216 protein-coding genes, 5 tRNA genes, 1 pseudogene and 1 riboswitch (2 of these 223 only partly in view) are annotated in these 229305 nt (G+C 68.8%); of the genes and pseudogenes, 102 read left to right on the forward strand and 120 right to left on the reverse strand.

Going from position 1 to position 229305, the window contains the following annotated elements; translation table 11 throughout:
- The 3 genes in view from NDR87_RS37670 to NDR87_RS04245 are tightly spaced (at most 33 nt apart) and all read right to left on the reverse strand, a layout consistent with a single transcriptional unit that may run on beyond the window.
- On the reverse strand, positions 1 to 1112 hold the beginning of the coding sequence (locus NDR87_RS37670) for an FtsX-like permease family protein (protein WP_251910110.1). The gene continues 1408 nt to the left of window position 1, outside the view; only the first 1112 of its 2520 coding nucleotides appear in the window; it begins with the start codon at positions 1110 to 1112; its stop codon lies beyond the left edge, outside the window.
- Positions 1109 to 1807 (reverse strand): ABC transporter ATP-binding protein, encoded by a 699-nt coding sequence (locus tag NDR87_RS04240; RefSeq protein WP_251910109.1) that lies wholly within the window; start codon positions 1805 to 1807, stop codon positions 1109 to 1111. The genes NDR87_RS37670 and NDR87_RS04240 overlap by 4 nt, the downstream gene beginning before the upstream one ends.
- Positions 1808 to 1840: 33 nt before the next feature.
- On the reverse strand, positions 1841 to 2782 hold the full coding sequence (locus NDR87_RS04245; protein ID WP_251910108.1) for a prenyltransferase: 942 nt from the start codon (positions 2780 to 2782) through the stop codon (positions 1841 to 1843).
- 184 nt (positions 2783 to 2966) lie between these two features.
- Here NDR87_RS04245 and NDR87_RS04250 point away from each other — a divergent pair, with 184 nt between their 5' ends.
- Positions 2967 to 4517 (forward strand): LVIVD repeat-containing protein, encoded by a 1551-nt coding sequence (locus NDR87_RS04250; RefSeq protein WP_251910107.1) that lies wholly within the window; start codon positions 2967 to 2969, stop codon positions 4515 to 4517.
- A gap of 1 nt (position 4518) precedes the next feature.
- On the forward strand, positions 4519 to 5187 hold the full coding sequence (locus tag NDR87_RS04255; RefSeq protein WP_251910106.1) for a DUF305 domain-containing protein: 669 nt from the start codon (positions 4519 to 4521) through the stop codon (positions 5185 to 5187).
- A gap of 6 nt (positions 5188 to 5193) precedes the next feature.
- On the opposite strand, the gene NDR87_RS04260 is transcribed toward NDR87_RS04255, so the two are convergent.
- Positions 5194 to 5739 carry a carboxymuconolactone decarboxylase family protein gene (locus NDR87_RS04260; protein ID WP_251910105.1) on the reverse strand — a complete coding sequence of 182 codons (546 nt, stop codon included), beginning with the start codon at positions 5737 to 5739 and terminating at the stop codon, positions 5194 to 5196.
- A gap of 159 nt (positions 5740 to 5898) precedes the next feature.
- Between NDR87_RS04260 and NDR87_RS04265 the strand changes: the two genes are divergently transcribed.
- Both NDR87_RS04265 and NDR87_RS04270 read left to right on the forward strand, forming a co-directional pair.
- On the forward strand, positions 5899 to 7698 hold the full coding sequence (locus NDR87_RS04265; RefSeq protein WP_251910104.1) for an HSP90 family protein: 1800 nt from the start codon (positions 5899 to 5901) through the stop codon (positions 7696 to 7698).
- A complete protein-coding gene (locus tag NDR87_RS04270) occupies positions 7698 to 10484 on the forward strand; it encodes a hypothetical protein (RefSeq protein ID WP_251910103.1) in 2787 nt (928 codons plus the stop codon). Before NDR87_RS04265 ends, NDR87_RS04270 begins: the two co-directional genes overlap by 1 nt.
- On the opposite strand, the gene NDR87_RS04275 is transcribed toward NDR87_RS04270, so the two are convergent.
- Positions 10460 to 11233, reverse strand: a complete 774-nt coding sequence (locus NDR87_RS04275; RefSeq protein ID WP_251910102.1) for a M15 family metallopeptidase — start codon at positions 11231 to 11233, stop codon at positions 10460 to 10462. The two genes, NDR87_RS04270 and NDR87_RS04275, sit on opposite strands and share 25 nt — an antisense overlap.
- Positions 11234 to 11355: 122 nt before the next feature.
- Here NDR87_RS04275 and NDR87_RS37675 point away from each other — a divergent pair, with 122 nt between their 5' ends.
- The 3 genes from NDR87_RS37675 (at position 11356) to NDR87_RS04290 (ending at position 13342) form a co-directional block, all read left to right on the forward strand.
- Positions 11356 to 11976, forward strand: a complete 621-nt coding sequence (locus NDR87_RS37675) for a TetR family transcriptional regulator (protein ID WP_251910101.1) — start codon at positions 11356 to 11358, stop codon at positions 11974 to 11976.
- Positions 11973 to 12776 carry an NAD(P)H-binding protein gene (locus NDR87_RS04285; RefSeq protein WP_251910100.1) on the forward strand — a complete coding sequence of 268 codons (804 nt, stop codon included), beginning with the start codon at positions 11973 to 11975 and terminating at the stop codon, positions 12774 to 12776. Before NDR87_RS37675 ends, NDR87_RS04285 begins: the two co-directional genes overlap by 4 nt.
- 68 nt (positions 12777 to 12844) lie before the next feature.
- Positions 12845 to 13342, forward strand: coding sequence for a hypothetical protein (locus NDR87_RS04290; protein ID WP_251910099.1), 498 nt, complete (start codon positions 12845 to 12847; stop codon positions 13340 to 13342).
- Positions 13343 to 13469: 127 nt separating this feature from the next.
- Here NDR87_RS04290 and NDR87_RS04295 read toward each other — a convergent pair whose 3' ends face one another.
- On the reverse strand, positions 13470 to 14081 hold the full coding sequence (locus tag NDR87_RS04295; protein ID WP_251910098.1) for a TetR/AcrR family transcriptional regulator: 612 nt from the start codon (positions 14079 to 14081) through the stop codon (positions 13470 to 13472).
- A gap of 117 nt (positions 14082 to 14198) precedes the next feature.
- Between NDR87_RS04295 and NDR87_RS04300 the strand changes: the two genes are divergently transcribed.
- Positions 14199 to 15713 carry an amidase gene (locus NDR87_RS04300; protein WP_251910097.1) on the forward strand — a complete coding sequence of 505 codons (1515 nt, stop codon included), beginning with the start codon at positions 14199 to 14201 and terminating at the stop codon, positions 15711 to 15713.
- Here NDR87_RS04300 and NDR87_RS04305 read toward each other — a convergent pair.
- Complete coding sequence (locus tag NDR87_RS04305) at positions 15703 to 16305, reverse strand: HD domain-containing protein (RefSeq protein WP_251910096.1); 603 nt, start codon at positions 16303 to 16305, stop codon at positions 15703 to 15705. The two genes, NDR87_RS04300 and NDR87_RS04305, sit on opposite strands and share 11 nt — an antisense overlap.
- A gap of 271 nt (positions 16306 to 16576) precedes the next feature.
- On the opposite strand from NDR87_RS04305, the gene NDR87_RS04310 reads away from it, so the two are divergent.
- From NDR87_RS04310 to NDR87_RS04320, 3 genes are all read left to right on the forward strand, one after another.
- Entirely contained in the window at positions 16577 to 17104 is a 528-nt protein-coding gene (locus NDR87_RS04310; protein ID WP_251910095.1) for a hypothetical protein, read from the forward strand.
- A 158-nt stretch (positions 17105 to 17262) separates the two neighbouring features.
- Positions 17263 to 18963, forward strand: a complete 1701-nt coding sequence (locus tag NDR87_RS04315; protein ID WP_251910094.1) for a hydrogenase maturation protein — start codon at positions 17263 to 17265, stop codon at positions 18961 to 18963.
- A gap of 26 nt (positions 18964 to 18989) precedes the next feature.
- Positions 18990 to 19817: an MHYT domain-containing protein gene (locus NDR87_RS04320; protein WP_308212041.1), complete on the forward strand. Its 828-nt coding sequence runs from the start codon at positions 18990 to 18992 to the stop codon at positions 19815 to 19817.
- Positions 19818 to 19823: 6 nt separating this feature from the next.
- On the opposite strand, the gene NDR87_RS04325 is transcribed toward NDR87_RS04320, so the two are convergent.
- From NDR87_RS04325 to NDR87_RS04345, 5 genes are all read right to left on the reverse strand, one after another.
- Complete coding sequence (locus NDR87_RS04325) at positions 19824 to 20114, reverse strand: hypothetical protein (protein WP_251910093.1); 291 nt, start codon at positions 20112 to 20114, stop codon at positions 19824 to 19826.
- Positions 20115 to 20301: 187 nt separating this feature from the next.
- Positions 20302 to 21084 (reverse strand): NlpC/P60 family protein, encoded by a 783-nt coding sequence (locus NDR87_RS37680; protein WP_308212042.1) that lies wholly within the window; start codon positions 21082 to 21084, stop codon positions 20302 to 20304.
- Between the two features lie 251 nt (positions 21085 to 21335).
- Positions 21336 to 22160: a hypothetical protein gene (locus tag NDR87_RS04335; RefSeq protein WP_251910092.1), complete on the reverse strand. Its 825-nt coding sequence runs from the start codon at positions 22158 to 22160 to the stop codon at positions 21336 to 21338.
- A complete protein-coding gene (locus tag NDR87_RS04340) occupies positions 22160 to 22885 on the reverse strand; it encodes a ParA family protein (protein ID WP_251910091.1) in 726 nt (241 codons plus the stop codon). Before NDR87_RS04340 ends, NDR87_RS04335 begins: the two co-directional genes overlap by 1 nt.
- 150 nt (positions 22886 to 23035) lie before the next feature.
- A complete protein-coding gene (locus tag NDR87_RS04345; RefSeq protein WP_251910090.1) occupies positions 23036 to 23593 on the reverse strand; it encodes a TetR/AcrR family transcriptional regulator in 558 nt (185 codons plus the stop codon).
- Positions 23594 to 23851: 258 nt separating this feature from the next.
- Between NDR87_RS04345 and NDR87_RS04350 the strand changes: the two genes are divergently transcribed.
- On the forward strand, positions 23852 to 24748 hold the full coding sequence (locus tag NDR87_RS04350) for a DMT family transporter (RefSeq protein WP_251910089.1): 897 nt from the start codon (positions 23852 to 23854) through the stop codon (positions 24746 to 24748).
- Positions 24749 to 25089: 341 nt separating this feature from the next.
- On the opposite strand, the gene NDR87_RS04355 is transcribed toward NDR87_RS04350, so the two are convergent.
- On the reverse strand, positions 25090 to 26526 hold the full coding sequence (locus NDR87_RS04355) for an amino acid permease (protein WP_251910088.1): 1437 nt from the start codon (positions 26524 to 26526) through the stop codon (positions 25090 to 25092).
- 230 nt (positions 26527 to 26756) lie between these two features.
- On the opposite strand from NDR87_RS04355, the gene NDR87_RS04360 reads away from it, so the two are divergent.
- Positions 26757 to 27713 carry a GlxA family transcriptional regulator gene (locus NDR87_RS04360; RefSeq protein ID WP_251910087.1) on the forward strand — a complete coding sequence of 319 codons (957 nt, stop codon included), beginning with the start codon at positions 26757 to 26759 and terminating at the stop codon, positions 27711 to 27713.
- 3 nt (positions 27714 to 27716) lie between these two features.
- A complete protein-coding gene (locus NDR87_RS04365; RefSeq protein WP_251910086.1) occupies positions 27717 to 28361 on the forward strand; it encodes a DJ-1/PfpI family protein in 645 nt (214 codons plus the stop codon).
- On the opposite strand, the gene NDR87_RS04370 is transcribed toward NDR87_RS04365, so the two are convergent.
- From NDR87_RS04370 to NDR87_RS04400, 7 genes are read right to left on the reverse strand one after another with little or no spacing between them, the layout of a single operon-like run.
- Entirely contained in the window at positions 28342 to 28983 is a 642-nt protein-coding gene (locus NDR87_RS04370; RefSeq protein ID WP_251910085.1) for an FHA domain-containing protein, read from the reverse strand. The genes NDR87_RS04365 and NDR87_RS04370 overlap by 20 nt on opposite strands.
- A complete protein-coding gene (locus NDR87_RS04375) occupies positions 28983 to 30269 on the reverse strand; it encodes a VWA domain-containing protein (RefSeq protein WP_251910084.1) in 1287 nt (428 codons plus the stop codon). The genes NDR87_RS04370 and NDR87_RS04375 overlap by 1 nt, the downstream gene beginning before the upstream one ends.
- Positions 30266 to 31357: a PP2C family serine/threonine-protein phosphatase gene (locus NDR87_RS04380; RefSeq protein WP_251910083.1), complete on the reverse strand. Its 1092-nt coding sequence runs from the start codon at positions 31355 to 31357 to the stop codon at positions 30266 to 30268. The genes NDR87_RS04375 and NDR87_RS04380 overlap by 4 nt, the downstream gene beginning before the upstream one ends.
- A complete protein-coding gene (locus NDR87_RS04385; RefSeq protein ID WP_251910082.1) occupies positions 31354 to 33678 on the reverse strand; it encodes a serine/threonine-protein kinase in 2325 nt (774 codons plus the stop codon). Before NDR87_RS04385 ends, NDR87_RS04380 begins: the two co-directional genes overlap by 4 nt.
- A complete protein-coding gene (locus NDR87_RS04390) occupies positions 33675 to 34886 on the reverse strand; it encodes a hypothetical protein (protein ID WP_251910081.1) in 1212 nt (403 codons plus the stop codon). The genes NDR87_RS04385 and NDR87_RS04390 overlap by 4 nt, the downstream gene beginning before the upstream one ends.
- Positions 34887 to 34893: 7 nt before the next feature.
- Positions 34894 to 35862 carry a glutamate ABC transporter substrate-binding protein gene (locus tag NDR87_RS04395; protein ID WP_251910080.1) on the reverse strand — a complete coding sequence of 323 codons (969 nt, stop codon included), beginning with the start codon at positions 35860 to 35862 and terminating at the stop codon, positions 34894 to 34896.
- The gene (locus NDR87_RS04400; RefSeq protein ID WP_251910079.1) at positions 35859 to 37130 is read right to left on the reverse strand and encodes a hypothetical protein; all 1272 of its coding nucleotides are present in this window, start codon (positions 37128 to 37130) and stop codon (positions 35859 to 35861) included. The genes NDR87_RS04395 and NDR87_RS04400 overlap by 4 nt, the downstream gene beginning before the upstream one ends.
- Before the next feature lie 251 nt (positions 37131 to 37381).
- Here NDR87_RS04400 and NDR87_RS04405 point away from each other — a divergent pair, with 251 nt between their 5' ends.
- The 6 genes from NDR87_RS04405 to NDR87_RS04430 all read left to right on the forward strand — a co-directional run bounded on the left by NDR87_RS04405 (position 37382) and on the right by NDR87_RS04430 (position 44001).
- The gene (locus NDR87_RS04405) at positions 37382 to 38104 is read left to right on the forward strand and encodes a phosphoribosyltransferase (protein ID WP_251910078.1); all 723 of its coding nucleotides are present in this window, start codon (positions 37382 to 37384) and stop codon (positions 38102 to 38104) included.
- Positions 38105 to 38128: 24 nt separating this feature from the next.
- A complete protein-coding gene (locus tag NDR87_RS04410) occupies positions 38129 to 39349 on the forward strand; it encodes a cytochrome P450 (protein WP_251910077.1) in 1221 nt (406 codons plus the stop codon).
- Entirely contained in the window at positions 39346 to 39912 is a 567-nt protein-coding gene (locus tag NDR87_RS04415) for a TetR/AcrR family transcriptional regulator (protein WP_251910076.1), read from the forward strand. Before NDR87_RS04410 ends, NDR87_RS04415 begins: the two co-directional genes overlap by 4 nt.
- A 38-nt stretch (positions 39913 to 39950) precedes the next feature.
- Complete coding sequence (locus NDR87_RS04420) at positions 39951 to 41750, forward strand: acyl-CoA dehydrogenase (RefSeq protein WP_251910075.1); 1800 nt, start codon at positions 39951 to 39953, stop codon at positions 41748 to 41750.
- Between the two features lie 114 nt (positions 41751 to 41864).
- A complete protein-coding gene (locus NDR87_RS04425) occupies positions 41865 to 43217 on the forward strand; it encodes a wax ester/triacylglycerol synthase family O-acyltransferase (RefSeq protein WP_251910074.1) in 1353 nt (450 codons plus the stop codon).
- Between the two features lie 31 nt (positions 43218 to 43248).
- The gene (locus NDR87_RS04430; protein WP_251910222.1) at positions 43249 to 44001 is read left to right on the forward strand and encodes an RluA family pseudouridine synthase; all 753 of its coding nucleotides are present in this window, start codon (positions 43249 to 43251) and stop codon (positions 43999 to 44001) included.
- A gap of 11 nt (positions 44002 to 44012) precedes the next feature.
- On the opposite strand, the gene NDR87_RS04435 is transcribed toward NDR87_RS04430, so the two are convergent.
- Together NDR87_RS04435 and NDR87_RS04440 are read right to left on the reverse strand one after the other, a co-directional pair.
- The gene (locus NDR87_RS04435) at positions 44013 to 45125 is read right to left on the reverse strand and encodes a glycosyltransferase (RefSeq protein WP_251910073.1); all 1113 of its coding nucleotides are present in this window, start codon (positions 45123 to 45125) and stop codon (positions 44013 to 44015) included.
- 10 nt (positions 45126 to 45135) lie between these two features.
- Complete coding sequence (locus NDR87_RS04440) at positions 45136 to 45615, reverse strand: MarR family winged helix-turn-helix transcriptional regulator (RefSeq protein WP_251910072.1); 480 nt, start codon at positions 45613 to 45615, stop codon at positions 45136 to 45138.
- Between the two features lie 179 nt (positions 45616 to 45794).
- Between NDR87_RS04440 and NDR87_RS04445 the strand changes: the two genes are divergently transcribed.
- The 4 genes from NDR87_RS04445 to NDR87_RS04460 all read left to right on the forward strand — a co-directional run bounded on the left by NDR87_RS04445 (position 45795) and on the right by NDR87_RS04460 (position 49277).
- Positions 45795 to 46397 carry an isoprenylcysteine carboxylmethyltransferase family protein gene (locus NDR87_RS04445; protein WP_251910071.1) on the forward strand — a complete coding sequence of 201 codons (603 nt, stop codon included), beginning with the start codon at positions 45795 to 45797 and terminating at the stop codon, positions 46395 to 46397.
- A gap of 247 nt (positions 46398 to 46644) precedes the next feature.
- Positions 46645 to 47772, forward strand: coding sequence for a protein kinase family protein (locus NDR87_RS04450; protein ID WP_251910221.1), 1128 nt, complete (start codon positions 46645 to 46647; stop codon positions 47770 to 47772).
- A gap of 433 nt (positions 47773 to 48205) precedes the next feature.
- Positions 48206 to 48694, forward strand: coding sequence for a VOC family protein (locus NDR87_RS04455; RefSeq protein ID WP_251910070.1), 489 nt, complete (start codon positions 48206 to 48208; stop codon positions 48692 to 48694).
- A 124-nt stretch (positions 48695 to 48818) separates the two neighbouring features.
- Entirely contained in the window at positions 48819 to 49277 is a 459-nt protein-coding gene (locus NDR87_RS04460; protein ID WP_251910069.1) for a VOC family protein, read from the forward strand.
- Between the two features lie 129 nt (positions 49278 to 49406).
- Here the strand turns inward: NDR87_RS04460 and NDR87_RS04465 are convergent, their stop codons facing one another.
- Entirely contained in the window at positions 49407 to 50618 is a 1212-nt protein-coding gene (locus tag NDR87_RS04465; RefSeq protein WP_251910068.1) for a cytochrome P450, read from the reverse strand.
- A 397-nt stretch (positions 50619 to 51015) separates the two neighbouring features.
- Here NDR87_RS04465 and NDR87_RS04470 point away from each other — a divergent pair, with 397 nt between their 5' ends.
- Complete coding sequence (locus NDR87_RS04470) at positions 51016 to 51423, forward strand: hypothetical protein (protein WP_251910067.1); 408 nt, start codon at positions 51016 to 51018, stop codon at positions 51421 to 51423.
- Between the two features lie 53 nt (positions 51424 to 51476).
- Here NDR87_RS04470 and NDR87_RS04475 read toward each other — a convergent pair whose 3' ends face one another.
- The 3 genes from NDR87_RS04475 to NDR87_RS04485 are packed head-to-tail and all read right to left on the reverse strand — an operon-like array spanning position 51477 to position 53278.
- Complete coding sequence (locus NDR87_RS04475; RefSeq protein ID WP_251910066.1) at positions 51477 to 52031, reverse strand: isochorismatase family protein; 555 nt, start codon at positions 52029 to 52031, stop codon at positions 51477 to 51479.
- Between the two features lie 21 nt (positions 52032 to 52052).
- Positions 52053 to 52853: an alpha/beta fold hydrolase gene (locus NDR87_RS04480; RefSeq protein ID WP_251910065.1), complete on the reverse strand. Its 801-nt coding sequence runs from the start codon at positions 52851 to 52853 to the stop codon at positions 52053 to 52055.
- Between the two features lie 53 nt (positions 52854 to 52906).
- Complete coding sequence (locus tag NDR87_RS04485) at positions 52907 to 53278, reverse strand: hypothetical protein (protein ID WP_251910064.1); 372 nt, start codon at positions 53276 to 53278, stop codon at positions 52907 to 52909.
- A gap of 141 nt (positions 53279 to 53419) precedes the next feature.
- On the opposite strand from NDR87_RS04485, the gene NDR87_RS04490 reads away from it, so the two are divergent.
- Together NDR87_RS04490 and NDR87_RS04495 are read left to right on the forward strand one after the other, a co-directional pair.
- Complete coding sequence (locus tag NDR87_RS04490; RefSeq protein WP_251910063.1) at positions 53420 to 53635, forward strand: hypothetical protein; 216 nt, start codon at positions 53420 to 53422, stop codon at positions 53633 to 53635.
- A gap of 135 nt (positions 53636 to 53770) precedes the next feature.
- Positions 53771 to 54550 (forward strand): metallophosphoesterase, encoded by a 780-nt coding sequence (locus tag NDR87_RS04495; RefSeq protein ID WP_251910062.1) that lies wholly within the window; start codon positions 53771 to 53773, stop codon positions 54548 to 54550.
- Here NDR87_RS04495 and NDR87_RS04500 read toward each other — a convergent pair whose 3' ends face one another.
- Complete coding sequence (locus NDR87_RS04500; protein ID WP_251910061.1) at positions 54551 to 55612, reverse strand: AraC family transcriptional regulator; 1062 nt, start codon at positions 55610 to 55612, stop codon at positions 54551 to 54553.
- A gap of 83 nt (positions 55613 to 55695) precedes the next feature.
- Between NDR87_RS04500 and NDR87_RS04505 the strand changes: the two genes are divergently transcribed.
- The 3 genes from NDR87_RS04505 (at position 55696) to NDR87_RS04515 (ending at position 59376) form a co-directional block, all read left to right on the forward strand.
- Positions 55696 to 57774, forward strand: a complete 2079-nt coding sequence (locus NDR87_RS04505) for an ABC transporter ATP-binding protein (protein WP_251910060.1) — start codon at positions 55696 to 55698, stop codon at positions 57772 to 57774.
- Positions 57771 to 58508 (forward strand): energy-coupling factor transporter transmembrane protein EcfT, encoded by a 738-nt coding sequence (locus NDR87_RS04510; protein ID WP_251910059.1) that lies wholly within the window; start codon positions 57771 to 57773, stop codon positions 58506 to 58508. Before NDR87_RS04505 ends, NDR87_RS04510 begins: the two co-directional genes overlap by 4 nt.
- Positions 58509 to 58728: 220 nt before the next feature.
- Complete coding sequence (locus tag NDR87_RS04515; RefSeq protein WP_251910058.1) at positions 58729 to 59376, forward strand: ammonium transporter; 648 nt, start codon at positions 58729 to 58731, stop codon at positions 59374 to 59376.
- 63 nt (positions 59377 to 59439) lie between these two features.
- Here NDR87_RS04515 and NDR87_RS04520 read toward each other — a convergent pair whose 3' ends face one another.
- Positions 59440 to 60666 carry a lipase family protein gene (locus NDR87_RS04520; protein WP_251910057.1) on the reverse strand — a complete coding sequence of 409 codons (1227 nt, stop codon included), beginning with the start codon at positions 60664 to 60666 and terminating at the stop codon, positions 59440 to 59442.
- 350 nt (positions 60667 to 61016) lie between these two features.
- Between NDR87_RS04520 and NDR87_RS04525 the strand changes: the two genes are divergently transcribed.
- From NDR87_RS04525 to NDR87_RS04535, 3 genes are read left to right on the forward strand one after another with little or no spacing between them, the layout of a single operon-like run.
- A complete protein-coding gene (locus NDR87_RS04525) occupies positions 61017 to 61658 on the forward strand; it encodes an isochorismatase family cysteine hydrolase (RefSeq protein WP_251910056.1) in 642 nt (213 codons plus the stop codon).
- A gap of 44 nt (positions 61659 to 61702) precedes the next feature.
- Complete coding sequence (locus NDR87_RS04530; RefSeq protein WP_251910055.1) at positions 61703 to 61912, forward strand: hypothetical protein; 210 nt, start codon at positions 61703 to 61705, stop codon at positions 61910 to 61912.
- 37 nt (positions 61913 to 61949) lie between these two features.
- Positions 61950 to 62426: an NUDIX hydrolase gene (locus NDR87_RS04535; protein ID WP_251910054.1), complete on the forward strand. Its 477-nt coding sequence runs from the start codon at positions 61950 to 61952 to the stop codon at positions 62424 to 62426.
- Positions 62427 to 62432: 6 nt separating this feature from the next.
- Here NDR87_RS04535 and NDR87_RS04540 read toward each other — a convergent pair whose 3' ends face one another.
- The 4 genes from NDR87_RS04540 to NDR87_RS04555 form a co-directional block, all read right to left on the reverse strand.
- Positions 62433 to 64697: an ATP-dependent DNA ligase gene (locus NDR87_RS04540; RefSeq protein ID WP_251910053.1), complete on the reverse strand. Its 2265-nt coding sequence runs from the start codon at positions 64695 to 64697 to the stop codon at positions 62433 to 62435.
- 72 nt (positions 64698 to 64769) lie between these two features.
- A complete protein-coding gene (locus NDR87_RS04545) occupies positions 64770 to 65048 on the reverse strand; it encodes an antitoxin (protein ID WP_372494096.1) in 279 nt (92 codons plus the stop codon).
- A gap of 16 nt (positions 65049 to 65064) precedes the next feature.
- Entirely contained in the window at positions 65065 to 66243 is a 1179-nt protein-coding gene (locus NDR87_RS04550; protein ID WP_251910052.1) for an MBL fold metallo-hydrolase, read from the reverse strand.
- Positions 66243 to 66968: an enoyl-CoA hydratase gene (locus NDR87_RS04555; RefSeq protein WP_251910051.1), complete on the reverse strand. Its 726-nt coding sequence runs from the start codon at positions 66966 to 66968 to the stop codon at positions 66243 to 66245. Before NDR87_RS04555 ends, NDR87_RS04550 begins: the two co-directional genes overlap by 1 nt.
- Before the next feature lie 86 nt (positions 66969 to 67054).
- Here NDR87_RS04555 and NDR87_RS04560 point away from each other — a divergent pair, with 86 nt between their 5' ends.
- Complete coding sequence (locus NDR87_RS04560; protein WP_251910050.1) at positions 67055 to 68263, forward strand: FAD-dependent oxidoreductase; 1209 nt, start codon at positions 67055 to 67057, stop codon at positions 68261 to 68263.
- A 3-nt stretch (positions 68264 to 68266) separates the two neighbouring features.
- Here the strand turns inward: NDR87_RS04560 and NDR87_RS04565 are convergent, their stop codons facing one another.
- Positions 68267 to 69130 carry an aldo/keto reductase gene (locus tag NDR87_RS04565; protein WP_251910049.1) on the reverse strand — a complete coding sequence of 288 codons (864 nt, stop codon included), beginning with the start codon at positions 69128 to 69130 and terminating at the stop codon, positions 68267 to 68269.
- A 99-nt stretch (positions 69131 to 69229) separates the two neighbouring features.
- Between NDR87_RS04565 and NDR87_RS04570 the strand changes: the two genes are divergently transcribed.
- Both NDR87_RS04570 and NDR87_RS04575 read left to right on the forward strand, forming a co-directional pair.
- Positions 69230 to 69526 carry a helix-turn-helix transcriptional regulator gene (locus tag NDR87_RS04570; protein WP_251910048.1) on the forward strand — a complete coding sequence of 99 codons (297 nt, stop codon included), beginning with the start codon at positions 69230 to 69232 and terminating at the stop codon, positions 69524 to 69526.
- Positions 69523 to 70065: a hypothetical protein gene (locus NDR87_RS04575; protein ID WP_251910047.1), complete on the forward strand. Its 543-nt coding sequence runs from the start codon at positions 69523 to 69525 to the stop codon at positions 70063 to 70065. Before NDR87_RS04570 ends, NDR87_RS04575 begins: the two co-directional genes overlap by 4 nt.
- A gap of 81 nt (positions 70066 to 70146) precedes the next feature.
- Here the strand turns inward: NDR87_RS04575 and NDR87_RS04580 are convergent, their stop codons facing one another.
- The 5 genes from NDR87_RS04580 to NDR87_RS04600 are packed head-to-tail and all read right to left on the reverse strand — an operon-like array spanning position 70147 to position 77240.
- Positions 70147 to 71787: a carboxyl transferase domain-containing protein gene (locus tag NDR87_RS04580; RefSeq protein ID WP_251910046.1), complete on the reverse strand. Its 1641-nt coding sequence runs from the start codon at positions 71785 to 71787 to the stop codon at positions 70147 to 70149.
- Positions 71788 to 71845: 58 nt separating this feature from the next.
- Positions 71846 to 72448, reverse strand: coding sequence for an ATP/GTP-binding protein (locus NDR87_RS04585; RefSeq protein ID WP_251910045.1), 603 nt, complete (start codon positions 72446 to 72448; stop codon positions 71846 to 71848).
- On the reverse strand, positions 72429 to 72800 hold the full coding sequence (locus tag NDR87_RS04590) for a DUF742 domain-containing protein (protein WP_251910044.1): 372 nt from the start codon (positions 72798 to 72800) through the stop codon (positions 72429 to 72431). Before NDR87_RS04590 ends, NDR87_RS04585 begins: the two co-directional genes overlap by 20 nt.
- Positions 72801 to 72807: 7 nt before the next feature.
- Positions 72808 to 73221 (reverse strand): roadblock/LC7 domain-containing protein, encoded by a 414-nt coding sequence (locus tag NDR87_RS04595; RefSeq protein ID WP_011207200.1) that lies wholly within the window; start codon positions 73219 to 73221, stop codon positions 72808 to 72810.
- On the reverse strand, positions 73218 to 77240 hold the full coding sequence (locus NDR87_RS04600) for an ATP-binding protein (RefSeq protein WP_251910043.1): 4023 nt from the start codon (positions 77238 to 77240) through the stop codon (positions 73218 to 73220). The genes NDR87_RS04595 and NDR87_RS04600 overlap by 4 nt, the downstream gene beginning before the upstream one ends.
- A 318-nt stretch (positions 77241 to 77558) precedes the next feature.
- Between NDR87_RS04600 and NDR87_RS04605 the strand changes: the two genes are divergently transcribed.
- From NDR87_RS04605 to NDR87_RS04630, 6 genes are all read left to right on the forward strand, one after another.
- Positions 77559 to 79640: an AMP-binding protein gene (locus NDR87_RS04605; RefSeq protein ID WP_251910042.1), complete on the forward strand. Its 2082-nt coding sequence runs from the start codon at positions 77559 to 77561 to the stop codon at positions 79638 to 79640.
- Between the two features lie 145 nt (positions 79641 to 79785).
- Positions 79786 to 80190, forward strand: coding sequence for a hypothetical protein (locus NDR87_RS04610; protein ID WP_251910041.1), 405 nt, complete (start codon positions 79786 to 79788; stop codon positions 80188 to 80190).
- 151 nt (positions 80191 to 80341) lie between these two features.
- A complete protein-coding gene (locus tag NDR87_RS04615) occupies positions 80342 to 80710 on the forward strand; it encodes a hemophore-related protein (RefSeq protein WP_251910040.1) in 369 nt (122 codons plus the stop codon).
- 31 nt (positions 80711 to 80741) lie between these two features.
- On the forward strand, positions 80742 to 81443 hold the full coding sequence (locus tag NDR87_RS04620) for a response regulator transcription factor (protein WP_251910039.1): 702 nt from the start codon (positions 80742 to 80744) through the stop codon (positions 81441 to 81443).
- Complete coding sequence (locus tag NDR87_RS04625) at positions 81440 to 82831, forward strand: HAMP domain-containing sensor histidine kinase (RefSeq protein WP_251910038.1); 1392 nt, start codon at positions 81440 to 81442, stop codon at positions 82829 to 82831. The genes NDR87_RS04620 and NDR87_RS04625 overlap by 4 nt, the downstream gene beginning before the upstream one ends.
- A gap of 27 nt (positions 82832 to 82858) precedes the next feature.
- The gene (locus NDR87_RS04630) at positions 82859 to 84028 is read left to right on the forward strand and encodes a hypothetical protein (protein ID WP_251910037.1); all 1170 of its coding nucleotides are present in this window, start codon (positions 82859 to 82861) and stop codon (positions 84026 to 84028) included.
- On the opposite strand, the gene NDR87_RS04635 is transcribed toward NDR87_RS04630, so the two are convergent.
- Positions 84029 to 84388 (reverse strand): FKBP-type peptidyl-prolyl cis-trans isomerase, encoded by a 360-nt coding sequence (locus tag NDR87_RS04635; RefSeq protein ID WP_251910036.1) that lies wholly within the window; start codon positions 84386 to 84388, stop codon positions 84029 to 84031. It lies immediately after the preceding gene.
- 111 nt (positions 84389 to 84499) lie between these two features.
- Between NDR87_RS04635 and NDR87_RS04640 the strand changes: the two genes are divergently transcribed.
- Both NDR87_RS04640 and NDR87_RS04645 read left to right on the forward strand, forming a co-directional pair.
- Positions 84500 to 85303, forward strand: coding sequence for an RNA methyltransferase (locus tag NDR87_RS04640; RefSeq protein ID WP_251910035.1), 804 nt, complete (start codon positions 84500 to 84502; stop codon positions 85301 to 85303).
- Positions 85300 to 85593 carry a DUF2537 domain-containing protein gene (locus tag NDR87_RS04645; RefSeq protein ID WP_251910034.1) on the forward strand — a complete coding sequence of 98 codons (294 nt, stop codon included), beginning with the start codon at positions 85300 to 85302 and terminating at the stop codon, positions 85591 to 85593. Before NDR87_RS04640 ends, NDR87_RS04645 begins: the two co-directional genes overlap by 4 nt.
- Here the strand turns inward: NDR87_RS04645 and NDR87_RS04650 are convergent.
- From NDR87_RS04650 to serC, 3 genes are all read right to left on the reverse strand, one after another.
- Entirely contained in the window at positions 85590 to 86321 is a 732-nt protein-coding gene (locus tag NDR87_RS04650; RefSeq protein ID WP_251910033.1) for a hypothetical protein, read from the reverse strand. The genes NDR87_RS04645 and NDR87_RS04650 overlap by 4 nt on opposite strands.
- 139 nt (positions 86322 to 86460) lie before the next feature.
- Complete coding sequence (sepH, locus tag NDR87_RS04655; protein ID WP_251910032.1) at positions 86461 to 87516, reverse strand: septation protein SepH; 1056 nt, start codon at positions 87514 to 87516, stop codon at positions 86461 to 86463.
- 170 nt (positions 87517 to 87686) lie between these two features.
- Complete coding sequence (serC, locus tag NDR87_RS04660) at positions 87687 to 88814, reverse strand: phosphoserine transaminase (protein ID WP_251910031.1); 1128 nt, start codon at positions 88812 to 88814, stop codon at positions 87687 to 87689.
- Between the two features lie 149 nt (positions 88815 to 88963).
- On the opposite strand from serC, the gene NDR87_RS04665 reads away from it, so the two are divergent.
- Positions 88964 to 89617, forward strand: coding sequence for a hypothetical protein (locus tag NDR87_RS04665; protein WP_251910030.1), 654 nt, complete (start codon positions 88964 to 88966; stop codon positions 89615 to 89617).
- Here the strand turns inward: NDR87_RS04665 and NDR87_RS04670 are convergent.
- A complete protein-coding gene (locus tag NDR87_RS04670; protein ID WP_251910029.1) occupies positions 89614 to 90489 on the reverse strand; it encodes a polysaccharide deacetylase family protein in 876 nt (291 codons plus the stop codon). The genes NDR87_RS04665 and NDR87_RS04670 overlap by 4 nt on opposite strands.
- 58 nt (positions 90490 to 90547) lie before the next feature.
- A complete protein-coding gene (locus tag NDR87_RS04675) occupies positions 90548 to 91693 on the reverse strand; it encodes a citrate synthase 2 (RefSeq protein ID WP_251910028.1) in 1146 nt (381 codons plus the stop codon).
- Between the two features lie 188 nt (positions 91694 to 91881).
- Between NDR87_RS04675 and pdxH the strand changes: the two genes are divergently transcribed.
- From pdxH to NDR87_RS04710, 7 genes are all read left to right on the forward strand, one after another.
- Positions 91882 to 92547 (forward strand): pyridoxamine 5'-phosphate oxidase, encoded by a 666-nt coding sequence (gene pdxH / locus NDR87_RS04680; protein WP_286013152.1) that lies wholly within the window; start codon positions 91882 to 91884, stop codon positions 92545 to 92547.
- A 121-nt stretch (positions 92548 to 92668) separates the two neighbouring features.
- On the forward strand, positions 92669 to 93952 hold the full coding sequence (locus NDR87_RS04685; protein WP_251910027.1) for an MFS transporter: 1284 nt from the start codon (positions 92669 to 92671) through the stop codon (positions 93950 to 93952).
- A gap of 182 nt (positions 93953 to 94134) precedes the next feature.
- Positions 94135 to 95448: a citrate synthase gene (locus NDR87_RS04690; protein ID WP_308212043.1), complete on the forward strand. Its 1314-nt coding sequence runs from the start codon at positions 94135 to 94137 to the stop codon at positions 95446 to 95448.
- A 123-nt stretch (positions 95449 to 95571) separates the two neighbouring features.
- Positions 95572 to 97245 carry an ATP-binding protein gene (locus NDR87_RS04695; RefSeq protein ID WP_251910026.1) on the forward strand — a complete coding sequence of 558 codons (1674 nt, stop codon included), beginning with the start codon at positions 95572 to 95574 and terminating at the stop codon, positions 97243 to 97245.
- Between the two features lie 110 nt (positions 97246 to 97355).
- On the forward strand, positions 97356 to 98564 hold the full coding sequence (locus NDR87_RS04700; protein WP_251910025.1) for an AI-2E family transporter: 1209 nt from the start codon (positions 97356 to 97358) through the stop codon (positions 98562 to 98564).
- A 36-nt stretch (positions 98565 to 98600) separates the two neighbouring features.
- Complete coding sequence (locus tag NDR87_RS04705; RefSeq protein ID WP_251910024.1) at positions 98601 to 99800, forward strand: GNAT family N-acetyltransferase; 1200 nt, start codon at positions 98601 to 98603, stop codon at positions 99798 to 99800.
- A 60-nt stretch (positions 99801 to 99860) separates the two neighbouring features.
- Positions 99861 to 100259 carry a YccF domain-containing protein gene (locus NDR87_RS04710; protein ID WP_251910023.1) on the forward strand — a complete coding sequence of 133 codons (399 nt, stop codon included), beginning with the start codon at positions 99861 to 99863 and terminating at the stop codon, positions 100257 to 100259.
- Positions 100260 to 100263: 4 nt separating this feature from the next.
- Here the strand turns inward: NDR87_RS04710 and NDR87_RS04715 are convergent, their stop codons facing one another.
- Positions 100264 to 100701, reverse strand: a complete 438-nt coding sequence (locus NDR87_RS04715) for a MarR family transcriptional regulator (RefSeq protein ID WP_251910022.1) — start codon at positions 100699 to 100701, stop codon at positions 100264 to 100266.
- Between the two features lie 64 nt (positions 100702 to 100765).
- On the opposite strand from NDR87_RS04715, the gene NDR87_RS04720 reads away from it, so the two are divergent.
- A complete protein-coding gene (locus tag NDR87_RS04720; RefSeq protein ID WP_251910021.1) occupies positions 100766 to 101002 on the forward strand; it encodes a DUF2530 domain-containing protein in 237 nt (78 codons plus the stop codon).
- 104 nt (positions 101003 to 101106) lie between these two features.
- Positions 101107 to 101721: a TetR/AcrR family transcriptional regulator gene (locus NDR87_RS04725; protein ID WP_251910020.1), complete on the forward strand. Its 615-nt coding sequence runs from the start codon at positions 101107 to 101109 to the stop codon at positions 101719 to 101721.
- On the opposite strand, the gene NDR87_RS04730 is transcribed toward NDR87_RS04725, so the two are convergent.
- On the reverse strand, positions 101702 to 104455 hold the full coding sequence (locus NDR87_RS04730; protein WP_251910019.1) for a sacsin N-terminal ATP-binding-like domain-containing protein: 2754 nt from the start codon (positions 104453 to 104455) through the stop codon (positions 101702 to 101704). The two genes, NDR87_RS04725 and NDR87_RS04730, sit on opposite strands and share 20 nt — an antisense overlap.
- Before the next feature lie 1196 nt (positions 104456 to 105651).
- Positions 105652 to 106470 (reverse strand): annotated as a pseudogene (locus NDR87_RS04735) (DUF3027 domain-containing protein); the annotation flags it as partial.
- Between the two features lie 77 nt (positions 106471 to 106547).
- Between NDR87_RS04735 and NDR87_RS04740 the strand changes: the two are divergent.
- The 3 genes from NDR87_RS04740 (at position 106548) to NDR87_RS04750 (ending at position 109678) form a co-directional block, all read left to right on the forward strand.
- Positions 106548 to 107333, forward strand: coding sequence for a glutaminyl-peptide cyclotransferase (locus tag NDR87_RS04740; protein ID WP_251910018.1), 786 nt, complete (start codon positions 106548 to 106550; stop codon positions 107331 to 107333).
- 69 nt (positions 107334 to 107402) lie between these two features.
- Positions 107403 to 109151 carry an MFS transporter gene (locus tag NDR87_RS04745; protein WP_251910017.1) on the forward strand — a complete coding sequence of 583 codons (1749 nt, stop codon included), beginning with the start codon at positions 107403 to 107405 and terminating at the stop codon, positions 109149 to 109151.
- A complete protein-coding gene (locus NDR87_RS04750; protein ID WP_251910016.1) occupies positions 109148 to 109678 on the forward strand; it encodes a DUF2771 family protein in 531 nt (176 codons plus the stop codon). Before NDR87_RS04745 ends, NDR87_RS04750 begins: the two co-directional genes overlap by 4 nt.
- A gap of 51 nt (positions 109679 to 109729) precedes the next feature.
- Here the strand turns inward: NDR87_RS04750 and NDR87_RS04755 are convergent, their stop codons facing one another.
- Positions 109730 to 110146, reverse strand: coding sequence for a cold-shock protein (locus NDR87_RS04755; protein ID WP_251910218.1), 417 nt, complete (start codon positions 110144 to 110146; stop codon positions 109730 to 109732).
- A gap of 176 nt (positions 110147 to 110322) precedes the next feature.
- Here NDR87_RS04755 and NDR87_RS04760 point away from each other — a divergent pair, with 176 nt between their 5' ends.
- Positions 110323 to 110556 carry a hypothetical protein gene (locus tag NDR87_RS04760; protein WP_251910015.1) on the forward strand — a complete coding sequence of 78 codons (234 nt, stop codon included), beginning with the start codon at positions 110323 to 110325 and terminating at the stop codon, positions 110554 to 110556.
- A 274-nt stretch (positions 110557 to 110830) separates the two neighbouring features.
- Positions 110831 to 110999, forward strand: a riboswitch (cyclic di-AMP (ydaO/yuaA leader).
- 8 nt (positions 111000 to 111007) lie between these two features.
- A complete protein-coding gene (locus NDR87_RS04765; RefSeq protein ID WP_251910014.1) occupies positions 111008 to 111670 on the forward strand; it encodes a resuscitation-promoting factor Rpf1 domain-containing protein in 663 nt (220 codons plus the stop codon).
- A gap of 79 nt (positions 111671 to 111749) precedes the next feature.
- Here the strand turns inward: NDR87_RS04765 and NDR87_RS04770 are convergent, their stop codons facing one another.
- Entirely contained in the window at positions 111750 to 111938 is a 189-nt protein-coding gene (locus NDR87_RS04770) for a hypothetical protein (RefSeq protein ID WP_251910013.1), read from the reverse strand.
- Between the two features lie 89 nt (positions 111939 to 112027).
- Between NDR87_RS04770 and NDR87_RS04775 the strand changes: the two genes are divergently transcribed.
- Both NDR87_RS04775 and NDR87_RS04780 read left to right on the forward strand, forming a co-directional pair.
- Entirely contained in the window at positions 112028 to 114349 is a 2322-nt protein-coding gene (locus tag NDR87_RS04775) for a DUF3253 domain-containing protein (protein ID WP_251910012.1), read from the forward strand.
- Positions 114350 to 114599: 250 nt separating this feature from the next.
- A complete protein-coding gene (locus tag NDR87_RS04780) occupies positions 114600 to 115427 on the forward strand; it encodes a hypothetical protein (RefSeq protein ID WP_251910011.1) in 828 nt (275 codons plus the stop codon).
- Positions 115428 to 115430: 3 nt separating this feature from the next.
- Here NDR87_RS04780 and NDR87_RS04785 read toward each other — a convergent pair whose 3' ends face one another.
- The 5 genes from NDR87_RS04785 to NDR87_RS04805 all read right to left on the reverse strand — a co-directional run bounded on the left by NDR87_RS04785 (position 115431) and on the right by NDR87_RS04805 (position 120637).
- Positions 115431 to 116840 carry a M1 family metallopeptidase gene (locus tag NDR87_RS04785; protein ID WP_251910010.1) on the reverse strand — a complete coding sequence of 470 codons (1410 nt, stop codon included), beginning with the start codon at positions 116838 to 116840 and terminating at the stop codon, positions 115431 to 115433.
- Positions 116841 to 116913: 73 nt separating this feature from the next.
- Positions 116914 to 117552 (reverse strand): LysE family translocator, encoded by a 639-nt coding sequence (locus NDR87_RS04790; RefSeq protein WP_251910009.1) that lies wholly within the window; start codon positions 117550 to 117552, stop codon positions 116914 to 116916.
- 32 nt (positions 117553 to 117584) lie between these two features.
- On the reverse strand, positions 117585 to 118250 hold the full coding sequence (locus tag NDR87_RS04795) for a DUF3239 domain-containing protein (protein WP_251910008.1): 666 nt from the start codon (positions 118248 to 118250) through the stop codon (positions 117585 to 117587).
- A gap of 40 nt (positions 118251 to 118290) precedes the next feature.
- The gene (locus tag NDR87_RS04800) at positions 118291 to 119949 is read right to left on the reverse strand and encodes a DNA repair helicase XPB (RefSeq protein WP_251910007.1); all 1659 of its coding nucleotides are present in this window, start codon (positions 119947 to 119949) and stop codon (positions 118291 to 118293) included.
- A 109-nt stretch (positions 119950 to 120058) separates the two neighbouring features.
- Positions 120059 to 120637 carry a GNAT family N-acetyltransferase gene (locus tag NDR87_RS04805; protein ID WP_251910006.1) on the reverse strand — a complete coding sequence of 193 codons (579 nt, stop codon included), beginning with the start codon at positions 120635 to 120637 and terminating at the stop codon, positions 120059 to 120061.
- Positions 120638 to 120703: 66 nt separating this feature from the next.
- Here NDR87_RS04805 and sigJ point away from each other — a divergent pair, with 66 nt between their 5' ends.
- Entirely contained in the window at positions 120704 to 121630 is a 927-nt protein-coding gene (gene sigJ, locus NDR87_RS04810; RefSeq protein WP_251910005.1) for an RNA polymerase sigma factor SigJ, read from the forward strand.
- A 74-nt stretch (positions 121631 to 121704) separates the two neighbouring features.
- On the opposite strand, the gene NDR87_RS04815 is transcribed toward sigJ, so the two are convergent.
- The 4 genes from NDR87_RS04815 to NDR87_RS04830 are packed head-to-tail and all read right to left on the reverse strand — an operon-like array spanning position 121705 to position 126756.
- On the reverse strand, positions 121705 to 122685 hold the full coding sequence (locus NDR87_RS04815) for a substrate-binding domain-containing protein (protein ID WP_251910004.1): 981 nt from the start codon (positions 122683 to 122685) through the stop codon (positions 121705 to 121707).
- A complete protein-coding gene (locus NDR87_RS04820; protein ID WP_251910003.1) occupies positions 122682 to 123758 on the reverse strand; it encodes an ABC transporter permease in 1077 nt (358 codons plus the stop codon). The genes NDR87_RS04815 and NDR87_RS04820 overlap by 4 nt, the downstream gene beginning before the upstream one ends.
- Positions 123755 to 125332, reverse strand: a complete 1578-nt coding sequence (locus tag NDR87_RS04825) for a sugar ABC transporter ATP-binding protein (protein ID WP_251910002.1) — start codon at positions 125330 to 125332, stop codon at positions 123755 to 123757. The genes NDR87_RS04820 and NDR87_RS04825 overlap by 4 nt, the downstream gene beginning before the upstream one ends.
- Before the next feature lie 8 nt (positions 125333 to 125340).
- Positions 125341 to 126756, reverse strand: a complete 1416-nt coding sequence (locus NDR87_RS04830) for an L-fucose/L-arabinose isomerase family protein (RefSeq protein WP_251910001.1) — start codon at positions 126754 to 126756, stop codon at positions 125341 to 125343.
- A gap of 151 nt (positions 126757 to 126907) precedes the next feature.
- On the opposite strand from NDR87_RS04830, the gene NDR87_RS04835 reads away from it, so the two are divergent.
- On the forward strand, positions 126908 to 127915 hold the full coding sequence (locus NDR87_RS04835; protein WP_251910000.1) for a LacI family DNA-binding transcriptional regulator: 1008 nt from the start codon (positions 126908 to 126910) through the stop codon (positions 127913 to 127915).
- Positions 127916 to 127933: 18 nt separating this feature from the next.
- Positions 127934 to 129100, forward strand: coding sequence for a pyridoxal phosphate-dependent aminotransferase (locus NDR87_RS04840; RefSeq protein WP_251909999.1), 1167 nt, complete (start codon positions 127934 to 127936; stop codon positions 129098 to 129100).
- Here NDR87_RS04840 and NDR87_RS04845 read toward each other — a convergent pair.
- The 3 genes from NDR87_RS04845 to NDR87_RS04855 form a co-directional block, all read right to left on the reverse strand.
- Positions 129094 to 130182: a 3-deoxy-7-phosphoheptulonate synthase gene (locus NDR87_RS04845; RefSeq protein WP_251909998.1), complete on the reverse strand. Its 1089-nt coding sequence runs from the start codon at positions 130180 to 130182 to the stop codon at positions 129094 to 129096. The two genes, NDR87_RS04840 and NDR87_RS04845, sit on opposite strands and share 7 nt — an antisense overlap.
- A gap of 234 nt (positions 130183 to 130416) precedes the next feature.
- Positions 130417 to 130890: a carboxymuconolactone decarboxylase family protein gene (locus tag NDR87_RS04850; RefSeq protein WP_251909997.1), complete on the reverse strand. Its 474-nt coding sequence runs from the start codon at positions 130888 to 130890 to the stop codon at positions 130417 to 130419.
- Between the two features lie 122 nt (positions 130891 to 131012).
- Positions 131013 to 131897, reverse strand: coding sequence for an oxidoreductase (locus NDR87_RS04855; RefSeq protein WP_251909996.1), 885 nt, complete (start codon positions 131895 to 131897; stop codon positions 131013 to 131015).
- Positions 131898 to 132129: 232 nt separating this feature from the next.
- Between NDR87_RS04855 and NDR87_RS04860 the strand changes: the two genes are divergently transcribed.
- The 3 genes from NDR87_RS04860 (at position 132130) to NDR87_RS04870 (ending at position 134567) form a co-directional block, all read left to right on the forward strand.
- A complete protein-coding gene (locus NDR87_RS04860) occupies positions 132130 to 132294 on the forward strand; it encodes a DUF5993 family protein (protein WP_251909995.1) in 165 nt (54 codons plus the stop codon).
- Positions 132288 to 132878 carry a disulfide bond formation protein B gene (locus NDR87_RS04865; RefSeq protein WP_251909994.1) on the forward strand — a complete coding sequence of 197 codons (591 nt, stop codon included), beginning with the start codon at positions 132288 to 132290 and terminating at the stop codon, positions 132876 to 132878. The genes NDR87_RS04860 and NDR87_RS04865 overlap by 7 nt, the downstream gene beginning before the upstream one ends.
- Positions 132879 to 132947: 69 nt before the next feature.
- Positions 132948 to 134567 (forward strand): AMP-binding protein, encoded by a 1620-nt coding sequence (locus NDR87_RS04870; RefSeq protein WP_308212044.1) that lies wholly within the window; start codon positions 132948 to 132950, stop codon positions 134565 to 134567.
- Between the two features lie 360 nt (positions 134568 to 134927).
- On the opposite strand, the gene NDR87_RS04875 is transcribed toward NDR87_RS04870, so the two are convergent.
- Positions 134928 to 136286 carry a salicylate synthase gene (locus NDR87_RS04875; protein ID WP_251909993.1) on the reverse strand — a complete coding sequence of 453 codons (1359 nt, stop codon included), beginning with the start codon at positions 136284 to 136286 and terminating at the stop codon, positions 134928 to 134930.
- Positions 136287 to 136450: 164 nt separating this feature from the next.
- Between NDR87_RS04875 and NDR87_RS04880 the strand changes: the two genes are divergently transcribed.
- Positions 136451 to 138826: a glycerol-3-phosphate 1-O-acyltransferase gene (locus tag NDR87_RS04880; RefSeq protein WP_251909992.1), complete on the forward strand. Its 2376-nt coding sequence runs from the start codon at positions 136451 to 136453 to the stop codon at positions 138824 to 138826.
- A complete protein-coding gene (locus NDR87_RS04885) occupies positions 138826 to 140295 on the forward strand; it encodes an HAD-IB family hydrolase (RefSeq protein ID WP_251910216.1) in 1470 nt (489 codons plus the stop codon). The genes NDR87_RS04880 and NDR87_RS04885 overlap by 1 nt, the downstream gene beginning before the upstream one ends.
- Positions 140296 to 140298: 3 nt before the next feature.
- Here NDR87_RS04885 and NDR87_RS04890 read toward each other — a convergent pair whose 3' ends face one another.
- The 6 genes from NDR87_RS04890 to NDR87_RS04915 form a co-directional block, all read right to left on the reverse strand.
- Entirely contained in the window at positions 140299 to 141000 is a 702-nt protein-coding gene (locus NDR87_RS04890) for a polyprenol monophosphomannose synthase (RefSeq protein ID WP_251910215.1), read from the reverse strand.
- Between the two features lie 120 nt (positions 141001 to 141120).
- Entirely contained in the window at positions 141121 to 141297 is a 177-nt protein-coding gene (locus NDR87_RS04895; protein ID WP_251909991.1) for a hypothetical protein, read from the reverse strand.
- Between the two features lie 452 nt (positions 141298 to 141749).
- A tRNA-Phe gene (locus tag NDR87_RS04900) sits at positions 141750 to 141823 on the reverse strand.
- A 34-nt stretch (positions 141824 to 141857) separates the two neighbouring features.
- A tRNA-Asp gene (locus NDR87_RS04905) sits at positions 141858 to 141931 on the reverse strand.
- 29 nt (positions 141932 to 141960) lie between these two features.
- A tRNA-Glu gene (locus NDR87_RS04910) sits at positions 141961 to 142033 on the reverse strand.
- 103 nt (positions 142034 to 142136) lie between these two features.
- Complete coding sequence (locus NDR87_RS04915) at positions 142137 to 142796, reverse strand: TetR/AcrR family transcriptional regulator (RefSeq protein ID WP_251909990.1); 660 nt, start codon at positions 142794 to 142796, stop codon at positions 142137 to 142139.
- A 946-nt stretch (positions 142797 to 143742) separates the two neighbouring features.
- Between NDR87_RS04915 and NDR87_RS04920 the strand changes: the two genes are divergently transcribed.
- The 6 genes from NDR87_RS04920 (at position 143743) to phoU (ending at position 149941) form a co-directional block, all read left to right on the forward strand.
- Positions 143743 to 143815 (forward strand) — tRNA-Lys (locus tag NDR87_RS04920).
- A 145-nt stretch (positions 143816 to 143960) separates the two neighbouring features.
- Positions 143961 to 144557 carry a DUF937 domain-containing protein gene (locus NDR87_RS04925; protein WP_251909989.1) on the forward strand — a complete coding sequence of 199 codons (597 nt, stop codon included), beginning with the start codon at positions 143961 to 143963 and terminating at the stop codon, positions 144555 to 144557.
- A 284-nt stretch (positions 144558 to 144841) separates the two neighbouring features.
- On the forward strand, positions 144842 to 145825 hold the full coding sequence (locus NDR87_RS04930) for an acyl-ACP desaturase (protein ID WP_251909988.1): 984 nt from the start codon (positions 144842 to 144844) through the stop codon (positions 145823 to 145825).
- Between the two features lie 43 nt (positions 145826 to 145868).
- Complete coding sequence (gene dusB / locus NDR87_RS04935; protein WP_251909987.1) at positions 145869 to 147017, forward strand: tRNA dihydrouridine synthase DusB; 1149 nt, start codon at positions 145869 to 145871, stop codon at positions 147015 to 147017.
- A 152-nt stretch (positions 147018 to 147169) separates the two neighbouring features.
- Positions 147170 to 149170 carry an LCP family protein gene (locus NDR87_RS04940; protein ID WP_251909986.1) on the forward strand — a complete coding sequence of 667 codons (2001 nt, stop codon included), beginning with the start codon at positions 147170 to 147172 and terminating at the stop codon, positions 149168 to 149170.
- A gap of 99 nt (positions 149171 to 149269) precedes the next feature.
- Positions 149270 to 149941, forward strand: coding sequence for a phosphate signaling complex protein PhoU (gene phoU, locus NDR87_RS04945; RefSeq protein ID WP_251909985.1), 672 nt, complete (start codon positions 149270 to 149272; stop codon positions 149939 to 149941).
- A 44-nt stretch (positions 149942 to 149985) separates the two neighbouring features.
- Here phoU and NDR87_RS04950 read toward each other — a convergent pair whose 3' ends face one another.
- From NDR87_RS04950 to NDR87_RS04980, 7 genes are all read right to left on the reverse strand, one after another.
- Positions 149986 to 151599: an MFS transporter gene (locus tag NDR87_RS04950; protein WP_372494090.1), complete on the reverse strand. Its 1614-nt coding sequence runs from the start codon at positions 151597 to 151599 to the stop codon at positions 149986 to 149988.
- A 199-nt stretch (positions 151600 to 151798) separates the two neighbouring features.
- Positions 151799 to 152575 carry a phosphate ABC transporter ATP-binding protein PstB gene (gene pstB / locus NDR87_RS04955; protein ID WP_251909984.1) on the reverse strand — a complete coding sequence of 259 codons (777 nt, stop codon included), beginning with the start codon at positions 152573 to 152575 and terminating at the stop codon, positions 151799 to 151801.
- Positions 152576 to 152595: 20 nt separating this feature from the next.
- Positions 152596 to 153498, reverse strand: a complete 903-nt coding sequence (gene pstA / locus NDR87_RS04960) for a phosphate ABC transporter permease PstA (protein ID WP_251909983.1) — start codon at positions 153496 to 153498, stop codon at positions 152596 to 152598.
- Positions 153498 to 154475: a phosphate ABC transporter permease subunit PstC gene (gene pstC, locus NDR87_RS04965; RefSeq protein ID WP_251909982.1), complete on the reverse strand. Its 978-nt coding sequence runs from the start codon at positions 154473 to 154475 to the stop codon at positions 153498 to 153500. Before pstC ends, pstA begins: the two co-directional genes overlap by 1 nt.
- 92 nt (positions 154476 to 154567) lie before the next feature.
- On the reverse strand, positions 154568 to 155695 hold the full coding sequence (gene pstS / locus NDR87_RS04970) for a phosphate ABC transporter substrate-binding protein PstS (RefSeq protein WP_251909981.1): 1128 nt from the start codon (positions 155693 to 155695) through the stop codon (positions 154568 to 154570).
- A 295-nt stretch (positions 155696 to 155990) separates the two neighbouring features.
- Positions 155991 to 156896: a mycothiol synthase gene (mshD, locus tag NDR87_RS04975; RefSeq protein WP_251909980.1), complete on the reverse strand. Its 906-nt coding sequence runs from the start codon at positions 156894 to 156896 to the stop codon at positions 155991 to 155993.
- Positions 156893 to 157663 carry a response regulator transcription factor gene (locus NDR87_RS04980; RefSeq protein ID WP_308212046.1) on the reverse strand — a complete coding sequence of 257 codons (771 nt, stop codon included), beginning with the start codon at positions 157661 to 157663 and terminating at the stop codon, positions 156893 to 156895. Before NDR87_RS04980 ends, mshD begins: the two co-directional genes overlap by 4 nt.
- A 351-nt stretch (positions 157664 to 158014) precedes the next feature.
- On the opposite strand from NDR87_RS04980, the gene NDR87_RS04985 reads away from it, so the two are divergent.
- From NDR87_RS04985 to NDR87_RS05010, 6 genes are all read left to right on the forward strand, one after another.
- Complete coding sequence (locus NDR87_RS04985; protein WP_251909979.1) at positions 158015 to 158812, forward strand: LmeA family phospholipid-binding protein; 798 nt, start codon at positions 158015 to 158017, stop codon at positions 158810 to 158812.
- Positions 158809 to 159261: a thioredoxin family protein gene (locus NDR87_RS04990; RefSeq protein ID WP_251909978.1), complete on the forward strand. Its 453-nt coding sequence runs from the start codon at positions 158809 to 158811 to the stop codon at positions 159259 to 159261. The genes NDR87_RS04985 and NDR87_RS04990 overlap by 4 nt, the downstream gene beginning before the upstream one ends.
- Before the next feature lie 270 nt (positions 159262 to 159531).
- Positions 159532 to 160038, forward strand: a complete 507-nt coding sequence (locus tag NDR87_RS04995; RefSeq protein ID WP_251909977.1) for a DUF4395 domain-containing protein — start codon at positions 159532 to 159534, stop codon at positions 160036 to 160038.
- A 31-nt stretch (positions 160039 to 160069) separates the two neighbouring features.
- Entirely contained in the window at positions 160070 to 160903 is an 834-nt protein-coding gene (locus NDR87_RS05000) for a sulfurtransferase (protein WP_251909976.1), read from the forward strand.
- 5 nt (positions 160904 to 160908) lie between these two features.
- Positions 160909 to 161214, forward strand: coding sequence for a DUF1416 domain-containing protein (locus tag NDR87_RS05005; protein WP_251909975.1), 306 nt, complete (start codon positions 160909 to 160911; stop codon positions 161212 to 161214).
- Between the two features lie 181 nt (positions 161215 to 161395).
- Positions 161396 to 162097 (forward strand): FABP family protein, encoded by a 702-nt coding sequence (locus tag NDR87_RS05010; protein ID WP_251909974.1) that lies wholly within the window; start codon positions 161396 to 161398, stop codon positions 162095 to 162097.
- On the opposite strand, the gene NDR87_RS05015 is transcribed toward NDR87_RS05010, so the two are convergent.
- The gene (locus NDR87_RS05015; protein ID WP_251909973.1) at positions 162094 to 162687 is read right to left on the reverse strand and encodes a Uma2 family endonuclease; all 594 of its coding nucleotides are present in this window, start codon (positions 162685 to 162687) and stop codon (positions 162094 to 162096) included. The genes NDR87_RS05010 and NDR87_RS05015 overlap by 4 nt on opposite strands.
- A 656-nt stretch (positions 162688 to 163343) precedes the next feature.
- Here NDR87_RS05015 and NDR87_RS05020 point away from each other — a divergent pair.
- From NDR87_RS05020 to NDR87_RS05030, 3 genes are read left to right on the forward strand one after another with little or no spacing between them, the layout of a single operon-like run.
- Positions 163344 to 164582: a hypothetical protein gene (locus NDR87_RS05020; RefSeq protein WP_251909972.1), complete on the forward strand. Its 1239-nt coding sequence runs from the start codon at positions 163344 to 163346 to the stop codon at positions 164580 to 164582.
- Positions 164579 to 165019 carry a hypothetical protein gene (locus NDR87_RS05025; protein ID WP_251909971.1) on the forward strand — a complete coding sequence of 147 codons (441 nt, stop codon included), beginning with the start codon at positions 164579 to 164581 and terminating at the stop codon, positions 165017 to 165019. The genes NDR87_RS05020 and NDR87_RS05025 overlap by 4 nt, the downstream gene beginning before the upstream one ends.
- Complete coding sequence (locus NDR87_RS05030) at positions 165016 to 165543, forward strand: DUF3558 family protein (RefSeq protein ID WP_251909970.1); 528 nt, start codon at positions 165016 to 165018, stop codon at positions 165541 to 165543. The genes NDR87_RS05025 and NDR87_RS05030 overlap by 4 nt, the downstream gene beginning before the upstream one ends.
- Positions 165544 to 165824: 281 nt before the next feature.
- Here the strand turns inward: NDR87_RS05030 and NDR87_RS05035 are convergent, their stop codons facing one another.
- From NDR87_RS05035 to NDR87_RS05055, 5 genes are all read right to left on the reverse strand, one after another.
- Positions 165825 to 167423: an ATP-binding cassette domain-containing protein gene (locus NDR87_RS05035; protein ID WP_251909969.1), complete on the reverse strand. Its 1599-nt coding sequence runs from the start codon at positions 167421 to 167423 to the stop codon at positions 165825 to 165827.
- A gap of 335 nt (positions 167424 to 167758) precedes the next feature.
- Positions 167759 to 169468: a thiol reductant ABC exporter subunit CydD gene (gene cydD / locus NDR87_RS05040; RefSeq protein ID WP_251909968.1), complete on the reverse strand. Its 1710-nt coding sequence runs from the start codon at positions 169466 to 169468 to the stop codon at positions 167759 to 167761.
- 2 nt (positions 169469 to 169470) lie between these two features.
- On the reverse strand, positions 169471 to 170541 hold the full coding sequence (cydB, locus tag NDR87_RS05045; protein ID WP_251909967.1) for a cytochrome d ubiquinol oxidase subunit II: 1071 nt from the start codon (positions 170539 to 170541) through the stop codon (positions 169471 to 169473).
- 11 nt (positions 170542 to 170552) lie between these two features.
- Positions 170553 to 172004: a cytochrome ubiquinol oxidase subunit I gene (locus NDR87_RS05050; RefSeq protein ID WP_308212047.1), complete on the reverse strand. Its 1452-nt coding sequence runs from the start codon at positions 172002 to 172004 to the stop codon at positions 170553 to 170555.
- A gap of 104 nt (positions 172005 to 172108) precedes the next feature.
- Entirely contained in the window at positions 172109 to 172990 is an 882-nt protein-coding gene (locus NDR87_RS05055) for an aminodeoxychorismate lyase (protein WP_251909966.1), read from the reverse strand.
- A 239-nt stretch (positions 172991 to 173229) separates the two neighbouring features.
- Between NDR87_RS05055 and NDR87_RS05060 the strand changes: the two genes are divergently transcribed.
- From NDR87_RS05060 to NDR87_RS05075, 4 genes are all read left to right on the forward strand, one after another.
- The gene (locus NDR87_RS05060) at positions 173230 to 174345 is read left to right on the forward strand and encodes a folate-binding protein (RefSeq protein ID WP_251909965.1); all 1116 of its coding nucleotides are present in this window, start codon (positions 173230 to 173232) and stop codon (positions 174343 to 174345) included.
- Positions 174342 to 175058 carry an MOSC domain-containing protein gene (locus NDR87_RS05065; RefSeq protein ID WP_251909964.1) on the forward strand — a complete coding sequence of 239 codons (717 nt, stop codon included), beginning with the start codon at positions 174342 to 174344 and terminating at the stop codon, positions 175056 to 175058. The genes NDR87_RS05060 and NDR87_RS05065 overlap by 4 nt, the downstream gene beginning before the upstream one ends.
- On the forward strand, positions 175055 to 176017 hold the full coding sequence (locus NDR87_RS05070; RefSeq protein ID WP_251909963.1) for an asparaginase: 963 nt from the start codon (positions 175055 to 175057) through the stop codon (positions 176015 to 176017). Before NDR87_RS05065 ends, NDR87_RS05070 begins: the two co-directional genes overlap by 4 nt.
- Before the next feature lie 175 nt (positions 176018 to 176192).
- Complete coding sequence (locus NDR87_RS05075) at positions 176193 to 176399, forward strand: DUF3073 domain-containing protein (RefSeq protein WP_251909962.1); 207 nt, start codon at positions 176193 to 176195, stop codon at positions 176397 to 176399.
- A gap of 266 nt (positions 176400 to 176665) precedes the next feature.
- Here the strand turns inward: NDR87_RS05075 and purM are convergent, their stop codons facing one another.
- Positions 176666 to 177757 (reverse strand): phosphoribosylformylglycinamidine cyclo-ligase, encoded by a 1092-nt coding sequence (purM, locus tag NDR87_RS05080; RefSeq protein ID WP_251909961.1) that lies wholly within the window; start codon positions 177755 to 177757, stop codon positions 176666 to 176668.
- 224 nt (positions 177758 to 177981) lie between these two features.
- Between purM and NDR87_RS05085 the strand changes: the two genes are divergently transcribed.
- Positions 177982 to 178848 carry an alpha/beta fold hydrolase gene (locus NDR87_RS05085; protein ID WP_251909960.1) on the forward strand — a complete coding sequence of 289 codons (867 nt, stop codon included), beginning with the start codon at positions 177982 to 177984 and terminating at the stop codon, positions 178846 to 178848.
- Entirely contained in the window at positions 178835 to 179440 is a 606-nt protein-coding gene (locus NDR87_RS05090) for a TetR/AcrR family transcriptional regulator (protein WP_251909959.1), read from the forward strand. Before NDR87_RS05085 ends, NDR87_RS05090 begins: the two co-directional genes overlap by 14 nt.
- Positions 179441 to 179593: 153 nt before the next feature.
- On the opposite strand, the gene NDR87_RS05095 is transcribed toward NDR87_RS05090, so the two are convergent.
- From NDR87_RS05095 to purF, 5 genes are all read right to left on the reverse strand, one after another.
- Complete coding sequence (locus NDR87_RS05095; RefSeq protein WP_251909958.1) at positions 179594 to 181357, reverse strand: ABC transporter ATP-binding protein; 1764 nt, start codon at positions 181355 to 181357, stop codon at positions 179594 to 179596.
- Positions 181350 to 182345 (reverse strand): ABC transporter permease, encoded by a 996-nt coding sequence (locus tag NDR87_RS05100; protein ID WP_372494088.1) that lies wholly within the window; start codon positions 182343 to 182345, stop codon positions 181350 to 181352. The genes NDR87_RS05095 and NDR87_RS05100 overlap by 8 nt, the downstream gene beginning before the upstream one ends.
- Entirely contained in the window at positions 182345 to 183355 is a 1011-nt protein-coding gene (locus NDR87_RS05105; RefSeq protein WP_251909957.1) for an ABC transporter permease, read from the reverse strand. The genes NDR87_RS05100 and NDR87_RS05105 overlap by 1 nt, the downstream gene beginning before the upstream one ends.
- Before the next feature lie 83 nt (positions 183356 to 183438).
- On the reverse strand, positions 183439 to 185058 hold the full coding sequence (locus tag NDR87_RS05110) for an ABC transporter substrate-binding protein (protein WP_308212048.1): 1620 nt from the start codon (positions 185056 to 185058) through the stop codon (positions 183439 to 183441).
- Positions 185059 to 185242: 184 nt separating this feature from the next.
- The gene (purF, locus tag NDR87_RS05115; RefSeq protein WP_251909955.1) at positions 185243 to 186880 is read right to left on the reverse strand and encodes an amidophosphoribosyltransferase; all 1638 of its coding nucleotides are present in this window, start codon (positions 186878 to 186880) and stop codon (positions 185243 to 185245) included.
- Between the two features lie 118 nt (positions 186881 to 186998).
- On the opposite strand from purF, the gene NDR87_RS05120 reads away from it, so the two are divergent.
- Complete coding sequence (locus NDR87_RS05120; RefSeq protein WP_308212057.1) at positions 186999 to 188333, forward strand: DUF3533 domain-containing protein; 1335 nt, start codon at positions 186999 to 187001, stop codon at positions 188331 to 188333.
- Here NDR87_RS05120 and NDR87_RS05125 read toward each other — a convergent pair.
- From NDR87_RS05125 to NDR87_RS05135, 3 genes are read right to left on the reverse strand one after another with little or no spacing between them, the layout of a single operon-like run.
- Entirely contained in the window at positions 188330 to 188716 is a 387-nt protein-coding gene (locus NDR87_RS05125) for a sterol carrier family protein (protein WP_251909953.1), read from the reverse strand. The two genes, NDR87_RS05120 and NDR87_RS05125, sit on opposite strands and share 4 nt — an antisense overlap.
- Before the next feature lie 4 nt (positions 188717 to 188720).
- Positions 188721 to 189347: a CPBP family intramembrane glutamic endopeptidase gene (locus tag NDR87_RS05130; RefSeq protein ID WP_251909952.1), complete on the reverse strand. Its 627-nt coding sequence runs from the start codon at positions 189345 to 189347 to the stop codon at positions 188721 to 188723.
- 32 nt (positions 189348 to 189379) lie between these two features.
- The gene (locus tag NDR87_RS05135) at positions 189380 to 191143 is read right to left on the reverse strand and encodes an alpha/beta hydrolase (RefSeq protein ID WP_251909951.1); all 1764 of its coding nucleotides are present in this window, start codon (positions 191141 to 191143) and stop codon (positions 189380 to 189382) included.
- A gap of 140 nt (positions 191144 to 191283) precedes the next feature.
- On the opposite strand from NDR87_RS05135, the gene NDR87_RS05140 reads away from it, so the two are divergent.
- On the forward strand, positions 191284 to 191574 hold the full coding sequence (locus tag NDR87_RS05140; RefSeq protein ID WP_251909950.1) for a YiaA/YiaB family inner membrane protein: 291 nt from the start codon (positions 191284 to 191286) through the stop codon (positions 191572 to 191574).
- Positions 191575 to 191580: 6 nt separating this feature from the next.
- On the opposite strand, the gene purL is transcribed toward NDR87_RS05140, so the two are convergent.
- Positions 191581 to 193863 carry a phosphoribosylformylglycinamidine synthase subunit PurL gene (gene purL, locus NDR87_RS05145; protein WP_251909949.1) on the reverse strand — a complete coding sequence of 761 codons (2283 nt, stop codon included), beginning with the start codon at positions 193861 to 193863 and terminating at the stop codon, positions 191581 to 191583.
- Between the two features lie 69 nt (positions 193864 to 193932).
- Between purL and NDR87_RS05150 the strand changes: the two genes are divergently transcribed.
- Positions 193933 to 195252, forward strand: a complete 1320-nt coding sequence (locus NDR87_RS05150) for a glycosyltransferase 87 family protein (protein ID WP_251909948.1) — start codon at positions 193933 to 193935, stop codon at positions 195250 to 195252.
- On the opposite strand, the gene NDR87_RS05155 is transcribed toward NDR87_RS05150, so the two are convergent.
- The 3 genes from NDR87_RS05155 to NDR87_RS37175 all read right to left on the reverse strand — a co-directional run bounded on the left by NDR87_RS05155 (position 195207) and on the right by NDR87_RS37175 (position 198130).
- Positions 195207 to 196496 carry a M18 family aminopeptidase gene (locus tag NDR87_RS05155; protein WP_251909947.1) on the reverse strand — a complete coding sequence of 430 codons (1290 nt, stop codon included), beginning with the start codon at positions 196494 to 196496 and terminating at the stop codon, positions 195207 to 195209. The genes NDR87_RS05150 and NDR87_RS05155 overlap by 46 nt on opposite strands.
- 10 nt (positions 196497 to 196506) lie before the next feature.
- The gene (locus NDR87_RS05160) at positions 196507 to 197421 is read right to left on the reverse strand and encodes an aliphatic amidase (protein ID WP_251909946.1); all 915 of its coding nucleotides are present in this window, start codon (positions 197419 to 197421) and stop codon (positions 196507 to 196509) included.
- Positions 197422 to 197596: 175 nt separating this feature from the next.
- Positions 197597 to 198130, reverse strand: a complete 534-nt coding sequence (locus NDR87_RS37175) for a MarR family transcriptional regulator (protein WP_308212049.1) — start codon at positions 198128 to 198130, stop codon at positions 197597 to 197599.
- Between NDR87_RS37175 and NDR87_RS05170 the strand changes: the two genes are divergently transcribed.
- The gene (locus NDR87_RS05170) at positions 198081 to 199151 is read left to right on the forward strand and encodes a substrate-binding domain-containing protein (RefSeq protein WP_251909944.1); all 1071 of its coding nucleotides are present in this window, start codon (positions 198081 to 198083) and stop codon (positions 199149 to 199151) included. The genes NDR87_RS37175 and NDR87_RS05170 overlap by 50 nt on opposite strands.
- Before the next feature lie 51 nt (positions 199152 to 199202).
- On the opposite strand, the gene purQ is transcribed toward NDR87_RS05170, so the two are convergent.
- Both purQ and purS read right to left on the reverse strand, forming a co-directional pair.
- The gene (gene purQ, locus NDR87_RS05175; RefSeq protein ID WP_251909943.1) at positions 199203 to 199880 is read right to left on the reverse strand and encodes a phosphoribosylformylglycinamidine synthase subunit PurQ; all 678 of its coding nucleotides are present in this window, start codon (positions 199878 to 199880) and stop codon (positions 199203 to 199205) included.
- A complete protein-coding gene (gene purS, locus NDR87_RS05180) occupies positions 199877 to 200110 on the reverse strand; it encodes a phosphoribosylformylglycinamidine synthase subunit PurS (protein WP_251909942.1) in 234 nt (77 codons plus the stop codon). The genes purQ and purS overlap by 4 nt, the downstream gene beginning before the upstream one ends.
- 89 nt (positions 200111 to 200199) lie before the next feature.
- On the opposite strand from purS, the gene NDR87_RS05185 reads away from it, so the two are divergent.
- Positions 200200 to 200844 (forward strand): MBL fold metallo-hydrolase, encoded by a 645-nt coding sequence (locus NDR87_RS05185; protein WP_251909941.1) that lies wholly within the window; start codon positions 200200 to 200202, stop codon positions 200842 to 200844.
- On the opposite strand, the gene NDR87_RS05190 is transcribed toward NDR87_RS05185, so the two are convergent.
- From NDR87_RS05190 to NDR87_RS05200, 3 genes are read right to left on the reverse strand one after another with little or no spacing between them, the layout of a single operon-like run.
- A complete protein-coding gene (locus NDR87_RS05190) occupies positions 200841 to 202211 on the reverse strand; it encodes a dipeptidase (RefSeq protein ID WP_251909940.1) in 1371 nt (456 codons plus the stop codon). The genes NDR87_RS05185 and NDR87_RS05190 overlap by 4 nt on opposite strands.
- A gap of 29 nt (positions 202212 to 202240) precedes the next feature.
- The gene (locus tag NDR87_RS05195; protein ID WP_251909939.1) at positions 202241 to 202609 is read right to left on the reverse strand and encodes a hypothetical protein; all 369 of its coding nucleotides are present in this window, start codon (positions 202607 to 202609) and stop codon (positions 202241 to 202243) included.
- Between the two features lie 54 nt (positions 202610 to 202663).
- The gene (locus NDR87_RS05200) at positions 202664 to 203554 is read right to left on the reverse strand and encodes a LysR family transcriptional regulator ArgP (RefSeq protein WP_251909938.1); all 891 of its coding nucleotides are present in this window, start codon (positions 203552 to 203554) and stop codon (positions 202664 to 202666) included.
- 73 nt (positions 203555 to 203627) lie between these two features.
- Between NDR87_RS05200 and NDR87_RS05205 the strand changes: the two genes are divergently transcribed.
- On the forward strand, positions 203628 to 204245 hold the full coding sequence (locus tag NDR87_RS05205; protein ID WP_251909937.1) for a LysE/ArgO family amino acid transporter: 618 nt from the start codon (positions 203628 to 203630) through the stop codon (positions 204243 to 204245).
- A 299-nt stretch (positions 204246 to 204544) separates the two neighbouring features.
- On the opposite strand, the gene NDR87_RS05210 is transcribed toward NDR87_RS05205, so the two are convergent.
- Positions 204545 to 205246, reverse strand: a complete 702-nt coding sequence (locus tag NDR87_RS05210) for a DUF2334 domain-containing protein (protein ID WP_251909936.1) — start codon at positions 205244 to 205246, stop codon at positions 204545 to 204547.
- A gap of 143 nt (positions 205247 to 205389) precedes the next feature.
- Here NDR87_RS05210 and NDR87_RS05215 point away from each other — a divergent pair, with 143 nt between their 5' ends.
- The gene (locus NDR87_RS05215; protein ID WP_251909935.1) at positions 205390 to 205680 is read left to right on the forward strand and encodes a hypothetical protein; all 291 of its coding nucleotides are present in this window, start codon (positions 205390 to 205392) and stop codon (positions 205678 to 205680) included.
- Between the two features lie 2 nt (positions 205681 to 205682).
- On the opposite strand, the gene NDR87_RS05220 is transcribed toward NDR87_RS05215, so the two are convergent.
- Together NDR87_RS05220 and NDR87_RS05225 are read right to left on the reverse strand one after the other, a co-directional pair.
- Positions 205683 to 207818: a S9 family peptidase gene (locus NDR87_RS05220; RefSeq protein ID WP_251909934.1), complete on the reverse strand. Its 2136-nt coding sequence runs from the start codon at positions 207816 to 207818 to the stop codon at positions 205683 to 205685.
- Positions 207819 to 207890: 72 nt separating this feature from the next.
- Positions 207891 to 208106 (reverse strand): hypothetical protein, encoded by a 216-nt coding sequence (locus NDR87_RS05225; protein WP_251909933.1) that lies wholly within the window; start codon positions 208104 to 208106, stop codon positions 207891 to 207893.
- A gap of 573 nt (positions 208107 to 208679) precedes the next feature.
- On the opposite strand from NDR87_RS05225, the gene NDR87_RS05230 reads away from it, so the two are divergent.
- Entirely contained in the window at positions 208680 to 208895 is a 216-nt protein-coding gene (locus NDR87_RS05230) for a DUF397 domain-containing protein (protein WP_251909932.1), read from the forward strand.
- A gap of 43 nt (positions 208896 to 208938) precedes the next feature.
- On the opposite strand, the gene NDR87_RS05235 is transcribed toward NDR87_RS05230, so the two are convergent.
- From NDR87_RS05235 to NDR87_RS05255, 5 genes are all read right to left on the reverse strand, one after another.
- Positions 208939 to 209898 (reverse strand): alpha/beta hydrolase family protein, encoded by a 960-nt coding sequence (locus tag NDR87_RS05235; protein WP_251909931.1) that lies wholly within the window; start codon positions 209896 to 209898, stop codon positions 208939 to 208941.
- Between the two features lie 89 nt (positions 209899 to 209987).
- Positions 209988 to 210419, reverse strand: a complete 432-nt coding sequence (locus NDR87_RS05240; protein ID WP_251909930.1) for an HIT family protein — start codon at positions 210417 to 210419, stop codon at positions 209988 to 209990.
- Between the two features lie 10 nt (positions 210420 to 210429).
- Entirely contained in the window at positions 210430 to 211851 is a 1422-nt protein-coding gene (gene purB / locus NDR87_RS05245) for an adenylosuccinate lyase (protein ID WP_251909929.1), read from the reverse strand.
- Between the two features lie 11 nt (positions 211852 to 211862).
- Positions 211863 to 212549, reverse strand: coding sequence for a TetR family transcriptional regulator (locus tag NDR87_RS05250; RefSeq protein WP_251909928.1), 687 nt, complete (start codon positions 212547 to 212549; stop codon positions 211863 to 211865).
- Positions 212550 to 212726: 177 nt separating this feature from the next.
- A complete protein-coding gene (locus tag NDR87_RS05255) occupies positions 212727 to 213893 on the reverse strand; it encodes a pyridoxal phosphate-dependent aminotransferase (RefSeq protein WP_251909927.1) in 1167 nt (388 codons plus the stop codon).
- 123 nt (positions 213894 to 214016) lie between these two features.
- On the opposite strand from NDR87_RS05255, the gene NDR87_RS05260 reads away from it, so the two are divergent.
- Complete coding sequence (locus NDR87_RS05260; RefSeq protein WP_251909926.1) at positions 214017 to 215027, forward strand: M23 family metallopeptidase; 1011 nt, start codon at positions 214017 to 214019, stop codon at positions 215025 to 215027.
- A gap of 5 nt (positions 215028 to 215032) precedes the next feature.
- On the opposite strand, the gene purD is transcribed toward NDR87_RS05260, so the two are convergent.
- On the reverse strand, positions 215033 to 216310 hold the full coding sequence (gene purD / locus NDR87_RS05265; RefSeq protein ID WP_251909925.1) for a phosphoribosylamine--glycine ligase: 1278 nt from the start codon (positions 216308 to 216310) through the stop codon (positions 215033 to 215035).
- A 183-nt stretch (positions 216311 to 216493) separates the two neighbouring features.
- Here purD and NDR87_RS05270 point away from each other — a divergent pair, with 183 nt between their 5' ends.
- Positions 216494 to 216919, forward strand: a complete 426-nt coding sequence (locus NDR87_RS05270) for an HIT family protein (protein ID WP_251909924.1) — start codon at positions 216494 to 216496, stop codon at positions 216917 to 216919.
- Between the two features lie 13 nt (positions 216920 to 216932).
- On the opposite strand, the gene NDR87_RS05275 is transcribed toward NDR87_RS05270, so the two are convergent.
- The 5 genes from NDR87_RS05275 to NDR87_RS05295 all read right to left on the reverse strand — a co-directional run bounded on the left by NDR87_RS05275 (position 216933) and on the right by NDR87_RS05295 (position 220583).
- Positions 216933 to 218369: a HAMP domain-containing sensor histidine kinase gene (locus NDR87_RS05275; RefSeq protein WP_286013109.1), complete on the reverse strand. Its 1437-nt coding sequence runs from the start codon at positions 218367 to 218369 to the stop codon at positions 216933 to 216935.
- Positions 218366 to 219100 (reverse strand): response regulator transcription factor, encoded by a 735-nt coding sequence (locus NDR87_RS05280; RefSeq protein WP_251909923.1) that lies wholly within the window; start codon positions 219098 to 219100, stop codon positions 218366 to 218368. The genes NDR87_RS05275 and NDR87_RS05280 overlap by 4 nt, the downstream gene beginning before the upstream one ends.
- Positions 219101 to 219223: 123 nt before the next feature.
- Positions 219224 to 219295: transfer RNA gene (locus tag NDR87_RS05285), tRNA-Thr, on the reverse strand.
- Positions 219296 to 219403: 108 nt separating this feature from the next.
- On the reverse strand, positions 219404 to 219646 hold the full coding sequence (locus NDR87_RS05290) for an MbtH family protein (protein ID WP_019931522.1): 243 nt from the start codon (positions 219644 to 219646) through the stop codon (positions 219404 to 219406).
- A 97-nt stretch (positions 219647 to 219743) separates the two neighbouring features.
- The gene (locus NDR87_RS05295; RefSeq protein ID WP_251909922.1) at positions 219744 to 220583 is read right to left on the reverse strand and encodes an alpha/beta fold hydrolase; all 840 of its coding nucleotides are present in this window, start codon (positions 220581 to 220583) and stop codon (positions 219744 to 219746) included.
- Between the two features lie 192 nt (positions 220584 to 220775).
- Between NDR87_RS05295 and NDR87_RS05300 the strand changes: the two genes are divergently transcribed.
- Together NDR87_RS05300 and NDR87_RS05305 are read left to right on the forward strand one after the other, a co-directional pair.
- Positions 220776 to 220946, forward strand: a complete 171-nt coding sequence (locus NDR87_RS05300; protein ID WP_251910232.1) for a hypothetical protein — start codon at positions 220776 to 220778, stop codon at positions 220944 to 220946.
- Between the two features lie 95 nt (positions 220947 to 221041).
- Positions 221042 to 222541, forward strand: a complete 1500-nt coding sequence (locus NDR87_RS05305; protein ID WP_251910210.1) for a trehalose-6-phosphate synthase — start codon at positions 221042 to 221044, stop codon at positions 222539 to 222541.
- Here the strand turns inward: NDR87_RS05305 and NDR87_RS05310 are convergent, their stop codons facing one another.
- The 7 genes in view from NDR87_RS05310 to NDR87_RS05340 are tightly spaced (each overlapping or abutting the next) and all read right to left on the reverse strand, a layout consistent with a single transcriptional unit that may run on beyond the window.
- Complete coding sequence (locus tag NDR87_RS05310) at positions 222542 to 223039, reverse strand: h domain protein (RefSeq protein WP_251909921.1); 498 nt, start codon at positions 223037 to 223039, stop codon at positions 222542 to 222544.
- Positions 223036 to 223743 (reverse strand): hypothetical protein, encoded by a 708-nt coding sequence (locus tag NDR87_RS05315; protein ID WP_251909920.1) that lies wholly within the window; start codon positions 223741 to 223743, stop codon positions 223036 to 223038. The genes NDR87_RS05310 and NDR87_RS05315 overlap by 4 nt, the downstream gene beginning before the upstream one ends.
- A complete protein-coding gene (locus NDR87_RS05320; RefSeq protein WP_251909919.1) occupies positions 223740 to 225155 on the reverse strand; it encodes an MCE family protein in 1416 nt (471 codons plus the stop codon). Before NDR87_RS05320 ends, NDR87_RS05315 begins: the two co-directional genes overlap by 4 nt.
- Positions 225152 to 226390, reverse strand: a complete 1239-nt coding sequence (locus tag NDR87_RS05325; RefSeq protein ID WP_251909918.1) for an MCE family protein — start codon at positions 226388 to 226390, stop codon at positions 225152 to 225154. The genes NDR87_RS05320 and NDR87_RS05325 overlap by 4 nt, the downstream gene beginning before the upstream one ends.
- On the reverse strand, positions 226387 to 227643 hold the full coding sequence (locus NDR87_RS05330) for an MCE family protein (protein ID WP_251909917.1): 1257 nt from the start codon (positions 227641 to 227643) through the stop codon (positions 226387 to 226389). Before NDR87_RS05330 ends, NDR87_RS05325 begins: the two co-directional genes overlap by 4 nt.
- Positions 227640 to 228701 (reverse strand): MCE family protein, encoded by a 1062-nt coding sequence (locus NDR87_RS05335; protein WP_251909916.1) that lies wholly within the window; start codon positions 228699 to 228701, stop codon positions 227640 to 227642. The genes NDR87_RS05330 and NDR87_RS05335 overlap by 4 nt, the downstream gene beginning before the upstream one ends.
- Positions 228698 to 229305, reverse strand: the 3' portion of a protein-coding gene (locus tag NDR87_RS05340) for an MCE family protein (RefSeq protein ID WP_251909915.1). 424 nt of this gene lie beyond the right edge of the window; 608 of the gene's 1032 nt are visible here — the last part of the coding sequence; the start codon falls outside the window, past its right edge — the gene reads right to left on this strand; it ends in the stop codon at positions 228698 to 228700. Before NDR87_RS05340 ends, NDR87_RS05335 begins: the two co-directional genes overlap by 4 nt.

The raw sequence follows: 229305 nt of genomic DNA on the forward strand, positions 1-229305 counted from the left end.
AGCCAGGCGAATCCGAACATCACCACCGCACCGCCGAGAGCGCCGAGAACCGCCGGCAGCCAGGGGAATCCGGGATTGAGCGCCTGCTGGGTGAGGTTGGTGATCTGGGTGGTGAAGGCCGACAACCGGCGGCCGAGCAGCAGTCCGGCGGCCGCGCCGATGACATAGGTGACCAGCAGGATCGGAATCATCACCGCGCCCGAGCCGAACATCAGATCGCGCGGGCGCGCGCCGAGCAGGCGCAGCCGCGACAGGATCGGACCGGCATCGGTCAGGACCAGCCGCCAGGTGAGGAACAGCACCACGCTCGCGGTGAGGATCGAGATGGCCGCGAACATGGCCAGAATCGACAGCGGCGTCTTGAACGTGCGGTTGAAGCCGGAGAACAGATCCGCGGGGTCCTTCACCTGCGCGGCCCCGTCCAGTACGGCCGAAACCGCACTGCGCGTTTCGGATTCGTCGAACCGGCCCGGCTTCAGCAGCAGCACATCGGTATTCGTCCCCCGCTCGTAGGCCTTGGCCACGTCGGCAATCGGGGCGATCGCCACCGCGCCGCGATTGGCGAAGTCCTGGCGCAGCAGCCCGGCCACCTTCCACCGGGCCACCCCGGTCGTGGTGGCCACGGCGATATCGTCGCCGGTGCCGATGCCGTGCTCGCCCGCCCACCGCTCGGCCAGATACACCGCGCCCGGCGTGAGCGACATCCGCCCGTCGGCCAGTGCGACGGCCGAGGGGTCCAGCATGCCGGGCAGCATCGGATCCACGCCGAGTACCACGACCGGACGGAACCGGCCGTCGATGTTCAGTTCGGTATTGGCCACCACCATGCGCGAGGTGGCGGCCCCGCCGGAGGCCGCGGCGATCTTGGCAACCATGTCCTCGGACATCCCGGCCTGCGCCTGCGCCTCGACGGCAATGGTCCCGTCCGCCACGCCCTGCACCGGCGCATTGCGAATCGCGCCCATGACGGTGGCCGCGAGCAGCAGCACCGCCGTGGTCAGCATGATGCCGCCGATACCCGCGACGATCGCGGCGATGAGCCGGATCGGCCGCCGCCACCAACCGCGGGCCAGGGCGCGAGCGACCAGCGTGGTCGAGCCCGAACTACTCACGCGCCCACCCGCTCTTCGCTGATCCGCCCGTCGACGAGCCGGATGACGTGATCGGCCTCGCCCACCAGATCCAGATCGTGGGTGACGATCACGCCCGCGGAATTGTGCTGGGTCACCAGCTTCCGGAACAGCCCCATGACGATCCGCCCGTTCTCGGAGTCCAGCGCCCCGGTCGGCTCGTCGGCGAAGACGATCGCGGGCTCGCCGACACAGGCGCGCGCGACCGCCGCCCGCTGCGCCTCGCCACCGGATACCACCGACGGCCAGGCCGACACCCGATGCTCGAGCCCGACCTCGGCGAGGATCTCCTCGGCTCGCCGCAGTGCCTGTCTGGGCTTGGCGCCGCCGAAAATCAATGGCGCGGCGACATTCTCGGCCAGCGTCAGCGACGGCACGAGATTGTCCTTCTGCAGGACGAAACCCAGCCGGGTGGCCCGCAGCCGCGACATCTCCGTCTCGTCGTACGCCTCGAGATCGCGGCCGAGCAACTGCACGGTCCCCTTGGTCGGCCGGTCCAGCCCTGAAAGCAGATTGCACAGCGTGGATTTCCCGCTGCCGCTCTTGCCGACGATCGCCAAGATCTCCCCGGAGCGCACCGTCACACTGCAGTCCTGCACCGCGTGGACGGTGACCTCACCGGCCAGGAAATCCTTGCTGACCGTATCGGCCTCGACCACGACAACTCGATCCGTCATAGACATACCTTCCTGAAGGCCGCGCGGCCGGGGTCAGTGCAGCACAACGAGATTGACCACGACCAGCAGGGCGATCCCCAATTCGTGGATGCGACGCCCGTACTGCCTGGCGAGCAGGGGATCGCGGGCGGCGAAACCCTTCCGGAATTGCACGAGGCGCAGCGCGTACACCGGGATCAGCGCCACCGCGTACCACCAGGACACCGACGTCGCCAACGCAAAACAGATCACGATCACCGGCTCGGCGACGGACAATATGGCGACGATTCGTTTGTAACCGCGTTCGTCGGTGGTGGTGGCCAGATTCAATCGCCCATTGCTGCGATCGACCTCGAGGTCGTTCATATTCGAATACGCCGATACCAGCACCGCCCACAGACCGATCAATACCGCCTGCATGACCGCGACCGCGGCGAGCGTGCCGGAGAAAAGGGTGTAGAACACCGCGACCGGGAGCCCGAAGCCGAAGAACAGCACCAGTTCCTGACCACCGATACGGCTGAGATTCAACCCGTAGGAATACTGCACGCACAGCAGAATCGCGATGAACGAGAACGCGATCAGCCACACCGGATGATGCGGCGCCAGCAGGAAGCCCACGAACACCAGCACGCCCCCGACGATCGCGGTCGACCACGCGCACCAGCGGGCCTCGTCGAGTTCCAGCTGACCGGTGATCAGCGGTTTGGACTCGGCCTTGCGCAGGTAGCTCGGGTTGCCGAGGTAGTTGCGGGCATCCGAGCCGTCCTTGAATCCGGTGATGTCGTCGAACGACGCGGTGGCGTGGTGAACGAGAAAGTAGCCGAGACTCAATGCCACGAAGACAACCCAGTTTCGGCCGTCGCTCAATATCTCGGTGGGCAGCAGTGAAAGCCCGGCGAAAATGAAGAGATGCGGATCGAAGAAATACAGATTTCCCAGCCGTGCATAACCGCGCAGCTTATCCGGTCCCAGCGCCGTCGTATTCATGCCCATGCGCACCTCCTGGCGATCGCGGCCCGCGCGGCTGCGACCGCCGTATTTTCGCAAACTTCGCCCCCTACACCCCATGACAGTTGATTGCCAGTTGCCGACCAGGGGCAATTTCCTGCTAGTGTCCGGCCGCGGGGGCGATGTATAGCGTTATCAGCCGGGCGAAATGCGAAGAGGTGGTTTGCAGATGCGGTCTCGTTCGATGCCTGGCTGTCTGGTGGCGGTGGGGATGGTGCTCGCGGCGGCCGTCCTGCCCGCGCCCGTGACGAGCGCGCAGGACGATCTCGCGACATTCACCGAGGTGGGTACGGAGTCGGTTCCGACCGCCCGCTGCGGACCCGGATCGTCGCCCGAAACCGGTTTGCAGGGCGATGTTCCCGCCGAGGACCGCGACAGCGGACGCAGTAAACAGGGCTACCGCTGCAATGCCTCGTTCGTCGGCGGTTTCCAGGGCACCGGCGGCGGCATGCTGTCGGTGACCTTCGAGCACTGCTCCTATACCGGCACGTTCTTCCCCGGCGAGGTGCTGCGCGGCGACGGCGGCGTCCAGGTCCTGGACGTCTCCGATCCCGCGAATCCGGTGCACACCGCGACGCTGCGCGAACCGGCCATGGCGGGCGGCACCTTCGAGACGTTGAAGGTCAACAAGGCCCGCAAGCTGCTGGCCGCCTCCTCGGTCCCGCTGGGCATCGTCGGCGGCGGCTACTTCTCCATCTACGACATCTCCGATTGCGCGCATCCGCGCCTGCTCAACAAGGCCGCGGGTACCAATATGACGATGCCGCTGCCGTTCCTCTCGCACGAGGGCGGATTCTCACCGGACGGCAACACCTATTGGGCCTCCGGCGTTTTCCCGGGCCTGCTGAGCGCGATCGACGTGTCCGATCCCGCCAATCCGCACATCATCTGGCAGGGCCTCACCGGCGTCGAGGGACACGGTTTCGGCATCAGCCCCGATGGCAACCGGATGTATCTGTCGGCCTGGGCGGGCATGACGGTGCTGGACATCAGCGCGGTGCAGCGGCGCGACCCGAATCCGCAGGTGCCGCATCTGGGTCACCGGTTCTGGCTGGACGGCCAGGTCACCCAGCACAGCATTCCGGTGACCTACAACGGCCATCCCTACACCTTCACCCCCGACGAAATCGGTTCCGGCGGCGTGAAATTGATCGATGTCGCCGATCCGGCGAAGCTGCGGATCGTCGAGAAGATCAAGCTGGCGATCGATCTCCCGCAGAACATCGATGCGAATGTGCGTTCGTCGCAAGGTGGTTCGGTATTGACCTACGATCCGCACTACTGCACGGTCGACCGGCCGGACGATCCGACCGCGCTGGCCTGTTCCTGGTTGTCCTCCGGCATCCGGGTATTCGATGTGCGCGACCCGGGCAATATCCGCGAGATCGCGTACTACAACCCGCCCGCCCGCACGGGCGAGAACCTGAATCTGGTCAATTCGCCGCATGCCCAGGCGTCGGTGATCGGCATGCCGCTGCTGAGCTTCATTTCGATCGCCCGCTCGGCGTTCCAGGGCAATGTGAACATCCTCAACCAGCTGTCCTCCCGGGCCGCGCTGTCGTTCAACGGCGACCTGTCCTCGGACTGGTGCCTGTCGCCGCCGGAATGGCGCGGCACCCAGCTGTGGACCACCTGCAGCGACAACGGTTTCATGGTGATCCAGCTGGACAACAACGTCTACACACCGCCGCCGAACCAGGAATCGACGGTCGGAGCCTGATATGCGACTCGCCTCGAACAGGTGGCTGCTGGTACCGGCCCTCGGACTCGGGGTGCTGCTACTACTGGTGATGGGCGCGGCGCTGCGGCCGCTGATGTGGTCGCAGACCCCCGACGGCGCTGACTGCGTGCGTCTGACCGACGCGGAAATCGGCTTCGCCCAGGACATGTCGGTTCATCACGAGCAGGCGGTCTTCCTCGCCCAGAACCTCGACAAGGGCGCCGACGCCACGGTCGTGACGATAGCCCAGCAGGTCACCGCCACGCAGATCCAGGAGATCGGCACCATGCGCGGCTGGCTCATGCTGCTGGAAAAGCCGCTGCGCCCGGAACATCCGATGGCGTGGACGCATCCGGTGCGGGCCGGGCACGGGTCGGCCCACGCCCAGGACGGCAGCGCGCCACCGGGGACGATGCCCGGCATGGCCAGTTGGGACGAGATCAACGCCCTGTCCCGATTGAAAGGGCGCGATGCCGAAATCCGCTTCCTGCAGTTGATGATTCGACACCATCAGGGCGGGATCGATATGGCCCACAATGCCCTGCCGTTGCTGCGCTCGGCCGCGATCGAGCGCATCGCCCAGGGCATGATCGGGGATCAGACCCAGGAGGTCGGTTACATGATCATGCTGCTGCAGCAGCGCGGCGGCAGCATCCTGCCCTACCCCTGAGTTCGCTCACGCGGGGCGCGACTCGGGCAGGGCGCACACCATGCCGTCGGCCATCCCGGTCGCGCGCACACCCAGCGCCTGATTGATCCGGGCGCGCTGATTCTCCCAGGCGATCGCGGCCGCGAGCTCGGCGAGCTGGGCCTTCGACAGGTGCGTCAGCAGCTGCTCGCGCAGCTCGGCGATGCCGGTGGCCGGGGTGAGCGTGACCGCCTCGGCATAGGCCAGCACCAACTTCTCCAGCTCGGAGTAGGCGTCACTGGTCTTGTACTTCGGCAGATCCAGGATCTGCTGCTCGGTGAGCCCACCCGAATTCGCCAGCGCCGAACCGATATCCAGGCAGTACTCACAGTTGATCATGCCCGCGATCTTGAGCTCGGCCAGCTCCTTCAGCTTCGGATCCAGCCGGTTGGCGAACAGCAGCATCGTCTCGAAGAACAGCGTGCTCAGCAACAGCTGCGGGCGGCGAATCAACCACCCCACCAGATCCGTCCGATTTCGCCGCGCCGATCCGAACGCCCGCATGTACTGCCAAATCCGTTTGATAGCCCGCATGCTCGTGCATCCTTTCCGAGCTCCAGTACCAAACCCCACCGAGCTTCATCCTACGAGCGGGTCAAGTACCCTCCGCCCCCGGTTCCAGTGGCTGTCGTCGGGCCCGTGAAACTCGGGACAATCACTTGTTCTCGTTCTACCGGGAGTTCGGAGGCATTGGTGGAACAAGCGTTTCAGGTCGATCTGCGCGGAATCGTCGACCTGCTCAGCCACCATCTCTACGGCAGTCCGCGGGTGTATGTGCGGGAGTTGCTGCAGAACGCGGTGGATGCCGTCACCGCTCGGCGGGAGCTGGCCGCGGAAGCGCCGGGGCGGGTGTGGATCGAAACCGCCGCGACCACCGGCGACGGCAGTATCCGCGTGCACGACAACGGCATCGGGCTGTCCGAGCCCGAGGTGCACGCGCTGCTGGCGACCATCGGGCGCAGCGGTAAGCGCGACGATCTCGGATTCGCGCGGCACGAATTCCTGGGGCAGTTCGGAATCGGGCTGCTGTCGTGCTTCCTGGTGGCCGATCAGGTCCGGGTGCTCACCCGGTCGGCGCGGGGCGGGGCGACGGTGGCGTGGACCGGATCGGCCGACGGGCGGTACCGGGTGGCCGCCGCGACCGAGCAGCGCGCCGAACCGGGCACCACCGTGATCCTGGCTCCCCGGCAGGGCATGGAACAGTGGGTGGCCGGCGATACGGTCACCGAATTGGCGGGATTGTTCGGCGGCCTGCTGCCGCTGGAGGTCACGGTGGACGGGTGCGCCGTCACCGCGGGTGAACTGCCCTGGCGGGCAGCGCATTCCACACCGGCCGAGCGGGGGGCCGCGCTGTCCGCCTACGCCGAGCAGACCTTCGGCTTCACGCCGCTGGCGACGATCGATCTGAGCTGCGCCGAGGCCGGGCTCACCGGGGTGGCCTTCGTCCTGCCCCATCCGGCCAATCCGGCCGCCCGGGCCGGGCACCGGGTCTACCTCAAGCGCATGCTGATCGCCGAGGCCGTCCCCGGCCTGCTGCCGGACTGGGCCTTCTTCGTCCGCTGCGTGGTCGACTCCACCGAACTGCGCCCGACCGCCAGCCGCGAGGCCCTGTACGAGGACGATCTGCTGGAGGCCACCCGGGAGGCCGTCGGCGGACAGCTCCGCGACTGGCTGGTGGAACTGTCGGCCTCCGATCCGGGCAGCCTCGCGACCTTCCTGCGCATCCACGACCTGGGCGTGAAGGCGCTGGCCCTGCACGACGACGATATGCTGCGCCTGGTGGACCGGTGGCTGCCGGTGGAGACCAATGCCGGTCGCATTCCGCTGGCCGAATTTCGGCGTCGCTTCGGGACTTCGGTGCGCTACACCCCCGCGGTGGAGGAGTTCCGGCAGCTGTCGGCCGTCGCCGCCGCACAGGGCCTGGGCCTGGTGAACGGCGGCTACACCTACATCTCCGAAATTCTCGACCGACTGTCCCGGATCGACCCGGACGTCCTCGTCGAGCGCCTGGATCCCAGCGAGCTGGCCACCCGCTTCGACCTGCTCGATCCGGTCACCGAGCTGGCGCTGCGCCCACTGCTCGACACCGCCCAGCGCGCCCTGGATCGGCTCGACTGCGAGGTGGTGCTGCGGGCCTACGACCCGCCCTCGCTGGCGGCGCTGTATCTGCTCGACCGGGAGACCCAGCACCGGGCCGAGCTGCGCGCCACCCGGGCCCTCGCCGACGACCTCTGGTCGGATGTGCTCGCCGCCTTCGACACCGGGCCGGGGCCGGACCGCCCCCAGCTGGTGCTCAATCATCGAAATCCTTTGGTGCGCAGGATCTCCGGCATTACCGAGCCGCGGCTGGCGACGATGGCGATCGAGGCGCTCTACGTCCAGGCGCTGCTGCTCGGCCAGCATCCGCTGCGCCCGGCCGACACCGCCCTGCTCAACCGATCCTTCGCCGGGCTGCTCGACTGGGCCGTGCACGACACCGAGGGCCACCGCTGATGTCCGCCTCCGAAGACCAGCTCCGCCAACTGTTCGACCAGGCCGATGGACTCCCCTACGGCGATGCCAAGGACGCCCTGCTGGAACAGGCCCTGCGCCACGCCGAGGCGGGCGGGCACACCATGCTCGCCTTCGAGGTGCGCATGCGGATGGTGCAGGCCTACGCGCTCGGCCTCCAGCCCGCCAAGCTGTTCGTGCCCTTCACCCGCTGCCTGGCCGATTACGATCGCGACCCGGCCCGGTACGAGGACTGGGTGCCGGGCATGCTGCGCTGGTATTTCAAATTCGCGGTGAGCGCGATGACGAAATTCCCGGAGGTGCCGCTGGAGCAGGCGCTGGCCGCGCTCGACCAGATGGAGCGGCGCTACCGCGCGGAGGGTCAGAGTCCACACGCCGTCTACGCCTACCGGCACCGGGTGGCCGCCCACATCGGCGACCACGCGGCGGCGGACCACTGGTTCGAGAAATGGCGCACCGCACCGCGCGACGACAATTCCGACTGCGCGGGCTGCGATCCGTCGGCCCAGGCCGACCATCTCGTCGAGCGCGGGCGCGACGAGGCGGCCATCGCGCTGGCGGCCCCGATCCTGCGGGGCGAGCTCGACTGCGAACAGCAGCCGCAGAACATTCTGACCAATCTGCTGCTGCCCTATCTACGCACCGGGCAATTGGAACAGGCCCGCGGCGCGCACCGCCGGGCGTATCGCATCCTGCGCACCCGCCCGGAGGATCTGTCCGATATCGGCGACCATCTCGCGTTCTGTGCCCTGTCCGGCAATCAGGCCCGCGGCCTGGAGATCCTGATCCGCCACCTGGGCTGGCTCGATCGCGCGCCGAGTCCGTTGGACGCCATGCGATTCGCCGCCTCGGCCGCGCTGCTCCTGCGCACGGTCGCCGACGCCGGACACGAGAGCACCACCGTCCCCCGGCCCGCGCACGGGGACCGTCCGGCCACCGAACCGACCGTGCGCGAGCTGCACGCGGAGCTGTCCGCCCAGGCGCTCGCGCTCGCCGCCCGCTTCGACGCGCGCAACGGCACCGATCATCAGACCGCCCTCGTGCGCGCCGTACTCGACAGTGAACCGATCGTGGACCACCTGCCGCTGTCGGTCACCGCGCGGCATCGAGTGCGGCCGGTCGCCGTACCGGATGCCCCCTCGGTCGCCGGGCTGACCGCCGCCGAGATCGTCGAGGCCGCCGAGCGGGCCGCCAACCGCTACGACATGGCGGCCGCCGAAGCGCTGGTGCGGCAACTCGATACGCCGGACGACCCCCGGCTGGCCGCGCGGGCGACGGTGCTGCGGGCCCGGGTGGCGCCGAATCCCCGGGTCGCGGAGGCGCTGTCGGCACGCGCCGCCGAACAGTTCGCCGCGCTCGGCGACGAGAACGGCCGCCAGGCCAACCTCGGTCGCCTCGGCATCTGGCTGTGCGAGCGCGGCGAGACCGAGGAGGGGTTGACCCTGCTCCGCACCGCCCACGAGCATCTGAGCCGGCAGGACGACGCCGTCGAAAGACTCAGGGCCACCGTCCGGCTCGCGATCGGCCTGCGGGCCGCCGGTCTGTTCGACGAGTCCCGGGCGACGTTCGGCAAGGCCGCCGATGCCGCGCGGGCCATCGGCGATCCAGAACTCATCGCCGATATCGCCATGCACCGCACCGGCCTGCCGATCAGGAATTCCGACGAGCTGGCCGAGGCGATCGGTGCGGCGGAACTCGCACTCGCCCGCTATCGCGAGGTGGATATTCCAAGTCGGCTCGCGTTCGCCGCCCACCGCCTGGCATTCCTGCACCGGGCTGGCGACGACGCCGAGGCGGCCCTCGATGCCGCGAGTCGGGCCCTGGCCGCCCTGCCCGCGCACGAGCCGACGGCCGTGCGCTACGAAATGCACGCATTGCGCGGGGAATTGCTGATTCAGCTGGGCCGTTCGGCCGAGGCCGTCGGCGAACTGCTCACCGCCGTGGCCATCGGCACCGCGGACAGCATGCCGGATGTGCCGCTGCGCCAACGGGATCTGGCCGTCGCCTATGCCGAGATCGGGCAGTTGCTCGATGCCGCCGACGTGGCCGAGGAGGCCATTGCCGGGCTGGACCGCATCGATCGCGCCGGGGCCGCGCAGCGCTGCCGGTTCCTGCTCGCCGCCGTGCATCGCGACCTCGGCGAGCTCGAACAGGCCCTCGCGGTCTACGACGAGATCATCGAATTCGAAGGAGCCGGTGGCGATCCCGCGGCCGAGGTCGAGGCCCTCGCCAACGCCGCGGAGATCCTCGATGCCCTCGATCACGATGCCCTTGCGGCACAGCGGTATCGACAGGCGGCCGAGGCCGCCCGCCGCGGCGGCGAGGCCGCCCGGCTGGTCCACTGTCTGTCCAGCGCGGCGCTGTCCTGGCACTGGGCCCGGCGGCCGGAGGAGGCGGTCGCCGACCTCGACGCGGCGGAACGGGCCCTGCGCGAGCTGGCCGCCACCGAGGACGACACCGACCTGATCACCTGGCACCGAGCGCGGCTGAATCACAACGGAGCGCGCATCCTGCTCGCCGCCGGACGCATGGCGGCGGCGGCGGACCGAGCCGCCCTAGCCGCCAGGGATTTCCGCGCCGTCAATTCCCTCGGCAATGCCGCCCGCGCCGACCTCGTGCACGGGCGCGTCCTGCTCGATCTGGGCCGTCCCGACGAGGCCGTGCTCGTCCTCGGCAGGGCCCTGGCCGAAACCGACGAGGACGACCCGGTCCGCCGACCGCTCACCGATGCCCTCGACGCGGCTCAGCGCACCGGGAAATCGAAGTAGATGTCGGGGAAGGGCTCGTCGCGCAGGGTGAAGTGCCACCACTCCTCGGGCAGATTCTCGAATCCATGGTCGGCCATGGCATCGCTCAGCAGCGCCCGCAGTCCCCGCTGGGTGCCGCCGACGGTCGGATTGGCGGTATGCGCGGCCGGATCGAAACAGTCGAAGCCGGTACCGAAGTCGAGGGAGTCGTCACCGAAGCGCTGGCCCGCGGGCAGGAAGCATTCCCGCAGCGAATCACCCGGGTGGTACTGCTCGCTCGCGGGCGCGGGCAGCGCCACGATCGTCACGTCGACCGTACTGCCCCGGGAGTGGCCGGATTTGGCGGCAATGTAGCCGTCGCGGAATAGATTTGCCTTGTCGACGCTGGGATAGAATTCCTTTTTCATCTTCACATCGCCGAGATCGTTTGCCCAGGCGACGAATTGATCAACCGCCCGCTGCGGCCGATAGCAGTCGTAGGTCTTCAGCGACAGCCGCATCGGCGCCAGCTCGCGCTGCACCTCGGCGAGGGCCGCGGCCGCCCGGCGGGTCAGCAGGCATTTCGGCGCCTCGTAACCCGCGATCGGAGAACCGATGAAGTTGTGCACACCGAAGTAGCGGGCATCCACCCGGATCGTCGGATCGACATCGGTGACGGAGACGAAGTCCGCCTCGCCCGGCGCGGGCCGCGCGGATTCCCCGCAGCCCGTCAGTCCCGCCACACCGATCAGCAGCGCACCGGCACACCGCAGCATCCGAAATCGGGTCATGGCAAGGATTGTGGCGCACGGCGGCACCTGCCGCGACAGGTTCGAAGGCGGTCACCGGATGGCTCTCATCCATACTTCTAATTCAATTACCCATTTGTAAAGTACCGTGCTAGCGTGGCCGCGTGCCCACACATCGAGCCCCCGACCCGGACGCCCGCGTCCGCGATGCCGAACGCACTCGGCGCGGCCTGCTGGAGGCGGCCTTCGACGAGTTCTCCACGCGCGGCTTCGCCGGGGCGCGGGTCGGCGACATCGCCGCCCGGGCAGGGGTGAACAAGCAGCTGATCACCTATTACTTCGGCGGGAAGGCCGGGCTGTACGAGGCGCTGCAGCGGCAGTGGCTGGACCGGGAGGCCGGGTTCGCCGATCCGGAGCTGCCGCTCGACGAGCTGACCGTGCGCTATTTGCGGCAGGTGCTGGCCGATCCGCGCGGCATCCGGCTGGCGATCTGGCGGGCGCTGTCGGATGCGGCCCCGACGCCGCCCTCGACCACCGCGGACGATCTCGCCGATGCCGAAAAGCGCAGGGCCCGTGGCGAGATAGCCGCCGACCTCGACCCGGCCGCCGTCCGGCTGGCGATCATGGGCATGGTCGTCGCGCCGGTCCTGCTGCCGGACACCGCCCGCGAGCTGTTCGGCACGGAGCCGGGCACACCGGAATTCGAGCGACACTACGGAGAACAGTTGCGCCGCATCGTCGCCCGGTTCGCACACCCGAAAACCGAACAAGGAGAAGACCAGTGACCTGTCTCGTCACCGGCGCCCGCGGCATTGTCGGCCGCACCGTCATCGATCGGCTGCGCGCCGCCGGAATTCCGGTGCGGGCGGCCAGTTCCCGGCCCGGCGACACCGCGCTGCCCGCCGAGGTCGAGGTGGTCGGGCTGGATCCGCAGCGCCCGGCCACCTACACCACCGCATTGGACGGCGTCGAGCGGGTGTTCATGTATGCCGCCGCCGAGGGCCTGGAGCATTTCATCGCCGCGGCGAAATCGGCCGGCGTGCGCCATATCGCGCTGCTGTCCTCGATCGCCGCCGAGGCGCCCGGCAATCCCATCGGCGATCACCATCTCGGAGTCGAGCGGCCGCTGCGCGCGTCCGGCCTGCCCGTGACGATCCTGCGCCCCGGCGCCTTCGCCGCCAACGCCCGCATGTGGCAGGGCACGATCGGATCCGAACGCGTTGTCCGCCATCCGTTCCCGGACGTGCAGCAGAGCCCGATCCACGAGGCGGACCTCGCCGACGCGGCCGTGACCGCCCTGACCACCCCGGGACACGCGGACAGGATCTATCCGCTGACCGGCCCGCAATCGCTGTCCTTCCGGACAATGGTCGAACTCCTCGCCGCGGCCGTCGGCGAACCGATCCGGCTCGAGCACATCACCTACGATCAGGCCGCCGAATTCGTCTACCGCCCGGTCCTCGAGCTCTGGTCCCGCGCGGGCACCGGCCCGGCACCGGTCGGCCCGACCGTCGAATCCGTCACCGGGAAGCCCGGCCGCACCTTCGCCGAATGGGCCGCCGACCATGCGCGCGATTTCCGGTGACGTGAATTCGGCGAAAATCACGTCGGCAACCCATTGAATTTCGGCCCGGGCGACGGTTCGATCCAAAGATGGATCGGGTCACTTTCGAGGACTACCTCACCCGGCACAATGCCGGGGACTATCGCGGCCTGGCCGAGACCTATTTTCACGCCGAAATCGATATCGAGGTGTCCGGCGGCGTCGTCGCACACGGCCGCGACGCCGCCCTGACCTGGCTGGCGACGGCAGCCACCCAGGTGGCCTCCACCCTGTTCGCCTACGACCTCGAATTCGACCCGAACGGCCTGGAGGTCTGGGCCGACCTCTACGAATGGGCCGAGTCCCGCGACGCGGGCGAGTCTCCGTTCACCGGGCCGATGCACCCCGGCCAGATCCGGCTCACCCCACTGCGCGCGCATTACATTCTGCGCGGCGGCCGCTTCGGCTGCATCGTCGTCGAAAGGGCCGACGGCCCGGTCGAAATCGACAAGCCGGACCCGACCGGCCGCGAGAACACATCGGTCACCGCGCCCGGATCCGCCCGCAGATGGTCCAGCGCCAGAAACACGGCCCGCACCGAGCCGTAACGATCGGTCAGCTCATCGAGCAGACGATGCGTGGGAGTGAATGGGCTCATACCGGCGGCCGTACCCGTTCATCCGGTTTGCTAACTTTTCGCTGCGGAAACAATTCCGCAACGGTCCGCATTGTCGGTCAGGTCGGATCCACGTCCAGGCCGAGCTGGGAGGCCATGGTGATCATCAATTCGAAGGCCTGGTCGACTCGGGCGCGTTCGCCGGTGGTGATGAGGTCGATCTGAAGGCCGCGGATCTGGGCTACAACGAATGTCGCCGCGGCGGCGGCGGTTTCGGGTGCGAAGCCGTAGCGGAGCAGGGATTCCTTGGTGAGGTCGATCCAGTTCCGGATCAGAGCGTCGGGCAGGGCGGTGTCGCGGGTACCGGAATAGCCCGCGGCGGCGGCCAATTCGAACAGCACGCGGAATTGGCGCTGCTCCCGAGGTTGGCACAGGCGGTTCCAGACGGCGCGCAGCAGGTCGGCCCCATTGCTGGTCTCGCTCAGCGCCTCGGAGAGCAGGCGGGATTCGAAATCGACCCGGATGCGCTCGAGCACCTCGGCGATGAGCGCCTCCTTGGTCTCGAAATGCCGGATCAGCGTCGCATGGCTCACCCCCAGCGCCGTCGCCATCGGGCGCAGCGACAGCTCGCTCACCCCGTGGTCGAGCACGTACTCCGTCGCCGCCGCCAGCAGCTCGGGGCGACGATGCTGGTAGCGGAGCTTGCGGCCGTCGATTCTGGTCTCGGTCATCGCAGCCATCGTAGCTGGTCAGCGACGCATTCCAGGTAGCCATACCGAACGGTTGACGAACCAATCGGAACTGCTATTGTAGGTATTCCATCTCGGAGCACGACCCCTGGAGGGCCCATGCGGTACGACGAATATCGGGCTCACGACGCGGTCGGGCTCGCGAAACTGGTCGCCGACAAACAAGTGCACCCCACCGAACTGCTCGAGGCCGCGCTCGCGCGCTACGAACAGGTCGGCCCGGCCCTCAACGCGGTGAGCCTGCTCATGACCGATGTCGGCCGCACGCGCGCGGCAGGGCCCCTCACCGGCCCGTTCGCGGGGGTGCCGTTCCTCGTCAAGGACCTCCTCCAGGATTTCGCCGGATATCCGACCGCCTCCGGAACCCGCCCGCTGCAGGCGATTCCGGCCGAGAACCACAGCCTGCTGGTGCGCCGCTGGCTCGATGCCGGACTGGTGATCTTCGGTAAGACGACCACCCCCGAATTCGGCATCAAGGCCGTCACCGAGACCTCCACCTACGGCGCCACCCGCAATCCGTGGGATCCGCAGCGGACGCCGGGCGGCTCGTCGGGCGGCTCGGCCGCCGCGGTGGCCGCGGGCATCGTCCCGATCGCGGGCGGCAACGACGGCGGCGGTTCGATCCGCATCCCGGCGGCCTGGACCGGACTGTTCGGCCTCAAGCCCGGTCGCGGCCTGCTGCCGTGCGGCGGCGGTGGTGGCGACGTGCTGCACGGACTCGCGACCGAGGGGGTGCTCTCGCGCAGCGTCCGCGACACCGCCGCCATGCTCGACGTCCTCGCCGGTCCCGATCCCACGACGCGCTACTACCGGGAGGGCCCCGGCCACCGCTTCGCCGAGGCCGTCGGCCGGGCGCCCCGCCCGCTGCGCATCGCCGTCAACCACGAATCACCGCTGGGCACAGCGGTTCACGACGAGGCGGTGCGCGCGGTGGAACACACCGCGACGTTGTTGGAATCCCTGGGCCACCGGATCGATTACGCCGCACCGACATTCGACGGCCGCCAAGCGGCCCTGGACTTCACCACGGTCTGGACGGCCCATGCCGCCGCCGAGATCGCCGATGCCCGCCGCCGCACCGGCGCCTCGGCCCGCGATTTCGATTTCGACACCAGAATGCTCGCGGTCGCGGGCCGCTCGATCTCCGCACCCGAGCTGGTCGACGCATACGAGCGCTGGAACGACTACACCCGCGCCCTGGCCACGCTGCACGCCGACTACGACCTCCTGCTGACCCCCACCGTCGCCGAACCGGCCCTGCGCATCGGCCAGAACGAGCTGCCGCGCGCGGCCGAGCTGATCGTCGAGACGTTCGTGAGCCTGGGCGCGGGCCGATTGATCACGCGCAACCGGCTCTTCCGCGAATTCCTCTTCGCCAACATGGCCGCCGTGCCGTTCACCCCGTGGGCCAACATCACCGGATGCCCCGCCATCAGCGTCCCGCTGTATCGCACTCCGGACGGCCTGCCGCTGGGCACCCAGTTCGTCGGCGCGCCCGGCAGCGAATACCTGCTGCTGCAACTCGCGGCGCAATTGGAGCAGGCTGCCCCGTGGGCTCACCTCGAGCCGCCGGAACCTGCGAGCGCCGCCGCACCCGTTCCCGCTACTCGGTGAACGGCGGGCTGCCCATGTCCTCGGGCATGTGACCGCCGTCGACCCACCAGGCCACCCGCGAATGCGGCTTGCGCCGCGCCTGTTCGAAACACGCCCGGCGCAACCAGGTCCGGAAACCGAGCCGGGGCAGCGCAGTCACGACCGCATCGATGAACCGGGGATCGAGCTGCTCGACGCGCCTCGCGTGGGTGTCCAGGCCGGTGCCCGCCCCGGTCAGCCGGATCTCGGGCCCACCCTGACGAATCAGTTCCGGATCCAGATGCCAGGCGATGGCGTCGCGGACGATGGCGATCCGGTTGCGCGAGAAGCCCCGCGATCGTAGGAATTCCACCGCTCCCGCCGCACCCTCCAGCTCGAAGCCGTGTGGCCCGTCATATCGTTCGGTGAGACCGAGATCGTGTAGCACGGTGCAGATGTACAGCAGCTCACGATCCACCGTCTCGCCCCACACTTCGCCCAGCGCCCAGCCGAATTGGAAGGTGCGCAGGCTGTGGTTCACCAGCACCGGTGGCGCACAGGAGGCGAGCAGTTCGGTGACCGCATCGGCCATCTCGGTTTCGGGTCCAGCCACCAAGGATGTCCGTGCGGTCACCGCGCTGCTCCCTTCGCCGTGGAACTGATACAAAAATAGCAGTTCCATTTGGTTACCCAAATGCCCGAGACCGATCATTTCGCGACATTCGGGCGGGCGGAGGTCGCGGCCGCCCGTATCCGAGGGTGGCGCTCCCCTCAGGATGAGGCGCGCCGGTAGGTATTCGGCGCTCGAGCGCTTCCGGTTGGGGCCGAATCCCCGACGGGGTCGGTTCGAAGATCATCTACTATTTACGTACGTAGATAGTAGATGAACTGGAGGCAACGACGCCATGGCACGTACCGCACCATCCCGCATCCGGCGAACGATCTTCGCGCTGCCGCTGGCGACGGCGCTGACCACCGGTTTCGGGGTCGCGACGACCGAGGCCGCGGCGGCGGTCCCGAATTCCGGACCGGGTTGCCTGTGGGCGGGGACGGCGCATGCGCAGGGTGCCGAGATCGCGGCGGGCGGGCGACACTTCACCTGCGGTATCGACAAATTCCGCGCGCCGCACTGGTATCGCGGCGCGCCCACCACCCGGCCGAGCACGGTTGCCAATCCCGGCGCCCACACCGCACCCACCGGCCTGTTCAGCGCGGGGGCGCGCCAGCCCGGCACCAGCTACACCGATTACTGCTCCGGTGACCAACTGATCCCGGGTACCCAGGACATCTACCAGGCCGTCCGCCACCGCGACGGCAACCTCTACTGGAAGGCCGTCGCCCCGATCTCGGAGTGGGCCTTCGACCCCGTCCAACCGCGCCCCGAGCCCACCTGGCGCACCTCGTCGCTGTGCCGCGACGGAAACCTGATGTGACGGTCACTCTTCCGCTGGCCTTACCGGAAAGGTTGGGACAGAAGGGTTTTACATACCAAAAGTTTGATATTGCAAGTGGCGCAACGAGATGCGCGCGGTGCCGATTCGGGTTAGCTTCTCCCTCAGCTTTACACCGGACAACCGGATGAGGAGTCATAGTGCGAATCCTGCTGGTAGCCAGCGCATTCAACAGTCTCACGCAGCGCGTTCACGCCGAGCTGCGCGAGCACGGCCACCAGGTGGGCGTCGAACTGGCATTGGGGGATGAGGCATTACGCGCACGGATCGCGGAATTTCGGCCGGAGCTGATTCTGGCGCCGATGTTGACCACCGCCATCCCGGAGGACGTCTGGACGGCGCACACCGTGCTGATCGTGCATCCGGGACCCAAGGGCGATCGTGGCCCCTCCTCGCTCGACTGGGCCATCCACGAGGGCGCCCCGGAGTGGGGCGTCACCGTGCTGCAGGCCGTCGCCGAGATGGACGCCGGGCCGATCTGGGCCTCGGAACCGTTCCCGGTGGCCGCCTGCGGTAAGAGCGAGCTCTACCGCAACGAGGTCGCCGACGCCGCCGTGCGCGCGGTGCTGACGGCCGTACATCGTTTCGCCACCGGCGGATTCGAGCCCGAGCCGCTGGACTACGACCGCCCCGACGTGCGCGGCCGCCTGCGGCCCTATCACGAGCAGCGGTACCGGCGCATCGACTGGGCCGCCGATGACACCGCCACCGTCCTGCGCAAACTCCGCGCCGCCGATTCTCAGCCCGGCGTGCTGGACGAGTTGTTCGGCAGAGAGTACTTCCTGCACGGCGGCCACCGCGAGGACCGACTGCGCGGGACGCCCGGCGCGGTGATCGCGACCCGCGACGGGGCGCTGTGCCGGGCGACGGCCGACGGCGCGGTGTGGTTGCCGCAGTTGCGATCTCGTCGCGCCCCGGGCGGCCCGCCCACCTTCAAACAGCCCGCCGTGGCCGCGCTCGGGGCCGATCTGCCCGCCGATGTCCCCGAGGTCCCCGTCTCCCCGATCGAGGCCGCCACCCGCGACACCTGGTCGGAACTGCGATATCGCGAGGAGAACGAGGTCGGCTATCTCGAATTCGCCTTTCCGGGCGGTGCGATGAGCACCGGCCAGTGCCGCCGCCTGCTGGCCGCGTATCGCTATGCGTGCACGCGCCCGGTCGGTGTGCTGGTGCTCGGCCCGGCCCGCGACTTCTTCTCCAACGGCATCCATCTCAATGTGATCGAGGCGGCCGCCGACCCGGCCGTCGAATCCTGGCACAACATCAACGCGATGAACGACCTGGTGGAGGCAATTCTCACCACCACCGACAAACTGGTCGTCTCGGCGCTGGCGGGCAATGCCGCGGCGGGCGGGGTGCTGCTGGCCCTGGCCGCCGACGAGGTGTGGTGCCGCGAATCGGTCGTGCTCAATCCGCACTATCGGCTGATGGGTCTGCACGGCTCGGAATACTGGACCTATACACTGCCGCGGCGGGTGGGCACGGCCGCGGCCGAGCGGCTCACCAACGAGGCCCTGCCCGTCGGCGCGCGGGCCGCCGCGGCGCTGGGGCTGGTGGATCGCACCCTACCCGGCGATGCCGCCCAGTTCTGGTCCCGGGTTCGCCAGGATGCCGAAAATCTTTCTGCCGCAACGGAATTGGCCGACAGGCTGGTGCAGAAGAAGCGCCGCCGCGCGGCCGACGAGGCGATAAAACCACTATCGGCCTATCGCGCGGAGGAATTGGCGCAGATGCGCCGCAATTTCTTCCACCCCGGCGAGCCCTATCACCAGCTGCGCCGCAACTTCGTCCACAAGGTGCGACCGGCAGCGACGCCCTCGCATCTGACGATCGCCCGATAACGACGAAATTCGACATTGGAGTTCGTGTGCTGGAATTGGACCATTTTCACCATGGTTGGCTGACCCCGGCCCTGGCCTATCTGATGTCCGTCATCGGATCGGTGCTCGGTCTGCGATGTGCGTTCCACGCCCGCGCCGCCCGCTGGCCCGGCGGTTGGTTGATCGCCGCGGCCGTGGCGCTCGGCGGCGCGGGCATCTGGGTCATGCATTTCACCGCGATGCTCGGCTTCGCCATCGTCGGGACGACCATTCGCTACGACATGGCGATGACATTGCTCAGCGCCGCCATCGCCATCGTGGTGGTGTGGCTCGGACTCTCCATCGCCGTGCGCGGGCGGCGCGAGGTCGTCGCGCTGCCGGTCGGCGGCGCGATCACCGGACTGGGCGTGGCATCGATGCACTACCTCGGCATGTATGCGATGCATTCGGCAGCGGTCGTGCATTACCGACCCAGCCTGGTGGCGCTGTCCATCGCGATCGCGGTGGTGGCGGCGACCGCGGCGCTGTGGTTCATGCTGCATTTGCGCGGCTTCCTGGCCACCCTGGGCGCGGCGCTGATCATGGGTTTGGCGGTGTGCGGAATGCATTACACCGGGATGGCTTCCATGTCCGCCGAACACGGCGGCCACGATGTCGCGCTCGGTGGTTCCGATCCCATGCAGTTGCTCACGCCGCTGATCGTGATCGTCACGCTGGTCACCATGATGCTGATCGTGCTGGTCGGTCTGGCCGAGATCGATTCGGCGGAACGGCTGTCCGCCGATCGACGCCGACCGGCCGTCACATCGGCGGCCGAGCCGGTGCTCGCCGACAGCGGTCGGCAGTGGCCGCGTCGGCCACCCGCGGAGCACTGAGGAGAGTCACCCGGTGTAGCTACCCCGGCGAATCCACTCCTGGGCCGCGGCCTTGGCCTCGTCCACCGAGCGTGCCGACGCCTCCCGGACCAGGCTGCCGTCCAGTCTGCCGATCCGCCATGCACACGTGGTACGGGTCGTCGCCTTCACCCGGGCGCGGCATTCACCGAAATCCTTGGTCAGCCACCACTCCGCGGGACCACCGGCCAGCGCCCAGCCGTCGGTGGCGTGCTCCGGGCGAATCGGCCCGAACGGCTCCTCGCCGGAATTCGCCCGGTTGTCCGTGTGGTCGACCACCTGCTCCCCTCCGCTTACCCGACGGTCGTTTCCCAGTATCCTCGTCTGCGTTGTGCCGCAACGTGATTTCGGCATCGTATAGATGGTCGCAGCAGTGACAGGATTCGACCAGTCCCTCGATTCGAGCATGCGCAAGCCCGAATGCAAGAACGTTCGCCGGGGCGGTTAGTTTGGTGCACAGGGCATTTCAGAAGCGGCGGGCTCCGGACACCGGCATCTCGGATATCGGTGACATCACGACGCCGCTGCCACTGGTGGCGGCGTGAATCACCCGGCCGTCTCCGGCGTAGAGCGCGGAATGGTCGCCGCCGTAGAACGACACCAGATCGCCGGGCTCCAGCTCGTCCAGCGGCACCGGAGTACCGGCGGCGAGCTGTTCGTAGCTGGTGCGCGGCAATTCGACGCCCGCCTGCTCATAGGACCACTGCACCAGGCCGGAGCAGTCGAAGGAATCCGGGCCGTTCGAACCGAAGGCGTAGGCCGAACCCAGCTTGGATTCGGCGGCCGCCACGGCGAGTTGGCCGGGAGTCTTCTCCGGTGTCGCGGCCGGCGCGGAGGGCTGGGGCTGCGGCAGCAGGCCGGGAGGCATTGGCAGCGAACGCAAGTCGAGGCCGGGAACCAGCGCCTGCACGGCGCTCAGCAGATCGGTGGCCACGGAGTCGACCCGGATGCCGGGGATGGGCGCCGGGGCGGCGATCGCGTCGGCCTGCCGGGCGGGTTCCGAAACCATCGGTGCGACAACCTCTTCCGGAATCGCCACCAGCGCCTCCGGCAGCGGGCCGGGCGTCGGTGCCACCCCGGGGAGGTCGAGGGTGCCGATTCCGGGGATCTGCACCGGCTGCGCCGCGGCCTGTCCACTGCTCAGCAGCAGGGCGCCGATCGCGCCGAGGACGACCACCGCGGCGGCCATCATCCACCAGAGCAACGGCCGCAGCAAGCGGTGATATCGGCCTTCGCTGTTTCCTGCCATGATGCGGTCCTCCGATCCTTTCATCGGAGGCCGGACGCTCGCCCGACTCTCCGAACAGTTTCGAAAAACGTCGCGATGTGCATTCGGTCCAGCGGATCCGAGAAGTCATCATTCGCCCGCATCAAAACAATTACAAACAGGAACACGCATTTATTGATAACAACGCGATAAACAATCGAAAACCAATGGATTACGGAGAAATGCCCCGCTGCGGATTGTTTTTCCGCTGCGGGGCATTTTCTTCGGCCCGGTCAGGCGCTTAACTGCTGTTCGATGCGCGCGGCCAGGTCGCGCAATTTTGCGGCGAATTCTCGGGCCGCATCCGGATCGTCGTTCGAACTTTTCACGACCCGGCGACTCAGGGCCACCAATCGCGATTCCACGGTGCTGAACAAATCGATGGGACGCTCGGGCGCGGGCTCCCGCATCTCGCCGCGCAGCCAGGATTGCAATCGCTGCACGACCTGATCCTTGTCGAATTGTTCGGGCAGCACCGAAATCGCCTCGCGTATTTTTCCGGCGGTGACCTTCGGCGTACCAGCGGCCAGCGTGGCATAGACCGTCACGGCCGCCTCCTCGCCGTGCTCGGCCGCCACCGGAAGCAGTTCGCGAATCTGCCCCTCATTGATTCCCGGCGCCATCGGATGCAGCCGGGCGGCCAGCGGCCAGGCGCGAATCAGCTTGTGGGCGTAGGAGCGTTGCATATCCCACCGCTGTTCCACGTAATCGTCGAAGGTGGCGTAGGCGTCGCGATACAACCGGCCGTCCCGCACGATCTGCAGCGCGCGACCGGCCGCCCAGAACGCGAGTCGCAAAGTGCCGATCGAGGATTCGCAGGCCGACAGCTGATCCTGCTCCCGCTCACTGAGCGGGCCGTCCCCGGCCGTGGGCAACGGCATGGTCAGCACGCTGGCGGCCGGGTCGGGCACCGGTGGCACCACCGACAGGGCCGGACCCGAACGCCGCCATTCGGCATCGCGCAGCGGCGAGACCGGCGGGGTGTGCTCGGCCGAATCGGCCAGCGGATTCGCGGCGGCGGCCCCGCCGATCACGGATTTCCTGCGTTGCGGAGGCATCAGGCGGGCACCCCCAGTGCGACGCGGTAGGGTTCGACCAGTTCGTCGCCCACCTGGCGATATTCACCCAGATCCTCGAGTGGATTCTCGGCACCCTCGCCGACTTCCCCATCGGCGGCTTCCCGATACCACTTCCAGGCGCTCAGATACGACTCGAACACCTCGTACCCGGCATCCTCCAGATGCGAACGCTGGGTGCGATATTCCGTGGAGACGTTGACACCGTTCTTCATCGTCACCGGAACCTTGGTCATCAACACGCGGACCCGTATTTCTCGGGCCGCATCGGCGGCCGCCTCCTCGGCGGCCCGATATGTACTCGGCACTCGTTTCACCTCCGATGGACTCACGCTCGTCAATAGAATGAGCTCGTCGGTCGCGGGAATCGCGGCCTTGAAGATATCCGCGGATTCACCACCGGCATCCACGATCACCACGTCGTAGTTCGCGGCATTGTCGGCAATACAGTCGTCGACGTGCCGGGACGGAAACGCGATGAGCGTGAACGGCACCTCGATCTCGCCCTTGAGCAGCCTGCGGTACCAGGAGTATCCGGTCTGGCTAAGTGGATCGGCGTCGATCACCAGGACGCGCAGCTGGTGCACCTGCGCGAAGTATCCGGCGAGGAAAAAGGCGGAAGTGGTCTTCCCGACGCCGCCCTTCAGATTCCCCAGGGTCACCACCAGGGGCTTGGGCAGATCGAGCGGTGCAACAGAATTCGTCATAGACGGTCCTCCCGTAATGAGGAGAGCATTACTGTGCGGGGACAGTCTTACACGCGTGTAACTCGAACGCGTTTCATTTGTCTGGTGTGTCGGGGATGTGCTGTGTCCAATTGGACACGGGGCGGGTGGGTCCAATTGGACACAGTCGGTTCAGCCGTCGAGCACTGCCGTGGCGAGGCCGCGGGCGTACCGCTCGTCGGTGCCGGGGACCGCGAAGACCGTTCGGAAGTGAAGCGGCGCGACGACGCGGTCCAGGACGGTGTCGAGCGGCGGCGGATGCTCGCCGCGGGCGCGCGCCGCCGCGAGCACCGATTCGAATTGGGCGCCCACCCGAATCAGGCACGCGCGCAGGCCCGTTCGGCGCTCGCCCGCGTCTCCGGCCAGCTCCGCGCACAGGTATGCGATACCACCCGGTCGGGACAATTCCGCGAGCGTCCAGGCGGCGCAGTTCGCCAGGTCCGCTTGCAACTCGCCGGTCTGCGCGGGCGCGGGCGCGCGGGTGTGCGCGGCGACGTCGGCGAGCAGGGCGGCGAGTGTGCCCCAGCGGCGGTAGACCGTACTCGCGGTGACGCCCGCGCGAGCCGCGACGGCCGGAATCGTCATCCGGTCCGCGCCCAGTTCGACGACCAGATCCGTGGCGGCCCGATACACCGCCGCCCGGATGCGGGCGCTGCGGCCGCCGGGTCTGGTGCGAGCCGAGGTGGTCACGGTCGGAGCTTAACGCAAAGAGATTCGCTTTAAGGCGATCTCGCCTTCATCCGGTCTCGGTGCGTCGGCTAGAGTGGCGACCGTGCACCGGATCTACAAAGTCACTCCGCCCCCCGCCCGCTGAGCGGGGTGGTCTCCGAGTCGGGTCGGCACAGCCGCTCGACTGATTCGTAGTACCGGTCTGCGGTACCAGCTTCGGTAGCACCTGCCCCGCGTCGTCGATCACCTTTGTCCTTCGACGCAGGAGCACTTCCTCACATGTCCATCGACGTCGTCGCGCCCGCGCGCGACCGTTCCGCGGCGGCCCTGCTGGCCGCTGGAATCCTCTGGGGCACCGGCGGTCTGGCCGGGGCCATGCTCACTCGGCAGACCGGCCTGCATCCGCTGTCCGTCGCGACCTATCGCCTACTGCTCGGCGGCGGGCTGGCGGTGGCGCTACTGGCCATCTCGGGCGGGCTGCGCGGAGTGCCGCGCACCCGGGCGGCGCTGCGCCGCATCCTGGTGACCGGCGCGCTGCTCGGCTTCTTCCAGGCCGCCTACTTCGTTGCCGTCCAGTACACCTCGGTGGGCATGGCCACCATGGTGACCATCGGCATGCTCCCGGTCTTCGTGGCCATCGGCACCGCACTGCGCGACCGCCGCATCCCCCAACCGACCACCCTGGCCGCCATCGCCGTGGCAATCACGGGCCTGGCACTGCTCACCGGCTCCCGCATCGACGCGATCGGCGGCTGGCACCTCCTCACCGGGGTCACCTTCGCCCTCGCCGCCGCCATCGGCTTCGCCCTCCTGACCCTCATCACCACCACCCCCGTCCCCGGCCTGGACCCGTTGCGCACCACAGCCTTCGGCATGCTCACCGGCGGCCTCCTCCTCACCCCCGCGGCCCTCCCCCTCGGCATGACCCTCCCCCTCACCCCCACCACCCTGGCCACCGCCGCCTACCTGGGCAGCGCCCCCACAGCCCTCGCCTACACCGCCTACTTCCGCGGCCTGCGCACCGCGGCCCCCGTATTCGCCTCCCTGGCAGCCCTCCTCGAACCCCTCACAGCAACCCTCCTCTCCCTGGCCCTCCTGAACGAACACCTCACCCCCTGGGGCTGGACCGGCGCCGCCCTCCTCATCGCGGCCCTCGCACTGAGCTCCCGCCGCTGACCCGAACCCGAATCCCCGCCTTGCATCGCGCTGCGCTGCAAGGCGGGGAACAAGAAGAGCGCCTACTGGGAACGAGGAAACGCGCCCACCCGGAACAAGAAGAACGCGCTCATCCCGACCCCGCGGCTCCCTGCCCTGCATCGCGCTGCGCTGCAAGGCAGGGAACAACAAGGAGAGCGCGCGCCCAGCGGTGAGGTAGGAAGACCTCGTTTCCCGCAGGCGTGCGCACCCACTCCCCCGTAGGCATGCACACCTACTCTCCCGTGGGTGTGCACACCCACTCCCCCGTAGGCATGCACACTCATTTCCCCGCCCGGACGGAGTCCGGGCGGGGCGTATTGCTAACTCACCGAGGTGGATTCGGCTGGGGGATGGTTGCCGCCTCGGGCGAGGAGGGAGTGGCGGCGGCTGTAGCCGAAGTAGATGACGAAGCCCAGGACGAACCAGGCGGCGAAGCGGAGCCAGGTGACCGGGTCGAGGTAGGAGATGAGCCAGAGGGAGAAGACTATGCCGATCAGGGGGATGAAGGGCATGAAGGGGGTGCGGAAGGTGCGGGGGAGGTCGGGCTGGCGGTAGCGGAGGACTATGACCGCGGCGCAGACGATTACGAAGGCCAGCAGGATGCCGATGTTGGTCAGTTCGGCCACCTGGGCGATGGGGAGCAGGCCCGCGAAGACGGCCGAGGCCACGCCGACGATCCAGGTGATGCGGGTGGGGACCTTGCGGACGGGGTGGGTCTTGGCGAACCACTGGGGCAGCAGGCCGTCGCGGCTCATCGAGTACCAGACGCGGGTCACGCCGAGCATGAACGTGAACAGGACGGTCATGATGCCCACGATGGCGCCCGCCGCGATCAGGCTGCCGAGGCCGGACAGGCCGACGGCGGCGAAGGCCGAGGACAGGCCGCTCTCGGGGTTGATCTCGGTGTACTTCTGCATGCCGGTCAGGACCAGGCACACCAGGACGTACAGCACCATCGAGATGACCAGCGAGTAGATGATCGCCTTGGGCATATGGCGTTTGGCGTCCACCGACTCCTCCGCCGCGGTCGACATCGCGTCGTAGCCGAACACCGCGAAGAACACCGTCGAGGCGCCGGTCACCGCGCCGCCGAAGCCGAACGGGAAGTACGGAGAGTAGTTGCCGGACTTGATGTAGAAGGCGCCGACGACGATCACCACGAGGACGACGACGACCTTGATGCCGACCACCACCGACTCGAAGCGCGCGGCCGCCTTGATGCCCATATTGAGCAGGAAGGCGATCAGCAGGCACAGCAGCGCCGCGAACAGGTCGATCTTGTGCCCGTCGCCGGTGCCGGGCGCGCCCATCATCCACACCGGCAGGTGAATGTTCAACTGCTCCAACAGGAATTCGATGTAGCCGGAGATGCCGATGGCCACCACCGCCACGATCGCGGTGTACTCCAGCAGCAGATCCCAGCCGATGAACCAGCCGACCGGCTCACCGAGCACCACATAGCCGTAGGTGTAGGCCGACCCGGCCTTCGGGATCAGGCCCGCGAACTCGGCATAGGACATCGCGGCCGCGGCGCTCGCCACACCGGCGATGAGGAACGAGATCAACACGGCGGGACCGGCCGTACCGTGCGCGACCGCACCGGCGAGAGAGAAGATTCCGGCCCCGATGATGCCGCCGACGCCGATGGCGGTCAGCTGCCACAGACCGAGGGCCCGCTGCAGGCCGCTGCCCTCCTCCTCGACCAATTCGATGGGTTTGCGCCGGAAGAGATCGCGCATGACTGGACTAGCTGGCATGTCGGTTGCTCCTTGTACTCCTGATCGGGGCAGTGTAAATGTGAGCGCCAACACCCCGGTTGTCCAGGTCTATGAATGACGCGCGCCGATTTCATGCGAGAGAACAAACCGATAGTCGGATAGATGTGCTTTGTCCGAACTCACGCCCGGTTTCTTCCATCCGGTCGAATGGCAGAAAAGGTGGGTTGCACGTCATTGCGGACGTCCCCGCGAACATCGAGGATGAGTGCATGACCCGGACCGTCCTGATCGTCCTGTTCGAGGGAGTACAGGGCCTCGACGTGATCGGACCGCTCGAGGTCTTCGCGGGCGCCGAACGCCACACCCCCGGGTCCTACGACATCCGCACGGCCTCCCTCGACGGCCGCCCGGTGCGCACCGTGAGCGGCCTGACGCTGACCCCCGACCAGCCGCTCGACGCGGCGGACACTCCGCATACCCTCGTCGTCCCCGGCGGCCAGGGCACCCGCGCACCCGACCCTCGGCTTATCGAATGGCTTGGCGCCCAACGCCCTGCACGCCTGATATCGGTGTGCACGGGCGCCTTCCTGCTCGCCGCGGCCGGTCGGCTCGACGGCCGCCGGGCCACCACGCACTGGGCCTGGTCCGAGCTCTTGACCGCGAAATACCCACTGGTGCGGGTGGATCCGGAACCCATCTACGTGCGCGACGGCGACATCGCCACCTCGGCGGGCGTGACGGCCGGTATCGATCTGGCCCTGGCCCTGGTCGAGGAGGACCTCGGCCGCCGGGCCGCACTGGTCATCGCGCGCCAGCTGGTCGTATTCCTGCACCGCCCCGGCAACCAGGCGCAGTTCAGCGCCCAGCTGTCGGCGCAGACCGCCCGCCGCGACCCGCTGCGCGCGGTACAGCACTGGATCACCGAACATCCCGACGCCGATCTGACCGTCGAGGCGCTCGCGGCCCGGGCCCGCCTGTCGCCGCGCCAGTTCGCCCGCGCTTTCCGACACGAGACCGGGATGACGCCGGGCCGCTACGTCGATCGGGTACGGCTGGAACAGGCCCGGCGGCTGCTCGAGGACACCGGCGACGGCATCGCGGAGATCGCGCGGGCCTGCGGATACGGCACACCGGAGGCGATGCGGCGCGCCTTCGTCAAGGCGCTCGGCTCGGCCCCGGCCGAGTATCGGCGTCGTTTTCGTTCGCCGCGTTCCGAGGAAAGGTGATCCGTGCAGATCGCGATCGTGCTCTACGACCGCTTCACCGCGCTCGACGCGGTCGGCCCGTACGAGCTGTTGAGCCGAATACCCGAAGCCGACACGATTTTCGTCGCCGAGCAACCCGGACCGGTGCGCACCGACACCGGCAGCCTGGCGCTGGTCGCCGACCGCGGATTCGACGAGGTGCGGCGACCCGACATCGTCGTGGTCCCCGGCGGTCCCGGTCAAACCGAGCAGATGACCAATCCGCGCCTGCTGGACTGGCTGCGCCGAGTCGATTCCACCAGCACCTGGACGACCTCGGTGTGCACCGGATCGCTGCTGCTGGCCGCGGCCGGACTGCTGCACGGGCGCGGGGCGACCTCGCACTGGCTGGCCCTGGACGAATTGACCGAACTCGGCGCCCAGCCCACGAGCGACCGGGTGGTCATCGACGGCAAGTACGTGACCGCGGCGGGCGTCTCCTCCGGAATCGACATGGGCCTGACCCTGCTCGGCAGAATCGCCGGACACGAGCACGCGATGGCGATCCAGCTGCTGACCGAATACGATCCGCAGCCGCCCTACGACGCCGGTTCCCCCGCCAAGGCCCCCGCCCAGATGGTCGAGAACCTCAGGGCCGGTGCGCGTTTCGCTAGGGCGTCTCGTAGCTGACGGTGATCGTGGTCCAGCCGCCGACGTGGATGCGCGCTCCGGCGGCCAGGGGCACGGGCGTATTCGGCGCAATGAGTTCGTCGGCGCCGTTCAGCGAGGTGCCGTTGGTCGAGCCGAGGTCGGTGACCGTGATGCCGTCCGGGGACACGTGCAGGCGGGCGTGGGCGCGGGAGACACCGATGTCCACCGGGGGAATGCCCAGGTCGATTTCGGGGTGCACACCCTGCGAGACACTGTGCTTGCCGATGAGGAAGTCGGTGCCGTGCAGGGGGATTCGTCGCGGCGGGTAGTAGGCGGGGAATTCGACGCGATCGGCGTCGGGGCCCTTGCGGTCGAGCACCCGCTGATAGAACTCGCGGTCGGCCACCACGGTCGCAACCCAGACCTGTTGCGCGGCAGCCTGTTCCGGCACCTCCGGCAGGGTCACCGTCTCGGCGACCCGTGCCGGTGCGGGCAGTGCCGAATCACGGCCGCACGCCTCGCAGAACCTTCCCGCGATCGGCGCACCGCAGGCCGGGCATTCGGCCGCGGGCGGCACCGGCGCTGCCGCGGCGATCGCCGCCCCGCAGATATCGCAGTAATCCGACGCCGCCGACGGATGCCCCTCGGGACAGGTGACCATCACGACTCCTTCCGCACCCGGGCGGTTTTCGTCGACCGGGCGTCCAGGGCGGCCTCGTCGAACGCGTCGACGGTGCGGCGCAGCTGCACCGTGCCGGTATGGTCGTCCACCTCGACCACCGTGCGCAAAAGCTTTGCGGTGTCGTCGTTCCCGGAGGCCGAGGCCAGATGCACCGCGCGCTGCAACATGGCCGTCGCGGTATCGAGATCACCCTGCTTGCGCGCCGCCAGTCCCTCCTGCACCGCCTGCGCCAGTTCGGCCTGGCCGGTGTAGTGCGCGACCCGGCGACTGATCCGCGCCGACAGTTCGGTGTCGGTGGTCCACACCGCCTTGACCAGTCCCTGCCCGACCACCTCGTCCCCCACCACCACGCTGATGCGCGCCGCGAGCTTCTCCCGTCCGGCCGCCGCGGGCTCGACGCGGACCTGGACGTGGTAATCGCGCTCCTCGGCGCCCCAGGAGCCGAGCGCATACTCCCCCACCTGCGTCCCGGCCTCGACGCGCCGGTCGGTGAGATCGGAGATGGTGGGCGCGACCTGTTTGACGAAGCGGACGGCCGCGCCCACCGGGGTCCAAACCCGCAGCGCGAGATCGGGAATGGTCTTGGCCAGCGAGGTGCGCATCATGGCCTGGAAGTCGGCGGCCAGCTGCGCGCCCTCCTTGACCACATCCACCGAACCGTTCAGCGCCGTGGCGATGGCACGCAGTTCGGCGACCACGTAATCGCTGCCGACACCGCGGCAGTCGCAGGTGAACAGGCCCTGCGAGGTCGCGATCTCCGCCGCGAGGTGTTCGGGCGACTCGTGCTCGTTCTTGCCGTCGGTCAGCAGGATCGCGTGCGCCATCGCGTGCGGATGCTGTTGGGCGATCTGGCGCGCCAGCCCCAGCCAGGTACCCATGGCGGTGCCGCCGTAGGGTCGCAGCTTGTCCAGCGCATGCTTTGCGGCCGTGCGGGATTCGCGGCTGGCCCGCTGCAGCGGCCCGCGTCGGGGGTAGACCACCTGCGCCTCGGAGGTGCCCTGCACGATCGCGAACAGCGTTCCGTCGGGCAGCTCGTCCAGCGCGGCGGCCGTGGCGCGGCGCGCGCCCGGGAACCGATCCCCCGCGCCCATCGAACCCGAGCAGTCAATGATGATGATCTCCAACCGCTCGGGCGGCGGTGCGGCGTCCGCGAAGTCGGCCCCCGCCGCCACGGTCACCACCGCGTCGACGGTATCCGCACCCTCGGCCAGATACGGATTCTGGTCGACGACGACCGAAATACCCTGTCCTTCTTGTGAGCTCATTGCTGTACTCCTGACACCGGCGCGAGGGCGACGGTGATGTTGTCGGCGCCACCGCAGTGTATGGCGTAATCGACGAGGTTGCGGGCGGCCTTGGCGGGCGGGGCGGAGGTGGCTATCGCGGCCAGATCGGCGGGTTCGGACAGGTAGTTCCACAGGCCGTCGCTGCACAGCAGCAGCACACCCGGACCGTGGACCCGCAGGGTGTGCACGCGGGTGTCGGCGGCGGTGTGCTCGGAATCGGCGCCCAGCCAGCGGACCAGGGCGTGCGCGCGCGGATCGCGCATGGCGGCGACCTCGTCCATCGCACCGGCGTCGACGAGGGCCTGCGCCCAGGAGTCGTCGACGGTGAGCCGCCGCGACGGCTGGTCGGCGCGATCGCTCGGCGCGCGCAGCCAATAGGCGCGGCTGTCACCGACATTCGCGACCGTGATCTCGAATTCCCCATGGCCGCACGGTCGCAGCACCGCGGTGACGTAGGTGCACGACGGACTGTGCCCGGCGGCGATGGACACCCCGCGCACCGCCTGGAAGGCCGCCTCCAGCCCCGCCATCACCGCATCCTCGGCCGTCCGATCGGCGGTGAGCGCGGCCAGGCAGGCGTCCAACCCGGCGCGCGCCGCGGCCCCGGAGGCGGCCTGTGGATCCTCCGAGGTGGATACGCCGTCGCAGACGGTGATCACGACGGCCGATCCGGTGGTTTCGGCGGCGGCCGGATCCACCGCGCTCAGGGTGGAATCGTCCCCGCCCGGACGCGGTGCCGCCGCGGGCTCGTCCTCGACATCGCCGAGGACCGCGGCCGCGACCGCATCCTCGTTGCGCGCGTGCACTTTTCCGCGATCGGTGACCAGATATACCGCGCCCAGATCGGCACTGCCGCGGTCCGGCGGCCGCCGCAGCTCGCCGCAGGCCGTGCAGTATCCATCGGGATCGAGCCGCCCCGCCCCGCAGGCCGCGCATCCGGCCGCGGGATCGATCGCGAGGTCGGGCAGGGCGGCCCGGCGGATGGCCAGCTCGCGCCCGCACTGCTCGCAGAAACGGTCGGTACTGCGGGTGCGGGCCCCACATCCGGGGCAGGTCGGCGCGCTCACAGCGTGGACCTCGGGCGTACCGCATTGGCCCGCTCGACCAGTTCGATGCGCTCCCACATATCCTCGCTCTCCCGGGCCAGATCGCGGTAGCAGCGCTCGAGTCCGGCGCGCACACCCGTTTCGTCGAGGTCGCGGCCGAGCAGCGGATCGCGCCGCGCGGCCGTGTGCCCGGCCGCCAACCAGGCGAGCGCGACCCGCAACAGCCGCAGCCGCACTTGGGCCGCACGACGTTTCGATTCGATGACCAGTCCCTCGATCCGGCCGCCGCATTCGCGCAGCAGCTCCTCGGTGATGTTCGCCGCAAGCGCCTCGGGGTCATCGGGTGCCCGATCCGAATCGTCCGCGCCGAGCATGACCTCCACGGCGGTCAGCCGGGCCTCGGTGTAGAGCGCCGAGGAGGGCTGGACCTGGTCGAGCGCCGCCACGGCACCGTCGCGCTCCCCGCCGAGGCGGCGCAGCCGCGCCAAGCCGAAGGCGGCACTGACATACCCGCGATCGGTGCGCCAGACGGTCTCGTAATACCCTGCGGCCCGCCGCCTCTCGGCATCCGGCTCCCCGCTGCCGGGCGCGGCCAGCTCGGCCGCCACCGCGAGCGCCAGCTTCGGTGCGGCCTCGCCCGGGAGCGCACCATACACCGACTCGAAATCGCTCGCGGCGGCGTCGTATTCGCCCGTCAGCAGGCGCGCCTGCCCCCGATACCAGGCCAGCCGCCAGTCCTCCCCCAGCGTCGGCGTCAGCTCATCGATGCGTCGCCGCGCCTGCGCCGCGTCGCCCATCTCCAGGGCCGCCCGCACCAGCCGCAGCGGAACCTCGACCGATTCGGCCTTTCCGGTGACCACCGCGCGCAGCCCCGCCTCGAACGCGGTCTCCAACTCCGCCACCGTGGTTCCGCCCGTGGTCGCCAGCAGCGCCGCACCGGAGTCGGCCGGATCCACCAGCGGCACCGGCAGCGCCGTGACGATCGCCCGCGCGTCCCGCGGTGGGCGCCCGCCCGCGCCGAAGACCGCGCGCGGCGGACCGAAGTTCACCGACGGCCCGGGCCGCGGGGTGTCGTCCTCGGCCGCGAGCACCTCGCGCAACACCCCGGTCAGCTGATCGGCCGCCTCCTCCGTCGAGGTGAACCGTGCCCGCGGGTCGGACTCGGTGGCGCGCAACAGGAATCGGTACAGCGACGCGTGCCGGGCCAGCAGCGGCTCGGTGTCCGGGCCGGGCAGTTCGGCGAAGTGCCCGTCGCGCTGCGGCACCGGCATCATCAGCACGGCCAGGGTCCGCCCGACGGTGTAGATCTCGCTGGCTACGGTCGGGCCGGTGTCGGCGATCTCGGGGGCCTGATATCCGGCCGTGCCGTAGATGGCGCCATGCTCGTCGTCCATCGCCATGACCGCGCCCAGATCGATCAGCTTCAACTGTTCGTCGGTCTGCATCACGTTGTCGGGCTTGAAATCACAGTAGGCCAGGCCCAGCGAATGCAGATAGCCCAGTGCCGGAAGCATTTCCAGCACATAGGCGATCGCCTGGGCGGGCGGCAGATACGACCGCTCGGTGTCGCGGCGGCGGCGCAGCAGCTGTTTGAGCGAGACGCCGCCCACGTATTCCATGACGAGGTAGTCGGTGCCGCCGTGCTCGACGAAATTGAAGATCTTGACGATATTCGGATGCTCGACCCGCGCCAGCGAGCGCCGCTCGGCGACGGCCGCGGCCATGGCATCGCGATCGCCCGCATTGAGCAGGCCCTTGAGCACCACCCAGCGGTCGTCGACCTTGGTGTCGGTGGCCAGGTAGATCCAGCCCAGCCCGCCGTGTGCGATCGGGCCCGCCACCCGATACTGCCCGCCCACCAGATCTCCCCCGGTCAGCTTCGGGGAGAAGGAGAACCGCGTGCCGCAGTGCGGGCAGAAGCCCTCGGTGCGGCCGGGCGCCCCCTCGCGGGACCGGCCGACCGGGCGTTCGCAGGTGGAGCAGAAGCGCTTGTTCTCCGGCACCTGCGGGTCGGACAGGACCGCGGCGGCCGGATCTGTCCGCGCGACGCGCGGCACCTCGACCATGCCCGCCCCGAGCCGCCCCCGGCGCGAGCGGCCGGAGGTGGACCGGGTGCGCGCCGAGCGAGCGGTGGAGCGGCCGGTCGACGCGCTCTGCGTTGTGGCGGTGGCCGTTTCGGCACTCGGCGCGGTGCCGCAGGTGGCGCAGTATCCGTCGACGATCGTCCCGCCGCAGCCCGGCTCCCGACAGTCGGTGCTGCCCGCCGCGGCGGGTGCGGTGCCGCAGATCTCGCAGTACCCGTCGACAATCGTTCCGCCACAGCCCGGTTCACCGCACGTCATCCCCGCCTCCCCGACTTCTCCACGATGATCTGCTGATAGTCCGCCACCGCCCGCGTCACGGCGGCCAGATCACAGGGGCGGCGCGACAGCAGGCCGCTGGCGATCCGGTTGGACGACAGCACGTCCGGATCCTCACTCACCCCCAGCCGGGCGGCCTTGGCCTGATAGGCCGCCAGCCGCCCGCGCAGCTCGGTACGCCGGTCCAGCAGTCCGCGCGCCAATTGCTCATCGGCGGTGGCGGTCTCGAGCGCGGCGGCCGTGCGCAGGCGCAGGTCCAGCAGCGCACCCGCCGCGGTCAGCGGTACCGTCCCCGCCTCGCCGCCTTCGGATTGCGAGCGATACCGCGCGGCAAGCGATTCCAGCTCGCAGCGCAGGGCCTCGCTCACATCCGGATGAACGGGAATCGGTGCGGTGTGGATCGTGCGTTCGGCTTCCGCGCGGGCCGCCAGCGCCCGTTCGCGGGCGGCCCGTAGATCGTCCAGGCGCGCCCCGGTCTCGGCGATCGCGGCCGCCCAGTTCTCGACCAGCGAGCGCAGCTCGGCGAGTGCCTCGGATTCCCCGCGCAGCCGTTCGGCCACGGCCGCTATGCGCGAATCGATCTCCTCGGCGGTGAAGGCCAGCGGATCGGTGGCCGAGCGCCGGACGAGTTCGCTCACCTCCGCGCCGATGGCCCGCAACTCCGGCGACGCACCGCCGAATCGATCGAGCTGGGCCTGCAGCGGCGCCAGGCCGGACAGCACGCGGGAGTTGATCGCGTCGACCGCGTCGAGGAATTCCGCGATGTGCGGAAAGGTCGCGCGCATGCGGTCGAGGGTGTCGGCGATGCCCACGAACAGCACCCGCTCGCCGGGCCCGGTGAGCGAGCGCTCCGACAGCGGAATCGGCACCCGCGCCAGCTCGTGCGGTCGGTCGCGCAGCAGGCGGGTGAGCTCCGCGCGGTCGGCGTCGGTCGGCTTGGTGCGCCGGGCGCGAATGGCCCTGGCCTGATCCAGGATCGACTGCAACCGCCCGAAGTCCTCCCACATCAGATCCAGTCGCTCGCGCAGCGGCCGCCAGCGCGCGGCGGTCGCCCCGACCGGTGGATAGCCGCGCAGCAGCGTCAGTCCCGGATGCTTGTCCAACTCCAACAGCGACGCGGTGACGGCGTCGATTTCCCTACCGCGCGCGGCCAATTCGCTGTCTATCTCGGCGACGGTCAACACGTTCATCGGCGGCTCAATCGCTGTAGCGCGGGGGCGGCGGCCCGGGGCTGGGGCCCAGAATGCCCAGATGCTCGTTGTAGAGGCGCTGCCAGGTGCCATCCGCGCGCACCCGCTCGAGCACCCCGTTGACGAACCGCACCAGCTCCGGCTCCCCCTTGGGCACCCCCACCGCGTAATTCTCCCGGCCCAGCGCGTCGCCGACCACCCGCAGATTGCGGTCCTGCTGGGCCAGGCCGGCCAGGATCGGCTCGTCGGTGCTGACCGCGTCGACCTGCCCCTGCTGCAACTGCACCAGGCAGTCGGTCCAGTTGTCGACCCCGCGCACGGTCGGCCGAGCGGGCAGTTCGAACAGCGGACGGGCCGAGGTGGACCCGAAGGTGACACACACCCGCTTACCGCCCAGATCCGCCTTCGATCGCACTGCGGGGTCGCCAGTCAGAATGCGCTGTGCCGCACTGTAATACACGGCCGAGAAGTCGATGTCGCGGCGGCGATCGCAGGTGCTGGAGAAGGTCCGCACCACCAGATCCACCTGATGGTCCTGCAGGGCGCGCACCCGCTCGGCCGAGGACACCGACCGCAGCTCGATCCGGTTCGGATCGCCGAACAGGTCGCGGGCGATCTCGCGGGCCAGGTCGATGTCGAAGCCGCGCAGCTGTCCGGTGGCCGGATCGCGGAAGCCGAACAGATAGGTGTTCTGATCGACGCCGACGGTTATCCGGCCCTTGGCCACGATGCGCGCCATCGGCGAATCCGGCGGCATCGCACCGGGTCTCGGCGGCGCGCCGGGCCGCAGGCTGACCTCCGCATCGCAACCGTCCGCCGCGGCGGGCGCGGCGGTGATCTCGGCGGCCTTGGGTGGCGCGGGCCACACCGCTACCGTCGACGGCGTCGACGGTACTCGCGGATCGGCCCCGCACCCGGCCGACAGCCAGGCGATCGCGACCATCGCCAGCACCCGCAGCGCACGCCCGCCACTCACAGGAACTCCTTCAGTCGCGGCCACAGCCCGGCGACGACACCGGCGGCCGCGATCACCATCAGCACCAGTGTGCCCGCCGCCGCGCCGAACCAGGCGGCTCCCGCGGATCCGATCTGCTGGCGCAGTTCGGCGCGGGTGGCGGTCAGATCGTTGCGCAGCGCGGCGTCGAGGTCGGCGAACCGGCCCGCCGAGGACTCGGGTCCGGGGCCGATGGCCTGCCGCACGGCGGCCTGGTAGTCGGCGGCCCGGTAGTTGTCCAACTGGTTGCGATGCCCGCTCATCCACTGCGAAAACTGCTGGTGTACCGGCGACTCGGGCGAACCCGCCTGCTCCAGTGCGGCACCGAGCAGACTCGTCTTCGCCGCGAAGTCGTTCTCGATATCGGTGATGTCGCCGTTGGTGATCAGCTGCAGGGTCTCGTCCGTGCGGGCCTGCTGCGCGAGAATCCGTGCCTGGGCGAGGTTCTCGCCGCGCGCCGTCGGCCCGCGGGTGCCGGTATCGATCGCGCCGCGCGCGATCACGGCCGCGACGACGATCCACAGCACGGCCAGCGCCGCCGCGCCGCCCGCGACCACCAACCCGAGATTGAACCGTCGGTTGGTGCGCCGCGACAGCACCCGCGAGGCCGCCATCGCGCCCCCGAGCACGATGGCCGACAGCGCCAGGGCCACCCAGGGCGGTCCGGTGACGGCCCGCTGATCGGCCCGCACGGCGGCCAGGCGCTGCGCGGTCAGTTCGGACGCGTTCGGCAGCAACGAATTCTGCATCACCCCCGACGCCTCGCGCAGATACGCCGCACCGACCGGAAAGCCCTGCCGATGGTTGGCCCGCGCCGTCTCCACCAGACCGGTGTACACGGGCAGGTCGGCGGCGACCCGGGCGACGATCTCGCGGGTCCGCGCATCGGACGCGCCCGCCGTGGCGACGGCCAGCGCCTGCGCGGCATCGGCGAGAGCCTGTTCGTAACGCCCACGCACCTCGCGGGATTCGATGCCGCCGGACAGGAAGGCGGTGGCCGCGGCGGCGTCGGCGGACGACAGCGCCACGTACAACCGCTGCGCCGCATCGGCCAGCGGCTCGGAGCGCATCAGGGCGTCGTCACGGTGCGCGGTCCGGGCGCTGAACTCCTCGGCGCAGACCAGACCCGAAATCAGGCACAGCACAACGGCCGCCGCGGCAATCCCGATGATCGTGCCGGGCGTGGTCGCGGCGAAGCGGCGCAGCCATGCGATCCGGCCGCGCACCGCCCCGGACACCCGAGCTTCCACGCTCCCTCCCCCTCTCATTCCGGCCTGTTCGCTGCCGGAAACGGAGTTCCGAACGCGATCGTACGGCAGGACAGGGGGTTCGCGCCGCGTTGCCGCGGTGGTGCGCGCAGGCACCGAAACCGATACCGAACGGGTAGGCGTTCGCGATCAATTCGCCCCATGACCGGGCGGATTCGGCGTAAAGTTGCCAGCTGTCTTCCCGAGTCCAGAACCGCGGCTCGGCCTTTTCACCCTCTACTGCCTGGTGTGACATGCCCTTCCTCGACCGCCGTGAAGCAGGCCGCCGACTCGTCGAACGGCTGCGCGCGTTCCGCGGACCGGAGACGGTCGTGCTCGGATTGCCCTGCGGCGGCGTTCCGGTGGCCTACGAGGTGGCCACCGCCCTGCGCGCCCCGCTGGACGTGGCGGTGGTGGCCGAATTGGAGGTGCCCGGGCGGCCGCGGCTGGTATTCGGCGCGGTGGCCGAGGGCGGAGTGCGGGTGGTCGACGACGAGCAGCTGGTGCGCGCTTTCATCGGCCCGGCCGAGCGGGCGCGGCTGGAGCGCGAGGCGCGAGAGGCGGTGTTGCGCAGGGCGGCTCGCTTCCGCAGCGTGCGCGAGCGGCTGTGCCTGACCGGCCGCACGGTGGTGCTCGTCGACGACGGGGTGGCCACCGGCGCGACCGCGCGGGCCGCCTGCCTGCTGGCGCGCAAACGAGGTGCGGGCCGAGTGGTGTTCGCGGTTCCGGTGGGCTCGTGCCGCCCCATCCGGGCGCTGTCGGCGCACGCCGACAATGTGATCTGCCTGGAGACGCCCGCGCTGTTCCACTCGATCGAGCAGTGGTACCGCACCTTCGATCCGGTGACCGAGGCGACCGTCGGCGAATTGCTCGAGCGGGCGGCCGACCAGTTGCGCACGCCCCCTACCCAACCCATCCGATTGGGTCACAAGCCGGTGGGCCGGGACGCAACATTGAAACGCGTTCTAGACAACTGAGCGAGGCTGTCCTACCGTCGATACATGAGCGGCGATGTGTCTCATGCGGTGCGGTTCGAGCTTCGGTCCGGGGCGAGCTGGCGTGATCCGTGGCCGATGTATTCCGCACTGCGCGAACACGATCCGGTGCACCACGTGGTACCGCCGGGCCGCGAGCACGAGGACTACTACGTGCTCTCCCGGTACGCCGACGTGTACGCTGCGGTGCGCGATCCCGAAACCTTCTCCTCGGCACAGGGTTTGACCGTCGACTACAACAATCTGAGCGAGATCGGACTCGGGGAGAACCGGCCGTTCGTCTTCACCGATCCCCCGGACCACACCGCGTTCCGCCGCCTGGTCGCCCGCGGCTTCACCCCGCGCCAAGTCGCCGAGATCCGGCCCGCCGTCACCGCTTTCGTCGTCGAGCGCCTGGACCGGCTGCGCGCGGCCGGTGGCGGTGACATCGTGGCGGAGCTGTTCAAACCGCTGCCGACCATGGTCGTCGCACACTATCTCGGTGTGCCCCAACCGGATCGGCCCAAGTTCGACGAGTGGAGCGAGGCCATCGTGGCCGCGTCGGCGACCGGCGGCATCCAGCACGCCCAGGAGGCGGTCGGCGAGCTCATGGGGTACTTCGCGACCATGATCGAGCGCCGCCGCCTCGAGCCCGCCGACGACACCATCTCCCATCTGGTCGCGGCCGGCCTCGGCGCGGACGGCGACGTCGGGGGCATGCTGCGGATTCTCGGCTTCGCCTTCACCATGATCACCGGCGGCAACGACACCACCACCGGAAACCTCGGCGGCGCGGTGCAATTGCTGGTGCGCCATCCGGAGCAGCGGCGACGGTTGCTCGACGATCCGAGTCTGGTGCCGGGAGCGGTCGACGAATTCCTGCGGCTCACCTCGCCCGTCCAGGGCCTGGCTCGCACCACGACCCGGGCGGTGCGGATCGCGGGCGTCACCATTCCACCCGGCCGCCGCGTGCTGCTGCTGTACGCCTCGGCCAACCGCGACGAGCGCGAATTCGGTTCCGACGCCGAGGAACTCGACGTCACCCGGCATCCGCGCAATATCCTCAGCTTCGGCAACGGCAATCATCACTGCCTCGGCGCGGCCGCCGCGCGCATGCAGGCGACCATCGCGCTGCAGCAGTTGCTGGCCCGCTGCCCGCGGTTCACCGTCGATCTGGACGGCGTCCGGTATGCCGAGGGCAGCTATGTGCGGCGTCCGGTCGGCGTGCCCTTCCGGGCGGCCGCGTGAACTGGCTCGACGATTCGCGTTCGCTGCGGGCGGCCGAGCGCATCCTGGACGCGGCGGCGCGATTGTTCGCCGAGCGCGGCGTGGCCGCCACCCAGATGGGCGATATCGCCAAGGCCGCGGGCTGCTCGCGGGCGACGCTGTACCGATATTTCGACAGCCGCCAGGCCGTGCAGTCGGCCTTCGTGCACCGGGAGGCCCGCCGGGTCGCCGCGGCCGTGGGCGAGCAGATCCGCGGGATCGCCGATCCGGGTGAACGCGCCGTCGCCGGCATCCAGGCGAGCCTGGGGGCGGTGCGCCGCGATCCGCTGCTGATCGCCTGGTTCCGCCCCGGCGACGCCGGTATCGCGCTCGGCATCGCCCAGACCTCCGAGGTGATCGAGGCCATCGCCGCCTCGCTGCTCGGACCGGAACAGGCTGCGCGGCAGCGTGATTCGATGCTCCAGGCGCGCTGGCTGACCCGCGTCATCGTCTCCCTGCTGACCGTGCCGGGCCGCGACGAGGCCGAGGAGCGGGCCATGCTGGAACACTTCGTCGCCCCGCTGTTCGGCCGGGCCCGCGCCTGAGGTTGCGCCGCGGCCGCTGGACCGGAAGGGTTGGGGCCATGGATCCGCTCATCCTGTCCGCCCGTGACCTCGAGTTCCTGCTCTACGAGTGGCTGGACGTGGCCCGGTTCACCGACCGGGATCGCTACCGCGACCATTCCCGCGAAACCTTCGACCAGCTGCTCGAGCTGTCCCGGGAGCTCGCGGAGAAGTACTTCGCACCGCACAATCGCGAGGCCGACCTGCACGAGCCCAGCTTCGACGGCGAGAAGGTGCAGGTGCTGCCCGCGGTGAAGCGCGCCCTGGACGCCTTCGCCGCGGCCGGACTGGTCGGGGCGGCCATGGACGAGCGCGTCGGCGGCATGCAGCTGCCCTACACCGTCTTCAGCGCCTGTATGGCCTGGTTCTACGCCGCGAACGTGGCCACCATCAGCTATCCCATGCTGACCATGGGCAATGCCAATCTGCTCGCCGCGCACGCCGCCCCGGACCAGATCGATCGCTTCGTGCGGCCGATGGTCGAGGGCCGGTTCTTCGGCACGATGGCGCTGTCGGAGCCGCAGGCCGGCTCCAGCCTGGCCGACATCACCACCAAGGCGGTGCCCCAGGACGACGGCAGCTATCGACTGTTCGGGCGCAAGATGTGGATCTCCGGGGGCGATCACGAGCTCGCCGACAACATCGTGCACCTGGTGCTGGCCCGGATCCCCGGCGCGCCGGCCGGCACCCGCGGCATCTCGCTGTTCATCGTTCCGAAATACCTTGTCGCCGAGGATGGTTCGCTGGGCGAACGCAACGATGTGACGCTGGCCGGAATCAACCACAAGATGGGTTGGCGCGGAACCGTCAACACCGCACCGGTTTTCGGCGACGGCGCCTACACCCCGGGCGGCGCGCCCGGCGCGGTCGGCTATCTGGTCGGCGAGGCGAACCGCGGTCTCGCCTACATGTTCCACATGATGAACGAGGCGCGCCTCGGCGTCGGCCTGGCCGCCACCGCGCTCGGCTACACCGGCTACCTGAAGTCGCTGGCCTACGCGCGCAGCCGCCCACAGGGCCGCCCGGTCACCGCCACGGGCCAGGACACGCCCCAGCTCCCGATCGTCCGACATCCCGATGTGCGGCGAATGCTGTTGGCGCAGAAGTCCTATGCCGAGGGCGCCCTGGCCCTGCAGCTGTACTGCTCGACGCTGATCGACGAACAGCGCAGCCCCACCGGCGAGGCCGAGTACACCCGCGCGAGCACTCTGCTGCGCATTCTGACCCCGATCGCCAAGAGCTGGCCCAGCCAGTGGTGCCTGGCCGCCAACGATCTCGCCATCCAGGTGCACGGCGGCGCGGGCTACACCCGCGACTACGACGTCGAACAGCACTATCGGGACAACCGGCTGAATCCGATTCACGAAGGCACGCATGGGATTCAGAGCATGGACCTGCTGGGGCGGGCCGTCACCGCGGGCAACGGCGGCGCGCTGGCGCTGCTGCTGGAGACCATCGGCGGCACCGTGGCGGCCGCCCGCACCACCGCCGACGCCGAGCTCGGCGATTTCGCAGATGCGCTCGCCCAGGCCACCGGCCGCATCGCCACCACCACCGCCACCCTCTGGAAGGACGCCGATCCGGCGCTGGCGCTGGCGAATTCGTCGGCCTACCTGGAGGCGTTCGGCCACGTGGTGCTGGCCTGGATCTGGCTGTCCCAGGCCGTCGCCGCGCACGGACGGACCGGTTCGTTCTACGACGGCAAACGCGCCGCCGCGCGATATTTCTTCCGTTGGGAATTACCCAGGACGACAGCGCAATTCGATTTGCTCGACTCCCTCGATCGCACCACCCTGGATCTCGACGACGAGTGCCTGTGACCCCCGACCCGCTCCCGTGCGGCAAATCGCCTGGGTGGTAAGGTTGTTAAAAGTTCACCGACGCGAGGCAACGGCGCCGCGGTACGCGAATCCAGCCACCCGTTGGGGGAACCCATGGACCTGCTCAATCCGATCGATGCGATCTTCCTCGCCGCCGAATCCCGTGAACACCCCATGCACGTCGGCGGTCTGCAAATCTTCGAGCCGCCCACCGACGCGGGCGCGGACTTCGCCCGCTCGCTCTACGACGAACTGCTGACCGCCACCGATGTGCGACCGCGCTTCCGCAGGCAGCCGCGTCGGATACTGGGCAACTTCTCCAGCATGGTCTGGTCGCATGCCGACCGGATCGACCTGGGTTATCACGTGCGCCGCTGCGCACTGCCCGCACCCGGCGGCGATAAAGAGCTGCTCGATCTCGTGGGCAGGCTGCATTCCAGCCTGCTCGACCGGCATCGCCCGCTGTGGGAGGGCCGGTTGATCGAGGGGCTCGCGGGTGATCGGTTCGCGGTCTACATCAAGGTCCATCACGCGTTGATGGACGGGGTGTCGGCACTGCGGCTGCTGCAGCGCACCCTCACCGAGGATCCGCTCGACACCCGCCTGCGCGCGCCCTGGACGCTGGGCCGGGCCGAGCGCGAACCGAATGAGCCGCCGAACGTCTGGGACCAGCTGCGCAAGGCCGCGCCGCGGCTGATCACCGGCGTCGGCGCGAGCGCCTCGGCGCTGCGCGCGGTGCGCGAGGGCCGCCTGGAACTGCCGATGTCGGCCCCGCCCACCATGTTCAACGTCCCGATCGGCGGGGCGCGCAGCGTCGCCGTGGGATCGATCCCGCTCGAACGCATCCACGCCGTGCGCAGCGCGACCGGCACCACGGTCAACGATGTGGTGCTCGCGCTGTCGGCCGCCGCGCTGCGGGCCTATCTGCTGGAGCGCAATGCTCTGCCGGACAAGCCGTTGACCGCCATGGTCCCGGTGAATCTGCGCAGTGCGGCCGAACCCGAATCCGACGGGAACATGGTCGCGGCACTGCTGTGCAATCTGGGTACCCACGTGGCCGATCCGGTGCTGCGGTTGCAGACCATCAGCGGCTCGATGCGCCGATCCAAGGAGGTCTTCACCCAGCTGCCGAGGCTGGAGGCGATCGCGCTGTCGGCGCTGCTGCTCTCGCCGCTGCCGCTGGTGTTCGTGCCGGGCTTCCAGTCGCTGCCGCGGGTTCCGTTCAACCTGGTCATCTCCAATGTGCCCGGACCGCGCAAACCGGTTTACGTGCACGGCGCCCGGCTCGACCGCAACTATCCCCTGTCCATCCCGTTCGACGGCCAGGCCATGAACATCACGGTGACCAGCACCGCCGACAATCTCGACTTCGGCATCGTCGGCTGCCGCCGCTCGGTCCCGCGGCTGGCCGACCTGGTAGGCCACATCGAGACGGCGTTGCGAGATCTGGAGCGCGCCACGGCCTGAAGCGGCCGCCCTTTAGGGTGGTCGGGTGGATATGCGGTGGCCGGAGCTACGGGAAAGGTGTCGGGTCGAGGAGGACGAGGCCGTCCTCGCACTCGACAAACCCGCCGGGATCTCGGTGACCGGCGAACGGCACGACACCGATCTCGTCCGGCTGGCCGCCGAGCACGGCGAGACGCTGTACCCGGTCCATCGCATCGACAAGGTGACCTCGGGGTTGGTGCTGCTGGCCAAGGACCTCACCGCACACGGACAGCTCACCCGGCAGTTCAACAAGCGCACGGCCGCCAAGACCTATCTGGCCGTCACCGCCACCACCGGCCTCCCCGACCGCGGCATCGTCGACCTGCCGCTGAGCGTCGGCCGCAAGAACCGGGTGCGCATCGCCGCTCCGCGCGAGGCCATCACCCGCATCGGCGACACCTGGACCGTCGACGAGCGAGACCTGTTGGCGGGCAAGAACTATCCCTCGCGCACCGAATTCACCACTGCCCTGCGCACCGACACGCACACGCTGCTGGTGGTCCGGCCGCTCACCGGCCGACGCCATCAGATCCGCGTGCACCTGGCCTGGATCGGCCATCCCCTCGCCGGGGACCCGCTGTTCGACAAGTCGGCCGCCTACCCGCGGACCCATCTGCATTCCTGGCGGCTGCGCCTGGACGCGCCGTGGCGCACGCCCGCCGAGCTGGCCCTCGAGGCCCCACCCGGTCCGGACTTCTGGACCGTGGGCGACGGCGCGATCGCTGCCGACCCGTCGGCCGTGCTGGCCGCGATCGCCGCCTGACCGCGCTGATATCAATCAATGGCCGCGAGTAGCTCCGCGAGGACCGCGGCAGGCGACGGCATTGCCGCGATGGCGGCCGCGGCCGAGCTGGCGGCGGCCCGGTAGTCGGGTTCGGTCAGCGCTGTGCGCGTCGCCGGTCCGGCTTGGGCCGGGGCGTCGATCACGATGCCCGCACCGGTCGCGGCGACGCGGTGCGCGTTCCACGGTTGGTCGGCGAGGATCGGGTGCAGGACCGTCGGCAGTCCCGCGGCCAGCGTCGCCAGTACGGTGCCCAGCCCCGCGGTGCCGACGACCGCGGCGACGGCGGGAAGCACCCGGGCCAGTGGCACGAATCCGATGGGGTGCACGCGCGGGTGGCCGGGGAGCGCGCCGGGCTCGGCGGTGACGAGGACGTGATGACCGGCGTCGGCGACCGAGGTGACGAGATCGGCTACCAGATCCGGCTTCTCGACCGAGGTCCCCGCGGTGACCAGGACGAGCGGCCGGTCCTCCGGCAGCGATGGGCTGGTGGTCCCCCAGCGGTTTCCGGCGTAGGCGGTGGGGCGGATCGCCAGCAGGTCGGCGGGCACCGGCGGATCATCGGTCGCGCGCAGTATTTCGGGCAGCGGATCGATGAGGGCGACTCGGTCTCGCGGGCTCAGTCCGCGAATGGCGTGCTGAGCAGCGGCGCGCCGACGCATGGCTGCGGCGAGCGGTTCGGGCAGCGGCGCGGAGATCGCATGCGCCGCCCACGGAATGTCCAGCGCGGCAGCGACCATCGGCCCGACGAAATCGGTGGTGTCGCACACCAGCAGATCGGGGCCGAACCCGCGAGCCCGGGTCAGGGCCTGATCGAAGGTCAGATCGACCCGCGCCCCGGCGAAGTTCTCCACCGCGGCGTCCCCGGGATGGCGGGCGTCCCCGCCGCTGGTGCGGCGCTCGGTCTCGGCCAGCAGCGCCGGAATACCCGGCCCGGCGGGCAGCAGGGTGCGGCTTCCCAACAGGCCGGCGGTATCGACAGCGGACAGGAACGCCACGTCGTGGCCGAGGTCGGCGGCCGCGTCGGCCAGGGGCAGCAAGGGCAGGACGTGCCCGGCGGCGGGTACGGCGCTGAACAGGATCCGCGGGCGTGCGGGCATGGGCATGGCTGATCTTTCAGGAGCGGCGGCGGCGCGCGGATCGTGGTGGGCGGCTGCGCATGTGGCGGCGGACCTTGTCGAGGATTCGCGTGAGTTCGGTGCGGTCGTTCTCGTCGAGGGGAGCGAGCAGGAGGTCGCGGACGACGTCCATGTGGCCGGGCAGGACGCGGGCGAGCAGGGCGGCACCCGCCGGGCTGAGGGTGAGGATGGTGGTGCGGTCGTCGTCGGGACAGGGGGTTCGAGTGATCAATCCGGATGATTCGAGTTTCTGCGCCTGGTAGGTCAGGCCGCTGCGGCTGTGCACGAGCCGGTCGGCGACGGTGGTCATGGTCTGCGTCCCGTCCTCGGACTCACCGAGGATCGCCAGGATCTGGAACTGGACGAAGCTGAGTCCGCCGGCGGTGCGCAACTGCTGCTCGACACCGTGCTGCACCAGAGAGCCGACCTCGAGCAGGGCGAAGTAGGCGTCGAACTCGGTGAGCGGCTGCTGGGGCATGCCGTCGACTGTAGCAGTTGCTTCGAAGTTGAAGCGCTTCTAGGGTTCGACTTCGAAAGAATAACTTCGAATTCAAATCACTTGGAGTCCGGCGGGCCACGACCCTGTCTATTGCAAATATCGCGATGCGTTTATATGTTGTCTTTCGTTGAATACCGCCTCAGCCCGGGAGCACCGTCATGGCCCTATCGGCACTCGTCCTCTACCTCGTCTTCGGTCTTCTCGGTTTCGGCTGGCGAAGCTGGACACACCATCGCCGCACCGGATCCACGGGCTTCCACGGGATCAGCGGCCGCCCCGGCTCGGTGGAGTGGTACGCCGGTATCGCGTTCGTCATTGCGGTCCTGGCCGGAATCGCAGCGCCCGCACTGCAATTGGCCGGAGTCCTCATGCCGCTGCACCCGCTCGATACCCCCTGGATCGCCGCAGCCGGAACCGTGCTGGCCATCACCGGAATCGCCGCGACCATCTACGCCCAATACGACATGGGTGAATCTTGGCGTATCGGAGTCGATCCCGGCGAGACCACGACCCTGGTCCGCGACGGAGTCTTCGCGATCGTGCGCAACCCCATCTTCACCGCCATGGGCGTCTTCGCCACCGGTATCACGCTGATGGCCCCCAATCCCCTGGCACTGATTGCGCTCTCGACCTACATCCTCGCGATCGAACTACAGGTCCGCGTCGTGGAGGAGCCCCACCTCATCCGCACCCACGGCGACAGCTACACGAACTACACCAGCACGGTCGGCCGCTTCATCCCATTCGTCGGCCGCTCCTAGCACTACTCCATCAAAGGACTCCACGCACGACATAACCGACACGAGCGGAGCGATGGTCGGCACTGCCGTGGCCGATAGCGTAGCCAGCCGAGATGATCTCGCCCCCTTGATCTTCCGGTGCAGCTCACAGATATCCCGAACCGCCGGTATGCGGCAATTCCGGATATTCGACAGACCGAAGATCACGATAGGCTGACTGTTGATCGCGACGGAATCGCCTGTGCGACTGGGAGGGTTGATCGTGGTGATGCGCAACAGGCAGGCGATATCCCGCGACGCGGCGGCACCCCGTGATATGTCGCGCCCGGCGCGGCTGCACGCCTACGGCGCCGTCTCCACGGCCCTGGCGCTGCACAGTGATCACGCGTTGCGTGAGCTCGTGGATGCGGCCGCGCCGATCGGCGCCGGTATCGGCGGGAAGTCGGCGCTGCTCGCGGTCGCCGGAACCCCGGTCTTCGTGAAGCGAGTGCCCCTCACCGACCTGGAACGCCAGCACGAGCACGTCCGGTCCACGGCGAACCTGTTCGACATGCCGCTGTTCTACCATTACGGCGTCGGCCTCATCGGCGGGGCAGGCTTCGGGGCTTGGCGCGAGCTCGCCGTGCACACCATAACGACGAACTGGGTGCTCGCCGCCGAATACGAGCGGTTCCCGCTGATGTATCACTGGCGGGTATTGCCGGACAGGACGCCGCTGCCGGCCGAGCTCGCCGACATCGACCGCGCCGTCGCCTACTGGGACGGCCGACCGCAGGTGCGCCACCGGATCGAGGCCCTGCGGGACTCTTCGGCAAGCATCGCGCTGTTTCTGGAGTACATCCCGCAGAACCTGCACGAGTGGCTGAACGTCCAGATCGAGGCGGGCGGCCAGGCCGCGGACCGGGCGTGCGCCATGGTGGAGCGGGAGCTGGCCGCCGGCACCGCGTTCATGAACAGCCATGGGCTGCTGCACCTCGACGCGCACTTCGAGAACATCCTGACCGATGGTCGACGGCTCTACTTCGGCGACTACGGCCTCGCGCTCTCCGCCGGGTTCGACCTCTCGCCGGCCGAGGCCGCGTTCTTCGACCGGAACCAGAGCTACGACCGCGGCTACACCGCCACCTATCTGGTGAACTGGCTGCTCACCGCCCTGTACGGGCTGGAAGGCCGGCAGACACGCGCCGCGATGGTGCGCGCCATCGCCGAGGGCAAGCCGCCGGGGGGCATCCCCGAGGGAGCCGCCGCGGCCCTTATCCGGCACGCGCCGGTCGCCGCGGCGATGTCCGAGTTCATGCGTGCGTTCCAGCAGACGAGCCGAAGCACCCCGTATCCGGACGAGGAGATCCGCCGCCTGCTGGACGGCCAGGCTTCTGTGTTCGTTCAGCCGGTGTGATGGGCCAGGTGGGCTCGGCGGGGAAAACTACCTACGCCGATCGCCGAAGTAGGTGGCCGATCGAATTTTTCCAATGGGCATTGGATTAGACGCGTAGGCTCGGCCGGTGTTATCGACGCAATAATATCGTGCACCCGGTTGTCGCGGCGCACCAATAGGCGCGGGACGCTCCGGAGCGCTCGGAACGCGGCATTGTCGCGCGTCGTACTGAACCGTGGCCGGGCCGCCAATCGGGCATCCAGGTCGCGGACCCTGACGGGCCGCCGGAGCGCAGCGAATCCTTGGTCGCGCGCCGCTCGTCGTTTTTCTGGTCGAAGTCGAGGGTAGTACTGGCGATACCAGGAAAAACTCTCTCTCCCCCTGGACTCGATACAGCAACATCATGGTTTCCGAGCTGCCAGCATATAGAACTTCGGATCCATGGAGGGAAGTCATGTCTGCGAAGAACCGCATCGATCATTTTGTCTGGCTCGTCGAGCCGGAAAATCTGTCGCGTTACGTCAAGCAGATGAGCGAGCTGTTCGAGACAACATTCGACGAATTTCGCAACGAGTCCGGTGGTGCCCTTGTGCTGATTTCGTGGGATGCCGGACTCGAGTTCACGGCACCGTATGGTGACTCGCCCGCCGCGAACGCCCTTCGCGCCGTGTTGGCCGAGCGCGGCGAGGGACCGTGCGCGGTCGTGGTCCGAGTTCCGTCGGTCGACGCGTCGTCCGAGCGCGCCGCCGCGCTCGGTTGGCCAATCGATGCGCCCCAGTCCGGGTACTGGGGCGAGCTCGGTCGGCAATCGGTCGAGCTCGAGAACATGTCGTGGACGACCAAGGTAACGAGCATGCGGGAACGGGTCATCGGATCCTTCCTGAACACTACCTTGCTGTTCGGGGAAATCGAATACGCCGACGTCGAGGACGCCACGTCGTGATCGTCCAGAGCGATGAATCCGTTCGGTTCAGGCGCGCGCTGGCTCCGATTGATACCGCAACGACACCAAGTGAATGGGTGGCCGCGGGCCACCACGGCTTGCTTCGGATCCATGGAGGGAAATCATGTCTGCGAAGACCCGCATCGATCATTTTGTCTGGCTCGTCGAGCCGGATAATCTGTCGCGTTACGTCGAGCAGATGAGCGAGCTGTTCGAGACAACATTCGACGAAGTTTTCAACGAGTCCGCCGGTGCCCGTGCGATGATTTCGTGGGATGCCGGACTGGAGTTCGTGGCACCGTATGGTGATTCGCCCGCCGCGAACGCCCTTCGCGCCGTGTTGGCCGAGCGCGGCGAGGGACCGTGCGCGGTCGTCGTCCGTGTTCCGTCGATCGACGCGTCGTCCGAGCGCGCCGCCGCGCTCGGTTGGCCAATCGATCGGCAATCGATCGAGCTCGAGGCCGGTATGTCGTCGACGACCAAGGTAACCAGCGCGCGGGAACGGGTCATCGGATCCTTCCTGAACACCTCCTTGTTCGTCGCGGAAATCGAATACGCCGACGTCGAGGACGCCACGTCGTGATCGTCCTACCGGCAGCCGCCGCCCCGCGGATCGGCGCCGGTGAACCGCTCCCCGATCCTCGCCATCAACGAATCCAGCTCGGCCACAGCGCGCCGCGCTGGCCGGTTCGGTCAGCGCGGGAAGCGGCGGTCACACGTCCCAGGCGACCGGAAGGCTCTTCACGCCGTAGATGTCCGCGGTTTCCGGGCGCAGGGCAACCTCTTCGGCCGGTATGGCCAGGCGCAGCGTGGGGAACCTGTTGATCAGCGCCGGGAACGCGACACGCATTTCGACGCGGGCGAGTTGCGCACCCAGGCACAGGTGGGTGCCGTGGCCGAAGGCGAGATGTCCGTTGGCCTGCCTGTGGAGATCGAGCGCGTGGGGATCGGGGAAGCGCTCGGGGTCGCGGTTGGCGGTGTGGTAGGACGCGATGACCACCTGCCCGGCCTTGATCGTCTGGCCGGCCAACTCGACGTCTTCCAGCGCCGTCCTCATGAACGTCTTGGCGACGCTCAGATACCGCAGCAATTCCTCGACGGCCTGGTCGGTGAGCGTGGGATCGGCGCGCAGCGCGGCCAGCTGCTCCGGATGGCTCAGCAGCGCGAAAGTCCCCAGCGCCAGCATATTCGCGGTGGTGTCGAACCCGGCCGCCAGCAGAATCAGGGCCATCCCCCGCAATTCCTCATCGGTCAGGTCGGTGTCGGTGAGGTCGCTGAGTAGGTCGTCGGTGGGGTGCGCGCGCTTGGCGGCCACCAGTTCGGTGAGGTAGTCGTAGGTCGCGGTGACCGCCGCTATCATCTCCTCGTCGCTCGTCTCCCCGTCCATGAACGACTCGACGTGCCCTTGGAAGCGGTCCCGGTCCCGGTAGGGCACGCCCAGCAGTTCACAGATCATGATGGCGGGGATGGGCCTGGCGAACGCGGTCACCAAATCCGTTGGCGGCCCGGCCTTCTCCATGGCGTCGAGGTGGTCGGCGGTGATTTGCTCGACGCGTTCGGTGAGCAGTCGCATGCGCCGTGCGGTGAACTTGCTCACCAATGGTTTCCGATAGCGCCCGTGCTGCGGCTCGTCCATGAGAAGAAACTCGCCCGGCGGCGCCGGAGGGATCTCGATGCCCGAGTAGTCGATGGTCGGATGGAGCATGAGCTCCTTGCGTGAGCTGAACCGCGAGTCGGCCAGGACCGATCTGACCAGGTCGTATCCAGTGATCAGCCAGCCGGGTTTCCCGCCGGGAAAGGTGTAGTGGCTGATCGGGCCGTGTCGGCGAGCGTCGATCAGCTCTGCCGGCGGGTCGAACGGGCAGCCGGGCTGACGCGCCGTCGGTAGCGTCGCGACGGTGTGGAGGAGTTCGGTCATGGTCATTCCCCTTGCGGTAGTGGATGTCTCGGACGGCTCGCAAGCAGCGATAGCCTCACTATAAGTAGACGTATACGTAGACGCAAGGTGGCTGATTGTTCGGCAGACAGCCGGAGCTGAGACGAGGACGTCTCCCGTGATCTGGTCCGTTGGACGGTGATCGCGATGCGTGCGGTGGCGAGGTCTGGCAAAGTGCCGGTGCGGCAGTACTTTTGGGCGACAGGGCCGGCTTCGCCGACAAGGGAATCGGCAGGTACGGATGTTCTGCGGCGCAGTCGATCTCACTGTTGCTGCCGCGATCGTTCGGTGCGCGTCGCTAGGCTGTAACCGTTGCGTCGATCGGTGGCGTGACGGGGAAGCACACCATTTTGGTTGATGTATAGAACAACTGGAGTTCTCGACCATGCGCATTCGTGCCGCTGTCGTCACATTCTGCGCCGCACTCGGCCTCGCGGTCGGTGCGCTGGTGCTGTACTACTACGACGGCGGGTCCAAGGATCATACGTACCTCCGGGTCGGCGACTGCTGGGACTACAGCACCCGATTCGACGAATCGGTACACCTGAAGCCGTGTTCCGATCCGCACTACGGCGAAGTGATGTTCAAAGCAGACTTTTCCGCCATCGATCGGCATCCGGCCGGGGGGATCGACGCCTGGGGCTTCTGTAAACAGCAGCTGAGCGAAGTCCTCTCGAGGAACAGCCATCTGGGCTACTGGATGGTCCCGAACGACGGGGTGCTGTGCGCGGTGATCTCCGCCGATAATGCCAGTACCCGGATGGGCGGACTCACCGGCAGAGTCGATCGTTGACCCACGACACCAGGTCACGCGCGCGCCGCCGAGCGAAGCCGATCGGGTTCTGATCAGCGCGTGAAACTCAGGCCGTCGGTGGTGAGGGTCCCCGCGCTGCGGCCCGGGGCGGTGGTGTACTCCCAGTAGAGGTTGGTGTGGCGGATGACGGCTTCGGGAGATGGTGCGCCCCACTGGGTGTAGTCCTCGGTGGTGTGTGCGTCCGCGACGAGGATGGTGTCGTAGCCGCGGACGAACGCGCCGTGCAGGGTGGACCGGATGCAGGCGTCGGTTTGCGCGCCCGCGACGAACAGGCGGCCGACCTGGAGGCGCGCGAGAGTCTGCTCGAGTTCGGTGTCCTCGAAGGAGTCGCCGTGGCGCTTGGCGAGACGGGGTTCGTCGTCGGCCGGAACCAGTTCGGGGACAATTTGCCACGGTTCGGTACCTGGGACACGGTCCTCGCCGATGTCCTGGACCCACACGACGGGAACCCGCGCGGCACGCGCCTTGTCCACAAGACGGCCGATCGCCGCGACGACGGCGTCTCGCTGGTACACGTCGGCAACGACGCCGTTCTGCACATCGACGACGATGACGGCGGAATTCGGACGATCCGCAGGGAAACTCATGGCGGTCGATACCATCCTGTCCTAGGCGTTGCCGAAGTGTTGGGCAAGAACCGAATTGACGAAGGTCGGATTCTCCATGTTCACCAGATGACCCGCATCGGGCACGATGTGCAACTCGGCGCCGGGGATCGTCTCGACGATGTGGCGGTGCGCGGCCAGCGGTGTCGTGGTGGTGTCGTCGGCCCCGCACAGCACGGTGGTGGGCGGTTTCAGCTGCCGGATCCGGTCGGTGAGATCGAGGGCTTGGAAGGCGGGCAAGAGCCGCGTAAGGACCCGCGGATCGTGGTCGGCATGCATGCGGCACACCTCCTCGAACACCTCAGGGCGGCTGCGGATGGTGTGCGGCGAGAGTGTGTTTCGGAGTTCCTCCCGCAGTACGTCCTCGCCGAGCGCGTCCGGGATGTGCCCGTTTCCGGTGGCCTCCTCGACCAGTTCCACGAAGGCCGAGGGGACGTCGCGCGCTCGGGCGGTCGTGGAAAGCAGCGCGAGACTCTTCACCCGGTGCGGATAGTCGCACGCATACTGCATCGCGATGATGCCGCCCATCGACAGACCCACGAGATGTGCGGTGTCCATGCCGAAGTGGTCCATGACATCGAACAGGTCGCGGGCGAAGACCGGGTACCGGTACTCACCGAGCGTAACCTCGGAATCGCCGTGGCCGCGGGCATCCCAGGCCAGGCAGCGGTAATCGGTGGCGAAGTATTCGAACTGCGGGCGCCACATCGCACCCGTCATCGATCCGGCATGCAGGAAGATGATCGGAACACCGTCCCCGGCCACCTCCACCTTGAGCCGGATGCCATTGGCACTGATCAACATTCGCACGCTCCACGTCCGTCGGCCACTGTCTCAGCTCGAGATCATCGCAGACATCATGGGCCGTAGAGATGGGTCGAGACCGTGGCGTCGTGTTCGAGGATGTGATCGATCGTGTCCCAGTAGACCGAGAGCCACGGATGCTGCCGGGCTTCGTCCGGACCGAGCTTCCGGCCGTACAACGGATCATCAGGGGCGACCGACGCCGCGTCGACCAGCGAGCAGGCGATATTGGATTGGCCGTCGATGGGGCCGACACGGCATCCGAACGTGACACGATCCGGACCGGGGTTGCTCGCCGGACGATCGGGATCCCAACAGCTGTCGAGGATGACGTCGATATACGCCTCGTACATGCCCTGACGGTGGTGGCACGACGCGTAATAGATCGCGAAGGCCCCGGCCTCGCTGTTGATGAATCCATTCACCCGTTCGAAAGGGGTCTCGCAGCAAGCACAAACGCCACTGTCGATGTTTCGTTCGGGATCGATCTCGAGTCGCACCGCTCGATTATGGCTGGGCACAGGCATGCCGGCTCACCGCCGGGATCGCCGAGGAAGCCGGTGGAGATGCGGTTTCCACGCGTCCGCAACAGCCGGTGCCGTCTGCCCGGCGTGCTGTGGGCGCAACCGACCCCGACCTCCGGCCTGCCGCGCGGCATGATCGCCTTCCCCTGTGAGCACGAACCGACGCTCGGCGAGCTCACGCGGCGACTGCCCGACGAGTGGTCGGAGCTGTGTGACGCGATCGAGGCGGAGTACGCGGCATGGGCCGAGTACACGTGACCGATCTATACCTTTTCGCTATATTCGGTGGCGCGCCTCATGCAGACGCTACCGCCCGCGGTCACATAGCCTGATCGAGTGCCCTCGGGCATATCGGGCGCAACGGCGCGGTCCCCACGAGAAAGTGAACGGCCGATGATTCTGCTGGCACAGCTCAGCGATACGCACTTCGACCTGAGCGCGCACAACGCCGAGCGGGTCGAGCGGGTCATGGGTTATCTGGCCGAGCTACCGCGAAGGCCCGACGCCATCCTGGTCACCGGCGATATCGCCGACTCCGGCAAGGTCGAGGAGTACGAGCAGGCGCGCGCCGCGCTGCGGGCCGACGTGCCGGTATGGGTGCTGCCGGGCAATCACGACGACCGCGCCAACCTGCGCGAGGTGCTGCTGGGCGAGGCCCCCTCGGCGGGGCCGATCAATCGGGTGCTGCGACTGGACGGGCTCGTGGTGGGACTGCTGGATTCCACCATTCCCGGCGAGGGCGGCGGGGAGCTGGCCGAGGAGACCTATCTCTGGCTGACCGATCTGCTGCGCGAAACCCCTTCCGACACTTCCATTCTGCTGGCCATGCACCATCCGCCGCTGCCGATGTACAGCACGGTGGTGGACCCGATCCGGCTGGCGAATCCGGATAGGTTGGAGGACATGGTCATCCACGACCCCCGCGTGATCGGCGTGCTGACCGGACATATGCACGCCATGGGTGCCACCCAGTTCGGCTCCAAGCAGCTGATCGTCGCGCCCAGCGTGGCCTCGCTGATCGGCGGCGTCTGGGAGGTCGGCAGGCCCGGTCAGGTGCCCATCGACTACGCACCCGATCCGGCGGTGGTCCTGCACACCATCGACGGGCGGCGGCTCACCTCGATCATGCGCGCGGTGCCCATGGGCGGCTGGATCGGCGAACAGCCGAGCTGATCACACGCTCGCCCGCTCCCTGCGGTACGCCGAGGGCGTCGTCCCGGTCCACCGCTTGAACGCGTAGATGAACGTCGACGCCTCGGCATAACCCAGCCGGATCGCCACATCGCTCACCGAGAGCGGTGTGGCGCTGAGCATTTCCTCCGCCAGCGCCCGGCGCACCTCGTCCAGTAGCGCACGGTAGCTCGTCCCCGCCGCGTCCAGATGTCGCCGCAGGGTGCGGGTGCTCATATTGAGATCCCTTGCCACGGCGTCGATTCCGGGCGGGGCGGCGAATCCGTCGGCCCCGCCGTGCGGCACCAGCCGCTCGCGCACCTCGGCGGCGATGCCGGTGCGAGCGCGGCGGCGATGCACCAGATCCCGGCACTGCGCCAGGCACATGGCCCAGGTGTGCTCGTTGGCCTGCGGCAGCGGCTGTGCCAGGACCGCCGGATCGAGAGCGAGCACGTTCTGCGACTGCCCGAACACCGGCCGCACGCCGATGATTTCGGCCAGCGTATCGACGTATTCCGGTTCGGGATAGTCGAATTCGGCCCGCACCAGCTCGAGCGGCCGCCCCAGCAGATCGCTCATCACCTGATGCATGGCCAGCACGTCACGCTCGAGCAGGAAGCGCCGTACATCTGCGGGCACCTGCTCGTCGTGGATCCAGGCCACGAATTCGCCGGGCTCGGAACGAGTCACCGGAATGCAGAAGGTGAAGCTGAGTTCCAGATAGCGCATGGCGAACGAGATCGCCTCGCCCAGTGTCGGACTCGATACACAGGCGAAGCCGAAGATGCCGAAGGTGGTGATGCGATAGCGCCGCCCCACCTCCACGCCCAGCGCCGGACGCTCGTCGGCCAGGGCGCGCACCAGATTGCGGATCACCGCCAGTTCGGTGTGGGCGTCGATCTGGGCGTCCGGATCGGCCAGCGCGCGCTCGGTCAATCCGGTGCCGCGCAGCATGCGGGCGGTGGTGACGCCGTGCTCGCGCGCGTAGCCCACCATGAGGGCCGCGCTGGCCACACCGCGCGGGAAATCCCAGTTGCGGATCGCGGGCTGCTGCATCGTCGCCATCCGCCGATTATGGCCGGAAATGTCGATTGGAAGGAATGCTCCGGGGTCGAGTCGTTCGCGGCGCGGGCTGGCAGACTTGATCCGTGACCGCTCCACCCCACGTCGGCGACACCGCCTCGACCGCCCACGGCCCGCTGCGCCCGATCGAGCTCGCCACCGGAGCGGTCCTCGGCGGGCTCACCGTCGGGCTGGTGACCGTCGGTTCGGTGGTTCCGGCCGCGGCCGCGCTGAATCTCATCGCGGCCGTCCCGCTCGGTCTGCTCGCCCATCGGTATCGGCTGCGCGCCACGGTGTCCGCGACCGCGGCCGCGATGCTGGTGACCTTCGTCGCCGCCGGACTGCTCCCCGCCGGGGCGCTGCTGGCCGCGGCGACGATCGGCGGCATCATCGGCACGGTCAAGCGGCGCGGCGGCGGCCTGCCCGCGGTGCTCGGGCTGTCGATCGCCGCGGGGGTGGTGTGGGGGGCCATCCCGGTCGGACTGCTGCTGTTGTTCAGCACGACGCGACAGCTGATCTTCGACAATGTGCGCAATATGGCGCAGGGCATCCAGAAGATCGTCTCCCGGCAGCCGCAGTTCGAGTCGTTCGGCCGGGGCGTGGTCGCATTCACCGAGGAGTTGCTGCGCTGGTGGTGGCTCTACATCGGCGCGGGCGCCTTTCTCGGTGTGCTCGCCACCGCGGTGTTCTCCTGGTTCGCCCTCGGCTCGGTGCTGGACCGGCTGACCTGGCTGCCCGGCCGCGATCTGCTCGACGCGCCGCCCGACGACCGCCCGATCGCGCCGCTGCCGGTCACGTTGCGGCAGGTCGGCTTCCGCTATCCCGGCGCCCGCACCGATGCGTTGCACGGAATCGATCTCACCGTGCGGGTCGGCGAATTCGTCGCGGTCGTGGGCCACAACGGTTCCGGCAAGTCGACGCTGACCCGGGTGCTGGCCGGACGCCCGCCGACCGTCGGCACGGTGGAACGTCCCGGTTCGGCCGGGCTGGGCCTGCTGGGTGGGACCGCGCTGGTGCTGCAGCGGCCGGAGAGCCAGACGCTGGGCGTGCTGGTCGCCGACGATGTGGTGTGGGGCCTGCCCCCGGAGCTCGCCGCGCAGGTGGATGTGGAATCGCTGCTGCGCGAGGTGGGCCTGGGCGGGCTGGGCGGTATGGAGACCGCGACGCTGTCCGGGGGCCAGCAGCAACGGTTGGCCGTCGCCGCGGCGCTGGCCCGGCGGCCCGCGCTGCTCATCGCCGACGAGGCCACCTCGATGATCGATCCGGACGGTCGTCGCGAACTCGTCGCTTTGCTGGCCGAGCTGCCGAAGCGCCATCCCATGGCGGTCGTGCTGGTCACTCACCACGAGGCCGATGCCGCGGCCGCCGACCGCGTGGTCCATCTGGCCGATGGGCGGCAGGTCGAGCGGCTGCCCAGTTGGCCACGCCCCGTGCGCGATCCGCGCCGCAGGCCGATGGGCGAACCGCTGCTGGAACTGCGCGACGTCCGCCACACCTACAACCGCGGCACCCCCTGGGCCGCGCCCGCGCTGCACGGCGTGGATCTGACCGTCCGCCGCGGCGAGGCGCTGCTCATCGTCGGCGGCAACGGCTCGGGCAAATCCACCCTGGCCTGGATCATGGCCGGGCTGATCGTGCCCACCGCGGGCCGCTGCGAACTGCGCGACTTCGCCGCCGCGCGCCCGGTGCACAAGCGCATCGGCCGGGTGGCGCTGGCCTTCCAGCATTCTCGGTTGCAGTTGCAGCGCGAGACCGTGGCCGCCGAGATCGAGGACTGGGGCGGGCACGGGACCGGATCGGGTGCGGTCGGCCGCGCGCTGGACGCGGTCGGCCTGGATCGCGCGATCGCCTCCCGCTCGGTGGAGGAGCTGTCCGGCGGGCAGGCCAAGCGGGTGGTGCTCGCGGCCATCGTCGCCAGCCGCCCACAGGTGGTGGTCCTGGACGAGCCGCTTGCCGGACTCGATCCGCAGGGTCGGGCCGAGGTGGTAGAACTGCTTGCGCGGCTGCGGGATTCGGGGCTGACGCTGATCGTGATCTCGCACGATGTGGAAGATATGGCGGGGGTCTGCGATCGGACGGTGCATCTGCGGTCCGGGCGCATCGCCGAGACCGCGGCGGAGTTCGCCGCCGATCATGTCCGGTCGGCGACGGGAGAGGCGCGATGAGTACGGTGCTGCTGCGCGAGGTCCCGGTCGACAGCCCGGTGCACCGGCTGTGGGCGGGGACCAAGATGATCGCCGCCTTCGCGATCAGTGTGGTGCTGATGTTCCTGCCCGCATGGCCGGTGCTCGGGGTGATGGTGGCATTCCTGATCCTGATCGGTGTCGTCGCCCGACTGCCGCTGGGTACCCTGCCACGGCTGCCGTGGTGGTTCTGGGCGCTGATCGGGGTGGGCGCGCTGCTCAATATCCCCGGCGGCGGCCCCGCCCTGTTGCGCTACGCCCAGGTCACGGTGTTCGGGCTGATCCTGCTGACGGCCTCGTTCCTGATCGCGTGGACCACGCCGATGGGGGAGATCGCCCCCGCGCTGGCCAAATTGGGCGCACCGCTGCGCAAACTTCGGGTTCCGGTGGACGAATGGGCCGTCGTGGTCGCGCTGACGTTGCGCGGACTGCCGCTGCTGCTGGACGAGATGCGGGTGCTGCGCGCCGCGCGGCGACTGCGCCCGAAGAGCGATCTGCTGCAGCGCGCCACCGACAACGCGCTGGTCGACATCCTCACCGCCGCCATGGCGGTATCCACCCGCCGCGCCGGGGAATTGGGCGAGGCCATCACCGCGCGCGGCGGCACCGGGCAGCTCACGGCCCATCCGAGCACGCCCGGGCGGCGCGACGCGGTGGCGCTGACGGTGGTGCTCGCGGTGTGCGGGGGCGCGATCGCGATCGCTTTGATCTGGTAGGGCAAACTTACCGGTCGGGCGAAATCGGTTGTGATAACCATAATTTCATGGGCTGGATACCCCCAGTAAAGGTAGGGTTACGTTCGAGAGTTGGCCATCACATGGCCGCGCACGCACCGGGGTGGTGAGAGACAGGAGGGGGTTACCCGGTTGTCGTCGCGTGCGTTCTCCGGCGGTTGCACCGCTCGATCGACACCTGATGAAGATGGGAAGACCGGAAATGAATCTGCACAAGCTCACTGCTGCCGTGGTACCGGCGGTTGTGGCCGTGGCTATCGGGGCGAGCACGGCCCATGCAGATGCGGGCGCATCCGAGGTGCGCTACGAAGCCAGACTGGTGGGCAATGTCGTCGAGACCACCCTGGACGGGGGATTCTTCCAAGTGGCCGGCGACCAGCAGAGCGTGGCCGTCAAGGACATCGCCGGCAACACGCTGGTGACCCTCCCGCTGTCGTTCCGGATGGACGGGTTGGAATATCCGCTGCCGTACCAGGTTCGCGACGCCGGGCGCGTGCTGGACCTCACGGCGGTCAAGAACGTGGCCGCCGCGCGACCGGCGGCCGTCGTGCCGGTGGCCTCGCTGGAGGAGAACCAGCGGGCGATGGAGACGTTCGCGACGCAATTCGGAATCGCCACCGCGATCGGCGGATTCATCGGCACGGCCATCGGGGCGGTGATCGGCGGGCTCGTCGCCGCGCCCAGCGGTGTCGGCATTCCGGCAGGCATCGTGGTCGGCGCCGCGATCGGTGGCATCATCGGCACCGTCGTCGCGGGTGGTCCGACGCTGCTCATCGCGGGCATCGACCTGATCAACACGCTGATCGCGCCGCCGGGTACCACCAAGTGGATGGACAACACCGGGCGCTGATCGAATCGCTTGGGGCGCGGGTGGGTTGGCTCACCCGCGCCTCACGGCGCGTTCGGGGCTCCCTCAGCGCACGTGACAGCCCCGGGCGGGCGGGAGGCCCGCGAAGCGGTCGGACAGGTAGTTCATGCCGCCCAGGAATTCGCCGACCGCGCTGCCGTTGTGGCCGGGAATTTGGGAGTGGACGGCGGTCTGGGTCGCGCCCGCGGCGCAGTAGCGAGCGATCAGGTTCGAGAAGCCGGGCACAGGGATCACGTCGTCGGTCACGCTGTGGTAGAGGTACATCGGGGTGTCCGGGGTGATCGTGCCGACCTCGTTCTTCGCCGCCGCGGCGAGGAAGGCCGGATGGGCCAGGATGTTCGGGACGGTGGCGAAGTCGTCCATGCGCGCCCCGAAGTATTTCGGCACCAGATCGGAGCCGCAGGCATTGGCATTCTCCGCCAACGCCGCCCGGCCGCGCTCGTTGAGCAGATCGGCCAGGCCGGATTCGGGTTCGTTGCGCGCGAGGGCGAGCAGGATCAGCATGGCCAGACCCGCCTGCTGACCGCCGTCCACCCGCCGAGCGATGGCGGGGATATCGGCGGGGATGCCGCCCGCGGAGATGCCCGCGAAGACCACATCGGGCGCATACACCGCCCGCAGCTGGGCCGCCCAGAGCGTGGCGTACGCACCTCCCGAATAGCCGTAGGCCCCAATGGGACTCGTCGGGGCGATGCCCGCGGGGGCGAACGCGCGGGCGGCGCGCACGCCGTCCAGGACGCCGCGCGCCGCGGTCACGCCGTCGAAGAAGCGGGACTGCGGTCCCTCGTAATCGCTGATCACCACGGCCCAGCCGCGCCGCAGCGTCTCGGTCAGGAACGGGACGTCGATCAGGGTGTTCACCACACCCAGATCGCGCCCGCCGCGCAGCGCGTACGACGGTGCGCAGCGGGTACCCAGACTGTCCTCGGGGATCTGGTAGGACAGCACCGGGCGCGCACCCGCCCAGGGGATCGGCGGCACGATCACCGTCGTCACATCCAGGATCGGTTTGTTTCTGGAATCGGTTGTGCGGTAGCGCAATTGCCAGGCGCTCACCGGAATCGGCAGGCCGAACAGGGAGATCGGACGCGAGCCGAGCAGGGCGCCGTTGGGCAGCCCGGCCAGATCGGCGGGCGCGGCGTAGAACGGATCGGCGTCGGGGAACGGAACATCCGCCCGCGCAACGGGTGTCGACACGCTCGCCGATAGCACGACGGCCGCGCCCACCAGGGCCGCCGACCAGCCACGCCGCACCGCCATCACCGCACCCACCCGCACACCACGACCCCGTTCACCCAGAAGTTGACCGAAAAACGCTGCGCGACAAAGACTCTTCAGATAACCCAATCGAGGATGCCCGGATCCCATGGCGCGCCTCCCGCGTCCGTTGCCACCGACGCGCAGGCACCTCGTACGCGGGTCCGCACCGACCGCACCCCACCATCGGGCACTCACGGTAACGCTGCGAAAGAAGCAGGTCAACGACCGTGATGGGAATTTCGCAGGGTTGCGAAGATTCGCCGCCCTTCCGTAACCCGCGGTTCCCCACCGTTATCCGGCCCTTACGAATCCGCTCCCACGCCACTAGATTGGGCCGAGATCAACGCGAGACGGAGGCAGGCGTGCGGCACGGTAATGGGCTCGACATTCCCGAGGGGCTCGGTGATCTCTGTTCGCCGAGTCGGATGGCCTTGATCGTCTATGACATGCAGGTGGGCGTGCTGTCGCAACTCGAGGACGGCGAGCAGATCGTGGCGCGCGTGGTGCGGCTGGTCGAGGCGGCCCGGCGCGGCGGCTATCCGGTGATCTTTCTGCGACATATGTTCCTGCCCAAGCGCCTCAGCGGCCGCTTCGCCCTGCGGATGGCCATGTCCTGGCAGCAGGTCGATTCCGTCGACGAGGTACGCCCGATCCTGCAGCGCGACACGCCCGGCTTCCAACTGTCCCCGGAACTGCGGCCCACCGAGGACGAGATTGTCTTCGACAAGACCAGCATGTCGGCCTTCGAGGGCACACCCCTCGCCTCGACCCGGCGCGATCTGGGGATCGTCTCCTATGCCATCGCGGGTGTGGCCCTCGAGATCGGCATCGCCCCCACGGTCACCCACTCCACCGATCTCGGCTTCGTTCCCGTGGTGGTCGAGGACGCCTGCGGCGGTAAGGACAAGGCCGCCATGGGCCGGGCTCTGGACGACTTCGCCTTCCAGGGCAATGCGGTGGTCACCGACGTGGAAACCATTGTCCCGCTGCTGGAACAGGGCTGATTCTCACCCCGGCACGGTCGGCCCACCTGGATTACCGTGGCGGCGTGGGGTTTACCGATTACGGACCGGGTGATGTCGTCTACTTCCCGGAGAGACCGTTCACCGGCCTCTGCGCGGTGGTGCGGGAGGTCGACTCCCGCAGGGCCACCCTGCGCATCGACCTCGGCGAGGGTCCGACCCACCGCGAGGGCGGCGTTCTGCGCGAGCGTCGACACAGCCTGACGGTGGGGTTCGACGAGGTCGAACTGGCCTAGCGGCCGCCTACCTTCGACACGTGCATAGCCTGGGGATGTGGAGCGAGCGGAATATCTTGCCGGACTGGCACGTAAGCGCGTAGGGGCCGGGGTGCTGTTTTTCGATGCGGCCGGGCGGATTCTGCTGGTGGAGCCGACCTACAAGGATCACTGGGAGATTCCGGGTGGGGCGGTGGAGGCGGACGAGTCGCCGGGCGCCGGTGCCGTCCGCGAGATCGAAGAGGAGCTGGGGCTCGGGTTTACGCCGGGACCGATGCTCGTCGTCGATTGGGTTGCGGCGCGGGGTGATAAGAGCGAGGGGCTGATGTTCGTCTTCGATGGCGGAACTCTGTCGGCGGAGCGAGCGGCGACGATTGCGTTGCCCGCGGACGAGCTGCGGAGCTGGGCCTGGTGCGATCAGGAGGCGGCGGCGCGGCGGCTGCCGGATCTGTTGGCGCGCCGGGTCAGTGCCGCTCGGCGGGCGCGGGAAGCGGGGGTCACCGCCTATTTGGAGAACGGCTCTCCGGTCGGCTGAGCCGCCTCAGTCCGAGGCCGGGATCCAGGCCGGATGCCACATGCGGCCGGATTCGGTCCAGTTCATATAGCGGACGGTGCCGGTGAGTTTCGGGGTCACCCACACCGCGTCCTTGCGTTCGTCGGAGGTGAGGTCGTTGTCGAAAGGGCTGGTCTTGCGTTCCAGGCGGTGCAGTTGGGCGGCGAGATCGGACATCTCCTGATCGCTGAAGCCGGTGCCCACCCGCCCCACGTAGAACAGGCGGCCCTCGTGCGGGATGCCGACCAGTAGGGAGGCGAATTGCCTTGCGTCACTGCGTCGGTAGCCGCCGACGACCACCTGCTGGGTGCGCCAGTTGCGGGTCTTGACCCAGGAGTGGCCGCGCTTGCCGGGCAGGTAGACCGAATCCTTGCGCTTGGCGACCACCCCCTCCATGCCGTTGTCCTGGCTGTAGCGCAGCGCGTGGGCGCCGGGTCCGTCGAGCCGGGGCGGCACCACCAGGGACGGGGCGCGACCGGCCAGCACCTCCAGCACCCGGCGGCGGTCGGAATAGCGTTTGCGCAGCAGGGAGGTGCCGTCCAGGTACAGCACGTCGAAGGCCACGAAGACGGCCTGGGCCGCATCCGCCTGTAGCAGGCCGAGATTGGCGACGCCATGGTCGTCGAAGACCACCGCCTCACCGTCGAGAACCACTCTGTGCCCGGACAATTCGCTACCGAGCGCGGCCAGCCGCGGATAGCGGCCGGTGACGATCAGGCCCTTGCGGCTGCGCAGGGTGACCGCGCCGTCCTCGATCTCGGCGATCAGCCGGAAGCCGTCCCATTTGGTCTCGAACGCCCACTCCTCGTCGTCGAGGGTCGACACGTCGCCGGGGGTGGCGAGCATCGGCGTCAGCCCGCGCGGCAGTTCGACCGGCCCGGATCGGCGCGCGCCGCCGCCGCGGTCGCCGTTGCCCGCCTCCGGCTCGGACTTCATCAGATGCATGAGCCAGTTCTTGCCGTCGGTCTGGATCAGCGCATAGCGGCCCTCGATGCGCTCGCCGTGCAATCGGACGATGACCTCGTCCTCACGCCACTTTTCGGTCTCGTAGGTGCCGGTGTCCCAGATCGTCATCTCACCCCCGCCGTACTGGCCCTTGGGGATGGTGCCGTGGAAGGTCAGATATTCCAGCGGATGGTCCTCGGTGTGCACGGCCAGCCGGTTTTCGTCGCTGGAGGTGGGCGGGCCCTTGGGCACGGCCCAGGACACCAGGACACCGCCGCGCTCGAGCCGCAGATCCCAATGCAGCCGCCGGGCATGATGTTCCTGGATGACGAACCGATTGCCCTCGCCCTCGTCCGGCGGCCCGGGCGGCACCGGCTCGGGGGTGCGGGCCGGATCGCGCATGGAGCGGTAGGTGTCCAGCGGATCGGAAACCGCCTGTCCCAGCGGCGGATCCAGCCCGGCCAGCACATCGCCGTCTGTGCGCCAGCGCTGCAACACCTCGTCGAAGGTCAAGTGCCGCAGGCGTTTGCGGTTCTCGATCTCGGCCCAGGTGCGCGGTGCGGCGACCGTGGGATGGGTGCGGCCGCGCAGCGAGTACGGTGCGATGGTGGTCTTGGCCGGATTGTTCTGACTCCAGTCCAGGAAGATCTTGCCCGGCCGGGCCGATTTGGCCATGGTCGCGGTGACCACATCCGGATGCAGCCGCTCCAGCCCGGTCGCGACCTGTTTGGCCACGGTGGACGCGCCGCCCGAACTGAGCACCCGGTCCAGCGGCACGTAGACGTGGATCCCCTTGCTGCCGCTGGTGACCGGATAGGCCTCGAGGCCGACATCGCGCACGGTATCGCGAATCCACAGCGCCACCTCGGCGCATTCGGGCAGGCCCATCCCGGGACCCGGGTCCAGATCGAAGACCAGCCGGGTGACCGGTCCGACCTCGTCGTCGGCAAAACGCCATTGCGGCACATGGATTTCCAGCGCGGCCTGCTGGCCGAGCCAGGCCAGCCCGGCCACCGAGTCGATCTCCGGATAGACCACGCGGCGATCGGAGTGTTCGACCTGGTGTCGCCGGATCCACTTCGGCGCGTGCGCGGCGAGGTTCTTCTCGAAGAACGAGGGCTCCTCGACGCCGTTGGGCCAGCGCTTGCGGGTGACGGCCCGCCCGGCGATATGCGGCAGCAGGACGGGCGCGATGGTGGTGAAGTACTCGATGACCTCGCCCTTGGTGGTGCCCGTGGCCGGGTACAGCACCTTGTCGAGGTTGCTCAGCTCAACCTCGATACCCCCGAAGTCTCGGCGGGACACCATATTCGAAGGTTACAGGGCAGTACCGACAAAAACGGGCCGCTCGCGCTGCGAACGGCCCGTCACGGTGCGCAATCAGCCCTGCGGCTTGTCCCCCGCGGGCGGCACGGGCGGGGTCGGCGGCTCGGGCGCGGGCGGCGGAGTCGGCTGGGCGGGGGCGGCGCCGCCCTGCTCGGGAACGGCCTTCTTGATCGCCTCGGTGCCCTTCTCGATCTTGTCGGCGTACTTGCCGCCGGTCTTCTGATTGATCATCCCCCCGGCCTTGTCCACGGCCCCGTGGATCTTGTCCGCGTTCTCCGACGCCGCCTCCCGGCCCTTGCCGACCAAGCCCTTGAGCGTATCCAGCAGACTCATCAGCGCTACTCCTTACTCATCGGTCCTCGTCACTTACCTTCCGGACATCTTCCCACCAGCGGACCTGCGGTGATATCGCATTGGCATCGATCCGCTGACCCGGCAGCGGCACCGCGACCGTGGTTCCGGCCGCCTTGGCCGCGGCCACCAGCCGCTCCACCGGCTCCGACCAGCCGTGGAAGGCGAGATTGAAGGTCGCCCAGTGGATCGGCACCAACAGCCCGTGGCCCGGATCGCCGCCGCAGACGTCGGCGTGCGCGCGGACCGCCTCCTCCGGATTCATGTGCACATCCGGCCAGTGCACGTCGTAGGCGCCGATGGGCAGCAGCGTCAGATCGAACGGACCGGATGCCTCACCGATCGAGGCGAAGGCCGTGGTGTAGCCGGTGTCGCCGCCGAAGTAGACCCGCCGCGTCGGCCCGGCGAACACCCACGACGCCCACAGCGTGGTGTTGCGGATCAGGCCGCGGCCGGAGAAGTGCCGGGCCTCGGTGCAGGTGAGCACGAGATCGCCCGCACCGGGACCGGTCCCGGTCAGGCAATACGAAGCGCCCCAATCCAATTCGACGATGCGCCGCTCGGGGACCCGCCACTTGCGCAGATGTGCGCCGATGCCGATCGGCACCACGAACGGCGCGTCCTGGGTGCGGGTGAGATCCCGCACGGTCTCCCGGTCGAGATGGTCGTAGTGATCGTGGGAGATGACGATCGCGTCCACCGGCGGCAGCTCGGTCAGCGTCACCGGCACCGGGTGCATGCGTGCCGGGCCGACCACCGGCGACGGCGAAACCCGTTCGCTCCACACCGGATCGACGAGAATCCGATAGCCGTCGACCTCGACCAGGGTGGAGGCGTGGCCGTACCAGGTGACCGCCAGATCGCCGGGCCGCTCGGGCACTTCCGGTGTGGTGAGCGGGATCTGGCCCGGCGGGCGGCCCACCCGATGCCGGGTCATGGCCGAAAGCACCAGCGACAGCGCCGATCCCGGCGCGACCTGGGTGCCGGGCTCGGTGTTGTGGAACTGACGGTTGCGATAGCGCGCCGAGGAGGCGGCGACGGGAGCGATCGCCGACACCGACGCGCCCATGGCCGAGGGAATGCCCCACGCGGCCCGCACCACCCAGGTCAATCCGACCACTCCGGCGACCCCGAGGGCGGCCCGGCGGACGAGGCCGAATACGGTGCGCGCGCCCATCAACGCCCCACGAACTTCGCCGCGCGCTTTTCTTCCCGGGCGGCCCGCGCTTCCTGGGCATCGGCGCTGGTCCAGGCCGCCTCCAGCGCGGCCCGCTGCTCAGGGGTGTCCACGTCGTGGGTGTCGTCGTCGTTGAGCACCAGCTTCATATGCCGCAGCGACAGCGGAGCCAGCTCCGCGATCGACTTCGCCCAGGCCTGCGCGTCTGCCAGCGTGCCGATTCGATTGGCGAAGCCGAAGGTGTAGGCGTCGGCGGCCGACACCGATTCGGCGCCCAGCAGGATGGTGCGCGCCGGTCCTCCGCCGATCAGCGCGGCCAGCCGCCGCACGGTCCAACCGTCTACCGACAGACCGAGTTTCGCGGCCGGAATCGCGAGGTAGGAGTCGGAGCTCATCACCCGCAGATCCGCCGCCAACGACAGTTGCACGCCCGCGCCGAGCGCGCCGCCGTTGATCGCGGCGATCACCGGAACCGGCACGGATTCGATGGTGTGCAGCATGTCGAGCAGCCCACCGAGGAAGTTCTGCGAGTAGACGCCGGACAGATCGGCGCCCGCGCTGAAGATCGGGCCCTGACCGGTCAGCACGATAACCCGGGCGGTCGCCGCGGCCTCGGACACGGCCGTGCGCAGCCGCGTCACCAGCTCCTCGTTGAGGGCGTTGCGGCGCTCCGGGCGCTGCAGTTCGATCGTGACCACGTCCCCATCGCGGCTCACTCCGAGCATCTGGCCTCCCCTGTGGTGCGGTGTAGGTTTCCTTCACTGTATGCGGCGTAAGGTTGCTTCCCCGTACCCGACGCACCCCGCGTAGGGTGACGCCGGTGACCGTCCCCGATTTCGAGATCCTGGTGATCGGCGCCGGACAGGCCGGACTGTCGGTCGGCTACCACCTGCGACGTCTGGGATTGCGGCCCGCCCAGGATTTTCTCATTGTCGATCACGCCCCCGGCGCGGGCGGGGCCTGGCAGTTCCGCTGGCCGTCGCTGACGCTCAGCACGGTCAACGGGGTCCATGACCTGCCGGGCATGGCATTCGCCGAGGCCTTGCCGGAGGGATCGGAGGATGTGCCCGCGGCCGCGGCCGTGCCGCGTTATTTCGAGCTGTACGAGAAGCGCTTCGAGCTGCGGGTGCGCCGACCGGTCTCGGTGCGGGTGGTGTGCGACCGGGCTACCCCGTCCACCTGCCCGCAGGCGGAGGTGGACGGTTTCCTGCATGCCGAGACCACGCGGCGAGCGGTCGGCACGCCGAACGGTAATCCGGGCGAATCACCAACCGCGCCAGCCGATCTGGACGCGAACGCGGAGCCGGGCGGCGAGCTGCGCGTGCGCGGGATCATCAATGCGACCGGCACCTGGGACAAGCCCTTCATCCCCTACTATCGCGGCGCGGAGACCTTCGCGGGCCGCCAGTTGCACGCCCATGACTACCGGACCGCGGCGGAGTTCGCGGGCACGCATGTGGTGGTAGTCGGGGCGGGCATCACGGCGGTGCAGCTGCTCGACGAGATCTCGCGGGTGACCACGACCACGTGGGTCTCGCGCACCGAACCTCGTTGGCGGGAGGGGCCTTTCACGCCCGAGGCGGGTCGCCGCGCGGTGGCGATGGTCGAGGAGCGCGTGCGGCGCGGGCTGCCGCCGCGATCGGTGGTGTCGGTGACGGGGCTGCCGATCGACGACCGCGTGCGCGCCGCCCGGGCGCGGGGTGCGCTCGAGTGGCATCCGATGTTCGCCGCCATCGAACCCGACGGCGTGCGCTGGGCCGACGGCAGCTTCCAGCCCGCACAGGTCATCCTGTGGTGCACCGGTTTTCGCAGCGCCCTCGATCATCTGGCGCCGCTGCGACTGCGCGGGCCGGGCGGTGGGATCACCATGACCGGACGCCTGGCGACCCAGGTCGCCGCCGATCCGCGCATCCATCTGATCGGTTACGGGCCGTCGGCCAGCACTGTCGGCGCCAACCGCGCGGGGCGGGCGGCGGCGGTGGAACTGACCGAATACCTGAGCCTGCCGGTGCGCCGGTAGGGCTCAGTCCAGATCGTCGACGCCGAGGGTCAGGGTCTCCGGGTCGCCGCCGATGCGGTTGCCGCTGTCGAGTGCGGAGATGCGTTCGATCTGCTCGGAGGTTAGCTCGAAGGAGAACACGTCGAAGTTCTCCGCGATCCGCGAGGGCGTCACCGACTTCGGGATCACGACATTGCCCAGTTGCAGATGCCAGCGAATGATCACCTGCGCCGGGGTGCGGCCGGTCTGCTGCGCGATCTCCACGATGGTCGGATCCTTCAGCTCCGCGCCCTGGCCCAGTGGGCTCCACGCCTCGGTCGCGATGCCCTTCTCGGCGTGGTACGCGCGCAGTTCGGCCTGGGTGAAGGTCGGATGCAGTTCGATCTGGTTGACCACCGGCACCTCACCGGTCTCCCCGATCAGGCGCTCGAGGTGGTCGACGGTGAAGTTGGATACGCCGATCGAACCGATCCGGCCCTGCGACTTCAGCGCCTGGAAGGCGCGGAACGTGTCGACGTAGCGGTCCGCGCGCGGCACCGGCCAGTGGATCAGGTACAGATCCAGGTAGTCCAGGCCGAGTTTGGCCATGCTCTCGTCGAAGGCCCGCAGGGTGGAGTCGTAGCCCTGCTCGGAGTTCCACAGCTTGGTGGTGATGTAGACCTCGTCGCGCGGCAGTCCGAAATCGGCGATCGCCCGGCCCACCTCCGCCTCGTTGCCGTAGATGGCGGCGGTGTCGATGCTGCGGTAGCCGACCTCCAACGCCTTGGTCACGGCGGCGACGGCCTCGTCCGGCGGGACCTGGAAAACACCGAACCCGAGCTTCGGAATCACATTGCCGTCGTTGAGGACTACCGAGGGGGTTGCGCTGCTCTCGCTTTTGAAGGTCACATTCCGACGGTAGAAGCGGTTCTCCGAGCGGTCAAACAACCCGGTCTGTGTGTTCGCCCTCGCTTGACAGGGCGTTGGGTTTTTACAACAATTCGTTGTGTGAGTCCGGTGAGAAGGGGAGAAACCCTACCGATCTACAACCGCATCGCGGTCTTGCGTGCCGAACATCGCATGACCCGCGCGGCGCTGGCCCAGGCGGTGAACGTCAATCCGCAGACGATCGGCGCGCTCGAGCGCGGCGATCACTATCCGAGCCTCGATCTGGCCATGCGGATCTGCGAGGTGTTCGGGCTGCCGATCGAGGCGGTGTTCTCCCGTACCGAATTCACGCCGCTGTCCGCGGAGGTCTATGCGCGTGTGCGGCCTCTGGATGCAGGAGAGGAAAAACGGTCATGACACAGGCAGGACTCGGTCTGATCGACCGATACACCGATATGCGCGTTCGGCGCTGGGAGGCGCTGGGCCGCCGCACCGCGGGAATGCTCCCGGGCTGGCGCACGCGCGGGCGGCGGCGCGCGCTGGTCGTGGCGGTCGCCGCGGCCATCGCGGCGTTCTTCGTCACCGGGCTGCTCTGTGCCTTCGATCTGCGGTGGGCGCCATACATCCTGCTCCCCGCGATGGTGATCTTTCTCCCCGCCTGGAGCATGCTTCGCATCGCCTGCGAACGACACGACAGCGCACCGGCTCAAGCCCTCGATGAACTGGAGATCGCCCAACGCAATGCCGCGCGCTCGATCGGCCTGGCCGTCACCCAGTCCCTGACCATCCTGCCGGTGTTCTATCTGATCATGGTCGGCTCGTTCCTGCCGGAGGCCGACGCTTTTCGCACCGCGTACGCCGGGGGCGCGATGGCCTTGGCGGCGCTGCTGGCGGGTGGTTGCGCCCCCGGCATGATCCTCGGCTGGACCCGCCCCGACCCGGACCCCGAACCCTGATCCCCTCGGCCGCACCCTTTCCCGCACCTCGCACCCCCTGTGGCCTGCCGCAACGGGTGCGAGCGGCGAGAAGGGGTGCGGCTAGTTCGGCAGGCGGCGGTAGCGGGCCTGGCGGAGGGCGCGGAGGCGGGGGACGGGGGTGGTACGGAGGGTGGCCAGTTCGGCCGCGATGGCGGTGGTCATGCGGTGGGCGAAGTCGAGGGGTTCGTCTGCGGCGTCCGGGTTTTCGGGGACGATGCGGTCCACGATTCCGTCGGCGAGCAGATCCGGTGCGCTGATTCGTTGTGCGGCGGCCAGTTCGGGGGCGTGCGCGGTGTCGCGATGGACGATGGCGCTCGCGCCCTCGGGCGGCAGCGGGGCCAGCCAGCCGTTGGCGGCGGCGAGGACCCGGTCGGCGGGCAGCAGCGCGAGCGCTCCCCCACCGCTGCCCTGGCCGAGCAGGACCGAGATGGTCGGGGTGTCGAGCATGACGAGATCGGCCAGGCAGCGGGCGATTTCGGGGGCCAGGCCGCGCTCCTCGGCCTCGCGCGACAGCGCCGCCCCCGCGGTATCGATGATCAGCACCAGCGGCAGCCCGAGTTCGGCCGCCAGGTGCATGCTGCGGCGGGCCTCGCGCAAAGCGGCCGGGCCCATGGTGTTCTCACCGGTCTGCCCGGCACGGTCATGGCCGAAGATCACGCAGGGCTGGCCACGCAGTCGGGCCAGGGCATGCACCACGGTGCGATCGGATTCGCCCTGCCCGGTGCCGCTCAGGGGAACTCGATCGGTGGCTCGGCGCAGCAGCGCCCGGATGCCGGGCCGGCCCGGTCGCCGGGAGGCCAGCACGGAGCGCCAGGTGGAATCCGCCGAGTTCCGTTGTGCTGCCGGGCTTTCCGGATGATCGGTCCCGCCAGATGTTGGCACGGCGACGGCAGGGCTCGACGGCGAGGTTGCGGCACTCGGCTCGATGACGGCAGGGGCCGCCGCACGCGGCTCGACGACGGCAGGACTCGACGACGGGGCCGCCGCATTCGGCAGGGCCGCGGCCCGGTCCGGGGGAAACGCCTGTCGCTCGGGGCCTTTCACCACGTTCAGGACCCGGTGCACGATTCGTCGGAAGACCGGCAGCGGGACCACGCCGTCGATCACCCCGCGGCGATACAGATTCTCCGCGGTCTGTACGCCGTCGGGGAAGGAGTGCCCGTAGAGCGCCTGGTAGACGCGGGGGCCGAGGAAGCCGATCAGGGCGCCGGGCTCGGCGAAGGTCATGTGCCCCAGCGATCCCCACGAGGCGAATACTCCGCCCATCGTGGGATTGCGCAGGTATACCAGATACGGATGTCCGGCCGACCGGTGCGCGGCCACCGCGCCCGCGACCTTGACCATCTGCACGAAGGCGACCGTGCCCTCCTGCATGCGGGTGCCGCCGGAGGCCGGGGATGCCAGTAGCGGCAGGCCCAGTTCGGTCGCGCGTTCCACCGCGGCCACGATTCGCTCGGCCGCCGCGACGCCGATGGATCCGGCGAGAAAGCCGAATTCACAGGCGATCACGACCACCCGCCGTCCGCGCAGTCGCCCCTCGCCGGTCAGCACCGACTCGTCGGCGCCGGACCGGGCCCTGGCCGCACGCAGCTCGGCGTCGTATTCGGCCGAGGTGGCGACCACCGGTGGCGGACGATCCCAGCTCTGGAACGAGCCGGGGTCGAGCACACCGTCCAGCAGCTGCCGCGCCGAGATCGTCACCCGCGCAGCCTAACCGGCCCACACCGCAGCTCCGGAACCCGCTGCGGTGCAGACCGATTCAGTAGCCCTGGACGACCTTGCGCAGTGCGTATTCGGTCACCGAGACCAGTGCCTGCTTCACCGGCTCGCGGCGGCGAGCGTCGATCGACAGGATCGGAACATCCGCGGGCACCGCGAGCGCCTGGCGGATGTCCTCGATCGGGTACCGGGGCGCATCGTCGAACTCGTTGATGGCCACCAGGAAGGGTAGGCTGCGCGCCTCGAAGTAGTCGACCGCGGCGAAGCTGTCCTCCAGTCTGCGGGTGTCGACCAGCACCACCGCGCCGATGGCGCCGCGGATCAGGTCGTCCCACATGAACCAGAAGCGGTACTGGCCGGGCGTGCCGAACAGGTAGAGCACCAGGTCATCGGCGAGGCTGATCCTGCCGAAGTCCATGGCCACGGTGGTGGTGGCCTTCGACGGCACCGCCGCCAGGCTGTCGACGCCGACACTGGCATTGGTCACCAGGGCCTCGGTGCGCAGCGGAACGATTTCCGAGACTGCACCGACCAGGGTCGTCTTACCCACACCGAAGCCACCCGCGACCACGATCTTGGCCGAGGTGGGCTTGCTGGTCCGGGTGTCGACCTGGGCCGTCGAATCAAATACGCCGGAGTCCACTGAGAACCCTTTCGATCAGCTCGCGACGTTCATCGTCGCTCGAATCGTCTTTCAATGTCGCCGAAACTCGTACATGGCCGGCCTCGATGAGGTCGGCCACGAGTACTCGCGCCACCCCGATGGGAATACCCAACCGGGCCGCCACCTCGGCGACAGACGGCGATTCTCTGCACAACTCCACGATTGACGTCTCGATGTTGGTGAGTTCGAACTGCCGCTCGAGGGCGACCGGATGCGATGCGACGAGCGCCTCCAACGCCAGATCCACCTTCGGCCGCGTGCGACCGGAGGTCAGTGAATACGGGCGGACGAGGCTTGGCTCGCTCCCCACGCGCTGGTTGTCTATGTCCATCCCACCATCAGGAACCCATCGTGACGCGAGGTGTGGCCTGAACTGTCTGGCCCACTCGCTCGACCAACAACGCCATCTCGTATCCCACCTGTCCGATGTCGCAGGACGTGTTGGTCAGCACCGCCAGATAGGAGCCGTCGCCGACCGCCATCAGCAGTAGGTAGCCGTGTTCCATCTCGACGACCGACTGCAGCACCGTGCCGCCTTCGAACAGATTCGACACACCCACCGAAAGGCTGGCGAGTCCTGCGGTCACAGCCGACAGCTGCTCGGCACGGTCGACGGGCAACTGAGCGCTCGCGGCCATCAACAGACCGTCCGCCGAAACCAGCACGGCATGAGCGACGCCCGGAACCTCGTTGGCGAAGTTCGAAACCAGCCAATCCAGCTGACGGTTCGTACCACCTAGATCGGGGTTCATCGGTCTCCTTTATCTCCGGTTAGGTTCATTGCTCTCATTGCGCGGCCATCCCGGACGCCCTGCTGGTGACGACTCAGACTTGACCTGATGGATTCTGGGTCACGACGCGGTGCGCGGTCGGCGTTTCCGGTGACTCCACCGGGAACGAGCCGGTTGCCCGGATCGCGTTGCGGCAATCCGGCCGCGGTTCGCTTCTCCGGCTGCGCCTCCACGGCCCGCCGAGCAGCTTGCCAGCCTTCATCACCCGGTGATTCGAAGGAGGCGGCCACTTGGGACCGGTCCGGATTCGGATCAGCCAACCACGCCGACATCATCTCAGCGAAGATCGGGCTGTCCATCGAGCCCCCGGATTCCACCGTGGGCTGCAACCGGGTCTGGAAGAACGAGGCCGCCTTCTGCGGATTGGCCCGGAAGCTGTGCCGACCCCGCTCGCGGCCCTCGCCCGCCTCGGCCGACTTGTCCGCCGGGCCTTCGGCATTCGGCAGGCTCAGTCCGGGCGTCGGCGCGGGACGCGGCGGCAGGCCGGCCCCCGGCTGACGCTGCGGCAGACCGGCCGCGGCGGAGTGCCGTCCGGTCGATCCCGAATCCCGCTGCGGCAGGCCGTTACCGCCGCGCTGCGGCAGACCGTTGCTCCCGCCCTCGCGGCGCGGCAGACCGTTGCCGCCCGAGTCCCGCTGCGGCAGGCCGGTCGCCCCGCGCTGCGGCAGGCGAGATTCGCTCGACCCGCGCTGCGGCAGGCCGATCGCGCCGGGATCCGCCGCCGACGCGCCCGAATCGGCCGATTCGCGCTGCGGCAGACCGGCGCTGCCCGGCTCGCGCGGCGTGCGCCCGGAGTCACCCTTGCCCCGCTGCGGCAGGCCGATCGAGCCCGAATCCCGCGACGGCAGACCCGACTCGGTGGAGCCCCGCTGTGGCAGACCGGACTCGGTCGAACCACGCGACGGCAGACCGGACTCGCTCGACCTCCGGGACGGCAGACCCGACTCGGTCGAACCGCGCGACGGCAAACCCGACTCGGTCGAACCACGCGACGGCAGACCCGACTCGGTCAAGCCGCGCGACGGCAGACCGGACTCGCTCGACCTCCGCGGCGGCAGACCCGACTCGGTCGAACCGCGCGACGGCAAACCGGACTCGCTCGAACCACGCGACGGCAGACCCGACTCACTCGAACCACGCGACGGCAGACCGGATTCGCTCGACCTCCGTGACGGCAGGCCGGATTCGGTCGAACCGCGCTGCGGCAGCCCCGATGCCCCGGCGTCACGCTTGGGCAGCCCGGTGGCACCAGGCTCGCGGGACGGCAGACCACTCGACCCCACGTCACGTGACGGCAGGCCCGGCGCACCCGCATCCTGGGACAACCCGGTGGGCGAGCCCTCACGCTGGGGCAGGCCCTTGCCCGAATCCCGTTGCGGCAGACCGTTGGCCCCGCGCTGGGGCAGGCCGCCACTACCGGACTCGCGCGCCGGAACACCGTTCGCGCCGGGCTGGCGCTGCGGCAAACCGGACGAACCGGGCTCGCGTGCCGGGAGACCGTTGGCCGCCGATTCGCGCGCGGGGAGTCCGCTGCCACCCGGCTCGCGCGGTCCGGGCGCGGCCGCACCCGACTCCCGCTGCGGCAAACCGCCGGGACCGGCGGGCGGCAGACCGGTCGAACCGCGCTGCGGCAGACCGCCGACGCCCGGTTCGCGCGGCGGCACGCCACCGGCGCCCGGATCACGCTGCGGCAGCCCGCCCTTGCCGGCGTCGGCGAGGCCGTGCCGCACGGTCGGACCGTTGGCGCCGGGCTGGCGCTGCGGTAGCCCACCCGGAATCGCGGTGCCGGGCTGGCGCTGCGGCAGTCCGTTGCCGGGCGCGGCCGCGCCGTTGGCGGCGGTGCCATTGGCCGCGGCCGCCCGATCGCCCCGTTCCCCGGCCGGGATCGGTCCGCTGCCATGCGGATCCACGGTGACCATCACATTGCCGCTCGGCGTGCGGGTGACCGCGCGCATCTGCATCGAGGACGGCGCGCTCGGGCCCTGCGGGGTCGGCGTCTGCTGGGTCGGCTGCGGCGGCACGGTCAGCGAACCACCCGCGGGTGCCACGATGAGCGCCTTGGGCACGTGCACGGTCACGGTCACGCCCGGATCGCGCGCGGTGTCGAAGGTCGGCCGCAGCCGCACGGTCAGCCCGTGCCGCTCGGCCAGCCTGCCGACGACGAACAGGCCCATGTGCCGCGCGGTGTCGGGGCCGACCTCGGCGGTGCTCTCCAGCCGCCGGTTGATCTCGGCCATTTCGGCCGGGGGCATACCGATGCCGCGGTCGGCGACCTCGATGAGCAGGCCCTGGTCGTGCGCCTGGGCGAAGGTGAACTTGACGTCGGTTTCCGGCGGCGAGGCGCGTAGCGCGTTGTCCAATAGCTCCGCGAACAGGTGCGCCAGGTCGGAGGCGGCCGGTTCGGTGATGGCGCCGCGCGGGGTGGCGCCGAGCTTCACGCGCTCGTAGTCCTCCACCTCGGAGATGGCCGCGCGCAGCACGTCGGCGATCTCGACCGGCGCGGACTTGCTGCGCCGCTGCCGGGTACCGGCGAGGATCAGCAGGTTGTCACCGTTGCGGCGCATGCGGGCCGCGAGGTGGTCCAGCCGGAACAGGTTCTCCAGCAGGCGCGGATCCTTCTCGTCGTACTCCATCGCCTCGATGAGCGAGAGCTGATGGTCGACAAGGGACTTGGAGCGCCGGGCCAGGGTCTCGAACATGTCGTTGACCTGGGTACGCATGGCGGCCTGATCGGCGGCCAGGCGCAGCGCCTGCCCGTGGATGTCGTCGACGGCGCGGGCCAGCTGGCCGATCTCCTCCTCGGTGTGCACCGGCATCGGTTCCAGCGGAACGTCTTCCGGGCTCGCCCCGTCGCGCAGTCGGGAGACCTCGTGCCCGAGGTCGTGCTCGGCGACGCGCAGCGCGGCCAGACGCAGGCGGCGCAGCGGCACGATCATCGAGCGGGCCATGATCACCGCGAGGATGAGCGCGGCGAGGATGGTCAGCACGACGATCACCGCATAGCGGATGGCATCGAAGCGGGCGTCGTCGGCAAGGGTGTCGACCCGGGCGATGACCTCGGAGCTCGACCTGTCGACGATCTTCTGATAGCGGTCCAGGCTGTCCACGGCGGACTGGCGCAGATCCTGCAGCGGCAGGTTTCCGACCGCCAAGTCCGTACTCTTGGCCACCTGAATTCGGGTTTCCACCAGCTGTTTCAGCTCGGCGATGAGCACGTCGGTGGCCGGGAAGCGGTTGGCCATGATGGCGAGCATCTGCTGCTCGGTGCTCGCCGCGACGAGGAAGTCGCGAACGCCGTCGCGCGCCGCCGCGGCGGCGGCTTCGAAGGCCTGGGTGTCCTTGGCCTGCTTCGCGGCTTCCATGGCGGTGCGATGGCGCAGCACCTTGGCCATCGCGGCGCTCTCCTGCACCATCACCGCACGGGTGTTCAGCGAATCGACCAGGCGAAGCTTGGCCGCCTCCACCTTCGGGTCGGAAACGGTCTGGGTGATCGCCTCGGCCGTGCGGACGCTGTTCTGCCGGATCGCCTCTTCCTGGGCGATGGCCTCGTCGATGTTCTTCGACGGCGCGGTGCCCTGCTGCCGGATCGCCTTGGCACCGGCGATCATCTTGTCGATCGCCTCGCGCCCGCCCGGAACGCCGTCCAACCGCGGCGCCGCCTTCTCGGCGGCCGCGAGCGCGCCGTCGAGCGCGGTGAGGTCGGCCTCCTGCACAAGCGATTGATTGGGGCCGAGCATGATCATCTGCTCGGTCGCGACGACACCCTGCTGACCACTCAGATTGGTTACGGCCGGAATCGTCTGCACGTGCCTGACGGCCTCGGCGAGCTCGCTGGACTCCCCGAACTGTGCCGCAATCCTGGATGCACCGAGCACCACCGCGACGAGGAGGGGCACGGCCAGCACCGCCGTAACCTTCCAGCGCAGGTCCCAGTTGCTAAGCGCCCAACGCTTGTTGCCGGACCTAGCGGCGTCACGCATCTCCCACTCACTTTCCAAACTGGCCCCAGCCACGCGCAATCAGCGAGCCCCCGCGATCGCACGCGCGGCTCGGCAGGCTGTGCAGGCCGAGAACTGCGGCTGGCCGAGAAATTGCGTCAATGACGGCCGAAATATGTGACATGCGATTCTAACGGATCAATAACTTCTTGTGTGACCTCTTGGCAACCACCGGTCGTTGACCTGCCCGTTTCGGACAAAATCGAAGGTCGCGGCGTCCGCCCGGACGTCGCGTGAAGTCTGCCACAATCAGGCAGATCTATCGAGGCGGGCATCGAAGCGAGGCAGGGAGTCACACGGTTGAACGCGAAGCAGGAGTACCGGCCTACGTACCAGACGAGCCTGGTAGATCCCTCCGACTTCTGGCGTACCGCGGCTCAGGCCATCACCTGGGATGTTCCGCCTGAAACGATCCTCGACAGCACCGCCCGTCCGACGGCCCGCTGGTTCCCGGACGCTCGCCTGAACACCTCCTACAACGCCCTCGATCGGCATGTGCGCGATTTCACATCGGAAGAGGGCTCGACGGGAGACGAGGCGAGCAGTGCTCTCGGTCCGACCGGCGGTCGCGCTGACCAACCCGCCCTAATATATGACTCCGCTATGACGGGCGCCACACTCGTCTACACCTACGCCGAGTTGCTCGACGAGGTCGCCACCTTCGCGGGGGCGATGCTGCGGCTGGGCGTGCGGACCGGCGACCGCGTCGTCATCTATATGCCGATGATCCCCGAGGCCGTGATCGCCATGCTGGCCTGCGCCCGGATCGGGGCGGTGCACTCGGTGGTGTTCGGCGGATTCGCCGCGCACGAGCTGGCCGCGCGCATCAATGATGCCGAGCCGGTGCTGATCGTCACCGCCTCGGGCGGATTGGAGCCGGGCAAGCGGATCGAGTACCCGCCGATCGTGATGGCGGCATTGGACGAGGTCGAGACGACCGCGCCGCGGCATGTGGTGGTCAAGCAGCGGGCGGGCTTCGCCACCATCCGGTTCAGCGTGCCGACCGACCATCTACCCGGCTCCTCGGAAACCGTTGCGGCGCAATGGCTGGACTGGGAGGACATGGTCCGCGACGCCGAACCCGCCGATCCGGTCCCGGTCGCGGCCACCGATCCGCTCTACATCCTCTACACCTCGGGCACCACGGGGAAGCCCAAGGGCGTGGTCCGCGACAACGGCGGGCACGCGGTCGCGCTGAGCTGGTCGATGCGCAACATCTACGACGTCGGCCCGGGGCAGGTCATGCTGACCACCTCCGATATCGGCTGGGTGGTCGGGCACTCCTACATCGTCTACGCGCCGCTGCTGGTGGGTGCGACGACCGTGCTCTACGAGGGCAAGCCGATCGGCACCCCGGACGCGGGGACGTTCTGGCGGTTGGTCGAACAGCACGGCGTGCACGTGATGTTCACCGCGCCGACCGCGCTGCGGGCGATCCGCCGCGCCGATCCGGACGCCGTGGCCGCGCACCGCCACGACCTGTCCTCGCTGCGCGCGCTGTTCTGCGCCGGGGAGCGCCTGGATCCGGCCACCTACGAGTGGGCCCGGAACACGCTGCTGGCCGATCGGCCGGACTGCCCGGTGGTGGACCACTGGTGGCAGACCGAGACGGGCTGGCCCATCTGCGCGGATCCGCTGGGGCTGCAGGAGCTTCCGATCAAGCCGGGTTCGGCGTCGGTGCCGGTGCCGGGCTATCGGCTGCGGGTGCTGGACTACGAGGGCGATGCGGTCCCCACCGGCACCGAGGGCAATATCGTGATCGGCCTGCCGCTGCCGCCGGGCACCCTGACCGGGCTGTGGGGCGACGACGAGCGGTTCGCCCGGTCGTATCTGTCCACCTACCCCGGCCACTACCTGACCGGCGACTCCGGTTACTTCGACGAGGACGGCTATCTCTACGTCCTCGGCCGCAGCGACGACGTGATCAATATGGCCGGGCACCGGCTGTCTGCGGGTGGGATCGAGGCCGCGGTCGCCGGGCACGCCGCGGTGGCCGAATGCGCGGTCATCGGCATTCCCGACGAGCTCAAGGGTCAGCGCCCGATCGCGTACGTGGTGCTCAAGGCGGATGTCGAGGTCGATCCCGAGCGGCTGCGCGAGGAGCTGATCGCGCGGGTGCGCGAGCAGATCGGCGCGATCGCGACGCTGCACGACGTGGTCGTGGTGCAGGCACTGCCCAAGACCCGGTCGGGAAAGATCCTGCGCCGCACCATCCGGCAGATCGCCTCCGGGGAGAGCTGGGAGATGCCCGCGACCATCGAGGATCCGTCGGTGCTCGTCGCGCTCGAGGACCAGCTCATCGCGGCCCGGGCCGACCAGCCGGACACCCTCGGCGGGGAGACCGCCGATCCGAAGGTGGCCGACGAGACCGTCCCGCGGTGATCTCCCTCATAGTTTTCTCAGTGTCCGCATCGGTGTCGTTTCCCACGCGAATCGCCGTGTGCCCGTAGGGTCTGGACGCGCCGAAGTCTTCCCGGCGCACCGAAAGAGATAGTTCCGCAGACGTTTCGGACGAAAGGGAACATTGATGATCTCGTTGCGTGCTCGATTCACCCGGACGGCCCTGACCCTCGGCGGGCTGGCCGCCGCCGCGGCCCTGGTGGCGCCCGGCACCGCCACCGCGGGTGTGGCCGACTACCTGGACCCGCTGGCCAACACCACCTGCTCGGCCGACCAGTTCAAGGCGACGATGAACGCGAAGTACCCGCAGCTGGTGGCCGCGCTGCCGCAGGAGAAGATGGATCAGCTGACCGCGATCCTGGATGTACCGGTCGAGCAGCGGCAGCAGAAGATCGCCGAGCGCCGCGCCGAGATCGAGCAGCGCGTCACCAACGATCCCCAGACCGCCGCGCTGCTGCAGGAGAATCCGCAGACCGGCGATGTGGTGAAGCAGATCTTCGAGGACGTCGCCAGCAGCTGCCAGGCGGCCTGACCGAGCCGGGCCGTCACGTGACGGCCCTCACACTTTTCTCACGATTGGTTCACAGCACGATCAGACGGGGAGCCTAACGTCGAATCGCCCGTGCCGCGGCGGGGCCGCGCGCCCCGCCGCGTCGGGACCACGTTCGAGTGAAAGGTTGTCCATGATCTCGCGAACCCGATTCGCCGCCGCCGCCGGCCTCACCGCCCTCGCGGCGCTGCTGCCCGCCACCGCCTCGGCCGATCCCACCGACGAGCTTGCGCCGCTGCTCGATTCGACCTGCAGCTTCGCCCAGGTGGACGCCGCCCTGCACGATCAGGCACCGAACTACGCCGCGATGCTCGACAACAACCCGAATGTGAAGAACCAGCTGCGGCAGCTGTTCGATCAGCCGATCGAGCAGCGCCGCGCACAGGTCCAGCAGTACCTCGCCGAACATCCGGATCAGGTCCAGCAGGCCGAGAACGACCCGCGCGCCGCCCAGGCCCGCCAGCTCATCCAGCAGCTGGCCGACACCTGCGCCAACTACTGACCGAGTCCGAGTCGACCAGCAGAATGGATCCGTGAGCAATGAGAATCCGACGGTCCTGTTGGTCGACGACGACGAGGACCTGCTGGCCTCGGTCGAGCGCGGCCTGCGCCTGTCCGGGTTCCGGGTGCTGATCGCCCGCGACGGCGCGGCCGCGCTGCGCTGTGTGGGCGAGCAGTCCCCCGACGCCATCGTGCTCGATATGAACATGCCGGTGCTCGACGGGGCGGGCGTGGTGACCGCGCTGCGAGCGATGGGTAACGAGGTGCCGATCTGCGTGCTGTCGGCGCGCAGCTCGGTCGACGACCGGATCGCCGGGCTGGAATCCGGCGCCGACGACTATCTGGTCAAACCGTTCGTCCTGGCGGAGCTGGTCGCCCGGATCAAGGCGCTGCTGCGCCGCCGCACCGACAGCGCGCCCGCCGCCACACCGGGCGCGATCACCGTCGGGCCGCTCGAGATCGACGAGGCGGGCTACCGCGCGCTGCTGCACGGCCACGAGATCGAGCTCACCAAGCGGGAATTCGAGCTGCTGTGCACCCTGGCCCGCAACGCGGGCGTGGTGCTGTCCCGGGAACGCCTGCTGGAACTGGTGTGGGGCTACGACTTCGCCGCCGACACCAATGTCGTCGACGTCTTCGTCGGCTATCTGCGCCGCAAGCTCGAGGGCGACGGCACCCCGCGCCTGCTGCACACCATCCGCGGCGTGGGATTCGTGCTGCGGGCGCCGAAATGACCTGGCGCGAGCGGTTCGCTCGGCGGCGACGCCGGTCCTATTCGCTGCGCACCCGGGTGGCCGCGGCCGCCGCGCTCGGCGCCTTCATCATCGCCGCCGTGCTGAGCTGGGCATCGGTGCGCGCCCTCGAGCACAACAACCTCGCCCAGGCCGATCAGGAGCTGACCCTCGCCTACCGGCTGGTCTCGCTGCAGCCGGTGCTCGCGGTCGGCCTGCTGTCGTTCGTCGGCCCCAACCGCGATATCGCCGTCACCGTGCGCGACAACGGTTCGGTGCTGGCCACCACGAGCGTGCGCCTGCCGGATCTGACCGCCGGTTCGCACACCCTGACCATCGACGGCACCAAGTGGCGGGTGTTGACGACCGCGGCGAACCAACCGGCGGGACGCGCGGTCTCGGTGGGCATCCCGCTGACCCAGGCCTATCGCAACACCGCCGAACAGCGCCGCTGGGTGCTCGCCGCGGCCGGACTGGCGGTGGCCGCCGCCGCCGGACTGGGCTGGGTGTTCGGCGGGCGCGCGGTGCGGCCGATCGCGGAGCTGACCCGGCAGGTCGGTGCGCGCAGCGGCACCGGCGAGCCCGAGGCGCCGGTGCACGTGACCGGTGTGCGCGAGGCGGAACAACTTGCCGACGCGGTCAATTCGCTGCTCTATCGCGTACACCGGGCGCAGGCGAGGACCGCGGCCGCACTGGAGACCGCGCGTGACTTCGCGGCCGTATCCGCTCATGAGCTGCGTACCCCGCTGACCGCCATGCGCACCGACCTCGAGGTGCTGCGCACCCTGCGCCTGGACGAGAATCAGCGCGCCGAGATCCTCACCGACCTGCAGCGCAGCCAGGGCCGGGTGGAGGCGACCCTGGCCGCGCTCGAACGCCTCGCCGCCGGTGAGCTCACCAACGAACGCGACCACGTGCAGACCGATGTCGCCGAGCTGATCGATCAGGCCGCGCACGACGCCATGCGGCACTTCCCCGCCCTGACCGTCCGCATCGATACCGATCCCGAGCTGATCACCCGCGGTCTGCCCACCGGCCTGCGCTTGGCCCTGGACAACGCGCTGGCCAATTCCGCCCGGCACGGCCGGGCGACCGAGGCGCTGGTGTCGGCGCACCGGGTGCCCGACGGTTCGATCGTGATCTCGGTCGACGACAACGGCCGCGGCATTCCGCAGGACGAGCGGGTGGCGGTGTTCGACCGATTCTTCCGCGGCAGCCAGGCGGGCAGGGGCGGCTCCGGACTCGGACTGGCCCTGGTCGCCCAGCAGGCCCAATTGCATGGCGGGCGCGCCTACTTCGACGACGGCACGCTGGGCGGGGTGCGGCTGGTGCTGGTGCTGCCGAATCGTCCGGTCCCTCTTACCGAACCCTCAGACGGCCGCCAGACCTAGCGCATTCGCGCGCCCTACAGTCGGGGGGTGACCGGAAAACGTGCCCGCTGGATTCTGCTCCTGAGCGCCGTCGTCGCCGTCGGCGCGATCGCCGGTGGCCTGGCCCTGTGGCTGCGCCCCGGCCCGGCGCCGACCGCGATCGCACTGGTCAACAGCGATACCGGCCCGACCGGAGCGAAGGTCGTCGAGGCGTTGCGGGCCGACGGCGCCCACGAGTGGCAGGCGGTGCGGCCCGAAGAGGCCGATGCCTCGCGGTACGCGGCGGTGATCACCCTGCCCGCCGACCTGTCCACCTCGGTCGGCTCGCTGGCCACCCCGCAACCGCGTCGGACGCAGGTCACGGTGGCCACCAACCGGGATGCCGATCCGAATCTGGTGAACGACGCGGTGAACCAGGTGACCCGGCGGATCAGCGCGGCGGGGATGGACGACACCCTGGCCGCGGTGGCGTCGGCGCGCGGGTCCATGCAGCAGGCGGCGTTCACCACGCAGCTGCTCGGCGCGGGAGTGAGGCTGGCCGCCGACGCGTCGAACCAGTTCGGCGGCGGTGCCGACCAGATGCTCGGCTTCCTGAACACGGCCAAGTCCGGGGCGGGCCAACTGACCTCGGGCATCGGCCAATTGAACGACGCCCTGGCCGCGGCGACCACCCAGGCCAACGGTCTGGCGGGCACGCTCGACGCGACCGGGGTGACCATCGGCCAGATCAACGACACGGCCCACGCCCTGACCGCCGGGCTGGACCAGGTGCTGCCGCTACTGCGCGCGCTGCCGTTCGCGGGCGATCCGCGGCTGGCCGACGCCATCGCCAAACTCGATGCGCTGCACGGCATCTCGAGCCAGGCCGGGGCGCAGCTGGCCGGATTCGCGCAGCTCACAGGCAGTAGCACCGATCCGGCCACACCCGTGGGCACCCTGCTGCGCGATGCGGCCGGGCGGCTGTCGGCCGCGGGCGCGCAACTGAATCAGGGTGCCGAACTCGCCAGGCAGGTTCCCCAGCTCGCCGATCAGGGCGCTGCGCAGCTGACCGCGGCCATGTCGGCGCTGACCGGCGGGGTGGCGCAGTTGCAGCAGATCGTGGCGAATCTGAATACCCAGACGGGCAAGGCGTTGACCGCCCTGCCCGCCCACAGCAGTACTCAACAGACCGTGATCGCGACCAATCTCAGCAATCCGGTCGACATCGTCCGCGAATGATCAGTTGACGTTCAGCAGATCGATCACGAAGACCAGCGTCTTACCCGACAGGTGATGACCCGCGCCCGCCGGACCGTAGGCCAACTCCGGCGGAATCGTCAGCTGCCGACGGCCGCCGACCTTCATGCCCGGAATACCCTCCTGCCAGCCCTGGATCAGGCCGCGCAGCGGGAAGGTGAGGGATTCCCCGCGATTCCAGGAGGAGTCGAATTCCTCGCCGCTGTCGTATTCGACGCCCACGTAGTGCACCTCGACGGTGCCGCCCGGCACCGCCTCGGCGCCGTCGCCCTCGACCAGATCCTTGATTACCAGCGTGGTGGGCGCGGGGCCGTCTTGAAATTCGACTTCCGGCTTGGTCATGCGTCCTCTTCCATTTCGATGAGTTGAGCCGACGTAGTGTGTTCACCATATCGCCGTCCCCCAAACGCCCCGAGGCGTGTGCCGCGCACCACTGCGGCAGGATGAACACCCGTGGCCGACGTGATCGACATCGACGACCCGGCGGATCCGCGGGTCGACGACTTCCGGGACCTCAATTCCGCCGACCGCCGACCGGACCTGCCGGGCCGCAAGGGACTGGTGATCGCCGAGGGCGTGGTCGTGGTGCGGCGCATGCTCGCCTCCCGCTACACCCCCTTCGCCCTGCTCGGAGTGGACCGTCGACATGCGGAACTGGCCGCCGATCTGGCCGGGGTGGATGTGCCGTACTACCGGACCTCGGCGCAGGTGATGGCCGAGGTGGTCGGATTCCATCTCAATCGCGGCGTACTGGCCGCCGCGCGCCGCCCGCCCGAGCGGACCGCGGACGAGATCCTCGCCGCCGCCCGGACGGTGGCGGTGCTCGAGGGCGTGAACGATCACGAGAACATCGGCTCGATCTTCCGCAATGCGGCCGGGCTGGGCGTGGACGCGGTGCTGTTCGGCGACCGCTGCGCCGATCCGCTCTACCGCCGGGCGGTGCGGGTGTCGATGGGACATGTGCTGCGGGTGCCGTTCGCCCGGCTGCCGAGCTGGCCCGACGGGCTGGGGTTGCTGCGCGACAAGGGATTTCGCATCATTGCCCTGACCCCGAATCCGGCCGCGGTGAACCTGGCCACCGCGATGACCGGCGATCGGGTGGCACTGCTGCTCGGCGCCGAGGGTCCGGGCCTGACGGAGGAGGCCATGCGCGCCACCGACATTCGCGCCCGCATCCCGATGTCGCCGGGCACCGACTCGCTGAACGTGGCCACCGCGGCCGCGATGGCCTTCTACGAAAGGGTGCGCACAACGTGACCGGCACTCCGTATCAGCCCGCCCGCGAGCCCACACCCTGGGCGCCCGGGCTGGCCGTGGCCGCCCTCGTCGCGGCGCTCACCGCGGCGGGCGTCTGCTCCTTCGGAGCCGCACTGGCCCAGGTGCACTGGACCCTCGCGGTCGCGGTGAATCTGATCGCGGTGGGCGGGGCCGCCCCGACCGCGTGGCGCTGGCGCGAGACGCCGGTGACGCGCTGGGTTCTCGCGGGAATGACCGTCGGGGTGCTGCTCGGCTGGATCGTGCTGCTGATCGCGGCGGTCGCCGCCTAGGACACCCGGTCGCGGCCGCGCAACCAGCCGAACCAGCGTCTTCCGTTGTGCGTCGGGGTTTTCGGCTCCTCCGGCCGGACCGCGGGCGGGGCCTCGCCCTTGGGATAGAGGCTGAAACCGCACACCGCGATGTCGGCCGGGCGCAGGGCGTCGTCCCCGGCGTCGTGGTAGCGGAAGCCGAGCCACTCGTGATTCGCGGCATCGGCGAAGGTCGGCGGATCGAACGGCAGGATCTGCGGATCGGGCAGCTCGCCGGGTCGCAGCTGGACCGGATGCTCCCCGGCCCAGAACGGTCGCTCCCAGACCTGCGGCAGGCCCTCGTCGGTGAGGATGTTCACCCGGGTGGCGCTGAACGCGCGCCGGAATTCGCCACGCTCCCAATGGGCGAACGAGCCCCAGCCACGCGGGGCGTCGTAGGCGATCAGATAGGTGTGTTCGGAGGCGAGCGGGCGTACCAGCAGTTCCGGCAGCTCGGTGGGGTGCGCGAGGGCGGCCTGGGTGGTGCACACGACCGTCACACCCGGATAGCAGCCGATGTACACCGCGCCCGGATCCGGTCCGGCCCAGACCTTCAGCGTGCCCGAGGCGGCGGGCACCACATCGCGATCCGGGTTGAGCTGCTTGGCCAATGCGAACGCGGCCTCGGGATCGGGATCGGGATGGTCCCGCAGCACCGATACGGGATCGGGGTCGTCGACGTACCACAGGGACGAAGCTGTAGACGGCACTCCCGACACCTCCAGGTCTATCCCCGGCTCCGCGATCTGCCCGATGCCCGTCCGAATCGCACGAACGGCATATAAAAAATCTACTCCCCGAGACCGCGAAAACGTGGGTCTTCGCCCACCGTACGGGCGTGTCCGACGCTCAGTGACCGGAGCTGCGCACGCCCAGGAGCACGTCCTCCCAGGACGGCATCGGCGCCTTGCCGCGCTTGGGCTTCTTCGCGCCGGACTTGGCGGGGGGCTGCGCCTGGGCCGCCGGAGCGCTTGCCGCGGGAGCGCTGGCCGCCGGGGCCGGGGCGGCCGGAGCCACCGGGGCGGGCTCGTTCGCCGCGGCGGGCGGCGGAGCCGGATTCGAATCGGCCGGAGGCGCAGGCGGGTTGGCCGGGACGGCCGGAGTCGTCTTGGGGGCGGGCGCACCGGACTTGGCCGCGACCGGAACCGCGCTGCCGCCGACAGCCGCACGCTGCTCGTAGTACTGCTCGACATTCGACTCGCCCGCCGTGCGCGTCGTGGCGGCGGGCTCCTCGCGCGGAGCCGGTGCGGCGGGAGTCGGTTCGACCGGAGCGGGCGCGGCGGCCGGTTCGGGCAGGATGGTGGCCAGCCCGCGTAGCGCGCGGCCGAAATCGGGATCAATGAGGTCGTTGGCCGGATCGTCCAGCGGCACCACCGAACCGCCGTGTGCGTCGGGCTGGTAGCGCCAGTGCGCGGCGATCACCGAACGGCCCGCCTGCCACTGCAATTGGGCCACCCAGTAGTTCTTCTCGTCCTTCCAGGCGTCCCATTCGGCGATGTCGATATTGTGCCCGCGCTCGGCGAACGCGGCGGAGACGACATCGATGAGGGTCTCCACGGCCGGACCGTCCTTGCGCACCGGATGCGCCTTCTGCGCCAGCTCGGCCGCGCGCGCCCGCTCCAGTAACACCGGATAGGCGAAGCGCTCGACCCGGCTGGCGGGCATGCCGGATTCCTCGGTGACCTGCTCGACCGAGGCACCCGCGCGGATACGGGCCTGGATATCGCGAGGACGCATCGTGGCTTCCGTTTCGATCTCGATCTGGCCGAATCGGGCAAGGTCACCGCGGGCGGCGGCACGGAGTTTCTCGTCGGCGGGCAGCCGGTACTTCTGGCCGGTCTCGGTATCGGCACACACGATATGCGCGGAATCGGGCGTCAATCCGATCACTCGAAGTTCACGCACCGTTACCTCCTTATCGCTGCGTCGATCACAGCCAGGCTCGCGACACCGCCCACGTTATGGAACAGTAGTGCACTTCTGAGATTCGTGGGGCAAGACACGCGCGCGAGAATCCACCTGCGGACTCTCGCGCGCGCTAATCTGCTGGGTTCGCCATGGCCGAACCCGAAGTGTTACTTCGCGATTTCCTGCACGACCCAGTCGATGCAGCGGGTCAGCTGGGCGACATCCTCGGGATCGATGGCCGGGAACATGCCGATGCGCAGCTGATTGCGGCCCAGCTTGCGGTACGGCTCGGTGTCGACGATGCCGTTGGCGCGCAAGACCTTCGCAACCTGTGCCGCATCCACCGAATCGGCGAAATCGATGGTGCCGACGACCTGCGAGCGATGCGCCGGATCGGCGACGAACGGGGTCGCGAATTCGCTCGACTCGGCCCACGCGTACAGCCGCGAGGACGAATCCAGCGTGCGCTTGACGGCCCAGTCCAGTCCGCCGTTGCCGTTGATCCATTCGATCTGGTCGGCGAACAGCAACAGCGTGGCCAGCGCCGGAGTGTTGTAGGTCTGATCCTTGGTGCTGTTGTCGATCGCGATCGGCAGCGACAGGAATTCCGGGGTGTAGCGACCCGAATCCGCGATCTCGGCAACGCGTTCGAGCGCCTTCGGGCTCATCAGCGCGACCCACAGACCACCGTCGGCGGCGAAACACTTCTGCGGCGCGAAGTAGTACACATCGGCATCGGAAATATTCACCGGCAAACCACCCGCACCCGAGGTGGCGTCGATGGCGACGAGCGCATTCTCCGAACCGGCCGGGCGCTGCACCGGCACGGCGACACCGGTGGAGGTCTCGTTGTGCGCCCACGCGATCACATCGGCGGCCGGATCGGCCGTCGGCTCGGGCGCGGTGCCCGGATCACTGGAGATCACGATGGGATCGCCGATGAACGGATTCTTCTTGGCCACCGCGGCGAATTTCGAGCTGAACTCACCGTAGGTCAGATGCAGCGAGCGCTCCCGGATCAGGCCGAAGGCCGCCGCGTCCCAGAACGCGGTGGTGCCGCCGTTGCCCAGTACGACCTCGTAACCCTCCGGCAGCGCGAACAATTCGCGCAGTCCGGAGCGCACCCGCGCGACCACGTCCTTGACGGGCTTCTGGCGGTGGCTGGTGCCGAACACGGACGCGCCCACCTCGACGAGGTTGCGCAACTGCTCGGGCCGGACCTTGGAGGGGCCGCAGCCGAACCGTCCGTCGGCGGGCTTCAGATCGGCGGGGATGGTCGGGAACGCAGCGGTCATGGCCACCAGACTAGAGGCCGGGCACCGCAGGTCATGCGGTGGGGCACCCTCGCGGTGGCGGGGCATCCGCAGGTCGAACGAACAAATGATTTTTCATTTGCATATCCATTCTGCCGTGGCGCGGACCACACTCCGGCTACCGTTTATCCATGAGCATGGCTGCACTGCAGGGGCCGAACCTGTTGAGCCGGTTGTCCACCCAGCTCGAATCCCACGGTTTCGCACTGCGGCCCGGCGCGCTCGCCCCGGCCGCCCGCCGGGAACTGCTGCTGCGCGGCCTGGCCGGGACGGCGACGATCCTGGGCGTGCGAGCGCGCCGGTCCGAACCCGGGCACCGGTTCTGGGTCCGCATCGAGATCGAGGGGCGCCCGCCCTACGAGGCCCGGGTGCGGCAGCGGGTCGACGCGGCCGATCTGGCGGCCATGCAACCCGGCGACGTCATCGGTTGCCGCGTCGATCCGGGCGATCGCGACCGCGTGGTGCTCTACGTGCCCAGCCCGGAAGAGGCCACCCGGGTGAGCATCTCGAAGATCCTCGCCGACGGCCGCCGCGCCGACGCCACGGTGCTGTCGGCCACCCCCATCGCCGCGGACTTCTCCGGCCGCGAGGATCCGGTGCTGCGCCTGGACCTGGAACTGCGCGCCTGGGACGAGCCGCGGCCCTGGCGGGTCCGGGTGATCCAGCCGGTGCCGTTGACGGCCCTGCAGCTGGTCGACCTGGGCAGACATCTGGAGGTGGCGTTCTTTACCGTCGATCGCGGGGAGTCGGTCGCCGTCGACTGGGCCGCCTCGCTCGAGGACTAGGGCAGCTCGACGAATTCGTAGCCCTGCGCGCGCAGCTTGGGCAGCGCGACCAGCATTCCCGGCGCGGTGCCGGAGTGCGGCCGGTGCATATGCGCGATCGAGATCGCCCCGGGCCGCACCGTGGCCATCGCCTGCTGCACCTGCCCGGCCGAATAGGTCGCTCCCCCATCGGCGTTGACGCTGAAGCCGACCGGCTGCTCGCCCAGCTCGCGCACGATCTCGACCGCCACCTCGTCGTAATGGGCGGTACCCGTGCGGAAGAAGCGCGGCGGATGCCCGAGCAACCGGGTGAGCGTCTCGTGGTTGCCCCAGACCTCGTCGACCGCCTGCCGCGCCGACGCCGTGCCCGCGATGCCGTAGGCGGCGTGACCGTTCACCGACAGCGGGCAGTGCCGGGTGCCGTGGTTGGCCAGTTCGAACAGCGGATTGGCCGCCAGCCGTTCCGCCCGCTGCCAATCGGCGTCGATCCAGCGCTTGTTGAGGAACAGCGTGGCCGGAATCTGTTGCTGGATGAGGAAATTCACCAGCACATCGTTCATCTCGTCGTTGTCCGGGCCACCGCAGGCGTCGAAGGTCAGCGCCATCTGCTTGCCCTGGGCGGGGATGGTCGTCATGATGCCCGGCAGATCCATGCCCCACCGGGTGGGCTGCCGTCCCGCGAACCGGGCGGCCACCGCGTCGGGAACCGCCGATCGGACCGGCTGCGCCCGCACCGGCACGGCCCGGCTCGGCGCGGGCTCAGGGGTGGCCGAAGCGATGCGCGACGACGACGTATCGGCCTGGGTGGCACCGCATCCGGAGGCGGCGAAACCGGCGGCCAGGGCCGCTCCCGCTGCCAGCAAACCGCGCCGAGACAGTGCTTTGTCCACCACGCGACCGGATGTTACGCGACAAGATCACTCGCGTCCTGTCCGGCCGCGCGGCGCGAGATCACTTGCGGGCGACGTTCTCCCACCCGGCCACGCTGTCGGCGGGACGCGGCGCCGGACCGGTGTAGATGGCGGCCGGGCGGACCAGCTTGCCCAGCTTCTTCTGCTCCAGGATGTGCGCGCACCAGCCCGCGGTGCGGCCACAGGTGAACATGGCGGGCATCATGTGCGCGGGCACCTCGGCGAAGTCCAGGATCACGGCGGCCCAGAACTCGACATTGGTCTCGATGGCCCGGTCGGGGCGGCGTTCGCGCAGTTCGGCCAGCGCGGCCTCCTCCAGCGCGGCGGCGACCTCGTAGCGCGGGGCGCCGAGGCGCTTGGCGGTGGCGCGCAGCACCCGGGCACGCGGGTCCTCGGCCCGGTACACCCGGTGGCCGAAGCCCATCAGCTTTTCCTTGCGGTCCAGAATGCCCTTCACCAGCGCTCGCGCGTCGCCGGTCCGCTCGACCTCTTCGATCATCGGCAGCACGCGGGCCGGGGCGCCGCCGTGCAGCGGGCCGGACATCGCGCCGATCGCACCGGACAGGCAGGCCGCGACGTCGGCGCCGGTGGAGGCGATGACGCGCGCGGTGAAGGTGGAGGCGTTCATGCCGTGCTCGGCCGCGGAGACCCAGTAGGCGTCGATGGCCTCGATGTGGCGCGGATCCGGATCACCCTTCCAGCGGGTCATGAACCGCTCGGTGATGGTGTCGCACTCGTCGATCTTCTTCTGCGGGACGGCGGGCTGGTAGATGCCGCGCGCGGACTGTGCGACGTAGGACAGCGCCATCACCGACGCGCGGGCCAGATTCTCCCGGGCGGTGTCGTCATCGATGTCCAGCAGCGGCTGATAGCCCCAGATCGGGGCGAGCATGGCGAGCCCGGCCTGCACGTCGACGCGCACGTCACCGGTGTGCACGGGCAGCGGGAACGGTTCGGCGGGCGGCAGGCCGCGCCCGAATTCGCCGTCGACCAGCAGCGCCCAGACGTCGCCGAAGGTCACCTTGTTGCCCACCAGGTCCTCGATGTCGACGCCCCGGTAGCGCAGCGCACCACCGTCCTTGTCCGGCTCGGCGATATCGGTGGTGAAAGCCACCACGCCTTCCAGACCGCTGACGAAATCGGGGGGTACGGCAGGACCACTGGGTGCCGCAGCGCTGGTAGTCATGTTGTGACTCTCCTTGCAAATCGGGCCGCACGATCTGTGGGCGACCACGCCGATCAACTAGAACCTTAGACGCTCGCCTACTCCGGAGTAACGTCTGGTCCATGCGTGACGAGCAGAATTCACCTCGCTCTACGGGCTCGGAAACGGGGCTCGAATCCACCGACGTCGATCCCGCGGTGCGCGCAGAGATGGATATCGCCGCGATGCGCGCGGAATACGGCGGCGATCCCGATCTGGATGAATCCTGGCTGGTCGACGGGTGGGAACCGGTGCTGCGCAACTGGATCGAGCAGGCCACCCGCGCCGGTATCGCCGAACCCAACGCGATGGTGCTGGCCACGGTCGAACCGACCGACGCCGGCCCGCGCCCCGCCTCGCGCACCGTGCTGTGCAAAGGGCTCTCCCCCGAGGGTGTGACTTTTTACACGAATTACGGGTCCGCCAAGGGGCGGCAATTGGCGGCGGTCCCGTACGCCTCGATCACCTTCGCCTGGCCCGCGCTCGGGCGGCAGGTGAATTTGCGCGGCCCGGTCGGCTCGGTCTCCCCCGAGGCGACCTCGGTCTATTGGCGCTCCCGCCCGCGCAATTCCCAGCTCGGCGCCTGGGCCTCCCAGCAGTCCCAGCCCATCGCCTCGCGCGCCGACCTCGACCGCGCCCTGGCCGAGGTCACCGCCCGCTTCGCCGACGTCGACCAGATCCCGGTCCCCGCCAACTGGGGCGGCTTCATCCTCCGCCCCGAAACCGTCGAATTCTGGCAGGGCCGCCGCAGCCGCCTGCACAACCGCATCCGAGTCACCTTGGAAGCGGGCAGCACCGACCCGGCCGCCATGAAACTGGAACGCCTCCAGCCGTAACCCCGCGCCTTCCTCTTTTCCCTTGACGCGGCGCTCAGCGCCGCGTCAAGGGTTGTATTCATGGGATGACCCCAGCAAAATTGGGCACTATGCCCGCTCCCGTCCCGATACGCTCTCGCCGGTGAAGCTGCTCGCCGACGTCGCACCGCTACGTCATCCCGACTACCGACGGCTCTGGACGACCAATATCGTCACCGTGATCGGTGCGCAGCTGTCGGTGGTCGCCGTGCCGCAGCAGATCTTCCAGATCACGCACAGCTCGGGGTATGTGGGGCTGGCCGGGTTGTTCGGGCTGGTGCCGCTGATCGTATTCGGGCTGTGGGGCGGGGCGCTGGCCGATGTGATGGATCGGCGAAAACTGTTGCTGATCACCAGTTCCGGTACGGGGCTCACCGCCCTGGGGTTCTGGGCGCAGGCGGCGGCGGGGCTGGACAACGTGTGGCTGGTGTTCGGATTGTTCGCCGTACAGCAGTCCTTCTTCGCGGTGAACCAGCCGACCCGCAGCGCGATCATCCCGCGGCTGCTGCCCGGTGAGCTGCTCCCGGCGGCCAATTCCCTGAATTCCACGGTCATGCAGGTCGGCGCGATCGCCGGACCGGTGCTGGCCGGGATGCTGATCCCGGTGACGGGTCTGTCGACGCTGTATCTGCTGGACGCGGTGGCGCTGCTGGCGACCCTGTGGGCGGTGTGGCGGCTGCCCCCGGTGCCGCCGACGGGTGCGGTGCGCCGGGCCGGATTGCGCTCGGTCATCGAGGGTTTCAGCTATCTGGCCACCCAGCGCATCCTGCTCGCCTCCTTCGCGGTCGACATCGTCGCGATGGTGTTCGGCATGCCGCGGGCACTGTTCCCGCAGATCGCCCACGACACCTTCGGCGATCCGGTCGGCGGCGGCAGCGCGCTGGGCCTGCTGTTCGCGGCGCTGTCGGCGGGCGCGGTCGCGGGCGGCATCTGCTCGGGCTGGCTGGGCCACGTGCGCAGGCAGGGCCTGGCGGTGGTGATCTGCATCGCGCTGTGGGGCGTGGGCATGGTCGGCTTCGGCCTGGCGGTCGGACTGACCGGCGACCGGCTGAGCTGCGACGTCGGCCTCTGGATCGCCCTGGCCTGTCTGGCCTTCGGCGGCGCGGTCGACATGTTCTCCGCCGCCCTGCGCACCACCATGCTGCAGCAGGTGGCCACCGACGAGATGCGCGGGCGCTTACAGGGCGTATTCATCGTGGTCGTCGCGGGTGGCCCGCGCATCGGTGATGTTGCCCACGGTTTCGCCGCCGCGGCCCTGGGTACCGCTGTGGCATCGGCCGGAGGTGGTGCGCTCGTGGTGGCCGGAATGGTGGTCGCGGCGGTGATCTTTCCCGCCTTCGTGCGGTACCGCGTACCTCGCGCCCACGCCGAGATTCCGGTGGCCTGAACCGCCGTGCGCTAATACCACGCAGCCCCGCCGAGGCTCACCTCGTTCGCAGGTGACTGTGAGGTAGGTAAGGGCGACCCTCACTAATGACCCCCACCAGCCAGCGACTAGCGTTGAGGACAGGCGCATCGGACGCCGACCGCGCCCGATGCCTATGGTTCTAGCCTGAGAGGGATCCTTCCGTGCCCGCTGAGAACATCATCAACGTCGACGACGACGCCAAGCCGGTACTGTCCTACCCCGGTGGCGAATACGCCATGACCGTGGCGAAGGCCTCCGAGGGTAATGACGGGATCGATCTGGGCAAGCTGCTGGCCAGCACCGGATACGTCACCTACGACCCCGGTTTCACGAACACCGCCCCGACCAAGTCCGCGATCACCTACATCGACGGCGAGGCCGGAATTCTGCGTTACCGCGGCTACCCCATCGAGCAGCTGGCCGCGAAGTCCACCTTTCTCGAGGTCAGCTACCTGCTGATCTACGGTGAGCTGCCGACCAGTGCCCAGCTGGACGACTTCACCAACCGCATCCGCCGCCACACCCTGTTGCACGAGGACCTCAAGCGCTTCTTCGACGGGTTCCCGCGCAACGCGCACCCGATGCCGGTGCTGTCCTCGGCGGTGAACGCCCTGTCGGCCTACTACCAGGACTCGCTGGATCCGCGCGATCCCGAGCAGGTGGAGCTGTCCACCATCCGACTACTGGCCAAGCTGCCGACCATCGCGGCCTACTCCTACAAGAAGTCGGTCGGCCAGCCCTTCCTCTACCCGGACAACTCGCTGTCGCTGGTGGAGAACTTCCTGCGGATGACCTTCGGCTTCCCGGCCGAGCCCTACGAGGTCGATCCGGAGGTCGCGCAGGCGCTGGACATGCTGCTGATCCTGCACGCCGACCACGAGCAGAACTGCTCCACCTCGACCGTGCGCCTGGTCGGCTCCTCCGACGCCAACCTGTTCACCTCGGTGTCCGGCGGCATCAACGCGCTCTGGGGCCCGCTGCACGGCGGCGCCAACCAGGCCGTGCTGGAGATGCTCGACGACATCAAGGCCTCCGGCGGTGACGTCAAGGAGTTCATCCGCAAGGTCAAGAACAAGGAAGACGGGGTGAAGCTCATGGGCTTCGGTCACCGCGTCTACCGGAACTACGATCCGCGCGCCACCATCGTCAAGAAGACCGCCGATCAGATCCTCGGCAAGCTCGGCGTGCAGGACCCGCTGCTCGATATCGCCAAGCAGCTCGAGGAGGTGGCCCTGTCCGACGACTACTTCATTTCCCGCCGCCTCTACCCCAACGTCGACTTCTACACCGGCGTCATCTACCGCGCGATGGGCTTCCCCACCCGGATGTTCACCGTGCTGTTCGCCATGGGCCGCCTGCCCGGCTGGATCGCCCACTGGCGCGAGTTGCACCGCGAGCCGCTCAAGATCGGCCGCCCGCGCCAGATCTACACCGGCTACGGCGAGCGCAACTACACCGATCTCAACGAGCGCTGAAAATCGTTGCGCGAAAACCCGTCTCCGTCGATCGGAGGCGGGTTTCGTGTTTCAGGGAACGAAACGCGAGCTCCTGCCGTCTAACCCGACAACGAGAAACATAGAATCGTCCGGGGGGAAGATATGCGACAGGGATTCGCCGATGACGACGGCTCCGCACGGGTACAGTTCGCGCGGCGGTTGACCGCGTTGCATCGCGCCGCGGGCGCGCCCTCGCTGCGGAATGTGGCGATGCTGGCGCAGCGGCACGGGGAGACCGATCAGCGGGTCGCTGCGGCGACGGCGCAGCGCATCAGCGACTGGATGAGCGGGCGCAATGTTCCGGCGCGCTTCGAATCGCTGGTTCCGGTCCTGCAGGTGCTCGGCTCGCGGGCGCGCAGACGGGCCGGAAGCGCTTCCGACGCAGTGAATTTACGCTCCTGGCGGAACCTGTGGCAGGCCGCGCGCAGCGCTCCGGTTGTACGGCCGCACAGCGCCGACCCCCCGTATCCGGATGCCTCCGGCTACGGTGCGGAGCACGCATCGGTGCTGTTCGGCCGACGGCGGGCGCTGGCCGGATTGCTGGAATTGGTTCGGGCGTCGGCCGATTCGGCCGGGCCCGCCGATCCGGTCGTGCTCACCGGCGCGTCCGGGGTCGGCAAAACGGCGCTGCTGCATGCCGGGGTCGTGCCGACGCTGCGCGCCGAACCGGGGCGGTGGGCCATCGCCGCGATGACGCCGGGGCGCGATCCGATCGGCACATTGACCCGGATATTCTGCGGCAGTGCGGATTCCGCGACCATGGAGCCGGACGCGGTGCGGCGGTGGGCCGGCAAGCGACGGCCGCTGCTGATCGTCGACCAGCTCGAACAGCTCTACCGTCCCGATCTCGCACCGGCCGAACGCGAGTCGTTCCTGTTCGGGCTGAGGCGTCTGGCCGAGGCCGGAACGGTCCTCGTCGCGGTACGCCCGGATCGCCTGCAAGCCTGTGCGGAGTTTCCCTGGCTGTCGAATGCCCTGCGGCACAACAGTTTCACGCTGACACCGATGGGCCGACAGGATCTGGTGTCGGCCATCGTCGGCCCGCCGCGCAGCTGCGGTGTGAGCGTCGATCCCGGCGTGGTCGAACTGCTGCTCGCCGCGCTCGAGGGCGACCGGACGGCCACCCTGCCGCCGACCGCGGACGCGGGCACCCTGTCCGTCCTGTCGGCCGCGATGCGATCGATGTGGCCGCACCGCGGCGGGGCGCGGCTGGACGCCACCGCCTATCGGCGCGTCGGCGGTGTCGCCGGGGTGGTCGGCCACCTGGCCGAGCGCTGTTGGGAGGGATTGACCGAGGAGGAGCGGATCGACCTCGGGCAGGTACTCCCCGCCCTGGTCACGGTGCACCGTGACGGCACGCTCGTGCGGCGGCGCATGCCCGTGGGCGATCTCGGCCGCATCGCGACCCGGTCCGGCCCCGGTCTCGTCGAGCGGCTGATCCGGGCACGGCTGATCACGGTGGACTCCCGGCACGCCCACCTGATTCACGACGCCCTGCTCGACTGGGAGCGATTGCGGGGCTGGATCGCGGCGAACCGGACGCAGCTGATCTGGCGGCAGCGCATCGAGGACGACGCCGCCGAATGGGAGGCCGCCGGGCGCGATCCGGAACTGCTCTATCGCGGGGTGCGGCTGACCACCGCGATCCATCACGCCGATCCATCGCTGAGCCTGCTGGCCACCCGGTTCCTGCGCGCCTGCGCCCGGGCCGAGCTCGGCGGCGCACCCGATCGGCCGTGCGGCGCCGTGGAGTTCCAGAATGCGTCCGCCAGCTGATCGGCGACCCGGGGGTTTCCCGGCCGTCGCAGCGGCTACCTCCAGTGCGGGCCCGCGCGGGGTGCGGGTCGCAGCGAGGGTGATACGGCGAGGTCCGGGAGACTGGTGGCGTGGTGGAGGATGGGTCGGGAGCAGCGGAGTCCGTCGGGGCAGGTTCGGTGTCGCAGCGGATGCCACGCTGGCTGCCGCGGGCATTGCTGCTGGCCTTCGCATTCCTGGCCGCCTATCAGATCGGCGAGTGGGCATTCGGCAAACTGCTCGGGCTGATCACCATGATGCTGGTCGCGTTCTTCATCTCGCTGGCCATGGAACCGGCTGTCGACCTGCTCACGGCCCGGCGGGTGCCGCGGGGGCTGGCGGTCGGCGTGGTGTTCGTGGTGTTGTTCGCCGCCGTGGCCGGATTTCTCGCCGCGCTGGTGACGCTGCTGGTCGAGACGGTGCGCGATCTGCTCAACCAATTGCCCCGCATGCTCGAGCAGCTGGTCGACTGGGTGAACCACACCTTTCACCAGAGTTTCACCATCGATCAGCTGCGCGACCGGCTGCTGCACGACTCCAACATCCTCAACAACTACGCCGAGACGGCCGCGAACAATATCTGGGGGCTGTCGAGCACGATTCTGGGCGGGCTGGCCCAATTCCTGACCATCGCGCTGTTCAGCATCTATCTCACGGCCGACGGCCCGAAGCTGCGCCGCACGCTGTGCTCGCTGCTGCCGCCGCGCAAACAGGACGCCGTGCTACACGCCTGGGATCTGGCGATCGACAAGACCGGCGGCTATCTCTACTCGCGCGCGTTGCTCGCGATCATCTCGGCGGTCGCGCACGCGATATTCCTGGCCGTTCTGCAACTGCCCAATCCAATCGCACTGGGCGTGTGGTTCGGTGTGGCCGCCTCCTTCGTGCCGACCATCGGCACCTATCTGGCCAGCGTGCTGCCGGTGTTGGTGGCGCTGAGCGTGGATCCGGTCGATGTGGTGTGGTTGTTGATATTCGTGGTGCTGTACCAGTGGTTCCAGGACTATTTGTTGCAGCCGCGCATCACTGCGCGCACCGTCGACGTGAACGCGGCCGTCGCGCTGCTGGCGGTGCTCGCCGGTGCGACGCTGCTCGGCGCGGTCGGCGCACTGCTGGCGATCCCGGCGACCGCGACCGCACAGGCCTTCCTCAGCGAATACGTGCCGCGCTACGAGGTGTCCGAGGATCCGCGCATCGAGCGCACCGCACCGCCGCGCGAACGAAAGGCCATGTTGCGCAAGCGGTCCCGGCGCAATCGCAAGATCCGCCGGAATGTCTCCGAGCCGCCGGAACGAAATTGAGATGCGCCCTGCGGCTGCTCGTGCGAAGGTCGAACGATGGCGCTCCCATCCGGAATCTCCCTGCGCTCGGGGACCTCAGCCGACGAGGCCGCGCTCGGCGTGTTGCTGGCCAACGCATTCGGCGGACCGACGCAGGGGGACCCCGAACTGCACCGGTACCGGCGGCAGATCTTCCCGGCCGCGGACGCCGTCGTGGCGCTGGACGGCGAGCGCATCGTCGGCAACGCCATGTATCGCACGATGACCCTCACCGTCCCGGGCGAGCGCACCGTCGCCGCCTGCGGCATCGCCGGGGTCGCGGTCGCGCCCACGCATCGCCGCCGCGGCCTCCTGCGCGCGATGTACACCGAGCTGCATCGCCGCACCGAGGCGGCGGGGCTGCCGCTGACCATCTTCACCGCCAGCCAGGGCGGCATCTACGGCCGCTTCGGCTACGGCCCGGCGACCGTCGAGAACCGGGTGACCATCGATCGCCGATTCGCCGAATTCCGGCCCACCACACCGGATCCCGGCGGGGTGGCGCTGCTCTCCTTCGACGACGCGCTGCCGCAACTGCCCGCGATCTACGACCGCTGGCGCCGCCGCACGCCCGGCGCGCAGATGCGACCGGAGGCGAACTGGCGGGTCAAATTCTTCTCCCCGCGCGGGGAGGACGGATTCTTCGCGCTGCTACATCCGGACGGCTATGCGATCTATCGCCACCGCCATCCGGAAACGGGGCTGAACGCCGAGGTGTTCGAGCTGCGCGCAGTCACCGACGAGGCGCATGCGGCGCTGTGGCGAGCCCTGCTCGGCCTGGACCTGGTCACCGTGGTCGATGCCGTCGTCACCGACGACGACCCACTGCCCCATCTGCTTACCGATCCGCGCCTGGTCCGCACGGTCAGCAGGCACGACGGACTGTGGGCGCGGCTGATGGACGTGCCCGCCGCGCTGTCGGCGCGCTCCTATCAGCACGACCTGGACGTCGTTCTCGCCGTGACCGATCCCTTCCGCGACGCCGGTGGTGTCTTCGCGCTGCGGGCCCGCGACGGCAGCGCCGAATGTGTGCCCACCGACCGCCCAGCGGATTTCGAAATGGGCATCGACGTGCTCGGTTCGATGTATCTGGGCGCGCATCGCGCCCGCACCTTCGCGGCGGCGAACCGATTACAGGCCAAGGACTCCGACAGTCTGCGCGCGCTGGACCTCGCCTTCGCCGCCGAGGGCGCCGCCGAGTTGGGCTGGTTCTTCTGACCGCGGCGTTGTGACCCGCGGCTCGTCGACGGCGTCGCGTCGCGCTGGCATGCTGGTGGCGTGACGCTCATCCGTTTGGTCCTGAACGTGCTGTGGCTGGTGCTCGCCGGGTTCTGGATGGCGGTGGGTTATGTGCTGGCCGGGATCATCTGCTGCCTGCTGATCATCACCATTCCGTTCGGCATCGCGTCGTTCCGGATCGCGGGCTATGTGCTGTGGCCGTTCGGCCGCGAGGCGGTGGCCCGGCCGGAGGCGGGGGTGCCATCACTGCTCGGCAATGTGATCTGGTTCCTGGTGGCGGGCTGGTGGCTGGCGCTGGGGCATTTGTTCACCAGCATTCCGCTGTTCGTCTCGATTGTCGGCATCCCGTTCGGCTGGGCCAACCTCAAGCTCATCCCGATCTCGCTCATGCCGCTGGGGCGCGAGATCGTGCCGAGCGACCGGGCTTTCGGTCGCTGAGCCGTTATTCCGATTGATCCACAATCCGTTTCATGATCGTGACGGCGTCCCGCAGCACCCGCAGCTGTTCGGGGGGCAGACCCGACAGCTGCTCGGTCATCCACGCCTCGCGGGCGTTGTTCTCGTCCTGGACCAGCGCCCGGCCCGCCTCCGACAGCGACACGATGATCTGACGGCCGTCGGTGGGATGCGGATTGCGTTCCACCAGTTGCAGTTCCGACAGCGAGGCGATCACCCTGGTCATGGACGGCGGCTGCACCCGCTCCTTGGCGGCCAGCGCGCCCGGTGTCATGGCGCCTTCTCGATTGAGCGTCGCCAGGGCCGACAGCTGGGTCAGCGAAATCTGGGCATCGGCGCGGCGGCCGCGCAGATGTCGCGTCAGACGCACGACCGCCAGCGAGAGGTCGGCCGCCAGGGCGCGAATGTCGGAAGGCGTTGTCACAGAGGCAAACGATACGGGACACGCCACGCGCGGGGCGGCCGTTCTCGTGGCTAAGGTTGACATCGTGACCCGCAACGTGCCCGAAATTCCGCCGCGTCTGACCGACCCGCGCCCGGTCCTGGCGTTCGGTGTGGTGGCGTGGGCGATCGCGACCGCGGTGGTGTGGACGGTGGACCGCTGGGCGGACGCGCGCCCGATCTGCCTGATGGGCATGGCCGTCGGCCTGCTCGCCTACATCATCTTCGCGCTGCAGCGGCGCTCCTCCCGCCGCGGCGACAAGGGCGCGCAAAAAGGGCTCTGAGAGTCGATCATCCCACCTTTGCCGGGCCGCGCACGCTGACTTTTACGGCCCGCGAATTGACTGAACGCGTACTTGCCGCTTAACTGCCTTGGGTGTCCTCCCGATTGAGCGTCGAAGAAAGACGGGCCCACCTTATCGAGGCGGCCATCGGTCTTGCCGAAAAAAAGGGCGTCGCCGGGGTTACCACGCGCGATGTAGCTCACGCGGCCGGTGTTTCGCTCGGTGTGGTGCATTACTGTTTCGAAAACAAGGACGCGCTGATGACCGAACTGGTCAAGGCGCTGTCGATGGAATTGCGCGATTCCGTGGAGACCAACGAAACGGTCTGGCAGGACGTCGGAAGCGGAAAGGATTCGCTTCAAAATTTGGTGCGCGCGAGCCTGGAACTACTCTGGCTGAACATCGAGGCCACCCCCGAACGCCAGCTGCTCACCTACGAAACCACCACCTACGCGTTGCGCGAAAGCGAACAAACCCCGGCGAAACTCGCCATCGCCCGCGAGCAGTACACGTTCAACGACTCCACCGTCGCCGACGTGCTTGAGCATGCCCGCGATGCCACCGGCACCCAGTGGGCGGTGCCCGTGCAGGCGCTGAGCCGCTTCACGCTCAACGTCATCGACGGCGTCGTGCTGCGCTGGCTGGTCGACAACGACAGCGACGCGGTGCGGACGCAGCTGGATCTGCTCGCCGAGATGATCACGACCTACGCGAAGTGACCTGCCGCCGAACGTGTGTCGTGGTGTCCGCGCGCCACCACGGCACCTCGGCGACCGTCTCGTAGGCACCGCTCAACCGCACCCGCAGCCGCTCGTGCAGCACCAGATCGCCCGCGCCGCAACCGAACTGCAGGCGCAGCAGCACGCCGAAGGGGTCGTCGGCCCAGTTTGTGGGCTCGCCGGGATCGAGGATCTCGGCGGGCACGGCCTTGGAGACCAGCGGCAGATCGAGCAGATCCGCCAGTGCGGCAGCGTGTTCGAGATCGCCGACCACGAGCCGTTCCGGCGGTATGGCCAGGCCGTACCAGGGGTGATCCAATACCAGCGCGTCGGCGGCGTCGACGACCGCGCCCGAGAGGGAGCGCACCCGCTCGGGCGGGGTCAGCGCGTCCAGATCCAGCCGGTCCGCGGCGGCGGCCAGCCGGGCATGGGTCTGCGAAATGGCCTCGGGTGAGGGGGTTTTCGTCGGATCGGCGAGAGCGTCGAGCAGCGTGGCGGCCAATTCCTGGCCGATCGCCGCCGGGTCGGCCAGGACCGCGCGCAGGGCCTGCAGCTCGGCGGCGGAGAAGCCGGCCAATTCCGGTACGAGACCGGCGAATACCGGTTCGGCGGGCGCACGGAACAGGCCGAGCGGCACACCGTCGACGCGCGCGTGCCGACGCAGCCACCATGCGGTGTAGCCGTCCCGGTCGGCCAGCAGGGCCCGGGTTGCGGGCTCGGACAGCAACAACCGCAATGCCTTCGGCCACGCGGCGTCGTCGACCAGATCCAGATCGCGCACGGCGGCCAGCTCCGGCGGATCCTCCGCCAGGCCCTCCCACCACGTCTCCTCGTCGTCGAGGTGGTGATCGGGGCCGGTCGGATCGTCCTCGGTGACAACGGTGAATCCCCAGCCCACCCCGATCGCCCGCAGGGCCGCCGCGCCGTAGCGGTCGACCACTCCGGAATCGACCGTGCCGAACGGGGAATCGGCCACCAGCACCTCGGCCAGCGGCGCGCCGGGTAGCAGCAACTCGTCGGCGGGACGCGATTCGCCGGTGTCGTCGGGCAATTCGAGCAGGCCCAGCCAGGGCGGGCCGACGGCGTCCTCGGGGAGCTGGGCGGCCAGCCCGAGGACGGCCGCGACGGTATCCGGATCGGCCGGGTCCAGCTCCAACTCGCCTTGAAGCGCAGGGTCGTTCAGCAGATCCTCGGCAGTGACCGAGCGCGCGCCGAGGCGGCCGAGCAGTTCGTGCGCGGCCTCGGGGTGGACCAGGCGCGCCCAGCGCACCGGGAGCGTGGCGTCGAGATGGTCGTCGAGCACCACCGTGCGCGGGCCGGTGACGAGGCGGTCGTCGGCCAGCGGAACCGCCAGTGCGCCCAGCTCTTCGGTGGCCAGCGGATCGACGACGAAGGGCTCCAGGGCGTCGTAGAGCGCGTACCACCAGTTCGGCGGGCGTTCCTGACCGGCGGACAATTCGGCGACGCGAGCCAGGCCGATGCGGTGGACGTCCAGGACGGCCAGGGTGTCAGCGGCCGCGCGACCGGACAGATCCGGGATGACCAGGGGGTCCAGAACATCGGCGAGCAGGGCGGCCAGTTCCCTGGTGACACCGGGGAATACGCTGCTGCGTCGCGGGGCCGCCGTGCGGGTTCCACCCTCGCGGTCGAGGACGGGCAGCCACGGGGTGGTGCGCAGTTCGTCGAGCAGCGCCTCGCGCAGCAGGCTGTCGGCCTCGCTGCGGGCGAAGGCGGGGGCGGGGACCAGGACCAGGCGGTCGCGGGGCGGCAGGGCGCGCGCGAAATCGGCGTAGCCCACGGCCAATTCGGCGACCCGCGCGCCGGGCAACAGCCGGCGCCGGTCGGGCTGCATCGCGATATCGGCGATGAGCAGGGCGGGCAGGGACAGCTCCTCGTCGGAGCGGGTCGGGGCGCGCAGGACATCCGGTTCAGCCGGGATCGGGCGGCCGTCGCGGACCGGAAGCAGCCAGCGGGCGCGGTCGGTGGCGAACTGCCACCAGACTCGCTCCTCGTCGCCCGGGCCGGACAGGCACAGTTCCCGCAGGCCGTTGTCGAGGTCACGGACGGCGCTGGTGATTTCGTCGTCGCCGATCCGGATCTGCCGCAGGGTGGGCAGCTCGAGCAGCAGGTCGGCGGCCTCGCGGCGCATGGCGGCGAGCAGGGCCTCGGGGTCCAGGTCCGGGCGCAGGTCGAGAACGATTTCGCTGTCGAATCCCGCGGCCGGGGCGGCGGAGGTGGGCCAGGTCAGCCGCAGGACCGGGGGCGTGAAATCCGCTATGCCCTCGGGAATTCGAATAGCGTTGTCCCGCAGCGTCTCCCACGTACCGGCACGGGAGAAGCGCAACGAGCCGGTCCGGGAGCGGAACTCGATTTCGTCGGCCACGGCCACGACCGCCGTGAATCCGACCCCGAATCGCCCCACGGCCGACCGCGCGTCGGATTTCGCCGAGGCCCGCAGGGCCGTCAGCGCGTGCACACCGGAAATATCCAGCGGGGCCCCGGTATTGGCCACATGCAGCCGCCGCCCCGCCAGCCGCACCTCCAGCCGCCCGCTCACCCCGGCCTTGGCGGCCGCATCGGCGGCATTCTGCGCCAGCTCGGTCAGCAACCGATCCCGATACCCCGCCCGCACCAGATCGGCCTCGGTAGCGGCGTCCTCCCGCAACCGGGTCGGCGAATCCCGCCAGGCCGCCACCACCCCCGCCCGCAGCCCCGCGGTCTCGAACGGATCCACCTCCGTGCCGCTCAGCGAGTCTCCGCTCCCCCACCCTCCCCAGGCTTCACCCGAACCGCCGAAACCGCCCAGGCATCGCTGTAATGCCCTGCCGCCCCCGCGGCCTGCCCCTGCTCCGCCTGCTCAGCGACGTCGGCCTCCGCCGAACCTTCCGCACCCGAAACCTGTTCGGTCGAAACATCCCCCGCTGCAGCAGCCGCCTGCTCGCCCGGTTCGGAAGTATCGCTCTCCGCGACAGGAGCATCGACCTCATCCGAGGCTTCGCGATCCACATCGCCCTGCCCCGTCGCACCAGCCTCCACGGCAGCGGAATCACTCAGGACAGCCGCAGCCTCCTCGCGCGAGGCGACAGCACCGGCGGCGACCTCGGAAGCCGTACCGACCTGCTCCGACAAAGCACCCCCCGGAGCACCGGAATCAGCTTCGACAGCCGCGCCCTCCGCGCCCAAGTCGACAGCGCCCACGTCCGTGACATCGACCTCCGCCGACCCCTCGGCAGCGGCCCGCCCCGTCGACACAGCTCCCGTGCCCCCAGCGGAACCAGCCTCGCCGGACACGGACTCCTCGCGCGAGGCGACAGTGCCCACAGTCGCGACTGGAGCAGTGTCCTCCGCCGAGACCTCAGAGGGCGTACCGACCCGCTCCGACGAAATATCATCCGCCGTAGGGGAATCAGACGCACCGGTCATGGCCTCGTCGCGCGCGTCGACAGCCTCGACATCCGCCGCGGAATCAGCGACCGCTCCCGAGACCCCGGGACTCGCGTCGGCCTGCCTCGTCGAGGCATTCTCCGCTCCAGCGGAAGCGGCCTCGCCACCCACAGACTCCCCGCGCGAATCGACAACGTCCGCGTCCGCGGCAGGAGCAGCGATCTCCATCGCGACATCGGAAGAAGTACCGGCCTGCTCCGATGAAACGTTCTCCGCCGTAGCGAAATCAGCTTCGGCAGTGGTGGCCTCCCCGGGCGAGTCGATGGCCGCGACAGGAGCAGCGGCTTCCACCGAGACCTCGGGAGCCGTATCCGCCTGCTCCGTCGAAACACCCCCCGCCGCGGCGGAAGCATTCTCGCCAGGCGCGCTCTCCGCACGCGAGGCGACAGTCTCCGCATCCGCGACGGGAGAGGCGACCTCCAGCGAGATCTCGGAGGCCGTATTGGTCGGCGTGGCCGAAGTCGCCGCGGTGTCGGCGGTCGAATCGGTCTCGATCGCAGACGAATCGGCTTCGGCGACCGGTGGCGTTTGCGCGGATCGCGCCGCGGCCGGTTCGGGTCGCTCGTCCGGCACGTCCGTGGCGGGCTCGGCTTCGGGGGCCTCCTCCACACGGCGGAGGTCCTCGGCCGGGATCACTTCGATGGCCGCGTCGTCGTACGCCTCGTACAGCGGCGAACCGCCGCCGGTGGGCAGGACCGTGTCGGAGTGGGCGCCGCAGCCGTATTCGACGTGGACGACGTGGCCGTCGGCGCCCATGGCGTTGGCACAGACGCCGAAGGCGGCGCGCAGCGAACCGGCCAGGGGGACGAAGAAGCCGCAGACGCCGCAGGTGGCGGGGGCGGAGCGGGCCATATCGGTATCGGGGCCGTATTCGGCGTACCAGCGTTCGGCGGCCTCGGCGCGACCCTCGCGGCTGAGCACCTGGGGGCGACCCAGGCCGATCTCCTCGGCCACCTCGTCGACGACCGGGTCGCCGGTGACGAGATAGCCGGGCACCAGCCGCGGGTCGTCGGCGGGCGGGGCCAGCAGGTCGCCGGGGGCCAGATCGCCGGGGCGGACCCGCTGATCCCACGGCACGAAATCGGGTGCGACCAGGGCATCGGGCCCGGGCAGCAGGGCGGATTCGCTGACCGTCGCGTACTCGGCCTCCGGCGGGGCCGCCACCACCACGGCCCACTGCCAGCCGCGATAGCCGGGCAGGGTGGCCTCGAAGTGATGACTGGCCGCGCATTCGTCCTCGGCGGTGACCCCCAGATGTTCGCCCACACCGGTCGGCTGCAGCTCGAGGAGCGCACGGCGAGCCATGTCGACCGCCTCCGCAAGGATCGGTCGCACACCGGACTCCGAAACAGGAACTGCGCTCACGTCCTACATTTTGCCGTATGGAGCGCAAACGTCGTGCGTGGGCTGCGGCAGGCCTGATCTTGCTGGCGGCGGTCGTTTCCGCGACCGCGTCGGGCTGCGGGGAATCCGAGGACACCCCGCGCTGGCGCGTCGAGGTGATCGCCACCCGGCCGCACGACCGAACGGCCTTCACCGAGGGCCTCGAGATCGACGGCACGACCCTCTACGAGAGCACCGGCCTGATCGGAAAATCCGGCCTGCGCGCCACCGACCTGACCACCGGCGAGCAGCGGGCCCGCACCGAACTGCCCGGTCAGCTCTTCGGCGAGGGCATCACCAAGGCGGGCGACACCATCTGGCAGATCACCTGGAAGGACGGGCTCGCCATCGCACGCGACCCGCGCACCTTCGCCGAACGCGGCCGGGCCCGCTACGACGGCGAGGGCTGGGGCCTGTGCACCCGGCGCGACCGCATCGTGATGAGCGACGGCAGCGCCACCCTGACCTTCCGTGATCCGCTCACCTTCGCCGCCACCGGCTCGATCCGGCTCACCGCTCACCACGACGCCCGCCTCAACGAACTCGACTGTGCCGCAGATGGTTCGATCTACGCCAACGCCTGGCCCACCGATCACATCCTGCGCATCGACCCGGACAGCGGCGCGGTCCTGGCCGATATCGACGCGAGCGGCCTGCTCACCCCGGCCGAGCGCGCCAACGCCAACGAACTGAACGGCATCGCGCAACTCCCCGGCACCGACCGCTTCCTGATCACGGGCAAGAACTGGCCCACAATGTTCGAGGTGCGCTTCGTACGGGCATAACTGCACTACGCGAGGATCACATCGGTACCTGCGCCCCCGTCCCCGACACCCTGCGAGAGAATCGAGACCGTGACTGCCTCCCGTGAGCCCTCCGGAACCGATCCTGGTCGGTGGGACGGCGAGGATCAGCCGCTCGCCGCGCGGCACCCCGGCTACGACCGCTACCCGCCGCCGAACACCCCCGCGCAGCGCCCGCTGCCCCCGCTGCCGCGCCGTGGCCCCGATCCGGACGTACCGGAGTTCGTGACCCGGCGGCTGACGAACGGGGAGCTGCCCAGCGCGCTGCCACCGCAGCAACCACCACCCCAGCAACCATCACCACCGCCGCCACCCCAACCCGCCCCGGCGGAAACGACCGTCCCCCAACGCGTCCCACGCAAACTCACGGTTACCCGCGTGATGGTGATGCGCAGCCGCGAGCTGACCGAGAAGGGCATCCAGACCTTCCAGCGCGCCGCCCGGGCCGACGGCGCCGGTGAATCCGGGCTCACCGCCCTGGTCTACGCGACCATGGCCAACTTCGCCCTGGACGCGGCCATCGCGGTCTCCCTGGCCAACACCCTGTTCTTCGCCAGCGCCACCGCCGAATCCAAGTCCAAGGTGGCGCTGTACCTGCTGATCACGATCGCACCCTTCGCGGTGATCGCCCCGCTCATCGGCCCCCTGCTGGACCGGCTGCAGCGCGGGCGCAGGCTGGCGCTGGCCGGATCGTTCGCGGTGCGCGCGGTGGTGGCGATCGTGCTGATCTTCAGCTTCGACAGCTGGGCGCTGTATCCGCTCGCGCTGTGCATGATGATTCTCAGCAAATCGTTCTCGGTGCTGAAGAGCGCGGTGACGCCCAGAGTGCTGCCGCCGGGTATCGATCTGGTGCGGACCAATTCCCGGCTCACGGTCTTCGGCCTGGTCGGCGGAACGCTGGGGGCGGGCGCGGTCGCGGCCCTGGTCGCCGCGGTCGCCGGATCCGTGGGCGCGCTGGTGTTCGCCGCGCTGATCGCCTGCGCCGGAACGTATCTGAGCCTGAAGATTCCGTCCTGGGTGGAGGTCACCGAGGGCGAGGTGCCCGCCACGCTGGGCTATCACGCCGGTCACGCGCGCACCGAGGTGCTCGACGGCACGACCGGGGTCAAACCCGGTAAACGCCGCCAGCCGCTGGGCCGTTCGGTGGTGACCGGGCTGTGGGGCAACAGCGCGATCCGCGTGCTGACCGGATTCCTGACCTTCTACGTGGCCTTCGTCGCCAAATCCACCGAGCACCGTCCAGTCCACCAGGCCGCGATGCTCGGCGTGGTCGGCGCGGCCGCGGCCGTCGGCAACTTCGTGGGCAATGCCACCGGCGCACGGCTCAAATTGGGCCGCCCGGCGTTGATCGTGGTCGGCTGCACCGCCGCCTGCACGGCGATCTCGTTGTTCGCCACATTCGCCGACAGTCTGCTGGGCGCGGCCGCGGCCACCCTGGTGGCGGCTGGCGCCAGTGCGCTGGCCAAGGTGTCGCTGGACGCGTCGATCCAGGACGACCTGCCGCCGGAGTCCATCGCCTCCGGATTCGGCCGCTCGGAGACGGTGCTGCAGCTGTCCTGGGTGGTCGGCGGCGCGGGCGGGGTGCTGCTGCCGACCGTGTACTGGGAAGGTTTCGCGGTGGTCACCGCCGTGTTGGCGCTGGGATTGCTGCAGACCGTGGTGAGCTACCGTGGACATTCGCTGCTGCCCGGTTTGGGCGGCAATCGACCCCAGCATGCGAAGCAGGAAGTCCCCGGCACCCGCCCCGATCCGGGTGTCGGCGATCCGACCAGACAAGCGACAGGAAACCAGCCTCAGTGAAGCCGAAAACCCGTACCGCCCTCGCGCTGTCCGTGGCGGCGGTGCTCGTGGTGATCGTCGCCGTCGCCGCCGTGGTGGCCGTGGCCGTCCGGAACGCGCACCGGCCCGATCCGACGATCACCGCCTACGCGCACGGCAAATCCGTCACCGTGCCGCCGTATCGGTTCTGCACGGTGACGCAGTCGGAGGTCAGCGGTCAGCTCGGCTTGGACTGCCGCGAAAGCCAGGTCACGGTCGAGCTGGCGACGCCGCCGGGTTATCCCGTACAGCTGTCGCTGCCGCGGCACATCGCCGATGCGCCCTGGGTGATGAAGATGGAGTACATCCGGCCCGACGGCTCGTCCGCCCAGCAGGTGGCGACCTACAGCGACTATCCCGAGGGAACCCTTGCCCTGACGGTGGATTCGCGTCCGGAGCCCGATCTGCGGCTGGTCGGCCTGGTCGTGCAGTTGCTCGTACCGGTCCGCGACGAGGCCGGGAACGAGGACCTCGCGCCCTATCAGGAGTGGTCGATCAAGACCGCCTGAGACGGATACGAATCGGCCCCGGTGAGATGTGCTCGCCAGGGCCGGATTTCGTCAGTGGTCCAGCTCGCGGGCCACGCCGCGGACGACCTCCGCGATGCGCTGGGCGGTCTTGCGGTCGGGATACTTGCCCTTGCGCAGATCCGGCTGCACCTTGGCCTCGAGCAGATTGATCATGTCCTCGATCAGGCCGTGCAGATCGTCGGGCGACTTGCGCGGCTGGGCGGCGGGAACCTCCTTGCGGCCCTGGCCACCACGCACCGTCGGTAGTGGTTCGAGCAGCTTGAGGCTGAGCGCCTGCGGACCGCGACGGCCCGCGGCCATCCCGAATTCCACTCGTTGCCCCGGCTTCAGCGCCTCGACACCCTTGGGCAACGCGGACGACCGAACATAGACGTCCTCGCCCTCATCCTGGGAAAGGAAGCCGAAGCCCTTTTCGACGTCGTACCACTTCACCTTGCCGGTCGGCACTGCGCTCACCCGTTCGTCATCGATGCCCGGACCACCCGGGCACAACCATGGCCCCGGAACGCGCCCGAGACCTACCTGTCCGCGAAAAGAACGCGCCCCACAGGTATGCAGGACGCGGTGCTTTCGAGTCTACCCCGGTGCCGAACCCCCGAGCACACCAGTTTTACGGTGCAGTAATGCCCGATTCCGCGTCGAAACCCGCTCCCCGCCGCTCCGGTCACCCGCTGCTGTCCGCGGCGCTGGGTCTGTTCGCGATCGGCCTGCTGGCGATCGTCGCCATCTTCGTGATTCCACTCGTGAGCGACTCCCGGCCGGGGCTGTGGCTGTATCTGGTGGCGATGGCCGCCACCCCGCTGGGCCTGCTGCTCGCCATCGTTTTCGCGCTCTGGTCCGGTCGGCGAGCGCGGTAGACAACAACTATTTGCCCTGTTCGTTATCCGGCCAGTCATGTGATCTTCGTCACATAACGAAGCGATAACGAGCCGGTCACGGTCCGCGATCTAGGCAGACACGCCGCGACAACCTGCGCAGACAGGCCTGCGGAAGGTGTTGTGCCGGATCGTGACCCGCGCATACACGCCGGTTACCAAATGGTGATTTTTCGCGGCGATCGTCGTACGGTCTTAGCCAGCCGGGAGCAGTCCCGGAACCACCGGCCCGCCGCACCGAGCCTCGCTCCGCGGGTACGGACCCCGACGGAAGCAGGAGCGAGGGCGGGGAACCCACCATCCCGCAGGGAGCCGGGAGCGGTCGCCAGACCGATCCCTTGGGGTGAAGTCCCGGGTAACCGGGACCGGACGGCCTCTCAGTCCGAACCCGACAGCTCACCTCGTAGGTGCGTACGAGAGGAAGACACCCGATATGAGTGGACGCCATCGCAAGCCGACCAGTACCGGCCGCACCGTAGCCAAGGTCGCCGTCTCCACGGCGATCATGGGTGGAGCGGGTGTGGCTCTCGCCGGACAAGCCGCCGCGGCTCCCGACTCCGATTGGGACAAGCTCGCCCAGTGCGAGTCCGGCGGTAACTGGGCCATCAACACGGGCAACGGCTACCAGGGCGGAGTGCAGTTCTCCCCGAGCACCTGGGCCGCCCACGGCGGAACCGAATACGCCCCCTCGGCCAACCAGGCCACCCGTGAGCAGCAGATCACCGTCGCCGAGCGCGTGCTCGCAACCCAGGGCTGGGGCGCATGGCCGTCCTGTTCCTCGCGTCTGGGCCTGCACAGCGCGCCCACCGAGCGCAACGCTCCGGCGAGCTCCCCCCAGACCCAGTCCCAGAACCAGAACCAGCGCTGGACCCCGCAGGCGCAGAACGACGCCGCGCCGCAGCCGCAGGTGCAGGCCGACAGCACCCAGGAAGTGTTCCAGGCCGTGGACAAGGCCGTCGCCGCCGCGCAGGCGCAGGGCCTCGCCGTGCCGAAGGAGGCGCTGGACGCCTACAACGCCTTCAAGGCCAGTGGCACCAAGCTGGATCCGTCGATCGTCAACTTCTACGAGGCGAACAAGGGCATGCTGCCCAACTAGGTTCTCCGCTCATCGAAGTACATACGCGAGAAGGCCCCCACTCCGAGGAAGAGGTGGGGGCCTTCTGCTGTGTATCGCGTCAGCGGTTGATGACCGTGTGCGGGTGCACATACGGCACCTCGTCCGCCGGCACCGGAAACTCGGTGTCCTCGCCGTAGGGCGACAAGCCACCGGAACGGGTCGACGAAAGCTCGGTGACCGCGTGGTCGCCGTTCGGCAACTGCGGCCAGCCGTTGTCGACGTAAGGTTTCTTCGATTTGTTCACCACGGCCTCATTCTGGCATGGCGGCAACCCCGTGGCGCGATAGGTTCGCCACAGCTCGGCGGGCCGCGAAGCACGGCCGTAGGCTGGATGGGATGACCACGACCGACGAACCCACCGCCGGTCCCGGTTCGGCCGAAACCGCGCTGGCCGACTGGCTGACCACCCGCACCGACGACGATCTGGTGACGCTGCTGCAACTGCGTCCGGATCTGGCCGTCCCGCTGCCGGGATCGATGGCCGTGCTGGCCGCCCGGGCCGAACAGCGGGCGTCGGTGCTGCGTGCCACCGACGAGTTGGACACCCTTGATTTCGCGATCGTGGAGACCCTGGCCGTACACGGCGCGAGCTTCCCGGGCCGCCGGGCCATACCGCTGCCGCGCACCCGCCTGCACGAATTGCTCGCCGACCGAGTGCCCGCCGCCGCCGTCGACGCGGCGGTGGCGCGGCTGGCCGAGCGCGCGCTGATCTGGGGCGAGGACGAGCTGTTCCTCGCCGCGGCGGCCAAGGACGCGCTGCCGTGGCCGCTGGGCAGCACCACGGAGCTTCCGGATGCGTTGACCGAACCGGAGATCCGCGCGGCGCTGGCCGAAATCGGTTCGGCGGAACGGGCGCTGCTGGACAAGCTGGCCACCACCGGACCGCGCGGGCGCACCCGCGATGCCGCGCCCGGCACCGCGCCGGACCGTCCGATCCAGCGGCTGCTGGCGCGGCGGCTGCTGAATTGGGTCGACGAGGAAACCGTCGAGCTACCGCCCTCGGTCGGCCAGGTGCTGCGCCGCGAACCGGTGACTGATCCGCACGCCCTGACTCCGCCGCGTCCGAAACCGCGCAAGCACACCGCCGCCGACGTCGACGCGGCCGCCGCGGGCGAGGTGGGCGAGTTGCTGCGCCACTGCGGCGACATTCTGGAGGTGCTCGGCCAGGCCCCCGCGCCCGCATTGCGCTCGGGCGGGCTGGGCGTGCGCGAGTTGCGGCGCGTGGCCAAGGCGACCGGTATCGACGAGGCCCGCCTGGGTCTGCTCGTCGAGGTGCTGGCCGCGGCCCACCTGCTGGACAAGGGAATTCCCGAGCCGCCGCCGGATTCGGAAGCCGCCGACGACTTCTGGGCGCCCACCGGAACCGCCGACGGCTGGCTGGACGGACCGGCCGCGCGCCGCTGGGTCGTGCTGGCGCTGGCGTGGCTGGAGCTCGACCGGTTCCCGTGGATGATCGGGCTGCGCGACGCCAATGACAAACCGTTGGCCGCGCTCTCGCTGGAGCTGCGCACGCTGCACGCCGCCCGTGACCGCCGCGCGATGCTGGAGCTGCTGGCCGAATATCCGGCCGGGTCGACCATCGAACCGGCCGATATCGCGCGCGTGCTGGCCTGGCGGCAGCCGCGCTGGCGCAGGCATTTCCGGGTCGAGGCGGTCGAGCAGACGCTGGCCGAGGCGGCCGCCCTCGGCATCCTCGGGCGCGGCGCGCTCACCGCGGCGGGCCGGGCGCTGCTGCACGAGGCCCCGGGTGACGCCGAGGCCGCGATGGAGAAGGCGCTGCCGGAGCCGGTGGCTCACGTGCTGGTGCAGGCGGATCTGACCGTGATCGCCCCCGGCCCGCTCGTGCCCGAGCTACAGAGCCGGGTGGCGCTGGTGGCCGATGTGGAATCCGCGGGCGCCGCCACGGTGTACCGGATCGGCGAGGCCTCGGTGCGGCGAGCGCTGGATGCCGGGCTGACGGCCGCGGAGCTGCATCAGCTCTTCGCGGCGCATTCGCGCACCCCCGTGCCGCAGTCGCTCACCTATCTCATCGACGATGTGGCGCGCAGACACGGTCGGCTGCGCGCGGGCATGGCGCAGTCGTTCGTGCGCAGCGAGGATCCCGCGCTGCTGGCCGAGGTCCTGGCGGCCCCCGTCGCCGATCGCCTGGCCCTGCGGGCGGTCGCCCCCACCGTGGCCATTTCCCAGGCCCCGCTCGGCGAGGTGCTCGACCAGCTGCGCGCCGCGGGCTTCACCCCCGCGGGCGAGGACTCCTCCGGCGCCATCGTCGACCTGCGCCCCCGCGGCGCCCGAATCCCGCTGCGCACCAACACCCGCCAGGCCTGGCGCCCCACCCCACCCAGCACCGAACAGCTACAACTCCTGGTAGCCGAACTACGCGCCGGAGAAAAGGCCGCCCAATCCCGCCCCGCCCAATCCGTCCGCTCCGACGGCACCCGCACCGGCACCGCCGCCACCCTGGCCCTCCTCCAACTCGCCGCCCGAGTCCGCCGCCCGGTCCACATCGGCTACGTGGACGCCCAGGGCACAGCCACCCAACGCATAGTCGAGCCCCTGAAGGTCGCGGGCGGTCAACTGGACGCCCTGGACCCCGTGACCGGGGCCGTCCGCCACTTCACCCTGCACCGCATCGCCTCGGTCGCCCTGGTCGACCAGTAATTCGGCCCCCCGCTCGGCCCGCTGGGCGGACCGAGCGGGGGAAACAAGTGTGGGCGGGCGGGGGCGGTGTTCAGAATTGCCGCAGGCTCCACAGCGCCCACATCGAGTAGTTGAGGATGCTGGGGAGGAGGTTGTTGAGCAACTGCAGACCGATGTTCACAATCAATGCCTTTCGCAAAGCTGGACGAGCGCCCAGGCGTAGTTCGTGATCTCTGTCGTCGGCGTCGGAGGGATCGTTACGCTTTGCCGTATGACGCTCGAGGAGGTCACCCGAGAGCTCTACGGGCTCGATCCCGGTGAGTTCGTACGGGCACGAGATGCGCAGGTCAAGGCGGCGCGGACGGCCGGGGACAGGGAGCTGGCGGCCGCGATCGGGAAACTTCGCCGCCCGACCGTGGCGGCGTGGGCGGTGAACCTGCTGGCCCGTGCGGCGGGCGAGGAGGTGGGCGCGCTGCTGAATCTCGGTGCGGCCCTGCGGGATGCCCAGCGCAGACTGTCCGGCGACGAGCTCCGCACCCTCACCAGCCAGCGACAGCAGGTGGTGAATGCCCTGTCGCACAAGGCCGGTCAGCTCGCCGAGACGCACGGTCGCCCACTGGGCGAGGCCGTCCTCCGCGAGATAGGCCAGACGCTGCACGCCGCCCTCGCGGATTCCGATGTGGCGGAACAGGTTCGAAACGGCACCCTGACCACCCCCGCCAACTACGAGGGCTTCGGACCATCCGGCCCCACCCTCACCGCGGCCCCGGAACCCCCACCCAGCCCACCCCAACCACCCGCCGACCGCGACGCCGCCGCCCGTCAGGAACTCGACGACGCCCTGGCAGCCCTCGAATCGGCCCGCGAGGCAACCGATTCCGCCCGCGCCGAACTGGAGCACCGCACCACCGAACTGTCCGAGCTGGACGCCCGCATCGCCGCCCTGCGCACGGACCTGGAGCAGGCCGAGGATCGCCGACGCTTCGCCGCATCGGCCGAACGCGCCGCCCAGGAGGCCGTGCACAAGGCCGAACGCCAACTCGACCGGGTCGAACGCTGGGTGGACAAGGCCCGATCGCGTCTCCCCGACGACGAATGACGTTCAGCCGCCGAGGGATCCGGGATACAGATACTCCGGCCCCGGAGCGGTGTCGTGGTCGAGCCAGGCCGCGAAGAATCCCGCCAGATCCACCCCGGTCCGCGACTGCACGAACTGCCGGAACTCCGGCATGGACGCATTCCCGTACGCGTGCGACTGCACGAAATCCCGGGTGGCGGAAAAGAACACCTCGTCCCCGATCAGCCGCCGCAGGGCGTGCAGAAACAGCGGCCCGCGGTAGTACACCGCGGTGAATTCCCTTCCCGCCCCTGGATTCTGGAGCGGAATCTCCCAGAACCTCGCATCCGCCAACCGCTCGGCCACGGTCTTGCGATACCGCGCATCCACATCGACCCCCTCCTTGCGCTCCGGCCACAGATAGTCGGCCGTATAGCTGGCGAAGCATTCGTTCAGGCAGATGTCCGACCACTGCTTCACCGACATCGAATCGCCCCACCACTGATGCGCGTTCTCGTGCACGACCGTGGCCAGATCGGTCCACGGCGCGTAGATCGGCCGCGTCTGGGTCTCCAGCGAGAAGTTCAGCTCGGTGTCGACGTAGATCCCGCCGCCGCTCTCGAATGGATATGGGCCGTAGACGGATTCGATGAAGTCCAGCACCTCGGGCAGGCGCTGCTCCAACTCCCGCGCCCGAGTCGCACCCGGGGCGAAGGCACTGATCAACGGCGTGCCGTTGGCGCGGCTGGAATCCAGGAATTCGAAGCGATCGATGGCGACGGTGGTCAGATAGCCCAGCGTCGGATGCCGCGACACCCACTCGACCGTGCGATTGGGCCCGTCGACGTCGTCGCGCGTGCGCAGCCCGTTCGACACCACCTCCCACTCCTGCGGAACCGTCACGCGCAGCGCGAACGTGGCCTTGTCCGAGGGGGTGTCGTTGAGCGGGTACCAGGTGGCCGCCGAATGCGGCTCCCCCGCGGCGAACGCTCCGCCGCTGGGCGAGAACGTCCACCCGCCGTCCTCGTGCGCCACCGCCTCCCCGCCGTACTCGACCGTCACCGTGAACGGCAGTCCCGGCAGCAGCGGTAGCGTCGGCGTCACGCTCACCTTGTGCTCGCCGTGCCGCACGAAACCGGCGGGCAGGTTGTTCACCAGCACCCTCCGCACCTGCGGACCCTCGAAGTCCAGGTCGAACATCCGCAGCGCCTGCGTCGCGGTCGCGTTCAGCCGCGCGGTGCCGGTGAGCTGGTGGCTGGGCGGGTCGTAGGAGATCGCGATGTCGTAGTGATCGACCTGGTAGCCGCCGTTGCCGTCCTCCGGGTAGTACGGATCGCCGAGCCCGGAGGCCCCGACGAATGGATCGGCGGGCGGTTGTGCCTGCGCCGAGGTGGCGAAGACACTCGCGGCCAGCACCAGCGCGGCCGACCACCGCACCCCGTTGCGCGTTCTCATTCGACGAGCCACCCCTTCCCACGGCATGTGATCAGGAGCCGAGCCTAACCCGGGCAAATCACCCGGCGTCGCATCATCCGCTCGTGCCGGACACCGCCACGCTCGCACCTACGCCGATGATCATCAATCCGCCCGCACCGCCGACTGCCTCGAGCCGCTTGGGCGAGCGCGCGAACCAGTCCCGCGCGGTCCCGGCCGCCAGCCCCCACGCACTGTCGGACACCAGCGCGATGGCGAGGAAGATCAGCCCCAGGATCAGCAGCTGCAGCGGCACCAGACCACGGTCCCGATCCACGAATTGTGGCAGCACCGCGGAGAAGAACACGATCGACTTCGGATTGGAGATGCCGACGATGAAGCTCTGCCGGAAAATCCGCCGATGCGGCGCGTGGCCGACCTTGGTGTCGAGCGCGGCGCGCAGCGACCGTCGCTCCCGGATCGCCTGCACGCCGAGGTGGACGAGGTACAGCGCGCCAGCGAATTTGATGATGGTCAGCGCGAGCGCCGAGGCCGCGACGATCATGCCGAGTCCGGCGGCCACGAAGATCAGCGTCACCAGGACCCCGAGGGCATGGCCGAGCACCGAGATCAACGCCGCGCGGCGGCCGTCGGTGAGGGCCCGGCCGATGGTGAACAGCACGCCGGGGCCCGGAATCACGATGATGACCAGCGAGGCCACCAGAAACGCCAAGAAATGAGTGGCGGAGATCACCAACTCAGCCTACGGACCGGCGCAACCGGATTTCAGCCCCGCAATTCCTCGGGCAACTGCTGCGGATCCAGCAGCAGATGTTTCGAATCCACCCGCTGCACCTTCGTGGCCAGAGTCAGATTGTCGGCCAGCAACTTCCACTCCACCTCGCTGATGGCCGTGCAGGCCCGCTCGATGACCGCGACGTCGCGCGTGCCCCAGGCGATCGGCATGGCACTGACGACCTGGCGCAGATCCGCGACCGAGCGGGGCACTCGGTCGGCGCGCACCGTCACCGCGGGCACCTGCTCCCCCGGCCCGGTGCCGTGCCCGGGCAGCGCGCGCACCACGCGCGTGATCAGGGCGTAGCGCGGATCGGCCTCGGGCTTGGCCAGATTCACCAGTGCCAACAGCGTCACCCCCTTGGGATGTTTGCCCGACACCACCGCCGGAACCAGTTCCCCCTCGGCATAGAGCTTCTCGATGCGCGAGCGATGGGGCGTCCACACCGCCACGAAGACGGCGATGATCGTGCCCAGGGCGAAGGCGACCGCGAGCAGGAACGAGTACGGATGGCCCAGCCAGATGAGCCAGGCCGTGCCCAGCCCCAGGACGAGGGCCGCCGAGAGCGCGAGCACGCGCATCCGGCGGATATCGTGGACGACTTCGTTCACCGCCCGGGCATGCTCGCGGTCGACCGCGAATTCGAAGCGTCGCACGTCCTCATTCCTAACACGTTCGCGGAGGTCGCCCCTCCAGCTACCCGATCGCCGGTCCCAGCAGGTCGTCCGCATCGGTGATGCGATAGGCGTACCCCTGTTCGGCGAGGAAACGCTGCCGGTGCGCCGCGTATTCGGCGTCCAGGGTGTCACGGGCGACCACGGAATAGAAGTGCGCCTGGCCCCCATCGTGTTTGGGGCGCAGCAGCCGCCCGAGCCGCTGCGCCTCCTCCTGGCGCGACCCGAAGGTGCCCGAAACCTGGACGGCCACCGAGGCTTCCGGAAGGTCGATGGAGAAGTTGGCGACCTTGCTCACCACCAGGACCGGGATCTCGCCCCGGCGGAACGCGTCGAACAGCGCCTCGCGCTCCTTGGTGCGGGTGGAACCCTGGATCACCGGGGCGTTCAGATGTTCGCCGAGTTCGTCGAGCTGATCCAGATACGCGCCGATCACCAGGCATTGCGAATCGGAGTGGCGCCGCAGGATCGAGTCCACCACCGGCAGTTTGGTGCGCGCGGTCGAGCACAGCTTGTAGCGCTCGTCCGGCTCGGCGGTGGCGTAGGTCATTCGCTCGGCATCGGTGAGGGTGACCCGCACCTCCACACATTCGGCGGGCGCGATCCAGCCCTGCGCCTCGATATCCTTCCAGGGCGCGTCGTAGCGCTTGGGCCCGATCAGGGAGAACACATCGCCCTCGCGGCCGTCCTCGCGCACCAGCGTCGCGGTCAGGCCCAGCCGGCGGCGCGACTGCAGATCGGCCGTCATCCGGAAGACCGGCGCGGGCAGCAGATGCACCTCGTCGTAGATGACCAGGCCCCAGTCACGGCTGTCGAACAGCTCGAGATGTTTGTACTCGCCCTTGGTCTTGCGCGTGATCACCTGATAGGTGGCGATGGTGACCGGGCGGATCTCCTTGCGCTCACCGGAGTATTCGCCGATCTCGTCCTCGGTCAGCGAGGTGCGCGCCAGCAGCTCGCGCCGCCACTGCCGACCGGCCACGGTATTGGTGACCAGGATCAGCGTGGTCGCCTTGGCCTTGGCCATGGCCGCCGCCCCGACCATCGTCTTGCCCGCGCCGCACGGCAGCACCACCACCCCGGACCCGCCCGCCCAGAACGAGTCGGCGGCCATCTCCTGATAGTCGCGCAGCTGCCAGTGGTTGGTGCCGAAGTCCAGCTCGATCGGATGCGCCTCGCCGTCGACGTATCCGGCCAGGTCCTCGGCGGGCCACCCGATCTTGAGCAGCATCTGCTTGATCCGCCCGCGCTCGGACGGATGCACCGCCACCGTGTCGTCGTCGATGCGCGACCCGAGCATGGGCTGGATCTTCTTGTGCCGCAGCACCTCCTCCAGCACCGCCCGATCCAGGCTGACCAGCACCAGCCCGTGCGCCGGATGTTTGACCAGTTGCAACCGCCCGTACCGCGCCATCGTGTCGACGATGTCCACCAGCAACGGCTGCGGCACCGCGTACCGCGAATAGTTGACCAGCGCGTCGACCACCTGCTCGGCGTCGTGCCCCGCCGCCCGCGCATTCCACAGCGCCAGTGGGGTCACCCGGTAGGTGTGCACATGCTCGGGCGCCCGTTCCAGCTCGGCGAACGGCGCGATGGCCTGCCGGGCGGCATCCGCCTGCTCGTGGTCGACCTCGAGCAGCAGCGTCTTGTCACTCTGGACGATGAGCGGTCCGTCCGTCACGGCACCTCCTCGGGTTAGCGGGCCGTGGTCCATTGTTCCCGATGGGTCCGACAGGGCTCACGTGAGCTGCGGTGACGTGCGCTACCCGCAGGTCGTGCGGCGATCGGCGTCAGATGCCCGGCGGCCAGCCCGGCGCCGGGCCCGCGGGGTCGTCGGCCAGCCGCGCGGCGATCCAGGAGTCTCGGCGCACCCCGCGCTGGTCGCCGCCCAGGCGCAGCAGGCCCTCGTAGCGGAAGCCCACGCGGCGGGCGACCGCGGCGGAGGCATGGTTGCCGACGAAGGCGCGCCATTCGATGCGGGTCAGGGACAGGTGTTCGGGGGCGAAGCCGAAGTCGCAGACCAGGGCGGCGGCGCGGGTCATCAGGCCCTTGCCCCGGCCGCGGGAGGCGAGCCAGAAGCCGATCTCCGCGGCGGCGACGTCGCCGAGGTCGCGGCGCATCAGGCCGATCATGCCGACCAGCGGGGCGTCGGCCGATTCGCGGATGGCCCAGGTGGGGGCGCCGCCGTACCAGCCGGGGGCGACGACATCGGCCAGGAACTTCTCCGCGTGCTCGCGCTCGTAGGGGACGGGGATGGTCGTCCACTCGCCGATCGAGGGTTCGCGGCAGCAGTCGACGATGGTGTCGATCTCGGCCTCGGCCGGGCGCGACAGCCACACCGTGCCGTCGGTCAATACACAGTCCGCCATGGCGTGATGCTGCCACGAGAAGGTCTGGCGGCCCAGCGAATTTCGACCGTCCGTAAACTCACCGCAATGGTTGCCGCTCTGCTCGCCGATCTCTTCGAATCCCACCGGGCGCACCTGCTCGCGGTGGCCTATCGGCTGACCGGCAGCGTGACCGACGCCGAGGACGCGGTACAGGAGAGCTGGCTACGGCTGGCGACCGCCCGCCAGTACGAGATCGAGGATATGCGGGCCTGGCTCACCACCGTGGTGAGCCGAATCTGCCTGGACCAGCTGCGCAGTGCGGCCCATCGCCGGGAACGCTATGTGGGCCAGTGGCTTCCGGAGTTCGTGGTGACCGCGGCCACCCCCTCCAGCACGCCCGATCCGCTCGAAACCGTGGTGCGCAGACAGGATCTCCGGCTCGCCGCGCTGGTCGTGCTCGATACTTTGACCCCGCCGCAGCGCGTGGCCTTCGTCCTGCACGACGGCTACGCCGTCGCCTTCGACGAGATCGCCGACATCCTCGAGGTCTCCCCCGAGGCGGCGCGGCAGTTGGCCTCCCGGGCGCGAAAGGCCCTGGCACACACGCCGGCAGCGGTCCCGGACGCCGAACACGCGGCCGCGGTGCGCCGCCTGCTGGCGGCGATGGCCGCCGGTGATCTCGCGGCGGTGGTCGCGGCACTGCATCCGGACGCGCGGTTCGTCTCCGATGCCGACGGGACCACCCGCACCGCGCTGAATGTCGTCGCCGGGGCCGAGAAGATCGCCCGCTTCGTCGTCGGCCTGCTGCGCAAGTACGACCTGCGCCTGTCCGAGGACGGGAATGTCGAATTCGAATTCGTCAGCGTCAATGGGCAACTCGGGCTGCTGCTGCACGAGCGGGCGCCGCAGGACGGCGTGCCGGGCTCGCCGCCGCGGGTGCTGGCGTTCACGGTGCGGGATGGATCGGTGTGGGCGGCTTATGAACTCGCGAACCCCGCCAAACTACGGCGGGGTCTGCGGGTTCCGCACTGACGGGGTCTGCGGGTGCCGACCTGACGGGGTCTGCGGGTTCCGCACCGACGCGGTCTGCGGATCCCCACCGACACCTACCCGCCGATCTTCCCCGACATGTCGTACTCCTGATACAGCTGTGCCGCGTTCTCCTTGGTCACCCGGGTGGTCGGCAGGATCTGCGTCTTCTCGTACGGCTGCTTGCGCAGGATCTTCACCAGCGTGTCCACCGCCTGTTCGGCACAGGTCGGATAGACGAAGGTGGTCAGCAGCTGCCCGTTCTGCACCGCGCGGATGCCGCCGGTCGGGATGGCCAACCCGTCGATGCCGATGATCGGGATCGCCCCGGCCTTACCCGCGCCCTGGATGGCCAGCTGCGCGCCGAGGGCCATATCGTCGTTGTGCGCGTAGACCAGATCGATCTTGTCACCCCGGGCCAGCCACTGCTGCATGATCGCGGTGGCATTGGTCTTGAGCCACTTGGCCTCCTGCTGGGCGGTGATCGAGATATTGCGGCCCGCAATGGCATCCCGGAAGCCCTTGGCCCGATCGATCTGCGGCTGGTCGGACAGAATGCCCTGCAGTTCGACCACATTGCCACCGTTCGGCAGCGCCTCTACGGCCGCCTCCCCGGCCAGCTTGCCGATCAGGTAGTTGTCGCCGCCGATGAACGCCGAATAGCAGTCGGTGTGCACGCTGCGATCGAGCACGATCACCGGAATGTTGGCGGCGCAGGCCTGCTCCACCGCGGCGGCCAGCGGCGCGGGCTCGTTGGGCGAGACGATCAGCGCATCCACCTTCTGCTGCACGAAGTTCTGTACCTGGCTCACCTGGACCGCGCTGTCCTGATGCGCGTCGGTGATGGGCAGCAGCTTCAGGTCGGGATGCTGTTTGACGAAATACTGCAGCTGCAGATTCAGTTGCGCGCGATAGGGTTCGGCGTTGTTGGACTGCGAATAGCCCACGACGAACTGCTTACCGTCGCCCGAGGGGCTCGGCGGGTTGGCGGCGCAGGCCGACGCCAGCGCGGCGGCAGCACAGACGGCCAGGACCGAAATACGGTGTAACAGACTCATTCTCGACTCCTGAACGAGATCCGACGGAAGAGATCGGGTCGCTGCAACACCACGGCGACCACGACGATCAGGCCCTTGATGATCAGCTGCGCATTGGCGCTGACCCCGTTGAGCCCCAGCACGTTGTCCAGCAGCGTCAGAATCAGCGCCCCGACGAACGTGCCGGTGATGGTGCCCTTACCACCCGCCAGGCTCGCACCGCCGATGACCGCGGCCGCGATGGCGTCGAGCTCGTAACCGGTTCCGGCCAGCGGATCGGCCGAGGCGCGGTAGGCGGCGTCGATCGGCCCGGCGAATCCGGCCAGCATTCCCGACAGGGTGAACACCGAGACCACGACCAGCGTGACATTGACACCGGAAAGCCTTGCGGCCGTGGGGTTCCCGCCGACAGCGTAGATATGGCGGCCGAACCGGGTCTTGGTCAGCACCAGTTGGAAGACGACGCAGACCAGCACGAACGCCAGGACCGGATAGGCGATTCCGGCCCGCCCGAAGAAGGGCAGCCAGGTGCCCTCGAACAGGGTGTGTCCGGGCGTGCCCAGCTGGGCGAATTCCGCGGCCCGCTCGGTCGGCTGCCCATTCTCGTCGACCACGGCCGTGCCGACCGCGACATTGCCCGAGATCTGCCGGTCCAGCCCGCGCACGATCGAGAGCATGGCCAGCGTCATGACGAACGACTGCACCCGCAGCACGGTCGTGCCCAGCCCGTTGCACAGTCCGAAGAACGCGCCGACCAACGCCGAACAGGGCACGATCAGCCACGGGCTCAGATCGTGGTCGACCAGGAGCAGGGCCGAGGTCAACGCTCCGATACCCATGATCGACCCCACCGACAGGTCGATGCCCGCGGTCAGGATCACCAGCGTCACCCCGACCGCGAGGATGCCGCGCGCGGAGAAGGCCGCGATGGCGTTGGTGAGATTGGTCTGGTTCCAGAAGTACTGGCCCTTGCTGATGATGCCGAAGGCGATCACCAGCAGCAGGCCGATATAGCCCTGTGCCGCACCGAGATACGGCCGCAGCCGGACGATCCCGGCCCACAGGCGCGCGGCGGGGGAGGCGGGATCGGTCATGAGCGGTCCCCATCGCGCGCCAGGGCGGGCCGCGCCATCGCCGCGGTGAGAATGCGCTCCTGATCGAACGGCTCGCCGCGGGCGGGATCGCGATGGAATTCGCCGGTGATCCGCCCCTCACAGAGCACGAGGATGCGGTCGCACATGCCGATCAGTTCGGGCAGTTCCGAGGACACCGCCACGATCGCCGCTCCGCCGCGCGCCAGCTGATCCATCAGCGCGTGCACCTCGGCCTTGGCGCCCACGTCGATACCGCGGGTGGGCTCGTCCATGAGCAGCACCGACGGCCGGGTGAGCAGACATTTGGCCAGCACGACCTTCTGCTGATTGCCGCCGGACAGCGTCCCCACCACGCTGTTCGGCGAGGCCGTCTTGACCCGCAGTTCGCCCAGCTGCCGGGAAACCTCGGCCCGCTCGCGCCGCGCGTCGACCGTGCGCCACGGCCGCAGGAATCGACCCAGCGCGGCCAGCGAGGCGTTGAACCGCACCGTATTCGCCAGCACCAGGCTCTGCGCCTTGCGATCCTCCGCGACCAGGGCGAGGCCGTGGGCGATCGCGTGCCGTGGGCCGCGCGGGTGGTAGCGCCGCCCGTTCAGCACGATCCGCCCTCCCGCCACGGGCACCGCCCCGTACAGCGCCTCGAGCACCTCGCTGCGGCCCGCGCCCATCAACCCGGCCAGGCCCACGATCTCCCCCGCCGCCACCTGGAACGAAATATCCCGCAGGGCAACGGCTTCACCGCCGTCCGCAGACCGCGTCGACAGGTCCTCGACCCGCAACCGCACCGGCTCACCCGAATGTTGTTCGGCGCGACGGGGAAACAGCTCACCCAGCGAGCGGCCGACCATCAGCTGGATCAGCTCCGCGCGCTCGGTGGTCGCCATCACCCGGTGCCCCACGTGCACGCCGTCGCGCAGCACGGTCACCGAATCGGCGATCTGCGCCAGCTCCTCGATGCGGTGCGAAATGTAGATCACCCCTACATCCCGCGCGGTCAGCCCGCGGATCACCGTGAACAGCCGCTGCGCCTCGGATTCGGTGAGCGCCGAGGTCGGTTCGTCCATCACCAGCACCGCGAGCCGATGATTGAGGGCCTTGGCGACCTCGATGAGCTGCTGTTCGGCCAGGCGGCACTGCCACACCGGCCGCCGGGGCGGCAGCCGCAGCCCCACCCGGGCCAGCAGCTCCCGGGCGCGCGCGTCCATGGCGGCGCGATCCAAAGTGCCACGCAGGGTGCGCAATTCCTGCCCCAGGAACAGGTTGTCCGCGATCGACAGCTGCGGCACCAGATTCAGCTCCTGGTGGATCATGGCGACACCGTGCCGTGCGGCATCGCGGGGTGAGCGCGGATGCACCGCGACACCGTCGATTTCGATGCTGCCAGCGTCGGGTGCGAACACGCCGGCGAGGATGTTCATCAGCGTGGACTTGCCCGCGCCGTTCTCGCCCAGCAGCGCCAGCACCTCACCGCGGCGCAGCGTCAGATCGACCCCGCGCAGGGCCCGCACGCCCGGAAAGGACTTGGTGATACCACTCATCGTGAGCAGCACCGGGCGCTGGTCGCGGTCGATCATGGGAAACCTCAGGCGGCGTCGCCGAATCCGTCGTAGTCGATGTCCAGCAGCTCGCACAGCGCCCGCAGCTCGGCCACATATTCACCGGGAATGGCGTGGATGTGGTTGGCCCCGAAGCGATTCAGGAACTCCGTGGCGTCCACGTGCAGCCGCGCGAAGGCGTGCGGCCACTCGAAGGTCGACATGCGCATCATGGCGTCGTTGGTCGCCGCGTCGTAGTTCTCGAATTCCCCGCGCATCGCCTGTAGCCGGTAGCGGCCGTCGAGGCGGGTGAGCCGGGCCAGGGTGAACGATCCGGGGGCGGCCAGATGATGGACCGAGGCTCCACCGGCGGGGAAGAAGAACACCTCCGGATAGAAGTGCGTGCGCGCGAGGTTCTCCAGCGGATCGTCCGACCGGGCGGCGAACCAGGTGGCGTGCTGACCGGAATTGCACAGATCCCACACGTCGCGATCGGCGTGGTAGTGCCGGACGTCGGCGAACAGCACCGGCGTCCCGGACAGCCCCTTGAGCAGCTGCATGGTCAGCGCGGCGTCCATGTCCGACTCCGTGGCGGTGACGTGGGTGGGCTTGGGACCCTCCCAGTCGTAGGGGTCGTTGAGGAATGCCTCGGCGATGTCCATGGTGGCGAAGTGGGTGGTCAGCTCCGGCTGGCCCTTGATCCCGGAGAAGTCCAGCCGCCATTCGTCGATCAGCTCGCGCACGGCGTAGTAGGAGCGGATCTGGCGCTCGAACAGTTCCGGAGTCAGGGCCTTACCGTCGTAGTGCACGCCCGCGGCGTTCTTCTCCAGCCACATCCGCGCCTGGCTCACCCGCCCGGCATCCACGGATTCGCTGCGCCGCACGATCTCCCACTGGTCGATCTCCTCGACATCGATGCCGAAGGTGCGCATCCACTGGTCGGTGTCGGCAACGGCGGTGTACATGCCCATGGGGCGCCCGCCGATGCGGCCGAAGGTGGCGCCGCGCAACGTCTGTGCCGCAGCGGCGGCCCGCACCCGGACCAGCACTCGCTCCCGGGTGACCGGATCGTCGATATCGCCCCACGCCCTGGTGTGGCGGCGGCCGATCTGATCCAGCGCACCACCGGCGGCGAGCATGCCGACCATCCCCGGCTGCACCGGATCGAGGCCGCCGAACAGCAGCAGCGGACCCGGAGTCGCCTCCGCCGCAAGCATTGTGAAATGTGGGAAGGCCCAGACGGCGTAGTGGAAGATGGTCAGGTCCACGCGCTGATCGGCCAGGCGGCGGGCCGCGGCGGTGGCCCCCGCATTGGTCCAGACGATATCCCCGACGATCACCTCGTGACCGGCCGCGCGCAGGGCGGCGGCCAGCGATTCCGCTCCGGCACTGATGAATTCGGTGATATCGCGGTGGACGAAGTCGCGTCCGTCGGACATGGACAGCAGCCCGATGCGAGCCATCCGGCACCTCCCGCGCTCGCGAGAAATCGATTTCCGATAGCAAGGTTCGCACAGTGCCGCCGGTCACAGTGGGGCTTTCGGGCGACTCGCGAGGTTTCGGTGAGAATATGGGGAATCGTTTTCTCGAGGAACCAACCGAAGGCGGTGGTACATGGCGGTGACCATCCGCGATGTCGCGGCACTGGCGGGGGTATCGCCCGCCACGGTGTCCAGGGTGCTGAACGGCGATGCCCGGGTCGCCCTCGAACTGCGCGAGCGGGTGCGCGAGGCCGTCGCCAAGCTCGGGTACCGACCCAACAGCGCGGCCCGGTCGCTGCGCACCCGGGCCACCAAGGTGCTCGGGTTGATCATCGCCGACATCCAGAATCCGTTCTTCACCGCCCTGGCTCGCGGGGTCGAGGACGCGGCCAACGAGCGCGACTACTCGGTGGTGCTGGCCAACTCGGACGAGAGCCTGAACAAGGAGCAGCGTTATCTGGAGGTGGCCGCGGCCGAGCGGATGGCCGGGGTGGTGCTCGCCCCGTCCTCGACCAGCGCCAGTCGCATCGACACCCTGACCGATCGCGGAATTCCGGTGGTGGCCATCGACCGGCGGCTGCGCTGGGCCGACGTCGACAGCGTGACGGTCAACAATCAGAAGGCCGCCAAGGAGGCGGTCGACCATCTCATCGCCGCGGGCGCGCGCCGCATCGCCATGATCACCGGCCCGTCGGACGCCTCGACCGCCACCAGCCGCCTGGCCGGTTATCGGGCCGCGCTGCGCGAGGCCGGGCTGACCCCGGATCCGGCGCTGGAGGTCCGCGGCGACTACCGCGTGGAGAGCGGGCGCGCGGCGGCGCAGGCCCTGCTCGACCTGCCGCACCGCCCAGACGGGCTGTTCGTGGCCAACAATCTCATGATGGTCGGCACCCTGGACGCGCTGGCCCGGGCCGGGGTCCGCTTCCCTGACGATCTGCTGCTGGCCGGATTCGACGAGATGAGCTGGGCCGGGTTCGCACCCCCTATCACCCTGGTGGAACAGCCCAGCTACGAGATCGGCCGCCGGGCGGCCGAACTGCTGCTGCGCCGCATCGCGGGCGAGGATTTCCCGCCCCAGCGCATCGTGCTGCCCGCTCGGTTGCGCATCCGCTCCAGCACCGATCACACCGCCGTCGCCTGAGCCGACTACGTTGTGACCATGGAGCAGATCCCGACCGTCGCGCGCCTCCGTCCGTTCGCCTCGACGATCTTCGCCGAGATGACCGAGCTCGCCATTCGCCACGGCGCGGTCAACCTGGGGCAGGGATTCCCGGATACCGACGGCCCGGCCGGAATGCTGTCGGTGGCGCGCCAGGCCATCGCCGACGGGTTCAATCAGTATCCGCCCGGACGCGGGGTGCCGACGCTGCGGCGGGCCATCGCGACCGACCGCATGCGCCGCTACGGCACGCAGTACGACCCGGACAGTCAGGTGCTGGTGACCGTCGGGGCCACCGAGGCGCTGGCCGCGGCCGTGTTGGGCCTGGTCGAGCCGGGTCAGGAGGTGGTGCTGATCGAGCCGTACTACGACTCCTACGCCGCCGCCGTGGCGCTGGCGGGGGCCGCCCGGCGCACCGCGCGTCTGGTACCCGACGGGGACGGGTTCGCCCTCGACCTGGACAGCCTGCGCGCCGCGATCGGTCCGAAAACCCGTCTGCTGCTGCTCAATTCGCCGCACAACCCGACCGGCACAGTACTCGGACGCGCGGATCTGACGGCCATCGCCGAGCTCGCGCGCGAGCACGATCTGATCGTGGTCGCCGACGAGGTCTACGAACATCTCACCTTCGACGGCCACGAGCACATCAGCATTTCCACGCTGCCCGGCATGTTCGAGCGCACCGTCGTGATCTCCAGTGCGGCAAAGACGTTCAGCGTCACCGGCTGGAAGATCGGCTGGGCCTGCGGTCCCGCGCCGCTGATCGACGGGGTGCTCGCGGCCAAGCAGTTTCTCACCTTCGTGGGCGGCGGGCCGTTCCAGCCCGCGGTCGCGCACGCGCTGGAACACGAGCAGGAGTGGGTGGCCGCGCTGCGGGACAGCCTGTCAGACAAGCGGATTCGGCTGTCCAAGGCGCTGGCCGATGCCGGATTCGAGGTGAAACGCAGCGACGGAACGTATTTCGTCACCGCCGACATCTCCGGCCTCAGCGCCGCCGACGCCCTCATCTTCTGCCGCGAACTACCCGAACGCCTGGGCGTGGCGGCCGTGCCGATCAGCGTGTTCGCCGACGACAAGGCCGCCTGGAATCGCCTGGTGCGCTTCGCCTTCTGCAAACAAGACCAGACCCTCGACGAGGCCGTCCGACGCCTGCACGCCGCTCACTGACGGCGCTTCGCCACCGCCTCGGCGAGGCGATCGAGCTGGGCGGCGGTGGTCTCCCAGTCGAGGCAGGCATCGGTGATGGACTGGCCGTAGGTCAGCTCCTCGGCGCGGCCGAGGGTGAGGTCCTGGCGGCCGGCCACCAGGAAGCTCTCCATCATCACCCCGACCACGCCGGGCTCGCCCGCGACCAGGCGCTCGGCGATATCGGCCACGACGTCGGCCTGCCTGTTGTGGTCCTTGTTGCTGTTGCCGTGGCTGGCATCGATGACCACGCGCTGCGGCAGCGACGCCTTCTCCAGCAGCATGTGGGCCTCGGCGACCGAGGCCGCGTCGTAGTTGGGCCCGTTGCTGCCGCCCCGCAGGATGACGTGGCCGTCCGGATTGCCGGTGGTGCGGATCAGCGCCGAGCGGCCGTCCAGATCGGTACCGGGGAAGACGTGGCTGGCCGCGGCCGCGCGCACGCCGTCGACGGCCACCTGCACATCGCCGTCGGTGCCGTTCTTGATGCCGACCGGCATGGACAGCGCGCTCGACAGCTGCCGATGCACCTGGCTGGCCGCGGTCCGCGCGCCGATCGCACCGTAGGAGACCAGATCCGCGATGTACTGCGGGGTGATCGGATCGAGGAACTCACACGCCACCGGCAGCCCGAGCGCGGTGATCTCGACCAGCAGCCGCCGGCCCAGCCGCAGGCCGGTGTTGACGTCGAAGGATCCGTCCAGATGCGGATCGTTGATCAGGCCCTTCCACCCGAGCGTGGTGCGCGGCTTCTCGAAGTACACCCGCATCACCACATGCAGCCGGTCCGACACCTCGGCGGCCTTGGCGGCCAACCGGCGGGCGTAATCGATCGCGGCGTCCGGATCGTGTACCGAGCACGGTCCGACGATGACCATCAGCCGGTCGTCGGCGCCGTCGAGCACATCGACGGTGGCTCGGCGCCCGGCGCGCACGATGTCGGCGAGCTTGTCATCGATCGGGTAGGCCCGGCGCACATCGGCGGGCGAGAGCAGCGGGGAGATGCTAAGCGTCCGCTGATCGTCCAGATCCGCGAGATTGGCCTCGATATCGGCTGCGGTTGTCATCGTGGGTTCCTTTTCTCAGGCCGACCCACGGGGAGTGGAATCCAATGAGCCGGTCTGTGTCATCCGGCTCAGGGTGGAGGAAGGTCAGCGCGGCTCGCCGACCGGCCCACCCAGGGCCGGCTCGGTAAACCAGAAATACGCGCGCTGCACGATGGCGACTGTACCAGGCGGTCCCGTGCGAGCGGATGGGTAACACGCTCGCACGTGACCACCGACACAGGGTTGCTCATACCGTCACGCGAACATGCCCGGCTCGTAGGAGCCCGCGGGGGTGCGGGCGATGGCGTTGAGCCGGTTCCAGGTGTTGATCTCCGCGACCAGGCAGATCAGCGCACCGATCTGCTCGTCGTCGTAGTGCTTGCGCACCTGCTCCCAGGTCTGGTCGCTGACGCCGGTGTGCGCGTCGGCGATCCGAGTGCCCTCCTCGGCCAGGGCGAGCGCGGCGCGCTCGGCCTCGGTGAACACGGTCGCCTCGCGCCAGGCGGCAATCAGATTGAGCCGCACCGAGGTTTCGCCCGCGGCCGCCGCGTCCTTGGTGTGCATATCCGTGCAGAAGCCGCAGCCGTTGATCTGGCTGGCGCGAATCTTCACCAGCTCCTGGGTGGCCTTCGGCAGCGAGGACTGCGCGACCACCTGGCCCACATTCATGAGCCGCTTGGCGAACTTGGCGGTGATGGCGTTGTCGAACAGGTTGACTCGGGTTTCCATGATCGGCTCCTCACTCGGGTGCACCGCGTTCGCGGTTGCCTACATCGAGTTGACGAAGCGGGATCACCAAGTGTGACAACCGATCGCTGGTGATCCGGATCACGGCGTGCCGACGGCTCGGACTAGCGGCGGGCGAACGGGTAGGTGACCTTGGTCAGCTGCTCGGAGAGCTCCCACAGGCGGCGGGCGGTGACCTCGTCGCGGGAGGCGGCCGAGGAGCCGCAGCGGGCGGGGCGGCCGCGCAGGCCGCGCCAGCGGGTGGGGCCGTAGTAACCGCCGGGCTCGACCTCGGGGGCGGTGGCGGCGTAAAGGGCTCCCAGCGCGCCCATTTCGGCGCTCTGGGCGAGCAGCCGGTTGCCGACCCGCATGACGACGTCCAGGAACGATTCGGTGTGCGACTGTAATTCGGTCGCGGCGTAGCCCGGATGGGCGGCCACCGAGATCTTCGTCGCGCCCGCGGCGCTCAGGCGGCGCTGCAGCTCGTAGGCGAACATGAGATTGGCCAGTTTGGCCTGGCCGTAGGCCTGCCAGCGGTCGTAGCGGCGCCGCTCCCAGTTCGGATCGGCGAGATCGATCTTGCCGATCACATGCGCGCCGCTGGCGACCGTGACGACCCGATCGGCGATCTTGTCCAGCAGCAGGCCGGTGAGCGCGAAGTGGCCGAGATGATTTGTGCCGAACTGCATTTCGAAGCCGTCGGCGGTGCGGCGCAGCGGAACGGCCATCACACCGGCGTTGTTGATCAGCACGTCGGCGCGCTCGATCGAATCGGCGAATTCCCGCACCGAACCCAGATCGGCGAGATCCAGTCGCCGCACGACCGCGCCCTCGCCCACGGCATTGGCCACTGCCCGAGCCTTCACCTCGTCGCGGCACGCCATGATCACCCGTGCCCCCGCCGCGATCAGCGCCCGCGTGGTCGACGCGCCGAGCCCGCTGTTGGCACCGGTGACGATGAACGTGCGGCCGCTCTGATCGGGGATATCGGATGTGTCCCAACCTCTCACGATGTCACCTGGCCGACGCTCGGCGACTTCGTGCGCGGTGCGCGCCGTGTCGATGGTTCGCTCGCAAGCTCGCTCACGATGACGAGTCTATGCGTGCCCGCGATCTCCGTCCCACAACTCGGACAGATGACCAACTACTCGGTCGGTGCCGCTTATTCGCCGGGCATGTCTCAGCGGCGTGTCAGCATTCGAATCCGGAAACGTTTAGGCAGGCGAATGTACTTTTCGAGCCATGGACACGATCATCTTCGCGGGTTTGCTCGTGGTCGTGGCGGCGCTGTATTTCCAGCGCCCGCGCCGCTGGTTCCTGGCCGGATGGTGGCTCGTACTCGTTCTGACGCTGATATTGCTGCGTCATCACATCACCGGCGGCCTGGGCCTGGGGCTGACATGGTGAGCCGGGCGCAGTACTGGCTGGCCGTGGTTTTCGTCGTCGGCTGGTCCGGCGTGGTGTGTGGCGGGCTCGGCACCCAGTTCATCGGGTGGGAGTACCCGTGCCCGCTCTGCCTGGTGCAACGAATGTTCATGCTGCTGGCGGCACTCGGCGGGGCGTACATCGTTCGCAGGGGCATGACCGGGACCATCGCCCCACGCGACTACGCGACGGGCTGGGGCCTGGCCGTGGTCGCCTGCGTCGCAGGCGGTTTCACCTCCTGGCGACAGACCATGCTGCACATCCTGCCCGGCGATCCCGGCTACGGCGGCCCGGTTCTCGGTCTGCACCTCTACGTCTGGGCGCTGATTCTGTTCGTCGCGGCCATCGCCACCATCGGCGTGGTGACCTCCTTCGCGAGCGAGACGGCGGCCCTGTCGATTCCGGTCCGGCCGCATCGGATCGCCGGAACCGTGGCGATCGGATTTCTCGCCCTGGTGATCGGGGTGAATCTCGTCGCGGCATTCCTCGAGGAGGGTCTGCACTGGTACCTGCCGGACGATCCACAGCGGTACCAGTTGTTCTATGACCTGGGTATCCTGCACTGAGGCGATGATAGGGTTGCCTAACCTAGCTTAGGTGACCCTGATAACAGCCGTGATCGTGAGGCCAGACCCGTGACATCGACATCGCCCGCCACATCGGATCGTCGCGACGGATACGTGCCGTTCCCGCCGGAGTTCGCCGAGCGCTGCCGCGCCGCCGGGTACTGGATCGGACAGCCCCTGGGCCAGTTGCTGCGCGCGGCCGCGGCGACCTGGCCGCGGCGCCCCGCGCTGCACGGCGACGGCGGCGCGACGACCTACGCCGATCTCGATGCCGCGGCCGACCGGTTCGCGCACGGCTTCGCCGCGCACGGCATCGCCCCCGGCGATCGCGTGCTGGTCCAGCTGCCGAATGTGGCGGCGTTCGTGCCGCTGCTGTTCGGCTTGCTGCGGGCCGGGGCGATTCCGGTGCTCGCACTGCCCGCGCATCGGCGCGCCGAGATCGAGCATCTGGCCGAATTGTCCGGCGCGGTGGGCTATCTCATCGCCGATCAGGTGGCCGGATTCGACTACCGCGAGCTGGCGCGGGGCGTCGTGGAGCGGGTGACGTCGGTGCGGCAGGTGTTCGTACTCGGCGATCCCGGTCCGTACCTGGCCGTGGATTCGATTGCCCGCGAGGGCAATTCGCTGCCCGAGGTGGACCCGAGCGATATCGCGCTCATGCTGGTCTCCGGCGGCACGACCGGACTGCCCAAACTGATCGCCCGCACCCACGACGACTACGCCTACAACGCGCGGGCCAGCGCCGAGGTCTGCGCGCTCGGGCCCGAGGACGTCTATCTGGTGACGCTGCCCGCGGCCCACAATTTTCCGCTGGCCTGTCCGGGCATTCTCGGCACGATCACCACCGGCGGCGCGATCGCGCTGATCGACGATCCGAGCCCGGAGAACGCCTTCGCGGCCATCGAGCGCCTCGGGGTGACCGTCACGGCCATGGTGCCGCCGCTGGCCCAATTGTGGAGTGCGGCAACCGAATGGGAGCAGGCCGACCTGTCGTCGCTGCGATTGGTCCAGGTCGGCGGCGCGAAGCTGGCGGAGGTGAACGCCCGCGAGATCGAACCCGCGCTGGGCGCCCGGCTGCAGCAGGTCTTCGGCATGGCCGAGGGTCTGCTCAACTACACCCGCCTCGACGATCCCGACGAGCTGGTGTGCGGCACCCAGGGCCGCCCGCTCTCCCCCGCCGACGAGGTCCGCGTCGTCGACGCCAACGGCAACGACGTGGCCCCCGGCGAGGAGGGCGAACTGCTGACCCGCGGCCCCTACACCATCCGCGGCTACTACCGCGCGCCGGAGCACAATTCGCGCGCCTTCACCCCCGACGGCTTCTACCGCAGCGGCGATCTGGTGCGCCAACTCCCGTCCGGCCATCTGATCGTCTCCGGCCGGATCAAGGACGTCATCAACCGCGGCGGCGAGAACATCTCCTGCGACGAACTCGAGGAACACCTCCTCGCCCACCCCGCCGTCCGACACGCCGCCGCCGTCGGCCTCCCGGACCCGTCCCTCGGCGAAAAGGTCTGCGCCGTCCTGGTCGTCACCGGCGCAATGCCAACGCTGGCCGAACTGAAGACCTTCCTGACCGAACGCGGCCTGGCGACCTACAAATTGCCCGACGAACTGCGCGAGGTCGACCGGCTGCCGGTGACGGCGGTCGGGAAGATCGATAAGAAGGCGCTGCGGACGAGCCTGTGAGCCAGCCCTGGCCTCGGCCGCAAGCGGCCGAGGCCAGGGACATCGAGAGGACAGGCCGGACCAGGGAATCGAGGGGACAGGCCGGACCAGGGAATCGAGGGGACAGGCCGGACCAAGGAATCGAGGGGCGGGCCGAGCCGAGAACCGGGGTTGGGCCGCGCCGGGGATGGAGAAGCGGCGAGCGACGATCAAAGGGACTGAGCTGGGCCACGATTGACAGGCCCGGCCGACTCGACGATCGAGAGGAGCCGAGTCCAGCCGATCATCGAGAACGGCTGAGCCGAGCCAATACTCGGAACGGTGGTGCCCAGCCGGTGACCGAGAAGGGCTGGGCCGAGCCGGGGATCGAACGAATGTGCCCTATTCGGGCCGCGCCTCGACCAGGTACGGGGCCATGCTGGAGAGCTTTTCGCAGGTCTCCTCGAATTCGCGATCCGGGCGGGACTGGGCGACGATGCCCGCGCCCGCGCGCAGCCAGGCGCCGTCGGTGGTTTGGTAGACCGCGCGTAGGACGAGGGTGGCCTCGAGTGCGCCGGTGGGCGATACCGTTACGACCGCGCCGGAGTAGAGGCCGCGGGGGTCGTGGTCGAGGCGGAAGACCGCGTCCACGCCCGCGGGCTTGGGAATGCCGGAGGCGGTGACCGAGGGGAACAGGACTTCCAGTGCGTCCCAGGGGGTTCGAGTGGGGGCGAGGCGGCCGCGGACCGTGGAGGCCAGGTGCTGGACGCTGCCGCGTTCGCGCACGGCCATGAAATCGGAGACGGCCGTGGTGCCCGCCTCGGCGACCGCGGCGATCTCGGCGAAGGAGGTCTGCACCGAGATGGCGTGCTCGACGATCTCCTTGGGATCGGCCAGCAGTTCCGCGCGCGCCGCCCGGTCCGCCTCCGCTCCGCGGCCGAAGGCCCTTGTGCCCGCGAGCGGTTCGGTGGTCACCACGCCGCCGTCGTCGACCGCGACCACCAGCTCCGGACTGAAGCCAGCGGCCTCCAGACCACCCAGCCGCAGCAGGAATGACCGCGCGGGGGTGTTGTGCGCGCGACCGAGCCGATAGCTGGCCGGGACGTCCACCACGAACGGCAGATCCACCTTTCGCGACAGGATCACCTTCTGATACCGCCCGTCGCGGATCTCGGCCACGGCCCCGGCCACCCGGTCCCGATACGCCGTGGGATCGATGCCGATATCGGCCGGGCGCGGCAGCGGCAGCGCGGTCTCCTGTGCGGCCGCGATCATCTCGTGGATTTCGGCGGCCTCGCGCATGGTCGCGCCCGCGATCCGCACCCCGGTCGCGCCGATGCGCACCTCGAGCCGCGGAATCATCAGATGCGCCAACGAGGTTCGCGGGCCCAGATGTTCGGTCGCAGCCAGCGCCCAGGCGCAGAATTCGAAGCCGATCCAGCCGTAGACATGCCGCCCGCCCAGATCGAGCCCGGCGAGGGCCCGATCGATCACTTGGGCGGGACTGCCCTCCCACGCCTGCGCGGTGACGCTGCCCTCCCAGTCGACCCGCAGCTCGTGGGCGTCCAGTTCGACGCTGCCGATCGGATCGGCCGCGAACACCCACTCCCCCGGCCGCTCGTACATCACGTATTCGCCGAACCGGTCCGCGGCGGCGAGTGCGGAAACCGCTGCCACAGGATCGATTCCGCACGCCGCGGTGAATGTCGCCCCCGGAATGTCTTCAAACTCGATTCGCACACGTTCCGTGGTCGACACCATTCCTCCAAGGTTATGCTTACCTAAGCTCGGGAAGTAAGGCTAGCATTACCTCCGTTATCTGAGGATGTGCCGACGAGCACACCATGATCAATAGCGAGGAATCGCGGCGCGGCGGCGGGCAAGCACGCTTCAATGGGGAAGCGTCACCTGATGGAGGGCTCCCCATGATCGATCACCGCGCCGACGTCCCGGCCGTCACCACACCGGATTCCGCGCCGCGTTCGGTGGTCGCCCTGGTGGACGCCTCCTCGTCGGTGGAGCGCGAATTGATCGGCGGCTGGCTCGCCGAGGGCGGAATCACCGCCGAGTTCGGCATCGACGCACCGGTCACCCAGCTCGACCTGGATCCGACCGCGGTGGCCGAGCGCCTGGTCGGCCGCCACGACGATCCGCTGGTCGTGCCGATCCGCGTGGTGTGGCTGCCGCCGGAGCGAGACGGCGTGCGCCGCATCACCTTTGCCGATCTGGCCACCCTCAGCAATCCGCGCAAGCCGCATCGGCTGATGCAGCGCCGCCTGGTCGCCAAGGCGCCCGACCGCCACCTCGTTCTCACCGGTCAGCCCGCCCGGCTCAGCGAACTTCGAGCCAACAATCCGTCGGTGGCCGCGAGCGTGGAACCGTTCGCCCGCGCCATCGTTCGCGCGGGCATCGTGGCGCTGGAACGCGCCGAACGCTCGGTCATCGGCGATCGCTACAAGGTGCCCCGACTGGTCGCCGAGGAGATCCTCGACTCCCCCGAATTCCTGCGCCGACTCGACGCGATCGCCGCGCATATCGGCGCCCAACCGAGCGAGGTGTACCGCCGCGCGGAAAAGGCGTTGCGGGAGTTGGTCGCCGCCCAGAGCAGGTTGGTCTCCGACCTGTTCACCCAGGCCATGCGCCCGGTGCACGCCTCGGCCTGGAAGGTCGACTACGAACCCTCCGGCCTGGCCGGGCTACGCCGCCTCAATCGCCGCTACGCGCTGGTGTTCCTGCCCTCGCACCGCTCCTATGTGGATGCCTTCGTACTCGGTGACGTCCTGGCCCGCAACGACTTTCCGCCGAACCATGTCATCGGCGGGGCCAATCTGAGCTTCTGGCCGATGGGACCGATCGCCCGGCGCACCGGCACCGTCTTCATCCGCCGCAGTTTCGGCGACGACGAGGTCTACAAGGCGGTCGTCGAGGAGTACTTCGCCTACCTGCTGGCCAAGCGATTCAATCTGGAGTGGTACTTCGAGGGCGGCCGCACCCGCACCGGCAAGCTCCGCCCGCCGCGTTACGGCCTGCTCAACTATCTCGCCGCCGCGATCCGCGCCCGGCGCGTGGACGACGCCATGCTGGTACCGGTCTCGATCACCTACGAGCGCCTCAACGAACTCGGCGCGATCGCGACCGAGCAGGTCGGTGGCAAGAAGAAGCCCGAGGGCCTGGGCTGGCTGGCCAGATATATTCGCAATCAACAGCATTCGGCCGGACATGTGTACGTGCGCTTCGGCGATCCGATCTCGGCGCGGGACTGCCTGAGCGCGCACGGTGATCCGATGATCCCGGACCACGGTCCCGCCCGGCCCCTTCCGGACGAGGTCCGCGATCAGGAGCGAAAAGCCGTCCAGCGTTTGGCCTTCGAGGTGGCGGTCGGCATCAACACCGTCACCCCGGTCACCGTCAACGCGCTGGTCACCCTGGCCCTGCTCGGCGTGCACGAACGCGCGCTGACCCTGGGCGAGGTGCGCGCGGTGCTGGCGCCGGTGCTCGGCTACATCGAGCGCCGCCGCCTGCCCAGCGGCGAACTCGCCACGCTGCGCGACGATCACGGCCTGGCCATCGTGCTCGAACAGCTCTCGATCGCGAAGGTCGTGACGGTGTATCGCGGTGGGCTGGAACCGGTTTACGCCATCGAGCCGGGTGCTCACCTCGAGGCGGCCTTCTATCGCAACAGCGCGGTGCACTGGTTCGTCAACCGCGCCATCCTGGAGCTGGCCATACTCACGGCGGTCGAGGCGCAGCAGGACGATCAGCTGGCGACCGGCTGGGCGACCGCCTATCGGCTCCGGGATCTGCTGAAGTTCGAATTCTTCTTCCCCGAACGCACCGAATTCGCCGATCAGCTCTCCCGGGAGATGTTGCTGGTGGATCCGGACTGGCACAGTCGCCGCGGCGACGGCACGGTCGGTGCGGACATCCTCGCCAAACTCGCCGACTCCGGGTTCATCATGGCCCACCGGGTGCTGCGCTCGTTCTTCGACGCGCAGCTGGTGGTCGCGGAGCGCCTGGCCGACCATGATGCCGCCCAGCCGGTGGACCACAAACGATTCATCGACGAATGCCTGGCCGTCGGCCGACAGATGCTGTTGCAGCAGCGTCTGCACAGTCCGGAGTCGGTGTCGTCGGAATTGTTCGCCACCGCACTGAAACTCGCCGACAACCACGGCCTGCTGCACCCCGACGGCACCGATCTGGCCGCGCGCCGCACGGCCTTCGCCGCGGAACTGCGCACCATCGGGGCGCGGATCACCCGCGCCGCCGCCCTCGATCCGTCGCACCGGGTGGGGCTGTGATGCGCCCGGCGGGTGTGCTGAGCGTCGACACCGCGGTCGAGACCATCCGCTCGGGTCCGCAGGGCCCGCGGGTGGGTGCGATCTTCGACTACGGCGGCACGGTCGTCCACGGCTTCACCCCACCCTCGGGTCCGCGCCGACTGCTACGGGGCCGCGGCCGCCGCGCGCTGGCCGAGAGCCTGCTCACCAGCATTCGCGGCGCCCGGGGCGAGGGCGAATACGAACGATTCCTGCAGCGCACCATGCATGCGTGGGCCGGGCATTCGGAGGCCGAACTCACCGAACTCGGCGAGCGGCAGTTCCGCCGCGCGATCTACGGCCACCTGTATCCGGAGGCCTGGCGGCTGATCCGGGCGCACGAGGCGGCCGGGCACACCGTGGTCCTGGTCACCTGTCTGACCCGATTCCAGGTACTGCCCGCCGCACGGGAACTGGGTATCGAGCATGTGCTCTACACCCCGATGGCGGCGCAGGACGGTCTGCTCACCGGCCATGTGGACGGAAAGCCGCTGTGGCGCACCGGCAAGGCCGATGCGGTGCGCCGCTTCGCCGCGGCGCACGGCCTGGATCTCGCCGCGAGCTACGCCTATGCCGATGCCGCACCCGATCTGCCGCTGCTGGAGCTGACCGGACATCCCACGGCCGTCAATCCGGATCCGCGCACCTCGATCGAGGCGACCGAACGCTCCTGGCCGGTGCTGAACTTCCGGCCCCGCGAATCGCCTCGGCTGCGCGATATCGCCCGCACCGCGGCCGGATTCGGCGGACTGCTCGGCGGGGCGGCGGCCGGGGTGCTCGCCAAGGCGGGCACGCGCGATCAACGGCGGATGGCCGACTCGATGATCACCGTCGCCGCCGACGCCACGCTGCGCGCGACCGGCATCCGGATCCGGGTGGTCGGCGCCGAATACGCGCAGTCGCCGCGGCCCGCGGTCTTCATCTTCAATCACCAGAGCCAGTTCGACATGGTCGTGTTGAGCGAGGTGCTGGGCGCGGGGTTCACCGGAATCGCCAAGCGGGAGATCACCGCGAATCCGATCTTCGGGCCGCTGCTGCGCTTCGCCGGGGCGACCTTCATCGACCGCTCCGACACCGCGGGCGCGAAGGCGGCGCTGGCGCCCGTGGTGGACACCCTGCGCGGCGGGCTGTCGGTCGTCGTCGCGCCCGAGGGAACGCGCTCGCTCACCCCGCGGGTGGGCCCGTTCAAGAAGGGCGCGTTCCATATCGCGATGCAGGCGGGCGTGCCGATCGTTCCGATCGTGATCCGCAATGCGGGCGAGATCATGTGGCGCAACTCCGCGATCGCCCGCACCGGCACCGTCGACGTGGCGGTGCTGCCGCCGATCGATGTCCGCGACTGGGATCCGGGACGACTCGACGCCGAGGTGGAGCGGGTGCGGCAGCTGTTCGTCGACACCCTGCTGAACTGGCCCGCACCCGATGCGGATGCGGCGCTCAGCAGTCGATGATGGTCAGACCTGCCTGCCGAACAACAGCTTCCACGGCATGAGCGCCGATTCCAGATGCACCTTCAGACTCATCTTGGACGCGCCCTTGGTGCGCTCCTCGAATCGGATCGGCACCTCGGCGATCGCGATCCCCTTCTTGATCGTCCGATAGTTCATCTCGACCTGGAAGGAGTAGCCGTTGCTGCGGATGGCGGCGACGTCGATGGCCCGCAGGGTGTCGGCCTTCCAGGCCTTGAAGCCCGCGGTGGCGTCCTTGACGCCGAGGCGCAGGATGAGGTTGACGTAGAAGTTGGCCCAGGCCGACAGCGCCTTGCGGTACCACTTCCATTCCGTCGCGGTCGATCCGCCCTCGACGTAGCGGGAGCCGAGCACCACGCCCGCGCCGGAATTCGCCAGCTTGTCGAGCATGGCCGGAATGACCTCGGCCGGATGGGACAGGTCGGCGTCCATCTGGATGACGACGTCGGCGCCCTCGTCCAGGGCCCGGGTGATGCCCGCCACGTAGGCGCGGCCCAGGCCGTCCTTCTCGGTGCGGTGCAGCACGCCCACCGCGTTGGGCAGTTCGGCGGCCAGCTTGTCGGCGACCTCGCCGGTGCCGTCCGGGGAATTGTCGTCCACGACCAGGACGTGCAGGTCGGCGACCGGTAGCGCGGTCAGCCGCTCCACCGCCACCGGCAGGTTTTCCCGCTCGTTGTAGGTCGGCACCACCACGGTTACCTTCACAAGTCGCCCTCCCGGTCGAATGCGCGCTCAGTCCTGCTGCACTGACCGTAGCGGATACGCCTGGGTAAACGCTGAGCTGGGCCGGTCAGCCCGCCCGCGGCCTCAGGACTCGTCGCGGGCGTCCGCGCGAGCATTGCGCTCGCGAACGATCTCCAGCGCCCGCTCGGCCGTGGCCCGATCCGGATACGGACCCAGCCGCTCGGCGAACCAATGCTGTTTGCCCTGCTCGGCGCGATGGTGTTTGAGGCAGTAGTACCAGTCGTTATCCGAGTCACCCATGAGACCAGGATGGCACCGGGACGGTGATCTTGTCAGCGAATAGCCCGCGCGGCGAATGTATTGAAATGAGGCTTGCACAACGGGCCTTACATTATGCGGCCATCCCATCCATTGATCGATCGCGACGAGCTATCGAAATGGCAAAGATCACGTCACCCTACCCCCGCGAATCCCCGGTCCCGCAAAGAACTTTCAGATACCAGGCAGCAATACCCCTACCGATACCGCGTTTTTCACACCCGCAACCCGCGAGTACGACCCCGAGCCGACGTTTCCACTCAGAAAACATGACGCGTCCTGAAAACAACACATCCGCCAGGAACACGGCCCGAAGATCCCCGAATCGAATAAGCGAGATATCGCCCACCGCAACCACTTCGAGAACCAACCCGAAGCCGCGACCACCCCGAACACGACAAAGGCCCTTCCCGAGTAGGGAAGGGCCGAGAGGGTGGCCAAGGCCGGGATCGAACCGGCGACCTTCCGCTTTTCAGGCGGACGCTCGTACCAACTGAGCTACCTGGCCGGATGCACCCGAACCGAATGCCACGCACTACGTGCGACCCTGACGGGACTCGAACCCGCGACCTCCGCCGTGACAGGGCGGCGCGCTAACCAACTGCGCCACAGGGCCTTGCTCTGCTACCAACGGTGTTGCCACCGTACCCCCTACGGGATTCGAACCCGCGCTACCGCCTTGAAAGGGCGGCGTCCTAGGCCGCTAGACGAAGGGGGCCCGCCGGATCTCTCCGGTCCGTTTCTCAACGGCTTCCGTTGGGAGCTCGCATAGCTTATGACAGCGCGAGCGGGAATCCCAAATCGGCTGGTCAGAGGCCCAACTAGACCCCGAGGTCCTCCATCCGGGCGGATGCGCGCCATCCGTCGCGGCGGAACTCGTCGAGCCACTCGGGGGTGGCCATCGATTCGATGACGACCTCGAGCGCCTCGGTGAACCGGGTCCGCAGATCCACCCCCGCGCCGAGCAGGTCGACGATGTAGCGCTGGCCGGCCAGCGCGGCGGTGAGGGTGCGGGTGAACCGGTCCGGATCGGCGTCGGGACGCAGCTGCTTCTGCTCGACGGCCCGCACGGCCAGCTGCCGGGTGGCCCGGCCGAGGATGCGCCCGCCTCCGGCCTGCACGTCGCGGTAGAACTCCGGTTCGATGATGAGCCGGAACTCGGCCTGGATGATGATGTCGTTCTCGAGTCGCAGCGCGACCTCGTCGACCATCCCGTGCAGCGCGTCCAACGGACCGAGATCCGTACGGGTGAGCCATCTTTCGGTGGTCGCGCGATAGCGCTCGACGGCGGCGTCCAGCACCGCCCGAGCCAGATCCTCCTTCGAGTCGAAGTGGAAGTACATCGCACCCTTGGTGGCGCGCGAGCCCTCCAATATGCGGTTCAGCGATGCCGCGGCGTAGCCGCTCTTCCCGAATTCAACGGCGGCGGACCTGATGATCGCCGCACGTGTCCGGCGGGCCCGCTCTTGCTGCCGTGCCATGCTCGAAACGCCTCCGAAGCTACTTGCCGCCGGAGGACCCTCCCTCCGATGGAAGCAGTCCTCGACGCGAAGTTATGAGATTTTCAATTACTTCAACTCGGGCTACGGCCCGGTTTTCAAACTTTTGGTACGAAAAATGACGAGAAATCCTGAAGCACACCAGGTGGTATAGTTCTCGACGCCCGGGTGCGCTGCAGGGGGTGCGCACCCGGGCGTTTTCTTCGTCTCGGATCTGCCTCCTGCGAAGCGGTCTCCAGGGCATCGCGAACGGCCAGACCGGTCGCGACACGTTCGGGCACATCAACCATAGGTCGAATCCCGCCCCACCGAAGCACTCTCGGTTCCGTCGGAATTCACCAAGCGGTCACCGTACCCCGAAACAGCGCCCGACGTGCGCCGTACCGGCGAGTCAGTTCGCTGGATTGCCTTTCGTCCCTTTTGGCAAATAACCCGCAACCGACTGGGCGATTGGTGAGTATCCCCAATTCCACCGCGCCGCACCGGCGTTCATCCCCCCGCGAACTCCGCCCATCGGACCCACCGCCCGCCACCCCCGGACACGCGGCTCCCCGCCGCCCGCGGGACCGTTCCAGCGACACTGCCAACCTCCGCATACCAATTGCGTTGCCACGCACCACGATTGGAAGATATTTACATATTTCTGCCGTGAAACAAATTGGGAACCAAAGAGATTGCCCGCGACCATGCGGGAAACACCCCTGGCTTCCGCTCCGCCGTCCCTCGACTCGAAGCCCCTATCGCCCCACCCCGCTCCGGCGTATCGCTCCCACCGTCGCCACGCGTGTCGACTCGCCGACGAGGGGAAGGGCTCGCCCGGCAGGGATTTGGCGAAATCGCGATCGACCAGCGAAAATGATGGTCCGGGCCGGGCAGAACGGATACCGGTTACCACTTGCGCGAACCGCGCATTAGACTTGCGCACCGCGCCCCTATAGCTCAGTTGGTAGAGCTACGGACTTTTAATCCGCAGGTCCCAGGTTCGAGCCCTGGTGGGGGCACCGCAAGGCGGGCCGGAGCGAGCATCGCTCCGGCCCGTCGGCGTTGTGGTGGCCTCCGGCAAACGCCCTCCCGGCCGTCGCCACGATCGCCTACCGTGGGATTCGACCGGTGCCCACCGGCTCACCCCACGAGAGAGGCGGAGCTATGACTTCCTTCGATGACCTGCTCTCCCAAGTCCCGATCGGACAGATCGCCAGCAAGCTCGGGGTCGACGAGGCGACCGCGCGAGATGTGGTGAACAAGGCCCTGCCGGTGTTGCTGGGCGGGCTTCAGGCAAAAACCAGCAACTCCGAGCAGGAACAGTCGCTGCAGGGGTTGGTCGATCAGCATCAGGACGAGGGCCTGCTCGCCGGGGGCGTCGACATCGATCAGGTCGACGTGCACGCGGGCGAGCAGATCGTCGACGACGTCTTCGGCTCCAACAAGAACACCGTCATCAACGCGCTCGGCGCGACGGGCGCGGGCGGCAACGATCTGATGGCCAAGGTGCTGCCCATCCTGGCCCCGATCGTGCTCGCGTATCTGAGCAAGCAGGTGCTCGGCAAGGACGGCGCCCCGGCCGGATCGGCGGGGGCCGGTCAGGCGGATGCGGGCGGTCCGCTCGCCGAGATCCTCGGCGGATTGCTCGGCGGCGCGGCGAAGAACGGCGGGCTCGGCGGCGCGCTGTCCGACGCGCTCGGCAAGAACGCGGGCAGCGTGCTCGGTAACGTCCTCGGCGGGCTGCTCGGCGGCAAGCGTTGACCGATCGGCGAACCGCCCGTTGCCCTTGGCGCGGGCGGTTTTTCGGTAACGGGTTAACGTCCCGCGCCGATCACCGATAGACCCTTGTCGCGGGCCACCCGCCTACACTGGAGACGGTTCACCGTAAGCGCCGACGACGTCGTATGAGTTCCGTCACGACCGGGTCCACTCCCTTGGATGCGTTTCGTATCACACCTACGGTGTCGTAAGGTATGAGGCCGCGACCGCACGGCTCCAGGGGGTCGACGAGCAAGATCGCAGGACAACATCGAAGGGCGCACTACATGGCAAGGGATCTGACTCAACTCGAACTGCTGACGGAGTTGGAGCCGGTTGCCGAAGAGAACGTCAACCGTCACCTCTCCTTGGCCAAGGAATGGCATCCGCACGACTACGTGCCCTGGGACGAAGGCCGCAACTTCGCGGCGCTCGGGGGCGTGGACTGGGACCCTTCCCAGTCGCAGCTGAGCGAGGTCGCCAAGGCGGCCATGATCACCAACCTGCTCACCGAGGACAACTTGCCCTCGTATCACCGCGAGATCGCTGAGAACTTTTCCCAGGACGGCGCCTGGGGCACCTGGGTCGGCCGCTGGACCGCCGAGGAGAACCGGCACGGCATCGTCATGCGCGACTACCTGGTCGTCACCCGCGGTGTCGATCCGGTGGCCCTGGAGCAGGCGCGCATGGTTCATATGACCAACGGTTTCGCCTCGCCCGCGGATCAGCTGCCCGAGGATCAGGCCGGCTTCCTGTATTCGGTTGCGTACGTGACCTTCCAGGAGCTGGCCACCCGCGTCAGCCACCGCAATACCGGCAAGGTCTGCGACGATCCGATCGCCGACCGTATGCTGCAGCGCGTCGCCGCCGACGAGAACCTGCACATGATCTTCTACCGCAACATGTGCGGCGCGGCCCTGGATCTCGTTCCCGACCAGGCAATCGATGCGATCACCACGATCCTGGAGAACTTCCAGATGCCGGGCGCCGGCATGCCCAACTTCCGCCGCAACGGCGTACTGATGGCCAAGCACGGCATCTACGACCTGCGTCAGCACCTCGAAGAGGTGGTTCAGCCGGTGCTGAAGAAGTGGCGCATCTTCGAGCGCGACGACTTCACCGCCCGCGGCGAGCAGACCCGCGAGCGCCTCGGCCTGTACCTCGACAAGCTGAGCAAGGACGTCGTGAAGTTCGAGGAGCAGCGCGACCGCATGCTGGCCCGCGAGGCCGCCAAGCGCGAGCGCCAGCTGGCCGGTTCCTCGGCCCGTTGAGGGTGAGCCCGGCCACCATGGGCCGGATGCGAAAATGGCTCCCATGACCGCGGCGCTCGAGACACGGAACGACTTGCGGATCGGCCCCTATCCGGTCGATCCGCCGGTTGTGCTCGCCCCGATGGCCGGGATCACCAATGTCGCCTTCCGGACGCTGTGCCGGGAATTCGGCAGTGCCACCTCGATCTACGTCTGCGAGATGATCACCGCCCGGGCGGTGGTCGAGCGCAACGAGAAGACGCTGCACATGATGTCGTTCGGGCCGGACGAGAATCCCCGCTCGATGCAGCTGTACGGCGTCGACCCGGCCACCATCGGCGAGGCCGTGCGGGTCATCGTGGGCGAGGGCTGGGCCGACCACATCGATCTCAACCTGGGCTGCCCGGTGCCGAAGGTGACCCGGCTCGGTGGCGGCGCGGCGCTGCCCTACAAGCGGCGGCTGTTCGAGGCGATCGTGCGCGCGATGGTGAGCGCGGCCGAGCCCGCGGGCGTGCCCATCACCGTGAAGTTCCGCATCGGCATCGATGACGATCACATCACCTATCTGGACGCCGGGCGGATCGCCGAGGCCGAGGGCGCGGCGGCGGTCGCGCTGCACGCTCGCACTGCGGCGCAACGCTATTCGGGCGAGGCCGACTGGACGGCCATCGCACGCCTGAAGGAGGCCGTCACCACCATCCCGGTGCTCGGCAACGGCGACATCTTCAGCGCCGCCGACGCGGTGCGCATGATGACCGAAACCGGTTGTGACGGCGTGGTCGTCGGCCGCGGCTGCCTCGGCCGCCCCTGGCTGTTCGGGGAACTGCAGGCGGCGCTGCGCGGCGAGCCGGTCCCCGCGGGTCCGAACCTCGGGCGCGTCGGCGAGATCCTCTACCGCCACGCGGGCCTGCTGGCCGAGCACTACGGCGAGGACAAGGGCATGCGCGACCTACGCAAGCATATGGCCTGGTACCTCATGGGCTTCCCGGTCGGCGCGGAACTGCGCCGCCGCTTCGCCACGGTCGCGAGCCTGGCCGAATTGCGGGATCTGATCGGCCAATTGGACCCCACCGCCCCCTTCCCCAAGGACGCCGAGGGCCCCCGCGGCCGCCAGGGCTCCCCGGGCAAGGTCAGCCTCCCGCACGGCTGGCTCGACGATCCGGAGGACCGCGCGGTCCCCCTGGCCGCCGACGTCATGCACTCGGGCGGCTGAGTTCCCGGCGAAAAGCGTGCCGGGAAAGAGGGGAAGACTTTTTTTGGCACCGCCGTGTCAGGTGGCTCATCGTGGCTCAATCGTTATCATTGCGAAGGGCGCAGCCGTTGAACGGGCAAGCCGGTCCCGAGTGAGCAAAGCGAGGTTCGTTGGTGGGTGACGACGATCGGCGCGGGCAGACGCCCGTGCCTGGAGGTCGCGCCCCCTGGGAGCGCTACTCCGCGGGCGAGGCCGAGGGTGACCGGCCCGCGCGGCGCAATCGATACGCCGACGAGGCACCGGCCGCCGACGCACCCGTCACGGTGCACGATCTGGTACAGCGGGTGGACAGCGAGCGGGTCGCCGATCTGCCCACCGATACCACGCTTCCAGCACAGCACACCGGCTTTCGCGCGGCGCCGGGCGGAACCGATTCCGCCGCCCGACCGTCCGCTCCCGACGGCCGGGCCGGATTGCCGCCCACCGTCTTTCGCGCGCCGACCGCCGACGATCCCGTCGACCCCTACGCCGAACAGCGCCGCCTGCTCGATCAGCCCACCGACATCCTGCCCGCGGCCGTCGACGACGAGTCGCCCGAACCGGATCCGGCGCGCGCGGTCGCGCGGCCGAAATCGGTTGGCAGGCCGCAGCTGTCGCGGCTGGCCGCGAGCAAACAGCGCCGCTTTCGCAAGCTGCAGCTGATCGGTCGCGGCACCACCGCGATGGTCGCCGTGCTGACCCTGCTCATGACCGGCGCGGGCTGGAACTATCTGCGCGCCACCGACGGCAACTTCAACAAGGTCTCGGCGGTCGACGAGAACTCCACCGATATCGTCAATCCCGGCGGTCAGCTCGGCGACGAGAACTTCCTCATCATCGGCAACGACACCCGAGCGGGCGCGGACGGTCAGATCGGCGCGGGCACCACCGCCGATGCCGAGGGCGCCCGCGCCGACACCGTCATGCTGGTGAACATCCCCGAGAACCGCCAGCGCGTCGTGGTCGTCTCCTTCCCCCGCGACCTCGACGTCACCCGCCCGTCCTGCGAGGGCTGGGACAACGAGAATCGCCGCTACACCGGGGTCAGCTTCCCCTCCGCGATCGGCGACAAGCTCAACGCGGTCTACGCCCTGGGCGGGCCCAAGTGTCTGACCTCGGTGATCGGCAAGCTGACCGGCCTGAAGATCAATCACTTCATCGGCCTGGACTTCAGCGGCTTCCAGTCCATGGTCGACACCGTGGGCGGCGTGGAGGTCTGCACCACCAAACCGCTCGTCGACGAGGAGCTCGGCACCATCCTGCCCACTACCGGCAAGCAGAAGGTCAACGGCTCGACCGCACTGGACTACGTGCGGGCCCGCCACGTATCGGGCGAATTCCGCAGCGACTACGACCGAATCAACCGCCAGCAGCGGTTCATGTCCTCGCTGCTGCGCAGCGCGCTGTCGAACAAGACGCTGTTCGACCCCGGCAAGATGAACGCCTTCATCAACGCCTTCTCCGGCCACTCGCTGATGGACAACGTCAAGACCAACGACCTGCTGACGCTGGGCCGTTCGCTGCAGAAGGTCGAGGCGGGCGCGATCACGTTCCTGACCGTGCCCACGGCCGGAACCACCTCCTACGGCAACGAGATTCCGCGCGAATCCGATATCAAGGCGATCTTCTCCGCGATCATCGACGATCAGCCGCTGCCCGGCGAGAAGAAGCCGATCGCGCCGCCGCCCACCACCGCGGCGCCCGCGCCGCGCCAGCTCACCGCCGTCGATCCGAGCACGGTGTCGGTGCAGGTGTCCAACGGCTCGGGGGTGAGCGGTATCGCGGCCACGGCGGCGAACAAGCTGTCCAACCAGGGCTTTCAGATCTTCAGCGTCGGAAACTATTCGGGCGGGACGATTTCCACCACCCGGGTCCGCTATTCCTCCGGTCACGAGGCCGACGCGGCGACGGTGGCCTCCGCCATCCCGGGCGCGACCCTCGAATCGACATCCGGACTCGGCAGCATCGTGGAGGTGGCGCTGGGCTCGGATTTCCAGGGCACTGTCCGCACCCCGGTCGCCTTCGGCAACCCGCTACCCGCCGTGCCCGCGGCGGCCAGCGGCGCACCCGAGACGCCGGTCACATTGCCCTCCGACCTCGAACACGTCAACGCCGCCGACGACCTCTGCAAATAATCCGAGCCCACCTGGGCCGACACCGCTAGCACCGAGCAACACCGGTGGTTCACCCACCGTTCGTGACTTGGTCAGCGCCGGGAACTAATGTTTGGTTTCATGCGTGTCATCTACAACGAACAAATGGCCGATCTCGCCAATCTGCTGGGCGAGATGGCCGGGCTGGCCGGTTCGGCGATGGAGCGGGCGACCCAGTCCCTGCTGCAGGCCGATCTGACGCTGGCCGAGCAGGTGATCAGCGAATACGACCGGATCGCCGAGATGAACACGCTGGCCGAGGAGAAGGCGTTCGCGCTGCTGGCCCTGCAGGCCCCCGTGGCCGGTGATCTACGGCAGGTGGTCGCCGCCATCCAGATCGTCGGCGATGTGAATCGGATGGGCGCGCTCGCGCTGCATGTGGCCAAGGTCGCGCGGCGGCGGCATCCGAATCACGCGCTGCCCGAGGCGGTCAACGGCTACTTCGCCGAGATGGGTCGCATCGCGGTGAACATGGGCGCGGCGGCTCGCGAGGTGCTCGAGTCCCGTGATCCGGAGCGCGCCGCCCAGCTCAACGAGGACGACGAGGCGATGGACGATCTGCATCGCCACCTGTTCACGCTGCTGATGGACCGGGACTGGAAGTACGGTGTGGCCCCGGCCGTCGACGTCACACTGCTCGGCCGCTACTACGAGCGCTTCGCCGACCACGCGGTGGAGATCGGCCGCCGGGTGGTCTTCCTCGTGACCGGCGTGCTGCCGCCCGACGCGGACGCCGAGGCCGAGAAGATCTGAGTCCCGGCCGAAAGCTCGCCGGGACTTCGACAATCGCGGTCGCCTCAGGCGTCCGTCTTCTTGCGCCAGCCCAGTAGCACCGAGTTCCCCTGCTCCGGCTTCCACGGCAGCAGCAGGGCCACCGCGACGGCACAGACGAGCAGCGCGCCGACCGCCACATAGGACGCCGACTCCGCACCCGCCAGGGCCGCGGCCTTCATGGCGTGGATGAGGTCGGCCTTGGGCCTGGCCAGGAACGTGCTCACCGGCGCCTTCACCACCTCGATGACGCTGATCGGGGTGTCGCGGGCGATGCTCTTCTGGTCGGGGCTCATGATCCCGTTCGGAATCGCGTCGATGCGCGCGCCCACTCGGTGGGTATAGACCGAGGTCATGATGGAGCCGAGCACCGCGACGCCGAGCGTGCCGCCGACCTCGCGGGTGGTGTCGTTGACCGCCGATCCCGCACCGGCCTCGTTGGGCGGCACCGAGCCCATGATGGACTCGGTGGCCGGGCCCTGCACCACGCCGAAGCCGATGCCCAGCAGCACCATGGAGACGAGAACCGGTCCGAGATAGGGCGTTTCGACCTTCACCTGGCCCGCGATGTACATGCCCACGGCCAACGTCAGCAGTCCCGCGATCACCGTCGCGGTGGTCCCGATGCGCTGCGCCACCAGGGTCGCCACGGGCGCGCCGAGGCCGACCGCGGCCGCGAACGGCAGCGAGTGGATGCCGAATTCCAGTGCGCTGTATTCCTTCACACCCTGGAAGTACTGGGTGATGAGGAACAGGAAGCCGAAGGCGCAGAAGTAGGACACCGTGATCGCCAGGGCGGGCACCGAGAAGCGCCGGATCCGGAACAGCCGCACATCCAGCACCGGCGAGTCCACCCGCAGCTCCCACACCACGTAGACCACCAGCAGGACAAGCGATATCGCATAGCCCGCGATGCTGCGCCCGGACAGCCAGCCGTGCTTGGGCGCCTCGATGATCGTCCACACCAGCGTGGTCACCGCGATCAGCGACAGTACGATGCCCACCACGTCGAGCCGCCCGGTGTGCTCGGCCCGCGATTCCGGCACGACCGCCAGGACGGCGACGATGGCGATGATCGCGATCGGCACATTGATCCAGAACACCGAATGCCAGCTGAAGTACTGCAGCAGATAGCCGCCGGTGATCGGGCCGATGGCGACCGCGATCCCGGCCATGGCCGTCCACAGTGCGATGGCGGCGGCCCGCGCGCGGGCCTCGGGGAACAGATTGATGATCAGCGCCAGCGTGGCCGGGAAGACCGCGGCCGCGAAGATACCCATCCCCGCCCGCGCCGCGATCACCTGACCGAGACTCGTCGACAGCGCACCCGCACCCGACATCACCGCGACGCCGATCAGACCGATCACCATCACCCGGCGGCGGCCGAACCGATCGCCGAGATGCCCCAGCGCCAGCAGCAGCCCGGAGAAGGCCAGCGTGAACGCGTCCACGATCCACTGCAATCCGCTCATCCGAGCCTGCAACTGCACCGCAATCGACGGCAGCGCCACATTGACGAGGGTGTTGTCCAATACGACGAGCAGTTCCGCGAGACAGATCGCGATCAGAGCGAGAATCCGCATCCGGATCGCGACCGGAATTCGCCGCTCGGACCGCGGGTTCACCGTTGATACCGCCATCCGCCGCCTCCTGACTAGAACGATCGGTGTAGTTGACCTAGACGGTATCTGTTACTGCATGTAGCAACAACCGACCGTGGTAGGACATGATCGAGCTAACAATCAGTTCAATAAGTGACAGGTGCCATATCCGGGGGACCGGACACACCAAACGCGGCCCCGGCAGAAGCCGGAGCCGCGCGGGTGTCGGGCGGAATTCCTATCCGAACCGGCCGGAGATGTAGTCCTCGGTCTCCTTGCGCGCCGGGTTGGAGAAGATCTTCTCCGTCTCGTCGATCTCGATGAGCTTGCCGGGCTTGCCCTGGGCCTCGAGGTTGAAGAAGGCCGTCTGGTCGCTCACGCGGGCGGCCTGCTGCATGTTGTGGGTGACGATGACGATGGTGAATTCCTTCTTCAGCTCGGCGATCAGGTCCTCGATCGCCAGCGTGGAGATCGGGTCCAGCGCCGAACAGGGCTCGTCCATCAGCAGCACATCGGGCGAGACCGCGATGGCCCGGGCGATGCACAGTCGCTGCTGCTGACCGCCCGAGAGGCCGCCGCCCGGCTTGTCGAGGCGGTCCTTGACCTCGTTCCACAGGTTCGCCCCGCGCAGCGAGCGCTCGGCGACCTCGTCGAGCTCCTTCTTGTTGCGCACGCCCTGCAGCTTGAGCCCGGCCACCACATTGTCGCGAATGGACATGGTGGGGAACGGGTTCGGGCGCTGGAACACCATGCCGATGGTGCGGCGCACGCCGACCGGGTCCACGGTCGAACCGTAGATGTCCTCGCCGTCCAGGGCGACCACGCCCTCGACGCGAGCGCCCGGGGTCACCTCGTGCATGCGGTTGAGCGAGCGCAGCACGGTGGACTTACCGCAACCCGAGGGACCGATGAAGGCGGTGACGCTGCGCGGCAGCACGGACAGCTTCACATCGGCGACGGCGTGGAACCTGCCGTAGTAGATGTTGAGATCTTTGACGTCGATCCGCTTGGCCATTATCGAATTTCCGTTCGCTTCTATCGGTTCCGCGTGAGCAGCTTGTTGACGACCGCCGCCCCCAGATACAGCACCGCGATCATGAGAATCAGCGTCAGGGCCGCACCCCAGACCCGCATCCGACCGGCGGCCTCCGGATTGGCCAGCTCCTGGTAGATCATCAGCGGCAGCGACGCCATATTGCCGTTGAAGACATCGAAGTTGATCGACTTCGAATAGCCGACCAGCACCAGCACCGGCGCGGTCTCGCCCATGACGCGGGCCAGCGCCAGCAGCATGCCGCTGATCATGCCCGGGGCCGCGGTGGGCACGACGATCCGCACGATGGTCTTCCACTTCGGGATGCCCAGGGCATAGGACGCCTCGCGCAATTCGTCGGGCACCAGCTTGAGCATCTCCTCGGTGCTGCGCACCACGACGGGCAGCATCAGCAGCACCAGCGCCAGCGATACGGCGAACGAGCTCTGTGGAAAGCCGAAGGTGGCGATCCAGAACGCGAAGACGAACAGCGCCGCCACGATCGAGGGCACACCGGCCAGGATGTCGACCATGAACGTGGTCGTCTTGGCCAGCCAGCCCCGGCCGTATTCCACCAGGTAGATGGCGGCCATGATGCCCAGTGGCACCGCGATCACCGCGGCCACCGCCGACTGCACGATGGTGCCGTAGATGGCGTGGTAGACACCGCCCGCGAACTGGTCGGGCAGCACGCCCTTCTGCGACTTGGTGAACCAGCCGGTGTGGGTGATGGCGTCCAGGCCCTTGTTGAGCACCAGGATCAGCACCCAGCCGAGCGGAATCAGCGCGATCGCGAAGCACAGCCACATGACCCCGGTGGCGATCCAGTTGCGGATCTTGCGAGCCGCGCTCACCTCACGAAACGCAGGTGCCTTGACCGGGCGATCGAGTGTGGTGGTGGCCATCAGCCGTTCACCTTCCCTCCGGCGGCGATCCGGGCCAGCGCGTTGACCACGAAGGTCAGCACGAACAGCACGAAACCGGCCGCGATATAGGCGCCGGTGGGCAGCGCCTGACTGAATTCCGAAGCGGCCGAGGCGATCTTGGACGCGAAGGTGTAGCCGCCGTCGAACAGCGACCAGTGTCCGGCCTGCTGTGCGGTGCGCAGCACCACCAGGACCGCGATGGTCTCACCGAGCGCGCGGCCCAGGCCGAGCATGGATCCGGCGATCACGCCGCTGCGCCCGTACGGCAGCACGGTCATCCGCACCACTTCCCACTTGGTGGCGCCCAGCGCCTGTGCGGCCTCGATGTGGGCGCGCGGGGTGAGGTGGAACACCTCACGGCTGACCGAGGTGATGATCGGCAGGATCATCACCGCGAGCACCACGCCCGCGGTGAAGATCGTTCCGCCGCCGCCGATCGAGACGTTGCCGGACTTGAACAGGAAGAACCAGCCCAGGTTGTCGTTCAGGAACCGCTGGAACGGCTCCAGCTTCTGCGCCAGCACCAGGTAACCCCAGAGACCGAACACGATCGAAGGCACCGCCGCCAGCAGATCCACCAGGATCGAGAACGGCCGGGCCAGCACCTTGGGTGCGTACTGCGTCAGGAACAACGCGATGCCCACACCGATCGGCACCGCGATCACCAGCGCGAAGAGCGAACTCAATACGGTGACCATGAACAGATCCCGGATGCCGAACCGTAGGTGAGCGGCATCGGTGGTCTTGAATTCGGCGCTGGTGAAGAAGTTCGCCTCGTTCGCACCGATCGAGGGCACGGCCCGGATCAACAGGAACAGCGCGATGAGCGCGATGGCCGCGACGATGGTCGCGCCCGCCGCGGTGGCCAGCGAACGGAAGATCAGTTCCGCGTTCTTGCTGTGGCCCTTGCTGCCGCGGCTGGTAGGAGCCGGTTCGGTGCTGAGTTCGCTCGGCATGGAGGCAGTATCTCCGCCCGCCCGCGGGCCGGTCGAGTGCGACCGGCTCGCGGAAGTGGCTTCGTCGTGAACGGTCATGGGTGGTTCCGCGATCAGGAAATGGCGTTGATCGCGGTGGTCAGCTTGGTCTTGAACGCGTCCGGAATCGGAACGTATCCGGCCTGGTCGAGACCCTTCTGACCATTGTTGATCGCCGAGGTGAGGAACGCCTTGACGGCCTTGGCGGTGTCGGCGTCGCTGTACTTGGAGCAGACGATCTCGTAGGTCGGCAGGATGATCGGGTACGCGCCCGGATCGGTCGGCTTGTAGAACGAGCTGGTGTCGATGACCAGGTCGTTGCCCTCGCCCTTGATCTTGGCGGTGGCGATCGCCTTACCGGCGGACTCGACGTTCAGTTCGACCGGCTTCACGGCGGCCTCGGTGAGGATGCGCGCGACCGACAGGTTCTGCGACTTGGCGAAGGACCACTCGTTGTAGGTGATCGAGCCCTTGGTGTTCTTGATCGCGGCCGAGGTGCCCTCGTTGCCCTTGGCGCCCTCGCCGACGCCACCGTTGAAGGACTTGCCCGCGCCCTTGCCCCAGGCGCCGTTGGAGGCGGCGTCGAGGTACTTCTGGAAGTTGTCGGTGGTGCCCGACTCGTCGCTGCGGGAGATCACCTGGATGCTCGCATCGGGCAGCTTGGTCGCGATCTGGGTGTTCAGCTTCTGGATCGCCGGGTCGTTCCACTTGGTGATCTGGCCGTTGAAGATCTTGGCGAGGGTGGGACCGTCGAGCGCGAGATCGGTGACGCCGTCGACGTTGTAGGTGACGGCGATGGGGCCGAATACGGTCGGCAGGTTCCAGGCCGGAGCGCCGCCGCAGCGCGCCGCGGCCTTCTCGATCTCGCCCTTCTTCGCGTCCAGCGGGGAATCCGAGCCGCCGAAATCGGTCTGGCCGCCGATGAATTCGTTCACGCCCGCGCCGGAGCCACTGGAGGTGTAATCCAGCTTGGCGCCGTCGCAGTTGGCCTCGTAGGCCGCGACGAACCGGTCCATCGCGTTCTTCTGCGCCGACGAACCGCTGGCCTTGAGGGCCTTCTTGCCGCCGCACTGCACGTCGACCTTGGCGGCGCCGTCGGTGCCGTTCGCGGCCGTGTTGTCGTCGCTGCCACAGGCCGACAGGGTCAGGGCAGCGCTCGCGGCCAGCACGCCGAACAGGGCGCTGCTGCGCTTGAAGTTCACCTGAATTCCTCCGGGAATCGCGTTATACGCGCCCGATCCCTCAACGACCGGGCGGGTGCTGTGGTGGCCGTTCGCGGGGAACTTGCACACCAGGCAGCGGATGCCGCCCAACAAGTAACGTAGGTTCGGCCGGTTGACAGTTGGACCTGGGTAAGTGAACGGAAGGTGAACAACCCGGCGCGATTGCGCCCGATACGTGTGACATTTGCCGCAAAGTTACTGTCCGGACGCTGTCCGGTTACCAGCAGGGGACGGCGCACTTACCGGCGAGCGGCGGCGGACTTACCGGCGCGGGTCACGGGGTGGTGTAGGCCACGTCCACATGGGCCGGTTCGAAACCCAGCCGGGTGTAGGTGTGCACGGCCGCGGTGTTGTCGGCCTCGGTGTAGAGCAGCACCTCGCCGAGGCCGCGATCGCGCAGGTAGTGCAGGCCCGCGAGGGTGAGCAGCCGACCCAGACCGCGGCCCTGGGCGGCCGGATCGATCGCGACCACGTAGACCTCCCCGGCCGGGGGCTGTTCGTCGTCGGTCACCTTCGTCCAGTGAAAGCCCAGGACGCGCTTCGGATCCGCGACGTCGACGGCGATGAACAGGCCCTTGGGGTCGAACCAGGACGAGTCGCGGCGCATCGCGATCTCGGCCTCGCCCCAGCCGCCCTGTTCGGGATGCCAGTCGAAGGCGGCATTGTTGACCCGCAGCAGTTCGGCGTCGTCCTCGGGACCGGAGTAGGTGCGCAGGGCGATGCCGTCGGGCACGATCAGCTCGGGTAGCTCTGGCGTTGCCAACCGGCGGCGCATCTGCCACAGCTCGCGAGCGACGGTCAGGCCGAGCCGTCCGGCGACCGCCTTCGCGGGGGCCAGGTTGCCGTGCGCCCAGATGCGCGCGCCCGCCCCGCCCGCGGCCAGCGCGGCGGCCACCAGGGCCGCGCCGATACCGCGCGAGCGATAGCGCGGATCCACCGCGGCCTCGGCCATGGCCGGGTGCTCGCCGTGGGCGGCAACCAGATTCGCGTATCCGGCCACCGCGCCATCGCGCTCGACCAGCAGGTGCCGGGCGGTCGAGGGGGTGGTCAGCGACAGTACGGCCTGTTCGGAAACGGGCGCGACGCCGTCGGTTTCGGTGGCGCGATCGAGCAGGTCGCGGACCCGCGCGACGGTGTCGGGCCCGAGTTCGTCGGTCCACCCGGTGTGGGATGCGGTCACGAGAGCGTCCCGTTGGCCGGGGTGAGCTGGGAATCGTCGGTGCCGTCGGCGTTGTCGTCGTCCTCGGGGAAGGTGGGGGCGGCATCGCCCTTGGCCGAGCGCGCCGGGCGGACCGCCTTGTAGCCGACGTTGCGGACGGTGCCGATGAGCGATTCGTATTCGCTGCCGAGTTTGGCGCGCAGCCGCCGCACGTGCACATCGACCGTGCGGGTGCCGCCGAAGAAGTCGTAGCCCCACACCTCCTGCAGCAGCTGCGCGCGGGTGAACACCCGGCCCGCGTGCTGAGCGAGGTATTTGAGCAGCTCGAACTCCTTGTAGGTCAGATCGAGCGGACGCCCGCGCAGCCGCGCGGTGTAGGTGCCCTCGTCGATCACCAGCTCACCGAGGGTGATCTTGCCGCTGTTCTCGGGACTGGCCGCGCCGCCGTTGCGGGCCACCAGCAGCCGCAGTCGCGCATCCAGTTCCGCGGGTCCGGTACCCGGCAGCAGAATGTCGTCCAGCCCCCAGTCGGCATTGACCGCGACCAGCCCGCCCTCGGTGAGTACCGCCACGACCGGCACCGACGACCCGGTACTGCCGAGCAGTCGACACAGCCCCCGCGCGGCGGCCAGATCGGTCCGCGCATCCACCAGGGCCACATCCGCCGTCCCCGCCTCGAGCAGCGAGGCCACCTCGGTCGGAGCGGGCCGGACGTGATGGGGCAGCAACGACAGCGACGGCAGCACCGACTCCGGATTCGGGTCGGAGGTCAGCAGGAGCAGCTCCACCAGCTCTCCTCCCAATCTGGGGCATGTCCGCGGCAACCTCGGTGTCTATCGCGATTCCATGCTCGTTCGCAGGTAATTCGTGCCTACATTAGCGCGTTCGTACCAATGACCACGCAATCCGGGCAGCCGAGGCCTGCGGCGGGTCCCACCTCCCCGCACACGCCAGCCCCCACTTCCCCGCACACGCCGGCCCCCACTTCCCCGCACACGCCGGCCCCCACTTCCCCGCACACGCCGGCCCTCACTTCCCCGCATCGGCGCGCCAGCGCCGATGCGGGGTCGAGCCGCCCTCTGTACCAACAGATATCGTGCGTGCATGCGTTGTTCACCCGGAAGCGAGGGCTGGCGCTCATGCGCAAGGTGATTGTCGGGGTGCTGCTGGTGGCGGCGCTGGCGGTGGTTGCCGACTTCACGGCGGCGGCCTATACGGAGTACCGGGTGTCGCGGGCGTTGCGGGCGGGTGGGGATCTCAGTGCCGATCCCGAGGTCACGATTCACGGATTTCCGTTCGTGGTGCAGGCGTGGCGGGGGGATTACCGCAATGTCGAGATCCGGGCGCGGGCGAACCATCCCGAGATCCCGGGCGAGATCCTCGTCGAGTCCACGCTCGAGGGTGTGCGCATTCCGATCGACGATCTCGTCGACGGGAAGCTGCGCGCGGTGCCGGTGGATCGGGTAGCCGGGCGGATGCGTATCGATTCGCTGGAACTCGGCCGCCTGCTGAACATTCCGAATCTGTCCCTGACCGGTCCCCCGGCCGACAAGTCCGACGGCACGGGTGGCTCCGGCGGCACCGGCATGACCACCCAGGGCAATACGTATCTGCTCAGCGGAACCATCCAGGTCGGCCCCGAATCACGCAGCACCACCCGCGTCAGCGTCAAGGTGAACCTGCTGCTCGACGGCGACCAGGTGCGCGTGGTGGCGACCGATATCTATCGTGGGAACGAGACCGACACCACGCCCGCGTCGCTCGGCCCGGATCTGGACAAGGCCGCGGTGCTGGCGCGCTTCACCCGCACCATCGACACGAGGGATCTGCCGTTCGGCGTACATCCCACCAAGGTCCAGGCGCTCGGCGGCGACATCATCGTCGAGGGCGAGGGCCGGAATATGACGCTCGAGATGAACAGGTTTGCCCGATCATGATGCAGATCACAATTCTGGTGGTGGTCCTGCTGGCCGGAGTGGCCGCCGGGCTGGCGATCCGCCTGCGCGAGGGCCGGATTCGGACGTCCAGGGGCCGGGCCATGATCGGCGACGACACCCGGACCGAACTGCTGGCCGCGGTCGGCGTCCACGGCGCGACGCCCGCGGTCGTGCACTTCTCCGCGCAGTGGTGCGGCCCGTGCGCGGCGGTGCGCCGGGTCGTGGCCGGGGTGGTCGCCGATCTGGCGCAGACCCCACAGCCCCCGCAGGACATCGAGGTCGACATCGACGCCGAACCCGCGCTGGCCAAGGAACTCAACGTGCTCTCACTGCCCACCACCTTCGTCTTCGATGCCCGCGGCCGCGAACGATTCCGAATTTCCGGCGTCCCGAAGGCCGGTGACCTGCGCAGCGCGCTCACCCCACTGACCGTGCCCGAGGCCGCCTGAATCCCAGAATTCGGACCCGGGGTCCAATTCCCGCCCCGAAACGGGTAAACTGCTCTTCGTGCAAACCCGCCGAGAGCTGATGCTCACCCGACGCCGCACAGTCGATCTGTGCCGCCTCGGCGGTTGTTGCTGCCTGTGCATCTAGCCGGTCGGCCTTTCGCACCCTTCTGACGCCGACCGGTTTTACCATCGCCCCGAGTGATCTCGTCGATCCGGCGATCCGCCGAATCCTTTGACACCCGAAACCTGATCGCAGCGCAGGAGTATCCGATGTCGGAGCAGATCCCTACCAATTCCCAAGCCACCCAACGCATTCCGGAAGGCCACGTGGACGTGCGCGGCCCCCGGTTCGCGGCCTGGATCACAACCGGCGTGCTCGTGCTGGTCCTGATCGCCGCCGCGTTCTCCCGCCCGCTCGCCGCCGTGCTGATCGGCCTGCAGACCATCGTATTCGCGATCGGCGCGATCAACGGCCCACGCCGCAGCCCCTACGGCCTGCTCTACGCGAAACTCGTCGCCCCGCGCGTCGGCCCGCCCACCGAGACCGAGCCTGCCGCGCCCGTGCGCTTCGCCCAGCTGGTCGGATTCGTCTTCGCCGCGATCAGCTTGCTGGGCTTCGCATTCGGCAGCGCCGTGGTCGGCACGATCTTCGCCGCCTTCGCCCTGTTCGCGGCGTTCCTGAACGCGGCGTTCGGCATCTGCCTGGGCTGCAAGATCTACCCCTTCGCACAGCGGCTGCTCCCGCGCTCGGCCGCGCCCACCAACTCACCCTCCTAGCCCGGCAAGTCACCATCTCGAAAGGAACAACATGGCTCGCTCCGATGTCCTGGTCTCCGCAGACTGGGTCGAAGAGAACCTCAACACCCCCGGCGTCGTGATCGTCGAGGTGGACGAGGACACCTCCGCCTACGACACGGGCCACATCGAGGGTGCCGTCAAGCTCGACTGGAAGAAGGACCTGCAGGACGCGGTGCGGCGTGACTTCGTCAACCGCGAGCAGTTCTCGGATCTGCTGTCGGCGCGCGGTATCTCCAACGACGACACCGTCGTTCTCTACGGCGGCAACAACAACTGGTTCGCCGCGTACGCCTACTGGTACTTCAAGCTCTACGGCCACCAGAACGTGAAGCTGCTCGACGGCGGCCGCAAGAAGTGGGAGCTCGACGGCCGCCCGCTGTCGAAGGATCCGGTCAATCGCGAGGCCACCACCTACAAGGCCGCCGAGCAGGATCTGTCCATCCGCGCGTTCCGCGACGAGGTCATCAACGCCATCGGCACCAAGAACCTGGTCGACGTGCGCTCGCCCGACGAGTTCTCCGGCAAGATCCTCGCCCCGGCCCACCTGCCGCAGGAGCAGAGCCAGCGTCCCGGCCACATCCCCAGCGCGATCAATGTGCCGTGGAGCAAGGCCGCGAACGAGGACGGCACCTTCAAGTCCGACGCGGACCTCGCCGAGCTCTACAAGGAGGCCGGGCTGGACGGCGAGAAGGAGACCATCGCCTACTGCCGCATCGGCGAGCGCTCCTCGCACACCTGGTTCGTGCTGCGGGAGCTGCTGGGCCACAAGAACGTCAAGAACTACGACGGGAGCTGGACCGAGTACGGCTCCCTCGTCGGTGCACCGATCGAGTTGGGAGCGTAATCAACATGTGTGCAGCACCTACCCAGGGTCAGGCCCTGCCCGCCAATGTGGACGTGGAGAAGGAGACCGTGCTGACCGGTCGCGTGCTCGACGGGTCGGGTAACCCGGTCGGCGGCGCGTTCGTCCGGCTGCTGGACTCCTCCGACGAGTTCACCGCCGAGGTCGTCGCCTCGGGCACCGGTGACTTCCGCTTCTTCGCCGCCCCCGGCGACTGGACCATTCGCGCGCTGTCCTCGGCGGGCAACGGTTCGGCCCAGGTGAAGCCGGAGGGCGCGGGCGTGCACTCCGTCGACGTCACGGTGGCGAAGTAGTGCGATCGCGCTGAGGGGTGGCCAACACCACCGAACGAACACAGCCCCGGGGCGCTTTCCCCCGGGGCTGTTTCGTTAGACTTCGACTCGTGGTCCTTGCCTTCGAGATTCTGCTGGTTCTCGTCTCCGTGCTGATCGCCTGGTTCGGTCTGTACGTCCTCTACCGGCTGTTCACCGAGTCGTGAGCGACGCGGGTACCGAGAACGACGACAACGCGGCAGCCAACGGGACGGCTCACCAGTCGAGCGGTCGCGATGCCGCGCGGCGCAGTGGCGACCAGGCGGTCGCCGATGCCGCCGAGCGCGCGAAATCGACCGGCATTCGCAATATTCCGCAGCTCCCGGACCTTCCGCTGCCCGAGGACACCGCCAATCTGCGCCTCGGCCCTGATCTGAGCTCCTCCATGCTCGCCCTGCTGCCGCTGGTCGGCGTGTGGCGCGGCGAGGGCGAGGGTAACGACGCCGAACGCGGCGACTACCACTTCGGCCAGCAGATCGTGGTCTCCCACGACGGCGGCGACTATCTGTCCTGGGAATCGCGGTCCTGGGTCATCAATGGCGATGGCAGCTACGGCGGCCCGGACCTGCGCGAGACCGGCTTCTGGCGGGTCGGCATCGATGGTGACGACGAGGTCATCGAGTTATTGCTCACGCACAGCTCCGGCATCGTCGAACTGTTCTACGGCCAGGCTCTCACCCAGTCCTCCTGGGAGCTGGCGACCGATGTGGTGATCCGCAGTCAGTCCGGCGCGGTGGTGGGCGGCGCCAAGCGGCTCTACGGCATCGTGGAGGGCGGCGACCTCGGCTATGTCGAGGAGCGCGTGGAGGCCGACGGCGTCCTGAAGCCGCGCCTGTCGGCCCGCCTGCAGCGCTATATCGGCTAGGCCACCGGATTGCCGGTTCCGACCGCGGCCAGATCGATGTCCACCTCGAAGGGGTCGAGCAGGTACAGCCGATCGTGATAGATGCCGGTTCCGGTGTAGCGGTTGGCATTCGGATCCAGTTGGAAGGTGTGCACCACGGCATCGGAGCCGTCACGCTCGACGCGCCAGTAGTGCGGAATCCGGGCCTTGGCGTATTTGGCGGGCTTGGTCTCCCGGTCGCGCTCCTCGGAATCCGGTGACACCGCCTCGATGACAACCAGGACGTCCTCGGCGAGATAGTAGGACGACGGCTCGTCGCGCTCGTAGGCGTCCGCGGTCACGACCACGACGTCCGGCACCGGCATCTGCCGGTCCCCCAGCCGCACCGCCATCTCCCAATCGGCCCGCCACTCCTCGGGCGCCTGCCCGTCCAGTTCCTCCTCGAGCAGCATCACCGCCCGGCTGTGCCATTTGCTCTGCGGCGCGACGAAAATCAAACTGCCGTCGATCAATTCGGTCCGTTTGGGCAATCCGGACAACCTCAGAAAGTGCTCGACCGTGAACCCGCCCACCGGCGGAATCAACCACTGCGGCACAGCCAGAGTCGTCATGGTCCCACCGTATCGTTGCCGACGGCATCGCCTGCCCCACTTCGCGAATCCCCTGGCGAATTCGCAGACATCCCACCACGTGTTCACCCGCGAAACATCACATCGATGGAACCCGGGGTGGGGTGCGCTGCGTCCAACCAGCCATGAAACCGATCCGGAGCCGCCTGCCCCGCACCGGCGTCCTCGCCCCGCTGGGCAGGGTCGCGCTGCTGGTCGTGGGCTGGTGGCGTTCCTGTACGGGGCCACATGGATCGGCAATCCGTTCGTTCGCGACGTACCCGACGCGCGGCGGGCGGTCTCGTCGTGGCTACCGTCGCCGCAGCCGCTCACCGCGGCGCCCGAGCTGCCGCCGGGCTTCCCATCGATGGAGTTCGCGCCCAGGCTGGTTCCGGTACCGCAGGGGCAACCGCAGCCGGTGCCAACCGGATTCGGCCTCACCTACGTCGTACCCAACGGAAACGGCTGGCGCCCTTCGAATACCACGATCGTCGGCTGGTCGGACGACCGGGGAGATATCGCGACCTACGGCGCGGCCAGCGATTACGGCTACGGGTACTGCCGGGGTACGTGGGGCCGACGGCGGGGTCGAGTCGATAGTTTCGTCGCTTCGCAAAACCGAGCAGCAATAGCCCAATTCACCGGAGGTACGCCAGCTCATGTCCGAAATCCTGGTCGCCGATCCACACGAAATAGCCGGTTTGAGCAATGCCGTCGAAGAGATCTCCCACGACGGCAACAACATCGCCATATTCGTCGGGCAGTGCTGCGCTGTGGACGAGGGCAACTTCGGCGGGATGATTCTCGCTCCGCTCGTCTCGCCATTGCGTGTCTGCGCCGACCAGACCAGAACGCGCATGGGCGACATCGCGAATCAGAACGCGGTGACCAGCGGCGAGCTGAATCGGGCCGCTTGGCTGTATCACGGTCGGGACCGGCGGAACTACGAGGCGCTCAACGCGGCCACGGTCGGTGTCACCGGTAAACCCGTGGCGGTGAATGCCGACCGGGAGAATGCCGGATTCGTCAGGCCCTATCCGGATGCGGCCGCCTATCCCAAGCCCGAGCAGATCAGGCTCGACCCACCCTCCGCGGCCCCGCCGGAGCTGGCCGACATCATCGCCGAGACCAACGGTGCGCTCGGCGACGTCAACGACGCCATCAAGAACGTCACCCGGATGGCGGGCAACGAGGTCGATATCCTCGCGACCTGCCTGGCACCGATCACGACCAACTGGAACGAGCTACGCCGGATCGGCGAGTCCTACAAGGTGGCCGGAAACGCGATGGAGGCGTCGGGAGCCAACCTCGACGACGCCGTGCGGCGGGTCGGGCCGAAATGGGGCGGTAGGGCCGCGATCTCGTTCGAGGACTGGGCGGGTAAGCAGATCAGGGCCATGAAATGGGAGGGCCCGGTCGGCCGGGTGATCTCCGATGTCTGCAACGAGATGGCCGACAAGATTCGCGACGGCGTCCGCCGGGCCTGTCGAAAGCTGTGCGACTTCGTCGTCTCGTTCGTCGAATTCCGCGGCGCGAAGGACGTCGTCGAACAGCTCGTCAAGAAGATCCCCGGAATCGGCACCGCGATAGAGATTCTCGATCTGGCTCGCAAGATCTGGGATGTGGTCGATCTCGTGCGGGCCATCCTCCGCGAGATCGAAGAGGTCCGGGACCGGTTGAAGGAGTTTTTGGAGTTCGTCACGAATCCCGCGGGCAGGGGCAGGCAGTGGGTGGAGCAGAAACTGGAGCCGTATACGAGCAAGATCGACGCTGCCGCGAAGAAGGCGATACTGGCCAATGACATCGCGCGGATCGGCCGGGTGAACGACACTCTCGATCGGCCGCATCAGGGTTATGACATCGGTTCCGGCGCCCAGCCGTGGGAGAGCGCGCCGTGACATTCGACCCGGATCTCGATCCCGATGTGGCGGCCGCGGCCCGCCAGGTGTTCGACGCCGCGGCCCGGCTGGAAACCGTCGGCCTGCGGGTCGAGCGCACCGATCTCGAGGGGCTGTGGCGGCCCACCCCGGTGACCGAGGAGCTGATGTCCGCATTGGCCGCGATGACCGGTGCGTCCGAGGAGCTCCAGGGCTATGCCGAGCGCGTGCGGAACGGCGAATGCCCATGGGATCGGATCGAATCGCTGGCCCGCCCGGTGCCGCCGGAGGTCGCCGCGCTGAAAGCGTCGCCGTCCTATCTCTGGAATTGGGACCCGCGCCCGCAAGCGCCACCCGTCCGCTCGCCGAAACCGAGGGGTGACGACGGTGTCGTCGGCCCCAGCGATTGGCCCGACGACTTCGACGACTATCCGGCTCAAAGGCGCTGGTACACATGAAATATCGCGCATTGTCGCTAATCCTCGGCGTCGTCGCCGCGACGGTGTCCGGCTGCGGGAGCACCGAGCCCGCGAAATCCGTCGGAGGGACCCACGATCCCTGCGCGCTGCCGGATGCGGCGATCACCGCGGTGGGGCTGGTCACCGCCGATCGGATGACCGGGCCGGTCGGCGCGGAGTTCGATGGCTGGCAGGGCTGTGTGTGGAAATCCGGTGCCGGATGGTACGACGTGGCCGTCTACACCGGCGCACCCACGCTCGGCGAATTCCAGCGGGATCAGCGATATCAGGACTATCGCGCGGTCGCATCGACGACCGTCGGCGCGCGAGCGGCGGTGGAATTCGCGGATCGGCTCGATCCGGATCGCCGCGAACGCTGCTATCTCGCGGTGGCGCAGCCGCATGGCATGACGCTGTTTCTCGCGCGCATTCCGTATGTCCGGCCGGGCGAGCAGCCGCCCGGAGATGTGTGCGCCGAGGTCCGGCGGGTGGGCGCGGAGCTGAGCGGAAAGCTGTCCGGATAGGCCCGAAAAATGGAACAGCCCCCGAGCCGCACCGCGGAGGCCAAGTCCTCACGCAGTCCCGGTTGGACAAACCGGGGGCTCGGGGGCCGGGTGGCTGCCTGGGATTAGCTCGGCGCTCGCGCGAACGAGAATCCGTCTGCAGCGGTGGTGCCTAGCTGGCAGCCACCTCACGTGTCCTCGAATTACTCATTCTTCGAACCACCTCCTTTCCCGTGTACCAACGAACTTAGTCGGCCGTCCGAGTGTCGGCAACGGAATTTCTCGGTGGGCGAAAGAGCTGTTCAGCGGGGTGTTCGCACGGTGACGTGTCCGGTGGCGTCGACCTCGACCACGGTGTCCGCGCGGTGGCCGGGGGGCAGCTGATGGGTGACGACCACGACCGTGCGGTCGGGGGCGACCAGGCCGCTGCGCTCGTCGAGCAGTGCGCGCAGCAGATCGGCGCCGGCGGCGGCCTCGAGGTGTTCGGTGGGCTCGTCGAGCAGTAGTACCCCGGCCGGGGAGACCAGGGCGCGCGCGAGCAGGATGCGGCGGCGCTGGCCGCCGGAGACCGCGGCCGCGCCGCCCACCAGATCGGTGTGCACGCCGTCGGGGGCCTGGTCCAGCCATTCCCCGAGACCGGCCGCTCGCAGGGCGGTTTCGGCCTCCGCGGCGGTGAGGTCCGGGCGCGCGACGCGCAGGTTCTCCAGCACGGTGGTGCCGAACAGGTGGGCGTCCTCCGCGAAGAAGGTGACGCCCGGACGCGGGGTGTCGAACAGCCCGGCCCACGTCATCAGCAGAGTGGTCTTACCCGCCCCGCTCGGGCCGATCACCGCGATGCGCCGCCCGGCGGGCAGTTCGGGGAGTTTTCCGCAGAGATGCGAATCAACCGGCCGCGCCGCGCGATCCAGCGACTGCAGGCGGTGCAGTGCCGCTCGGCCCTTCGTCAGCGCCTGCGCCGCGGCCGGGAGCGTCGCCACGGCCTCGAATGCCGACAGCGGCAGCAGCACGAGCACGGTCAGGGCCATCGGCGTGATGCCGCCCGACGGGGCGGGCTGCAGCGCTGCGGCCGGTGCGTCGGAACCACTGCCGTACAACAGGATTCCGATGAGCAGCGCGCCCAGCACGCTCGCGCCGATGGCCAGCGGCGTCGCCGCGGCCGCCCACGCACTGTGCGAGGCCGCCCGATCCTCGGCCGCTACGGCCCGCCGCCCGGCGGAGGTGGCCGCCGTGAGCGCCTCGTCCAGCCGCCCCGCCACCCGCAGTTCCGCGGCATGATCGAGCACGGTGACCGCGGCCGCGGTGAATTCGGCCCGATCCGCCCGCACCGCCAGCTCCGCCTCCCGCGCCGCCCGCGCCGACAGCCAGGGCGCGAAGATCCCGGCCACCGCCAGGGCCACCGCGAGCACCCCCGCGGCCGCCGCCGAGATGGTCGCCAACAACCCCACCGCCGCCACCGACAACACCCCCGCCACCGCCACCGGCACGACCACCCGAACGACCACGGCCCCCAGATCGTCGATATCACTCCCGATCCGAGTGAGCAGATCCCCCCGCCGCAACCGCACGGAATCACCCCTCCCCCGCCACACATCCGCCCCCGCGAGCACCCCATAAACCCGCTCCCGCGCGGTAGTCATGGCCCGCAACGCCACATCATGCGTCGCCAGCCGCTCCACATACCGAAACACCCCCCGCGAAATCCCCAGCGCCCGAACGGCCACCACGGCCACACTCAAATCCAAAACCGGCGGCATCTGCCAAGCCCGAGCAATCAACCAGGCCGCCAACCCCGCCAACCCAAGCCCGCTCCCCAACGCGAGCACCCCCCACACCACCGACACCAACACCCGCCCCGGCGACAGCGCCAGCAATTCCCACATCCGCCGAAGATCAGCCCTCATACCCGCTCCCTATCCGCACACCCCGCGCCTTCGGCGCGAGGAAACGAAGGACGTCGTCCAGCGCGGGAAAACAACGGGTGCCGCGTCGCACGAAGAGCTGCACCCGGCCCAACGAGGAAGAGCTTCGCCTGGTGCTGCGCCACGACGAGCTCGGCTCGCCTCGCGGAATAGAGGGCTCCATCGACCTCGACGAAACGAAGAGCCGTCCGCCCCGCGAGCAGACGACGCCCCAACCAGCGAGTGGAAGGGACAACTCGGCCCGACAAGCGGAATCGAAGAGGTCGTCGGACGACGCCACGCAGCGAGTGCCGCGGACTGGGATGGGGATGGTGGGGTCATCGGATGGCCGCCTCCATCGAGAGCTCTTGGGGTGCATCGGGTTCGGGGGTGGCGGCGTGGACTTCGACGATCTGGTCGGCGATGGCGAGGATCGAGGGGCGGTGGGCTATGACGGCGATTGTTTTGCCGGATTGGGCGAGGGTGGTCAGGGCCGTCAGGACGGTGGATTCGGTGGTGTCGTCCAGGTGGGCGGTGGGCTCGTCGAGGAGGAGGATGGGGCGGTTGGCGGCCAGGGCTCGGGTCAGGGCCAGGCGTTGGCGTTGGCCCAGGGAGAGGCCTTGGCCGTGGGGGCCTACGAGGGTGTCCCAGCCGTGGGGGAGGGTGGTCAGGACGGTGTCGAAGGCTGTTGCGGTGCAGGCGGATTCGAGGGCGGAGGTGGGGGTGCCGAAGAGTTCGAGGTTTTCGCGGAGGGTGCCGGGGAGCAGGACCGGGCGTTGGGGGAGCCAGGCGAGGCGGCTCCACCACCAGTCGAGGTCCAGAGCGGTGATGGGGACGCCGTCCACGGTGACGGTGCCGCGATCGGGGGTCAGCAGGCCCAGGATCGCCTGCAGGGCGGTGGATTTGCCGCTGCCGTTGGGGCCGGTGAGGACGGTTACCTTGCCGGGGGCCAGCACCGCGGACAGGGCCGCGGGGGCCATGCCGTCGCGCGCTGCCACACCGAGGTCGCGAATCTCGATGCGGCCCTGGAGGTTCGGGATTCGGACCGTGCCACCCGCGGGCTCCACGTGCTCGCGCCGCGGTTCGAGTACCGCGAAGGCCCGGTCCGCGGCCGCCATTCCGTCCTGCGCGGCGTGGAAGCGCTCCCCGACCGCCCGCAACGGCAGGTACACCTCGGGCGCCAGGATCAGGCCCACCAGACCGGCGTAGAGGTCCATGTGGCCGAAGACCAGACGCATGCCGATCGATACCGCCACCAGCGCCACGCACAGCGTCGCCAGCGACTCGAGCACCATCGAGGACAGGAAGGCCACCCGCAGGGCCGCCATCGTCCGGCGATGCAGGGATTCGCCCAGTGCCCGAACGCGATTGCGCATGGTAGGGCCGGTGGCAGTCTCGCGGCCGAGTGCCCGCAGGGTCGGCATACCGGCGAACAGATCCAGGAGCTGATCGGACAGTCGCGTGGTGGCGGCCAGGGTCGCCGCCGCGCGGCCCTGTGTCATGAGGCCGATCAGGATCATGAACACCGGAATCAGCGGCAGCGTGACCAGGATGATCGCCCCGGCTGCCGGATCGTGCAGCGCGATGACCGCCAGCACGATCGGCGGCACCAGCGCGGCCAGCAGCAGCGCGGGCAGATATCCGGTCAGATACGCCCGCAGCCCGCCCAGCCCGCTGCCGACGACCACCGCCAATTCCGTTCGGCGCGAATCCAGTTCGCGCGGCGCGAGCTCGGCACCGGCCGCCAACACCGCACCCTCGAGCTCCGCCACCACCTGCGCCCCGGCCCGGTGCGCCAGCCGGGACTGCCACCAGGTGGCCACCACCCGGCCCGCCACCGCGAGGGTCAGTACCGTCAGCGCCGCCGCCCACGCACCGATCGTGCGCCGGTCCGGATCGGTGATCACCCCGGCCAGCACCCGCGCCAGCGCCAACGCCGCGACCACGACGCAGCCGGTGATCGCCAGCGAAAGCCCCACGCTCACAAGCAGATATCGACGGGCCGAACGGGCGTATCGCCACAGGCGCGGATCGATCGGTCGGGCCATGATCAGTTCCCGGTCGACTCCGCGGCCACGAGCGGCAGGCCGGTCGGCGCGGGGATCTGCTCCACGGTGATCCGCTTGCGGAACACCCAGTAGGTCCAGCCCTGGTACAGCAGCACGATCGGCGTCATCACCACCGCCACCCAGCTCATCACCACCAGCGTGTAATGCGTGGACGACGCGCTGACCGTGGCGTGCCCGTTCACCACGCGCCCGTCGACGGTCAGCCCGTAGGCCGCATCGATCGTCGAGGGCAGCACATACGGGAACAGCGAGCCGAACAGCAGCGCGATCGCCCCGACCACGGTCAGCGCCGTGCCGGTGAACGCCCATCCGTCCCGGCCGCGCGCGACCGCCCCGGCGGCCAGCGCCAACCCGATGACGGCCAACGCCAGCAGCAGCCAGGTCCAGCTCTTGCCGTAGGCCAGCTGGGTCCACAGGCCGAAGGCCGCCACCACCACCGCGGTCGGAATCAGCAGCAGCTTGGCGATCCGCTCGGCGGAATCGCGCACCTCGCCACCGGTCTTCAACCCGATGAACACCGCCCCGTGCAGCGCGAACAACAACGTGGTCGCCACCGCGCCGAGCAGTGCGTACGGCACCAGCAGATCCAGCAGATTGCCGTCGATGTGCTTGTGCGCGTTGAGCTTCACCCCGTGCACGATATTGGCGAAGGCCAGCCCCCATGCGATGGCGGGCACCCAGGAGCCGAAGACGATGCCCGCATCACACCAGCGCCGCCAGCGCGGATCGTTGATCTTGCCCCGGTATTCGATCGCCACGGCCCGCACGATCAACGCCACCAGGATCAGCAGCAGCGCCAGATAGAACCCGGAGAACAGACTCGCGTACCACTCCGGGAAGGCCGCGAACATGGCCCCGCCCGCGGTGATCACCCACACCTCGTTGCCGTCCCACACCGGTCCGATGGTGTTGAGCACGGCGCGTTTTCGGTTCTCCTCGCCCCGGCCGATGATCGGCATCAGCATGCCGACGCCGAAGTCGAAGCCCTCCAGCAGGAAATAGCCGGTGAACAGCACTCCGACCAGCAGGAACCAGAATTCGGGCAGACTCATCCTCGCACTCCTCAGTAGGCGAACGAAAGCTTTTCGACCGCAGCGGCTTCCGAGTCCGAGGACTCCGCCCGCACCGGTTCCTCCGGACCCGCGACCACGTACCGACGCATGAGGAAGAACCACACGAACGCCAACGCGCCGTACAGCAGCGTGAACACGATCAGCGAGAACAGCACCTGCCCCGCGGTATTGCCGGATACGCCCTGCTGCACCGTCATTCGAATATTCGGATCGCCGGTCGGATTGGGCGCGACCACCCACGGCTGGCGGCCCATCTCGGTGAACACCCAGCCCGCGCTGTTGCCCAGGAACGGCGTCGGAATGACGAGCAGGCTCAGCCACGAGAACCATTGCGCCCCGGGCACCCGGCCGCGGCGCGTCACCCAGAAGCCGACCAGCGCGATCAGCGCCGACCCGGCGGCCCAGGTGATCATGGCGCGGAAGGTCCAGTAGGTGACGAACAGATTGGGCCGGTAGTCGCCGACGCCGTACTTCTCGTTGTAGGCGGCCTGCAGATCCTTGACGCCCTCCAGCTTCACATCGCTGAACTTGCCCTCGGCCAGCCAGGACAGCACACCCGGCACCTCGAGCACATGGGTCACGCTGTCGCAGTTGTTGTGCGTGCCGACGGTGAGCACCGAGAATTCCGGATCGACCGCGGTGTGGCACAGCGATTCCGCCGAGGCCATCTTCATCGGCTGCTGCTTGAACATCAGCTTGCCCTGCACATCACCGGTCAGCACCAGCGCCACACCCGAGACCACGATCACCCACATGCCCATTCGCCCGGCGGGCCGCCAGATCGTGCGGGCGAGATCCACATTGCCGCGCCGCACCTCGCGCACCATCCACCAGCCCGCGATTCCGGCCACGAAGGTGCCCGCGGTGAGGAAGGATCCGGCCACCACGTGCGGGAAGGCCGCCAGCGCGGTGTTGTTGGTGAGCAGCTCCCAGATGCTGTGCAGTTCGGCGCGCCCGGTCTGCGGATTGAAGGTGGCACCGACCGGATGCTGCATGAACGAGTTGGCCGCGATGATGAAGTACGCCGAGGCGTTCACGCCGATGGCGACCATCCAGATCGTGGCCAGATGCACCAGTTTCGGCAGCCGCGTCCAGCCGAAGATCCACAGGCCCAGGAACGTCGACTCCATGAAGAAGGCCACCAGGCCCTCCATGGCCAGCGGCGCACCGAATACGTCGCCGACGAAGCGGGAGTATTCGCTCCAGTTCATCCCGAACTGGAACTCCTGCACGATGCCGGTCACCACGCCCAGGGCGAAGTTGATCATGAACAACTTGCCGAAGAACTTCGTCATCCGGTACCACCGGTCCTTACCGGTGATCACCCACGCCGTCTGCATTCCGGCGACCAGCGGTGCCAGGCCGATGGTGAGCGGGACGAAGATGAAGTGATAAACGGTCGTGATCCCGAACTGCCAACGCGAGACGTCGACGACGCTCATCCAGCCCTCCTGCCGTACTACGACCTGTCGTAGTAAAGGCTACGCGGGATGGACCGCAGGACAACGAGTCTTACGTCACGACACTCCGGACTTTTTGCCAGCCGTTAGCTCGTCCAGTCCGAGAGCTTCCATTGCCGGGCGATACCGCGCTCCACCAGCTCGGTGATCTCCTCGGCGCAGTCCGGCGGCGACATCTTCAACCCGTCCAGCGAGGCGACCCGAGCGGCCAGCGTCACACTGCTCAGCAACCAAACGCTCTCGGCGGTAATCAGATCCGCGGTGAAGAACGACTCATAGCGACACTCCCACCCGGTCTTCTCGGCCTCGGCGAACAATGCGCGCTGGGTGATGCCGGGGAGCACGCCGCTGCGCGCGGGCGGGGTCAGCAATTGCTTCTCGCGCTGGATGACCACGGTGGAACGCGGACCCTCGAGTACGCGGTGTTCGGTGCTGGTGAAGATGACGTCGTCGGCATTCATGCGCGCCGCAAATCGCAGCGCCGCCATATTCGTGGCATAGGACAGCGTTTTCGCCCCGAACAACAACCAGGGCGCGTTCTGGGCCAGATCGACCGAGACGCCGCGGGTCAGGGTGATCGCCGAAATGCCCTCGGCGCGCGCCTTGTTCACCCGGTCGGGCACGGGCACGACCAGAACGAAGGCGGTGCCCTGCTCGGCCTCGACACCGTCGCGGCCCCGGGTCAGGACCAGGCGCAACGTGCCCTCGCGCTCGCTGCCCCACTCCTTGGCCGCGGTCTCCACCGCGGAGCGCCACCGCGCGAGATCGGGTTCGGGTAGATCCAGTGCCTCGGCCGAGCGCCGCAGCCGGGCCAGATGTAATTCGAGCGCGCACGCCTTGCCGTCGCGCACCAGCACCGTTTCGAAGACACCGTCGCCGCGCAGCACGCCGATGTCATCCGCATGAATCGACGGCTCCTCCGGATCCCGGACCACGCCGTCGAGTGTCACCAGAACTCGATCCACCATGCGAGGAAGCCTAGGCGAACAGACCGCAGCGCGAGGGGGTACCGAACCGCCGGTATATAAATGTCCACCAAAGCCTGAGGCTCGCAATTCACGATGCGCCGAAGTGGGAATTATGGTCAGGCATTCGACGTGATACACATCACACCTGGTCGGTTATTTGGACCGAAGCAATCTCGCAGCAGCGACCGCCCGGACACCGCCCCGATCCGGCCCGCGGGCGCAGCACCTATTGTTGAAGCGTGTCCGTGGTTGCTCCGCCCAGTCCATTACTGACCGTCCCGGGGGCCGTCGCGGGCCCGCCCGACACTCCCGACGCCGCGGTGGCATGGCATTACGGCGATCCGTTCGCCGAGCAGCGGGCCGCGGCCCAGCGGGTGGCCGTGATCGACCGCTCCCATCGCTTCGTCGCCACCATCACCGGCCGCGAGCGCCTGACCTGGCTGCACACCATCTCCAGCCAGCACATCGCCGAACTGGCCGACGGGCATTCGGCGGAGAATCTGGATCTGGACCTCAATGGCCGCGTGCAGCACCACTTCGTGCTCACCGATCTGGACGGCACGCTGTGGCTGGACACCGAGGGTGAGCGCGGGCCCGCACTGCTGGAATATCTACGGAAGATGGTCTTCTGGGCCGATGCCAAGCCGCAGGCCGAGCCCGAGTACGCCGTACTGAGCCTGCTCGGCCCCGAGGTGGGCACGCTGCGCGCGGCCCTCGGAGTCGAGGAACTGCCCGGGGTGTACGCCGCGACGCCGCTGCCCGGCGGCGGCTTCCTGCGCCGGATGCCGTGGCCCACAGCCGATTCCTTCGATCTGATCGTCCCGCGCGCCGAACTGACCCGGTGGTGGACGCGGCTCACCGAGGCCGGTGCCGCACCGGCGGGACTGTGGGCCTTCGAGGCGTTGCGGGTGGCCGCGTTGCGCCCGCGCGTCGGTGTCGACACCGACGACCGGACGATTCCGCACGAGGCCCGCTGGATCGGCGGCGTCACCGAATACGGTTCGGTACATCTGGACAAGGGCTGCTATCGCGGCCAGGAGACCGTCGCGCGCGTGCACAACCTGGGTAAACCGCCGCGGCAACTGGTCCTGCTGCACCTGGACGGCTCCGCCGACGCGCGCCCGGTCACCGGCGATCCGGTCACCGCGGGCGGCCGTCCGGTCGGCCGCCTCGGCACGATCATCGATCACTTCGAATGGGGTCCGATCGCGCTGGCCCTGGTGAAGCGGACCATCCCCGCCGACACCCCGCTCGAGGCCGGGCCGATGGCCGCGTCCATCGATCCGGATTCCGTTCTCGCCGACGACGCGCCCCAGGCGGGCCGCCTCGCGGTCGACCGGCTGCGTGGCCGATGACAGCCCCCGACCCGACCCGGCGGACGCCGGGGGAGATCGGCCGCGTGCTGGCGGTATGTGTCGTGCACGCCGAGCTCGAACTCCCGGCGAAGGTGAGCCGCGTCGGCCGCACCGCCATCGATAAGCGCCCGATGCCGGGCCGGGTGGGGGTGCGCGCGCTCGGGCTCGACGGCGATCACGTCTGCAACACCAGGGACCACGGCGGCATCCATCAGGCCGTGTACGCCTATGCCGACGAGGACGCGCGACGGTGGGGCGCGGAGCTCGGCCGGGAGCTGGCCTACGGCTGGTTCGGCGAGAATCTGCGGATCAGCGGCCTGCCCGTCAGCGATGCGGTATTCGGTGAGCGCTGGTCGATCGGCGATACCCTACTCGAGGTGAGTGCCCCGCGGGTGCCCTGTGCGACCTTCGGCCACTGGAGCGGCGAGCAGCGCTGGGTCAAGCGCTTCACGCTGCGGGCCGATACCGGGGCCTATCTGCGGGTGCTGACCGAGGGCAGCATCGGCGCGGGCGACGAGGTCCGGGTCGAGCACATTCCCGAGCACGGCATCACCGTCCGGGAACTGTTCACCGGCGCCGATCCCGATCGGCTGGAGCTGCTGCTCGCGGCCGAACCGACCATCCACGACGACATTCGAACACAGGTGGCACGGCACGCGCGCCGCCGACCGGAAAGGACCCAGGTGAACGAGGCGAGCGAGGCATCGGCATGAGTGTGGATCTGGTCGAGGTGGTGCGGTCCGGCTTCCGCGAATGCGTGCATCGGGGCTCGGTGGTGGTCATCGGCGCCGACGGCGAGCCGACGATCGCGCTCGGCGAGGTGCATCTGCCGATCTTCCCGCGGTCGACCAACAAGCCGATGCAGGCGATCGCGCTGCTGCGCAACGGTTTCGAACCGATCGACGACGCGGAGCTGGCCATAGCGACCGCCTCGCACTTCGGTGAGCCCGACCACCTCGCGCTGGTGCAGCGGCTGCTCGACCGGTTCGGCCACACCGAGGAGCAGCTGGAATGCCCGCCCGACCTGCCGGTGGACGAGCAATCCCGGGCCGAGGCGCTGGCCGGGCGGGACCGCGCCAAGGCCGCCCGCCGCAGCTATATGAACTGCTCGGGCAAACACGCCGCCATGCTCGCGACCTGCGCGATCAACGGCTGGCCGACCGAGGGATATCTGGACGCGGCCCATCCGCTGCAGCGGGCCGTGACCGCGACCATCGTGGAGATCACCGGCGAACCGGAGACCGACCTGGGCATCGATGGCTGTGGCCTGCCGATCGTGCCGGTGTCGCTGGTGAACCTGGCCCGCGCCTACGCCGGGTTCGTCACGGCCGCGCCCGGCACCCCCGAACGCCGGGTCGCCGACGCCATTCGCGCCCATCCGCGAGTGATTTCGGGCACGGACGCACCCGACCTGCTGACCATGTCCGCGACCCCCGGACTGGTCTGCAAGATCGGTGCGGACGGGGTGCACGTCGGCGCGCTGCCGGACGGCCGGGCCTTCGCCTACAAGATCGACGACGGCCACGACCGCGCGCGAATGCCGCTGACGCAGGCGATTCTCCAGCGGATGGGGGTCGAATGGACCGACACGCATGCGGAATTGGCGGCCCCGCCCGTGCTCGGCGGCGGTGCCAGAGTGGGTGTGATTCGGGCGATTCCGGGCGTGCTCTGAGGTCCGCGTCGCGGAGGCGACAACCGGGCAAACTCGACCGGTTCCCGAGTCATCCCCCACTCCTGGAAGCGCGACCGCCGGACACACGCTAAAGTGTCTGTCAGGAAGAGTATTAATTCGAACGGGGCCGCCAAACCACCCCAGGCCGCCCCGCAGTGACGCGAGGGGGTCAGCCATGGGCCGTGGCCGGGCTAAGGCAAAGCAGACCAAGGTCGCCCGCGAGCTCAAGTACAGCTCGCCGACGACCGACTTCGCGAGCCTTCAGCGCGAGCTCTCGGGACACTCCCGTGACTCGCACCGCAGTGGAGTGCTTTCCGACGACTCTGACGACGGCAAGCCGCCCTGGGAGGAAGACGACGACTACGACGACTGGCGCCGCTGACTCGGATCGACGTGCGAAGGGGGAGGCCGGAGGAGGCCTCCCCCTTCGCACGTCGATCGAACGTCTAGCCGCCGTCTTCGGCAGTTTCCGCTTCCGAGCTGAGGGTTCGCCACACCGATCCGACTCCGGTCGGGACCTCGGTGGATCCAGTCGTACCCGCCCACGAAAATGTCATTCCGGCAGCGGAATTGGCAACTGTGCCGGCAATATGAAAACGCCTCCGATGCGCGGGTCGTAACCTGACGCGCCGGAGGCGTTTTCGTCGCTCAGAAGCGCGGATGCTCGCCCACCAGCACGACGCGCTCGGCGTCGGCGTCCTTGGACTTCTTCACCGTGCCCAGCGTCCAGCAGTCGATGTGGCGGGCGGTCAGCACGGCCAGGGCGCGGTCGGCGTCCTCCGGCGCGACCACCGCGACCATGCCGACGCCCATGTTGAAGGTCTTCTCCATCTCCGGGCGCTCCACGCGACCGCGCTGGGCGATCATCTTGAACACCGGCGCGGGATTCCAGGTGCCGCGGTCGAGTTCGGCCACCAGGCCCGCGGGTAGTACGCGCGCCAGGTTGTTGGCCAGACCGCCGCCGGTGACGTGTGCGAACGTCCGGACATCGGTCTCGGCCACCAAGGCCAAGCAGTCCTTGGCGTAGATCTTTGTCGGCTCGAGCAACTCCTCGCCGAGCGTGCGGCCGAACTCCTCGACGTGGCCGGACAGCGACATCCGGTCGATCTCCAGTAGCACCTTGCGGGCCAGGCTGTAGCCGTTGGAGTGCAGACCCGAGGAGCCCATCGCGATGACGACATCGCCCGGGCGCACCCGATCCGGACCGAGTACGGCGTCGGCCTCGACCACACCCACGCCCGTGGCGGAGATGTCGTAGTCGTCGGCGCCCATCAGGCCCGGATGCTCGGCCGTCTCGCCGCCGAGCAGGGCGCAACCCGCCTGGACGCAGCCCTCGGCGATGCCGGACACGATCTGGGCGACCCGCTCGGGCACCACCTTGCCGACGGCGATGTAGTCCTGCAGGAACAGCGGTTCCGCGCCGCAGACGACCAGATCGTCGACGACCATGGCGACCAGGTCCAGCCCGACCGTGTCGTGCTTGTCCATCGCCTGCGCGACCGCGATCTTGGTACCGACCCCGTCGGTGGAGGCGGCCAGCAGCGGCTCGCGATAACCACCCTTGAGCGCGAACAATCCGGCGAAACCGCCCAGCCCGCCCTGCACCTCGGGCCGGCTGGCCTTGCGCGCCAGGGGCGCGAACAGCTCGACCGCACGGTCGCCGGCCTCGATATCCACGCCGGCCGCGGCGTACGAGGCGCCACCAACCGGGCTGTCCACACTCGGGGTCTGCTCAGTCATTTTCGGGGAAAGCTCCAAACCGAATCGGCGGATAGATGCCTGATCACGCTACCGGAGACGGATAACGAGACTGCACCGGTATGGGCTGTCGTTCAGGTGGACCTTCAGTTCGGTTAGCCGCCGCTGTCCAGCCCCGAAGACAGATCCACCCTGGGTATCATTGACATACATTCCGAATGTATGTGAGCGTGGAAGGGTCATCACCCCCGCTTTCGGAGGCAAGTATGGGAATCAGCGGCGCACTCGGCCCGGCCAAGCAGGTGGATCTGTCCGGCGGGCGCATCAACTACCACGAGACCGGCTCCGGCGCTCCGGTCGTCTTCGTGCACGGACTGCTGGTCAATGCCGATCTGTGGCGCAAGGTGGCGCCCGGGGTGGCGGCGGCCGGGCATCGGTGCATCGCGCCGGACTGGCCCTTCGGCGCGCATTCGATTCCGATGCCCGATGCGGACCTGTCGCCGACCGGCGTGGCGGATCTGATCGCGGAATTCCTGGAGCGGCTCGACCTGCGCGATGTGACCCTGGTGGCCAACGACACCGGCGGCGGGATCACGCAGATCATGTTGACCCGCAATCGTTCCCGGGTGGGCCGGGTGGTGCTCACCGACTGCGACGCCTACGAGAAGTTCTTCCCGCAGCCGTTCGCGCCGCTGCCGCGCCTGGCCGCCGTGCCCGGACTGCTGACCGCGCTGCTGCAGACCCTGCGGCTGCGGGTGGTCCAGCGCTCGCCGCTGGGCTTCGGGCTGGTCAGCAAGCGGCCCGCGCCCGCGGAGATCGTGAACTCCTATCTGCTGCCGAGCCGGAACTCCGCGGCCATCCGGGCGGACCTGCGGCGGTTTCTGCGGGGCGTGCACAGGCGCCACACCCTCGCCGCGGCCGAACGGTTCCCCGCCCTGCAGCTGCCCGTGCTGCTGGCGTGGGCGCGCGAGGACCGGGCGTTCACCGTGTCCCTCGCCGAGCGGCTGGCCCGCGACCTGCCGGACGCGACGCTACGGCTGATCGACGATTCGTACACCTTCGTCCCCGAGGACCAGCCGGAGTTGCTCACCGAGTTGATCGTGGAGTTCACTCGGCTGCATGCCGCGACGTAGTCAGGAGGATCGTTCCCGCGCCACCCGTGCCGCGCTCGAACAGGCCGGTCGCCGCCTGTTCGCCGAGCACGGGTATGCCCGGGTCTCGGCCGCGCAGATCGTCGCCGCGGCCGGGGTGACCCGCGGCGCGCTGCAGCACCACTACGGCGACAAGCGCGGGCTGTTCCTGGCCGTACTCGAACAGCTGGAGTCGGACAACGCCGCCGAAATCACCCGGGCCATCGCCGAATTGCCCGATCCCGCCGATCTCCCCGCCGCGATGGCCGTCGGCCTGCGCACCTTCCTGGAGCAATGCCGCCGCACCGAAACCGTGCGCATCGCGATGTCCGACGCCCTCACGGTGCTGGGCTGGGAGGGCTGGCGCGAGCTGGAGCGCCGCTATGGGCTCGGCCTGATCACCGACATGCTCGACCGTGCGACCCGGGCCGGCGTGGTCACCCCCGCACCCGTCCACGTGCTGGCTCAGCTGATCCTCAGCGCGGTCACCGAGGCGGGCATGATCATCGCCCACGCCGAGGATCCGGACACCGCGCGACTCGAGGCCGAACAGAGCATGCTGCTCCTGCTCGGCGGCATTCTGCGCACCCCCTGAGCGGCGAACACCCGGGCGACGGCGTCCGGCACCGGCCGTCGGACCGGGTGTCCACCCGAACCGGTTGCGCCGGGCACACCGGGGAGTTCGTTCGGGGCGAAATCCTCGGCGGCACAACCGGTTCAGCCCTCCGCCGATAATCGGCGAAGGCGTCTACCCGCTGTGGTCGGTCGCGAACAGGGCGGCCGTGGCCTCGCGGCGACGGCGCTGTTCGACCGGGTCGGGTACCGGGACTGCCGCCACGAGGCGCTGCGTGTACTCCTGGGTGGGGTTGCGCAGAATCTCGTCGCGGGTGCCCTGTTCGACCACGGCGCCGTTGCGCAGCACCGCGATCCGGGCGGACAGCTGATCGACCACGGCCAGGTCGTGGCTGATGAACAGGCACGCCCAACCGCATTCGCGCTGCAGCTGCGCGAACAGCTCCAGCACCTTGGCCTGCACCGAGACGTCCAGGGCGCTGGTCGGCTCGTCCGCGATCAGCAGATCCGGATCCAGGATCAGCGCCCGGGCCAGGCTCGCACGCTGCCGCTGTCCGCCGGAAAGCTCGTGCGGATAACGGTTCTCGGTGCCCGCGGGCAGTTGCACGTCGTCGAGCAGCCGCCGCACCCGCGTGCGCAGCGCCTCACCGTTGGCGGCGCGATGCACCACGAGCGGTTCGGCCACGCACTGGCCCACGGTCAGCCGCGGATTCAGCGAGGTCGCCGGGTCCTGGAACACGAAGCCCAGCCGCTTGCGCATCGGCCGCAGCTGCCGCTCCGACAGCCCGGTCAACTCCTGCCCGTGCACGGTGATCACACCGCTGGTCACCCGCTGTAAACCGGCGACGCAGCGGCCGATCGTGGACTTGCCCGAACCGGATTCGCCGACCAGGCCGAGGGTTTCGCCGCGGCCGATGGTGAGGCTGACGTCGTCGACCGCGCGGAACGAGGAACGACCCAGCGCACCGGGGAACTCCACCGTCAGATGCGACACCTCGAGCACGGTCTCGGCGGCGACCTCCGGATCGATCGGCACCTCGTCGACGGGCCGCTCGGCCACGACGGCCGCGATGCCCTTCTCCGGCAGCGGCGCCCCGGGAGTCACCGGCCCGTCGGTCGGCTTCAGGCCCGCGCCCAGATGTGGGACCGCGGCCAGCAGATCGCGGGTGTACTGCTCCTTCGGATTCCCGAAAAGCTCGTTCACCGTGGCGGTTTCGACCACCCGCCCGGCCCGCATCACGACCACGCGATCGGCGAGGTCGGCGACCACGCCCATATTGTGGGTGATGAGCACGATGGCCGCGCCGATGCGATCGCGCAGATCCCGCAGCAGCTCCAGGATCTCGGCCTGCACGGTCACGTCCAGCGCCGTGGTGGGCTCGTCGGCGATGATCACCCTGGGCTCGCACGCGATGGCGATGGCGATCATCACGCGCTGCTTCTGCCCGCCCGAGAGCTGATGCGGGTAGTAGTCGACGCGATGCTCCGGATCGGGCAGCCCGACCAGGCGCAACAGCTCCACCGCCCGCGCCTTGGCCGCCTTGCGGCTCATATCGCCGTGCGCCCGCAGCGCCTCCATGATCTGAAAGCCGACGGTGAACAGCGGGTCCAGAGCCGCGCCCGGCTCCTGGAAGATCATCGAGATCTCGCCGCCGCGCAGTGCGGTCAGCTGCTTCTCCGACATCGAGGTGATCTTGTCGGAGCCGACGGTGACCAGTCCCCGCACCCGAGCGGTCTTGGGCAGCAGACCCATCGCGGTGCGCGAGCTGACCGACTTGCCCGAGCCGGACTCGCCGACGATGGCCAGCACCTCGCCCGGATACACCTCGTAGGACACGTCCGAGACCGCGTCGACGGCCCCGGCATCGGTGGCGAAGGTGACCGACAGCGATCGGATCGCCAGCGCCGTATCCTTCTTCACCACAACGGTTTCAGTCATCCGAGCCCTCCTGGGTGGACGCCGGGGCGGTGACCGCGCGCCGGGTCCGCAGCAGCGGATTGAGCACCTCGTTGAGGCTCTCACCCACCAGTGTCATGCCCAGCACCACCAGCACGATCGCGGTGCCGGGGAAGACGCCGGTCCACCAGATCCCATTGGACACATCGGCCAGGGCCTTGTTCAGGTCGTACCCCCACTCCGAGGCCTGGGTGGGCTCGATGCCGTAGCCCAGGAAGCCCAGGGCCGCCAGGGTCAGGATCGCCTCCGAGCCGTTGAGGGTGATGATCACCGGCAGCGACTGGGTGACATTGGGGAAGATGTGCCGAAACAGGATGCGCCCGATCGGCGCGCCGGTCACCCGCGCGGCGTCGACGTACGGTTCGGTCTTCACCGAAATCGTCGCGTTTCGCACCACGCGGAAGTACTGCGGCACGAAGATCACCGTGATCGCCACGGCCGCCGACAGCACGCCGCCGAAGCTCGACGACTGACCGCCCGCCACCACGATCGAGACCACGATCGCCAGCAGCAGCGTCGGAAACGCGTACATGGCATCCATGAACAGCGTCAGCACCCGGTCCACCCAGCGTCCGACATAACCGGAAACCAGGCCCAGCGGCACCCCGACCACCAGCGACAACACCAGCGAGATCGCGATGACCCACAATGCCGTTCGCGCGCCGAACACCACCCGGGAGAACACGTCCTCCCCACGCACCGAGGTGCCGAACCAGTGCTGCGCCGACGGCGCGGCCTGTCGCGCGAAATCCGTTCCGCCCTCGGAGGTCTGGGCGAAGTCGTACGGTGCGATCAGGGGTGCGAACACCGCGACGACGACGAACAGGCCGATCAGCGCGAGCCCGGCGATGAGTGTGATCCGCTGCAGCCCCGAGGTCATGGTGAACAGCCGCAGGCCCGGAATGCCCCGGCGTGGCACCGGTGTGACGACCGCGGGTTCGGTCGCCACGATCATTTCGGATGCGGTCATCAGAACCTCACCCTCGGATCGATCAGCGCCACCAGCACGTCCACCAGGAAGCTCATCACCGCGACCACCAGAGCGAGGAAGGCCACAATGCCCTGCACCGCAACGAAATCGCGCGCCTGCAGATACTGCGCGAGCTGATAGCCCAGACCCTTCCACTCGAAGGTGATCTCGGTCAGCACCGCACCGCCCAGCATCATCGCGATCTGCATGCCCATCACGGTCACGATCGGAATCATGGCGTTGCGGAAGGCATGTCGGCCCACCACCACGCGCTCGCTCAGCCCACGGGCGCGGGCGGCGTCGACGAAATCGCCGCGCAGCGTTTGGATCAGGTTGATCCGCACCAGGCGCAGGAATACACCCGCGGTGAGCAGGCCGAGCGCGATGGCAGGCAGAATCGCGTGTTCGACCACATCCCACAGATAGCCGCTGTCGCCGTAGAGGATCGCGTCGACGAACAGGATGTTCGTCTTCGGCGAGACGTTCTGCAGCGCCAGTTCCACATGGGTACTGGCCCGTCCGGCCACCGGCAGCCACCCCAGCGAGATCGAGAACAGCAGCTTCAGCAGCAGGCCGACGAAGAACACCGGCGCCGCGTAGACCAGGATGCCGAACAGCCGCAGGCCCACATCGGCGGCCCGGTCGCGGCGCCGGGCGGCGTAGCGGCCCAGCGGAACCCCGACGATGAACGCCACGATCAGCGCCCACACCACCAGCTCCAGCGTCGCCGCGCCGTAGTTTCCGATGATCTCACCGATCGCCCGATTGTCCTGGGAGTGACCGAAATCCCCGCGCAGCAGTCCGGAGATGTAGTCCCAGTACTGGGCCAGGATCGGCCGGTTGAACCCGGCCGCCTCCTTGCGCGCCTCGATCTGGTCCGGTGGGAGCCGCCCGCCCAGCGCGGCGCTGATCGGGTCGCCCACGACCCGCATCAGGAAGAACACGACCGTCACCAGAATCCATGCCGTCGGCACGATCAGCAACAGCCGCAGCCCCAGGTACCGCGCCAATACACCGTAGCGGGATCGGCCGCGGCCCTGGGACTTTCGTGGGTCAGGAGCGGGGGCGGCAGGCTCCTGCTCTAGTGCCGCCGTCACTTGCTCAGCACGCTGTAGCGGAACTTGGTCGACGGATCCAGGGTGGAATCGACGCCCTGGACATTCTTGGCCGAGACCGCGATCTGCTTACCGGACAGCAGCGGCAGGGTCGGAATGTGCTTCTCCGCCAGTTCCTTCTGCACCTGCTGGATCTGCGCCAGGCGCTTGTCGCGGTCCGGCTGGGTCACCTCGCCGATCAGCTGGGCGGTGATGGCCGGATCCTCGAAGTGGTTCTGCAGGAAGTTGTTCGGGGCGAAGAACGGGGTCAGATAGTTGTCCGCGTCGGGGAAGTCCGGGAACCAGCCCATCTGGTAGACGGGGTAGCCGTCGCGGGCGCGTTCCTTCTGGTAGGTCACCCATTCGGTGGACTGCAGATTGATCTTGAACAGACCGGTCGCGTCCAGCTGGTTCTTGATCGCCGCGTACTCCTCCGAGCTGGACGAGCCGTAGTGATCGGGGTTGTACTGCAGGTTGATCTGCACCGGGGTCGCGACCCCGGCGTCGGCCAGGAGTTTGGCCGCCTGCTCCCGGTTCGGCTTGGTGCCGTAGAGGTCCTTGAACGGCTCTACCGCGCCCGGGAAGCCCTTGGGCACAAAGGAATACGCGGGAGCGAAGGTGCCCTTGTAGACCTCGGTCGACAGCGCGTCACGATCGATGCTCGACGCCATGGCCTTGCGGATCGCCAGCTTCTGCTCCGGCGTGTTGCCCGGCATGGTGTTGAAGTTGAACACGATGTAGCGCAGCTCGCCGCCGAGCCCCTCGTGGATGGCGATCTTGTCGTCCTTGCGCAGCGAATCCATATCGGTCGGGGTGAGCGTCCGATAGGCGACGTCGATGGCGCCGTTCTGCAGATCGAGCTTGAGGTTGTCGCTCGACGCGTAGTACTTGGCCGAGACGGTCTTGGTCTTCGGCGCGCCGAGGATGCCGTTGTAGCCCGAATTCGCCTCGTACTGAACGAGTTTGTTCTTGTCGAAGCTGGTGATGACGTACGGCCCGGAGAAGGGCTTGGCCTTCACGATGGCGCCGTCGTCCATGACCTTGTCGGCCGGAAAGGTCTTCTCGTCCACGATCGGACCGGCCTGGGTGGCCAGCACCGCCGGGAAGGTCTGGTCGTTGCCGTTCTTGAGCGTGAAGGCGACGGTCAGATCGTTGACGGCCTCGGTCTTGTCCAGGTTGCCCAGCAGCGAGGCCGGGCCGTTCGGATCGTTGATCCGCAGCATCCGATCGAAGGAGAACTTCGCGCTCTGCGCGGTCAGGGCATTGCCGTTGGCGAACTTCAGGCCCGACTTGAGGGTGCAGGTGAACACGGTCGGGCTGGTGAACTCACACTTCTCGGCCGCATCCGGCTTGGGTGTGGTGTCGCCCGGCGCGAAGTTCAGCAGATGCTGATAGATCTGTGTTTCGGGAACGTAGGAGCCCTGATCGTAGGCGGCGGCCGGATCCAGGGCGAAAATCTTGTCGGTGGTGCCGACGACCAAGCCGTTGTCGCCGCCGCCCCCGGTGCGACCGGAACCGCACCCCGCTAGCGCCGCCAGGGTCAGGCTCGCAACCCCAACTGCCGCAAGGCTTCTGACTCGACCCGACCGGGCCCACGACCCCTGTGTCGAAAACCGCATGACTGTCCCAACTTCTCGCATCGCGACACACCCACCCTGGATCACAGGTTGGGTGCGGCCGCGGTGAACTTCGTATGGCCGGGACAGTACCGCCAGTCCGTTGCGGATATGTTGCGTTTCGCAACAATTAGTTTCGTGCTACGTCGAAAATCAACTGCGCGGGGGCGTTTGCGCAGGAAAACCTTCAGGGCCGACTGAGTGCGCTCGCGTTGGCGTTGTCGCTCAGCAGTTCCGACTCGGACTTGCCCGAGAGGATCCCCTCGAGCACATTCTTACCGATGGCCGCCTCGGTCGGCAGCGGAATCGGATAGTTGCCGTCGAAACAGGCGCTGCACAGCCGCGACGCGGGCTGCTCGGTGGCCGCGATCATGCCCTCGCGCGAGATGTAGCCGAGGGTGTCGGCGCCGATCGAGCGGCGCACGTTCTCGACCATCTCCTCGAAGGAGTCTCGAGACGACGGATCGGGTGCTGCGTCGTCGAGTCGCTTCGCGGGCTCCGCTCCTGCCCCGTTGGCGATGAGCTCCGCGCGCGAGGCGAAGTCGATGCCGTAGAAGCACGGCCACTTCACCGGCGGGGAGGCGATGCGGACATGGATCTCCACCGCGCCCGCCTCGCGCAGCATGCGGATCAGGGCGCGCTGGGTGTTGCCGCGCACGATGGAATCGTCCACGACGATCAGGCGCTTGCCGCGGATCACCTCGCGCAGCGGGTTGAGCTTGAGCCGGATGCCGAGCTGGCGGATGGTCTGACTGGGCTGGATGAAGGTGCGCCCGACATAGGCGTTCTTCATCAGGCCCTGGCCATAGGGCACGCCCGAACCCTGGGCGTAGCCGACCGCGGCCGGGGTGCCCGACTCCGGCACCGGGATGACCAGATCGGCCTCGACCGGATGCTCGCTCGCCAGGCGGCGGCCGATGTCCACCCGGGTGGCGTGCACCGAGCGTCCGGAGATCGTGCTGTCGGGGCGGGCGAGATAGACGTATTCGAAGACGCAGCCCTTGGGTTCGGGATTGGCGAAGCGCAGCGAGCGGACGCCGTCGGCGTCGATCGCCAGCAGTTCGCCGGGCTCGATCTCGCGCACGAACGAGGCCCCGACGATATCGAGTGCGGCGGTCTCGCTGGCTACCACCCAGCCACGGTCGAGCCGACCCAGGCACAGCGGCCGCACCCCGTGCGGATCGCGCGCGGCGTAGAGGGTGTGCTCGTCCATGAAGGTCAGGCAGAAAGCGCCGCGCAGGGTGGGCAGCAGCTCCATCGCGGCCTGCTCGATGCTCTTGTCGGCCGCGGCGTGGGCCAGCAGCGCGGTCATGACATCGGAGTCGGAGGTGGCCGCGAGCGCGCCGTTGGGTAAGCGGGTGGAGATCAGGCCCAATTCGCGGGCGCGCGCGGCCAGTTCGGCCGTATTGACCAGATTGCCGTTGTGGCCCAGGGCGATTCCGGTGCCGACCGCGGTGGTGCGGAAGATCGGCTGGGCGTTCTCCCAGGTGGTGGACCCGGTGGTGGAGTAGCGGCAGTGCCCGACCGCGACATGGCCGGGCATGGCGGCCAGCGTCTGCTCGTCGAACACCTGGCTCACCAGGCCCAGATCCTTGAACACCAGCACCTGCTGACCGTCGGCGACGGCGATGCCCGCCGCCTCCTGGCCGCGGTGTTGCAATGCGTAGAGACCGTAGTAGGTGAGTTTGGCCACATCCTCGCCCGGCGCCCAGACGCCGAACACACCGCACTCCTCGCGGGGCTCGTTCTCGTCCTGATCCGGCGTCCGGGCGGACGCGGATAGCAGCAGGTTGGGGCTGTCGACCGACAGATCGGCGTTGGTCACCGTTTGCTCCCTGTTCGGCGGGCGGGGGGCGAACCTCATTCTACGGGTCACCCGTCCGAATCCCACGGCGGGATCACCCGGATGGCAGGCCGTTTGCTGCTACGGTGCGACCGTGACGATCACCGAGCGTGCGGAAGCGAGTCCGAACCCCCGGCGACTGACCCCCATCCGCTGGGCCTTCCCGATCGTCGTGGTGACCCTGCTGGCCTCGCTGCTGGGCGTGATGTACCTCGACTACGTCGTCGACCCCGAGAAGAACCTGCACGATTTTCCGGTCGCGCTGGTGAACCAGGACGTCGGCGAGACCCTGGGCGCGCCCGGGCAGCAGAAGTACGTCAACTTCGGCGATCAGGTCGTCGAGGGGCTGCAGCGGGCGGTGCCCACGGACAAGATCGATCTGCGGGTGCTCGGGCTCAACGAGGCCCAGTTGCAGATGCAGTCGGCGCAGGTCTACGGCACGATCATCATTCCGGGCGACTTCTCCAAACGGCTCGGCAATCTCGGCGTCGGCAGCGTGGTGCCCGGGGACCTCGAGCGGCCGATCATCACGTTGCAGACCAATCCGCGTACCGGCGCGTTCGCGACGGCGATCCTGCAGCGCTTCGGCAACGAGGCGCTGACCCAGGTCGATGCCCAGGTCGGCAAGCAGCTCACCGAGCAGGTCCGCGCCCAGCTGACCCCGCCCCCGGGCGGGCCGCCCGCGCCGGAGCTGTCCGGGGCCACCCGGATCACGCTGGCCCATCCGGTGAACATCGTGACCGAGCAGTTCCGCCCGCTGCCGGGCGGTTCGGGTCAGGGCCTGACCGCGTTCTTCTACAGTCTGCTGTTGTTGTTGGTCGGCATGGTCGGGGCGATGATCATTCATCAGCTGATCGACTCGGCGCTGGGATATCTGCCGACCGAATGGGGCCCGTGGACCGTGCATCAGCCCGAGTTGCCGATCTCGCGGGTGCGCACGCTGCTGATCAAGTGGGCGGCGGTGGTGACCCTGGCCGCGATCGTCTCGGGGGTGTTCCTCGGCATCGGCGAGGCGCTGGGTATGCGGATCGACAAGCCGCTGGCGCTGTATCTCTACGGGGCGTTCGTAATCGCCACGGTGGGTATCACCTGCACCTCGATCCTGGCGGCCATCGGAACGGCCGGGCTGATCGTGAACCTGATCATCTTCATCATCCTCGGCCTGCCGTCCTCGGGCGGCACGGTGCCGATCGAGGCGACGCCGCACTACTTCGGCTGGCTGGCGAATTTCGAGCCGATGCATCAGGTGTTCCTGGGCGTGCGCTCGATCCTCTACTTCAACGGCGACGGCGCGGCCGGGTTCGAGCGAGGCTTCTGGATGACCGCGCTGGGGCTGGCGATCGGCCTGGTGCTGGGCCTGGTGATCACGCGCTACTACGACCGTCGGGGATTGCGGCGCAAGCCCGTCGGAGCGACGCCGAGCGCCGTGAGTTAGAGCGGCACGATCGGCAGCCAGTGGGCGATCTCGTCCGCTCGGATGCCGGAGGCACTGACCGCGCCCGCGTCGATCGCCCCCGCATAGTCGAGCAATCCCGTGGCCAGCAGCAGCCAGGTGCGGGGATCGGTCTCGACCACATTCGGGGGCGTGCCGCGGGTGTGCCGCGGCCCCTCGACGCACTGCACCGCCACGAACGGCGGCACCCGCACCTCGACCGAGGAACCCGGCGCGGCGGCCGCCAGCGCCCGGGCGGTGCCGCGCACCGCCGCCGCCAGTTCGGCGCGCGCGGGCGCGGGCGCCTGCTCATCACGCAGCCACTCGCCCACCGCGACAACCGCATTCCGCACCGCGGCGGGATCGCCAGCCGTTCGTCGTGCCATGTTCTCAGAGGTTAGCGCGCCCGCCCGCCCGGTTCGTCCCCACCATGCGCGCCGCGAGATGAGGGGCGATCGCGCCGCCCGCGTTGAGCGCGAGGTGCAGTAGGGCGGGGGCCAGGATGCCGCCGGTGCGGCGGCGCTGCCAGCCCAGGAACAGGCCGCCGAGGGTGGTCGCCGCGACCGAGAGGGGGACATCGTCGCCCGCGGCACGCGCCGGGGCGATGTGCCAGAGGCCGAAAGTGGTTGCGCCGAGCCAGGGGCCGAGGGGGCCGGCGGCCTCGTCGAGCAGCGGATCGAGGATGGCCCGGAAGATCAGCTCCTCGCTGTAGACGGTGCCCAGCGGGATGTGCACCGCCGCCCATTCGGCGACCGGAACCTCCGGTGCGCGTTCGGCGAAGCCGGTCAGCCGCGCGCGCAGCGACGGAATCGCGAGAGCCACACCATATCCCGCGAGCACCGCGGCGGCGGGTGCGAAGGTGGTGATCGGACGGCGGGTCACCCGCCCGATCGGCACGCCTCGGCCGAACGCCAGGCCGTAACCGGTGGCGAAGGCGGTGTTGGCGACGGTCCGGCCGCGAATGCCCAGGTGCAGGCGCGGGAGCACTCGATTGCTCCACAGCAGCGGAAGGGTCACGGCGGCAACGGCGAGGGGAATGCGGCGGGGGTTCACTGCTTCTTCGTGGTGTGCTCGTAGGCCCCGGACAGTTCGACCTGGGTGCGGATGGCCTCGACCTGCTGCGGGGTGATGTCGGGCGGGGGCAGGACGGCCACCCAGCCGTCCAGGACCAGCGTGCCGTAATTGTGGCCGTGCCCGTCGCTGACGCCCTGGGCATTGGTCAGATCGGCGGCCACCTGCCAGAAGGTCACCAGCGGCCACCAGCGCATCTGCGTGGTGACATCCGATCCGCGCGTCTCCGACAGCCAATCCGGTTGGGAGAAGATCAGATTCGGCGACCACCACACGATCGGATCGGAGGCGTGCTGCAGGTAGGCGATGCGCGGTTGCCGCCAATCCGAGGAGGGCTTGTGCAGATCCGAAGCGGTGGAGGCGAAGCGAACCACCAGGCCGTCGGCGTAGATCGGCTCCACTTCCCGGGTGCCCGGATCGCGGCGCGAGACGAACTGCTGCCACAGGCGATTGGAGTTCGGCGGCCCGACCCACAGCGCCCCGTCCACCTTGGTCCGCAGATCGGCCAGCCCGTCGAAGGCCGACTCCGACCCCTGCGAGCCCAGGCTCTCCCCGTACACCAGCAGCTTCGGCCGCGCCTCGGGCGGCTTGCGCGACCAGGAGGCGTAGATCGCGTCGAACATCTTCTTCCCCGCCACGGCCACCTTCTGCCGGTCGGCCAGGAACGACAGCACACTGGGCAGGAAGGAGTACTGCGAGGCCACGATCGCGGTATCGCCGTGATACAGGTACTCGATCGAATCGGCGGTGGCGGAGTTCACCCAGCCGGTGCCGGTGGTGGTCACCACGACCAGCACCTTGCGGTCGAAGGCGTGCGTGCGCTCGAGTTCGGCGACCGCCAATTCTTCTTGTGTCACATCGTTTTTCGCCGAGTCGAGCCCGACATAGACCCGAATCGGTTCGCGCGCGGGCCGTCCCGACACCGCCCCGATCCGGAAGGCGTCGGGACCGTGCGAGACGAACCAGCGGCCCTCCGAGCCGAGGGTCTCCCACTTCGCGAAGGAGTCCGGGCTGCCGGAGCGTTCGGACTTGGTCGGCTGCACCGCGTACTCGGCCATCCGGTCGTTGCGCACGCTGAACGCGGAGTTGGCCGCGGCGAAGAACGCCTTGGTGGCCAGGCCGTTGAACAGCGTCACGACCAGGACCACCAGCAGAATCGCGCCGACGGTCGGCGCCAGTTTGGGCGGCACCCGCACCCACCGGCTGAGCTGACCCGCCAGGAACCGGATGATCTCGCGCACGGTGCGATACACCGCCACCACGATGGCGCCGACCCCCAGACTCAGCGCACCGGTGCGCAGATACGCCGCCCGGGTGGTGCCCTCCATACCCATCAGCGCGGAGATCTGCCGCTGCCAGTCCGCCGAGAGCACCAGCATCCAGATCGCGGCCAGCACGCACAGCACCAGCACGGTCACCTTGATCGCGTACTGCCAGACCAGCGCCGGGGTTCGGATCGGCAGCCGCGGCCGTACCCACCTGCGGAACAACCACTCCAGCACACAGCCGACGCCATAACCGATCGCGGCGTTGAGACCGCTGATCAACCCCTGGAACAGCCAATCGCGCGGCAGCAGCGACGGAGTCACCGACCACGCGAAGAAGACCGTCGCCACCACCAGGCCGACATAGTTCAGGTCGATGACGTCGTTCTCGAGCCGCCGCACCAGCCATGCGCCCCGCCGGACGGCGACACCGCCGCGCGAGCGCAGCGTCGTCAGGGCCTCGGCGGTATCGAGCACCCGTCAAGTATGGCGGCCGGTGTCGTTCCGGTGCACGACACGCCACGCGTGAGGACAGCAACAGCCGAGCCGGGGCGTCCGGACCGACGAACAACGTTCAGTCCGCCGTCTGGCCGGGTACGCCGACCTACACTCGGCACATGAGCACACCCGGGGGACAGCAGAAACCCACGTCCGCCTTCCTGATCCAGGCCGCCATCGCGTTCGGCGTCAGCTTCGTCGCCTGCTGCGCGGGCATCCTCTATCTGCCATTGGACATCTGGCAGCGCGGCTTTCTCGCCATGAGCATGCTGTTCCTGGTCAGCAGCAGCTTCACGCTGGCCAAGGTGGTCCGCGACCAGGCCGAGTCGAAGAAGGTGCACTCCCGCATCGACGAGGCCCGGCTGGAAAAGCTGATCGCCGAACACGATCCGTTCAAGGTCGTGGGCTGAGCCCGCTCAGCCGAACAGTCGCGGCAGGGTGCCCTCGAAGGCCTCGCGCAGTTCGGCCATGGTGACCGAGAACTGGCCCTGCACCTCGACCGAGTCCGAACCCTGGTCCACCACGCCGATGCGCACCCACGGCAGCTGGCGCGCGTCGCACATCTTGGTGAAGCGGGTCTCCTCCGAACGCGGCACCGCGACCAGCACCCGGCCCGCCGATTCGGAGAACAGGGTCACGAACGGGTCGGCGTCCTCGGGAAGCAGGACGCGGCAACCGGTCTCGCCCGCCAGCGCGGCCTCGACGACCGCCTGAGCCAGTCCGCCCTCGCTGAGATCGTGTGCGGCACTGATCATTCCGTCGCGCGAACCGGCGGTCAGGATCTCGGCGAGCAGCTGCTCGCGGGCCAGGTCGACGCGCGGCGGGACGCCGCCGAGGTGATCGTGTTCGACCTGCGCCCAGATGGATCCGCCGAATTCGTCGCGGGTCTCGCCGAGCAGGATCAGTGTCTCGCCCGGCTCGGTGCCGAATCCGGTCGGGATGCGGCGGTGCACATCGTCGATGACACCCAGCACACCCACCACCGGGGTCGGCAGGATGGCGGTCTGCCCGGTCTGGTTGTAGAAGCTGACATTGCCGCCGGTGACCGGGATGCCCAGGGCCGCACAGCCATCCGCCAGACCGCGCACGGCCTGCTGGAACTGCCACATCACGCCCGGATCCTCCGGGGAACCGAAGTTGAGGCAGTTGGTGACGGCCTTCGGGGTCGCGCCCGTGGTCGCGACATTGCGGAACGCCTCGGCCAGCGCCAGCTGCGCGCCCGCGTACGGATCGAGTTTGGTGTAGCGGCCCGAGGCGTCGGTGGCCAGCGCGATACCGCGGCCGGATTCCTCGTCGATGCGAACCACACCGGCGTCGGCGTGCTCGGCCAGCACGGTGTTGCCGCGCACGTAGCGGTCGTACTGCTCGGTGATCCAGCGGCGGCTGCACAGCTGCGGGCTGGCGATCATCTTCAGCAGCGTCGCGCGCAGTTCGTCGCCGGTCTTGGGGCGCGCCAACGTATCCGGGGTGTCGGCGATCAGGGCGTCCTGGTCGGCGGGCCGCTGCACGGGGCGCTCGTAGACCGGGCCCTGGTGGGCGACCGTGCGTGGCGGCACGTCGACCACGGTCTCACCGTGCCAGGTGATCACGAGCCGGTCGCCGTCGGTGACCTCGCCGATCACCGTGGCCAGCACGTCCCACTTCTCGCAGACCGCCATGAACGCGTCCACGTTCTCCGGTGCCACGACCGCGCACATGCGCTCCTGCGATTCGCTCGACAGGATCTCCGCCGGGGTCATATTGGCCGCGCGCAGCGGCACCCGGTCCAGCTCCACGTGCATGCCGCCGTCCCCGGCCGCCGCGAGTTCGGAGGTCGCACACGACAATCCGGCCCCGCCCAGGTCCTGGATGCCGACCACGAGCCCCGCGTGATACAGCTCGAGACAGCATTCGATGAGGACCTTCTCCGCGAACGGATCGCCCACCTGCACGCTCGGCAGCTTCTTGCGGCCGGTGCCGGACTCGTCGCCGGAGAAGGTGTCCGAGGCCAGCACCGACACCCCGCCGATGCCGTCGAGGCCGGTGCGCGCGCCGAACAGAATGATCTTGTTGCCGGTACCCGACGCGAAGGCCAGGTGCAGGTCCTCCACTCGCATCACGCCCGCGCACAGGGCGTTCACCAGCGGATTGCCCTGATAGGACGCGTCGAATACGGTCTCGCCGCCCACATTCGGCAGGCCCAGCGAATTGCCGTACCCGCCGACGCCGCGCACCACGCCGTCCACCACGCGCCGGGTGTCGGGATGATCGGCCGCGCCGAAGCGCAGCTGGTCCATCACCGCGATCGGCCGCGCGCCCATAGCCATGATGTCGCGCACGATGCCGCCCACGCCGGTCGCCGCGCCCTGATACGGCTCCACGTAGGACGGGTGGTTGTGGCTTTCGACCTTGAACGTCACCGCCCAGCCGTCGCCGATGTCGACCACACCCGCGTTCTCGCCGATGCCCGCGAGCATGGACTCGCGCATCTCGTCGGTGGTGGTCTGGCCGAAGTAGCGCAGATGCACCTTGGAGGACTTGTAGGAGCAGTGCTCGCTCCACATCACCGAGTACATCGCCAGCTCGGCGTCGGTGGGCCGACGGCCGAGGATCTCCCTGATCCGGGCGTATTCGTCGTCCTTGAGCCCAAGTTCGGAGTAGGGCTGCGGAGTGTCCGGGGTTGCTGCGGCGGCGCTGACGGTGTCGACGTGGGCGGTCACAGGCGCAGTCTAGTGGGTGCCCAACCCACCCCGACCAGCGAGCTCCGCTGTACCCGATACGCTGAGCCGGTGAACGATCGATCCAGGGTCGCGGATCCGGACGAACTGCCCGTGACCAATTCAGCAGGGCCGTCCACCGCGAGTCCGGCGGCCCGCCAACGGCGTTTGCTGGGAGTTTCCCTCGCGCTGTTCGCCGTCTCGTCGATCGTGTTGTATCTCACCAAACAGTGGCACGGCTATATCGATCTCCAGGTCTATCGCAACGGCGCCCGGGTCTGGCTCGACGGCGGCGATCTGTACGGCCCCCTGCCGAAGTCGGGTGGGATCGGCCTGCCGTTCACCTATCCCCCGCTGGCCGCCCTGTTCTTCGCGCCGCTGGCGCTGCTGCCGCTGCACTGGGCCGAATGGCTGGTGCTGGCCACCTCGATCGCCGCCCTGGGCGCCACGCTGTGGGTGCTGCTGGACCGGCTGCGCCCGAATCTGGATCGAACCACCAAGTGGGCGTTGGTGATCGGCGCGGTCGCGCTGCTCGGATTGTCCGAACCCGTCCGCCAGACCTACAACTTCGGGCAGATCAATCTGGTGCTCATGGCGGCGGTCGCGCTGGACGCCCTGGTGCGCCGCCCGTTCTGGCCGCGCGGGATGCTGATCGGAATCGCGGTATCCATCAAGCTGATTCCGGCGGGATTTCTGCTGTACTTCCTGCTCCGCGTGGACTGGCGGGCAGTGCTGCGCGGGGATCGGCGAGTGCTGCACAGCGCCGCGGGGCGGGCGATCGGCACGCTGCTGGCCTCCGCCGTCGGGGCGATCACGCTCGGATTCCTACTGTTCCCGAAGGATTCGGCGAACTACTGGTTGCACACCATGCTCGACACCGGCCGGATCGGGCCGCCGCAGTTCGCGGGCAACCAGTCGCTGAAGGGCTTCGCCTTCCGCCTGGGCGTCGCCGATTCGACCGCCATCACGATCTGGATCCTGTTGTCGCTCATCGTGGTGGCGCTGGCGGCGGTGTGGATGAAGCGCCTGATCGACGACGGCCGCACGGTGTCGGCGCTGCTGGTGAACGCCGCCGCGATCCTGCTGGTGTCGCCGGTGTCGTGGTCGCATCACTGGGTGTGGATCGCCCCGGCGCTGATCGTCGCCGCCGATACGATCGTGGGGGGTGCGCGGCGGCGCTGGTTCCTCGTCGGCACGGGGGCGATCGTCGTGCTGTTCATGGTCGGGCCGCAGTGGCTGCTGCCGCATCACCAGGACCGCGAGCTGGGCTGGTCCTGGTGGCAGCAGATCGTCGGCAGCGGCTACGTGCTGGTCACCCTCGCCGCGCTGGTGATCGGCGCCCTCGCCTACCGACCGGCCGGGGTCAGGAAGGCCGTCAGCGCCGCCGAATAGGCCCAGACGTCCTGCGCGCCCATCAGCTCGCGCGCCGAGTGCATCGCCAGCTGCGGTGCGCCCACATCGACGGTCGGCATTCCGGTGCGGGCCGCGGTCATCGGGCCGATCGTGCTGCCGCACGGCAGATCCGCGCGATGCACGTACCGCTGCAGTGGCACCTCGGCCTGCGCGCAGGCCAGTGCGAAGGCGGCCGCGCCGACCGCGTCGGTGGCGTAGCGCAGATTCTGGTTGACCTTGAGCACCGGGCCGCCGTTGATCTGGATGCGGTGCGAGGGCTCGTGCCGCTCGGGATAGTTCGGATGGGTGGCATGCGCCATATCCCCCGATGCGCAGATCGAACCGGCCAGTGCCGCAAGGTATTCCGAACGCCCGCCGCCGCGGGCCAGCACGATCCGCTCCAGCACCGCGGGCAGCAGATCCGACTGCGCGCCGCGATCGGACTGGCTGCCCACCTCCTCGTGATCGAAGATCGCCAGCACCGGCGTCGCCGCGCCGGGCCGCTCGGTGGCGGCCAGGAAGGCGTGCAGTCCGGCGTAGCAGGTGCCCTGATTGTCCAGCCGGGGCGCGCTCACCAGGTCACCGTCGCGGCCGACCAACCGGCTCGGGGTCAGATCGTGGGTCATGAGCTCCCAGCCCAGCACCTCCCCCGGCGCGACGCCCGCATGCTCGGCCACGTACGCGAGGAACGAGCGCGGCTCGCTGCCCACTCCCCAGACCGCGTTCACATGCCGCTGCGGATCCAGCGTCACCCCTCGCCGATCCTCCGACAGGTGGATGGCCAGCTGCGGCACCCGCAGCACCGGCTCATCGATGCGAACCAGCTTCTCCGCCATACCGTTTCCGGAACGCACGGTGAGCCGCCCGGAGACGCCCAGCTCGCGATCGAGCCAGGAATTCAGCCACGCGCCGCCATAGGGCTCGAGTCCGACCAGCTGCCAGCCCGCCACCGCCAGATCGGGATGCTGTTTGACCCGCAGATTCGGGCTGTCGGTATGCGCGCCCACCACCCGGAACGCCCCCGCGGGCTCGGTATCGCCCTCGGCCCACGCCACCAGTGATCCGCCCCGCACCACGTAGTACCGCCCGGCACCCGCCTCGGTCCACGGCCGCGCCTCGGGCAGTTCGACGAATCCCCGCACCGCCAATTCGGCTGCGACGGTGTGCACGACGTGGAACGGGGACGGCGACGCGTCGACGAAGGCACACAGCCCGGACGCGCTCGCGGTTGTCGAGACCGGCATACCGGAAATCCTAGACGCGGCTGATCTCGTCGACCTGTTCCTGCGCCTTGACCGCGTCGGTCACCCAGGTCCGGTAGAAGTCCAGCGGGCATTCGGCCAGGCCGCGGCGGCCGACGTTCACCTTGTTCAATCCGGTCGCGCCGCGGTGCAGCAGGGCGTGCAGCGGATTGCGCTCCGGTTCGTAGCGGCGCGCCTCGCGCAGCGCGCGGATCGATAGGTTGGCGAACCGCAGCTCGTGGGGCTCGGCCCCGCATTCGCCCATCGAACGACCGTCGAAACCGACCAGAGCCGAACGGCCGCAATAGGAGTGGACACCGTCGAAGCCGGTCGCACCGGCCGCGGCGACGTAGACGTTGTTGGCCCAGGCCATCGTTCGGGCCATGCCGACCTGCTGTTCGGCATCGCAGGCCCGCAGCGCCATACAGCGCACGATCAGTTCGGCGCCCTTCATGGCGCAGTCGCGCCACAGCTCGGGATAGTTGCCGTCCTCACCGAGCAGGATGGAGATCTGCAGGCCCTTCGGGCCCTCGGTGACGAAGGTGGTCTCCCCCGGCCAGGACAGCTCGCCCTCGGGCGCCGGGGCGATCTTGCGGTAGCGCTGCACGATCTCGCCGTGATCGTCGATGAGCACGGCGGAGTTGTAGGGCGGGCGCAGCGGATGGCGCTCATGGCATTCCGCGCCCAACGGGAACACGCCCCACACTCGGTTGCGGCGGCAGGCGGCGGCGAATACCTCGGTCTCGTCACCGGGAATCGCCATCGCCGTGGAGTAGAGCTCGGTTTCGTCGTACATGACGCCGGTGGTCGAGAATTCCGGCAGCACAATGAGATCGAGTTCCGGATGTCCGGTTTTCAAACCGTCGACGATGTGTCCGATGCGATAGCAGTTGGCGAGCACCTCGGCCCGCGAGTGCAAACGAGACATAGGATGATTGACTACGGCAACGGAAACCGTGTCCGGATTCGATGTACCCGTTTCCAAGCCCATGCTCACTCCTCGGCAAAAAGTACCAATGGCTCCGGCGCTCCCGGACGGAAAGATCAACCAGACCCATAGTTACCGAGGGGCAAGCAGTGAGCAACCGCACCCGCGGCGGATGTCAGTCGGCGACGGGCATCTCCGCGACGAGTTCCAGCAGGCGTAGCAGGTCGGTGTGGTTGCGGGCGCCGATGCGCTTGCGCAGGTCCTCCTCCGCACGCCGCTCCTCGGCCCGCACGGATTCCACCAGTTCGGCGCCCCGCTTGGTCAGCCCGATCAGGATGCGACGCCGGTCGTCCTCGGCGGCGATCCGGAAGATCAGGCCGCGCTCGGCCAGGGCGTCGGCATGCCGGGTGGCCGACGACGGCGGCAGCTGCGAACGCGCAGCAAGCTCGCTCATCGTGATCCCGGCCTGGTCGGACAGATTCGACAGCATCGACCACTGGTCGGCTGACAGTTGCCTCGCGCACAACGCCGCGTCCAGGTGACGCAGCCAACTACGCTCTGCGGCACGCAGCGCTCCATGCAAAGTGGAAAAGCCGCTTACAATGGTCGACATATTTTTCCCGCCCATCATTTTCGCTCGGACAAGAAGAGGGTACCGAATGTTCCCGTTCAGCGAGAGTCCGGACGACGTGATCGAGGTCCTGAACATCGTCCCACTCCAGGGACCGGCGGGAATTGTGGCCCCTTCCTGTGAGGCGGCAATTGCGCTCGCGGTCGAGGAGATCAACGGTGGCGCAGGAATTCTCGGCCGTGAGGTCCGGGTCACGACCATCGATGGCGGCCGCGCTCCGCGCGAGGTCGCGCAGGAGGTTTCGGCCCTGCTGGCGACCGGAATGGTGGATGCCATCACCGGATGGCACATCTCCGCGGTGCGCCGGGCGGTGGCCCGAGCCGCCGACGGCCGAGTTCCCTATCTGTTCGCCACCACCCACGAGGATCTGCCCAACGAGCCCCCGGGCGTGCTGATGATCGGGGAGAATCCGGCCGGGCACATCCTGCCCGCCATGGACTGGCTGGAGCGGGAGTTCGGCGTCCGGCGCTGGGCAATCATCGGCAACGACTACATCTGGCCGATGGCGACCGGTAAGGCGGTGCGCACGGCCCATCAGGGCTCGATCACGCTGGAGAAGTACTTCCCGCTGGGCACCGAGGACTTCAGCGAGTTCCTGGGCGATCCGCGGCTGGACCGGGCCGACGGCATCGTGCTGCTGCTGGTCGGTACCGACGCGGTGCGGTTCAACCAGCAGTTCGCTCATACCGGGCGCTCCGAGCGGCAGTTCCGGGTCAGCCCGGGCATCGATGAGGGCGTGCTGCTGGCGGCCGGTCCGGCGGCCAACGACAACCTCTACGTGGTCTCGAGCTTCTTCCCGGACAACCGCACCAGCGATCCGGACCGGATGAGCCGCTACCACCGCCTGCACGGCCGGTTCGCCCCGCAGCTCACCTACTTCGGCAACACCAGTTACGAGGCGATGTACACGCTGCAGTCGCTCGCGCACACCTGCGGCTCGCTCGACGTCCCCCGCATGCAGGCCGCGCTCGACGACGGGGTGGTGCTGGAGACGCCCTCGGGCGGGCGAGCCTTTCACGGCAACCACTCCCAGCAGTTCACCGCGCTGATCGCCCGCGCCGACGGCGTGGACCTGCAGATCGTCGACAGCGTGCGCTAGCGGCCGTCAACCCCTAGGGGGTGGAACCCCTAGGCGGGGCCGGGGTAGCGATCAGGCGGAGACGAGGGTGTCGACCACCGACAGGAAGATGCCGAGGCCGTCGTCGCTGGGGCCGGTGAGCGGTTCGGTCGCGTGCTCTGGATGCGGCATCAGGCCCACCACCCGGCGGTCCGACGAACAGATGCCGGCGATCGCGCGCTGCGAGCCGTTCGGATTCTCACCCGCGTAGCGGAACACCACGCGGCCCTCGCCCTCCAGCTCGTCCAGCACCCGCTGCGAGGCCTGATAGCGGCCCTCGGCGTTCTTGACCGGGATGAGGATCTGGGCGCCGGGCTCGTAGCGGGAGGTCCACGCGGTGTCGGTGCGCTCCACCGCCAGCCACTCGTCGCGGCAGATGAAGTGCAGGCCCTCGTTGCGGGTCAGCGCGCCCGGCAGCAGCCCGGCCTCGCACAGCACCTGAAAACCGTTGCAGATCCCCAGCACCGGCATGCCGCCGCGCGCGGCCTCCACCACCTTGCCCATCACCGGGGCGAAGCGGGCGATGGCGCCGGCGCGCAGATAGTCGCCGTAGGAGAAGCCGCCGGGCACGACGACCGCGTCCACATTCTTCAGATCGGCGTCGGCGTGCCACAGGCTCACCGCCTCGGCGCCGGCCAGGCGCACCGCGCGGGCGGCGTCGACATCGTCGAGGGTGCCCGGGAAAGTGATGACGCCGATGCGGGCAGTCACAGCCGCACCACCTTCCAGTCCTCGATGACCGTATTGGCCAGCAGGCTCTCGGCGATCTTCTCGAGCTCGGCGTCGCTCACGCTGTCGTCCACGTCGAGTTCGAATCGCTTGCCCTGCCGGACATCCGAGACACCCGGAAAGCCCAGGCGCCCGAGCGCACCGACGATGGCCTGACCCTGCGGATCCAGGATCTCGGCCTTCGGCATCACCTCGACCACGACTCGTGCCACGCGCTCGCTCCTCACGCTGTGCTGGGGGATTACCTGATCAGCGTAGTTGGAGCGGTCGCGGCGCGGCGACCCGGGTATACCGTGAACTCATGCGCATAGCCCACTTCGGACATTCCTGTGTTCTGGTCGAGCTGCACGGCACCAAGATCCTGTTCGATCCCGGCAACTTCTCGCACGGATTCGAGGGCATCGAGGGCCTGGACGCGATCGCCGTGACCCATCAGCATCCCGACCACATCGACGCCAATCGCATCGATGCGCTGGTCGAGAAGAATCCGAACGCCCGGCTGCTGTGCGATCCGCAGACCGCCCAGATGCGCGGCGGGCCTTGGGAAGCCGTGCACGCCGGAAATGTGCTGACCGTCGGCAAGGTGCAGATCACCGGCGGCGGCGGGCGGCACGCGGTGATCCATCCGGAGATTCCGGTGGTCGACAACACGGTCTTCCAGCTCGGCACCCCCGACGATCCGACCGAATTCGTGCATCCGGGCGATTCGCTGTGGGTGCCCTCGACGCGCGTCGGCGTGCTGGCCCTGCCCGCGGCCGCGCCGTGGATGCGGATCAGCGAGGCCGTCGACTATCTGCGCGCCGTGGCGCCCCGCACGGCGATCCCGATTCACTACGGGATCATCGAGAACGCCGCGCAGGGCATCTACTTCGGCCGACTGTCCGAGATGCGCCCGGCCGACACCGAATTCAAGCTGATCGAGCCGGAGGACCACGCGGAGCTCTAGCCCCGGAAACTCGTCAGGAACAGCGCCTCGGTGAGCGCGATGCGCTCGATCTCGCTCGGATCCACGCTCTCGTTGGGGGCGTGGATGAGGCATTTGGGTTCCTCGACACCGAGCAGCATGATCTCCGCGCCCGGATAGGTGTCGGCGAAGACGTTGCACAGCGGGATGGACCCGCCCTGTCCCTGGGTGGTCGCCGCCCGGCCGTAGGCGGTGCGGAAGGCGGCCTCCATGGCCGTGCGGGCGGGACCGCCCGTGCCCGAGCGGAACGGCGCCGCGAGGCCCTCGGCTTCGATCGTGGCCCGGGCGTGCCAGGGCGTGTTGGCCTCCACGTGGGCGGTCAACGCCTTCAGGGCCTGCTCCGGCTCGACACCGGGCGGGATGCGCAGGTTGAGCCGGGCCCGCGCGCTGGGCTGGATGGCCGCCGCCGAGCCGACCACCGGCGGCACGTCCATGCCGATCACGGTGAGCGCCGGGCGCGCCCAGATCATGTCCGAGACCGTGCCGTCGCCCAGCAGGTCCACGCCGTCGAGCACACCGGCGTCGGCGCGGAACTGTTCGGGCGGGTATTGCTCGCCGTCCCAGATTCGATCGTTCGGCAGGCCCGCGATCGTAGTGTTGCCCCGCTCGTCGCGCAGCGAGGCGAGCACGTGGATCAGCGCGGCCAGCGCGTCGGGGGCCGCGCCGCCGTACATACCCGAATGCAGCGGTCCGGCAAGGGTTTCCACGGTGAGCACGGCCGCCACCATGCCGCGCAGGGTCTGGGTGAAGGTCGGCACGCCGACCGCGACATTGCCGCAGTCCCCGATCACCAGGGCGTCGGCGCGCAGCAGATCGGCATGGCTCGGCACGAAGGCCTCCATGCCGCCGGTCCCCTGCTCCTCCGAGCCCTCGCACACCAGCGTGATGCCGACCGGAAAGCCCTTGCCGCCCAGGCTTTCCCGCACCGCGCGCAGGGCCGTCAGATGGGCGACGAGATTGCCCTTGCAGTCGGCCGCGCCGCGCCCGTACCAGCGGCCGTCGCGCTCGGTGAGCTGCCAGGCCGGGCTGTCCCAGGCCGCCTCGTCCATCGGCGGCTGCACGTCGTAGTGGCAGTACAGCAGCACCGTCGGCGCACCGGCGGGCGCGGGATAGCGGGCCACCACGGCCTGGCTGCCGTCGGGCGTCTCGTACAGCGCGGCATCGGTCAGGCCCACCTCGACGCAGGCGTCCAGCGTCCACTGCGCCGCCTTGTGACACTCCTCGATCGGGAACAGCCGCGGGTCGTACACCGACTTGTACGAAACCAACTCGGCCAGATCCGTTTTCGCCTTCGGCATCAGCGCCCGCACCTGTTCGCGCAGCGCCTGGGTCCGGGAATCGTCAGTCATATCAACTCGTTTCGTCGTATCGCCCGAATTCAACCTATCCGTTCGTCTCGGTCGCTCCACCGAATTCCGTCTTCCAGTGCGGTTTGCGCAGCCGTAGGAACGAATACGGAATCAGCAGACCCATCACACCCATACCCGATCACCCCTGCCGTGCGGCCGATCTCGTCGGCGGGAACGACCCAGCTGATCAGCACCGCGGGGACGATGAAGATCAGCAGCACCAGCAGCACGGCGAGCAGCATGGCCCGCGGGTATTGGCGACCCGGATCGCGCAGGGACGGATGGTGGGCGCGGAGCGCAGGCTGGCTACCGGAACTGGTGGTCATCAGGGCTAGGGTGACCCAGGAGAGGGAGGTACCGGCCCGCGCGGTCGCCGATGCGGGCACCGCTTTGGTCATGGCCCTTACTGTGCCACGCTCACAAGATCATCCGTTGATCACCCGCAACCCTACTCATCGGCGCAGCGAAGCAGCGGCCGCGGCGGCGACGGTCGTCGCGACCGCGCCCAGGGCCGGGGAGTCCAGCCGCCACTGCTGCCAGTACAGCGGTACGTCGATGTGCAGGCGCGGATCGAGTACGACCAGTCGGCCGGACGGCAGATCGGCGGTGGCCTGCAGGTCGGGAATCATGCCCCAGCCGAGGCCGCGGCGCACGGCCTCGACGAATCCGGACGAGGACGGGATGTAGTGGCGGGGTGGGTCCAACGGTCTGCGCGCGCGGCGGCGCATCATCCGGTCCTGCAGATCGTCCTTCCGGTCGAAGACGACCACCGGCGCGGCGGCGAAGGCACGCGCGGTCGCGCCCTCGGCAAACCAGGTGCGAACGAAATCCGGGGTGGCCATCGGGCGATAGCGCATCGCGCCCAGCCGCCGCACGGTGCAGCCCTGCACGGGCTCGGCGGTGGCGGTGACGGCCGCCATGACGGTGCCGTCGCGGAGCAGCCCGATGGTGTGCTCCTCGTCCTCGCGGTGGATCTCGAAGCACACGCCCGCGGGCGCGTCGCCCAGGGCGGGCAGCACCCAGGTCTCGAGCGAATCGGCGTTGACTGCCAGGGGAATCCGCACGAGTTCTGGCGAATCCCTCTCCGCCGCACCCAATTCGCGGGCCGTATCACCGGTGAGCAATTCGATCTGCCGGGCCAGCCGCAGCACGGCGCGTCCGGAGTCGGTGGGCCGCACCGGTTTCGTGCGCTGCAACAGAATGCGGCCGACGGCCATCTCGAGGGCCTTGATGCGCTGACTGACCGCCGAGGGCGTGACCCGCAGCCGCCGCGCGGCCGCCTCGAACGTGCCCTCGGCCACGGCGGCGTCGAGGGCGCGGAGCTGGTCCAGTTGCAGATCCATATTAAGAAACTGTAATGATGGTTGAAAATCTTTAGCTTGTCTGTCCCACGGACCGGCCATAGCGTCGAGGAATGTGAATGCTTCCTCCGCCGCGCTGGCGGCCCTGTCGGGTCTGGGTTTCGGGCTGTCGCTGATCGTGGCGATCGGCGCGCAGAACGCGTTCGTCCTGCGTCAGGGCATCCGCGGCGAGCACGTGCTGGTGGTGGTCTCGGTCTGCGCACTGTCGGACATGGTGCTGATCGCCGCCGGGGTGGGCGGCTTCGGCGCGATCGTCGCTTCCGCCCCCATGGTTCTCACCCTCGCCCGCTACGCGGGCGCGGCCTTCCTGCTGGGCTACGCCGCGCTGGCCGCGCGCCGCGCCCTCACGGCCGGATCGCTGACCCCCGACGCCACCGATACCTCGATGGCCCTCGGCGCGACCTTCCTCACCTGCCTGGCCCTGACCTGGCTCAACCCCCACGTCTACCTGGACACCGTGGTCCTACTCGGCTCCTACGCCAGCACCTACGGCCCCAACCGGTGGTACCTGGCCGCGGGCGCGATGCTGGCCAGCCTCGTCTGGTTCGCCGCCCTCGGCTACGGCGCCCGCCTCCTCACCCCCCTCTTCGCCCGCCGCACCGCCTGGCGCGCACTCGACATCCTCATCGCCGCCGTCATGCTCACCCTGGCCATCGGCCTGCTGCTGCAGTAGCGAATCGCCCCAGCCGCACCCTTTCCGGCGCTTCGCACCCGCTACGGCCGCCTGAAGCGAGTGCGAAGCGCGAGAAGGGGTGCGGCGAACCAGAAGCGGTGCGAGGGAGCCGCACCCTTTGTGGGCCCTCGCACCCATTACGGGCGGCCACAGCCGGTGTGACGCGCGAAAAAAGGTGCGGCGAACCAGAAGCGGTGCGAGGGAGCCGCACCCTTTGTGGGCCCTCGCACCCATTGCGGGCGGCCACAGGGGGTGCGAAGCGCGAGAAAGGGTGCGGCGAGCGGGAAATGGTGCGCCGGTCAGGCCGCGCGGGCGGGGGCGAAGGGCTCCCAGCGGTAGACGTCGGGGCTGGCCTCGTGGAAGAGGGCCAGGTCGATGGCGTCGAGCATGGCTTGGCGCGGGCCCGAACGGGATAGTTGGGCGGCGGATACCGCCAGGCGTAGGAGGCCGCCGCGGCGGGCGGTGCGGGCGGCGCTCAGGACCAGGGCGTGGCACCACCAGGGCTCGGCGCGGAAGCCTTCACCGATGCCGTGCACCCAGGAGCGCTGGGAGGTGTCGCGTTCCAGGTCGTAGATGGCCGTGAGGCCCAGGGCCAGGCGGAAACCGACGTCGGGCAGGGCGGCCATCGCGCCCTCGGAGGCGTTCCAGCGCGGGGCGGCGAACAGGCGCGTGCGCAGGCCCACCCGTTCCATCACCCGGTCGGCGGCCATGAGGCGCAGGCGCGCTTCGTGTTTGGGCAGGGCGGCGAATTCGGCGCGGCGGCGCTTGGTGGCGGCCTGGTCGTAGCCGTGCAGCACGATGGCGTCACCGAGCTCGCGGCGCTCGCGCAACCACTGCTGCGTCGGCTCGTCCTCGGCGAGCCGGTACTTGCCCTTCAGGCGCGGCGCGACCAGCAGCGACAGCGGGATGTGCCGCCGATCCATCTCCGCGGCGAAGTCCATTGCCGCCGCGCGAGTGGTGTCGCGGATACCGGATACCGAGACGATCAGTTGCGCGCTCATGCTCGACCCCCTGTTCGTGCTGTTCACCGACCCTGAAGCGGTCATCAATCCACTGTGCGGGCGGCAGGTGTCCACCTCGTACTCATCCGGTGACCGGGCGACGAACTCGAGTCACCGGACGCATGACCAGTAGGATCGGACCGGTGAAGGCAGCACTCCTGACCGCCCTGGCCGTCCCCCTGATCGCCGCCCCGGCCCTCGCCCGCGCCGATGTGAACGATCCGCCGCCGATCTTCACCCGGCAGGAGCAGTGCGACACCACCCGCGCCTTCGTCGACACCGTCCGCGGTCAGCATCCGGACGCCACGCCCGAGCAGATCGCCGACGCCTACCTGGCGATCATGGACTCGCGCGGCGCATACCGCGGCATCGAGTCCGCCCGCGAGCGTGACCGCCGGATGCTGCTGGACAACATCGCCACCTGCGGCCTGTAGTCCTACGCGTCGGCCAGCCCGACCGTGTCCAACACCCAGGCGTATTCGAAGGCGACTTCCTTCCACTTCTCATAGCGCCCGCTCACGCCGCCGTGTCCGGCGCTCATCTCGGTCTTCAGCAGTAGCTGGGAATCACCGGTCTTGGTGGCGCGCAGCTTGGCCACCCACTTGGCCGGTTCCACGTACAGCACCCGGGTGTCGTTGAGGCTGGTGATCGCCAGGATGGCCGGATAGTCCTTCGCCGCGACGTTCTCGTAGGGCGAATACGACTTCATGTACTCGTAGACCTCCTTGTCCGCCAACGGATTTCCCCACTCGTCCCATTCGATGACCGTCAGCGGCAGCGACGGGTCGAGGATCGAGGTGAGCGGATCCACGAACGGCACGTTGGCCAGGATGCCCGCGAACAACTCCGGCGCGAGGTTGGCCACCGCACCCACCAGCAGCCCGCCCGCGCTGCCGCCGTCGGCGATCATCCGATCGGGCGCGGTCACCCCGGTATCGATGAGATGCCGTGCGCAGGAGACGAAGTCGGTGAAGGTGTTCTTCTTGGTGAGCGTCTTGCCGTGCTCGTACCACAGCCGCCCCATCTCCCCGCCGCCGCGTACGTGCGCGATCGCGAACACCATGCCGCGGTCCAGCAGCGACAGCCGCGACACCGAGAAGCCCGGATCAATGCTGGCCTCGTAGGAGCCATATCCGTAGAGCAGCAACGGTTTCGGCCCGGCGGGCAGATCCTTGCGCCGCACGATCGAGATCGGCACCCGGGTGCCGTCCGCGGCGACGGCCCAATCCCGGTGCTGCTCGTAATCGTTCGCGTCGTAGCCGCCGAGTACCGGCTGCTCCTTGCGCAGCAGCAGTTCACCGGTGGCGGGCACATAGTCGAACACCTGCATCGGCGTGATGAACGAGGTCACCCCGATCCGCAGCGTCGGCTGCGCCCATTCCGGATTGGAGCCGACGCCCGCCGAGGACAGCTCGAGCCCGAACTCCAGCTCCTTCGGCTCGCCGTAGCCCTCGGAGGTCAACGGCCACACCGCGACTCGCGGCAGGGCCTCGCGGCGGTAGGACAGCACCAGATGATCGGCGAAACAGTCGATGTCCTCGAGCCGGACGTCGTCGCGGTGCGGAATCAGCAGCGTCATATTCGACGGATCGTCGACCGGCGCCTCGGCCAGCACGAAGTTCTCCGCCTTCACACCGTCCACGACATCGTTGTGCAGGATCAGGAAGCGGTCCCGACCGCCGACGACGGCATGCTCGACCGAGTACTCCACCCCCTCGCGACGAGGAATGAGCACCCGGAATTCACCCTCGGGATCGTCGGATTCGAGCACCCAACCCTCGCTGGTGATCTTCGAACCCACCCAGATCATGAGGTACTTCTCCGAGCGGCTCGCCCCGATGCTCACCCAGTAGCGCTCGTCGGGCTCGTGGAAGACCTTGACGTCGGCATCCGGCGCGGTGCCCAGCCGATGCCGCCACACGGTATCGGGCCGCCAGGACTCGTCGACGGTCTGGTAGAAGACGTGGGTGCCGTCCAGCGACCAGGTCGCCCCCGGGGCGGTGCCCGGAATCTCGTCGCCGAGTAGGTCGCCGGTGCGCAGGTCCTTGAACCGCAGCGTGTATCGCTCGTCTCCGGCGGTGTCGACGGAGAAGGCCAGCAGATTGCCGTCGTGGCTGATCGAGAACGCCCCGAGGGCGAAGAAGTCGTGCCCCTCGGCGAGGACATTGCTGTCGAGCAGGATCTCCTCGCCCGTGACCTCGGTGTCGGCCTCCAGCCGCGGGGGTGTCCAGTCGTCCGGGTCGTCGATCCGGCAGCGGCAGTGCACGCCGTACTGCTTGCCCTCGAAGGAGCGGGAGTAGTACCAGTAGTCGCCCATCCGGGCCGGGACGGACAGATCGGTCTCGAGCGTCCGGGACTTGATCTCGTCGAAGATCTTGTCCCGCAGCGGCTGCAGCTGGGCGGTCTGCGCCTCGGTGTAGGCGTTCTCCGCCTCGAGGTAGGCGATCACCTCCGGGTCGTCCTTGTCGCGCAGCCACTCGTACTCGTCGACGAAGGTGTCGCCGTGGTGCACGCGCGTGGTGGGCACCTTCTTGGCGATCGGGATCGTTCCGGTACCACTGTCGAGAGCCATGCGCTCCACCGTAATGGGCGGCGCCCGGCCTTCGTGGTCAGGTCACCCGAGTCGCGGCCGATCGCCGCTTCGCTAGGACAGTCCGGAGGCGGGCCGCGGCGCCGGCCGGCCGGTAGGGCGGCCGTTCGGGCGTGGGGCGCGGCGAGAATCCATCAGGAAGTACAGGGCGGCCTTGCGGCGCGGACACTGATCGGTGGGGCAGCTGCGGTGGATGTGCAAGATGTTGTGAGCCTGCTCGACGGTGAGGTGCCGGGGCACCACCGCGCAACTGTCGAAGACGGGTGCCATGCGGTGCTCCATCCTGGTCGTGCGTACAGTGTGGCGCGTCACACAATTTTCCGGCCCTCGGGCGGGGAGATCGGCCTGCTCCGCTCGACGCCGTAAATAAGCCACAGTGGTGTGTGTTTCCGATTCGGTTGCCGGGTAAACCAGGAGAATTGTCGCGGTCGCGAGGTAAATGCCGCGCGCGCCGCCCACCAGCGCCGAAACCGAGCGGTCCGCGAGGGCCACGGGAGGCGGCCGCTACGTCGGCTGTCGCAGGTCGCGGGCGGTGCGGCCGATGCGAGGTGAGCCGAGCGGAGATGCGCCCCGCGGTGTCCGGGGGCCTCGACACCGTGCCCGGAGTGTCTCTCGCCACAGCCCGGCGGCCGCCTCGGCTCGCGACTTGCCGCGGCTGTGGTTCGGATCATTTCGGCGGGCATTTCGGAATGGTCGCGGAATTCGTGAAACCGGATAACCGAAAGTGGCCGGAATATCTCGGTTCCGGAACGCCCGCGCGCCCGGTTTCGCCTGACTACTGTCTATCCCCGGGGGCCCGATCCCGCTCCCGCTCGAGCCGACGTCGAACGGACAGGAGCACGCGTGGAACAGAAGAACCGTGAGATCGAACCCGATGCCGTGTGGCACCGCAGCGGCGACGGCGCGGGCGGCGTCGAGGTGGCCTTCCTCGCCAGCGGCAATATCGGCCTGCGCGACGCCAAGAACCCGGACGGCCCCACCCTGATCTTCACGCCCGGCGAGTGGCGCGCCTTCGTGGCGGGCGCCAAGGATGGTGAGTTCAACCGGCCTGGGACGTAAAGCGTTCGACGCCTACGCCCGGTGCCGTTTCCTGGTCCCTGGCTCACGCCCCCAGGGCGGGAGCCAAGGAACTCCACGACCCGTGCAGCGTGTCCTGCCAGTACGACCACGAATGCGTCCCCACCGGACTGTGGTCGACGCGTGCCGGAATGTCCATACCGCGCAACCGCTGCTCGAATGCCGTCACACAGGCGTCGACGCCCGCCTCGATCGGCCCGCCGAAGAAGATGTTCTCCGGCAGCTGCGGTTTGATCTCCGCCTCGTGCGGCCCCGGAATGCCGGTCCCGGTGGACAGGTAGATCGTCTTGCCGCGCAGGCGATCCGCGAGCAGGGCCGGATCGTGTTCGGCCCAGGCCGGACTGCCGGGCGGACCCCACATATTGGCCGGATCGCCGCCTCGATTGGCGATGGAGAACAGCATCGCGCCCTGCGCCAGGCCCAGATCCGGACATGCGCTGTACCCGGCGACCGCGCGATAGCGGCCCGGATGACGCGCGGCCAGGACGAAGGCCGCGATCCCGCCCATGGACAGCCCGCCGATCGCGTTCACGCCGTTGCCCGCGAACGCGGCATCGATGATCGGCGGCAGTTCGCGGGTCAGGAACGTCTCCCAGCGGTAGCGGCCGAAGCGCGGATCGTCGCGCTGCCAATCGGTGTAGTAGCTGGCCTGGCCGCCCAGCGGCAGCACCACATTGACGTTCTTGCCCGCGAAGAAGTTCTCGGCGTCGGTGGCATTGGTCCAGGTGCTCTGCCCGGTCCCCGGATCCAGGCCGTCGAGCAGATAGTAGGTGGGCCGCGCGCCGCCGCCCGGCGGATGCAGCACCTGCACCTGCACGGCGCGGTCCATGGCGGGCGAGTCGATGAGGACCGCCGACCGCCGCGGGCCGAGGTCGTCGATCCGGACGATCCGGGCCGCGCTCGCCCCGGGCACCGGGCCGGACAACGGAGCCCCGACGCCCAATGTCACCGCTAGCACAACTACAGCAACGGCTCGAACACGCATCTCCCCACCTCCATCAGCCCCATCAAATACGCATTCAACGTAGCTCAGACGGGGCTTTTCAGGCGGTGGTGTGATCGTTTAGCAATCGTTCAGCGCTCGGCGCGTTCCAGCGCCCCGCGGATCGAGGCCGCCAGATAGTCCAGATCGGCGCGCGGGGGCGTGGTCGGCCGCCCGCGCAGCCCGAAACCGTCGCCCGGGGTGCGCGGGATGACGTGCAGGTGCACGTGGAACACCTCCTGACCCGCGGTCACGCCGTCGGCCAGAAAGAAGTTCACACCGTCACAGTTCACCTCGGAGGACCGCAGCGCCGCCGCCAGCCGCTGCCCGACCTGGAACAGCTTGCCGCCGATCGCCGGATCGAGTTCGGACAGGCTGCGCGCGGGCACCTTCGGAATCACCAGCAGATGTCCGGGCGTCATCGGCCGAATATCCATGAACGCCAAGACGTCCTCGTCCTCGTACACCTTCGACGAAGGTGCCCGCCCGGCGACGATATCGGCAAAGATCGTGTACGGGTTCATCTTCCGAGAACTACAGGATCGGCGACGGGGTGTAGCGCGCGGCCTCCGGATTCGCCGCCACCAGCTTCTGCACCTGGGCGATGACATCCGAAACCTGCGCCTGCGCCGCGCCGATGAACACCGACTTGTCGGCCAGGGCCGCATCGAGATCGGCGCGCGAGAGCGGCAGGCGCTCGTCGGCGGCCAGGCGGTCCAGCAGATCGGGTTCGCGACCCTGTTCGCGCATGGCCAGCGCGACCGCGACCGCGTGCTCCTTGATGACCTCGTGCGCGGTCTCGCGGCCCACCCCGGCGCGCACGGCCGCCATCAGGATGCGGGTGGTGGCCAGGAACGGCAGATAGCGGTTGAGTTCGCGATCGATGACCGCCGGATACGCGCCGAATTCGGCGAGCACGGTCAGGAACGTCTCCATCATGCCGTCGACGGCGAAGAAGGCGTCCGGCAGCGCGACCCGGCGCACCACCGAGCAGAACACGTCGCCCTCGTTCCACTGCGCCCCGGCCAGTTCCGCGGCCATCGACGCGTAGCCGCGCAGCACCACCTGCAGGCCGTTCACCCGCTCACAGGAGCGGGTGTTCATCTTGTGCGGCATGGCCGAACTGCCCACCTGGCCCGGCTGGAAGCCCTCGGTGACCAGTTCGTGCCCGGCCATCAGCCGCACGGTGTGCGCGAACGACGAAGGGCCCGCGCCGATCTGGACCAGGGCGGAGATCACATCGTGGTCCAGCGACCGCGGATACACCTGGCCCACGCTGGTCAGCACGGTGGCAAAGCCCAAGTGCCGGGCCACCTTCTGTTCGAGCTGTGTCAGTTTGCCCGCATCGCCGCCGAGCAGATCGAGCATGTCCTGGGCGGTGCCCATCGGACCCTTGATGCCGCGCAACGGATATCGGTCGATCAGCTCCCGCAGCCGGGCCAGCGCGATCAGCAGTTCGTCGGCGGCCGAGGCGAATCGCTTGCCCAGCGTGGTCGCCTGGGCGGCCACATTGTGCGAGCGACCGGCCATCACCAGGCTCTGATATTCGGCGGCCCGCTCCGCCAGCCGCGCCGCCACCGCGACGCCGTGCGCGTGAACGTGTTCGAGCGAGAGCCGGATCTGCAGCTGCTCCACGTTCTCGGTGAGATCGCGGCTGGTCATGCCCTTGTGGATGTGCTCGTGCCCGGCCAGCGCGTTGAACTCCTCGATGCGCGCCTTCACATCGTGGCGAGTCACCCGCTCGCGCTCGGCGATCGAGGCGAGGTCGACCCGCTCGAGTACCCGCTCGTAGTCCTCCACCACGCCCGCGGGCACATCCACACCCAGCTCCGCCTGCGCCCGCAGCACCTCCAGCCACAGCCGCCGCTCGAGCACGATCTTGTGTTCGGGCGACCACAGCCGGACCAATTCCGGACTGGCGTAGCGGGTGGCGAGGACATTGGGAACGAGGCTCACGAGCAGCCAGTTTAGTGGGAGTAGGGCGGGCCTCCGGAGTCGGAGGTCACCGGGCGGCCGCGGCCCCCGTCGGCGCCCGCGCCGATCGGTTCCGGGCCGCGGGCGGGCGGGGCGATCACGTCGATCAGCTCCAATAGCGCGCCCCGCGCGACCCGGCGCGGTTGCGGGTCCTGTTCGGTCAGGGCGGCCACGACCGCCCCGTCGACCACCGCGACCAGTCGGCGCAGCTGTTCGGTCCGTACCACCCGATCGGACCGGCGCAGCACATCGGCCAGCAGCTCGTCGAGCTGGCTGCGTAGTCGCAGTTGCACCTCGCGTAGTTCGGGATGGCGCGCCGAGGCCACCGAACGCTCGTAGCGCGCGATCAGGCGGCCCCGCTCGTCGTGCCCGTCGGCGCCGACCAGCAGGTCCAGCACCAGGTCGACGGTCGCCTCGGCGCCGCGGCGGCGGTGGGTCACCTCGCCCACCCGCCTTCGCATGGCGTCCAGTTCGGCGTTGCCGCTGAATTCGACCGCGCGCGCGATCAGGTCCTCCAGCGACTCGAAGTAGTAGGTCGTCGACGCCAGCGGCAGGTCCGCGCGCGTGGCCACCGAGCGGTGCCGTACGGCGTCGAAACCACCTTCGAGCAGCAATTCGGCGGCAGCCGCAACCAGGGCCTGGCGACGCCGTTCGCCTTTCGGGGTCGTCGCGGTGATCACCGTGTCATCGTGCCAGTCGTCATCGGTTCATCCGTACCAAATCGGTGCGATCAATGCGGAAATCCAGTTCGCCGGAGGCAAACATCGGAGGGTGTTGAAATCACAACCTACGTTTTTCTACCCCATCCCGGCGCGCTGAGTGGGCGAGAACGGAAAGTCTTTGCGGGACAGTCCGGCTCAGGGCTCGAGATACCGACCCAACCGGACCAGCGCCTCCTCGATGTCGGCGGTCGCACCCGCGAACGAGATACGGACCGTGTGGTTTCCATTGACGGTGTCGAAATCGACGCCCGGCGCCAGGGCCACGCCGGTGTGCGCCAGCAGATCCGCGCACCAGCGCGTCGAATCGTCGGTGAGATGGGCGATATCGGCGTAGGCGTAGAAGGCGCCATCGGCGGGGGCCAGATCGGTGATGCCCAGTTTGGGCAGGCCCTCGAGCAGCAACGCGCGATTCTCGGCGTAGCGGCGGACGTGGCCGTCGAGTTCGGCCCTGGCCTCCGGGCCGAAGGCGTGCAGCGCGGCGTACTGCGAGATCGCGGGCGGGCACACCGTCATATTCGAGGCCAGCCGCTGCAGGGCGGGGCGTAGCCGGGGCGGGGCGAGCATCCAGCCCAGCCGCCAGCCGGTCATCGAGAAGTACTTCGACACCGAGCCGATGACGACCGCCTCGCGCGAGGTCTGCCAGGCCGAGGAGGTGGATTCGGTATCGATGCCCGGATAGACGATCCCGTGGTAGATCTCGTCGGAGATCAGCAGCGTCCCGTGTTCATCGCACCAGCGGGCCAGGGCGGCCAGTTCGGCGGGGGCGATCATGGTTCCGGTGGGGTTGGCCGGGCTCGCGACGATCAGGCCCGCGGGCGGTTCGGGCAGGGCGTCGAGCATGGCGACCGTGGGCTGGAAGCGGTGCTGCGGGCCGCAGTCGAGTTCGATCACCCGGCAGCCCAGGGCGGTCAGGGTGTTGCGATAGGCCGGATAGCCCGGGCGCGCGACGACCACGGTGTCGCCCGGATCGAAGGCGGCCAGGAAGATCAGCGTGAACGCGCCCGACGAGCCGGTGGTGATCACCACGTCGTCGGCGTGGACGTGGTAGCCGTAGGTGCGGATGTGATGCTCGGCGATGACCTGGCGCAGCGGCAGAATGCCGAAAGTCTCGGTGTAGCCCAGCAATTCGGCGTCCAGCGCGGTCTTGGTGGCCCGCAGCACCGGAACCGGGGCGGGGGTCGAGGGCTGTCCGGCGGCCAGTACGAGCACATCGCCGTGGGTACGGGCGCGCTCGGCGGCCGCCTTCCAGACATCCATGACGTAGAAGGTGGGCACGGCCGATCGTCTGGATTCACTGCGCACCTCGACGACGGTAGAACACCGGCCGCCGACGCGCCCGGGGTATTTTCCGCCATTCCTGAGACGACTCTGAGTTCTGCCCGGGTGCTCTGCCACTTGGGCAATCGTCCTGTTATCGTCGGCAGAATGCCTGACCAGGCACGCCGCGCGAAGCCGTACGAGGGGGGTTGGACCGTGATCCGGCCCGACTGGCGCAGCGAGTTGCGGCGGTCCCGGCACGAAGCGGGCCGGGAACACCAACCGGGCTCACGGCGCGGCCGTGGGTGGGTGGCGCATGCGCGACGTCTGGTCGCACAGGCTCGAATCCTGGTCCGGCGACTGGCGGCCGTGGACTGGCGCGAATACGCGCGCCGCGACTGGCGGGCCTATGCCCGCGAACAGTGGCCGCCGTTGCGGGCGTGGCTGTTCCAGCATCGCGTGCTGCTCGCGGGCCTGCTCGCGATCGCCCTGTTCGCCGCCGCCGACACCATCGCGCCCCGGCCGGTGGACGGCTCACCCCCGCCCGGAACCGCGCAGCGCGTGCCCGTCGCCTACCCGCTGCAGGTGCGCGCGCCCGCGGAGTCGAGCAGGCGCTTCCTCAATGCCATCAACAACGGCGAGCGGCTGCGCGAGGCCCAGGTCGTCGCCGCGGCCGCCCGCGCCACCCTCGAACGCGCCAAGGCCGAGGCCGCCGCGGCGGTGGCCGGTGAGGCGCAGCCCTGGATCAACGGACCGGTCACCACCCTGCCCGGCGCGATCCTGCCCAATATCGGTGGTTTCGTCCTTCCCGCACGTGGCGTGTTCACCTCCGGTTACGGACAGCGTTGGGGCACGTTCCATTGGGGCATCGATATCGCCGCACCCATCGGCTCCCCGATCTACGCGGTCGCCGACGGCGTCGTGATCGACGCCGGACCCGCCCAGGGGTTCGGCCTCTGGGTTCGGGTGCGCCACAACGACGGATCCGTCACCGTCTACGGCCACATGTACGACTTCTCGGTCTCGGTCGGCGAACGCGTCCGGGCCGGACAGCAGATCGCCCGCGTGGGCAACCGCGGCGACTCCACCGGACCGCATCTGCACTTCGAGGTCCTGGTGGGCGGGCGGCACGTCGATCCCCAGCCCTGGTTGGCCTTGCACGGCCTCAGACTGGGCTGAGCGCGCTAGACCCGGGCCGGGATGGAGATGCGGTCCTCGACGGCGGCCAGGGCGATATCGGTGCGGTAGTGGCTGCCGGGAAGTTTGATGCCGCGGATGCGGTCGTAGGCGCGGGTACGGGCCTCGGTGAGGTCGGCGCCGGTGGCGACGACGTTGAGGACCCGGCCGCCGGCGGACAGCAGGGCGCCGTCGGCCCGCAGCGACGTACCCGCGTGCAGCACTTCGGTATTCGGCTCGGCGGTGTCGGTGCCGGAGATGACGTCGCCGGTGCGGGGGCGGGCGGGGTAATTCTCGGCGGCGAGGACCACGGTGATCGCCGAGCCGTCCTTCCAGCGCGGCCGCTCGGCCTGGGCGAGGGTGCCGGTGGCGGTGGCGTGCAGCAGCGCGCCGAGCGGGCTGTCCAGCAGGGCCAGTACGGCCTGGGTCTCGGGATCGCCGAAGCGGCAGTTGAATTCGACCACGGCGGGTCCCGCCTGGCCGATCGCCAGCCCGGCGTAGAGCAGGCCGGAGAACGGCGCGCCGCGCCGGACCAGTTCCGCCGCAACGGGTTCCACCACCTCGGTGACGATTTCCTCAACCGTCGCCGCGGGTAACCAGGGCAGCGGGGTGTAGGCGCCCATACCGCCGGTATTGGGTCCGGTATCGCCGTCCCCGACGCGCTTGTGATCCTGCGCGGGCAGCAGCGGCACCACGGTCTCGCCGTCCACCAGACAGAACAGCGACACCTCGGGCCCGTCCAGGAACGACTCCAGCAGTACCGGATGCCCCTGCTCGAGAAGTTCGGCGCCGTGATCGCGGGCGGCGGAGCGGTCGGCGGTCACCACCACGCCCTTACCCGCGGCCAGCCCGTCGTCCTTCACCACCCAGGTCGGCCCGAACCGATCCAGCGCGGCATCCAGCTCACCCGGATGGTCGACGACCTCGCTGTGCGCGGTGCGCACCCCGGCCGCGGCCATCACATCCTTGGCGAACGCCTTCGAGCCCTCGATCCGGGCCGCGGCCGCCGACGGTCCGAAGCAGGCGATTCCGGCCGCGCGCACCGCGTCGGCGATGCCGAGCACCAGCGGCACCTCGGGCCCGATCACCACCAGATCGGCCTCGAATTCGCGGGCCAGCCCGACCACCGCCTCGGCACTGCACGGATCGACGGGCCTGATCTCGGCGTGCTGGGCGATCCCGGGATTACCGGGCGCCGCGCAGATCGCGCGCACCCCCGGGTCCCGGCGCAGGGCTTCCACGAGGGCGTGTTCACGGGCTCCGGAACCGATGACGAGTACGCGCACGCACGACAGCTTAGAAGACTGTGTTTATGGCCTTCGCTTCGCTCCGGCGTGTTCGCGGCTGTGTTCGATTGCCGCTCCTTCGTCGCGGCGTGTTCGCGGGGCCTGCATGTCTCGTCGGGCTCGCTCCGCTGTGGTCGCGTCGGGGCGAGGACTGCCGGGATTTCGGGTACCTAGACTCGGGGCATGGCTTCTGTATTCAGCGCGATCATCGCCGGTCAGCTGCCCGGGCGGTTCGTGTGGGAGGACGACGAGTTCGTGGCGTTCCTGACCATCGCACCGATCACCCAGGGGCATACGCTCGTCGTGCCGCGCAAGGAGATCGATCAGTGGCAGGACATCGATCCCGGCACGTTCGCGCGGCTGAACGGGGTGGCGCAGAAGATCGGCCGGGCGGTTCGGGCGGCCTGGTCGGCGCCGCGGGCGGGCCTGCTCATCGCGGGACTCGAGGTGCCGCATCTGCATGTGCACGTCTTTCCGGCCTTCGAACTGGGTGATTTCAATATTTCTCAGGCCGAGCAGGATCCGAGCAAGGAATCCCTGGACGAGGCCCAGGAGAAGATCAAGCAGGCCCTGCGGGATCTGGGCTACGGAGCGAATGTTCCTGACTGACTTCGTCAGGCCGCTACGTCGTGCGCGGCAGCCGCACGGTGAAGGTGGTGCCCGCGCCGACCGCGCTCGATACCGACACCGTGCCGCCGTGCGCGTCGACGAGGGCCTGCACGATGGACAGGCCGAGCCCGGTGCCGCCACTGTCGCGGCTGCGCGAGGTGTCGGTGCGGTAGAACCGCTCGAAGATCCGCTCGGCCTGTTCCGGCGGCAGGCCCGGGCCGGTATCGGCGACCTCGACCAGCACGTCTTGCGCGGCCGGGGTCAGCCGCACCGTCACCGCCGCGCTGGGCGGGGTGTGGATGAGGGCGTTGTTGACCAGATTCGCCAGCACCTGCCGCAGCCGCGCCTCGTCCCCGGGGACCTCCAACGTCCCACTGCCGGGCCGGATTTCGAGATCGATCGGCCGCGCGGGCCCCTCCGGCCGCTGGGCGGCGGCGACGGCCCGCGCATTGTGCACGGCATCGCTGGCCAGCGCGAGCAGATCCACCGGCCGCCGATCCAGCGGCCGTTGCGCGTCCAGCCGCGCCAGCATGAGCAGATCCTCGACCAGCAGGCCCATCCGAGTGGACTCGCGCTCGATCCGGTCCATGAACATCGCCGGATCCGCCAGCGCCCCTTGCCGATACAGCTCCGCGAAACCCTTGATCGTGGTCAGCGGCGTGCGCAGCTCATGGCTCGCATCGGCGACGAACCGGCGCATCTTCGCCTCCGAGCGCCGCGCCGCCTCCTCGGATGCCTCGGTCGTGGCGAAGGCGTGCTGGATCTGGGTGAGCATGCCGTTGAGCGACTGCGAGAGCCGGTCCACCTCGGTATTGGTGCCCTGCACCGGAACTCGCCGATCCAGATCACCCCCGGCGATGGCCGCCGCCGTCTTCTCCACCTCGCGCAGCGGCCGCAGGCTGCCCCGGATCACCAACTGCGCCACCACCGCCAGCGCCGCCAGCACCAGCGCGCCGACCACCACCTCGAGTCCGATCAGCCGATCGACGATGTTCTCGGTCTCGGTGAGCCGCTGCGCCACCACCGCGGTCCCACCCTGCGGGGAGACGATTCGCACGGCCCGCCAGTGCAGATCGGGATCGCCGACCGAACCGACCGTGCGCGGACGGCGGTCGAGATCGGCGGGAATCTCCGGCAGATTCCGATCCGGACCCTCCACCCGGACCAGACTTCCGTTGGGGTCCTTGACGTTGACATAGAACGGCATGAAGCTGCGGTCCATGCCCGGCCGCGGCGGTGGCGGCGGCCGATTGGGATCGGCCGCACCGTGCGCGACCTGAACGATCTGCCGGTCCACGCTGTCGAGCAGCACGCGCTGCATCGCCGAGGTCACCGCGACCCCGGACACCAGCAGCCCCAGCGCCGCCAACGACACCAGCGCGACGACCAGCGTCACCCGCAGTGGCACCGACGCCAGGCGATGGGTGAGCGCCCGGCGCATCCCGCTCATGTGGCCGACGACCTGCTGCGGCTGGGAGCGCGCATCACGTAGCCGACGCCGCGCAGCGTGTGGATCAGCCGGTCCGGGCCGGTATCCACCTTCTTGCGCAGATACGACACGTAGGTCTCGACCACGCCGACCTCGCCGCCGAAGTCGTAGCGCCAGACGTGGTCGAGGATGCGCGGTTTGCTCAGCACCGTGCCCGCGTTCACCATGAAGTACCGCAGCAGGGTGAACTCCGTCGGTGACAGCGACACCGGTTCGCCCGCCTTCCACACCTCGTGGGTGTCGTCGTCGAGCTCGATGTCCTCGAACCTCAGCCGCGACGATTTGCGTTCGGCCAGCGCATGACCGGAGCGGCGCAGAATGACCCGCAGCCGCGCCACCACCTCCTCCAGGCTGAAGGGTTTGGTGACGTAGTCGTCCGCACCCAGGGTCAGCCCGGTGACCTTGTCCTCCACCTCGTCGCGGGCGGTCAGGAACAGCACCGGCGCATCGATCCCATCGGCGCGCAGCCGCCGCAGCAACCCGAACCCGTCCATCCCCGGCATCATGACGTCGACGATGAGCGCATCTGGCCGGAACGTCTTGGCCCGGTCCAGCCCCTCGGCCCCATCGCCCGCGGCGGCCACCTCGAACCCCTGATAGCGCAGGCTCACCGACAGCAGCTCGACGATCATCGGCTCGTCATCGATCACCAGCACCCGAGCCTCGGGCGTCCGATCCGGCACACCGTTCATGCCGACCATCGTCCACCCCATACGGGACAGCTCGCTGAGCCTTCGCTGGGAGTTTCCTGGGAACGGCCTACCGAGCCCTGAACGCAAAGGTCCTCGTCACCGGATGACGAGGACCAATCGCGGAGCCCCCTGTCAGGATCGAACTGACGACCTTCGCTTTACAAGAGCGGTGCTCTACCACTGAGCTAAGGAGGCGAAAACCGCGCCAATCATAGCCGGGGGCATCGGCCGTGGGGAAAGCCGCAGCTCGCCCGCACAGCCGTTGCTCGCCCGTGCTCGCGCAGTATCGGTACTACCGCGGGGTCAGGACTGCGCGGCCTGACGGGCCGCGTCGTCGGCGGCCATCGCGTCACGCAGGCTCTTGGGCCGCATGTCGGTCCAGTTCTTCTCCACGTACTCGACACAGGCGGCGCGGCTGTCCTCGCCGAACACCACCCGCCAACCGGCGGGGACCTCGGCGAAAGCCGGCCACAGGGAGTGCTGCTCCTCGTCGTTGACCAGAACGAAGAAGCGGCCGTCCTCGTCGTCGAAGGGGTTGGTGCTCATTTCACCTCACTGGATACTGGCGCTTGGTACGGAAACACTGGGGCGAGCCCGTCAGCGTTGTGTCGACCCTAGCAAGGCCGACGTTACGGGAGGGGAGTTACCTCGGCCCCGCGAAGAAATCGAGCAGGATCTTGTTGACGGCCTCGGGCCGTTCCAGATAGCCGTAGTGCCCGGCGTCGGGGATCTCCTGGTAGCGGGCGTCCGGAATGGCCTCGGCCACCTCGCGGGCCAGATACGGCGGGATCATCCGGTCGTCGGCGAACCCGATCGCCAGGCAGGGCACCTTGATGCCGCGGTAGGCCTGTAAGCGGTCGAAGTCGTGGTCCATCCGCCGCTGCGCGCGGATGCCGGGAGTGACCGGGCCGCCGGTGAATTCGAACAGATCCAGCCAGTCGCGCGCGGCATGCGGATCGGCGAGCGTCGCCGGGGATAGGTTCAGCACCGCGTTGATCGCCGCCTCGTACTTCGGCGGCAGCTTCAGCCCGCTCGCATCGAGCTCGTGCTCGCCCTGCGAGAGCGTCTTCTGGAACAGATCGAGCCGCCCGTGCCCGGCCATGAACACGGCCTTGCGCACCAGGTCCGGCCGGGCCAGCGCGAGTTCCTGCGCCACCCGCGCACCCATCGAGGTGCCCGCCACCAGCGCCGGACCCTCGTCGAGGAATTCGATCAGCGCCGCGGTGTCGCGGACCATATCCTCGATGTGGATGCCGGTCGCGGCCTCGTAGGAGGGCGCGATGCCGCGATTGTCGAAGGTGCAGACCCGGTATCCCGCCGCCAGCAGCGCGGGCACCTGATGCAGGTCCCACACCCGCCCCGGGCTGCCGGTGCCCATGATCAACACGACCAGTGGCGCGGCGCCCTTGGTGTCGGTGCCCTTGGCCTTGTCACCCTTCACCTGATAGTTCAGCGCGATTCCGTTCACCGTGGCCAACGGCATAATGCTGATCCCTTTCCCGCGACATTAGACTCCCCCCACGGTATAGCTTTCCCGGGCTCGGACGTTTCCCCGGTGTCGAACGGGTATTGCGGTTAGGGCGCGGTCGACACCGAGGCGACGGCTCCGGTTCCGCCGCCCGATACCATTGACTTCGCGTAAAGCGTGACAAAACACCCGAGCCGAGAGGACACGATGATGGCCGCGAAGGGCGCCAACGACATCGCGGACGACGACCTGGAACCGCTGGCCGACGAGACCGCCCGGCAGGCCCAGCGCGTGGTGGCCGCCTACGCCTCCGACGCCGACGAGTGCCGCATGCTGCTGTCGATGCTCGGTATCGGGCCGAACAGCCGCAGCGACTAGCGGGTCGCCGTCACCGACAACCGCAGCGGGCCGAGCGACCGGAGGATCCAGTGACCGAAACCCACACCGACAGAGCCGAGCACGCTGTACCCGATATGGACGCGGAGCCGAAGGGATATCAGGGCGAGGGCGCGGGCTCCGGGTTCGTGGTGGTCGCGAACCGGCTACCGGTCGACCTCGAGCGACTACCCGACGGCTCCACGCGCTGGAAGCGCAGCCCCGGCGGGCTGGTGACGGCGCTGGAGTCGGTGCTGCGCAACAACAACGGCGCCTGGGTCGGCTGGGCGGGCGTGCCCGACGTCGACCTCGATCCGATCAACGAGGACGGCCTCGAGCTGCATCCGGTGCCGCTGTCGGCCCAGGAGGTCGCCGATTACTACGAGGGCTTCTCCAACGGCACGCTGTGGCCGCTGTATCACGATGTGATCGTGCGGCCCGAATACCACCGCGAGTGGTGGGCCGCCTACGTCAATGTCAACCGCCGCTTCGCCGAGCACACCGCGAAGGTCGCCGCCGAGGGCGCGACGGTCTGGGTGCAGGACTATCAGCTGCAGCTGGTGCCCAAGATGCTGCGCATGCTGCGGCCGGATCTGACCATCGGCTTCTTCCTGCACATCCCGTTCCCGCCGGTGGAGCTGTTCATGCAGCTGCCGTGGCGGACCGAGATCGTGGAGGGCCTGCTGGGCGCCGACCTGATCGGCTTCCATCTGCCCGGCGGCGCGCAGAACTTCCTCTACCTGGCCAGAAGGCTTGCCGGACAGCCGACCTCGCGCGGCAACGTGGGTATCCGCTCCAAACTCGGTGTGGTGCAGGTGGGTTTCCGCACCGTCCGGGTGGGCGCGTTCCCGATCTCCATCGCCTCGGCCGAACTCGACGAGCTCTCGCGCCGCCGCTCGGTGCGCGAGCGCGCCGCCCAAATCCGTTCGGAGCTGGGCAATCCCAAGAACATCCTGCTCGGCGTCGATCGCCTGGACTACACCAAGGGCATCGATATCCGCCTGGCCGCACTCGAGGAGTTGCTGCAGGAGAAGCGCATCGATCCCGCCGAGACGGTCATGGTGCAGCTGGCCACCCCCAGCCGCGAGCGCGTCGAGAGCTATATCCAGATGCGCAGCGATATCGAGCGCCAGGTCGGCCGCATCAACGGCGAATTCGCCCGCGTCGGCTTCCCGGTCGTGCACTATCTGCACCGCCCGATCCCCCGCGACGAACTGATCGCCTTCTTCGTCGCCGCCGACGCCATGCTCGTCACCCCGCTGCGCGACGGGATGAACCTGGTCGCCAAGGAGTACGTGGCCTGTCACAGCGGCCTCAACGGCGCCTTGGTCCTGAGCGAATTCACCGGCGCCGCGGCCGAATTACGCCAGGCCTACCTGTGCAATCCGCACGACCTCGACAGCGTCAAGGACGCCATCACGCACGCCCTCTCCGACGATCCGGACACCCGCCGTCGTCGTATGCGCGCGCTGCGCCGCCAGGTCCTCACCCACGACGTGGACCGTTGGGCCCGGGCGTTTCTCGACGCGCTGGCCCAGGACCGGGTCGCGGGCAGCGCGCTGCTCACCGACGACGATGTGGATCCCGGGGCGCGCTGATCAGATCGGCGTCACCTGCGCCACCAGCCACTGCCCGTCCCGCCTGTCCAGGGAGACCCGCACCCGGCTCGGGGTGACCGTGCCCTGCGGGGAGTCCTTGCTGGTGGTGACCTGATTCAGATAAACCAGCACGACCGCGTGCGACCGCTGGGCGGAAACTATTCCGGCAGCCTGGGCGGTCGCCTGCACCGTCAGCTGCTTCTCCTTCGCCCCGGGGACGATGGCCTGGTTGATCAGCTTCAGATAGTCGTCACGGAAGCCGGGGGCGAGATTGTTCGCGATCTTGGGCAGTTCGGTGTCGACGCTGTGGAAGTCGTAGGTGAACATGCCCTCGACCGTGCGCCGGGCCGCGGCGACGGAGTCGGTGCGCGCCTGCTCCGCCTGGGTGTCCGCGCGGTAGGAGTGGTACAGGTACCAGGCCGATCCGAGCGAGAGCGCGATCAGCCCGACGGCGATCACGCGAATCAGGATCAGGCGCATCTTGTCGTTGCCGTTCATGCCACGAACTCCACCTGTGCGGCGGTGGTCGTCGACCCGTCGCGGGTGACGGTCACCCGGAACCGGTAGAACCGCTGCTGCGGATCGGCGGAACCGGCATTGGTCAGGGTCTGCTTGGCGGCGACCAGGATTCGCGCGGAGGTGTCGTCCTCGCTCTCGATCGCGGTCTCGACGATCTCGCCGCTGGCCTTCACCTTCGCCTGCTGGACGACCTGTGCGTAGGCGTCCTTGCGCTGGGAGTACTCGGCCTTCAGCTCGCCGGAGGCCACCGCGAGCACCCGGTCGATGTCCTGCTGGGCCGTATCGCCGGTGATGGTGGTCAGATTCAGAATCGCCTGCTTGGCGGTCTGCACGAAGGCGGCCTCGCGCTCGGCACGGGCGTCCAGCGTCTGGCGATGGTGCAGGAACAGTCCCCCGCCGACCAGCACCCCCGCCAGGGCGACGATCGCGGCCGCCATCGCGGTCCACTCGAGCCAGCCCAGCCGAGCGCGCGAGCGCGGCCGCTCGGCGGGTTCGGTGGTACCGGGTTCGGTTGCGGGCGAGGCGACCTCGTCGATTTCGGTGGCCGACGACGACGGCGCGGGCTCGACGGGCGCGGCCTTGCGCACCGTGATGGTCTCGACCGCGGGTGGCTCGCCCGCGGGCGGCCCGGCCGCCCGGACCACGCGTCGGCGGCTGCGCTCGGTTGCACTGCTCTGCGTCATCGCTGTTGCTCCTCCAGCATCGCCTGCCAACTGGACGGTACCGTGCCGGAGCCGCCCGGACCGACGTCACCCTGTCGATAGGTCCGCCCGTCCGGACCGACGAAGGTGTGATTGTTCAGGTCGTAGTTCCGCAGCACCGCGGCGGGCTGGGTACTCGCGGGCGCGTCCGGAGCGACGGGCGCACCCGACGGCGTCACCGGCCGCGGCGGGCCGAACGGCGGATTGTCCCCGGCGGGCACATAACCCCTGGGATCGTGGCACAACTCGGGCGTGGGGGCCCGCTTACCCGGCACGTCCTGACATGGCGTGTTGCGAATACCGCGCACGGCCTCCTTGGCGTTCTGCGCCACCTTGCAGTACATATCCCCCGGCAGATCCGGGAAGTCCTTCTCGATCGGCGACCGCCGCTGCTCGGGCGGCACGAATCCGGTGGTGCAGCCGGGCGGATCGTTGAGCCCGAGCATGAAATCCACCATCGCCCCGTATTCGGCCGGACCGCGCACGACGGTCAGCAGGGCCGCGATCATCTGCGGGTAGATCACCAGGATCTGTTCCAGGCCCGCGTGATAGGTGACGCCGACCTGCCCGACATTGATCAGATTCGACAGCAGCAGCGGCAGCGTCGGCCGCATGTCCTGAAAGGTCGAGCTGACCTTCTGCGCCGCCGAGGGGGTGCGCTCGATCAATTGCCCCAGCGACGGATCGTGTTGGCGCAGTTGATCGGTCACCGTGGCCAGATCGCGGGTCCAGGACCGGATGGCGGCATCGGACTGGTTCTGGGTGTCGAGCAGCGGCCCGATCTTCGCGAGCAGGTCCTTCGTCTGGTCGGTGTTGGCGCGTGCCTCCTGAACCAGCAGCGACGCCGAGTCGATGAATCGCTGCAGATCGGGTCCGGCGCCGTTGAACGCGACGAACGCGTCGTCGATGAGCTGCCGCAGCTCGGTGTCGGCGACGGTCGACAGCAACCGATCCGCCTGATCCAGCATGGCCCCCACATCCTGCGGCAGGGTGGTCCGCTCGACCGGAATCACCGATCCGTCACGGAGATTGCCGCCGCGCGGGTTGTCCACCGGCACCAGGTCCACATACTGCTCGCCCACCGCGGACACGCTCTTGACCGCGGCCGTGACATCGCCGGGAATCTTGTAATCGCTGTCGATGCGCAGCTTCGCGTCCACCCCGTCGGGGGTCAGCCGGAGTTCGGAGACCTTGCCGACATTGGTGCCTCGATAGGCGACGTTGGCGGTGGGATACAGCCCGCCGGTGGCCGCGAGTCGGACGGTGACCTCGTAGCGTCCGATCCCGAACATGGCGGGCAGCTGCACATAGCTTCCGGCCATGACCACCAGGCCCACCACGGTCAGCAGGGCGAAGATCACCAGCTGGGCGCGGACGAATCGAGTGAGCTTCATCGGCCCGGACCCCCTTGCGGCGCAATCGGAACCGTCAGGCCCGGAATGGCGGGCAGACCTGGAATCGGCGGCAGCCCGGGAATGCTCGGGGTCGGCGTGGGCGGCTGCGGCTCCGGCGGGGGCGGCGGCCGCAGCGGATCGGTGGCCGGATTGCCGTTGCCCATCGCGGTTCCGGCGATCGTGCCGAGCGCGCCCTCGACGCCGCCGAAGCGGCCGCCCAGCGGGGTACCGGTGAGGAAGTTGGAATCCAGTCGCGCCCCGGTGATGTCGACGGTCATGAGCAGATTCAGATAGTCGCCCTTGAGCGCCCGATCGATGTTCTTCATCGGGAACGGGAAGGTGAGCAGGATTTGCAGCGACTCCGCCAGGCGGGAACCGGTGTCGCCCAGCGCCTTCAGCGCCGGATGCAGCTGCGCCAGATTCGCCTTCAGATCCTCGCCGCCCTGGGCGATGATGCGCTGCACCACATCGCTCAGATCACCCAGGGCCGTAATCGTTCTGGTGATGTTCGCGCGGCGGTCGGCCAGCACGGTCAGCGCCGGATGGATCTTCTGCACCGCGTCGGCCAGTTGGTCCTGCTGCTGCGCGAGCCGCCCGGCGAACCGGTCCAGGCCGTTCATCGCGTCGATGATGTCGGCGGTCTGCTGATCCAGCGTCGTGGTCAGCTGGGTCAGCTGCGGCAACAGGTCGCGAATCGCGTCGGTGCGGCCGGTGAAGGTGGCGTTCAGCTCGCGGGTGATGGTCTCCAGCTGGGCGATGCCGCCGCCGTTGAGCACCACCGACAGCGAGGAGAGCACCTGTTCGGTGGTTGGATAGTCCGCCGCCCGGGCCAGCGGTATGAGGTCGCCGTCGCGCAACTGCCCCTCGGGCTCGACGCCCCTCGGGGCGAGCAGCTCGACGTGATTGCTGCCCAGCAGGCTGGTCTGCCCCACCCGGGCCTCCGCGTTGGCGGGCAGCCGCACCCCCTTGTCGAGGCTGACCGTCACCAGCGCGTGCCAGTCCTCGACCTCGATATTCGACACCGTCCCCACCGTCACGTCATCGACCTTGACCGGTGAATTACGGGTCAGCGTGGTGACATTCGGCATCTGAATGCGCACCCGCCACGACCCCTCCCCCGTGCCCGCCGCACCCGGCATGGGCAGGGTGTTCAGGCCATCCCATTCGCATCCGGTGACGCCGAGCAGCAGCGTCAGTGCGAGTGCGGCACCGGCGATCCGTGCGCGCCCCATCATCGACCTCCCGGGACGGCGAGCCCGGCGATACCGTTCGGCACGGCCGTCGGCGCGGAGCCCTGCGCAGCCAATCGATCGGCCAGTTCCGGCGTGCTGAAGGTGAGCTGATTCGGGAACGCGCCCTGCCCCGTCGCCGGATTGGCCAGCAGCGGCGGATAATTCATCATCAGCGACTGTATGACCGGCGCGACGTACTGACGGCACAGCGCTCCGGTTCGGTCGGACTGATTGGCCTCGAGGCCCTCGATGGCCCCGCACAGGAATGCGAACGGATTGGCGAAGTTGGTCAGTACGACCGAACCGGTCAGGGTGCCCTGGGCGGGCTTGTAGATCTGATAGAAGTTCGCCAGGCCCGTGGGACCGGAGTGCAGGACGCGCTCGAGCTCGGGCCGCTTGTCGGCCAGGATCTGGGTGGCATCGGCCAGCCGCCGCACGCTCTCGGTGAGCTGTCCCCCGCGCTCGTCGAGGAAGCGCTTCACATCGGCGATGGCGGTATCCAGATTGTCCAGTCCCGCACCGAGATCCTCCGACACCCCCGCCAGCACCGACGACACCGATGCCAGCCGCCCGCCGAATTGCACGATCTGATCGTTGCTCTTGGACAGGACGTCGACGAACTGCTGCAGATTGCGGATGGTTCCGAACAGATCGGTGCGGCCGTCGGACAGCGTGTTCAGCGTGCTCGACAACTCGCGCAGGGTGTCGCGCAGCGCCTGGGCGTTGCCGTTGCCCAGATTCGCCGAGGCGGTGTCGACGAAGCGGCCGAACGAGCCCTGTTCGTCCTCGCCCACCGGCCCCAGGGCCTGCGACAGCTTGGTCAACTCGGCCTTGATGTCGTCCCATTCCACCGGCACCGCGGTGCGCTCGATCGGAATCTCCCCGCCGTCGTGCAGTTTCGGGCCGCCGGTATAGGCGGGCGCCAGCTGCACGAAGCGCGCCGAGACCAGCGACGGCGAAATCGTCACCGCCCGCACCTCGGCAGGGATATCGATGCCGCGGTCCACGGTCATGGTGACCTGGACCCGATCCTTACCCGGCTCGATCGAATCGATCCGGCCCACCTTCACGCCCAGCACCCGCACGTCGTCCCCGGCGTACAGCCCGGTTGTCGACGGGAAATACGCGGTGATTTGCGTCTTTCCGATATTCACCACGGCGCTGTAGCAGATCCAGCCGCCCAGGGCGACGACCAGCGCCACGACCACCAGCTTGGCCCAGCGCGGCACCCCGCCGATCCTGCGCAGTGCGTTCATTTCGGCGGCTCCTGAATCGATGGGCCGACCGACAGCGGCGGCGAGCCGAGGTACTCCTGCAGCGATTGCGGCACCCGCTGCGGCCACACCAGCGCATCGACCAGCGGGCGCAGGCTCAGGCTCGAGGCGTTGGACACGTACGCCTGGAAATAGGGGCCGCTGCCGACCTGTTCGCCCAGCGCCGCCGCGTACGGGCCGAGGGCATCGAGGGCCCTGCTCAGGTTCTTCCGATTCTTCTGCAGCAGCCCCAGCACCGAATTGAGCCGATCCAGCGTCGGTTTCAGCTGCGCCTCGTTGTCGTTGACGAAGCCGGTCAGCTGCTGGGCCAACCCGTTGACGAAGACGATCAGCTGACTCAGCGCGGTGCGGCGGGCATTGAGCTCGCCGAGCAGATTGTTGCCGTCGACCAGCAGCGCATCGATCTGATTGGACCGGTCGGCCAGCACCTTCGTCACGCCCTGGGCGCGCGCGAGCAGATCGGTGAGCGCCTTGTCGCGGGCGTTGAGGCTGCGCGAGAGCTGGGTGACGCCGTCGAGGGCGGCCCGCAGCGGCGCGGGCGTATCGGCGAACGCGCCCGAGAGGGTGTCCAGGGTCTTGTCGACCTGGTCCAGATCCAGGCCCTGCACGGTCTTGGTGAGATCACCGAGGGCGTCGTTGAGCGAGTACGGGGAGGTGGTGCGGTCCAACGGAATCGACGCACCGCCGCGCATCGCACCGGGCCCGGTGGGCACCACCTCGAGCGATTTGCGACCGAGCACGGTATTGGTCTTGATGGCCGCGGTCGTCTTCTGTCCCAGCACGATCGATTCGTCGACACTGAAGCGAACGCGCACCTTCGCGCCCTCCAGACCGACCTCGTCGACCCGGCCGGAGCGCACCCCCGCCACCTGCACCGGATCGCCGGGCACCAGCCCGCCCGCATCGGCGAAATAGGCGGTGAATTCCGCACCGCCGCGGATGAACGGAAGGCGGTCGAACTGCAGGGCCGACAGCGAGATCGCCACGGCGAGCACCACGCCGACGATGCCGACATCGATCACGGAAGAGCGCTCGTTCACTGGTCGCCGCACCTTCCCGTGGTCTGCAGGCCGGGTAGGTTGACGTGCATCGGCTTCCCGTCGGGACCGTCGACGAGCAGGTTCGTCCCGCAGACGTACATGTTCAGAAACGATCCGTAGGAGCCGATGTGCACCAACTTCTTGTAGGTGTCCGGCAGCCGGTCCAACACCCACTGCACCTGATCGCGGCCGTCGTCGAGATTCGCCGATACCCGACCCAATTGATCGAAGCTCTGCTTCAGGTCCGGGCGTGCCTGCCGCAGCAGATCGGTCAGATCGCCGGTCGCGCCCGCCAGCCGGGGCAGCGCCGCACCGATCGGATCGCGGTCGGCCGCCAGCCCGCTCACCAACCGCTGTAATTCGGTCAGTGTGGTGTCGAATTCACCACCGCGCTGATCGAGGGTCGTCAGCACCGTGCGCAGATTCTCGATCACGCTGCCGATCAGGGCATCTCGATCGGCCAGGGTCTTGGTGAACGATCCGGAGCTGTTCAGCAGCGCCACCAGCGTCCCGCCCTGCCCCTGGAACACCTGCAGCAGCGCACTGGTCAGATCGTTGACCTGGGCCGGATTCAGCCCGCGCAGCAGCGGTTTGAAGCCGCCGA

The organism is Nocardia sp. CDC159 (assembly GCF_023740735.1).
GTDB classification, from domain to species: Bacteria; Actinomycetota; Actinomycetes; order Mycobacteriales; family Mycobacteriaceae; genus Nocardia; species Nocardia pulmonis.

Coding starts and splice junctions, on each gene's coding strand:
- NDR87_RS04240 (WP_251910109.1), bottom strand. CDS start 1,807: ATGACGGATCGAGTTGTCGTGGTCGAGGCCGATACGGTCAGCAAGGAT.
- NDR87_RS04245 (WP_251910108.1), bottom strand. CDS start 2,782: ATGGGCATGAATACGACGGCGCTGGGACCGGATAAGCTGCGCGGTTAT.
- NDR87_RS04250 (WP_251910107.1), top strand. CDS start 2,967: ATGCGGTCTCGTTCGATGCCTGGCTGTCTGGTGGCGGTGGGGATGGTG.
- NDR87_RS04255 (WP_251910106.1), top strand. CDS start 4,519: ATGCGACTCGCCTCGAACAGGTGGCTGCTGGTACCGGCCCTCGGACTC.
- NDR87_RS04260 (WP_251910105.1), bottom strand. CDS start 5,739: ATGCGGGCTATCAAACGGATTTGGCAGTACATGCGGGCGTTCGGATCG.
- NDR87_RS04270 (WP_251910103.1), top strand. CDS start 7,698: ATGTCCGCCTCCGAAGACCAGCTCCGCCAACTGTTCGACCAGGCCGAT.
- NDR87_RS04275 (WP_251910102.1), bottom strand. CDS start 11,233: ATGACCCGATTTCGGATGCTGCGGTGTGCCGGTGCGCTGCTGATCGGT.
- NDR87_RS04290 (WP_251910099.1), top strand. CDS start 12,845: ATGGATCGGGTCACTTTCGAGGACTACCTCACCCGGCACAATGCCGGG.
- NDR87_RS04295 (WP_251910098.1), bottom strand. CDS start 14,081: ATGACCGAGACCAGAATCGACGGCCGCAAGCTCCGCTACCAGCATCGT.
- NDR87_RS04300 (WP_251910097.1), top strand. CDS start 14,199: ATGCGGTACGACGAATATCGGGCTCACGACGCGGTCGGGCTCGCGAAA.
- NDR87_RS04310 (WP_251910095.1), top strand. CDS start 16,577: ATGGCACGTACCGCACCATCCCGCATCCGGCGAACGATCTTCGCGCTG.
- NDR87_RS37680 (WP_308212042.1), bottom strand. CDS start 21,084: ATGGCAGGAAACAGCGAAGGCCGATATCACCGCTTGCTGCGGCCGTTG.
- NDR87_RS04335 (WP_251910092.1), bottom strand. CDS start 22,160: ATGCCTCCGCAACGCAGGAAATCCGTGATCGGCGGGGCCGCCGCCGCG.
- NDR87_RS04340 (WP_251910091.1), bottom strand. CDS start 22,885: ATGACGAATTCTGTTGCACCGCTCGATCTGCCCAAGCCCCTGGTGGTG.
- NDR87_RS04350 (WP_251910089.1), top strand. CDS start 23,852: ATGTCCATCGACGTCGTCGCGCCCGCGCGCGACCGTTCCGCGGCGGCC.
- NDR87_RS04355 (WP_251910088.1), bottom strand. CDS start 26,526: ATGCCAGCTAGTCCAGTCATGCGCGATCTCTTCCGGCGCAAACCCATC.
- NDR87_RS04360 (WP_251910087.1), top strand. CDS start 26,757: ATGACCCGGACCGTCCTGATCGTCCTGTTCGAGGGAGTACAGGGCCTC.
- NDR87_RS04370 (WP_251910085.1), bottom strand. CDS start 28,983: ATGGTCACCTGTCCCGAGGGGCATCCGTCGGCGGCGTCGGATTACTGC.
- NDR87_RS04375 (WP_251910084.1), bottom strand. CDS start 30,269: ATGAGCTCACAAGAAGGACAGGGTATTTCGGTCGTCGTCGACCAGAAT.
- NDR87_RS04385 (WP_251910082.1), bottom strand. CDS start 33,678: ATGACGTGCGGTGAACCGGGCTGTGGCGGAACGATTGTCGACGGGTAC.
- NDR87_RS04390 (WP_251910081.1), bottom strand. CDS start 34,886: ATGAACGTGTTGACCGTCGCCGAGATAGACAGCGAATTGGCCGCGCGC.
- NDR87_RS04405 (WP_251910078.1), top strand. CDS start 37,382: ATGCCCTTCCTCGACCGCCGTGAAGCAGGCCGCCGACTCGTCGAACGG.
- NDR87_RS04410 (WP_251910077.1), top strand. CDS start 38,129: ATGAGCGGCGATGTGTCTCATGCGGTGCGGTTCGAGCTTCGGTCCGGG.
- NDR87_RS04420 (WP_251910075.1), top strand. CDS start 39,951: ATGGATCCGCTCATCCTGTCCGCCCGTGACCTCGAGTTCCTGCTCTAC.
- NDR87_RS04425 (WP_251910074.1), top strand. CDS start 41,865: ATGGACCTGCTCAATCCGATCGATGCGATCTTCCTCGCCGCCGAATCC.
- NDR87_RS04430 (WP_251910222.1), top strand. CDS start 43,249: ATGCGGTGGCCGGAGCTACGGGAAAGGTGTCGGGTCGAGGAGGACGAG.
- NDR87_RS04435 (WP_251910073.1), bottom strand. CDS start 45,125: ATGCCCATGCCCGCACGCCCGCGGATCCTGTTCAGCGCCGTACCCGCC.
- NDR87_RS04440 (WP_251910072.1), bottom strand. CDS start 45,615: ATGCCCCAGCAGCCGCTCACCGAGTTCGACGCCTACTTCGCCCTGCTC.
- NDR87_RS04445 (WP_251910071.1), top strand. CDS start 45,795: ATGGCCCTATCGGCACTCGTCCTCTACCTCGTCTTCGGTCTTCTCGGT.
- NDR87_RS04450 (WP_251910221.1), top strand. CDS start 46,645: ATGCGCAACAGGCAGGCGATATCCCGCGACGCGGCGGCACCCCGTGAT.
- NDR87_RS04455 (WP_251910070.1), top strand. CDS start 48,206: ATGTCTGCGAAGAACCGCATCGATCATTTTGTCTGGCTCGTCGAGCCG.
- NDR87_RS04460 (WP_251910069.1), top strand. CDS start 48,819: ATGTCTGCGAAGACCCGCATCGATCATTTTGTCTGGCTCGTCGAGCCG.
- NDR87_RS04465 (WP_251910068.1), bottom strand. CDS start 50,618: ATGACCATGACCGAACTCCTCCACACCGTCGCGACGCTACCGACGGCG.
- NDR87_RS04470 (WP_251910067.1), top strand. CDS start 51,016: ATGCGCATTCGTGCCGCTGTCGTCACATTCTGCGCCGCACTCGGCCTC.
- NDR87_RS04475 (WP_251910066.1), bottom strand. CDS start 52,031: ATGAGTTTCCCTGCGGATCGTCCGAATTCCGCCGTCATCGTCGTCGAT.
- NDR87_RS04480 (WP_251910065.1), bottom strand. CDS start 52,853: ATGTTGATCAGTGCCAATGGCATCCGGCTCAAGGTGGAGGTGGCCGGG.
- NDR87_RS04490 (WP_251910063.1), top strand. CDS start 53,420: ATGCGGTTTCCACGCGTCCGCAACAGCCGGTGCCGTCTGCCCGGCGTG.
- NDR87_RS04495 (WP_251910062.1), top strand. CDS start 53,771: ATGATTCTGCTGGCACAGCTCAGCGATACGCACTTCGACCTGAGCGCG.
- NDR87_RS04500 (WP_251910061.1), bottom strand. CDS start 55,612: ATGGCGACGATGCAGCAGCCCGCGATCCGCAACTGGGATTTCCCGCGC.
- NDR87_RS04510 (WP_251910059.1), top strand. CDS start 57,771: ATGAGTACGGTGCTGCTGCGCGAGGTCCCGGTCGACAGCCCGGTGCAC.
- NDR87_RS04515 (WP_251910058.1), top strand. CDS start 58,729: ATGAATCTGCACAAGCTCACTGCTGCCGTGGTACCGGCGGTTGTGGCC.
- NDR87_RS04540 (WP_251910053.1), bottom strand. CDS start 64,697: ATGGTGTCCCGCCGAGACTTCGGGGGTATCGAGGTTGAGCTGAGCAAC.
- NDR87_RS04545 (WP_372494096.1), bottom strand. CDS start 65,048: ATGAGTCTGCTGGATACGCTCAAGGGCTTGGTCGGCAAGGGCCGGGAG.
- NDR87_RS04550 (WP_251910052.1), bottom strand. CDS start 66,243: ATGGGCGCGCGCACCGTATTCGGCCTCGTCCGCCGGGCCGCCCTCGGG.
- NDR87_RS04555 (WP_251910051.1), bottom strand. CDS start 66,968: ATGCTCGGAGTGAGCCGCGATGGGGACGTGGTCACGATCGAACTGCAG.
- NDR87_RS04575 (WP_251910047.1), top strand. CDS start 69,523: ATGACACAGGCAGGACTCGGTCTGATCGACCGATACACCGATATGCGC.
- NDR87_RS04590 (WP_251910044.1), bottom strand. CDS start 72,800: ATGGACATAGACAACCAGCGCGTGGGGAGCGAGCCAAGCCTCGTCCGC.
- NDR87_RS04595 (WP_011207200.1), bottom strand. CDS start 73,221: ATGAACCCCGATCTAGGTGGTACGAACCGTCAGCTGGATTGGCTGGTT.
- NDR87_RS04600 (WP_251910043.1), bottom strand. CDS start 77,240: ATGCGTGACGCCGCTAGGTCCGGCAACAAGCGTTGGGCGCTTAGCAAC.
- NDR87_RS04610 (WP_251910041.1), top strand. CDS start 79,786: ATGATCTCGTTGCGTGCTCGATTCACCCGGACGGCCCTGACCCTCGGC.
- NDR87_RS04615 (WP_251910040.1), top strand. CDS start 80,342: ATGATCTCGCGAACCCGATTCGCCGCCGCCGCCGGCCTCACCGCCCTC.
- NDR87_RS04625 (WP_251910038.1), top strand. CDS start 81,440: ATGACCTGGCGCGAGCGGTTCGCTCGGCGGCGACGCCGGTCCTATTCG.
- NDR87_RS04635 (WP_251910036.1), bottom strand. CDS start 84,388: ATGACCAAGCCGGAAGTCGAATTTCAAGACGGCCCCGCGCCCACCACG.
- serC (WP_251910031.1), bottom strand. CDS start 88,814: ATGACCGCTGCGTTCCCGACCATCCCCGCCGATCTGAAGCCCGCCGAC.
- NDR87_RS04665 (WP_251910030.1), top strand. CDS start 88,964: ATGAGCATGGCTGCACTGCAGGGGCCGAACCTGTTGAGCCGGTTGTCC.
- NDR87_RS04675 (WP_251910028.1), bottom strand. CDS start 91,693: ATGACTACCAGCGCTGCGGCACCCAGTGGTCCTGCCGTACCCCCCGAT.
- pdxH (WP_286013152.1), top strand. CDS start 91,882: ATGGATATCGCCGCGATGCGCGCGGAATACGGCGGCGATCCCGATCTG.
- NDR87_RS04695 (WP_251910026.1), top strand. CDS start 95,572: ATGCGACAGGGATTCGCCGATGACGACGGCTCCGCACGGGTACAGTTC.
- NDR87_RS04705 (WP_251910024.1), top strand. CDS start 98,601: ATGGCGCTCCCATCCGGAATCTCCCTGCGCTCGGGGACCTCAGCCGAC.
- NDR87_RS04740 (WP_251910018.1), top strand. CDS start 106,548: ATGGAGCGCAAACGTCGTGCGTGGGCTGCGGCAGGCCTGATCTTGCTG.
- NDR87_RS04760 (WP_251910015.1), top strand. CDS start 110,323: ATGCCCGATTCCGCGTCGAAACCCGCTCCCCGCCGCTCCGGTCACCCG.
- NDR87_RS04765 (WP_251910014.1), top strand. CDS start 111,008: ATGAGTGGACGCCATCGCAAGCCGACCAGTACCGGCCGCACCGTAGCC.
- NDR87_RS04775 (WP_251910012.1), top strand. CDS start 112,028: ATGACCACGACCGACGAACCCACCGCCGGTCCCGGTTCGGCCGAAACC.
- NDR87_RS04780 (WP_251910011.1), top strand. CDS start 114,600: ATGACGCTCGAGGAGGTCACCCGAGAGCTCTACGGGCTCGATCCCGGT.
- NDR87_RS04785 (WP_251910010.1), bottom strand. CDS start 116,840: ATGAGAACGCGCAACGGGGTGCGGTGGTCGGCCGCGCTGGTGCTGGCC.
- NDR87_RS04805 (WP_251910006.1), bottom strand. CDS start 120,637: ATGGCGGACTGTGTATTGACCGACGGCACGGTGTGGCTGTCGCGCCCG.
- sigJ (WP_251910005.1), top strand. CDS start 120,704: ATGGTTGCCGCTCTGCTCGCCGATCTCTTCGAATCCCACCGGGCGCAC.
- NDR87_RS04815 (WP_251910004.1), bottom strand. CDS start 122,685: ATGAGTCTGTTACACCGTATTTCGGTCCTGGCCGTCTGTGCTGCCGCC.
- NDR87_RS04820 (WP_251910003.1), bottom strand. CDS start 123,758: ATGACCGATCCCGCCTCCCCCGCCGCGCGCCTGTGGGCCGGGATCGTC.
- NDR87_RS04825 (WP_251910002.1), bottom strand. CDS start 125,332: ATGATCGACCGCGACCAGCGCCCGGTGCTGCTCACGATGAGTGGTATC.
- NDR87_RS04830 (WP_251910001.1), bottom strand. CDS start 126,756: ATGGCTCGCATCGGGCTGCTGTCCATGTCCGACGGACGCGACTTCGTC.
- NDR87_RS04835 (WP_251910000.1), top strand. CDS start 126,908: ATGGCGGTGACCATCCGCGATGTCGCGGCACTGGCGGGGGTATCGCCC.
- NDR87_RS04840 (WP_251909999.1), top strand. CDS start 127,934: ATGGAGCAGATCCCGACCGTCGCGCGCCTCCGTCCGTTCGCCTCGACG.
- NDR87_RS04845 (WP_251909998.1), bottom strand. CDS start 130,182: ATGACAACCGCAGCCGATATCGAGGCCAATCTCGCGGATCTGGACGAT.
- NDR87_RS04850 (WP_251909997.1), bottom strand. CDS start 130,890: ATGGAAACCCGAGTCAACCTGTTCGACAACGCCATCACCGCCAAGTTC.
- NDR87_RS04860 (WP_251909995.1), top strand. CDS start 132,130: ATGGACACGATCATCTTCGCGGGTTTGCTCGTGGTCGTGGCGGCGCTG.
- NDR87_RS04865 (WP_251909994.1), top strand. CDS start 132,288: ATGGTGAGCCGGGCGCAGTACTGGCTGGCCGTGGTTTTCGTCGTCGGC.
- NDR87_RS04875 (WP_251909993.1), bottom strand. CDS start 136,286: ATGGTGTCGACCACGGAACGTGTGCGAATCGAGTTTGAAGACATTCCG.
- NDR87_RS04880 (WP_251909992.1), top strand. CDS start 136,451: ATGATCGATCACCGCGCCGACGTCCCGGCCGTCACCACACCGGATTCC.
- NDR87_RS04885 (WP_251910216.1), top strand. CDS start 138,826: ATGCGCCCGGCGGGTGTGCTGAGCGTCGACACCGCGGTCGAGACCATC.
- NDR87_RS04895 (WP_251909991.1), bottom strand. CDS start 141,297: ATGGGTGACTCGGATAACGACTGGTACTACTGCCTCAAACACCATCGC.
- NDR87_RS04915 (WP_251909990.1), bottom strand. CDS start 142,796: ATGGCACGGCAGCAAGAGCGGGCCCGCCGGACACGTGCGGCGATCATC.
- NDR87_RS04925 (WP_251909989.1), top strand. CDS start 143,961: ATGACTTCCTTCGATGACCTGCTCTCCCAAGTCCCGATCGGACAGATC.
- NDR87_RS04930 (WP_251909988.1), top strand. CDS start 144,842: ATGGCAAGGGATCTGACTCAACTCGAACTGCTGACGGAGTTGGAGCCG.
- dusB (WP_251909987.1), top strand. CDS start 145,869: ATGACCGCGGCGCTCGAGACACGGAACGACTTGCGGATCGGCCCCTAT.
- phoU (WP_251909985.1), top strand. CDS start 149,270: ATGCGTGTCATCTACAACGAACAAATGGCCGATCTCGCCAATCTGCTG.
- NDR87_RS04950 (WP_372494090.1), bottom strand. CDS start 151,599: ATGGCGGTATCAACGGTGAACCCGCGGTCCGAGCGGCGAATTCCGGTC.
- pstB (WP_251909984.1), bottom strand. CDS start 152,575: ATGGCCAAGCGGATCGACGTCAAAGATCTCAACATCTACTACGGCAGG.
- pstA (WP_251909983.1), bottom strand. CDS start 153,498: ATGGCCACCACCACACTCGATCGCCCGGTCAAGGCACCTGCGTTTCGT.
- pstC (WP_251909982.1), bottom strand. CDS start 154,475: ATGCCGAGCGAACTCAGCACCGAACCGGCTCCTACCAGCCGCGGCAGC.
- NDR87_RS04985 (WP_251909979.1), top strand. CDS start 158,015: ATGCGCAAGGTGATTGTCGGGGTGCTGCTGGTGGCGGCGCTGGCGGTG.
- NDR87_RS04990 (WP_251909978.1), top strand. CDS start 158,809: ATGATGCAGATCACAATTCTGGTGGTGGTCCTGCTGGCCGGAGTGGCC.
- NDR87_RS04995 (WP_251909977.1), top strand. CDS start 159,532: ATGTCGGAGCAGATCCCTACCAATTCCCAAGCCACCCAACGCATTCCG.
- NDR87_RS05000 (WP_251909976.1), top strand. CDS start 160,070: ATGGCTCGCTCCGATGTCCTGGTCTCCGCAGACTGGGTCGAAGAGAAC.
- NDR87_RS05005 (WP_251909975.1), top strand. CDS start 160,909: ATGTGTGCAGCACCTACCCAGGGTCAGGCCCTGCCCGCCAATGTGGAC.
- NDR87_RS05015 (WP_251909973.1), bottom strand. CDS start 162,687: ATGACGACTCTGGCTGTGCCGCAGTGGTTGATTCCGCCGGTGGGCGGG.
- NDR87_RS05020 (WP_251909972.1), top strand. CDS start 163,344: ATGTCCGAAATCCTGGTCGCCGATCCACACGAAATAGCCGGTTTGAGC.
- NDR87_RS05030 (WP_251909970.1), top strand. CDS start 165,016: ATGAAATATCGCGCATTGTCGCTAATCCTCGGCGTCGTCGCCGCGACG.
- NDR87_RS05035 (WP_251909969.1), bottom strand. CDS start 167,423: ATGAGGGCTGATCTTCGGCGGATGTGGGAATTGCTGGCGCTGTCGCCG.
- cydD (WP_251909968.1), bottom strand. CDS start 169,468: ATGGCCCGACCGATCGATCCGCGCCTGTGGCGATACGCCCGTTCGGCC.
- cydB (WP_251909967.1), bottom strand. CDS start 170,541: ATGAGTCTGCCCGAATTCTGGTTCCTGCTGGTCGGAGTGCTGTTCACC.
- NDR87_RS05050 (WP_308212047.1), bottom strand. CDS start 172,004: ATGAGCGTCGTCGACGTCTCGCGTTGGCAGTTCGGGATCACGACCGTT.
- NDR87_RS05055 (WP_251909966.1), bottom strand. CDS start 172,990: ATGGTGGATCGAGTTCTGGTGACACTCGACGGCGTGGTCCGGGATCCG.
- NDR87_RS05065 (WP_251909964.1), top strand. CDS start 174,342: ATGACAGCCCCCGACCCGACCCGGCGGACGCCGGGGGAGATCGGCCGC.
- NDR87_RS05070 (WP_251909963.1), top strand. CDS start 175,055: ATGAGTGTGGATCTGGTCGAGGTGGTGCGGTCCGGCTTCCGCGAATGC.
- NDR87_RS05075 (WP_251909962.1), top strand. CDS start 176,193: ATGGGCCGTGGCCGGGCTAAGGCAAAGCAGACCAAGGTCGCCCGCGAG.
- purM (WP_251909961.1), bottom strand. CDS start 177,757: ATGACTGAGCAGACCCCGAGTGTGGACAGCCCGGTTGGTGGCGCCTCG.
- NDR87_RS05085 (WP_251909960.1), top strand. CDS start 177,982: ATGGGAATCAGCGGCGCACTCGGCCCGGCCAAGCAGGTGGATCTGTCC.
- NDR87_RS05090 (WP_251909959.1), top strand. CDS start 178,835: ATGCCGCGACGTAGTCAGGAGGATCGTTCCCGCGCCACCCGTGCCGCG.
- NDR87_RS05095 (WP_251909958.1), bottom strand. CDS start 181,357: ATGACTGAAACCGTTGTGGTGAAGAAGGATACGGCGCTGGCGATCCGA.
- NDR87_RS05100 (WP_372494088.1), bottom strand. CDS start 182,345: ATGACCGCATCCGAAATGATCGTGGCGACCGAACCCGCGGTCGTCACA.
- NDR87_RS05110 (WP_308212048.1), bottom strand. CDS start 185,058: ATGCGGTTTTCGACACAGGGGTCGTGGGCCCGGTCGGGTCGAGTCAGA.
- NDR87_RS05125 (WP_251909953.1), bottom strand. CDS start 188,716: ATGGCACGACGAACGGCTGGCGATCCCGCCGCGGTGCGGAATGCGGTT.
- NDR87_RS05140 (WP_251909950.1), top strand. CDS start 191,284: ATGAGCACACCCGGGGGACAGCAGAAACCCACGTCCGCCTTCCTGATC.
- NDR87_RS05155 (WP_251909947.1), bottom strand. CDS start 196,496: ATGCCGGTCTCGACAACCGCGAGCGCGTCCGGGCTGTGTGCCTTCGTC.
- NDR87_RS05160 (WP_251909946.1), bottom strand. CDS start 197,421: ATGTCTCGTTTGCACTCGCGGGCCGAGGTGCTCGCCAACTGCTATCGC.
- NDR87_RS05170 (WP_251909944.1), top strand. CDS start 198,081: ATGTTCCCGTTCAGCGAGAGTCCGGACGACGTGATCGAGGTCCTGAAC.
- NDR87_RS37175 (WP_308212049.1), bottom strand. CDS start 198,130: ATGTTCAGGACCTCGATCACGTCGTCCGGACTCTCGCTGAACGGGAAC.
- NDR87_RS05185 (WP_251909941.1), top strand. CDS start 200,200: ATGCGCATAGCCCACTTCGGACATTCCTGTGTTCTGGTCGAGCTGCAC.
- NDR87_RS05190 (WP_251909940.1), bottom strand. CDS start 202,211: ATGACTGACGATTCCCGGACCCAGGCGCTGCGCGAACAGGTGCGGGCG.
- NDR87_RS05195 (WP_251909939.1), bottom strand. CDS start 202,609: ATGACCAAAGCGGTGCCCGCATCGGCGACCGCGCGGGCCGGTACCTCC.
- NDR87_RS05200 (WP_251909938.1), bottom strand. CDS start 203,554: ATGGATCTGCAACTGGACCAGCTCCGCGCCCTCGACGCCGCCGTGGCC.
- NDR87_RS05210 (WP_251909936.1), bottom strand. CDS start 205,246: ATGAGCGCGCAACTGATCGTCTCGGTATCCGGTATCCGCGACACCACT.
- NDR87_RS05220 (WP_251909934.1), bottom strand. CDS start 207,818: ATGGCTCTCGACAGTGGTACCGGAACGATCCCGATCGCCAAGAAGGTG.
- NDR87_RS05225 (WP_251909933.1), bottom strand. CDS start 208,106: ATGGCACCCGTCTTCGACAGTTGCGCGGTGGTGCCCCGGCACCTCACC.
- NDR87_RS05235 (WP_251909931.1), bottom strand. CDS start 209,898: ATGCGTGTTCGAGCCGTTGCTGTAGTTGTGCTAGCGGTGACATTGGGC.
- NDR87_RS05240 (WP_251909930.1), bottom strand. CDS start 210,419: ATGAACCCGTACACGATCTTTGCCGATATCGTCGCCGGGCGGGCACCT.
- NDR87_RS05260 (WP_251909926.1), top strand. CDS start 214,017: ATGCCTGACCAGGCACGCCGCGCGAAGCCGTACGAGGGGGGTTGGACC.
- NDR87_RS05270 (WP_251909924.1), top strand. CDS start 216,494: ATGGCTTCTGTATTCAGCGCGATCATCGCCGGTCAGCTGCCCGGGCGG.
- NDR87_RS05275 (WP_286013109.1), bottom strand. CDS start 218,369: ATGAGCGGGATGCGCCGGGCGCTCACCCATCGCCTGGCGTCGGTGCCA.
- NDR87_RS05280 (WP_251909923.1), bottom strand. CDS start 219,100: ATGAACGGTGTGCCGGATCGGACGCCCGAGGCTCGGGTGCTGGTGATC.
- NDR87_RS05290 (WP_019931522.1), bottom strand. CDS start 219,646: ATGAGCACCAACCCCTTCGACGACGAGGACGGCCGCTTCTTCGTTCTG.
- NDR87_RS05295 (WP_251909922.1), bottom strand. CDS start 220,583: ATGCCGTTGGCCACGGTGAACGGAATCGCGCTGAACTATCAGGTGAAG.
- NDR87_RS05300 (WP_251910232.1), top strand. CDS start 220,776: ATGATGGCCGCGAAGGGCGCCAACGACATCGCGGACGACGACCTGGAA.
- NDR87_RS05305 (WP_251910210.1), top strand. CDS start 221,042: ATGGACGCGGAGCCGAAGGGATATCAGGGCGAGGGCGCGGGCTCCGGG.
- NDR87_RS05310 (WP_251909921.1), bottom strand. CDS start 223,039: ATGAACGGCAACGACAAGATGCGCCTGATCCTGATTCGCGTGATCGCC.
- NDR87_RS05315 (WP_251909920.1), bottom strand. CDS start 223,743: ATGACGCAGAGCAGTGCAACCGAGCGCAGCCGCCGACGCGTGGTCCGG.
- NDR87_RS05320 (WP_251909919.1), bottom strand. CDS start 225,155: ATGAAGCTCACTCGATTCGTCCGCGCCCAGCTGGTGATCTTCGCCCTG.
- NDR87_RS05325 (WP_251909918.1), bottom strand. CDS start 226,390: ATGATGGGGCGCGCACGGATCGCCGGTGCCGCACTCGCACTGACGCTG.
- NDR87_RS05330 (WP_251909917.1), bottom strand. CDS start 227,643: ATGAACGCACTGCGCAGGATCGGCGGGGTGCCGCGCTGGGCCAAGCTG.